This window comes from Amycolatopsis sp. N2S4-7, from assembly GCF_058119595.1.
Genome location: NZ_CP172299.1, coordinates 2,779,333 through 3,005,381, shown reverse-complemented (window position 1 = coordinate 3,005,381; position 226,049 = coordinate 2,779,333). Strand labels below are relative to the sequence as shown.

At 71.1% G+C, this 226,049-nt stretch carries 208 protein-coding genes and 4 pseudogenes (2 of these 212 only partly in view); 116 read left to right on the top strand and 96 right to left on the bottom strand.

Translation table 11 applies throughout. The annotated features are described in order from the left end of the window. The 3 genes from ACH54P_RS13915 to ACH54P_RS13905 all read left to right on the top strand — a co-directional run. Positions 1 to 607: the 3' portion of an NmrA/HSCARG family protein gene (locus tag ACH54P_RS13915; RefSeq protein WP_489912798.1), read on the top strand. It extends 341 nt beyond the left edge of the window; 607 of the gene's 948 nt are visible here — the last part of the coding sequence; its start codon lies off the left edge, out of view; its stop codon occupies positions 605 to 607. Next, positions 604 to 1,374, top strand: a complete 771-nt coding sequence (locus ACH54P_RS13910) for an SDR family NAD(P)-dependent oxidoreductase (protein WP_489912797.1) — start codon at positions 604 to 606, stop codon at positions 1,372 to 1,374. Before ACH54P_RS13915 ends, ACH54P_RS13910 begins: the two co-directional genes overlap by 4 nt. Before the next feature lie 97 nt (positions 1,375 to 1,471). Next, on the top strand, positions 1,472 to 2,167 hold the full coding sequence (locus tag ACH54P_RS13905) for an SDR family NAD(P)-dependent oxidoreductase (protein WP_489912796.1): 696 nt from the start codon (positions 1,472 to 1,474) through the stop codon (positions 2,165 to 2,167). Positions 2,168 to 2,317: 150 nt separating this feature from the next. Here ACH54P_RS13905 and ACH54P_RS13900 read toward each other — a convergent pair whose 3' ends face one another. After that, complete coding sequence (locus ACH54P_RS13900; RefSeq protein WP_489912795.1) at positions 2,318 to 2,842, bottom strand: MarR family winged helix-turn-helix transcriptional regulator; 525 nt, start codon at positions 2,840 to 2,842, stop codon at positions 2,318 to 2,320. Positions 2,843 to 3,301: 459 nt separating this feature from the next. Between ACH54P_RS13900 and ACH54P_RS13895 the strand changes: the two genes are divergently transcribed. From ACH54P_RS13895 to ACH54P_RS13870, 6 genes are all read left to right on the top strand, one after another. After that, positions 3,302 to 3,904, top strand: a complete 603-nt coding sequence (locus tag ACH54P_RS13895; protein WP_489912794.1) for a YceI family protein — start codon at positions 3,302 to 3,304, stop codon at positions 3,902 to 3,904. Beyond that, a complete protein-coding gene (wrbA, locus tag ACH54P_RS13890; protein ID WP_489912793.1) occupies positions 3,864 to 4,475 on the top strand; it encodes an NAD(P)H:quinone oxidoreductase in 612 nt (203 codons plus the stop codon). The genes ACH54P_RS13895 and wrbA overlap by 41 nt, the downstream gene beginning before the upstream one ends. 155 nt (positions 4,476 to 4,630) lie before the next feature. Continuing rightward, a complete protein-coding gene (locus ACH54P_RS13885) occupies positions 4,631 to 5,923 on the top strand; it encodes a glycosyltransferase (RefSeq protein ID WP_489912792.1) in 1,293 nt (430 codons plus the stop codon). A gap of 87 nt (positions 5,924 to 6,010) precedes the next feature. After that, positions 6,011 to 6,817, top strand: a complete 807-nt coding sequence (locus ACH54P_RS13880; RefSeq protein WP_489912791.1) for an SDR family NAD(P)-dependent oxidoreductase — start codon at positions 6,011 to 6,013, stop codon at positions 6,815 to 6,817. Between the two features lie 64 nt (positions 6,818 to 6,881). Further along, complete coding sequence (locus ACH54P_RS13875) at positions 6,882 to 7,280, top strand: hypothetical protein (RefSeq protein ID WP_489912790.1); 399 nt, start codon at positions 6,882 to 6,884, stop codon at positions 7,278 to 7,280. Positions 7,281 to 7,343: 63 nt separating this feature from the next. Further along, on the top strand, positions 7,344 to 8,036 hold the full coding sequence (locus ACH54P_RS13870) for a GntR family transcriptional regulator (protein WP_489912789.1): 693 nt from the start codon (positions 7,344 to 7,346) through the stop codon (positions 8,034 to 8,036). A 27-nt stretch (positions 8,037 to 8,063) separates the two neighbouring features. Here the strand turns inward: ACH54P_RS13870 and ACH54P_RS13865 are convergent, their stop codons facing one another. From ACH54P_RS13865 to ACH54P_RS13825, 9 genes are all read right to left on the bottom strand, one after another. Then, the gene (locus tag ACH54P_RS13865) at positions 8,064 to 8,987 is read right to left on the bottom strand and encodes an LLM class flavin-dependent oxidoreductase (protein ID WP_489912788.1); all 924 of its coding nucleotides are present in this window, start codon (positions 8,985 to 8,987) and stop codon (positions 8,064 to 8,066) included. Next, positions 8,962 to 10,947: an acetoacetate--CoA ligase gene (locus ACH54P_RS13860; protein ID WP_489912787.1), complete on the bottom strand. Its 1,986-nt coding sequence runs from the start codon at positions 10,945 to 10,947 to the stop codon at positions 8,962 to 8,964. The genes ACH54P_RS13865 and ACH54P_RS13860 overlap by 26 nt, the downstream gene beginning before the upstream one ends. Continuing rightward, complete coding sequence (locus tag ACH54P_RS13855) at positions 10,944 to 11,813, bottom strand: fumarylacetoacetate hydrolase family protein (protein ID WP_489912786.1); 870 nt, start codon at positions 11,811 to 11,813, stop codon at positions 10,944 to 10,946. The genes ACH54P_RS13860 and ACH54P_RS13855 overlap by 4 nt, the downstream gene beginning before the upstream one ends. 28 nt (positions 11,814 to 11,841) lie before the next feature. Next, positions 11,842 to 12,774: a VOC family protein gene (locus tag ACH54P_RS13850; protein WP_489912785.1), complete on the bottom strand. Its 933-nt coding sequence runs from the start codon at positions 12,772 to 12,774 to the stop codon at positions 11,842 to 11,844. A 15-nt stretch (positions 12,775 to 12,789) separates the two neighbouring features. Further along, entirely contained in the window at positions 12,790 to 14,556 is a 1,767-nt protein-coding gene (locus ACH54P_RS13845) for an FAD-dependent monooxygenase (RefSeq protein WP_489912784.1), read from the bottom strand. A 719-nt stretch (positions 14,557 to 15,275) separates the two neighbouring features. Beyond that, the gene (locus ACH54P_RS13840; RefSeq protein WP_489912783.1) at positions 15,276 to 19,631 is read right to left on the bottom strand and encodes an Hsp70 family protein; all 4,356 of its coding nucleotides are present in this window, start codon (positions 19,629 to 19,631) and stop codon (positions 15,276 to 15,278) included. Next, positions 19,628 to 20,416, bottom strand: coding sequence for an FHA domain-containing protein (locus ACH54P_RS13835; protein ID WP_489912782.1), 789 nt, complete (start codon positions 20,414 to 20,416; stop codon positions 19,628 to 19,630). Before ACH54P_RS13835 ends, ACH54P_RS13840 begins: the two co-directional genes overlap by 4 nt. A gap of 287 nt (positions 20,417 to 20,703) precedes the next feature. Further along, positions 20,704 to 21,090 carry a hypothetical protein gene (locus ACH54P_RS13830; protein ID WP_489912781.1) on the bottom strand — a complete coding sequence of 129 codons (387 nt, stop codon included), beginning with the start codon at positions 21,088 to 21,090 and terminating at the stop codon, positions 20,704 to 20,706. 730 nt (positions 21,091 to 21,820) lie between these two features. Next, a complete protein-coding gene (locus ACH54P_RS13825; protein WP_489916426.1) occupies positions 21,821 to 22,537 on the bottom strand; it encodes a flavodoxin family protein in 717 nt (238 codons plus the stop codon). Positions 22,538 to 22,767: 230 nt separating this feature from the next. Here ACH54P_RS13825 and ACH54P_RS13820 point away from each other — a divergent pair, with 230 nt between their 5' ends. Beyond that, positions 22,768 to 24,003 carry a bifunctional alpha/beta hydrolase/OsmC family protein gene (locus tag ACH54P_RS13820; protein WP_489912780.1) on the top strand — a complete coding sequence of 412 codons (1,236 nt, stop codon included), beginning with the start codon at positions 22,768 to 22,770 and terminating at the stop codon, positions 24,001 to 24,003. A gap of 23 nt (positions 24,004 to 24,026) precedes the next feature. On the opposite strand, the gene ACH54P_RS13815 is transcribed toward ACH54P_RS13820, so the two are convergent. The 3 genes and pseudogenes from ACH54P_RS13815 to ACH54P_RS13805 all read right to left on the bottom strand — a co-directional run. Continuing rightward, the gene (locus ACH54P_RS13815) at positions 24,027 to 24,167 is read right to left on the bottom strand and encodes a hypothetical protein (protein WP_489912779.1); all 141 of its coding nucleotides are present in this window, start codon (positions 24,165 to 24,167) and stop codon (positions 24,027 to 24,029) included. Positions 24,168 to 24,304: 137 nt separating this feature from the next. Further along, positions 24,305 to 24,463, bottom strand: coding sequence for a hypothetical protein (locus ACH54P_RS13810; protein ID WP_489912778.1), 159 nt, complete (start codon positions 24,461 to 24,463; stop codon positions 24,305 to 24,307). A 128-nt stretch (positions 24,464 to 24,591) separates the two neighbouring features. Further along, positions 24,592 to 24,888, bottom strand: a pseudogene (locus ACH54P_RS13805) (hypothetical protein); the annotation flags it as partial. Between the two features lie 61 nt (positions 24,889 to 24,949). On the opposite strand from ACH54P_RS13805, the gene ACH54P_RS13800 reads away from it, so the two are divergent. From ACH54P_RS13800 to ACH54P_RS13765, 8 genes are read left to right on the top strand one after another with little or no spacing between them, the layout of a single operon-like run. Then, on the top strand, positions 24,950 to 25,963 hold the full coding sequence (locus ACH54P_RS13800) for a LacI family DNA-binding transcriptional regulator (protein ID WP_489912777.1): 1,014 nt from the start codon (positions 24,950 to 24,952) through the stop codon (positions 25,961 to 25,963). After that, positions 25,960 to 26,943, top strand: a complete 984-nt coding sequence (locus ACH54P_RS13795) for a 2-hydroxyacid dehydrogenase (RefSeq protein WP_489912776.1) — start codon at positions 25,960 to 25,962, stop codon at positions 26,941 to 26,943. The genes ACH54P_RS13800 and ACH54P_RS13795 overlap by 4 nt, the downstream gene beginning before the upstream one ends. Continuing rightward, the gene (gene manD, locus ACH54P_RS13790; protein WP_489912775.1) at positions 26,940 to 28,157 is read left to right on the top strand and encodes a D-mannonate dehydratase ManD; all 1,218 of its coding nucleotides are present in this window, start codon (positions 26,940 to 26,942) and stop codon (positions 28,155 to 28,157) included. The genes ACH54P_RS13795 and manD overlap by 4 nt, the downstream gene beginning before the upstream one ends. Next, positions 28,157 to 29,674: a mannitol dehydrogenase family protein gene (locus ACH54P_RS13785; protein ID WP_489912774.1), complete on the top strand. Its 1,518-nt coding sequence runs from the start codon at positions 28,157 to 28,159 to the stop codon at positions 29,672 to 29,674. The genes manD and ACH54P_RS13785 overlap by 1 nt, the downstream gene beginning before the upstream one ends. Then, positions 29,671 to 30,699: an alcohol dehydrogenase catalytic domain-containing protein gene (locus tag ACH54P_RS13780; RefSeq protein ID WP_489912773.1), complete on the top strand. Its 1,029-nt coding sequence runs from the start codon at positions 29,671 to 29,673 to the stop codon at positions 30,697 to 30,699. Before ACH54P_RS13785 ends, ACH54P_RS13780 begins: the two co-directional genes overlap by 4 nt. Before the next feature lie 50 nt (positions 30,700 to 30,749). Then, a complete protein-coding gene (locus ACH54P_RS13775) occupies positions 30,750 to 32,117 on the top strand; it encodes an MFS transporter (protein ID WP_489912772.1) in 1,368 nt (455 codons plus the stop codon). Further along, a complete protein-coding gene (locus ACH54P_RS13770) occupies positions 32,114 to 32,767 on the top strand; it encodes a bifunctional 4-hydroxy-2-oxoglutarate aldolase/2-dehydro-3-deoxy-phosphogluconate aldolase (protein WP_489912771.1) in 654 nt (217 codons plus the stop codon). Before ACH54P_RS13775 ends, ACH54P_RS13770 begins: the two co-directional genes overlap by 4 nt. Next, positions 32,764 to 33,714, top strand: a complete 951-nt coding sequence (locus ACH54P_RS13765) for a sugar kinase (protein ID WP_489912770.1) — start codon at positions 32,764 to 32,766, stop codon at positions 33,712 to 33,714. Before ACH54P_RS13770 ends, ACH54P_RS13765 begins: the two co-directional genes overlap by 4 nt. Before the next feature lie 578 nt (positions 33,715 to 34,292). Here ACH54P_RS13765 and ACH54P_RS13760 read toward each other — a convergent pair. From ACH54P_RS13760 to ACH54P_RS13735, 6 genes and pseudogenes are all read right to left on the bottom strand, one after another. Next, positions 34,293 to 35,363 (bottom strand): hypothetical protein, encoded by a 1,071-nt coding sequence (locus tag ACH54P_RS13760; RefSeq protein WP_489912769.1) that lies wholly within the window; start codon positions 35,361 to 35,363, stop codon positions 34,293 to 34,295. 1,583 nt (positions 35,364 to 36,946) lie between these two features. Beyond that, positions 36,947 to 37,086 (bottom strand): annotated as a pseudogene (locus ACH54P_RS13755) (RNA polymerase subunit sigma); the annotation flags it as partial. A 368-nt stretch (positions 37,087 to 37,454) separates the two neighbouring features. Beyond that, positions 37,455 to 37,595, bottom strand: coding sequence for a hypothetical protein (locus tag ACH54P_RS13750; RefSeq protein ID WP_489912768.1), 141 nt, complete (start codon positions 37,593 to 37,595; stop codon positions 37,455 to 37,457). A 74-nt stretch (positions 37,596 to 37,669) separates the two neighbouring features. Then, positions 37,670 to 38,719 carry an AlbA family DNA-binding domain-containing protein gene (locus ACH54P_RS13745; RefSeq protein WP_489912767.1) on the bottom strand — a complete coding sequence of 350 codons (1,050 nt, stop codon included), beginning with the start codon at positions 38,717 to 38,719 and terminating at the stop codon, positions 37,670 to 37,672. An 825-nt stretch (positions 38,720 to 39,544) separates the two neighbouring features. Next, entirely contained in the window at positions 39,545 to 40,627 is a 1,083-nt protein-coding gene (locus ACH54P_RS13740; protein WP_489912766.1) for a hypothetical protein, read from the bottom strand. Positions 40,628 to 40,707: 80 nt separating this feature from the next. Beyond that, positions 40,708 to 41,514 carry a lysozyme gene (locus ACH54P_RS13735; RefSeq protein ID WP_489912765.1) on the bottom strand — a complete coding sequence of 269 codons (807 nt, stop codon included), beginning with the start codon at positions 41,512 to 41,514 and terminating at the stop codon, positions 40,708 to 40,710. Between the two features lie 209 nt (positions 41,515 to 41,723). On the opposite strand from ACH54P_RS13735, the gene ACH54P_RS13730 reads away from it, so the two are divergent. Further along, positions 41,724 to 42,095: a DUF1330 domain-containing protein gene (locus tag ACH54P_RS13730; protein WP_489912764.1), complete on the top strand. Its 372-nt coding sequence runs from the start codon at positions 41,724 to 41,726 to the stop codon at positions 42,093 to 42,095. A 7-nt stretch (positions 42,096 to 42,102) separates the two neighbouring features. On the opposite strand, the gene ACH54P_RS13725 is transcribed toward ACH54P_RS13730, so the two are convergent. Further along, the gene (locus ACH54P_RS13725; RefSeq protein WP_489912763.1) at positions 42,103 to 43,410 is read right to left on the bottom strand and encodes a hypothetical protein; all 1,308 of its coding nucleotides are present in this window, start codon (positions 43,408 to 43,410) and stop codon (positions 42,103 to 42,105) included. A 168-nt stretch (positions 43,411 to 43,578) separates the two neighbouring features. On the opposite strand from ACH54P_RS13725, the gene ggt reads away from it, so the two are divergent. From ggt to ACH54P_RS13705, 4 genes are all read left to right on the top strand, one after another. Continuing rightward, entirely contained in the window at positions 43,579 to 45,375 is a 1,797-nt protein-coding gene (gene ggt, locus ACH54P_RS13720; RefSeq protein ID WP_489912762.1) for a gamma-glutamyltransferase, read from the top strand. 662 nt (positions 45,376 to 46,037) lie between these two features. Further along, the gene (gene fmt, locus ACH54P_RS13715; RefSeq protein WP_489912761.1) at positions 46,038 to 46,964 is read left to right on the top strand and encodes a methionyl-tRNA formyltransferase; all 927 of its coding nucleotides are present in this window, start codon (positions 46,038 to 46,040) and stop codon (positions 46,962 to 46,964) included. After that, on the top strand, positions 46,961 to 48,385 hold the full coding sequence (locus ACH54P_RS13710) for an RsmB/NOP family class I SAM-dependent RNA methyltransferase (RefSeq protein ID WP_489912760.1): 1,425 nt from the start codon (positions 46,961 to 46,963) through the stop codon (positions 48,383 to 48,385). The genes fmt and ACH54P_RS13710 overlap by 4 nt, the downstream gene beginning before the upstream one ends. Then, positions 48,382 to 48,879 carry a flavoprotein gene (locus ACH54P_RS13705; RefSeq protein WP_489912759.1) on the top strand — a complete coding sequence of 166 codons (498 nt, stop codon included), beginning with the start codon at positions 48,382 to 48,384 and terminating at the stop codon, positions 48,877 to 48,879. The genes ACH54P_RS13710 and ACH54P_RS13705 overlap by 4 nt, the downstream gene beginning before the upstream one ends. Here ACH54P_RS13705 and ACH54P_RS13700 read toward each other — a convergent pair. The 3 genes from ACH54P_RS13700 to ACH54P_RS13690 form a co-directional block, all read right to left on the bottom strand. After that, positions 48,868 to 49,980, bottom strand: a complete 1,113-nt coding sequence (locus ACH54P_RS13700) for a serine hydrolase domain-containing protein (RefSeq protein WP_489912758.1) — start codon at positions 49,978 to 49,980, stop codon at positions 48,868 to 48,870. The two genes, ACH54P_RS13705 and ACH54P_RS13700, sit on opposite strands and share 12 nt — an antisense overlap. A 105-nt stretch (positions 49,981 to 50,085) precedes the next feature. After that, a complete protein-coding gene (locus tag ACH54P_RS13695) occupies positions 50,086 to 50,745 on the bottom strand; it encodes a response regulator transcription factor (RefSeq protein WP_489912757.1) in 660 nt (219 codons plus the stop codon). Beyond that, positions 50,742 to 51,941, bottom strand: coding sequence for a sensor histidine kinase (locus ACH54P_RS13690; protein WP_489912756.1), 1,200 nt, complete (start codon positions 51,939 to 51,941; stop codon positions 50,742 to 50,744). The genes ACH54P_RS13695 and ACH54P_RS13690 overlap by 4 nt, the downstream gene beginning before the upstream one ends. Positions 51,942 to 52,063: 122 nt before the next feature. Between ACH54P_RS13690 and rpe the strand changes: the two genes are divergently transcribed. From rpe to ACH54P_RS13665, 5 genes are all read left to right on the top strand, one after another. After that, the gene (rpe, locus tag ACH54P_RS13685; protein ID WP_489916424.1) at positions 52,064 to 52,735 is read left to right on the top strand and encodes a ribulose-phosphate 3-epimerase; all 672 of its coding nucleotides are present in this window, start codon (positions 52,064 to 52,066) and stop codon (positions 52,733 to 52,735) included. Between the two features lie 80 nt (positions 52,736 to 52,815). Beyond that, positions 52,816 to 53,445, top strand: coding sequence for a riboflavin synthase (locus ACH54P_RS13680; RefSeq protein WP_489912755.1), 630 nt, complete (start codon positions 52,816 to 52,818; stop codon positions 53,443 to 53,445). After that, a complete protein-coding gene (locus ACH54P_RS13675; RefSeq protein ID WP_489912754.1) occupies positions 53,442 to 54,767 on the top strand; it encodes a bifunctional 3,4-dihydroxy-2-butanone-4-phosphate synthase/GTP cyclohydrolase II in 1,326 nt (441 codons plus the stop codon). Before ACH54P_RS13680 ends, ACH54P_RS13675 begins: the two co-directional genes overlap by 4 nt. Continuing rightward, positions 54,764 to 55,270 (top strand): 6,7-dimethyl-8-ribityllumazine synthase, encoded by a 507-nt coding sequence (ribH, locus tag ACH54P_RS13670; RefSeq protein ID WP_489912753.1) that lies wholly within the window; start codon positions 54,764 to 54,766, stop codon positions 55,268 to 55,270. The genes ACH54P_RS13675 and ribH overlap by 4 nt, the downstream gene beginning before the upstream one ends. After that, positions 55,267 to 55,710, top strand: a complete 444-nt coding sequence (locus ACH54P_RS13665) for a PH domain-containing protein (RefSeq protein WP_489912752.1) — start codon at positions 55,267 to 55,269, stop codon at positions 55,708 to 55,710. The genes ribH and ACH54P_RS13665 overlap by 4 nt, the downstream gene beginning before the upstream one ends. A 165-nt stretch (positions 55,711 to 55,875) precedes the next feature. Here ACH54P_RS13665 and ACH54P_RS13660 read toward each other — a convergent pair whose 3' ends face one another. Both ACH54P_RS13660 and ACH54P_RS13655 read right to left on the bottom strand, forming a co-directional pair. Continuing rightward, entirely contained in the window at positions 55,876 to 56,652 is a 777-nt protein-coding gene (locus tag ACH54P_RS13660; protein WP_489912751.1) for an exodeoxyribonuclease III, read from the bottom strand. A 72-nt stretch (positions 56,653 to 56,724) separates the two neighbouring features. Next, on the bottom strand, positions 56,725 to 57,447 hold the full coding sequence (locus ACH54P_RS13655; RefSeq protein ID WP_489912750.1) for a S1 family peptidase: 723 nt from the start codon (positions 57,445 to 57,447) through the stop codon (positions 56,725 to 56,727). 166 nt (positions 57,448 to 57,613) lie between these two features. Here ACH54P_RS13655 and uvrC point away from each other — a divergent pair, with 166 nt between their 5' ends. From uvrC to whiA, 4 genes are read left to right on the top strand one after another with little or no spacing between them, the layout of a single operon-like run. Then, complete coding sequence (gene uvrC / locus ACH54P_RS13650) at positions 57,614 to 59,569, top strand: excinuclease ABC subunit UvrC (RefSeq protein WP_489912749.1); 1,956 nt, start codon at positions 57,614 to 57,616, stop codon at positions 59,567 to 59,569. Between the two features lie 42 nt (positions 59,570 to 59,611). After that, positions 59,612 to 60,469 (top strand): RNase adapter RapZ, encoded by an 858-nt coding sequence (rapZ, locus tag ACH54P_RS13645; RefSeq protein ID WP_489916422.1) that lies wholly within the window; start codon positions 59,612 to 59,614, stop codon positions 60,467 to 60,469. Position 60,470: 1 nt separating this feature from the next. After that, positions 60,471 to 61,463, top strand: coding sequence for a gluconeogenesis factor YvcK family protein (locus ACH54P_RS13640; RefSeq protein ID WP_489912748.1), 993 nt, complete (start codon positions 60,471 to 60,473; stop codon positions 61,461 to 61,463). Then, the gene (whiA, locus tag ACH54P_RS13635) at positions 61,463 to 62,455 is read left to right on the top strand and encodes a DNA-binding protein WhiA (RefSeq protein ID WP_489912747.1); all 993 of its coding nucleotides are present in this window, start codon (positions 61,463 to 61,465) and stop codon (positions 62,453 to 62,455) included. The genes ACH54P_RS13640 and whiA overlap by 1 nt, the downstream gene beginning before the upstream one ends. On the opposite strand, the gene ACH54P_RS13630 is transcribed toward whiA, so the two are convergent. After that, a complete protein-coding gene (locus ACH54P_RS13630) occupies positions 62,421 to 63,062 on the bottom strand; it encodes a hypothetical protein (protein ID WP_489912746.1) in 642 nt (213 codons plus the stop codon). The genes whiA and ACH54P_RS13630 overlap by 35 nt on opposite strands. Positions 63,063 to 63,241: 179 nt before the next feature. Here ACH54P_RS13630 and ACH54P_RS13625 point away from each other — a divergent pair, with 179 nt between their 5' ends. Then, on the top strand, positions 63,242 to 64,258 hold the full coding sequence (locus tag ACH54P_RS13625; protein ID WP_489912745.1) for a glucosyl-3-phosphoglycerate synthase: 1,017 nt from the start codon (positions 63,242 to 63,244) through the stop codon (positions 64,256 to 64,258). A gap of 1 nt (position 64,259) precedes the next feature. On the opposite strand, the gene ACH54P_RS13620 is transcribed toward ACH54P_RS13625, so the two are convergent. Further along, a complete protein-coding gene (locus ACH54P_RS13620) occupies positions 64,260 to 65,129 on the bottom strand; it encodes a sterol desaturase family protein (protein ID WP_489912744.1) in 870 nt (289 codons plus the stop codon). Between the two features lie 69 nt (positions 65,130 to 65,198). Between ACH54P_RS13620 and ACH54P_RS13615 the strand changes: the two genes are divergently transcribed. After that, positions 65,199 to 65,807 (top strand): TetR/AcrR family transcriptional regulator, encoded by a 609-nt coding sequence (locus ACH54P_RS13615; protein WP_489912743.1) that lies wholly within the window; start codon positions 65,199 to 65,201, stop codon positions 65,805 to 65,807. A 223-nt stretch (positions 65,808 to 66,030) separates the two neighbouring features. On the opposite strand, the gene ACH54P_RS13610 is transcribed toward ACH54P_RS13615, so the two are convergent. Further along, positions 66,031 to 66,537: a hypothetical protein gene (locus tag ACH54P_RS13610; RefSeq protein ID WP_489912742.1), complete on the bottom strand. Its 507-nt coding sequence runs from the start codon at positions 66,535 to 66,537 to the stop codon at positions 66,031 to 66,033. Positions 66,538 to 66,689: 152 nt separating this feature from the next. Here ACH54P_RS13610 and ACH54P_RS13605 point away from each other — a divergent pair, with 152 nt between their 5' ends. Continuing rightward, the gene (locus tag ACH54P_RS13605) at positions 66,690 to 67,058 is read left to right on the top strand and encodes a hypothetical protein (protein ID WP_489912741.1); all 369 of its coding nucleotides are present in this window, start codon (positions 66,690 to 66,692) and stop codon (positions 67,056 to 67,058) included. Between the two features lie 48 nt (positions 67,059 to 67,106). Here the strand turns inward: ACH54P_RS13605 and ACH54P_RS13600 are convergent, their stop codons facing one another. The 3 genes from ACH54P_RS13600 to ACH54P_RS13590 form a co-directional block, all read right to left on the bottom strand. Then, on the bottom strand, positions 67,107 to 69,668 hold the full coding sequence (locus tag ACH54P_RS13600; protein ID WP_489912740.1) for a PQQ-dependent sugar dehydrogenase: 2,562 nt from the start codon (positions 69,666 to 69,668) through the stop codon (positions 67,107 to 67,109). 209 nt (positions 69,669 to 69,877) lie between these two features. Next, a complete protein-coding gene (locus ACH54P_RS13595; protein ID WP_489912739.1) occupies positions 69,878 to 70,726 on the bottom strand; it encodes a coproporphyrinogen III oxidase in 849 nt (282 codons plus the stop codon). A 38-nt stretch (positions 70,727 to 70,764) separates the two neighbouring features. Next, complete coding sequence (locus ACH54P_RS13590) at positions 70,765 to 71,202, bottom strand: PPOX class F420-dependent oxidoreductase (protein WP_489912738.1); 438 nt, start codon at positions 71,200 to 71,202, stop codon at positions 70,765 to 70,767. Positions 71,203 to 71,344: 142 nt separating this feature from the next. On the opposite strand from ACH54P_RS13590, the gene ACH54P_RS13585 reads away from it, so the two are divergent. The 4 genes from ACH54P_RS13585 to ACH54P_RS13570 are packed head-to-tail and all read left to right on the top strand — an operon-like array spanning position 71,345 to position 78,907. Next, positions 71,345 to 72,802: a hypothetical protein gene (locus ACH54P_RS13585; protein ID WP_489916420.1), complete on the top strand. Its 1,458-nt coding sequence runs from the start codon at positions 71,345 to 71,347 to the stop codon at positions 72,800 to 72,802. After that, positions 72,802 to 73,602, top strand: a complete 801-nt coding sequence (locus ACH54P_RS13580; protein ID WP_410669302.1) for a hypothetical protein — start codon at positions 72,802 to 72,804, stop codon at positions 73,600 to 73,602. Before ACH54P_RS13585 ends, ACH54P_RS13580 begins: the two co-directional genes overlap by 1 nt. 26 nt (positions 73,603 to 73,628) lie before the next feature. Further along, positions 73,629 to 78,080, top strand: coding sequence for a coiled-coil domain-containing protein (locus ACH54P_RS13575; RefSeq protein ID WP_489912737.1), 4,452 nt, complete (start codon positions 73,629 to 73,631; stop codon positions 78,078 to 78,080). A 38-nt stretch (positions 78,081 to 78,118) separates the two neighbouring features. Next, entirely contained in the window at positions 78,119 to 78,907 is a 789-nt protein-coding gene (locus tag ACH54P_RS13570; RefSeq protein WP_489912736.1) for a TIGR03620 family F420-dependent LLM class oxidoreductase, read from the top strand. Here ACH54P_RS13570 and ACH54P_RS13565 read toward each other — a convergent pair. Then, positions 78,904 to 79,386 carry a YybH family protein gene (locus tag ACH54P_RS13565; protein ID WP_489912735.1) on the bottom strand — a complete coding sequence of 161 codons (483 nt, stop codon included), beginning with the start codon at positions 79,384 to 79,386 and terminating at the stop codon, positions 78,904 to 78,906. The two genes, ACH54P_RS13570 and ACH54P_RS13565, sit on opposite strands and share 4 nt — an antisense overlap. A gap of 35 nt (positions 79,387 to 79,421) precedes the next feature. On the opposite strand from ACH54P_RS13565, the gene ACH54P_RS13560 reads away from it, so the two are divergent. Beyond that, positions 79,422 to 79,766 (top strand): ArsR/SmtB family transcription factor, encoded by a 345-nt coding sequence (locus ACH54P_RS13560; RefSeq protein ID WP_489912734.1) that lies wholly within the window; start codon positions 79,422 to 79,424, stop codon positions 79,764 to 79,766. Here ACH54P_RS13560 and ACH54P_RS13555 read toward each other — a convergent pair. Further along, positions 79,747 to 80,391 (bottom strand): LysE family translocator, encoded by a 645-nt coding sequence (locus tag ACH54P_RS13555; RefSeq protein ID WP_489912733.1) that lies wholly within the window; start codon positions 80,389 to 80,391, stop codon positions 79,747 to 79,749. The genes ACH54P_RS13560 and ACH54P_RS13555 overlap by 20 nt on opposite strands. Before the next feature lie 106 nt (positions 80,392 to 80,497). Between ACH54P_RS13555 and ACH54P_RS13550 the strand changes: the two genes are divergently transcribed. The 6 genes from ACH54P_RS13550 to ACH54P_RS13525 all read left to right on the top strand — a co-directional run bounded on the left by ACH54P_RS13550 (position 80,498) and on the right by ACH54P_RS13525 (position 86,099). After that, positions 80,498 to 81,679, top strand: a complete 1,182-nt coding sequence (locus tag ACH54P_RS13550; protein WP_489912732.1) for a winged helix DNA-binding domain-containing protein — start codon at positions 80,498 to 80,500, stop codon at positions 81,677 to 81,679. Between the two features lie 606 nt (positions 81,680 to 82,285). Next, on the top strand, positions 82,286 to 83,287 hold the full coding sequence (gene gap / locus ACH54P_RS13545; protein WP_370961427.1) for a type I glyceraldehyde-3-phosphate dehydrogenase: 1,002 nt from the start codon (positions 82,286 to 82,288) through the stop codon (positions 83,285 to 83,287). A gap of 4 nt (positions 83,288 to 83,291) precedes the next feature. Next, positions 83,292 to 84,506: a phosphoglycerate kinase gene (locus tag ACH54P_RS13540; RefSeq protein WP_489912731.1), complete on the top strand. Its 1,215-nt coding sequence runs from the start codon at positions 83,292 to 83,294 to the stop codon at positions 84,504 to 84,506. Beyond that, positions 84,506 to 85,291: a triose-phosphate isomerase gene (gene tpiA / locus ACH54P_RS13535; protein ID WP_489912730.1), complete on the top strand. Its 786-nt coding sequence runs from the start codon at positions 84,506 to 84,508 to the stop codon at positions 85,289 to 85,291. The genes ACH54P_RS13540 and tpiA overlap by 1 nt, the downstream gene beginning before the upstream one ends. 127 nt (positions 85,292 to 85,418) lie before the next feature. Continuing rightward, a complete protein-coding gene (secG, locus tag ACH54P_RS13530; RefSeq protein WP_086845181.1) occupies positions 85,419 to 85,649 on the top strand; it encodes a preprotein translocase subunit SecG in 231 nt (76 codons plus the stop codon). 105 nt (positions 85,650 to 85,754) lie between these two features. Beyond that, positions 85,755 to 86,099 (top strand): RNA polymerase-binding protein RbpA, encoded by a 345-nt coding sequence (locus tag ACH54P_RS13525; RefSeq protein WP_033262808.1) that lies wholly within the window; start codon positions 85,755 to 85,757, stop codon positions 86,097 to 86,099. Between the two features lie 620 nt (positions 86,100 to 86,719). Here ACH54P_RS13525 and ACH54P_RS13520 read toward each other — a convergent pair. Then, the gene (locus tag ACH54P_RS13520; protein WP_489912729.1) at positions 86,720 to 87,919 is read right to left on the bottom strand and encodes a sensor histidine kinase; all 1,200 of its coding nucleotides are present in this window, start codon (positions 87,917 to 87,919) and stop codon (positions 86,720 to 86,722) included. A 121-nt stretch (positions 87,920 to 88,040) separates the two neighbouring features. Then, entirely contained in the window at positions 88,041 to 89,975 is a 1,935-nt protein-coding gene (locus ACH54P_RS13515; protein WP_489912728.1) for a LuxR C-terminal-related transcriptional regulator, read from the bottom strand. Between the two features lie 112 nt (positions 89,976 to 90,087). Between ACH54P_RS13515 and ACH54P_RS13510 the strand changes: the two genes are divergently transcribed. Next, positions 90,088 to 90,960 carry a class I SAM-dependent methyltransferase gene (locus tag ACH54P_RS13510; protein WP_489912727.1) on the top strand — a complete coding sequence of 291 codons (873 nt, stop codon included), beginning with the start codon at positions 90,088 to 90,090 and terminating at the stop codon, positions 90,958 to 90,960. Here ACH54P_RS13510 and ACH54P_RS13505 read toward each other — a convergent pair. After that, on the bottom strand, positions 90,930 to 92,012 hold the full coding sequence (locus ACH54P_RS13505) for an FAD-dependent oxidoreductase (RefSeq protein WP_489912726.1): 1,083 nt from the start codon (positions 92,010 to 92,012) through the stop codon (positions 90,930 to 90,932). The genes ACH54P_RS13510 and ACH54P_RS13505 overlap by 31 nt on opposite strands. Before the next feature lie 68 nt (positions 92,013 to 92,080). Between ACH54P_RS13505 and ACH54P_RS13500 the strand changes: the two genes are divergently transcribed. Continuing rightward, entirely contained in the window at positions 92,081 to 92,644 is a 564-nt protein-coding gene (locus ACH54P_RS13500; RefSeq protein WP_489912725.1) for a TetR/AcrR family transcriptional regulator, read from the top strand. A 173-nt stretch (positions 92,645 to 92,817) separates the two neighbouring features. Here the strand turns inward: ACH54P_RS13500 and pgl are convergent, their stop codons facing one another. The 6 genes from pgl to tkt are packed head-to-tail and all read right to left on the bottom strand — an operon-like array spanning position 92,818 to position 101,027. Beyond that, entirely contained in the window at positions 92,818 to 93,597 is a 780-nt protein-coding gene (pgl, locus tag ACH54P_RS13495; RefSeq protein ID WP_489912724.1) for a 6-phosphogluconolactonase, read from the bottom strand. After that, positions 93,594 to 94,649: a glucose-6-phosphate dehydrogenase assembly protein OpcA gene (gene opcA, locus ACH54P_RS13490; RefSeq protein WP_489912723.1), complete on the bottom strand. Its 1,056-nt coding sequence runs from the start codon at positions 94,647 to 94,649 to the stop codon at positions 93,594 to 93,596. Before opcA ends, pgl begins: the two co-directional genes overlap by 4 nt. Then, positions 94,646 to 96,169 (bottom strand): glucose-6-phosphate dehydrogenase, encoded by a 1,524-nt coding sequence (gene zwf / locus ACH54P_RS13485; protein WP_489912722.1) that lies wholly within the window; start codon positions 96,167 to 96,169, stop codon positions 94,646 to 94,648. Before zwf ends, opcA begins: the two co-directional genes overlap by 4 nt. Continuing rightward, the gene (locus ACH54P_RS13480) at positions 96,166 to 97,788 is read right to left on the bottom strand and encodes a glucose-6-phosphate isomerase (RefSeq protein ID WP_489912721.1); all 1,623 of its coding nucleotides are present in this window, start codon (positions 97,786 to 97,788) and stop codon (positions 96,166 to 96,168) included. The genes zwf and ACH54P_RS13480 overlap by 4 nt, the downstream gene beginning before the upstream one ends. 8 nt (positions 97,789 to 97,796) lie before the next feature. After that, positions 97,797 to 98,909, bottom strand: a complete 1,113-nt coding sequence (tal, locus tag ACH54P_RS13475) for a transaldolase (protein WP_489912720.1) — start codon at positions 98,907 to 98,909, stop codon at positions 97,797 to 97,799. Positions 98,910 to 98,927: 18 nt separating this feature from the next. After that, entirely contained in the window at positions 98,928 to 101,027 is a 2,100-nt protein-coding gene (gene tkt, locus ACH54P_RS13470; RefSeq protein WP_489912719.1) for a transketolase, read from the bottom strand. Positions 101,028 to 101,322: 295 nt separating this feature from the next. Here tkt and ACH54P_RS13465 point away from each other — a divergent pair, with 295 nt between their 5' ends. The 4 genes from ACH54P_RS13465 (at position 101,323) to ACH54P_RS13450 (ending at position 105,783) form a co-directional block, all read left to right on the top strand. Continuing rightward, a complete protein-coding gene (locus ACH54P_RS13465; RefSeq protein WP_489912718.1) occupies positions 101,323 to 102,303 on the top strand; it encodes a heme o synthase in 981 nt (326 codons plus the stop codon). A 206-nt stretch (positions 102,304 to 102,509) separates the two neighbouring features. Further along, on the top strand, positions 102,510 to 102,908 hold the full coding sequence (locus ACH54P_RS13460; RefSeq protein WP_489912717.1) for a hypothetical protein: 399 nt from the start codon (positions 102,510 to 102,512) through the stop codon (positions 102,906 to 102,908). Positions 102,909 to 102,965: 57 nt separating this feature from the next. Further along, entirely contained in the window at positions 102,966 to 105,215 is a 2,250-nt protein-coding gene (locus tag ACH54P_RS13455; RefSeq protein ID WP_489912716.1) for a HelD family protein, read from the top strand. Between the two features lie 10 nt (positions 105,216 to 105,225). Continuing rightward, complete coding sequence (locus tag ACH54P_RS13450) at positions 105,226 to 105,783, top strand: FKBP-type peptidyl-prolyl cis-trans isomerase (protein ID WP_489912715.1); 558 nt, start codon at positions 105,226 to 105,228, stop codon at positions 105,781 to 105,783. Positions 105,784 to 105,834: 51 nt separating this feature from the next. On the opposite strand, the gene ACH54P_RS13445 is transcribed toward ACH54P_RS13450, so the two are convergent. Beyond that, complete coding sequence (locus ACH54P_RS13445; RefSeq protein WP_489912714.1) at positions 105,835 to 106,803, bottom strand: quinone oxidoreductase family protein; 969 nt, start codon at positions 106,801 to 106,803, stop codon at positions 105,835 to 105,837. Between the two features lie 92 nt (positions 106,804 to 106,895). Between ACH54P_RS13445 and ACH54P_RS13440 the strand changes: the two genes are divergently transcribed. Continuing rightward, positions 106,896 to 107,198 carry a hypothetical protein gene (locus tag ACH54P_RS13440; RefSeq protein ID WP_489912713.1) on the top strand — a complete coding sequence of 101 codons (303 nt, stop codon included), beginning with the start codon at positions 106,896 to 106,898 and terminating at the stop codon, positions 107,196 to 107,198. Continuing rightward, positions 107,195 to 108,055: an ATP-grasp domain-containing protein gene (locus ACH54P_RS13435; RefSeq protein WP_489912712.1), complete on the top strand. Its 861-nt coding sequence runs from the start codon at positions 107,195 to 107,197 to the stop codon at positions 108,053 to 108,055. The genes ACH54P_RS13440 and ACH54P_RS13435 overlap by 4 nt, the downstream gene beginning before the upstream one ends. 1 nt (position 108,056) lies before the next feature. Here ACH54P_RS13435 and ACH54P_RS13430 read toward each other — a convergent pair whose 3' ends face one another. Beyond that, on the bottom strand, positions 108,057 to 108,248 hold the full coding sequence (locus ACH54P_RS13430) for a hypothetical protein (protein WP_489912711.1): 192 nt from the start codon (positions 108,246 to 108,248) through the stop codon (positions 108,057 to 108,059). 183 nt (positions 108,249 to 108,431) lie between these two features. Here ACH54P_RS13430 and ACH54P_RS13425 point away from each other — a divergent pair, with 183 nt between their 5' ends. Further along, positions 108,432 to 109,634 (top strand): hypothetical protein, encoded by a 1,203-nt coding sequence (locus ACH54P_RS13425; protein WP_489912710.1) that lies wholly within the window; start codon positions 108,432 to 108,434, stop codon positions 109,632 to 109,634. A gap of 68 nt (positions 109,635 to 109,702) precedes the next feature. Here ACH54P_RS13425 and ACH54P_RS13420 read toward each other — a convergent pair whose 3' ends face one another. The 7 genes from ACH54P_RS13420 to mptB all read right to left on the bottom strand — a co-directional run bounded on the left by ACH54P_RS13420 (position 109,703) and on the right by mptB (position 115,649). Then, complete coding sequence (locus tag ACH54P_RS13420; RefSeq protein ID WP_489912709.1) at positions 109,703 to 109,981, bottom strand: hypothetical protein; 279 nt, start codon at positions 109,979 to 109,981, stop codon at positions 109,703 to 109,705. A 9-nt stretch (positions 109,982 to 109,990) separates the two neighbouring features. Beyond that, a complete protein-coding gene (locus ACH54P_RS13415; RefSeq protein ID WP_489912708.1) occupies positions 109,991 to 110,908 on the bottom strand; it encodes an acyl-CoA desaturase in 918 nt (305 codons plus the stop codon). A gap of 63 nt (positions 110,909 to 110,971) precedes the next feature. Next, entirely contained in the window at positions 110,972 to 111,937 is a 966-nt protein-coding gene (locus ACH54P_RS13410) for a COX15/CtaA family protein (protein ID WP_489912707.1), read from the bottom strand. 84 nt (positions 111,938 to 112,021) lie between these two features. Continuing rightward, complete coding sequence (locus tag ACH54P_RS13405) at positions 112,022 to 112,216, bottom strand: hypothetical protein (RefSeq protein WP_489912706.1); 195 nt, start codon at positions 112,214 to 112,216, stop codon at positions 112,022 to 112,024. A gap of 86 nt (positions 112,217 to 112,302) precedes the next feature. After that, on the bottom strand, positions 112,303 to 113,088 hold the full coding sequence (locus tag ACH54P_RS13400) for an ABC transporter permease (protein ID WP_489912705.1): 786 nt from the start codon (positions 113,086 to 113,088) through the stop codon (positions 112,303 to 112,305). Continuing rightward, positions 113,085 to 114,011, bottom strand: coding sequence for an ABC transporter ATP-binding protein (locus ACH54P_RS13395; RefSeq protein WP_489912704.1), 927 nt, complete (start codon positions 114,009 to 114,011; stop codon positions 113,085 to 113,087). The genes ACH54P_RS13400 and ACH54P_RS13395 overlap by 4 nt, the downstream gene beginning before the upstream one ends. A 6-nt stretch (positions 114,012 to 114,017) precedes the next feature. Continuing rightward, positions 114,018 to 115,649 (bottom strand): polyprenol phosphomannose-dependent alpha 1,6 mannosyltransferase MptB, encoded by a 1,632-nt coding sequence (mptB, locus tag ACH54P_RS13390; protein ID WP_489912703.1) that lies wholly within the window; start codon positions 115,647 to 115,649, stop codon positions 114,018 to 114,020. 181 nt (positions 115,650 to 115,830) lie between these two features. On the opposite strand from mptB, the gene ACH54P_RS13385 reads away from it, so the two are divergent. The 7 genes from ACH54P_RS13385 to ACH54P_RS13355 are packed head-to-tail and all read left to right on the top strand — an operon-like array spanning position 115,831 to position 122,249. Further along, positions 115,831 to 116,655 carry a helix-turn-helix transcriptional regulator gene (locus ACH54P_RS13385; RefSeq protein WP_489916418.1) on the top strand — a complete coding sequence of 275 codons (825 nt, stop codon included), beginning with the start codon at positions 115,831 to 115,833 and terminating at the stop codon, positions 116,653 to 116,655. Further along, entirely contained in the window at positions 116,652 to 118,100 is a 1,449-nt protein-coding gene (gene sufB, locus ACH54P_RS13380; protein ID WP_489912702.1) for a Fe-S cluster assembly protein SufB, read from the top strand. The genes ACH54P_RS13385 and sufB overlap by 4 nt, the downstream gene beginning before the upstream one ends. Before the next feature lie 2 nt (positions 118,101 to 118,102). Further along, on the top strand, positions 118,103 to 119,275 hold the full coding sequence (gene sufD, locus ACH54P_RS13375; RefSeq protein WP_489912701.1) for a Fe-S cluster assembly protein SufD: 1,173 nt from the start codon (positions 118,103 to 118,105) through the stop codon (positions 119,273 to 119,275). A 32-nt stretch (positions 119,276 to 119,307) separates the two neighbouring features. Then, positions 119,308 to 120,078, top strand: coding sequence for a Fe-S cluster assembly ATPase SufC (gene sufC / locus ACH54P_RS13370; RefSeq protein WP_489912700.1), 771 nt, complete (start codon positions 119,308 to 119,310; stop codon positions 120,076 to 120,078). 43 nt (positions 120,079 to 120,121) lie between these two features. Beyond that, on the top strand, positions 120,122 to 121,411 hold the full coding sequence (locus ACH54P_RS13365; RefSeq protein WP_489912699.1) for a cysteine desulfurase: 1,290 nt from the start codon (positions 120,122 to 120,124) through the stop codon (positions 121,409 to 121,411). Further along, positions 121,408 to 121,857 carry a Fe-S cluster assembly sulfur transfer protein SufU gene (gene sufU / locus ACH54P_RS13360; RefSeq protein ID WP_489912698.1) on the top strand — a complete coding sequence of 150 codons (450 nt, stop codon included), beginning with the start codon at positions 121,408 to 121,410 and terminating at the stop codon, positions 121,855 to 121,857. The genes ACH54P_RS13365 and sufU overlap by 4 nt, the downstream gene beginning before the upstream one ends. Beyond that, a complete protein-coding gene (locus ACH54P_RS13355) occupies positions 121,854 to 122,249 on the top strand; it encodes a metal-sulfur cluster assembly factor (RefSeq protein WP_489912697.1) in 396 nt (131 codons plus the stop codon). The genes sufU and ACH54P_RS13355 overlap by 4 nt, the downstream gene beginning before the upstream one ends. A gap of 51 nt (positions 122,250 to 122,300) precedes the next feature. Here the strand turns inward: ACH54P_RS13355 and ACH54P_RS13350 are convergent, their stop codons facing one another. Both ACH54P_RS13350 and ACH54P_RS13345 read right to left on the bottom strand, forming a co-directional pair. Further along, positions 122,301 to 122,696 (bottom strand): hypothetical protein, encoded by a 396-nt coding sequence (locus ACH54P_RS13350; RefSeq protein ID WP_489912696.1) that lies wholly within the window; start codon positions 122,694 to 122,696, stop codon positions 122,301 to 122,303. Further along, positions 122,693 to 122,968, bottom strand: a complete 276-nt coding sequence (locus ACH54P_RS13345) for a hypothetical protein (protein WP_489912695.1) — start codon at positions 122,966 to 122,968, stop codon at positions 122,693 to 122,695. The genes ACH54P_RS13350 and ACH54P_RS13345 overlap by 4 nt, the downstream gene beginning before the upstream one ends. 197 nt (positions 122,969 to 123,165) lie before the next feature. Here ACH54P_RS13345 and ACH54P_RS13340 point away from each other — a divergent pair, with 197 nt between their 5' ends. Continuing rightward, positions 123,166 to 123,501: a YnfA family protein gene (locus ACH54P_RS13340; protein ID WP_489912694.1), complete on the top strand. Its 336-nt coding sequence runs from the start codon at positions 123,166 to 123,168 to the stop codon at positions 123,499 to 123,501. Here ACH54P_RS13340 and ACH54P_RS13335 read toward each other — a convergent pair. After that, on the bottom strand, positions 123,490 to 125,430 hold the full coding sequence (locus ACH54P_RS13335; RefSeq protein WP_489912693.1) for an ABC1 kinase family protein: 1,941 nt from the start codon (positions 125,428 to 125,430) through the stop codon (positions 123,490 to 123,492). The two genes, ACH54P_RS13340 and ACH54P_RS13335, sit on opposite strands and share 12 nt — an antisense overlap. Positions 125,431 to 125,599: 169 nt before the next feature. Between ACH54P_RS13335 and ACH54P_RS13330 the strand changes: the two genes are divergently transcribed. The 4 genes from ACH54P_RS13330 to ACH54P_RS13315 all read left to right on the top strand — a co-directional run bounded on the left by ACH54P_RS13330 (position 125,600) and on the right by ACH54P_RS13315 (position 128,843). Next, positions 125,600 to 126,139, top strand: coding sequence for a snapalysin family zinc-dependent metalloprotease (locus tag ACH54P_RS13330; protein WP_489912692.1), 540 nt, complete (start codon positions 125,600 to 125,602; stop codon positions 126,137 to 126,139). Positions 126,140 to 126,242: 103 nt separating this feature from the next. After that, positions 126,243 to 127,469, top strand: a complete 1,227-nt coding sequence (locus tag ACH54P_RS13325) for a sensor histidine kinase (protein WP_489912691.1) — start codon at positions 126,243 to 126,245, stop codon at positions 127,467 to 127,469. Continuing rightward, positions 127,466 to 128,113: a response regulator gene (locus ACH54P_RS13320; RefSeq protein WP_489912690.1), complete on the top strand. Its 648-nt coding sequence runs from the start codon at positions 127,466 to 127,468 to the stop codon at positions 128,111 to 128,113. The genes ACH54P_RS13325 and ACH54P_RS13320 overlap by 4 nt, the downstream gene beginning before the upstream one ends. A gap of 19 nt (positions 128,114 to 128,132) precedes the next feature. Next, positions 128,133 to 128,843, top strand: a complete 711-nt coding sequence (locus tag ACH54P_RS13315) for a class I SAM-dependent methyltransferase (protein ID WP_489912689.1) — start codon at positions 128,133 to 128,135, stop codon at positions 128,841 to 128,843. A 6-nt stretch (positions 128,844 to 128,849) separates the two neighbouring features. Here ACH54P_RS13315 and ACH54P_RS13310 read toward each other — a convergent pair whose 3' ends face one another. From ACH54P_RS13310 to cysD, 3 genes are all read right to left on the bottom strand, one after another. Next, a complete protein-coding gene (locus ACH54P_RS13310) occupies positions 128,850 to 129,509 on the bottom strand; it encodes a hypothetical protein (RefSeq protein ID WP_489912688.1) in 660 nt (219 codons plus the stop codon). Between the two features lie 109 nt (positions 129,510 to 129,618). Next, entirely contained in the window at positions 129,619 to 131,430 is a 1,812-nt protein-coding gene (gene cysC, locus ACH54P_RS13305) for an adenylyl-sulfate kinase (protein WP_489912687.1), read from the bottom strand. Next, entirely contained in the window at positions 131,430 to 132,362 is a 933-nt protein-coding gene (gene cysD, locus ACH54P_RS13300; RefSeq protein ID WP_489916416.1) for a sulfate adenylyltransferase subunit CysD, read from the bottom strand. The genes cysC and cysD overlap by 1 nt, the downstream gene beginning before the upstream one ends. Positions 132,363 to 132,401: 39 nt before the next feature. On the opposite strand from cysD, the gene ACH54P_RS13295 reads away from it, so the two are divergent. The 4 genes from ACH54P_RS13295 to ACH54P_RS13280 are packed head-to-tail and all read left to right on the top strand — an operon-like array spanning position 132,402 to position 136,022. Beyond that, positions 132,402 to 132,881, top strand: a complete 480-nt coding sequence (locus tag ACH54P_RS13295) for a nuclear transport factor 2 family protein (RefSeq protein ID WP_489912686.1) — start codon at positions 132,402 to 132,404, stop codon at positions 132,879 to 132,881. Continuing rightward, positions 132,878 to 134,068, top strand: coding sequence for a hypothetical protein (locus tag ACH54P_RS13290; protein WP_489912685.1), 1,191 nt, complete (start codon positions 132,878 to 132,880; stop codon positions 134,066 to 134,068). The genes ACH54P_RS13295 and ACH54P_RS13290 overlap by 4 nt, the downstream gene beginning before the upstream one ends. A 2-nt stretch (positions 134,069 to 134,070) precedes the next feature. Further along, positions 134,071 to 134,853 carry an SDR family oxidoreductase gene (locus ACH54P_RS13285; protein ID WP_489912684.1) on the top strand — a complete coding sequence of 261 codons (783 nt, stop codon included), beginning with the start codon at positions 134,071 to 134,073 and terminating at the stop codon, positions 134,851 to 134,853. An 8-nt stretch (positions 134,854 to 134,861) separates the two neighbouring features. Next, positions 134,862 to 136,022: a sulfotransferase family protein gene (locus ACH54P_RS13280; RefSeq protein WP_489912683.1), complete on the top strand. Its 1,161-nt coding sequence runs from the start codon at positions 134,862 to 134,864 to the stop codon at positions 136,020 to 136,022. Between the two features lie 5 nt (positions 136,023 to 136,027). Here the strand turns inward: ACH54P_RS13280 and ACH54P_RS13275 are convergent, their stop codons facing one another. Further along, positions 136,028 to 137,233: a glycosyltransferase gene (locus ACH54P_RS13275; RefSeq protein WP_489912682.1), complete on the bottom strand. Its 1,206-nt coding sequence runs from the start codon at positions 137,231 to 137,233 to the stop codon at positions 136,028 to 136,030. 34 nt (positions 137,234 to 137,267) lie between these two features. Here ACH54P_RS13275 and ACH54P_RS13270 point away from each other — a divergent pair, with 34 nt between their 5' ends. Then, a complete protein-coding gene (locus tag ACH54P_RS13270) occupies positions 137,268 to 137,894 on the top strand; it encodes a TetR/AcrR family transcriptional regulator (protein ID WP_489912681.1) in 627 nt (208 codons plus the stop codon). Between the two features lie 69 nt (positions 137,895 to 137,963). Here the strand turns inward: ACH54P_RS13270 and ACH54P_RS13265 are convergent, their stop codons facing one another. Beyond that, positions 137,964 to 139,634, bottom strand: a complete 1,671-nt coding sequence (locus tag ACH54P_RS13265) for a GGDEF domain-containing protein (protein WP_489912680.1) — start codon at positions 139,632 to 139,634, stop codon at positions 137,964 to 137,966. Positions 139,635 to 139,779: 145 nt separating this feature from the next. On the opposite strand from ACH54P_RS13265, the gene ACH54P_RS13260 reads away from it, so the two are divergent. After that, positions 139,780 to 140,127 (top strand): ArsR/SmtB family transcription factor, encoded by a 348-nt coding sequence (locus ACH54P_RS13260; protein WP_489912679.1) that lies wholly within the window; start codon positions 139,780 to 139,782, stop codon positions 140,125 to 140,127. Further along, positions 140,124 to 140,762, top strand: a complete 639-nt coding sequence (locus ACH54P_RS13255) for an SRPBCC family protein (protein WP_489912678.1) — start codon at positions 140,124 to 140,126, stop codon at positions 140,760 to 140,762. Before ACH54P_RS13260 ends, ACH54P_RS13255 begins: the two co-directional genes overlap by 4 nt. Here the strand turns inward: ACH54P_RS13255 and ACH54P_RS13250 are convergent. Next, the gene (locus ACH54P_RS13250) at positions 140,759 to 141,136 is read right to left on the bottom strand and encodes a PASTA domain-containing protein (protein WP_489912677.1); all 378 of its coding nucleotides are present in this window, start codon (positions 141,134 to 141,136) and stop codon (positions 140,759 to 140,761) included. The genes ACH54P_RS13255 and ACH54P_RS13250 overlap by 4 nt on opposite strands. A gap of 59 nt (positions 141,137 to 141,195) precedes the next feature. Between ACH54P_RS13250 and ACH54P_RS13245 the strand changes: the two genes are divergently transcribed. From ACH54P_RS13245 to ACH54P_RS13225, 5 genes are all read left to right on the top strand, one after another. Next, positions 141,196 to 142,767 carry a deoxyguanosinetriphosphate triphosphohydrolase family protein gene (locus ACH54P_RS13245; RefSeq protein WP_489912676.1) on the top strand — a complete coding sequence of 524 codons (1,572 nt, stop codon included), beginning with the start codon at positions 141,196 to 141,198 and terminating at the stop codon, positions 142,765 to 142,767. Positions 142,768 to 143,093: 326 nt separating this feature from the next. Continuing rightward, the gene (locus ACH54P_RS13240) at positions 143,094 to 145,958 is read left to right on the top strand and encodes a S8 family serine peptidase (protein ID WP_489912675.1); all 2,865 of its coding nucleotides are present in this window, start codon (positions 143,094 to 143,096) and stop codon (positions 145,956 to 145,958) included. Between the two features lie 56 nt (positions 145,959 to 146,014). After that, positions 146,015 to 146,665: an acVLRF1 family peptidyl-tRNA hydrolase gene (locus ACH54P_RS13235; protein WP_489912674.1), complete on the top strand. Its 651-nt coding sequence runs from the start codon at positions 146,015 to 146,017 to the stop codon at positions 146,663 to 146,665. A 143-nt stretch (positions 146,666 to 146,808) separates the two neighbouring features. Continuing rightward, positions 146,809 to 148,437 carry an ABC-F family ATP-binding cassette domain-containing protein gene (locus ACH54P_RS13230; RefSeq protein ID WP_489912673.1) on the top strand — a complete coding sequence of 543 codons (1,629 nt, stop codon included), beginning with the start codon at positions 146,809 to 146,811 and terminating at the stop codon, positions 148,435 to 148,437. Between the two features lie 178 nt (positions 148,438 to 148,615). Further along, positions 148,616 to 148,825 carry a helix-turn-helix domain-containing protein gene (locus tag ACH54P_RS13225; RefSeq protein ID WP_003071237.1) on the top strand — a complete coding sequence of 70 codons (210 nt, stop codon included), beginning with the start codon at positions 148,616 to 148,618 and terminating at the stop codon, positions 148,823 to 148,825. Here the strand turns inward: ACH54P_RS13225 and ACH54P_RS13220 are convergent. Together ACH54P_RS13220 and ACH54P_RS13215 are read right to left on the bottom strand one after the other, a co-directional pair. Continuing rightward, complete coding sequence (locus ACH54P_RS13220) at positions 148,812 to 150,116, bottom strand: glycosyltransferase 87 family protein (RefSeq protein ID WP_489916414.1); 1,305 nt, start codon at positions 150,114 to 150,116, stop codon at positions 148,812 to 148,814. The genes ACH54P_RS13225 and ACH54P_RS13220 overlap by 14 nt on opposite strands. A gap of 81 nt (positions 150,117 to 150,197) precedes the next feature. After that, positions 150,198 to 151,055 (bottom strand): LLM class flavin-dependent oxidoreductase, encoded by an 858-nt coding sequence (locus ACH54P_RS13215; RefSeq protein ID WP_489912672.1) that lies wholly within the window; start codon positions 151,053 to 151,055, stop codon positions 150,198 to 150,200. Positions 151,056 to 151,127: 72 nt separating this feature from the next. On the opposite strand from ACH54P_RS13215, the gene ACH54P_RS13210 reads away from it, so the two are divergent. Then, entirely contained in the window at positions 151,128 to 151,568 is a 441-nt protein-coding gene (locus ACH54P_RS13210) for a MarR family winged helix-turn-helix transcriptional regulator (RefSeq protein WP_489912671.1), read from the top strand. A gap of 96 nt (positions 151,569 to 151,664) precedes the next feature. Beyond that, complete coding sequence (locus tag ACH54P_RS13205; RefSeq protein WP_489912670.1) at positions 151,665 to 153,536, top strand: ABC transporter ATP-binding protein; 1,872 nt, start codon at positions 151,665 to 151,667, stop codon at positions 153,534 to 153,536. 186 nt (positions 153,537 to 153,722) lie between these two features. On the opposite strand, the gene ACH54P_RS13200 is transcribed toward ACH54P_RS13205, so the two are convergent. Together ACH54P_RS13200 and ACH54P_RS13195 are read right to left on the bottom strand one after the other, a co-directional pair. Next, entirely contained in the window at positions 153,723 to 154,883 is a 1,161-nt protein-coding gene (locus tag ACH54P_RS13200; protein ID WP_489912669.1) for a serine hydrolase domain-containing protein, read from the bottom strand. Between the two features lie 108 nt (positions 154,884 to 154,991). Further along, a complete protein-coding gene (locus ACH54P_RS13195) occupies positions 154,992 to 155,720 on the bottom strand; it encodes an SIS domain-containing protein (protein ID WP_489912668.1) in 729 nt (242 codons plus the stop codon). Between the two features lie 117 nt (positions 155,721 to 155,837). On the opposite strand from ACH54P_RS13195, the gene ACH54P_RS13190 reads away from it, so the two are divergent. The 4 genes from ACH54P_RS13190 to ACH54P_RS13175 all read left to right on the top strand — a co-directional run bounded on the left by ACH54P_RS13190 (position 155,838) and on the right by ACH54P_RS13175 (position 160,047). Further along, entirely contained in the window at positions 155,838 to 156,530 is a 693-nt protein-coding gene (locus ACH54P_RS13190) for an alpha/beta hydrolase (protein WP_489912667.1), read from the top strand. A gap of 91 nt (positions 156,531 to 156,621) precedes the next feature. Then, positions 156,622 to 157,875, top strand: coding sequence for a class I SAM-dependent methyltransferase (locus ACH54P_RS13185; RefSeq protein ID WP_489912666.1), 1,254 nt, complete (start codon positions 156,622 to 156,624; stop codon positions 157,873 to 157,875). 103 nt (positions 157,876 to 157,978) lie between these two features. Further along, a complete protein-coding gene (locus ACH54P_RS13180; protein WP_489912665.1) occupies positions 157,979 to 159,184 on the top strand; it encodes an LCP family protein in 1,206 nt (401 codons plus the stop codon). A 311-nt stretch (positions 159,185 to 159,495) separates the two neighbouring features. Further along, positions 159,496 to 160,047, top strand: coding sequence for a GNAT family N-acetyltransferase (locus tag ACH54P_RS13175; protein ID WP_489912664.1), 552 nt, complete (start codon positions 159,496 to 159,498; stop codon positions 160,045 to 160,047). Here the strand turns inward: ACH54P_RS13175 and ACH54P_RS13170 are convergent. Next, entirely contained in the window at positions 160,013 to 160,474 is a 462-nt protein-coding gene (locus ACH54P_RS13170; RefSeq protein WP_489912663.1) for a peroxiredoxin, read from the bottom strand. The genes ACH54P_RS13175 and ACH54P_RS13170 overlap by 35 nt on opposite strands. Before the next feature lie 222 nt (positions 160,475 to 160,696). Here ACH54P_RS13170 and eno point away from each other — a divergent pair, with 222 nt between their 5' ends. Further along, the gene (gene eno / locus ACH54P_RS13165) at positions 160,697 to 161,980 is read left to right on the top strand and encodes a phosphopyruvate hydratase (protein ID WP_489912662.1); all 1,284 of its coding nucleotides are present in this window, start codon (positions 160,697 to 160,699) and stop codon (positions 161,978 to 161,980) included. Positions 161,981 to 161,995: 15 nt separating this feature from the next. Here the strand turns inward: eno and ACH54P_RS13160 are convergent, their stop codons facing one another. The 6 genes from ACH54P_RS13160 to ACH54P_RS13135 all read right to left on the bottom strand — a co-directional run bounded on the left by ACH54P_RS13160 (position 161,996) and on the right by ACH54P_RS13135 (position 171,533). After that, positions 161,996 to 163,810 (bottom strand): putative bifunctional diguanylate cyclase/phosphodiesterase, encoded by a 1,815-nt coding sequence (locus ACH54P_RS13160; RefSeq protein WP_489916412.1) that lies wholly within the window; start codon positions 163,808 to 163,810, stop codon positions 161,996 to 161,998. Positions 163,811 to 164,057: 247 nt separating this feature from the next. Then, positions 164,058 to 165,515 (bottom strand): cytochrome P450, encoded by a 1,458-nt coding sequence (locus ACH54P_RS13155; RefSeq protein ID WP_489912661.1) that lies wholly within the window; start codon positions 165,513 to 165,515, stop codon positions 164,058 to 164,060. A 230-nt stretch (positions 165,516 to 165,745) separates the two neighbouring features. After that, a complete protein-coding gene (locus ACH54P_RS13150) occupies positions 165,746 to 166,819 on the bottom strand; it encodes a ribonucleotide-diphosphate reductase subunit beta (RefSeq protein ID WP_489912660.1) in 1,074 nt (357 codons plus the stop codon). Between the two features lie 14 nt (positions 166,820 to 166,833). Then, complete coding sequence (locus tag ACH54P_RS13145) at positions 166,834 to 169,770, bottom strand: ribonucleoside-diphosphate reductase subunit alpha (protein ID WP_489912659.1); 2,937 nt, start codon at positions 169,768 to 169,770, stop codon at positions 166,834 to 166,836. Between the two features lie 318 nt (positions 169,771 to 170,088). Beyond that, positions 170,089 to 170,697, bottom strand: coding sequence for an acetoacetate decarboxylase family protein (locus tag ACH54P_RS13140; RefSeq protein ID WP_489912658.1), 609 nt, complete (start codon positions 170,695 to 170,697; stop codon positions 170,089 to 170,091). Continuing rightward, positions 170,694 to 171,533: an enoyl-CoA hydratase-related protein gene (locus ACH54P_RS13135; protein ID WP_489912657.1), complete on the bottom strand. Its 840-nt coding sequence runs from the start codon at positions 171,531 to 171,533 to the stop codon at positions 170,694 to 170,696. Before ACH54P_RS13135 ends, ACH54P_RS13140 begins: the two co-directional genes overlap by 4 nt. A gap of 139 nt (positions 171,534 to 171,672) precedes the next feature. Between ACH54P_RS13135 and ACH54P_RS13130 the strand changes: the two genes are divergently transcribed. Genes ACH54P_RS13130 through ACH54P_RS13095 form a run of 8 tightly spaced genes read left to right on the top strand, consistent with a single transcriptional unit; the run spans position 171,673 to position 181,451 of the window. Then, the gene (locus ACH54P_RS13130) at positions 171,673 to 172,464 is read left to right on the top strand and encodes a TIGR03084 family metal-binding protein (RefSeq protein ID WP_489912656.1); all 792 of its coding nucleotides are present in this window, start codon (positions 171,673 to 171,675) and stop codon (positions 172,462 to 172,464) included. Continuing rightward, complete coding sequence (locus ACH54P_RS13125) at positions 172,461 to 174,149, top strand: acyclic terpene utilization AtuA family protein (protein ID WP_489912655.1); 1,689 nt, start codon at positions 172,461 to 172,463, stop codon at positions 174,147 to 174,149. The genes ACH54P_RS13130 and ACH54P_RS13125 overlap by 4 nt, the downstream gene beginning before the upstream one ends. Next, complete coding sequence (locus tag ACH54P_RS13120; protein ID WP_489912654.1) at positions 174,146 to 175,294, top strand: acyl-CoA dehydrogenase family protein; 1,149 nt, start codon at positions 174,146 to 174,148, stop codon at positions 175,292 to 175,294. Before ACH54P_RS13125 ends, ACH54P_RS13120 begins: the two co-directional genes overlap by 4 nt. Next, on the top strand, positions 175,291 to 176,889 hold the full coding sequence (locus ACH54P_RS13115) for an acyl-CoA carboxylase subunit beta (protein ID WP_489912653.1): 1,599 nt from the start codon (positions 175,291 to 175,293) through the stop codon (positions 176,887 to 176,889). Before ACH54P_RS13120 ends, ACH54P_RS13115 begins: the two co-directional genes overlap by 4 nt. 7 nt (positions 176,890 to 176,896) lie before the next feature. Next, the gene (locus ACH54P_RS13110; protein WP_489912652.1) at positions 176,897 to 178,846 is read left to right on the top strand and encodes an acetyl/propionyl/methylcrotonyl-CoA carboxylase subunit alpha; all 1,950 of its coding nucleotides are present in this window, start codon (positions 176,897 to 176,899) and stop codon (positions 178,844 to 178,846) included. Further along, positions 178,843 to 180,009 (top strand): acyl-CoA dehydrogenase family protein, encoded by a 1,167-nt coding sequence (locus ACH54P_RS13105; protein ID WP_489912651.1) that lies wholly within the window; start codon positions 178,843 to 178,845, stop codon positions 180,007 to 180,009. Before ACH54P_RS13110 ends, ACH54P_RS13105 begins: the two co-directional genes overlap by 4 nt. Before the next feature lie 9 nt (positions 180,010 to 180,018). Next, the gene (locus ACH54P_RS13100; protein WP_489912650.1) at positions 180,019 to 180,855 is read left to right on the top strand and encodes an SDR family oxidoreductase; all 837 of its coding nucleotides are present in this window, start codon (positions 180,019 to 180,021) and stop codon (positions 180,853 to 180,855) included. Continuing rightward, a complete protein-coding gene (locus ACH54P_RS13095) occupies positions 180,852 to 181,451 on the top strand; it encodes a TetR/AcrR family transcriptional regulator (RefSeq protein ID WP_489912649.1) in 600 nt (199 codons plus the stop codon). Before ACH54P_RS13100 ends, ACH54P_RS13095 begins: the two co-directional genes overlap by 4 nt. Position 181,452: 1 nt before the next feature. On the opposite strand, the gene ACH54P_RS13090 is transcribed toward ACH54P_RS13095, so the two are convergent. From ACH54P_RS13090 to ACH54P_RS13080, 3 genes are all read right to left on the bottom strand, one after another. Further along, positions 181,453 to 182,097 carry a response regulator gene (locus ACH54P_RS13090; protein WP_489912648.1) on the bottom strand — a complete coding sequence of 215 codons (645 nt, stop codon included), beginning with the start codon at positions 182,095 to 182,097 and terminating at the stop codon, positions 181,453 to 181,455. Next, complete coding sequence (locus ACH54P_RS13085) at positions 182,094 to 183,176, bottom strand: sensor histidine kinase (RefSeq protein WP_489912647.1); 1,083 nt, start codon at positions 183,174 to 183,176, stop codon at positions 182,094 to 182,096. Before ACH54P_RS13085 ends, ACH54P_RS13090 begins: the two co-directional genes overlap by 4 nt. Positions 183,177 to 183,345: 169 nt before the next feature. Continuing rightward, positions 183,346 to 184,698: an alpha/beta fold hydrolase gene (locus ACH54P_RS13080; RefSeq protein WP_489912646.1), complete on the bottom strand. Its 1,353-nt coding sequence runs from the start codon at positions 184,696 to 184,698 to the stop codon at positions 183,346 to 183,348. 163 nt (positions 184,699 to 184,861) lie between these two features. Here ACH54P_RS13080 and ACH54P_RS13075 point away from each other — a divergent pair, with 163 nt between their 5' ends. From ACH54P_RS13075 to ACH54P_RS13065, 3 genes are all read left to right on the top strand, one after another. Beyond that, on the top strand, positions 184,862 to 185,119 hold the full coding sequence (locus ACH54P_RS13075; protein WP_489912645.1) for a hypothetical protein: 258 nt from the start codon (positions 184,862 to 184,864) through the stop codon (positions 185,117 to 185,119). 96 nt (positions 185,120 to 185,215) lie between these two features. Further along, on the top strand, positions 185,216 to 186,997 hold the full coding sequence (gene murJ / locus ACH54P_RS13070; protein WP_489912644.1) for a murein biosynthesis integral membrane protein MurJ: 1,782 nt from the start codon (positions 185,216 to 185,218) through the stop codon (positions 186,995 to 186,997). 155 nt (positions 186,998 to 187,152) lie between these two features. Next, the gene (locus ACH54P_RS13065; RefSeq protein ID WP_489912643.1) at positions 187,153 to 187,689 is read left to right on the top strand and encodes a hypothetical protein; all 537 of its coding nucleotides are present in this window, start codon (positions 187,153 to 187,155) and stop codon (positions 187,687 to 187,689) included. Here the strand turns inward: ACH54P_RS13065 and ACH54P_RS13060 are convergent. Both ACH54P_RS13060 and ACH54P_RS13055 read right to left on the bottom strand, forming a co-directional pair. Continuing rightward, a complete protein-coding gene (locus tag ACH54P_RS13060) occupies positions 187,677 to 189,026 on the bottom strand; it encodes a purine-cytosine permease family protein (protein ID WP_489912642.1) in 1,350 nt (449 codons plus the stop codon). The genes ACH54P_RS13065 and ACH54P_RS13060 overlap by 13 nt on opposite strands. A gap of 152 nt (positions 189,027 to 189,178) precedes the next feature. Beyond that, the gene (locus ACH54P_RS13055; protein WP_489912641.1) at positions 189,179 to 190,138 is read right to left on the bottom strand and encodes a chitinase; all 960 of its coding nucleotides are present in this window, start codon (positions 190,136 to 190,138) and stop codon (positions 189,179 to 189,181) included. A 228-nt stretch (positions 190,139 to 190,366) separates the two neighbouring features. On the opposite strand from ACH54P_RS13055, the gene ACH54P_RS13050 reads away from it, so the two are divergent. Continuing rightward, on the top strand, positions 190,367 to 191,656 hold the full coding sequence (locus ACH54P_RS13050) for a GGDEF domain-containing protein (RefSeq protein ID WP_489912640.1): 1,290 nt from the start codon (positions 190,367 to 190,369) through the stop codon (positions 191,654 to 191,656). Between the two features lie 95 nt (positions 191,657 to 191,751). Then, positions 191,752 to 192,255 (top strand): hypothetical protein, encoded by a 504-nt coding sequence (locus ACH54P_RS13045; protein WP_489912639.1) that lies wholly within the window; start codon positions 191,752 to 191,754, stop codon positions 192,253 to 192,255. A gap of 3 nt (positions 192,256 to 192,258) precedes the next feature. On the opposite strand, the gene ACH54P_RS13040 is transcribed toward ACH54P_RS13045, so the two are convergent. Both ACH54P_RS13040 and ACH54P_RS13035 read right to left on the bottom strand, forming a co-directional pair. Beyond that, positions 192,259 to 193,221, bottom strand: coding sequence for an isopenicillin N synthase family dioxygenase (locus tag ACH54P_RS13040; RefSeq protein WP_489912638.1), 963 nt, complete (start codon positions 193,219 to 193,221; stop codon positions 192,259 to 192,261). A gap of 24 nt (positions 193,222 to 193,245) precedes the next feature. Then, on the bottom strand, positions 193,246 to 193,704 hold the full coding sequence (locus ACH54P_RS13035; protein ID WP_489912637.1) for a nucleoside deaminase: 459 nt from the start codon (positions 193,702 to 193,704) through the stop codon (positions 193,246 to 193,248). Between the two features lie 111 nt (positions 193,705 to 193,815). On the opposite strand from ACH54P_RS13035, the gene ACH54P_RS13030 reads away from it, so the two are divergent. After that, positions 193,816 to 194,772 carry a helix-turn-helix transcriptional regulator gene (locus ACH54P_RS13030; RefSeq protein ID WP_489912636.1) on the top strand — a complete coding sequence of 319 codons (957 nt, stop codon included), beginning with the start codon at positions 193,816 to 193,818 and terminating at the stop codon, positions 194,770 to 194,772. A gap of 139 nt (positions 194,773 to 194,911) precedes the next feature. On the opposite strand, the gene ACH54P_RS13025 is transcribed toward ACH54P_RS13030, so the two are convergent. Continuing rightward, positions 194,912 to 196,006: a winged helix DNA-binding domain-containing protein gene (locus tag ACH54P_RS13025; RefSeq protein WP_489912635.1), complete on the bottom strand. Its 1,095-nt coding sequence runs from the start codon at positions 196,004 to 196,006 to the stop codon at positions 194,912 to 194,914. Further along, positions 196,003 to 196,572, bottom strand: coding sequence for a DinB family protein (locus ACH54P_RS13020; RefSeq protein ID WP_489912634.1), 570 nt, complete (start codon positions 196,570 to 196,572; stop codon positions 196,003 to 196,005). The genes ACH54P_RS13025 and ACH54P_RS13020 overlap by 4 nt, the downstream gene beginning before the upstream one ends. Positions 196,573 to 196,625: 53 nt before the next feature. Here ACH54P_RS13020 and ACH54P_RS13015 point away from each other — a divergent pair, with 53 nt between their 5' ends. After that, entirely contained in the window at positions 196,626 to 197,564 is a 939-nt protein-coding gene (locus tag ACH54P_RS13015) for a helix-turn-helix transcriptional regulator (protein ID WP_489912633.1), read from the top strand. A gap of 8 nt (positions 197,565 to 197,572) precedes the next feature. Here the strand turns inward: ACH54P_RS13015 and ACH54P_RS13010 are convergent, their stop codons facing one another. Continuing rightward, positions 197,573 to 198,205 carry a TetR/AcrR family transcriptional regulator gene (locus tag ACH54P_RS13010; protein WP_489912632.1) on the bottom strand — a complete coding sequence of 211 codons (633 nt, stop codon included), beginning with the start codon at positions 198,203 to 198,205 and terminating at the stop codon, positions 197,573 to 197,575. Positions 198,206 to 198,835: 630 nt separating this feature from the next. On the opposite strand from ACH54P_RS13010, the gene ACH54P_RS13005 reads away from it, so the two are divergent. The 5 genes from ACH54P_RS13005 to ACH54P_RS12985 all read left to right on the top strand — a co-directional run bounded on the left by ACH54P_RS13005 (position 198,836) and on the right by ACH54P_RS12985 (position 202,519). Then, on the top strand, positions 198,836 to 199,282 hold the full coding sequence (locus ACH54P_RS13005) for a hypothetical protein (RefSeq protein WP_489912631.1): 447 nt from the start codon (positions 198,836 to 198,838) through the stop codon (positions 199,280 to 199,282). A gap of 78 nt (positions 199,283 to 199,360) precedes the next feature. Continuing rightward, a complete protein-coding gene (locus ACH54P_RS13000; protein WP_489912630.1) occupies positions 199,361 to 199,714 on the top strand; it encodes a glycoside hydrolase family 95-like protein in 354 nt (117 codons plus the stop codon). Between the two features lie 250 nt (positions 199,715 to 199,964). Next, positions 199,965 to 200,711, top strand: a complete 747-nt coding sequence (locus ACH54P_RS12995; RefSeq protein WP_489912629.1) for an ANTAR domain-containing protein — start codon at positions 199,965 to 199,967, stop codon at positions 200,709 to 200,711. A gap of 611 nt (positions 200,712 to 201,322) precedes the next feature. Then, positions 201,323 to 201,985 (top strand): hypothetical protein, encoded by a 663-nt coding sequence (locus ACH54P_RS12990; RefSeq protein WP_489912628.1) that lies wholly within the window; start codon positions 201,323 to 201,325, stop codon positions 201,983 to 201,985. A 162-nt stretch (positions 201,986 to 202,147) separates the two neighbouring features. Continuing rightward, positions 202,148 to 202,519, top strand: a complete 372-nt coding sequence (locus ACH54P_RS12985) for a hypothetical protein (RefSeq protein ID WP_489912627.1) — start codon at positions 202,148 to 202,150, stop codon at positions 202,517 to 202,519. A 45-nt stretch (positions 202,520 to 202,564) separates the two neighbouring features. On the opposite strand, the gene ACH54P_RS12980 is transcribed toward ACH54P_RS12985, so the two are convergent. The 3 genes from ACH54P_RS12980 to ACH54P_RS12970 all read right to left on the bottom strand — a co-directional run bounded on the left by ACH54P_RS12980 (position 202,565) and on the right by ACH54P_RS12970 (position 205,403). Then, a complete protein-coding gene (locus tag ACH54P_RS12980; RefSeq protein ID WP_489912626.1) occupies positions 202,565 to 203,311 on the bottom strand; it encodes an SAM-dependent methyltransferase in 747 nt (248 codons plus the stop codon). A 548-nt stretch (positions 203,312 to 203,859) separates the two neighbouring features. Continuing rightward, positions 203,860 to 204,903, bottom strand: coding sequence for a hypothetical protein (locus ACH54P_RS12975; RefSeq protein WP_489912625.1), 1,044 nt, complete (start codon positions 204,901 to 204,903; stop codon positions 203,860 to 203,862). Continuing rightward, positions 204,903 to 205,403 carry a SigE family RNA polymerase sigma factor gene (locus ACH54P_RS12970; RefSeq protein ID WP_489912624.1) on the bottom strand — a complete coding sequence of 167 codons (501 nt, stop codon included), beginning with the start codon at positions 205,401 to 205,403 and terminating at the stop codon, positions 204,903 to 204,905. The genes ACH54P_RS12975 and ACH54P_RS12970 overlap by 1 nt, the downstream gene beginning before the upstream one ends. 205 nt (positions 205,404 to 205,608) lie before the next feature. On the opposite strand from ACH54P_RS12970, the pseudogene ACH54P_RS12965 reads away from it, so the two are divergent. Then, a pseudogene (locus ACH54P_RS12965) lies at positions 205,609 to 205,707 on the top strand (IS5/IS1182 family transposase); the annotation flags it as partial. Positions 205,708 to 206,097: 390 nt separating this feature from the next. On the opposite strand, the gene ACH54P_RS12960 reads toward ACH54P_RS12965, so the two are convergent. Continuing rightward, the gene (locus ACH54P_RS12960) at positions 206,098 to 206,667 is read right to left on the bottom strand and encodes a TetR/AcrR family transcriptional regulator (RefSeq protein ID WP_489912623.1); all 570 of its coding nucleotides are present in this window, start codon (positions 206,665 to 206,667) and stop codon (positions 206,098 to 206,100) included. Between the two features lie 136 nt (positions 206,668 to 206,803). On the opposite strand from ACH54P_RS12960, the gene ACH54P_RS12955 reads away from it, so the two are divergent. After that, positions 206,804 to 207,721 carry an SAM-dependent methyltransferase gene (locus ACH54P_RS12955; protein ID WP_489912622.1) on the top strand — a complete coding sequence of 306 codons (918 nt, stop codon included), beginning with the start codon at positions 206,804 to 206,806 and terminating at the stop codon, positions 207,719 to 207,721. Between the two features lie 120 nt (positions 207,722 to 207,841). Here ACH54P_RS12955 and ACH54P_RS12950 read toward each other — a convergent pair whose 3' ends face one another. After that, entirely contained in the window at positions 207,842 to 208,207 is a 366-nt protein-coding gene (locus ACH54P_RS12950) for a hypothetical protein (protein WP_489912621.1), read from the bottom strand. A gap of 367 nt (positions 208,208 to 208,574) precedes the next feature. Between ACH54P_RS12950 and ACH54P_RS12945 the strand changes: the two genes are divergently transcribed. After that, complete coding sequence (locus ACH54P_RS12945; protein WP_489912620.1) at positions 208,575 to 210,986, top strand: tetratricopeptide repeat protein; 2,412 nt, start codon at positions 208,575 to 208,577, stop codon at positions 210,984 to 210,986. Positions 210,987 to 211,629: 643 nt separating this feature from the next. After that, complete coding sequence (locus tag ACH54P_RS12940; protein ID WP_489912619.1) at positions 211,630 to 212,325, top strand: hypothetical protein; 696 nt, start codon at positions 211,630 to 211,632, stop codon at positions 212,323 to 212,325. 159 nt (positions 212,326 to 212,484) lie between these two features. Here the strand turns inward: ACH54P_RS12940 and ACH54P_RS12935 are convergent, their stop codons facing one another. Next, positions 212,485 to 212,922: an NACHT N-terminal helical domain 7-containing protein gene (locus ACH54P_RS12935; RefSeq protein ID WP_489916410.1), complete on the bottom strand. Its 438-nt coding sequence runs from the start codon at positions 212,920 to 212,922 to the stop codon at positions 212,485 to 212,487. Positions 212,923 to 213,259: 337 nt separating this feature from the next. Between ACH54P_RS12935 and ACH54P_RS12930 the strand changes: the two genes are divergently transcribed. Then, positions 213,260 to 213,490: a hypothetical protein gene (locus tag ACH54P_RS12930; RefSeq protein WP_489912618.1), complete on the top strand. Its 231-nt coding sequence runs from the start codon at positions 213,260 to 213,262 to the stop codon at positions 213,488 to 213,490. 176 nt (positions 213,491 to 213,666) lie between these two features. On the opposite strand, the gene ACH54P_RS12925 is transcribed toward ACH54P_RS12930, so the two are convergent. Then, positions 213,667 to 214,317: a hypothetical protein gene (locus tag ACH54P_RS12925; protein WP_489912617.1), complete on the bottom strand. Its 651-nt coding sequence runs from the start codon at positions 214,315 to 214,317 to the stop codon at positions 213,667 to 213,669. A gap of 179 nt (positions 214,318 to 214,496) precedes the next feature. Beyond that, the gene (locus ACH54P_RS12920) at positions 214,497 to 215,081 is read right to left on the bottom strand and encodes a hypothetical protein (protein ID WP_489912616.1); all 585 of its coding nucleotides are present in this window, start codon (positions 215,079 to 215,081) and stop codon (positions 214,497 to 214,499) included. Positions 215,082 to 215,823: 742 nt separating this feature from the next. Between ACH54P_RS12920 and ACH54P_RS12915 the strand changes: the two genes are divergently transcribed. Both ACH54P_RS12915 and ACH54P_RS12910 read left to right on the top strand, forming a co-directional pair. Then, on the top strand, positions 215,824 to 216,474 hold the full coding sequence (locus ACH54P_RS12915; RefSeq protein ID WP_489912615.1) for a calcium-binding protein: 651 nt from the start codon (positions 215,824 to 215,826) through the stop codon (positions 216,472 to 216,474). Positions 216,475 to 216,620: 146 nt separating this feature from the next. After that, positions 216,621 to 216,872 carry a hypothetical protein gene (locus tag ACH54P_RS12910; RefSeq protein WP_489912614.1) on the top strand — a complete coding sequence of 84 codons (252 nt, stop codon included), beginning with the start codon at positions 216,621 to 216,623 and terminating at the stop codon, positions 216,870 to 216,872. A gap of 898 nt (positions 216,873 to 217,770) precedes the next feature. On the opposite strand, the gene ACH54P_RS12905 is transcribed toward ACH54P_RS12910, so the two are convergent. Together ACH54P_RS12905 and ACH54P_RS12900 are read right to left on the bottom strand one after the other, a co-directional pair. Further along, positions 217,771 to 218,151 (bottom strand): hypothetical protein, encoded by a 381-nt coding sequence (locus tag ACH54P_RS12905; RefSeq protein WP_489912613.1) that lies wholly within the window; start codon positions 218,149 to 218,151, stop codon positions 217,771 to 217,773. A 46-nt stretch (positions 218,152 to 218,197) separates the two neighbouring features. Further along, positions 218,198 to 218,257, bottom strand: a pseudogene (locus ACH54P_RS12900) (hypothetical protein); the annotation flags it as partial. Positions 218,258 to 218,408: 151 nt separating this feature from the next. Between ACH54P_RS12900 and ACH54P_RS12895 the strand changes: the two are divergent. Beyond that, entirely contained in the window at positions 218,409 to 221,228 is a 2,820-nt protein-coding gene (locus ACH54P_RS12895; protein WP_489912612.1) for an AfsR/SARP family transcriptional regulator, read from the top strand. A gap of 260 nt (positions 221,229 to 221,488) precedes the next feature. Here the strand turns inward: ACH54P_RS12895 and ACH54P_RS12890 are convergent, their stop codons facing one another. Together ACH54P_RS12890 and ACH54P_RS12885 are read right to left on the bottom strand one after the other, a co-directional pair. Further along, positions 221,489 to 222,385, bottom strand: coding sequence for an FG-GAP repeat domain-containing protein (locus ACH54P_RS12890; protein ID WP_489912611.1), 897 nt, complete (start codon positions 222,383 to 222,385; stop codon positions 221,489 to 221,491). Between the two features lie 56 nt (positions 222,386 to 222,441). Next, complete coding sequence (locus ACH54P_RS12885) at positions 222,442 to 222,807, bottom strand: peptidase inhibitor family I36 protein (RefSeq protein ID WP_489912610.1); 366 nt, start codon at positions 222,805 to 222,807, stop codon at positions 222,442 to 222,444. A gap of 331 nt (positions 222,808 to 223,138) precedes the next feature. On the opposite strand from ACH54P_RS12885, the gene ACH54P_RS12880 reads away from it, so the two are divergent. After that, positions 223,139 to 223,579: a hypothetical protein gene (locus ACH54P_RS12880; RefSeq protein ID WP_489912609.1), complete on the top strand. Its 441-nt coding sequence runs from the start codon at positions 223,139 to 223,141 to the stop codon at positions 223,577 to 223,579. Between the two features lie 111 nt (positions 223,580 to 223,690). Here the strand turns inward: ACH54P_RS12880 and ACH54P_RS12875 are convergent, their stop codons facing one another. The 3 genes from ACH54P_RS12875 to ACH54P_RS12865 all read right to left on the bottom strand — a co-directional run bounded on the left by ACH54P_RS12875 (position 223,691) and on the right by ACH54P_RS12865 (position 225,051). Next, entirely contained in the window at positions 223,691 to 224,008 is a 318-nt protein-coding gene (locus ACH54P_RS12875) for a hypothetical protein (RefSeq protein ID WP_489912608.1), read from the bottom strand. Between the two features lie 78 nt (positions 224,009 to 224,086). Then, a complete protein-coding gene (locus ACH54P_RS12870; RefSeq protein WP_489912607.1) occupies positions 224,087 to 224,440 on the bottom strand; it encodes a hypothetical protein in 354 nt (117 codons plus the stop codon). A 161-nt stretch (positions 224,441 to 224,601) separates the two neighbouring features. Continuing rightward, positions 224,602 to 225,051, bottom strand: coding sequence for a peptidase inhibitor family I36 protein (locus ACH54P_RS12865; protein ID WP_489912606.1), 450 nt, complete (start codon positions 225,049 to 225,051; stop codon positions 224,602 to 224,604). A 227-nt stretch (positions 225,052 to 225,278) separates the two neighbouring features. On the opposite strand from ACH54P_RS12865, the gene ACH54P_RS12860 reads away from it, so the two are divergent. Beyond that, positions 225,279 to 226,049: the 5' portion of an AfsR/SARP family transcriptional regulator gene (locus ACH54P_RS12860; RefSeq protein ID WP_489912605.1), read on the top strand. It continues 2,028 nt past the right edge of the window; only the first 771 of its 2,799 coding nucleotides appear in the window; its start codon is at positions 225,279 to 225,281; the stop codon falls past the right edge of the window.

Sequence of the window (226,049 nt, the reverse complement as noted above, 5' to 3'; positions counted from 1 at the left end):
GACCCTGGAGGACACGCGCAGCGTCATCCCGGTGTCCGACCAGCGGGTCCCCGTGCTCCAGGAGCGTTACACGGTTCCCCACTTCGACGCCAAAGCGGAGGCGGACGCGTTCTTCCGCGAGTCGGGTGTTCCGACCACCTACCTGCGGACCACCTTCTACTGGGAAGGGTTCACCGCGGGTTTCGGGCCCTCGCGGGGCGAGGACGGGCGGGTCGTGCTGACGCTGCCCATGGCGGAAGCCAGGCTGTCGGGCATCGCTTCGGAGGACATCGGCCGCACCGCCTACGGCGTGTTCGAAGCCGGCGACGAGTACCAGGGCAAGACCGTGAGCATCGCGGGTGAGCACCTGACTGGAGCCCAGTACGCCGAGGCGTTCGCCGACGCTCTGGGTGAACCGGTGTCCTACCAGCCGCTTGCGCACGACCAGTTCCGCGCGCTGGGCATCCCCGCCGGCGACGAGATCGGCAACATGTTCCAGTTCTACGTCGAGGGCGAACGTGACTTCGTCGGAGCACGTGACCTGAACCTGGTCCGATCGCTCAACCCGCGGCTGCAGACGTTCCGCGCCTGGCTGGGCGAGCACGTCGAGGCGGTCAAGCCCGCATGACCGTCACGGAGGCGCGAAATCCTGGGGAGTTGCACCTGGCCGGCCGGTCGGCGCTGATCACCGGTGGGTCGCGGGGAATCGGCGCCGCTGTCGCCCGCCGTCTCGCACAGCACGGCAGCAATGTCGCGGTCACCTACTCCAGCTCGGCGAAAGCAGCTGACGAGGTGGTTGCCGACATCGTCGAACGCGGCGGACGAGCCGTGGCGATCCAGGCCGACAACTCCGATGCCGGCCAGATCCAGGCAGCCGTGTCGCGGGTCGTCGATGAATTCGGCGGCCTGGACATCCTGGTCAACAACGCCGGTATCGGGGTGTACGGCGCCACCGGGCAATTGGGGTTGGACGATTTCGACCGCATGGTCGCGGTCAACTTGCGCGGCGCCTTCGCTGCGGTGCAGGCCGCCCTGCCACATCTGGGGCGAGGCTCCCGGATCGTCACCACCGGCAGCGTGTTCGCCGACCGCAACCCGTTCCCCGAGCTTGCCGTCTATTCCATGACCAAGGCGGCGCTCGCCGGGTTGAGCCGAGGGCTGGCACGTGAATTGGCGTCCGAAGGCATCACGGTCAATGTCGTTCAACCGGGTGCAGTGGACACCGAGACCAACCCGGTCGACGGCATGGCGGCGCAAACGATGCTGCCGGCTACTCCGGTGGGCCGGTATGGGGCCGTCGAGGAGATCGCCGGGCTCGTGGCCTACCTCGTGAGCGCGGAGGCCGCGTTCATCACCGGTTCGACGATCAACGCCGACGGCGGCTTCGCTACCTGACTGCGGCCGGATCCCGGAGGGAACGGCTGATCAAGATCGGAAGAACGATGACAGATCCACTCCCTGCGCCCAGCGGGGGAAGGAAGGATGCGGCGGCATGACGGGCGAGTTCGTACGATCCGGTGATCCCGGGTCTTCGGGACGAGGGGCGGCATTGATCGTCGGAGCGGGGCCGGGCTTGGGTCTGGCGCTTGCGAAGGCGTTCTCGGGCGAGGGGTACCCGGTCGCGTTGTTCGGCCGGGACAGCGGAAGGGTGGGTGCGCTGGTGGAGCAGTCGTTCGCCCCCGGCAGTGTTGCGCGGGGATACGAGGTCGACTTCGCCGACCCGGCGCGGGTGCGGGCGGCGGTGCTCGAGGCGTGTGACGACCTGGGGGCGCCGGAGGTGCTTGTCTACAACGCAGCGCTCCTGCGTGCGGACACCCCGAGCGACCTCACTGACGACGACTGGAGTCGTGCGCTCGCTGTCGATGTGATCGGCGCCGCGGCCGCCGCGCGGGCAGTGATTCCTCGGCTGCGCGACGGGCGCGGCAGTGTTCTGTTCACCGGTGGTGGTCTCGCGCTCCAGCCGTCCGCCTCTTTCACATCGCTGTCGGTAGGAAAGGCGGCATTGCGCGCCTTGGCGTACGCGGTGCACGAGGAGCAGCGCGGAACCGAAGTGCACGTGTCGACGGTGACCATCACCGGGGCGCTCGGGGGTGGAGATCCGCGCTTCGACCCCGCCACTGTCGCGGCGCGCTACCTCGAACTCCACCGGAGTTCCTCGGAGCAGTGGCAGGCCGAGGTCGTCCACTGAGCCCGGGCCGGTTCGTCCGTTGACTGATGCGTCGGACCACGGACGAACCGGACGGCGACTCACGCACGAAGGCCCGGGGAGCAACGTCCACAGCCGGCGTGCCTTGCTGTCCGTTGGCCGTCAACCGGCCTTTGCTTGCCTGGAGGTACTTCAAAGAAGCTGGAAGCCGTCCTCGTTGCCTGGGGGGACAAGCGCATCTGCCGTATCCTCGGCCCCTCGTGTCGAAGTGTCGCCTCGGTCGGCGATTCTGCTCAGGAACTCGGCCACGTGCGTGGTGTCCCCGGCGTCGAGGTGGGCGAAGACCCGGGTCCAGGCGCTCGCGAGGTGATCAGGGTAAGCCTCACGTAAACGGTCGAATCCGGCAGACGTAAGGCAGGCGATCATACTGCGGCCGTCGTCGGCGCACCTCAATTTCGTCACCAGTTCGCGCTTCTGCAGGCCGTCCACGACCCGCGTGATCCTGCTGGGGGAGAGGGATGCCGCCGTCGCGAGATCCGTCATCCGGAGCCGCCGTTCGGCGGCTTCCGACAGGTGCATCAGCACGAAGTACTCGGTGAGCGACAGACCCGTGGAGCGGAGCAGGTCCTCGTCGAGCGCACGGGGCAATGACGTCGCCACCCGCATCAGCGCTCGCCAGAGCTGCTCCTGATCTCGGTCGAGAGGCAAGGCATGCATACCGGCATTATACTTGCTTGGCAAAGCATTTATCGACACTAGTCGGTAAAGTTGCAGATGCAAGTAGATGGTATGACGCCCGAGTGGGCCGCGTGTGGCGCGCGCGGAAGTGGTAGGGGGTGGCGCCGTCGGCGCGCTCGGGTCCCGAGGCTCACTCTTCTTGTGCGGAGCGGGGGCCGGTGGAGAAGGAGCGGGCAGGTCACTTCTAGACTGCGACCACGTCCTCCTGGTACCCGGGAACGTCGTGGAAGAATGCTTGCTTGACAAAGCAGCAACGTTCGGTCCAGGATAAATTTGCCCGAGCAAGCAAATAGTGTCGGTAGGTAGCGGATGCAAGCCCGTGGACCGAAGCGGCGCTATCGGTCCGGTCCCGGCGACCCGGCCGGACTGTGCGCCCCGGCTTCGACAGCAGGTGATATCGCGATCAGCTGCGGCTGGTAGCCCCTGAGGAGAGAGCTCATGCACCGACCCGACCCCGGGCGCTACGTAGTCGAGCCCGCCAGGTCGTCGATCTCGTTCTCCACCACGCACGTGTTCGGGCTGGGCGAAGTGCACGGCACGTTCGCCGTCACGGCCGGGCACGTCATAGTGCGTGATCCGGTCGACGAGTCCTCGGTGGAAGCGGAGATCGACGCGGCGAGCTTCGACACCGGGAACCGGTCGCGGGATCGGAAGGTGCGCTCGAAGTCCTTCCTTGACGCAGAAAGTCATCCGTCGATCAGTTTCCGCTCGACGAGGGTGGCGGCCGACGGTGACGGCTGGACCGTGGATGGCTTGCTCACCGTGCGCGGTGCGGAGGCCCCCGTTCAGATTCGCACGACCGATCTTCGACTCAGCAGAGGCGCCCTGGTGATCAGCGCCGAGGCCGACATCGACCGGTACGCCCATGGCGTCACTGCGATGAAGGGCATGGCCGGCCGCCACCTGACCCTCACCGTCGCCGCAACTGCAGCTCCGGCCGACAGCTCGTCGACCAGGAAATCGTCTCTGCGAAAGGAAGAAAGCATGACCGAGCACCAAAGTGGCCGTCATCTACTACTCGGCGACCGGCACCGTCCATGAGCTGGCGCAGTCGATCGCTTCGGGCGCTGAGGAGGCCGGGGCGGAGGTGAAGCTGCTGAAGGTCACCGAACTGGCGCCGCAGGCGGCCATCGACTCCAACTCTGCCTGGGCGGAGCACGTTGTGACGACCCGGGACGTGCCGGTCGCCACGACGGAGGACGTTCTGTGGGCGGATGCTGTCATCTTCGGCTCACCCACGCGGTTCGGTAACGTGGCGAGCCAGCTGAAGCAGTTCATCGACACCCTCGGTGGGGTGTGGGCTCAGGGCCTGCTCGCGGACAAGGTCTACAGCGGCTTCACGGCTACGGCCACGGCACACGGTGGCCAGGAGTCCACGCTGCTCGCGCTGTACAACAGCGTGCACCATTTCGGCGGTGTTGTCGTGGCCCCCGGGTACACGGACCCGATCAAGTTCGCCGACGGCAACCCCTACGGAACCAGCCACGTCAACGGCCAAGGCGCCATCCCGGTCGACGACGTCGCCCGGGCTGCCGCTGTCTTCCAGGGCGAGCGAGTGGCTCAGATCGCCGGCGCGCTGAAGGCAGGACTGGCCGCGACCGCCGGTCAGTGAGCCCGGAACCCGACTTCGTCGATGCCGATTTCAGGCAGCGAGCGGTCGCGTCCGGGGACGGCTCTCGCGGGTGACCGAAGCATTTCACGACCTTGCGGCCGATCGCTCGCCCGCACCACCTCATGAGCTTCTTCAAACCAATGAGAAAGGTTGTCATGGCGAACGTAGTCGTGGCGTCACCTCCCATTTACGGGCACGTCACCCCGCTGAAAGCCGTCGCGGCGGACCTGGTTCGGCGTGGCCACCGTGTGGTCTTCACGACAGGTTCGCGATACCGCGACAGCGTCGAGTCGATCGGTGCGCGGTTTCTGCCTCTGCTGGGCACGGCCGACTTCGACGGAGACAACCTGCCGGGGGCGTTCCCGGAGCTGATCGCGTTGCCGCCGGGGCCCGCGCAGCTGCAGTACTCGCTGCAGCACGTTTTCATCGACCCCATGCCGGACCAGCATCGGACGCTCCAGGAGATTTTCTCCGAAATCGGGGACGAGCCGGTCGCCCTTCTCCACGACACCACGTTCCTGGGAGCGTGGCCGGTGCGCTACGGAGCGCCGGGACGCGGCCCAACGGCGGTGATCGGGATCGGTCCGGTACCGATGACTCTGAGCAGTGAGGACACCGCCCCCTACGGCGTGGGCGGCCCTCCGGACAGCTCTCCTGAGGCGAAGGAGCGCAACCGGGCGGCGAATCGCCAGATGCAAGAGGTGTTCCTCGGCGACGTGCAGCGCCACCTGGTCAAGGTGCTGGAGTCGACCGGTGCGACCGGCACTCCTCCGTTCGTCCTCGACGGCGGTATCACCGTGCCGGACCGCTTCTTGCAGTTGTCGATCCCGTCCTTCGACTACCCGCGCAGCGACCTCCCGGAAACTGTTCGATATGTCGGAGCCCTGCCCGCCGGTGCCGGTCCCGGCAGCAGCCTTCCGGAGTGGTGGGGCGAAGTGACGACGGCCCAGCGGCCCGTCGTAGTGGTCACCCAGGGCACGTTGGCGAACTTCGACTTCGGTGAGCTGGTGCAGCCCACGCTGGATGCCCTCGCGGATCTGGACGTGCTGGTGATCGCGACGCTCGGCAGGGACGCGGAATTGGAGCGCGTCCCAGCCAACGCCCGGGTCGCGAGGTACATCCCGTATGACGAGCTGCTGCCTCACGCCGCGGTCGTGGTGACGAACGGTGGTTACGGCGGTGTCCAGCAGGTGCTCGGCCACGGCATACCGCTGGTGGCCGCAGGCCTCACCGAGGACAAGATCGAGGTGACCGCCCGGATCGCGTGGTCGGGCGCCGGAATCAACTTGGCAACCCAGCGCCCGGAGCCCGCCGATATCCGGACGGCGGTCGAGTCGGTGCTCGCCGAGCCGGCTTACCGTCGGCGAGCGGGGGAGCTGGCGACCGAGTACGCCTCCTACGACACGTTCACAGCCGTCCACCAGACAGTCATCGACTTGCTCGGCTGAGAGGCCGGCGCTCGTACAGCCGCACTGGAACCGGCTCGGGGCCCCGCGCCGACGCCCCGAGCCGCTTCATCCGATCAAGGAGAACCGATGAACTTCCAGGGCAGGACCGCCCTCATCACAGGTGCCTCGTCCGGCATCGGAGCTGCCTTCGCCCGGGAGCTGGCTTCCCGTGGGTGTCACCTGGTGCTCGTCGCTCGACGTGAGCAACGGCTGAAGGACCTGGCCGCGGAGCTCGAACGGCGCCACGGCAGGACCGTCCACGTGCTGCGCGCCGACTTGAGCGACCTCGCCAGCGCCGGCGAGATCCTGGCCCGGACCGACCAGCTCGGCGTGCACGTCGACATCCTCGTGAACAACGCGGGATTCGCCACTTACGGCCGGTTCGAGACGATCGATCCGGCTCGGGACCAAGCACTCGCTGTGGTCAACTCCGTCGCGGTTGTCGGGCTGACTCACGCCTACCTGCCGCGCATGCTCGAGCGCGGCTCCGGCGCGGTCATCACGGTGTCTTCGGCGGCTGCCTTCCAGCCGATGCCCTACCAGGCCGTCTACGCCGCGTCGAAGGCCTTCGTCCAGTCGTTCAGCGAGGCGATCTGGGCCGAGACGCGAGGGCGTGGTGTCCGTGTGGTCGCGTGTTGCCCTTCGGCGACCGACACCGAGTACTTCGACGTGGTCGGCAATGAGGACGAAGCGCTGATCGGTCCCAAACGGCCGCCCGAGGGTGTGGTCCGGGACGCGCTACGCGCGCTGGAGCGCAACCGGCCCGCCGTGGTTGTCGGCCTTCGGTGGAAGCTGACCGCGCTCTCCCCGCGGCTGGTGCCGCGTGGCCTGATGGCTCGGATCGGTGAGTTCCTCCTGCGCCCCAAACGCTCGCCGGCACCCACGTCAGGCTGACCGGACGACGTCCGGGCCCCTTCAAGGCGGCTGCGACCTGCGGCCGATCACGACTCGAGAGGAGATGACCGATCACCTCGAACTGGCCGGCGCTTACCGGCCCTTCCGGGCGGTCACCCGGCACGCCGACATCATGGAGATCGAGCGGAACCACCCGACGTTCCTCAACGGTCGACGTTCGATCCTCACGCCGGCGGCGGCGCTCGAGGAGAAGATCGACGTGCTGGACGAGGCCGGGCAAGCAGTGCGTTCACTGATCGACCTCGACGAGCACGAGCTCACTACGCCGGTGACCGCAGGGGCCGTTCCTTCAGCTGTTCGAGTGCCATCTGGCGGGACCCAGCCGTCACGCCGGCGGAGCACCTGCATCGTCTCGGGCGGTGGCCCGCCTCGGCGACCTGGAGCTCGCGCCCGGGTCCAGGGAAGAAGCCGTGGTGACCGCGCCGGAACCTGCGAGAAATAATATCGATAATTCGACGTATGTGACCCTGCTCTGGAAGTCTCGATAACGAGTAGGATCCTCGTCATGACGGTGTCCCCGGCTACGCGAGCCGAAGAGGTGTACGCGGCGTTGCGCTCCGATCTGCTCACGGGCGTGTTGGAGCCCGGCCGCAGACTCAAGGTGGTCGAGCTGGCCGGACGCTTCGGAGTGAGCCAGTCGGTGGTGCGTGAAGCGCTGCTGCGGCTCACCGAGCAGGATCTGCTCGTGGCCGAGCCGCAGCGCGGCGTGCGCGTGCGCGACCTGTCGGTGGAAGACATCGCCGGGTTGACCGAGACTCGGGTGCTGGTCGAGTCGCAAGCGTTGCGCTGGTCGATCGCGCGGGGCGATTTGGCGTGGGAGAGCGAAGTGCTCGGCTCCCACCACCGGTTGGCCAAGACATCCGTGACCGACGCCGAAGGCAAGGTCAGCGAGGAATGGGCGACGAGGCACAACGAGTTCCACCACGCGCTGCTGTCCGGCTGCGGGAACCAGCGCCTTCAGGCTGTAGCAGCCGCGTTGCGCGACAGTGCGGAGTTGTACCGGCGTTGGTACTGGGTCTTGACCGACGATTCTCGACGTGACATTGCGGCAGAACACCAAGAACTGAAGGACCTCAGCCTCGCCAAGGAGGCCGACGCGGCGGTCGACCTGCTGGTCCGTCACATCGAGCGTGCTCCATGTCAGCTGATCGCGTACGCGCGTGAGCACGGGGAGAAGGGTTTCGCTTCCGGGCAGTGATGATCATGTCGCCCGGAAGAGGACGCGCTACAAGAGGTCGGCGGCCGCGCGCAGCGTCGCGGTGTAGTCGGTCCCCCGCACCTGGGTGACGATGGGGTTGGTTGCCCCGGCCGCGATGTGACGTTCGATCCCGGCGCAGACGTCGTCGCCACTTCCGATGGCACACAACGCCGCGATGAACTCCTCGGTGATTGCCTGCTTCTGCGCTTCCCGGTCGCCGCTGGAGGCGTCGTAGGACTCGATGACCGATGCATAACCGGCATTCGTGAACATCTTGCGGTAGAACGGCAGCCCGAAGTAGCGGTGCAGCTCATCGCGTATGCCCTCGAGTGCCACCGCGGGATCCGCCCCGGCCGAGGAGGGAACTGCCGGCATGATCGCGAAACCGTCGAGAGGCTTGCCTGCAGCCGCTCGTCCCTTGCCAAGCTCGGGGACGACGACGTCGCGGACATAGTCGGAGGGGCAGGCCCAGAGGACGACACCGTCGGCGATTTCCCCGGCGAGACGCAGCATGGCCGGAGAGAGCCCGGCCATCAAGATCGGAACGTCCGGGTTGGGCTCGAAACCGTTGAACTTGAAGGTCGAGTTCCACCGTTTGCCCTCGGGCGGAGTCTGCCCGGCCAGGAGCCATCGCACCACGCTGACGTACTCCCGCATTTCGGCCAGCGGATCGCCGATCTGCTGGCCGTGCCAGCCCCCCATCGTGACCCGGTGCCCGGTGCCCAGACCCAGACGGAAGCGGCGGACCGACAGGTTGTCGAGTGTGGCAGCGCTTTGCGCCATCGATGCCGGTGAGCGGTGGTAGATCGGGGCTACCGCAGTGGCCAGGCCGATGTTGTGCGTGACCATCGCCAACGCCGCGAGCGTGGTGAACGAGTCGCGGGCGGCGATGTGGGAGCTGGTGACCGTGTCGTAGCCGAGTTCGTCAGCCAGTTGTGCGTGCGCGATCATTTCGCCGAAGGGGAGCGCGGCCGGAATCTGGCAGCTCAGCAACATGGGACACACTCCGGGGAGTCGGCAGCGCGGCGAACCAGGCCAGTGCCGCGGGGTTGTCGAGGGATTCGGCGTCGCTGACCGTTGCCGGGGCCGCGCCTTGCAAGATCCGTTTGACCGGCACTTCGAGCTTCTTGCCCGTGCGGGTGTGCGGGATCGCGGGAGCGGCGATGATCTGGTCGGGCACGTGCCGGGGCGAGGCTTCGTCGCGGATCACCGCGCGAATGCGTGCGGTCAGCGCCTCATCGAGATCGGCGTGCTCCGCGAGCACCACGAACAGTGGCATCCAGTAGCCGCCGTCCGGTTGCTCGACGCCGATCACCAGGGCCTCGCGCACCTCGGGCAATTGCTCGACCGCGCGGTAGATGTCGGCGCTGCCCATCCGCACGCCGTTGCGGTTCAACGTGGCGTCGGAACGACCGTGCACGATCACCGAGCCGCGTCCGGTGATCGTGATCCAGTCGCCGTGCCGCCACACGCCGGGGTAGGTGCTGAAGTAGGACTCGCGGTAGCGACGATCCCCGGGATCGTTCCAGAACCGCAGGGGCATCGATGGCATCGGCTTGGTGACCACGAGTTCACCGACCGCAGCGCGGACGCTGCGGCCGTGCTCGTCCCAGGCGTCGAGTGCGACACCGAGACAGGGCACCGACAGCTCGCCGGGGTAGATCGGCTCGGTGGCCGCTGCTCCGGCGAAGGCACTGACGATGTCGGTGCCGCCGGAGGTGGACACGACGCGCACCTGGGCGCCGACGTGTTCGGCGCACCAGTGGTAGGACTCGGCCGGCAATGCGGATCCCGACGAGCCGACCATCCGCAGTGCCGAAAGGTCGTGGTCGGCTCGAGGGGAGATCCCCGCCTTCGCGCATGCGAGCAGGTAGGCGGGGCTCGCTCCGAGCAACGTCACGCCATGCTCTGCGGCGAGCACCCAGAGCGCTTCGGGGCCCGGGTGAGTCGGGCTGCCGTCGTAACAGACGATCGTTGACCCGGTCAACAGCCCGGACACCTGGTAGTTCCACACCATCCAACTCGGCGAGGTGTACCAGAAGTAGGTGCTGTGCTGGTCGAGATCGAGGTGCAGCGAGAGCGCTTTCAGATGTTCCAGGAGCACGCCACCGTGACCGTGCACGATGCCCTTCGGGACACCGGTGGTGCCGGAGGAGAACAGCACCCACAGGGGATGGTCGAACGGAAGGGCGACGGGTTCGAGCGGGTGTTTTCCGGCGGTGGCGGATTCCCAGGGCAGCACATCGTCCAGCGGGAGTCCGAGGCGTTGGAAGGCGATGGTCGCGCGCAGCCCCGGCAGCTGCTTGCGCAGTGCGGCCACGGCGTCTCGCCGGTCGTGGATTCGACCGGCGTAGCGGTAGCCGTCGGCGGTGATCAGCACGGCCGGGTCCAGCTGGCCGAGCCGATCACCCGCCGCTGACGGCGAGTAGTCCTGGCCGCAGGCGGACCACACGGCGCCGATGCTGGCAGAGGCCAGGAAGGCGATAACCGCTTCCGCGGTGTTGGGCAGGTAGCCCGCGACTCGGTCGCCGGGCACCAGCCCGAGCCGGCGCAACGTCTGCGCGAGCGCCGCGGTGCGAGCTCGCAACTCGGGCCAGGAAATCCTGCGGGCGGCGCCGGGCTCGGCGACGTCGATGATGGCGGGCCGGGCGGTCGTGGCCCGGCGGAACACTTGATCGACGTAGTTGAGGGTGGAACCGGGGAACCAGCGGGCCCCGGGCATGCGCTCGTCCGGCAGCGGATGCTCGAAGGCGGTGGCTGAGCGGACGTCGAAGAAGTCCCACACTGCCGACCAGAAACCGGGCAGGTTGTCGATCGACCAAGCCCACAGCGACTGGTAGTCGTCTCCCACCGGTGCGCCGCGCTCGGCGGCGCACCAACGGGCGAACCGGGCGAGGGCGGAGCTGCTCACGACGAGGTGCTCGTCCGGTAGCGGGCCCCTGCGAAGAGCGGATTTTGCATGTGCCCGATGCCCTCGATCGTGCTGCGGAGGGTGCCACCAGGCGGGAGGTAGCGCTTCGGGTCCCGTGCCATGCCGACCCCGGACGGGGTTCCGGTGAAGATGAGGTCACCGGGCAACAGCGGCAGGACCGCCGACAGCCGCGCGATGAGCTCGGGGACCGAGAAGATCAGGTCCTTGGTGCGCCCGTCCTGCAGGACTTCGCCGTCGAGCGAGCAGGAAAGGGCCAGGTCGTCGGGGTCGCTGAACTCGTCCGGGGTGACGATCGCCGGCCCGATCGGGCTGAATCCGGGGTAGGACTTGCCCAGTGAGAACTGGGGGACGGGGCCGCTGAGCTGCACGGCGCGCTCGGACAAGTCCTGCCCGATCGTCAGGCCGGCGACGTACTGCCAGGCAGCCTCCTCGGTCACTTCGTAGGCTTCGCGGCCCACGACGACGACCAGCTCGACCTCCCAGTCGACCTGGTCGCTGGGCAGCCGTACGGCGTCGCTCGGTCCGGTGATGCTGCTGACGAATTTGGTGAACACCGCGGGCGACGAGGGGGGCCGTGCTACGCCCGCCTCGTCGGCGTGTGCGCGATAGTTGAGCCCGATGCCGAAGACTTGCGCCGGGCGTACCACGGGAGCGCCCAGGCTGCTTTCGGAGAAGGGCACGGCGTTGTCGGCCGACTGCTGCGCCGCCCAGGTGCAGAACTCGGGCCAGCGGCGGAAGACGAGGTCGGCGTCGGCGGAGTAGCGGCCCTTGCTGGCGTCGGCGACGTCGAGCGCCCGGTCTTCGAACAGCAGGGACAGCCGGCCGTCGATCCTGCCGATGCGCATGTGGACTCCTTCTGGACTGGGTGGGTGGTCAGCGGGGGCTGTGAGTGCCGGCCATCAGGGCCGCGAGGTCCTCGGGCGTGATGAACGACGGGGGCAGCGGCGGGCCCCAGTTGTAGATGCCACGAGCACCGTCCACGACGGACGGCTTCCACAGCGCGTCCTCGACGATGCAATCCAGGTCGCTGTAATACTCGGAAAAGTTGCCGGCGGGGTCCTTGAGGTACCAGAAGAAGTTCGACCCGATGTGGTGCCGTCCGAGTCCCCACACGTGCCGTTCGGGGTGGTCTTCGAGCATCGCGGTGGCGCCGCGCCCGACCTCGTCGACATCGTCGACCTCCCACGCCGTGTGGTGCAAGAAGTCGACCGGAGCCTTCTGGACCAGAATATTGTGGTGGTCGGTGGAGCAACGCAGGAAGCTCGCGAGGCTGGGCACGTGGTCGCTCGCCTTGAAGCCCAGCCCCTCGGTGAAGAACCGTTGAGTGGCGTCCTGATCGCGGGATCCGATCACGACGTGTCCGAGCTTGCGTGGGCGTACGCGCTGCTCCCGCTCGACTCCGGGAGCGCGCCCATTGGGCCGCGCCGGTCGGCCGGGACCGTTGTACGGGACCTGCTCCGCGGGTTTTTGGCTCAGCTGCGGGGCAATCTCCAAGACCACGGACAGGTTCGAGTGGGGATCGGCGACCTGCAACGAGGATTCGGCCCTTTTGCCGGCCACGTCGAGGGACGCCAGACTTGATTCCACTCGATCGAGGTCGTCGGGGTCGTTTACGCCGACCCCGAGTTCCACCAGCCTGCGCAGCGGAGAGTGGACGATCTTCAGTTGTTCCCCTCCGTCCTGGGTGGCGAACCGTGGCGATGTGCCGTCGCCGACGGGAGTGAGCCCGAAGTTTTCGTAGTATCGAGCTGTCTCGGCGACGTTCGGTACACCGAGCGTGATCGAAGTCAGGCGGTGCAGGCCCATTTGGTTTCTCCTCACTCAGAGGTGTGTGGCGGGGGCGGGGAGGCAGGCGATCTGCCGCACCACGGTGGTCAATACGTCGGCGGAGGTATCGTCGATCCGGTCGGAACGCCAGGCGACGTGGCGGTCCGGACGGACCAAAACGCACCCAGTGGTACCGATCTCGCGAACGGCGGCCCAGTCGCCGTAGGGGTCCAGAAGCTGCTCGCCACCGATCACGTGGACGTCGATGCCGATGCCGGTGTCCTCAGCGGCCTTCATCGCGGCAGCAGCCCACGCTTCCCCGCCCGGCCCGGTCAGCAGCGCGAACCGGGTTCCGGTCAGCAGATCCAGCGTGGACAGTGGAACCCCCGCCCGCTCCAGGCGAGCGTGCGGAACGCGCGCGCCCGGGCGGGTCGTGGCCCGGTAATACAGCTCAGGGTCCGGGTGCGGAGCCTCCGGTGTCTGTTCGGCGGCCAGGGCACCTTCTGCGTAGCGGTAGCCGAGTTCGATGCCGTGTGCATTGAACTGGTAATCGGTCAAGGCGACCGCTTCACGCAGCGCCGCGCGCCGCGCGTCCCCCTCGGGCCCTGCGTCGGCCAGCTTGTTCAGCTCGGCCCAGCCTTCCTCGGCCGACTGGCCTGGGCGGAAACCGAGAGCCTGGTCGACGGAGGCCATCTCATCGAGGCTGGTGATGGCTCGCCGGACACCTGCGGCGCCTACCGGCTGCCGCTCGGCCGAGTACGTCTTCAGGAGATCGGGCCCGGCGCTTCCCTCGAGCACGAGCGCGAGCTTCCACGCCAGGTTGAACGCGTCGGCCACCGACATGTTCAGGCCGAGCCCGTTCGTCGGTGGGTGCCGGTGCACGGCGTCGCCGAGGCAGAAGAAGCGGCCGGCGGAGTATCGGGGCGCCACCTGGGCGTTGACCTGCCAGCCGGCTACGCCGTTGATCTCGACGTCCAGGTCGGCGATTCCCACCGCGGCCCGCACGCGCTCTACCAGCTCGGCTTCGCCGAGGTCAGGGAGATAAAGGTCCGCCGGGTCGTAGGTGAACGCCAGCACGAATTCATCGAACGGTTTGTGACAAATCAGGGTACCCAGCCGCAGAGGCGGCAGCGGACCGGGCATGACGTTCCACACCAGCACGCCCGGACGATGAGCGAGGTAGGCGGACAGGTCGGCGCGAAACCAGATGTTGGCCGCCTGCGCCAGCCCGGCAGGCCCGTCCACCCGCAGACCGGCCTCAGTCAGCACGCGGCTGCGGGCGCCGTCCGCTCCGAGCACGTACTGCGAACGGATCACGAGTTTCTCGCCCGTCGCCTTTTCGATGATCGTGCTGGTGACACCGCTTTCATCGGCCACGGCCGATTCGAAGGTGTGTCCGAAGCGGATGTCCGCACCGGCTTGCCGCGCCGCTTCGAGCAGCAGTGGCTCGAACACCGTCTGCGGGCAGTTCGCCATGGGCACCGGGCTGGCTGCGGTGTATTCGCCGGCCCGTCGGGGGCTCGTGCCCCATGTCTGTGAGCGCGCGACTTCCCGGCCGGTGAGGCTGGTGACCCAGAGGTTGTTGCTCATCATCGCCTGCGGGGTGGCGACGGCGTGGAACTGCTCTTCGATGCCGAGATGTCGCAGGATCTCGACCGTCCTCTGGTTGACGATGTGGGCGCGCGGAGTGTGCGCGGTGCCGACGTGCCGCTCCACGAGAAGGTGGTCGACGCCGTAGCGGCGCAGGGCGAGCGAGGAAGTCAATCCGGCGGGTCCGGCTCCCACCACGAGCACCGGTACTTCGAACTCCCTGATGGACATGGGGCTTCTCCGATCTCCGGGGGCGGGAGACGTCTGCGTGACCGGTGGGCGCCTGGCCGCCCGGACCTCTGCCACGTTACCAACTGGATAGCGAGAAAAACACACCTTCGCGAGATTTAGATAAATATCGATAATTCGGCACGGCTCTGCGGCCGCACTGACGAAGTCGCTGCTCGTGGCTGCATCGGCCGCCAAGTCTCCGGACCACGCCGCCGGCGTGACTCGCGAAGCCGGCGGCCCGCGCTGCGTATCTGCGGGCTGTCGACGATTCGCGGTGAGGGCCCCGGCTCGACCTGCTGCAGCGATTTCGGGCGCCTTGGCCTCGGCTGGCAGGGGTGCTGGGGTTGAACCGGCTGTGCGGGGGCCGCGCCGGGCAGGGCACCGAACCAGCCGGGTGCCAACTGGCGGGGTGGTGGACACTGGCGCCCCGCTCGCTCGTCAGCAGCCGATTGCGCTCCGCTTTGGAGAGGCGGGACGGGCAGGAGGTGCTACGGAGGTTGCTCTTGGACTGTCGAAGAGGCGGTGCGGCACCTGACTATAGTAACTTGCGTTGTCAAGCAACTTGTTCGGGCAGGCGGCGGCCGCGAAGAGCTCGCTGGTAGCCGACGCGGCGAAGCACCAGGACGATGCTGATCGGTCTGCTGCAATCCTCGGGCTTCAAGCAACCTCGCCGTGACGTGCGCCGACAACGCCACCGGCTGACTCCGCCGCGGAATCTCTCACGGCCGGTCCGGGTCCGCCCTCGGCAGGAGAGGTTTGAGGGCGTCGATGCCGAGTACGCGCGCTGTGCCGGTTTCGGTCGACACCACGATGCCGATCACTTCACCGAGTTCGTCCAGCACCGGCCCGCCCACATCGGCCGTCGGACCCCGCACACCGACGTGAAACAGACGGGTGCCGGCCACCATGCCGAACCTGTCGACCAGGCCGGTGTCGCCGGCGGCAGTTCGCAGCAGGTCACCGACGCGCACGAGGGCGGGATATCCCAACGGCGGCGGGTTGGATTCCACCGGTTCGGCCAGCCGGAGCACGACCACGTCGTGTTCCGGCGAGGCCGGCAGGTCGATCCGGGTCACCTTTCGGGGGCCTTGTCCGGTGACGACGGTGTCCGCGCTGAGCCCCTTCCCGCCAGTGGCCACGAGCCGGTCCGAGGTCAGAAATCCCGCGTGGGAATTCGGGCCGACCTGGACCCGGACCAGCGAGGACGCCACCTGTCCGGGCCGGCCCGGCTCGGCCCGACGGAACCTCCTGTACCCGTCGACGTCGCCCGTCTCGGCGAGGCAGCGGGCGTACCGGCGGCGGTCTTCGGTGTCCGACGGCGGGGTGTCGAGCGCGGCCAAGGCCTGCCGGTAGTCGCCGGCCGCGTAGTGGGTTCGGAACCGGCGCAGTGGGTCGGGCTCGGCCAGTGCCAGCCGCACCAGGGCCGCGTTCCACCGGGCGATTTTCGTCGTCAGGGCGTGCAACCCGGCCATCCGGGCGGCCAATTCGTCAGTCAGCCGCGTGGTTTCGACGAAATCGGCGTCGAGCGCGCCACCGGGCCGGTCGAGGTGGTTCAGTGCCGCGACGGCGGCCTCGCGCACCGACTCCCGTGCGCGGCGCAGGTCCAGTTCGGTCTGGCCGGCTTGGCCGAACATCTCGACGAGCAGCCGGGTGTCGGTGTCGGCGGCGCCGGACACCGGGACGTGACTGCCCTGGCGGTGCCGGAACTCCTGCCAGGCTGCGGCGCTGTCATCATCCATTGTGGACGCGGCCAGATCGCGCAGCCGATCGCGGAGGCCGGCGAGGTCTCGCTGCCGCTGTTCGGCTTCGCGCTGCCGTTCGTAGCTGCGGGAGAGTTCGGCTACCTCCCTCGGCGAAAGCAGGGTGGTGTCGGCGATCCGGATCGAATTGGCCTGGCCCGTGGCCCGGTCCCGCGCGGTCACCGAGAGCACGCAGCTGGCGTCGATTTCGAACGTGACGTCGATCTTCGGCACGCCCTTTTCGGCAGGTGGAATCCCGGACAGCTGGAACTGGCCGATCTTCGACTCGTGGTCGAGACCACCGTTGAAGATCTCGATGCGCACCACGGACTGGTTGTCATCGTGGGTGGTGAACACATCCGAGCGCTGCACCGGGATGGTCGTGTTGCACGGCACGAGTTCGGACAGGCTCTCGCGGTCGTGCTCGTCGTGCACCCGGATCCCCAGCGACAGCGGCGTCACGTCGAGCAGCACGATGTCGTCGAGCGAGCCGTCGCGCATCGCGCCGAGGAGCGCGGCGCCGCCGGCCACTGCGGTCCGCGGATCGGACACCACGGTGCGGCGCAGCCCGAACGCCTGTTCCACCGTTTCCCGCACCAGCGGCGAGAACATCGGGCGGCCGACCAGTACCAGGTGCTCGGGACGGGTGGTGGCCGACGAGCCGAACCCCGCGCAGATCTCGTGCAGATGCCTCAGCTGTCCGGTTAGGATGTCGGCCAGCTCGGCGCGGGTCAGCTCCAGGCGAACGTCGCCGTCGCCGAGGCCGCGTAGTTCGTACTCGGCGTGTTCTCGCGCGGATAGGTCGACTTTCAAGCGCTCCGCGGCGATCGCCAGGCGCCGCCACACCGAACCGCTCACGGCCACGGGGACGCCGAGCCGTTCCAGGCGGCCCGCCAAAGCCGTGGTGATCGCGGCGTCGAAGTCTTGCCCGCCGAAGCGACTGTCCCCGCCCACCTGCCGCACGTCGTAGACGTTCTCGCCGACGTCCAGCAGGCTCAGATCCAACGTGCCCGCGCCGAGGTCGACGACGGCGATCGCGCCGCCGAGCTGCCGTTCGCGCACGGCGGTGATGCACGCGGCCGTCGGCTCGTGGATCAGCCGGACGAGGTCGACCCCGGCGATGCGGCAGGCCGCGCGGGTGGCGGCCTTCTGGTTGTTGGTGAAGTAGGCCGGAATGGTCACGACCACCCGCCGCCGCTCCAGCCGCAAGTCATGGTTCTGCTCGGCCCACGCCAGCCACTCCGGACGCACCCCGCCGAGCTCGTCGGAGGCCAGGTCCGCGACGCGCTCGCGCACCCGGTCCGCCAGGAAGGTCTCGACCAGGCTGCGAGCGTGCCGGACGAGGCGGGCGGCGACCTCTTCCGGGCGGAAGGTGCGGTCGCGGACCTTGAAGACCGTGCCGCGGCCCATCTTCCGCTTGGCGGCGTCGATGTGGCCGACCAGCCACGGCACGAGCGTTTCCTCGCCGTGCAGGCCGACCAGTTCGTTGCCGTCGCGGTCCAGGCTTACCGTCGAGGCGAAGTGCACCTCGCCCTTCCACGGGCAGAACACCGGTTGCCGCGTCTCGGTGTCGTAGACGGCCGCGGCGCAGGTCGTGGTGCCGAGGTCGAACCCCCAGATGCCGCTGTAGCGCGCGTCGACGTCCGCGCGGGCCTGGGCGACCCACGCCTGCGCGCGCTGTTCGAACCGGACCCGTTCCCGCGCGCCGAGCGCATCGAGAGCCTCGGCGACCCGCGTGGTCAGGTCCGGCGGCACCAGGCCGTCCTCGACGAGTTCGCGCAGCACGTCCGCGGACGGGGACGCGGCGCCGCGCGCCTCGACCGCCGTGAGGCAGTGCCGCACGAGTTCGTCGTGGTCACCGGTCTTGCGCAGGCATTCGGCCAGCCGGACGTCATCGGCCGCGCCGTCGCCGAGCAGGCGCACGAGGCAGCCCGCCGCGGCGGCGAACCAGCCGGCCTCCAGGTACAGCGGGACGGCTCGCTCCAGCTGCCCGGCGCGGTCGTACAGCCCGGCCGCGCCGGCCGGGTCGCCGCCGGCCCGGCACGCCTCGGCGCGGGCGGCGAGCGCGTCGGGCGTGTCGTCGTCGCGCAGCACCTGGACCGCCTCGCCGAACCGGCCGGCGCACAGGAACAGCTGGTGAGCTCGGAAGAACTCGCCACCGTCTTCGGCTCGGGCGGCCGCCAGGGCGTGTTCTCCCGCTGCCTCCTCCACCCGGCTCCACGCCCGCATGGCGTCCCGCCGGTCGCCGCCGTGGCGCAGGAGCTCGCCGAAGTGCCGGCGCGTCACGCCGAGCAGGATGGCACGCAGATCGGCCAGCCCCGCCCGGTGCCGGGCGTACCCGCCGTGGTCGAGCACCTGCTGCAGCTGCCGGGCGGCCTCGGTGAACTCCTCCGCCTCGATCAGCAGGTGGACACCGGCCATGAAGCGGTCCACGAGCCCGTCGTACCGCTCGTCCTGGCCGGGCGGGCACGTCACGAGGGCCTCGGCGAACCGGCCGAGTTCCTCGTGGCATCGGCTCACCCCGTCGGCCCGGCCGGCTTCTTCGTAAGCGGGCAATGCCTCCGCGTACCGGCCGGCGTTTGCCAGGAGGTCCGCCCGGTGCCCGGCCAACGCCGTGATGGCGTCGCGCTCGCCTCGTTCGCGCGCCAAGTCCAGCCCGCTCGCCACGTCGTCGATCTCGGTACTGGTCAGGCAAGCGTCCATGGCCTCCCGTTCCTGCTCGGGGGTACCGGCCAGGCGGACAGCGGCCGCCCCGTGCCCGAGGAACCGCCGGACCTCGAACAGCTCCGGAACCAGATCCGGCGGCAGGTGCTCGAAGAACAGGCGCCACATCTGCTCGTCCTGGGCGAAGTCCCGCGACGTATAGCCGTGCAGGACCCGGGTCACGACGTCGCGGTCGAGCACGTCCAGCGCCCGCCACCGATCGAAGGCGCGCACGATCGACGCGGCGTCCGCGAGGAGTTCAGTCAGCCGGTCCCGGGCGCGCAGCTGCGGTGCCGACAGGCCCAGCCGCGTCGCGACCTCGAGCACGACCGTCGCCGCGTGGCGGTCCGAGCAGGTGAGCCAAGGCTCGTCGGCCGCGGTCAGCGGGTAGCGCTTCGGCGGGATCTGGTGGTCATATCGCAGGAAGAGTTGTTCGGCTTGCGCGGTGTCCAGGCGCAATGCCAGTCGCAAGGCGGTGCCGTAGGCGCGGATCGCCCGATCGGACGGCGGGGCGGCGGGTGGTTCGGGAAACGCCGCGGAGAGCCGTGCCGCGGCTCGCGCCAGCCGTCTCGCCGGGCCGCCGCCGAGCAGGTCGCGAAGCTTGCCGTGCCGGGAAATGCTCGCTTCCCTCATCCGAGGAACGGCGTTTCGGGCAGTTCGAGCCATTCCAGGTCCATCGGCACCAGCGTCGTCGAGAGCACCAGTTCCCGTAGCAGGTTCACGGTCAGGGTCAGCCCCACCGGCTCCCCCACCTCCTCGCGCCGCAGCCCGTGCACCCCGGCGTCGGAAAGCCGTTGCCGGACCCGGGAAACGAGGTGCTCGACCCGCTTGACCGTCCAGTTCTCGTGGGGCCGCCGTTCGGCGAGCTCGGCGGCCGCCTGCTGCCGGGACAGCGGCAGCGGCTGGGGGTCGTAGCCGAGGTAACGCTGCCCGAGCACCGCCAGCACGAGGTGCTCCTCCGGGGACAGCCGCCAGCGTTTCGGCGGCGCCGTCGGGTGCGTCGGGCGGCGCGTGGCGACGCCCGCCTCGCCGTCGGACACGAGCAGCTCGAGCACGTGCTCGCGGGTGCCGCGCAGGAACAGCGCGGTGTAGCCGTCGGCCAGCGGCAGCGGTTCGCTGTCGCGGTGCAGCAGGACGCTGTCGGACAGCCGGATCGGCGAGCGGCCGGTGTTGCTGAGCCACCAGCGGTCCCGTTCGCGCACGAGCTGCCCGTGGACCCGGCTGATCCGCACGTCCTCCTCGCCGACGCAGACGTCGACCTCCAGCCGGTTGCGCCCGAAGGTCACCCGGCTCCCGGGCGAGGGCGGCACGGCCACGCCGCCGGTGACGGTGAGCGCGCTCAGCGTGCCCGGCACGGTCCCGGCCACGCCGTGGCGCAGGCTGCGCCGGCGGTGCGGGTCGAGGCGTTCGGTGGTCACGGCCACCTCCGTTCGATGCGTCTCTCCGATCATCGTCGGTCGTCACTTCCGAAGATCGATTGTCCGGCGAGCAGGGCCGTTCGCGCTGCGAGGGACGATCGGTACCACGCCCACCGCGCTCAGGACGGCGACGAAGGCGTTCTCGATCTGGGTCGCGGTGCTCGGCCAGTAGCCGGGCGTTTCGCACAAGGTCCCGTCGCAAACCTCCGGGGGTGGGCCGGCACAGCCGCTGACGAGCAGGACGACGGCGGGGACGGACATGCGGAGCCGGAACCCGGCAGGATTCTTCACCGGAAAGTCTCCTCAACGGCCTGGCCGGAACGACGTGCCCCCGCGGCCACCAGCACCATCACTCCGATGGCCACCAGAATGGCGATCACGGCCTGGGGGAATCCCGTGATCACACTGATCAACGCACTTACGGCGCCCACTGCCTCCATGAACAACGCCAGGTTGCGCGCCCACTGACGTCGCGTCAGGAACGTGGCGGCGAGTGCGACGAGTGCGACGATCAAGGGATTGACCACGATGACGAACCACACCGAACCCGCGACGTCCTGGTTGTGGTCAAGTCGCGCACTGATGGTCAGCAGCTGCACGACCCAGATCCCGAGTGAGGCGACGGCCTGCGCGAACATGACCACCTGCGCGATCCTGAGCTGCTTCGCGGTCATCATTCGCTCCTTTCGCGACAACTCTCATGCACGCTAGTAGCGCGTCGAGGGGACCGGTCCCGAGGCTCTCCGCAGTTGACCGTAAGCAGGTGACTACACCTGGTCGTGCGTTATCCGGGTGGCCGCATCGAGCCCACATCCAGAAGGCGCCATGATCATCGCTGCATCCAGCCGGCCTGCGGTCCCGTCCCTGCGGTCCCAGGAGTGGAACCGCTGATGATCCATACCCCGGTTAGCAGAGCCGCAGCCGGCTGGGGGTGGCCGGCAGCGCCGCGGCCAGATCCGTATCCCACATGGGCAAACCGGACAGACCCAGTTGTGTATCCGGGCGCTCTCCGACTCCTCGCTGGTGCCGACACACGCCACGCCACGGGCGCCAGCAGCGAGTTCCGTCGCGGAAGCCCTCGAGCACGGTGTGAGGCCGAGGCAGAAACCCCCTCACCGGCGGCTGTCAGCCGGACTTATGCCCTAACCCGAGATACATCCCACTGGGAGGGGAGAACTAGCCCTCGAAGCCTGGCGGAAGCCGAAGCTCGCGAAGGTGCCCAGAGCGCCTGCGAGTGCCTGCTTCCGCCCCTCGGGGTCACCGAGTGCGGCTTGGTACTCACTGTCCGGACTGTACGGAGGGAAACTCGCTGATAAGGGATGAGATCCGACCGATGGCGAACTCAGCCAGACTGGTTCTCACGCCCCGTCGGACCTGCTTGTCGTCCCGGCCCCGGGGCCGGTTTCAGCGGTACTCGGGGTTGGCGAAGTCGAACCGGCTGCCGGCGTCCCAGCGGGCGCGCTGGTTGCCGTGGGCGGGGATGCCGCCTGCGTTCTTGAGCATCCTGGCTGTGTGCATCAGGTTCCACGTCATGAATGTGGTGTTGCGGTTGGTGAAGTCGTTCTCCGGGCCGCCGGAGCCGGGCTCCAGGTAGGACGGTCCCGGGCCGGCTTCGCCGATCCAGCCGGCATCGGCCTGGGGTGGGATGGTGTACCCGAGGTGCTGGAGGCTGTAGAGGATGTTCATCGCGCAGTGCTTGACGCCATCTTCGTTGCCGGTGATCAGGCAACCGCCCGCACGGCCGTAGTAGGCGTACTGCCCGGCCTCGTTGAGCAGGTGAGAGCAGGCGTAGAGGCGCTCGATCACCTTCTTCGTCTCGGAACTGTTGTCACCCAGCCAGATCGGGCCGCAGAGCACGAGGATGTCGGCGGCGAGGACCTTCTGGTAGACGGCGGGCCATTCGTCGGACTCCGCGCCGTGCTCGGTCATGTCGGGCCAGACGCCGACGGCGATGTCGCGGTCGATCGTGCGGATCACCTCGACCTCGACGCCGTGCTTCTCCATGATCTGCCGGCTGATGGTGATCAGTCCCTCGGTGTTGCTCGCCTCGGGAGACCTTTTCAGCGTGCCGTTGAGGAACAGTGCTTTGAAGCCATCGAAACGCAGATCGACGGTGGACATGGAGTTCTCCGTTTTCGCGGGGCGGTGTCGTCGAGTGAAACTAGCCCGGCTGATGGGTGCGCCGATCGATGCGGGCGAGTTCGTCATGGGCGCGTAAGACTTCACTGCAGTCCGCGTCGGCCGAAGTGCTGACGAAATTCTTACCGGCTCCCCAGGTCGCGGAGTCTGTGTGTCCAGCCCCGTAGCTTGGTTGCATCCAGGAGATCTGTTCCGACGAAAGGAAACGGGCGATGCGGAGCAGGAAGATCGAGTTCCCCGGATCGCAGGGGGTGCCGCTCGCCGCCCGGCTGGAGCTGCCTGAGGGTGAGCCGCGGGCCTACGCGCTGTTCGCGCACTGTTTCACCTGTGGCAAGGACGTGGTGGCGGCAGCGCGGATATCGCGCGCGCTGGCGGGATTCGGGATCGCGGTGCTGCGGTTCGACTTCACCGGTCTCGGCGGATCCGGCGGAGACTTCGGCAACACCGGTTTCACGTCCAACGTCGAGGATCTGTGGCGCGCTGGGGAGTACCTCCGCGCGAACTTCGCTCCCGCGTCCATCCTCATCGGACACTCACTGGGCGGGGCAGCGGTGCTCGCCGCGGCACACCGGATGCCCGAGGCACGGGCGGTGGTGACCATCGCCGCTCCGGCCGAGCCCGGGCACGTGCTCGGGCTGCTGGACGGCAGCCGGGCCGAGATCGAGCGGCGCGGGGAGGCAGACGTCGTCCTCGCCGGCCGGACGTTCCGCATCCGGAAGGAGTTCCTCGACGACATTGCCGCGCAGCAGCAGGCCGAGCGAGTCGCGAAGCTCGATGCGGCTCTGCTGGTGCTGCATTCGCCGGGGGACGAGCTCGTCGGGATCGACAACGCGCGGAGGATCTTCGACACCGCCCGACATCCCAAGTCGTACATCGCGCTCGATGGCGCCGATCACCTCCTGACCAGGCGGGCGGACGCCGATTACGTGGCCACAGTGCTCGCGGCCTGGGCCGGCCGCTACGCCCTCGCTCCGGAGGACGTACCGGAGGTGACCGCCGAAGGCGAGGTCGTGGTGTCGGAGAACGGCGGAGGTTCGCTGGCCCGACGGATCATGGCGGGCCGGCACGTCCTCACGGCGGACGAACCCGTTCCCGTCGGCGGCGACAGCGGCCCCGCGCCGTACGAGCTGTTGCTTGCCGCGCTCGGGGCCTGCACGTCGATGACGGTGCGGATGTACGCCGAGCGCAAGCGGTGGCCCCTCGAACGCGTCACGGTAAGGCTGCGGCACTCCCGGATCCACGCGAGCGACTGCGCGGACTGCGAGACCCGCGACGGCCGGCTCGAGAGGATCGACCGCGTGATCCGGCTCGACGGCGCGCTGGACCGCGACCAGCGGCAGCGGCTGCTCGAGATCGCCGACCGGTGCCCGGTGCACCGGACCTTGCACTCGGAGATCGACGTCAGGACCACCGAGGTCACCCCGCCGGACGCGTCCACCGGGAAATGACCTCATCGAGCGGGTGGCCCGGGTCAGGCCGGCTGGATCAGCTCGCTCACGTTGTCTTCGGGCCCGGCCCGATCGCTGCTGCTGATCCTGACCCGGCGGCTCTCGCTCACCGGCCGCGAGGCCACCGGCTTGGCGTCGAGGGCCACATCGACCTCGCTAGGCATTGGCTCGACAACACGGCCCACCCGGCGCCGACCTTGTGATCTTCACCCGTCGCCGGGCCTCCTCCGGTTTCGCGCCGGGATCTCCACACGACACGAAGACAACGATCAGCGTGCCCAGCTGCCGCCCGTCGGATCGGTTACCCGGCTTCGGGGTCCGGGAGATCGGCCACGTGCGCCCGCAGCCAGCGCTCGGAGGTGTCCACGTGCATCAGGGCGGCCGCGGTGGCCACGGCGGGGTCGCGGCCGGCCAGTGCGTCGTAGAACGCTTTGTGCTGGGACAGGGTCTCGTGCGGCACGCCCCGGTCGACGGTGCCGCGCCAGATCCTCGCTCAAAGTGTCTGGGAGGAGATGCCGTCGAGCAGGGCGTGAGTGTTTCGTTTCCGGCGGTGGTGACCACTGCGCGGTGGAAGGCGGCGTCGAGCACGGTGAGGCGTTCGACGTCCTCGACGGCTTCCTGCATCGCGTCGAAGAGTTCGGCGACGGTGGTGAGCCGGGCGTCGGTGATCCGGGTCGCGGCGAGGCCGGTGGCGGCGGGCTCCAGGAGCCGCCCGCGGCGACCGGGCGTAGGCGGCGCGGTTCGTCTCTCCGGCCGGAAAGCCTCACCGGCAGATGTGTCGAGAGCGGGACGGGTGACGCCCGTGGGAGGTCCGTCAGTGCCCGGCCCGCTCTGCGGTCCGCGGCCGAGAGCCCTTGCTGCTCCGGCTGGTCGAGGTTCTGGCAAGCGTTGACAAGCTTGTGCAAGTCAGTCACCCTCCTTGTACGCAGTCACTCAAGGAGGAGTCATGGGGCCAACCCTGACGGATGTCGCCAAGCGCGCTGATGTCGCGCTTTCGACCGCGTCCAGGGCGTTCAGCGACCCGGGTCGGCTGGGGCCGGACACCTTGCGCAAAGTTCTCTCAGTTGCGCAAGAGCTCGGCTACTCTCCGGCGCCCCGGGCTGTGGAGCCGACCTCGGAGGCCGCTGCCACCATCGCGGTCGTGGTGCCGGACATCGCCAACCCGGTGTTTTCCGCGTTCGTCAAGGCTGCGCAGGGTCAGGGCCGCCGCAGCCGGCACACCGTGGTCCTGGCCGACACCGACTTCGATCCGGATCGGGAGCGGGAAGCCATCGAGCACCTGCGGGACCGGGTCGACGGCATCGTCGTCTGCTCGTCGCGGCTCGACGCGGAAGAAATCCTCGATCTGTGCGGCCGGACCCCGGTCGTGCTGGTCAACCGCGAGGCGGCCGGGGCGGACTGCATCGTCGCCGATGCGAGCGAGGGGCTACGCCAGACTGTCGACTACCTGACCGCGCTGGGCCACCGGCGGATCGCTTACGTGCAGGGCTCCGCGCATTCCTGGACCAACGGCCACCGCGTGCAGCTGGTGCGCGCGCTCGCCGAAGAGTACGACCTCGAGCTGGAAATGCTCGGATGGCAGACCGAGACCGTGGCCGGCGGGAGCGCGGCGGCGGCCCGGGTGGTCGCGTCCGGCGCGTCCGCGGTGATCGCCCACAACGACCTCGTCGCGCTGGGTATCATCGCCGGCGCCCGAGCGCTCGGTGTCCGGGTCCCCGACGATCTGTCGGTGGTGGGGGCGGACGACATCCCCTTCGCCGCGGTCGCCGAACCGGGTCTGACGAGCATCGCCGTCCCGCTGGCCCGTGCGGGCGAACTGAGCCTGGAACAGCTGACCCGCGCGGTCGCCGGCGACCGGCAGACCCCCCGGACCCTGCGCCTGCCCACCCACCTGGTCGTCCGGTCCTCGACCGGCCCGGCCGCCGCGCGTCCGGCCACCGAGATCCGGGAGACGGCATGAGGATCGTCATCGCCGACACGAACCTGCTTCCGCTGCGCGCGGAACTGGAGGCCGGTTTCCCGCCGGGCTCGGTCACGGATTGGCCGGATCCCCGCGATCCCGGGGCCGTCGAGGCGGCCGTGGCGGATGCCGACGTGCTGGTCTCGAGCCGCTGCTCCGGATCGGCGGCCGCCGCGGCCAAGAACCTGCGCCTGGTGCACGCCGCGGGCGCCGGGATCGACGGGATCGACGTCGCCGCGCTGGCGCCGGGGACGATCATCGCGAACACCCATCACCACGAGGACGCCATCGCCGAATACGCGGTCGCCGCGGCGGTCCTGCTCCGCCGCGGGTTCCTCGCCCAGGACGCCGCGTTGCGCCGCGACGAATGGGCTTCCCCGGTCTACCGGCCCGATGTGCCGTGGTCTGATTCGCTCGGCGCGGCCACGATCGGGTTCGTCGGGTTCGGGCACATCGGTGCGCGCGCGTGGGAGCTGTTCCGGGCGTTCGGTGCGCACGGGGTGGCCGTCACGCGCAGCGGTGACGTCGACGCCGCCGCCGTCGGGCTGGACTGGTCGGGGGCGACCGGCGATCTCGGCACCCTTCTGGAGACCGCGGACGTGATCGTGGTCAGCGTCCCGCTCACGGCGGAGACGGCCGGGCTGATCGGTGCCGACGAGCTGGCCCGCGCTCGGGCCGACGCGGTGCTGATCAACGTCGGCCGCGGCCCGGTCGTGGGCGAACGGGCACTCTACGAAGCGTTGCGGGACAAGGTGATCGCTGGTGCCGCGCTCGATGTCTGGTACGGCTACCCCGGACACGGGGCGACCGCGCCACCGGCGACCGTGCCGTTCCGGGACCTGCCGAACGTGCTCATGACGCCGCATTCGTCCGGGCTGACCCGGCAGACCTTCGCCGGGCGCGCGGCGGACATCGCGGCCAACGTCCGCCGGCTCGCGGCGGGGGAGCCGCTGGCCGGTGTCGTGGCGGTGGCCGGATGAGCGACCGCATCGTCTCCGCCGAAGTCCTGGTCACCAGCCCCGGCCGCAACTTCGTCACCTTGAAGGTGACCACCGCCGACGGGGTGGTCGGCTGGGGTGACGCCACTCTCAACGGGCGTGAGCTCGCCGTCGCCGCCTACCTGCGCGACCACGTCTGCCCGATCCTGATCGACCGCGACCCCGCCCGGATCGAGGACACCTGGCAGTACCTCTACCGCGGGGTCTACTGGCGCCGCGGCCCGGTCACCATGGCCGCGATCGGCGCGGTCGACCTCGCTCTCTGGGACATCAAGGGCAAGGTCACCGGCCAGCCGGTCTACCAGCTGCTCGGCGGCGCGGTCCGGGACCGGGTCCTGTCCTACACCCACGCCACCGGCTGGGACGTGCCCGCGCTCCTGGACGCCGTCGACGCCATCCGCGCCCGCGGTTTCCAGGCGATCCGCGTGCAGACCGGCGTGCCCGGCCTCGACTCCGTCTACGGCGTGACCAAGGACGGCGCGCCGTACGAACCGGCCGGCCGCGGCAAAGCGCCCGTCGAAGAGGTCTGGGACACCGACGCCTACCTGCGGTACGCACCCGGCGCGCTGGCCGAGGTCCGCGCCCACGTCGGGCCCGAGCTCGCCCTCCTGCACGACGCCCACCACCGGCTGACCCCGATCCAGGCCGCCCGGCTGGGGAAGGCCCTGGAACCGGTAGACCTGTTCTGGCTCGAAGACGTCACGCCCGCGGAGAACCAGGAAGTCCTGCGCCGGGTCCGCGCGCACACCACCACCCCCCTGGCGATCGGCGAGGTGTTCACCACGATCTGGGAGTACCAGCAGCTCGTCACCGAGCAGCTGATCGACTTCGTCCGGGCCGCGGTGTCCCACGCGGGCGGGATCACGCACCTGCGGCGGATCGCCGCGCTCGCCGAGGTCTGGCAGATCCGGCTCGCCCCGCACGGGCCGTCCGACGTGTCCCCGATCGCGCTGGCCGCGGCGCTGCACGTCGGGCTGGCCACGCCCAACTTCGCGATCCAGGAATACATGGGTTACCCGGACGCGGCGCACGAGGTGTTCCGGCACGACTGGACCTACGCCGACGGCCACCTGCACCCCGGCGACGCACCGGGCCTCGGCGTCGACGTCGACGAGGAACTGGCCGGCCGGTTCCCCTACGAGCCCGCCTACCTCCCCGTCGCCCGCCGCCGCGACGGAACCCTGACCGATTGGTGATGCCTGTGCTGCCCCTCCTGTCCGCCGGGACCACCCCGCCGGCGGCACTGTCCCACCCCCGCGGGACGCCGCCGACCGGGATCGTGCACCTCGGCCTCGGCAACTTCCACCGCGCCCACCAAGCCGTGCACACCGCCGCCGCGCTCGCGGCGGAGGACGGCCCCTGGGGCATCCTCGGCGTCGCGCGCAGTTCGACCGCGATCGCCGAGGCGTTGCGTGAACAGGACATGCGTTACGCCGTCGTCGAGCTCTCGCCCACGGCCACGAAGGTGAGCGTCCCGGCCGTGCACACCGGCGCCCTCGTCGCGGCCCACCAACCCGGCGAGGTCGTGCGGGCGCTGGCCGCGCCCACCACGCGGATCGTCACCCTGACCGTCACCGAACACGGCTACACCCTCGACCCGCGGTCCGGCCGCCTCGACCTCGACCATCCCGACGTCGCCGCGGACCTGCGCGACTGGCGCCTCGGGCCCGGGTCCCGCACGACGCTGGGGCTGATCGTCCGGGGCTTGCAGCACCGCGCGCGGGCCCACGGCGAGCCGGTCACGATCATGAGCTGCGACAACCTCATCCACAATGGACAGCTCACCGGCCGGCTGGTCGCGGAGTTCGTGGCCGGGCTGCCCGCGACCGAGCGCGACGAGCTCGAGCCCTACCTGAACACCGTCGCGTTCCCCGACGCCATGGTGGACCGGATCGTCCCGGCCACCACCGACGCCTACCGGCACACCGTGGCCGCGCACCTCGGCGTCCGGGACGCGGTCCCGGTCCCGGCGGAACCCTTCAGCATGTGGGTGATCCAGAACTCCTTCGCGGCCGGACGGCCGGCCTGGGACCGTGGTGGCGCCGTCTTCACCGACGACGTGGGCCCCTACGAGCTGCTGAAACTGCGGCTGCTCAACGGAACGCACTCGCTGATCGCCTACCTGGGCGCGCTCCACGGGTGCGACACCATCCCCGAGTCGATCACCCACGACGCGATCCGCGACGCCGCGACACTGGTGCTGCGCGAGGAATACCTGCCGACCGTGCCGGTGCCCTCGGACGTCGATCTCGAACACTATGTGGCCCAGCTGTTCGACCGATGGTCGAACTCGGCGCTGGCCCACCGCACCCGGCAGGTCGGCTCCGACGGCTCGGTCAAGCTCGCCCAGCGGGTGCCGGGCCCCGCCCTCACCCACCTGAAGGCCGGGCGCGTGCCACACCACCTCGCGCTCACGGTGGCGGCCTACCTCTGTTGCCTCGCACCACCGGCCGGCTTCGACCCCGGCCCGGCCGCGACGGCGATGACCGACCCGGCGCGCGCCGGCCTGGCCCCGTTCACGGCGCTGCCGACGCGCGCCTACGTCACCGAGGCGCTCGGCACCGGATTGCTCGGCACCGAACTGGCTGCGCACGACGCGTTCGCCGACCGGATCGCGGAGTTCGTCGACCTGCTGGTGCGCCACGGCGTGGTGGCCGCGGCCCGCGAGGCGGCCGCCCGCGAACCGGTTTCAGCGATGAGGACACGACCATGACGACCATCCCGGACAGGACGCGGGCCGCGGTGTTGCACGGTCCCGAAGACCTGCGCATCGAGCGCGTTCCGGTGCCCCCGCTGGGTCCCGGCGACGTGCTGGTCGCCGTCGACGCGGTCGGCGTCTGCGGCTCGGACATGCACTACTTCGCCGACGGCCGCAACGGCGGGAACGTGCTGAAGCAGCCGACCGTGCTCGGGCACGAGGCGTCCGGGGTGATCACGGCGGTGGGGGAACACGTGCGGCTGCCGGTCGGTGCCCCGGTGGCCATCGAGCCCGCGATCGGCTGCGGTGACTGCCCGACCTGCCGCTCCGGCCGGTACAACCTCTGCCCCACGGGCAGCTGCCTCGGGTCACCGCCCACCGACGGCACCATCGCCGAACACGTGGTGGCCCCGGCGCGGGCGGTGCACCGGCTACCCGGGGAGATCGACACCGAACTCGGCGCCCTGATCGAGCCGCTGGCGGTCGCGGTGTGGGCCGTGCGGCGCGCCGACGTCCGCTTCGGCCACCGCGTCCTGGTCACCGGAGCCGGGCCGATCGGCATCCTGGTGGCCCAGGTCGCCCGCGCCGCGGGGGCGACCGACGTCGTCGTCACCGACGTCAACGACGACCGCCTGGCCAAGGCGGCCGCGCTCGGCGCGACCGCGACCGTCAACACCGCGACGCGCGCACTCGACCTGCCGGCCATGGACCGGCTCATCGAATGTTCGGGCCACCCCGGGGCACTCTGGCAAGGCATCCAGGCACTGGGCCCCGGAGCGCGCGCCACCGTCGTCGGCCAGGCCCCGCCGACTGTCGACGGCCTGCCGCTGGCGTACCTGCAGCGCTGGGAGATCGACCTGAGCACCGCCTTCCGTTATGCCCATGCCTTTCCGGCCGCGATCGCGCTCGCCGCGAGCGGCCGGGTGGATCTGGCCGGTCTCGTCACCGGCCGGTTCCCGCTCGACCAGACCGCGACCGCGCTGCGCGCGCCCGGCCGGGATCCCCGCCACCTCAAGGTCCTCATCCGGCCCACGGCCTGACCTTCCCTGTCCGCCCGCCCGAACACGGCACCGATTCCATCCGAGGAAGCATGGACATCACCGACAGCACCGGCGCCACCGTCTCATCAGGACAGTCCCAGCCTCAGCACGCCCCGCCGCGCGCGGTGCGCCGCGCCGCCTGGGCCGGCCTGATCGGCACGGCGCTCGAACAGTACGACTTCGTCATCTACGGCACGGCGTCGGCCCTGGTCTTCTCGAAGTTGTTCTTCCCCAACGTCTCGGCCGCCGCCGGCCTCCTGGCGAGCTTCAGCGCCTACGCTGTCGGCTTCGCGGCCCGGCCACTCGGGGGCCTGTTCTTCTCCCGCTACGGCGACCGTCTCGGCCGCAAGTGGGTGCTCATCGCCACGCTGCTGCTGATGGGTGGCTCGACGCTCGCGATCGGCCTGCTGCCCACCTACTCCCACGTCGGCATCCTGGCGCCGGTGCTGCTGGTGCTGTGCCGGTTCTTCCAGGGCTTCGGGGCGGGCGCCGAGCAGTCCGGCGGCGCGACCCTGCTCACCGAGACGGCGGACATCGGCAGGCGCGGGCGGCTGGCCTCCCTGGTCATGACCGGGGCCGCGCTGGGCACCGCGCTCGGCGCGCTCGCGTGGATCCTCGTCCAGCTCCTGCCGGACGAGCAGCTGATGAGCTGGGGATGGCGGCTGGTCTTCCTCTCCAGCCTCTTCGTCACCATCGCCGCGATGGTCATCCGCCGCAAGCTCGCCGAGAGCCCGGTGTTCCAGGAGCTCAAGCAGCAGCACGCCGAGCCGCGCAAACCGGTCGGCGAGATCTTCCGGCACGGCAAGCGGCCCATGCTGCTCGTGCTGTTCATGAACGTCGGGGTCAGCGCACAGTCCTACACCTACCAGGTCTTCATGGCCTCCTACCTGGTGTCCTCGGTCGGCGTGAGCAAGCAGTTCGTGCCCAAGGTGCTGCTCGTCGGCGCGATCTGCGGCGGCATCGCCGCGATCGGCTTCGGCGTCCTGTCCGACCGCGTCGGCCGCAAACCCGTCTACACGGCCATCGTCACCGCGCTCGTCCTGCTGCCCGGGCCGTCGTTCATCGCGCTGAACACCGGATCACCGATCGCCATCGTGGTCACGATCGTGGTCGGCTTCATCCTGGCCGGCCAGGGCGCGGTCGGGGTCCAGATGAGCTACTTCCCGGAGCTGTTCGGCAACCGCTACCGCTACGCCGGCGTCACCCTCGGCCGCGAGTTCTCCTCCGTGCTGGGCGGTGGTGTCGCCCCGCTCCTCTGCGCGGCCCTGATCAGCGCGTTCGCCGGGTCCTGGATCCCGGTCGCGATCTACATGATGGTCATGATGGCGATCAGCCTGCTCGCGGTCCGGCTCGCTCCGGAGACCCGGGACCGCGACCTGAACGTGCCCGAGGACGCGACCGCGGCGGTGCGGTCATGACGGGCACACTGCTGCACCGGCCATCCCCGAGCGACGCGCTGCTGCGTACCGGCGTGGTCGCCATCCTGCGGGCAAGCTCGCCCGAGCACCTGCTCCCGGCAGCCCGCACTCTCCAGCAAGTGGGGCTCACCTGCCTCGAGCTGACCATGACCACTTCGGGCGCGCTCGACGCGCTGACCACCCTGCGGCGCGAACTCGGCGACGCTGCCGACATCGGAATGGGGAGCGTCCGCGGTGAAAACGCTGCCCGGCGCTGCGTCGAGGCCGGTGCGTCCTTCTTGGTCAGCCCGCTGTTCGACGTCGAGGTGCTCCAGGTGGGTCTCGCCGCCGGCATTCCCGTGTACCCGGCGGGGATGACACCCGCCGAGCTGGTCACCGCGTGGGAAGCCGGAGCGGCGGCCGTGAAGCTCTTTCCCGCGTCGACCGTCGGGCCCGGGCACGTCCGCGCTGTTCGCGAACCGGTACCCGAACTGCGGATCATGGCCACCGGTGGAATCGGCTTGGACGACATCGGTACGTGGCTCCGGGCGGGCGCACTCGCCGTCGGGCTCGGTGGTTCCCTCGCAGCCGACGCGTTGCGCGGCGGGGACCTCGCCGCACTCGCGGACCGGGCCCGGCGAGCACTTCGAACGGCGGCGGACGCCCGATGAACCGGGGCGGCGTCGTCACCCTCGGCGAGACGATGGGCCTGCTGACCGCGGCCACCGTCGGGCACCTCCAGCACGTGCCGACCATGACGCTGGGCATCGGCGGCGCGGAAAGCAACGTCGCCATCGCACTGGCCCGGCTCGACACCCCGGTCACCTGGATCGGCCGGCTCGGGGCGGACTCGATGGGGGACAAGGTCGTCCGGGAACTGACCGCGGAAGGTATCGACGTCCACGTCACCCGGGACCCGGCCGCACCGACCGGGCTCATGCTCAAGGAACGGCCACCAGGCGGCGCCACCCGCGTCTGGTACTACCGGGCACACGGGGCGGGCGCACGGCTCTCACCCGCCGACGTGGACGCCGACCTGATCTCGGGCGCCGCGCTGTTGCACGTCACCGGGATAACACCTGCCTTGGGCGAAAGCCCGGCTTCCGCGGTGCGGAAGGCCGTCGACATCGCCCGTGCCGCCGGCGTCTCCGTCTCGGTCGACATCAACTACCGCTCGGCGCTGTGGACACCCGAAGCCGCCAGGCCTGCCCTCCGCGAACTCATCGCCGACGCCGACATCGTCTTCGCCGGCGACGACGAAGCACGTCTCCTGCTCGGCACCGACACCGGAAGCCCCGCCGAACTGGTCGCGGCGCTCGCCGCGCTGGGACCGGCCGAAGCCGTGCTGAAACTCGGCGCGGACGGAGCACTGGCCAGGATCGGCGGTCGAACCCACGAGCAACCCGCGTTCCCGATCAACCTGGTCGACCCGGTCGGCGCCGGCGACGCGTTCGTCGGGGCCTACCTCGCCGAACGACTGGCGGGCCGAGATGTCGCGACCCGCCTGCGGACCGCGGCGCAGGCGGGCGCACTGATGTGCACGGTGCCCGGCGATTGGGAAGCCCTGCCAACACGGGCGGCCCTGGCGACCTCGGGAGCGCCCGACGTGATCCGCTGAACCCGCGTCGGCGCGGGTTAGTGGGCGCTAGCGACTCCTGGCCGGCGGCGAGGTACCCGGTCGACCGACGGCGCCGTCGCTGGTTTGCCCCGAAACCCCCACCTACTCGATCGAACGCATGTTCTACATTTGGTAGGGTCGTCTGGTCGAGGCGATGCAGCTTGTAGGGAGGGCTTCGTGGGGTGGTTGCTACGGGAACGTGCCACCGGACGTGAGTGGCGTGCCGCTGACAGCGACCTCGCCTGGGAGATCGGTGGCTACGATACTGCCCGGTTCGAGCTTCACGTTTTCGACGAGGACGTCGTCGACACCCCGGACGGTCGTCCGGATCCTCCCCTGAAGTTGCCGTGAACGTCCGATAACACTATTTATGTAAACCTGTGGTCCGCCCCAGCGAACACGCCCTGACTCAAGGTGACGCGTTTGCCGATCTTCATGGCACCCCAGCTCGCTTACTCTCACCTGGGTACGTGGCTCATTGGTTGAGACAAGAGCTACGCCGGTTGCCGCATGACGCGAGGCCCGTCGCTGACCGGCTCTTTCGACGGTTCGGAGGAGGCATCACGACCACGTCGATGCTAGGCGCGGCGCTGTCCTGGTGGACTGGGAAGCCGCCGAAATGCCGGTGGGACGAGATCGGGAGCGATGCGTCCCATCGTGGCCGCAGTGTTGGTAAGGCTCACCACGTCGCTGAAGATTTCTGACGGTAGGTAGTTGAGGACTTGCGGGTGGTGGTGCAAAAGTTCAAGAAGATGAGTGACTGCACGGAACCGCCGGCTGAGGTCATCGGCGCGAGCCGCAGCGCGTACCGCCCTCAAGTGAGGTTCGAACAATCCGGTCAGCAGGTCTGCGGTGAAGCCGCGATTCGTGAAGGGCAGCTCGTCCCACGCGCCAGGTCGTAGTTCAGGCGCTGGTTCCAGGGGGTTTGCGTATACGCTGTCCTCGAGGGCATCAGGTAGGACGTTGGCGAGCCGGTTGATCAGCGGCGCAGCATCCGTGAGCTGCTCGGCGAAAACGGCGTGCTGGTGCCGCTGCTGGCGCGCTGACCGAGGGTCGCGCTCACTGGCGCCGGCGGCATGGACTGCCTGCAGCCGCAGGTACCGTTGCTCCGCTGCCTGGCGGCTACCCAGCGACAGCTGCTGGGCGATCTTCGCCCAGCTCAGTCCGGCGCGCCGAGCTTGGGTCAGCAAGCCCAGTTCGATCTCGTCGAGCTGGTGTCGCGCCAACGGAACTAGTGTCAAGGCAGTCTCCAGCTCGGGGGCGTGCACCGCATCGACGAGGCCGTCAGGCGGATCGGAGATTTGATGCAGCAGCTGCGTGAGCTTGCCCGGCCGGTTGGCGAACCGGCGGGCACCGATCGAACGAGCGAGGTCTGCGGCTCGGCGCAGCAGGCCATCGACATCAAGAACGCTTCCCGCCATAGGTGACACACCTCCGATGTCAACGTCACGTTGACTTATTTGGTCAACATACCATTGACCTGCCACTCTTTTGGAGTAGTCGTTTGTTGTAAGCAGATACTTGACATGTGTCAACTGCGGCTTGGGCACCATGGCTCTGATCTGCGACGACTGCGTTCTGTGTTCGCGAAGTGTCTGTACTGTTACTTTGTAACGGCTAGGAACTGCCGGAAAGGTGACCTGGGTCACGTCGCCAGGTTTGCTGGTCCCTGTCACCCTAATCGCGTACACCTCAGCGACCATTCGGACGATCCGCTGGTAAGGCGGCTCGACCGATGGGAGAAGAGAAAATGCCCGCCGTGTGCACGCTGGGATGCGTGACTCGACGGGCACTTCCTCGGCGAATTACCTAGCGGTGGCGCTGCAATCGCCATAGAGCCGCTAGACCCAGCAGTGCACGCGAGGCCCTGGCGACCCACGTCAGGGCCTCGTTGTGTGAGGCCTCAGCACACAGGTCCACCGCGATGGCGGCAGCCTGTGCGACGCGGATCGCGCGCAGCACGCGGTCCTGATCTCGAGCATCCCGTCCCTCGTCACTGCTGGCTGGAGCGAGAGGCGGGTCGGGCGGTTCACTCATGAAATGTGACGCCCTCCTTTCCGGGGGAGAGCGTGAACCGAGATGTCCACGCCGCGGCGGAGAACATCTCCACCCGGAACGTCGGGGCGTCACACCTACAGGTGATCCGCTGCACGAGCACACTACCTGGCTCCGGTGACGCACGGCACGCGCCGACACCTCTTTCGTGTGTCGTGTGCGATGTCCGGCATCAAACCTGCGCCGAACGGAAGGTGGGAATATTACCTGCATCACATACCGGCTGGTTTCGCAGGAAAGAGCTTCTGGCCTGCGAAAAGTTGGGCTCTCGACACGCGAGGTGACATCGCTGTCATTATGAGCCAGGCGGCGATAGATGATCTTTGCTGACCGGCCCTGCTGTTACGGAGGGTGACGTCTCCTCTTCTAGAGGGCTGGTAGCTGTCACGTTCAGGTCATCAACAGCGTGCATCGGCGCATCATCATTGGAGGGAGCCACCGTTGGTGATGCACGCGCGTATGCACGTGCGAGGATGGGTCTGTGGGCATATGGAGACCGCGAACGGCGCAGCGACTCTTCTGGTTCCCAGATCGTGACCGAAAGCGACGGGAGGCCGATCGGTAGCGGTCAACGGCAGTCAACTTCGATCCTGTTCGTGCTGGAGTCATGAGTCGTTAACTCCTTGCGTCTGGGGCGGATGCGCAGTTCCGCGCCTCGTGGGGAGCTAGCAGACTTCTTGTCGAGCCGGTACGCCGGGCTGAAGGGTGATCGCGGCATTCTTGAATTGTTTGAAGCGTTGGAAGTATACTCTGTGGATTGTGACCGGTCGACGCGGTAAATCGATTGCGACTGGCGATGTGATTGTCTCGCCGGTGCCCTCCGTTGGCGCGGTGGTCTCGGGGATCGGCATATCGGCATCTTGCAAATCGGTCACACTAGGATCATTATCACGTGCTTGGCGATTGTTGCGTACCACTTGGCATCGTGGGCTGTTCGTAGTGAAACTGTGTCCCGATGCTCGACGGTGAGGCGGGTAGTCAGGCCCGAGGCGCGCGGGGCCGATGTGGTGACCTGCGGAATCTTGCCTACGGGTAGTTCAAGCGCTGAAGGTTGCACGTGTTCTACGAGCTTGACTGTTACTCTCTGTCATCCGGCATCGATGTGGTCTGCGTCGCCGGGCAGCGGTTCTGCGAGCCGCCGCCCAGGCAACTTGCGATTCAATGGCTTCGTCGGGGGCATGCCACGCTGCCTCTCCAGCGGGCGATATTGCGTGATGCGACGTTGCCCGCTGAGATGCCCAGCGCCTCCGCCGTCTCGTTCGCCGAGAGGCTGACGACGACCCGCAGCGACAGGATTGCCTGGTGCAGCGGCGGCAGCTACGTCATCGGCTGCCGAGTCGGGCGTAGTAAGGGCGACGCGAGTCTGGAGGCATGACAAGGGTCACAACACGCCGATATGTCTGCGCTGACCTGCGCACTTTCAGGGATAAGCATGTTGTAAATGGGTAGGCATGCGTAAGCCGCCTGCCAACTACAAGCGCGTGGTCGCCGCGGTCCGGCGGATCACGAATCCGGCGCCGGGCGCGCGTGAGAACCCGTCAGAGATCTGCCCGCGGTTCACCGGCGGGCGCCTGCCAGTCGATGAGAGGTCGACGAACGGGCACCCGCCGGGAGATCTGTCTGCACCTGATGTCGATGGTCCGCAGACAGCTCCGGTCGTACGACGCGCTGTTGGGCCACTGCCGCTACGCCTGGCCGGAAGACTGATCGTCGCGCGCCGGCGGGTGAATCATCTGTACGTTCGAGACGCCACCCTGGTTCAAACAGTCCTCGGCGAGATCGTGCACGTGCCAGAAGAAGTCCACCGCGGCCGCCAGAGCGTTCACAGTCGTTTCGACGGGCGTGTACCGGTGAAGAGGAATCGAGACACCGTCGTAGTCGTAACTCAGGTTGTCTGCCGTCAGGATCGTGAGCGGCGTGTCGCCTCTCCACTCGATCCCGACCGAACGTCGTATTCGTCGTTGCTTGTCGCTTCCGCGGTCGTGCGTATGAGTGCCATCAAGTCTGCGATCGCACACTCGATAGCGGCCGATCTGATCTGTCCGCCTTCGAGACGTTCGTCGCCACGCGTCCGGTGCCCACCGACTGCGGCTTCGAGAGTCACCGAGCCATCGTGGTGGATGCTGATCCACGATTCCTTCCAGGCAGAACGGTCCTCCGTCGCAGTGTTCACCGCGACCCATCGGCGCAAGCCGGGGCGAGGGTTGAGCCGGTCGACGCTCTCCAGCGGGTGAATCCCACTTCTCGCCGCATACACCAAGGCCAAACCCTCAGTCTTTGACAGAACCTGCCGAGCGTCGTCGCGAGTGATACGCGTCCGGAGAGTCGGTACACGCGGGTGCGCAACCGCGATCAGCCACGCCCGCGTCTCACTGGCACGACCGGTAGCAGCGTCAGTAAACAGGGCATCAAGCGCTTCAGTCGCGTGCCGGCGCTCGTCAAACCGAGCTCGGTACATGGCCTCGATCTGGCGCTCCTTCATCCACACGGTGTCGGAGTCGTTGCGAATCGGCGCGCCGAAGTACTCGTTCTTGTAGATCAGATGCGGCCCGTCGACGCTGGTAGGGACCTCTACGATCACAGCCCGTTCGCCGTCCGTGCCGAGGCGGTGCACGTTCAGACCGAAGACCGGCGGAGAGATCGCGGTGATCGCCACACTACGCAGTGAACGCTCGTAGGTCTCGTCAAAATCACCCACGTCGACCCGGCCGACCGCCGCCTTCTGCGACTCGCGCACGCCGAACACGATCACACCGCCACCGCTGTTAGCCATCGCCGCAACGTCCTTAGGGAAGTCGGTCTGCGCCATCCCCTTCGCCGGCGGCAGTTCGGACTTCCAGTCGAGGTCACGGGACTCCACGGCTCCCAAAGCAACGGCTCGGTTGAGGAGATCGTCGTTCAGCGGCCCGGGATCAGCCCCGACTGCACGATGAAGAGCTGTGAAGGTCATTCGGCAAGAGTAGGGACGAGGCCTGACGAGAGACCGGTTTGACCACGGCGAGTCCTTGACGACGGTCGTGGATGGAGGGCTGGTCCTCGCGCTTCCGCAAGGGGTTACGACCCGGCCGGATGGTCGCGGCACCGGGCCCCTGCTGGCGGTACGCAAGTTCGACAGACAGGCTGTCCGCGTGACCGTGTCGTTGCCTGTCTCCGCCGGGGCGTGTTGCAAGTCGCGCGAGAGTTGCAACTGTGGTGCATGGAGATTGAGTTGGCGGACGCGGTGACCTCGGTGGACGAGCTGATGGCGGCCGCGGCGCGGCGTCAACCGTTACAACGCCGCTCAGCGTACCGGTGCAATACATGAATTCGCTGTCGCGCTATTCCGGTCGCGCAGGGCACAGGGGCGGCGGTACGGGAGTGGTACTCCAGGGTCCTGCGGTGCGGCCTGTCCCGGCTACAGCGCCCTAACGTCCCATTTGGCCCTTGAGCGAGCGCGTCTGGCAACCTCAGCAGGGCCGCTTGACCTTCAAAACGACTTCGGCGCTCGTAAGTGCCGTTGTCAGTCTCGATTCGCACAACCAGCGCCAAAGATCCAGCGGGCTTGAGCGGCGTGGCCCGTAGCAGACGTAGTAGGTGATCTTCGTCGGATCCGAGAGTGAGCGGCAGGAGGCGCTCGCCGAGCTGGACCGAGTCCAGGGCGGCCGAAGCTCGGCGGCGCCTGCTAAGTGCGGCTCGGCGGAGATCGTGGACTTTATTGGCCCGAATGGGTGGTCTTTCGCGCTGCGCTCCGCAGGTTTCTGCAGCTCAGATACCTAAGAGTGAGTCTCTACGGTCGCTACCTCTCTTTCGACAGGTAGTTGCCGCCGCCGCCGGACGCGGCCATCTCGCCGGGCCGAGGGGCGTCCGACCGGCACTCCGGCGTCCCCGTGCCCGGCTCGGCGGGCCACACGCAGAACGCCTGGTTGAAGTTCACCGGGTACGCGCCCGGCACCTCGAGCATCCGCGCGTACGGCAACGTCGTCTCGATGAACTGGACGTCCGGCTGCGGCCAGCCCGCCGCCGGCGGGACTCCGCCCGTCACCGACGCGTTGTCGTTGTCCGGGAAGCCGCCGCGCCAGGCTCCCGCCCAGCGCTCGATGTCGAAGCGGCCCGGGCGGCCCTGGCTGATCGTCATGACGACGTCCGGCCGCCGGGCGCGGTCGCGCAACGCCGTTCCGTACGCCGCTTCGACGATCCCGGCGTCGAAGTACCCCCACACCACCGGGAAGCTGACCGCCTGCACCACCGCCGGGCCGGACGGCGTGTCCAGGACGCGCCCGTCCAGCTGCAGCGCCGACGCCCCCGCCGGGTTCGAGATCGTCAGGCCCGGCCCGTTCAGCTGGAACGGGTCGAACCCGCTCACCATGACCCGCCGCGTCGGCCCGGGCGGGAACCGGACGTCGTCGAGGCCGCGCGAGCCGCGGTCGAACGCCGTCAGCAGGGAAGCGCGGTCCCGTAAGAGGAACGACGGCGTCCACTGGCGGATCGCGCTGCTGAGCTGCAACCGCGCCCAGTACAGGGGCCGGTTGTCGAAGCGGTCCCACGCGCCGAGGTCCGGGCGGCGGCCCTGCGCGCGGTCGACGGTCGTCCGCCACAACCGGTCGCCGGCCTGCGTGACGACGCGCTCGGCCCGGCGCGGGGTCCGGGCCGCGCACAGGTCGTGCTTCACCTCCGCGACGAAGGGGTCGAGCCCGGCCAGCCGGACCAGTTCGGGCCCGACCGCGGGGCCACCGGACGGCAGGGAAGCGCTCAGGCGCTGTTCCTCGACGGTCAGCGGAACCGCCGGGTCGAAGCAGGCGGGAGTGGCCGCGGCGGCCACCGTGGGGAAGGTGAACAGGGGGACGGCGGCGAGCAGGGGGAGCAGAGCGGACAGGCGCACGGGTTTCCCTCCACGTCGTGGGTGACGCGGTCGAGTCTTCCGCCGACCGCGCCACCCGCGTAACCCGCGGAAGTCGGGGATCAGCCGGTCGCGAGGACCTTCAACCGCGTGATGTCCGCGCTGAACGTGTCCTGGTCGATCGGCGAGGAGCTGTACTGCCAGAACGTGTAGAAGCCCCAGTTGTACGGCAGTGTTCCGACCGTCGACGCGTACCGCGCCACCCACAGGGGGTTCGTCGAGCTGAAGTCGCCCGTGTTGCCGGTGCACTGGCTCCACCAGCTCGTCGCCGTGTAGATCACCGGCCAGCGGGTCGTCTTCGCGTGGTACTCGTCGCTGAACGCCTTGATCCACGCCACCATCTGCGCCGGCGTCTTGCCGTAGCAGGCGTTGTTCGGGCCCCACTCGATGTCGAGCGTGCCGGGGAGCGTCTTGCCGTCCTTCGACCAGCCGCCGCCGTGGGCGACGAAGTAGTCGGCCTGGGCCGCGCCGCCCGAGGTGTCCGGGCGGCCGTAGTGGTACGCGCCGCGGATCATGCCGACGTTGTACGAACCCGTGTACTGCTGGCTGAAGTAGGCATTCTGGTAGCCCGTGCCCTCGGTCGCCTTGACGTAGGCGAACTTCTTGCCCGCGCTCCAGTAGGACGCCCAGTTGACGTTGCCCTGGTAAGCGCTTACATCGATGCCGGGCACACTCGCGTCCACCGACATCGGCGCGAGCCCGGCCGGCGCGACGCCGTCGTGGGCGCGGATCGCCGCGCCCATCTCGTGGTTGTCCTGGTCGGGCGGGGCCGGCGCCGCCGAGGCGCCGGGTGCGGTCACGGCCAGCAGGGAGGCCGAGACCGCGACAGCGGCGCCGAACAGGCGGCGCCACTTCCGGGGAGCAGTCATTTTCGGTTGTTCCTTTCGGTTGCCCTCGCGATGCGCGGTGTGCAGGCCGCGCCGCACGATTCTGTTACAGCGAGGGCGCCAGCGTCACTGCTCCATGTGATTCAATTTCGCGAACCCCTGAAGCGTGTGAAAAGTTGACAATGCGGGCGAATCGCCGTGCCGGCTATGGTGAGCAAGCGCTCGTTCAGCATCGGAAGCGGAGGCGTGGCATGGCGGTGGACCCCCGAGGGGCGGACCTGAAGCGGTTGCTGGCCGAGGATCCCGGTGGTCCCGTCGTGATGCTGAACCTCCTGCGGTTCCGCGAAGGCGGCCGGGAGAGCTACGACCGGTACGCCGCGGCGCTCGAGGAAACCTTCCTCCCGCGGTACGGCGCGAAGGTGCTGTACGCCGGGAGCGGATCGACCTCGCTCGTCGCCGAACCGGGCCAGGACTGGGACGCCGTGCTGCTCGTGCGGTACCCGAGCCGGGAGGCGTTCAGCCGGATGGTCGCCGACCCGGAGTACCAGCAGGTCACCCGCCTGCGCACCGGAGCGCTGAGCGAAGCGGTGCTGCAGGCGACGATCCCGTGGCAGGACGCCTGAGCCGTCCTCACCGCCGGGGGTAGACGACGATCCGGGCGCCGCCCGCGGTGTCGCGTCCGAAGACGGCGACGTCGCCCCCGACGAAGTCCGGCGTGTGCGTGGTTTCGGGCAGGGGAGCGGCTTCGCCGGTGGCCAGGGTGACGGTCACCGGGACTTCGACGCCGCGGCCGCCGGTGGTTGTCGCGCGGGTCGCGCTCCCGTAGCCCGTTCCGTCCCGGTCGATCCCGGTCAGCCGGACGGCGCGCCGGGCGGCGGTCTGCCCGAGGCAGAGGCCCTTCTTCGCCGAGAGGTCGAACACGACGCTGCCGGCGAACACGTACCGGCCGTCGGCCGACAGACCCGGCTCGGTGTCGTCGTCGGCGTCGTAGGCGCACGGGGTGACGGCTTGGACCTGCCCGGTCCGGCCGTCGTGCAGGGCCCAGATCCGGTCGGGGCCGGTGCCGTCCGCGATCGGCCAGGCGGCCAGGACGGCTCGGCCGTCGGGGGATCCGACGATCTCGACCGTCTTCCCGCCTTCCTCCGCGCTCGCGCCCGCGGGCACGAAATCGCCGCTGAACCAGCCTTTCGGCGTCCAGAACGCGCCGAAGCCCGCCACGAGCGGGCCGCCCGGGGTCACGGCGACGACCTCGGCGCCCCGGTTGCAGTCCCCGACGAGCTGCTCGCAGGCCACCGGCGCCTGGATGGCCGCGCTCCCGGCGGTGTAGCTCGTCACCTGGCCGGTCGTGACGTCCGCGACGGCCACCGTGGTGCCCGTGCGCACCACGGCGGACCCGTCGGCCTGCACGAACTGCTCGTCGGCCTCCCCGGGAATCGCGATGTCCCGCAGCGGCGCCACCGCGTCGCCGCGGGAAGCGGTGTCGTAGACGGACAGGTGGGTGGACTCCTCCGGCGTGTTCAGCCCGTCGTCCTTCCCGGCGCCGGTGGTCGTCAGCACGGCGTACTCCTTGCCGTCCTCGGCCGCCACGAACACGAGCGCGTCGGTCTTGCCCTCCGGGCGGGGCACCGGCCGGCTGCTCCACCGGCTCGCCCCGGTCCTCGCGTCGCGGGCCACGATCCGCGAGGCCCCGTGCTCTTCGGTGCGCAGCAGGACCAGGCCCGCGCGCGGCGCCACGGCCGGGCGGCCGAACCCGGTGCCCTCCGGGGTTTCCGCGACCGTCCAGCCGCGGGTGTTGTCGAAGGCCGGCGGGACCTCTTCGCGCGGCGCCGCAGGTGCGGACGACGCCGGTGCGGCACCCGGTGCGGGCGGCTCCGCGCCACAGCCGGCGAGCGCGGCGGCCAGCACGGCCGCGGCCGGCGGGAGCTTCAGCATCGACATGCGCACAGGTTCTCTCCGTCATGATCGTTTCGGGCGGGGCTCGTCGGACGGCGGGAACCGCGATCCGGTTCCGGGCCCCCTCCAACTAAGCATACGAACGGTCGTATTGTCTGCCCTAAGTCGGTTGGCGTCTTGAAGCCGTCCGGGGCAAGGGGCAGACTCGCCCGCATGCCCGCGCACTGGAGCCGCACCACGCTCGTCCTGGCCGCCGCCGTCGCGCTCACCGCCGGGGCGGCCGCGCCCGCCGTCGCCGCGACGCCCACGCCGAAATCGCCGGTCGCGGTCGGCTTCGGGGGCGCCGTGGCCAGCATCGACGCCGATGCCACCGCGATCGGCACGAAGGTCCTGCGCGACGGCGGGAACGCCGTCGACGCGGCCGTCGCGGTCGCGGCCGCGCTCGGGGTCACCGATCCGTTCTCCGCCGGGGTCGGCGGCGGTGGGTTCTTCGTCTACTACGACGCGAAGACCCACCGGGTGCACACCCTGGACGGCCGCGAGACCGCGCCGAAGACCGCCGGCGAGAACCTGTTCGTCGAGAACGGCCAGCCGCTGCCGTTCGCCGACGCCGTCACCAGCGGACTGAGCGTCGGCGTGCCCGGCACGCCCGCCACCTGGTCCGAGGCGCTGCGCAAGTGGGGGACGCGGTCGCTGGCGAAGACGCTGCAGCCCGCGGAGAACCTGGCGCGCACCGGGTTCGTCGTCGACCAGACGTTCCAGACGCAGATCGCGAACAACGCCGCGCGGTTCTCCGCGTTCCCCTCGACGCGGTCGCTGTACCTGCCGGGCGGCGCGCCGCCGTCGCCCGGGACGGTCTTCAAGAACCCCGACCTGGCCGCGACGTACGCGCAGCTCGAACGCGACGGCGTCGGCGCCCTCTACACCGGCCCGATCGGCGCGGACGTCGCCAAGACCGTGCAGAAGCCGCCGGTCGACCCGGCCTCGACGCTCAACGTCCGGCCCGGGAAGCTCACCACCGCCGATCTCGCCGCCTACGACGTGATCGAGCGCCGTCCGACGCACGCGACCTACCGCGGGCTGGACGTCTACGGCATGCCGGCGCCGTCGTCGGGCGGCCTCACGGTCGGCGAGGCGCTCAACATCCTCGAGAACTTCGACCTCAAGCACGCGAGCAAGGCCGACTACCTGCAGTACTTCCTCGAGTCGACCCGGTTCGCCTTCGCCGACCGCAACCGCTGGATCGGCGACCCGGCGTTCGTCGACGTCCCCGACCGGCAGCTGCTCAGCCAGCGCTTCGCCGACTCGCGGGCGTGCCTGATCTCGAAGGACAAGGCCGCGACCAGCCCGGTCGCGCCGGCCGACCCCCGCCACCCGGCGGCGTGCCGGGCCGGTGCCACCGCCGCGCCGACGCCGTACGAGGGCGAGAACACCACGCACCTCACGGTCGCCGACAAGTGGGGCAACGTCGTCGCGTACACGCTGACCATCGAGCAGGAGGGCGGCAGCGGCATCGTCGTCCCGGGCCGCGGCTTCCTGCTCAACAACGAGCTGACCGACTTCTCCTTCACCCCGGTGACGCCGGGCGTGCCCGACCCGAACCTGCCGGGCCCCGGCAAGCGGCCGCGCTCGTCGATGGCGCCGACGATCGTGCTGAAGGACGGCAAGCCGTTCTTCGCCGCCGGCTCGCCGGGCGGCGCGTCGATCATCACGACGGTGCTGCAGGTGCTGACCGGCCGCATCGACCGGGGCCTGTCGCTGGAGGACGCCATCGCGGCACCGCGCGCCTCGCAGCGCAACTCGGCGGCGGCCCAGGTGGAGCAGGCGTTCCTGGACCAGCCGGAGACGGCGGACCTGCGTGCCCGCGGCCAGGGCTTCTCGACGGCCCCGGCGGAGATCGGAGCGGCAACGGGAGTGGAGCGCCTCCGCGACGGCCGCTGGCTGGCGGCGGCAGAACCGGTGCGGCGAGGTCAGGGCGCGGCCCAGGTGGTGTGGCCCACGCACTGGTAGGGCTCAGGCTTCGAGGGCCCAGCGGATGTACGTCATCTTCGGCATGAAACCGGCCTTCTCGAACACTCCGGGGCCCCGGCGGGGCTCGCCGAGTCCACGGTGAGGCTCGCCTGGTCGTAGCCCTGCTGCGCCGCGGCCCGCAAGGCGTGCCCCCGGCGACCCCGCGCGGCCGGTGCTCCCGCAGAGTGCCGACGACCGTGAAGTGCGCGTCGCGGACGCCGGCGGCCTCGGTGTCCCCCGACATGGTCACCGCAGGCCGGCCGGAGTTCCGGCGGCGTCCCGGAACAGGACGCTGACTTCGGGCCGGAGGTCTGGTTGACGATCTTGTTCCGCTGGTCCGCGGGCATCGGCGCCGCGCCCCGATAGTCCGCGAACACCGCGTTGCGGCCTCCCCGCAGTCCTCGTCGGTGCGCTCCGACCACGGCTCGTCCACAGGCGCCGGGTCCCGAGTGGGTGCTCCATCCGCAAGAGGAGCGGGGCGTCCCTGGTCCAGCCTATCGGCGTCCCCCGACGAAAGGGCGGAAGACGGGCCGCCGGGAGCTTCCTGTCCACATCACGGCCGGGTTGTGGACAACCGCGGCGCGCCCGGCTGGAAGGGGCCTTCTAGACTCAGCCTCGATGTTCCAGCCACCTGAAACCCTGCTTCCGCCGGGGGTGGGCCGATGAAGCTCGTCTTCGCCGGCACCCCCGATCCGGCGGTCCCCGCCCTGCGCGCCCTGCTCGATTCCGGGCGGCACGAGGTCGTTGCCGTCGTCACCCGGCCCGATGCCCAGGCCGGGCGCGGGCGGCGCGTCGTCCGGTCGCCGGTCGGCGCCCTCGCCGACGAGCACGGCATCGAGGTCCTGACGCCCGCGCGCGCCGGTGACCCGGCCTTTCTCGCCCGGCTCACCGAGCTCGCGCCGGACGCCTGCCCGGTCGTCGCCTACGGGGCGCTGCTGCCGCAGGCCGCCCTCGACATCCCGCGGCTGGGCTGGGTCAACCTGCACTTCTCGCTGCTGCCGGCGTGGCGGGGCGCCGCGCCCGTGCAGGCCGCGATCCGGGCCGGGGACGAGATCACCGGCGCGTCGACCTTCCGGATCGTCAAGGAGCTGGACGCGGGGCCGGTCTACGGCGTCGTCACCGAGACGATCGGGGACACCGACACGGCGGGCGCCCTGCTCGGGCGGCTCGCGGAGTCCGGGGCCAAGCTGCTGCTGTCCACCATGGACGGTCTGGCCGACGGCAGCCTGGTCGCGCGGGAGCAGCCCGCCGAGGGCGTCAGCTACGCGCCGAAGGTGACGGTCGAGGACGCGCGGGTGTCCTTCGCCGACCCGGCCTCGGCGGTCGACCGGCAGATCCGGTCGGTCACCCCCGAGCCCGGCGCGTGGGCGGAGTTCCGCGGCGAACGGTTCAAGCTCGGCCCGGTCACGGTGCTCGACGAACCCGGCCCGCCGCCGGGCGAGATCGTGGTCGAACGCAAGCGGGTGCTGGTCGGGACGGCGACGAAGCCGTTGCGGCTCGGCGAGGTCCAGGCACCCGGCAAGAAACGGATGGCGGCCACCGACTGGGCGCGCGGTACGAGGATCGACCAGGGAGAGCGCCTCCGGTGAACGACCACAGGGAACGACGTCCGTCACGGCCGCAGCGCGGCCGGCCGGCACCGCGCAAGGAAGGGCCGCGCCGCCCGCCGGAGGTGGACCCGGCCCGGCAGGCCGCGTTCGACGTCCTGGCCGCGGTGCGGACGAAGGACGCCTACGCCAACCTGGTCCTGCCGGACCTGCTGCGCGAGCGGCGGATCACCGGCCGCGACGCGGCACTGGCCACCGAGCTGACGTACGGCACCTCGCGGGCCCAGGGCCTGCTCGACGCGATCATCGAATCGTGCGCCGAGCGGCCGCTGTCCAAGACCGACCCCGCGGTGCTCGACGCGCTGCGCCTCGGCGTCTACCAGCTGCTGCGCACGCGCATCCCCGAGCACGCCGCCGTGACGTCCACTGTGGACATGGTCCGCGCGGAAGCCGGTTCGTGGGCCACCGGGTTCGCCAACGCCATCCTGCGCAAGGTGTCCGAAAAGGACGAGCAGACCTGGCTGGACGAGCTGGCGCCCGACGAGGGCACCGACCCGATCGGCGCCTTCGCGCTGCGCACCGCGCACCCGCGCTGGATCGCCCGGTCGTTCGCCGAAGCGCTGGGGGACAAGGGCGCCGAGCTGAAGGCCGCGCTCGAAGCCGACGACGCTCGGCCCGAGGTGCACCTGGTGGCCCGCCCCGGCGAGATCAGCGCCGACGAGCTCGCCGCGATCACCGGCGGCGACCCGGCGCCGTACTCGCCCTACGGCGTCCGCCTGCCCGCCGGGGCCGGCGACCCGGGCGACGTCGAGCCCGTCCGCGAGCGGCTGGCCGCGGTGCAGGACGAGGGCAGCCAGCTCTGCGCGATCGCCGTGACGAAGGTGCCCCTCGAGGGCCCGGACGAGCGCTGGCTCGACCTGTGCGCCGGCCCCGGCGGCAAGGCGACGCTGCTCGGCGCGCTGGCGGCGCTGAGCGGGGCGACCGTCGACGCCGTGGAGAAGGCGCCGCACCGCGCGAAGCTCGTCGAGAAGGCCACGACCGGCCTGCCGGTGAAGGTGCACGTGGGCGACGGCCGCGAGAGCGGTCTCGAACCGGGCTACGACCGGATCCTGGTCGACGCGCCGTGCAGCGGGCTCGGCGCGCTGCGGCGGCGGCCGGAGGCGCGCTGGCGGCGTCAGCCGTCCGACGTCGCCGACCTCACGAAGCTGCAGGGCGAGCTGATCACCGCGGCCTACGCCCTGCTGCGGCCGGGTGGCGCGCTCACCTACGTCGTCTGCTCGCCGCACCTCGCCGAAACCGAGGGCGTCTTCGCGGAGACGGCGCGGCGGCTGACGGGCGAGGTGCTGGACGCGCGCGCGTTCTTCCCCGACGTCCCGCAGCTCGGCGACGGGCCGTACGTGCAGCTGTGGCCGCACCGCCACGGCACGGATGCGATGTTCTGCGCCGTGCTGCGCAAACCGTGAGAGATCTCGGGCTGGTCGCCGGCTCGTGCGGCGGGCTGGACGTCCGGTTCGCCGCCGAGCTGGTGAAACCCGCCGCGGCCCGCGGCTGGCGCCCGGCGATCACGCTCACGCCGACGGCGATGCGCTGGCTCGAGGAGACCGGCGGGCTCGACGACGTCGCCGCGAGCACCGACCTGCCGGTCCGCAGCGTCTCCCGGCTGCCCGGCGAGCCGCGTCCCCACCCGGACCCGGAGGTGTTCCTCTTCGCCCCGGCGTCGGCCAACTCGGTCGCCAAGCTCGCCCTCGGGATCGCGGACAACCAGGCGCTGACCGTGCTCGGCGACGTCCTCGGCGCGCCGGGCATCACCATCGTCGTCGCCTACCAGATCCAGGACACCCGGGTGCACCACCCGGCGTGGCAGCGCCACCTCGACACCCTCGCGGGCGCCGGGGTGACGCTGCACCGCCTGGACGTCCGGCGGCCGTGGACCGAGGCCCTGGACCTACTGCCCTGAGCAGGCGGCCGCGTCGAAGGCGGCCGTCAGGTGCTGCCGCGCGCCGGGCGGCAGCGGGTCCTGGTTCGCCACGACCGTCACCCGGTGGTCGTGCGCGGCCACCCCGGACAGCGTCGAGAAACCGGGGATCGACCCGCCGTGCCCCCAGACGACGCCGCCGCACGACAGCGGGAGACTGCCGAGCCCGAGGCCGTAGCGGGACCCGGGGACACCCAGCTCGGCCGGGACCGTGCGCTTCATCTCCGCCAGCTGGGCCGGGCGCAGCAGCCGCCCGCCGAGGAGCGCGCCGTAGAACCGGTCGAGGTCGGACGGCGTGGTGACCAGCCCGCCCGCCGCCCCCGCGATCGTCGCGTCGAAGTCGCTGAAGTCCACCAGCTTCCCGCCGACCGGCGTGTAGCCGACGGCGTGCGGCACGGGCAGCTTCTCGTCGCCGCGGCGCGGCAGGTAGGTGCCGTGCAGGCCGAGCGGCCGGGTGATCCGGCGGCCGATCTCCCCGCTCAGCTCACGCCCGGTGACGCGGTCGGCGATCATCCCGGCCAGGACGTAGTTCGTGTTGGAGTACGACCACTGCGCGCCGGGTGCGAACAACGGCGGGTGCCGCAGCGCCATCGCCACCAGCTCGGCGGGTTCCGCGCCGCGGTGGCGCAGGGTTTCCGGGTCGACGCCGGCGAGGTTGTCGGTGTAGTTGTAGAGCCCGCTCGTGTGCTGCAGCAGCTGCCGCACGGTGATCCGGGTGTCCGGCAGGACCCCGGGCAGGTACCGCTCGACCGGCGCGTCCAGCTCCACCCGGCCTTCCCCCACCAGTTGCAGGACGACCGTGGCGACGAACGTCTTCGTGACGCTGCCCGCGCGGAACGAGCCGTCCCGCGGGAACGGCTTCCCGGTGGCCACGTCGCCGGTGCCGCTGCGCACCACCCGCGTCCGGCCGCCGTCCTGGATGACGGCTTCGGCGCCCGGCACGCCGTCCTGGGCGGTGAGGACCTCCAGACCGGCCCGGACCGGGTCGGTGGCGGCGAGCGCCGGTGCCGCGGTGGTGGCGGCGAGCAGCGCGACGAGCGTGCCGGTGGCGACGATCCGCTTGCCGCGTAAGGACTTTCGCATGAATGAACCCCCTGCTGTCTCGATCCCTCCACGCTAGGGGGCCGGGACACCCGGCGGGATGGGGCAGACCGCAGGATCTTCCTGGGGTAAACCCCACCCCGGCCGTCACCGGCCGGTGACGTGCCCCGGCCGGACGACCCCGGCTTCGTACGCGATGACCACGGCCTGGCTGCGATTGCCCGCGCCGAGCTTGGCGAAGATGTTGCCCACGTGGGTCTTCACGGTCTCGAGGCTGATCACCAGCGCCGCGGCGATGTCCTGGTTGGACAGCCCGGTGGCGATCAGCCGGAGCACTTCGGCTTCGCGCCGGGTGAGCGTCTTCGCCGCGCGCGTGTGCTTCCCGCCCGGGGGCCGGGCGCTCACCAGCCGCCGGATCGCCTCCGGGAACAGCAGCGACTCGCCGGCGGCGACGGTCCGCACGGCGTGCGCGATCTCCTCCTTGCGCGCCCGCTTGAGCAGGAAGCCGCTCGCCCCGGCCAGGAGGGCTTCGTGGACGTAGTCGTCGTTGTCGAACGTCGTGACGACGAGGATCTTCGGCGGTTCCCGGAGCGCCGCGACCAGCTGCCGGGTGGCCTCGATGCCGTCGGTGCCCGGCATCCGGACGTCCATCAGCACGACGTCCGGGCGGCTGCGGCGCACCTCGGGCAGCACCTCGGCGCCGTCGGCCGCCTCGCCGACCACCGGCAGGCCCTGCTGCTCCAGCAGGGCCCGCAGGCCGGTGCGGACCAGCGGCTCGTCGTCGGCCAGGAGCACGGTGGGCGTCACGCGCCCGCCCTCAGGGGAATGGTCGCGGACAGCCGCCACCGCTCGCCGTCCGGACCGGCGTCGAGCTCGCCGCGCAGGGCTTCGACGCGCTCGGCGAGCCCGGCCAGCCCGCGCCGCCCGGTCCGCGGCCGTTCGCCGGCCAGCGCGTTGACGACGGCGATCTCGAGGCGCTCCGGCCCGGCGGCCACCCGGACGTCCACCGCGCCCGGACCGGCGTGGCGCAGCGCGTTGGTGAGGCCTTCCTGGACGATCCGGTAGCCCTCGCGCGACGCGGTGGCCGGCAGCGCGGCGACCGGCCCGGTGACGGTCAGGCGGACGTCGAGCCCGGCTTCGCGGGCGCGGACGGCGAGGACGTCCACCTCGGCCAGCGTGCGCGTCGGCGCCTTCACCGCGGGTTCTTCGCGAAGCAGGCCGAGCACGTGGTCGAGGTCTTCGAGCGCGCCGCGGGAGGTCTCCTCGATCGTGCCGAGCGCGCGCCGGACCTGGGCCGGGTCCGTCTCGACCAGGGCCGCCGCGGCCGCCGCGTGGATGGTCGACGTCGTCAGCGTGTGCCCGATGGAGTCGTGCAGCTCGCGGGCCAGGCGGTTGCGCTGGGCGAGCACGGCCGCGTGGCGTTCGGCCAGTGCCGCGCGCTCCGCCGCGGACGGGCCCAGCAGCGCTTCCGCGCCGGCCCGGAAGGCCCGGGTCGCGGCGACCGTGACGACCATCGCGAACCCCAGCATGACCAGGGCGACCGGCAGCGTCCACGGCCCGGGGACGGTGGTCACGCCGAAGAACGAGAATTCGTCCTGGTCGCCGCGCAGCCACATCGCGACGGAGAAGACGCCGAAGAGCACGAGGCCGTCCACGACCACCACGAGGCCGCCGAACCCGGCGTGCAGGACCAGCCACGCCCCGGACCGCAGCCGGTCCGGCCAGCCGGGCCGCGCCCGGCCCGGCGACGGCAGCGACGTGCCCAGCAGGCCGTTCGCGGCGGCGACGCCGAACCGCCGCACCGGCCCCGAGAGCCCCAGCAGTCCCAGCAACACCGCCAGAGCGGTCAGGGCGAGCAGGACGCGCGGCCGTCCGGCCGGGCTCAGCAGGGTCCACGGCATCGCGAACGGCGCCACCGGGACGGTCAGCGCCGCACCCAGCACGGCGTAGGGGAGGCCGCGGTAACCACCGGGGCGCAGCAGTGAATTCACGAAACCGGACATGGCGGCGAGCCTAGGGCGGCGGGTGTGGCGGGGACCTCCCTCTGCGGAGCCAGATCCTGGTCACAACCGGTTAGTGAGCGTTAGCGCCGTCCTCCTACACTCGGCACGTGGCAGACCGACCTTTGATCGCACCCAGCATCCTCGCGGCGGACTTCGCCCGGCTCGGCGAGGAGATCGCCGCCGTGGCCGGCACCGGGGAGAACCGGGCCGACTGGGTCCACGTCGACGTCATGGACGCGCACTTCGTGCCCAACCTGACCCTCGGCCTGCCCGTGGCCAAGGCCCTGATCGACAGCACCGACCTGCCGATCGACTGCCACCTGATGATCGAGGACCCGGACCGCTGGGCGATCGGGTACGCCGAGGCCGGCGCCTACAACGTCACCGTGCACGCCGAGGCCGCGAAGGACCCGGTCTCGCTCGCGAAGAACCTGCGCGCGGCGGGCGCGAAGGCCGGCCTGTCGATCAAGCCCGGCACCGCGCTCGAGCCGTGGCTCGAGGCGCTCAAGCACTACGACACCCTGCTGGTGATGTCGGTCGAGCCGGGCTTCGGCGGGCAGTCGTTCATCGCCGACGTCCTGGCGAAGGTCCGCACGGCGCGCCGGCTGGTCGACACCGGGCACCTGAAGCTGCTCGTCGAGATCGACGGCGGGATCAACGCCGACACCATCGAGCAGGCCGCCGAGGCCGGGGTCGACTGCTTCGTCGCCGGGTCCGCCGTCTACGGCGCCGCCGACCCGGGCAAGGCGGTCGCCGCCCTGCGCGAGCAGGCGGCCCGCGTCCGGGCCGGCTGACGCTTGCGGCGGCACCGGAGAAGCCACCGGGCCGCGGCGGGTGTTGGATGGGAGGACCGGCTCACAAGGAGGCAGCGGACGTGTTCACCGGCATAGTCGAGGAGATCGGCGAGATCACCGCGGTCGAGCAGCTGACCGACGCGGCACGGCTGCGCGTGCGCGGCCCGCTGGTCACCAGCGACGCCGGGCACGGCGACTCGATCGCGGTCAGCGGCGTCTGCCTGACCGTCGTCGAGGTGGCCGGCGGCGAGTTCACCGTCGACGTCGTCCACGAGACGCTGCAGCGGTCCAGCCTGGCGAAGGTCGCCGTCGGCGACGCGGTCAACCTCGAGCGCGCGACCCCCGCGGGCGGCCGCCTCGGCGGGCACATCATGCAGGGCCACGTGGACGGCACCGGTGTCTTCCTGGCCCGCGACGCGAACGGCGTCACGTCGTTCGCGCTGCCGGGGCACCTGTCCCGGTACGTGGTCGAGAAGGGCTCGATCGCCGTCGACGGGGTTTCGCTGACCGTCGCCGCGATCAGCGACGACCAGTTCGCGGTGGCCCTGATCCCGACCACCCTGGCCGCGACGACCCTCGGCCGCCGCGAGGCAGGCGACCTGGTGAACCTCGAGGTCGACGTGGTCGCGAAGTACGTCGAGAAGCTGGCCGAGGCGCATATCCGCGACCAGGTGCACAATCGGGACGGCGGCACGGAGGAGCGGTCATGAGTGAGCCTGCGAACGAGCCCGAAGCGGGCTGGACACCCTGCGGCACCGGGGCGGTGTTCGACGCCGACGCCATCGAGCGGGCGATCGCGGACATCGCGGCGGGCCGTCCGGTCGTCGTGGTCGACGACGAAGACCGCGAGAACGAGGGCGACCTCATCTTCGCCGCCGAGAAGGCGACGCCGGAGCTGCTCGCCTTCATGGTGCGCTACACCTCGGGGTACGTCTGCGTGGCGCTGACCGAGGCCGAGGCGGACCGGCTGGACCTGCCGCCGATGTACCACACCAACCAGGACGCGCGGGGCACCGCGTACAGCGTCACGGTCGACGCCGCCGAGGGCATCAGCACCGGCATCTCCGCCGCCGACCGCGCGCACACGATCCGGCTGCTGGCCGACCCGGCGTCCACCGCGAAGGACTTCCGCCGTCCCGGGCACGTCGTGCCGCTGCGCGCGAAGGAGGGCGGCGTGCTGCGCCGTCCCGGGCACACCGAGGCGTCGGTCGACCTGGCCCGGATGGCCGGGCTCACCCCCGCCGGCGTGCTGTGCGAGATCGTGTCGCAGAAGGACGAAGGCGACATGGCGCGCCGCGACGAGCTCGAGGTCTTCGCCGCCGACCACGACCTGGCGATCATCACCATCGCCGACCTGATCGCCTACCGCCGCCGCACCGAGAAGCAGGTCGAGCGGGTCGCCGAGGCCCGCATCCCGCTGGCCGCGGGCACGTTCCGCGCGGTCGGCTACGACTCGCTGCTGGACGGCATCGAGCACGTCGCGTTCGTCTACGGCGAGATCGGCGACGGCCAGGACATCCTGGTGCGGGTGCACTCCGAGTGCCTGACCGGCGACGTCTTCGGCTCGTTGCGCTGCGACTGCGGCCCGCAGCTGGAGGCGGCGCTGGAAGCGGTGGCCGCCGAGGGCCGCGGCGTCGTGCTCTACATCCGCGGCCACGAGGGCCGCGGCATCGGCCTGCTGCACAAGCTGCAGGCCTACCAGCTGCAGGACGACGGCGCGGACACCGTCGACGCCAACCTGGCGCTCGGCGTCCCGGCCGACGCGCGCGACTACGGCACCGGCGCGCAGATCCTCTGCGACCTCGGCGTCCGCACCATGCGGCTGCTGTCGAACAACCCGGCCAAGCGGATCGGCCTCGAGGGCTACGGCCTGCGCGTCACCGGGCGGGTGCCGCTGCCGATCTCGCCGAACCCCGAGAACCTGCGCTACCTGCGGACCAAGCGCGACCGGATGGGCCACGACCTGGCCCAGCTGGAGCACTACGACCAGGTCGGCGCCGGCACCGAGCACCCCGACGGAGGAGCACTGTGAGCGGCGAAGGCCGTCCCGACGTCAAGCTGGACCTCTCCGACTGCAAGTCACTGAAGCTCGGCATCGTGTCCACCCGGTGGAACGCGGACATCACCGAGGTGCTGCTGGAGCGGGCCCTGGTAGCGGCCCGCGAGGCCGAGCTGGAGGACGAGCCGACGGTGGTCCGCGTGGCCGGCGCGATCGAGCTCCCGGTGGTGGCGCAGGCGCTGGCCCGCAACCACGACGCGGTCGTCGCGCTCGGCGTCGTGATCCGCGGCGGCACCCCGCACTTCGAGTACGTGTGCGACGCGGTGACGGCGGGCCTGACCCGGGTGGCGCTCGACGAGAGCACCCCGGTCGGCAACGGCGTCCTGACGTGCGACACGCAGGAGCAGGCCCTCGACCGGTCGGGCCGTCCGGGTTCCAAGGAGGACAAGGGCTACGAGGCGACGGTCGCGGCGCTGGACTCCGCGCACGTGCTCCGCAGCCTGCGCCAGCCGTGGACCGAGCGGGGTTTCGTGTGAGCGTGGCTACTACCCTGGTCATCCGCCCGCGCCGCGCGCTGATCATGTGCAGCGTGCTGGCGGTGGCGCTGCTGGCGGTGTTCGTGGTGGTGGCGGTGCTGCTGCGCAACGGCGACACGGGCGTCCGCTTCCAGCGCTCCGACCAGGCGGCGATGGTCGGCATCGGGATCTTCCTGGCGTGCGGCGTGATGCTGTTCGCGATCGCCCGGGTGCGCGCCGACGCGGAGGGCATCGAGGTCCGCAACGTGCTGATGACCCGCCGGTTCGCGTGGACCGAGGTCCTGTCGGTGAGCTTCCCCGACGGCGCCTCGTGGGCCCGGCTGGAACTGCCGGACGACGAGTACCACGCGGTGATGGCGGTCCAGGCGGTGGACCGGGCCCGAGCGGTGGAGGCGGTCCGGGCCCTGCGGAAACTGCACCGCGCAGCCACCGGCGGCTGACGGCTGGCTGCGCGAGCGCCCGGACGGTGCCCGGTTGCCCGGCGGCGGTCGCCCGGTGGCCCGTGGCCGGTGGCCCGTGGCCGGTGGTCCGGTGGCCCCGTTCCCGGCCCGCGGGCGACGGTCCCGGCGCGGCGAGCGCAGGCCTGTACCCCCCGACGGCTGCCCTCAGAGGTCCAGGTCGACCACGATCGGGGCGTGGTCCGACGGGCCCTTCCCCTTCCGCGCGTTGCGGTCCACATAGGAATCCGTCACCGCGGACGTGAACTCCTCGTTCCCGTACACCAGGTCGATCCGCATCCCCTTGTTGTTGGGGAAGTTCCCGGCCCGGTAGTCCCAGTACGTGAACGGGTGGTCGTACTTCAGCGGCCGCGGGAAGACGTCCGACAGGCCCAGGTCCCGCAGGCGGGCCAGCGCGTCGCGCTCCGGCTTCGTGACGTGGGTCGACTCCGCGAACAGCGTGATGTCCCAGACGTCCGCGTCCGTCGGGGCCACGTTGAAGTCGCCCAGGACCGCGAACGGCCCCGAAGACACCTCCGACGCCACCAGCGACCGCAACGCCTCCAGCCACTCCAGCTTGTACGCGTAGTGCGGGTTGTCCGGCTCACGCCCGTTGGGCACGTACACCGACCACACCCGCACCCCACCACACGTCGCGCCGATCGCGCGGGCCTCCGATGCCCCGTCGAACTGCGGCTCGCCCGGCAGCCCGCGGACGACGTCCCACAAGCCGACCCGCGACACGATCCCGACGCCGTTCCAGCGCCCCAGCCCGTGCGCGGCCACCTCGTACCCCAGCGCCTCGATCTCGGCCGCCGGGAACGCCTCGGTCGTGTTCTTCAGCTCCTGCAGGCACAGCACGTCCGGTGCCGTCTCCTCCAGGAAGCCCAGCACCCGGGGCAGGCGGGGGATGATGGAGTTCACGTTCCAGGTGGCGATCCGCATGCCCGCGAGCATCCCACACGCCACCGACAAGAACGGGGCGGCGCCGCAGCGCCGCCCCGCCGAAGAAGGAACTCAGACGCCCGCGGTCGTCCGGATCCAGGAGCGGCTCGCCGCCACGCTCGCGTAGTTGTTCGTGCCGCGCGTGTTCGACCCGCTTTGGTTCTGGACCGTCGACGCGACGCCGACCTGCACGCCGTTCGCCACCTCCGGGCCGCCCGAGTCGCCCTTCCACGCCGAGCCGTTGACGCCGACGCTCTGGATCGCGCGGCCGCCGTAGGCGTCCGTCGAGCGGCCGGTCACCTGGACGTTCGCCGTCTTCAGCGACGTCGCCGGCGGGCCGGTCGGGGTGGTGCGGCCCCAGCCGTAGATCTGGTTGGTGCTGCCGGTCGCCGGGTCGGAGCCGCCCAGCGAGATCGGTGAGGCGCTCGTCGCCGACGCCAGGTGCAGCAGCGCGATGTCGCCGTTCGGGGACTCGTACTCGTTGTCGACGGCGATCTTCGTACCCGAGAGCAGCGTGTTGCTGCCGACCCGGACGTACATGCCCGAGCCGTCCTGGTCGAGGCAGTGCACCGCGGTCAGCACCCAGCGCGACGCGATGACCGTGCCCGAGCAGTTGAAGCCCTGGTAGTCGCGGCCGGGCGTGTTCACGTACACCTGGGCACCCCAGGAGACCGCCGGGGCGGTGGTGCCGCCGACGATGTTCGGCTGGACGCCCGCGGAGGCGACCGCGCCGCCGGCGAGGGTCAGCGCGACGGCAGCCGCGGAAGCTGCACCGAGAAGACGGAGAGAGGTCACGGCGGTGATCCTTTCGGAGGGGGACCGGAGCGGCCGGTCGGAAAGTAACCACCGGGTCACCGGCGCGGACACCGACGAAGGTCGGAAACGGACGAACGCCCTACTTACGGCGGGGGCGGCCGGGGGCGCGCGAGAACTGTCGGTGCCGCCCCATAGTCTTGACAACGTGGCTGACCCGACCACCTACCGTCCCTCGCCGGGGAGCATCCCGGATGCCCCTGGCGTGTACAAGTTCCGCGACGCGACCAAGCGGGTCATCTACGTCGGCAAGGCGAAAAGCCTGCGCAGCAGGCTGAACTCCTACTTCGCCGACCTCTCCGGCCTGCACCCGCGCACCCGGCAGATGGTCACCACCGCCGCGAGCGTCGAGTGGACGGTCGTGAGCACCGAGGTCGAGGCCCTCCAGCTCGAGTACAACTGGATCAAGGAGTTCGACCCGCGGTTCAACGTCCGCTACCGCGACGACAAGAGCTACCCCGTGCTCGCGGTGACGCTGAACGAGGAGTTCCCCCGCCTGCACGTCTACCGCGGCGCGCGCAAGAAGGGCGTGCGGTACTTCGGCCCGTACGCGCACGCGTGGGCCATCCGCGAGACGCTCGACCTGCTGCTGCGGGTGTTCCCGGCGCGCACCTGCTCGGCCGGCGTGTTCCGGCGCCACGGCCAGATCGGCCGTCCGTGCCTGCTCGGCTACATCGACAAGTGCTCGGCGCCGTGCGTGGGCCGGGTGTCGGCCGACGAGCACCGCGACATCGTCGAGGACTTCTGCGACTTCCTCGCGGGCAAGACCGACGCGATGATCCGGCGCCTGGAGAACGAGATGGCCGCCGCGTCGGCGGAGCTGGAGTTCGAGCGCGCCGCCCGGCTGCGCGACGACCTCGGCGCGCTGCGCCGCGCCATGGAGAAGCAGGCCGTCGTGTTCGGCGACGGCACGGACGCCGACGTCGTGGCGTTCGCCCACGACGACCTCGAAGCCGCGGTCCAGGTCTTCCACGTGCGCGGCGGCCGGGTCCGCGGCCAGCGCGGCTGGGTGATCGACAAGGCCGAGGAGATGGACGTCCCGGCGCTGGTCGACCACTTCCTCACCCAGTTCTACGGCGACGAAGCCGAGCTGGACGCCCGCGACGACGTCGACGCCGGGCCGGTGGTGCCGCGCGAGGTGCTGGTGCCCGAGCTGCCGGCGGACGCGGACGCGCTCGCGGAGTGGCTGACCGGCCTGCGCGGGTCGCGGGTGCAGCTGCGGGTGCCCCAGCGCGGCGACAAGAAGGCACTGGCGGAGACCGTCCAGCGCAACGCGGGGGAGGCGTTCACCCAGCACAAGCTGCGGCGGGCCGGCGACCTGACCGCGCGCTCGGCGGCGCTCACCGAGCTGCAGGAGTTCCTCGGCCTGGACACCGCGCCGCTGCGCATCGAGTGCATCGACATCAGCCACATCCAGGGCAGCGACGTCGTGGCGTCGCTCGTGGTCTTCGAAGACGGCCTCGCGCGCAAGTCCGAGTACCGCCGCTTCGCGCTGCGCGAGGCGGCCACCGAGGGTGACGTCGCCTCGATCGCCGAGGTCGTGCGGCGCCGGTTCTACCGCTACCTGAAGGAGACCGCCGAAGAGGCGGACTCGTCGAAGCCGGGCCTCGACCCGGAGACCGGCCGGCCGAAGAAGTTCGCCTACCCGCCGAACCTGCTGGTTGTCGACGGCGCGGGCCCCCAGGCCACGGCGGCCGCGGACGTGCTGGCCGAGCTCGGCATCACCGACATCTCGGTGGTGGGGCTGGCCAAGCGGCTCGAGGAGGTCTGGCTGCCCGCCGACCCGGACCCGGTGATCCTGCCCCGGACGTCGGAGGGGCTGTACCTGCTCCAGCGGCTGCGTGACGAGGCCCACCGGTTCGCCATCGCCTACCACCGCGAGAAGCGCTCCAAACGGCTGGTGACGTCCGAATTGGACAGTGTGCCCGGGCTGGGGCAGGCTCGCCGCACCGCGCTGATCAAGCATTTCGGCTCGGTGAAGAAGCTCAAGCAGGCCAGGGTCGAAGAGATCGAGGCGGTGCCCGGCTTCGGCAGGCGCACCGCGGAGGCCGTGGTCGCCGCGCTGGCCGGGGAGTCCGGTGCGGGCCCGAAAGCAGGGGAGTAAGGAACGACAGTGAGTGCGCAAGAGGAAATCCGCGGGTCCGGCATGGAGGTCGCGGTGGTGTCGGGGCTGTCCGGCGCGGGCCGCAGCACCGCGGCCAAGTGCCTGGAGGACCTGGGCTGGTTCGTCGTCGACAACCTGCCCCCGGAGCTGATCGCCACCATGGTGGAGCTGGGCGCGCAGGCGCGCGGCGCGATCACGAAGGTGGCGGTGGTGATGGACGTGCGCTCGCGCGCGTTCACCGACGACCTCGCCTCGGTGATCAAGGATCTCGACGCCCGCGGCTACAAGCCGCGCGTGCTGTTCCTGGAGGCGACCGACGCCGTGCTGGTGCGGCGGTTCGAGGCGGTCCGCCGCGGCCACCCGATGCAGGGTGACGGCCGGCTCGCCGACGGCATCACGGCGGAGCGGACGCTGCTGGAGCCGCTGCGCGAAGAGGCCGACCTGGTCCTCGACACGTCGTCGCTGTCGGTGCACGACCTGCGCGCCAAGATCGAGGACGCGTTCGGCTCGGAGGCGAGCACCCAGACCCGGGTCACCGTGCTGTCGTTCGGCTACAAGTACGGCCTGCCGATGGACGCCGACCTGGTGATGGACGTCCGGTTCCTGCCGAACCCGTTCTGGATCCCGGAGCTGCGCGAGCACACCGGGCTCGAGGGCGAGGTCCGCAACTACGTCCTCTCGCAGGAGGGGGCCGAGGAGTTCCTCGACCGCTACCACCAGCTGCTGCGGCTGATCGGCGCCGGCTACAAGCGCGAGGGCAAGCGGTACCTGACGCTGGCCGTCGGCTGCACCGGCGGCAAGCACCGCAGCGTGGCGCTGTCCGAAGAGCTCGCCCAGCGTCTGTCCAATGAGGACGGAATGGCCGTGAAGGTGGTGCACCGCGACCTTGGTCGTGAATAACGTGCGCGCGGTCGCCCTCGGGGGCGGCCACGGGCTGCACGCCACGTTGTCCGCGGTGCGGCGGGTGACCCCCGACGTCACGGCGATCGTGACCGTGGCCGACGACGGCGGATCGTCCGGCAGGCTCCGGCGCGAACTCGGGCTGCTGCCACCGGGCGACCTCCGGCAGGCCTTCGCCGCCTTCGCGGCGGAGGACGGCGGCACGCTGTGGGCCGAGGTCTTCCAGCACCGCTTCGGCGGCGACGGCGCGCTGGCCGGCCACGCGGTGGGGAACCTGCTGCTGGCCGGCCTGTTCGAGGTGCTCGGCGACCCGGTCGCCGCGCTCGACGAGGCCTGCCGCCTGATGGGCGTCTCGGGCCGGGTGCTGCCGATGTCGCCGGAGCCCCTGGAGATCGAGGGGGAGGTCAGCGGGCTCGACAGCGAGGACCCGGCGGCGCTGCGCACGATCCGCGGCCAGGTCGCCGTGGCCTCGACGCCGGGGCAGGTGCGGCGCGTGAGCCTGCACACGCCGGGCCGCCCGGGGCGCCCGCCGCAGGCGTGCGTGGAGGCGGTCGACGCGGTGCTCGCCGCCGACGTCGTGTTCCTCGGGCCGGGCTCGTGGTTCACCAGCGTCCTGCCGCACCTGCTCGTGCCCGGGCTGCACGACGCACTGGTGAACACGGCCGCCACGAAGGTGCTCGTGCTCAACCTTGTCCCCCAGCCGGGGGAAACCGCGGGATTCTCCCCGGAGCGGCACCTCGACGTACTCTTCGAACACGCGCCCGATCTGCGGGTCGACGCGGTGATCGCGGACCGCGATTCCGTCCCCGACCCGGCGAATCTCCGCCGCGCGGCGGAACGGCTGGGCGGGCACGCGCACCTGGGGGCGGTCGCCGACCCCGAAGTGGCGGGACGGCATGATCCTGATGCGCTCGCGCGGTGTTTGCGGGAGGCTCTCGGTCTCGGCAGGGGCGGGGAGCACGGGGGAGGAGCGAAAGGCAGGGAGGGGCAGTAATGGCGATGACCGCCGCGGTGAAGGACGAGCTGAGCCGGCTGGAGATCACGAAGATCGGGCCGCGCCGGGCGGAGGTCGCGTCGCTGCTTCGCTTCGCCGGCGGCCTGCACATCGTGGCCGGCCGGGTGGTCGTGGAGGCGGAGCTGGACACGGGCTCGGTCGCGCGACGGCTGCGCAAGGAGATCCACGAGCTGTACGGCCACCATTCGGACGTCCACGTCATCACCGCCAGCGGCGGCCTGCGCAAGGGCACCCGCTACGTCGTGCGCGTGGTGAAGGACGGTGAGGGCCTGGCCCGGCAGACCGGGCTGATCGACCAGCGCGGCCGCCCGGTGCGCGGGCTGCCCGCGGCCGTGGTCTCCGGCGGCGTGGCCGACGCGGAAGCGGCGTGGCGGGGCGCGTTCCTCGCGCACGGTTCCCTGACGGAACCGGGCCGCTCGTCGTCGCTCGAGGTGACCTGCCCCGGCCCGGAGGCGGCGCTGGCGCTCGTCGGCGCTGCGCGGCGGATGGGCATCCAGGCGAAGTCGCGCGAGGTCCGCGGGGCCGACCGGGTGGTCGTCCGCGACGGCGACGCGATCGGCGCGCTGCTGACCCGCCTGGGCGCGCACGCGAGCGTGCTGCAGTGGGAGGAACGCCGGATGCGCCGCGAGGTCCGCGCGACGGCGAACCGCCTGGCGAACTTCGACGACGCGAACCTGCGCCGCTCGGCCCGCGCGGCGGTGGCCGCGGCGGCCCGGGTGGAGCGCGCGCTGGAGATCCTCGGCGACACGGCCCCGGACCACCTCCTGGCGGCGGGCAAGCTCCGGCTGTCCAACCGGCAGGCGTCGCTGGAGGAGCTGGGCCAGCTGTCGGACCCGCAGATGACGAAGGACGCGGTCGCCGGCCGCATCCGCCGCCTGCTGGCGATGGCCGACAAGCGGGCGAAGGACCTGAACATCCCGGACACCGAGTCCGCGGTCACGCCCGAGATGCTCGAGGAAGAAGACGCCTGACGAGGTCCCGCAGCCACGGTTCGGCCATGGCGGGTTCGCGGCTCATGGTCCGCGCGAGCCGCTCCCGGACGGCCGGGGCGCGCCCGGCCTCGACGATCGCGACCGCTTCGGCCGGCGCCCGGCGGGTGTGGTCGTCGCGGGCGGGCGACCGGACGTCGCCGTCGGCCCAGAGGTCCCGGCCGAACGAGCGGGTCAGCTTCCGCCGGTGGCCGGCGAGGGAGCCGAACGCCCCCGGCTCGACGGAGACGTTCCGGATCGTCAGGTCCCGCGCCCACTCGACGTGCTGGTGCCACCGCCGGGTGTTCGGGCTGGTGCGGGTGCGCCGGGTCAGGCCGGTGATCCGGACCCGGCGGAGAACGGCCGGCCAGCCGGCGCGTTCGCCGCGGCGCAGTCGCGCAGGATGCCCCGCAGCTGCCCGAACGACCGGCCGGGACCCCCTTGCGAGCGCGGCGGGGCTCAGCCCGCGCGCAGCTGCGAGCACCTTCGCGGCGCAGTCGGTCAGCTCGCCGAGGAACCACAGGTCGGGCCCGGGGACGCCATCGAGCGGGGAGCCGAGGTGGCCGGGCCGCACGAGGTCCCACCGGAACGGCCGGTTCGGTTCGGGCACGGGTGGTCACTCCTCCGGTTCGCCGCGAGCCTGGAGCGCGCGGCCGCCGCCGGTCAGCCGGTTTTGCGCGTCGCGCCGTTAACGGGAGGCGCCACTTCGTAACACCCCGGTAGCACCCCCGCGCGACCGCCGAAACGCGGTGCCTCGAACCTCGAAGGCGATCGAGGGAAGGGGAAAGCATGCGCAACGCACGCCTGCAGGTGTCACCTGAGGTCGGCACCTGGCTCACCCGGCGCAGCAGCAAGGCGGGGGACCGGAGCACCGCGGACCTCGTCGCGGCCAAGCGCGGCACGACGGTCTCGGTGGTGATCCCGGCCCGGAACGAGGAAGCGACCGTCGGCGCGATCGTCACCGCGATCCGCGAAGAGCTCCACGAGCGGCACCGCCTGGTCGACGAAATCCTCGTCGTCGACAGCCACTCGACCGACGCCACCGCCGAGGTCGCCGTCGCGGCCGGCGCGCGGGTTGTCGCGCAGGACGCCGTCTTCCCCGCCCTCGACGGGCTGCAGGGCAAGGGCGAGGCCCTGTGGAAGGGCGTCGCGGCGACGACCGGTGACCTCGTCGTCTTCGTCGACGGCGACCTCTACGACTTCACCACCGACTACGTCACCGGGCTCCTCGGCCCGCTGCTCACCGACCCGTCGGTGGCCTACGTCAAGGGCTTCTACCACCGCCCGCTCAACGGCGCGGCGGGCAGCGAGCCGGAAGGCGGTGGCCGGGTCACCGAGCTCGTGGCGCGGCCGCTGCTCAACATGTTCTGGCCCGAGTTGTCCGGCTTCATCCAGCCGCTGGCCGGTGAGTACGCCGGCCGCCGCGAGGTGCTGGAGAGCATCCCGTTCGTCGTCAACTACGGCGTCGAGATCGGGCACCTCATCGACCTGCTGGAGCTGCGCGGGCTCGACGCGCTCGCGCAGGTCGACCTCGGCCACCGCGTGCACCGGCACCAGAGCACGCAGGCGCTGGGCCGGATGTCCGGGCAGATCATGCAGACGCTCTTCGACCGCCTGGAGCGGCACGGCCGCCTGGTCACGGCGATCCCGCCGGCGACGCTGCTCGCGCAGTTCCAGCGCGGGGCGTCGGCGGACGGCGTCGAGCGCGAACTCGTCCTGACCGACCTGACGTCGCCGCAGCGCCCGCCCCTGGACAGCCTGCCGGCGGCGATCCGGCCGGAGAACGCGCTGCAGCGCACCGCGTAGGTCACCCGGCGGGCGCGAGCGCGCGGGCGGGCTCCCACCCGGGCGGCCCGAACACGTACCCCGCGCGCTCGCGCCACGTCCGGGCCTCGCGCAGGTCGCGCAGGATCGAGCCGTACTCGTGGAAGCCGACCTTCAGCAGGTTGTGCGTGCCGATGTTCTTCGTCAGCCCGTACGTCGGCCGCTTGCCTTCGGGCACGAAGCTGCCGAACATCCGGTCCCAGACGATGAGGATGCCGCCGTAGTTCGCGTCGAGGTATTCGGCGTCGCTGCCGTGGTGGACGCGGTGGTGCGACGGGGTGTTGAAGACGTACTCGAACCAGCGCGGCAGCTTGCCGACCTTCTCGGTGTGCACGAAGAACTGGTAGACGAGGTCGATCGACAGGCCGGTCAGGATCATCCACGGCGGGATGCCGCCCAGCGCCAGCACCGACCAGAACGGCAGCTGGAAGTACGGGGTCCACTTCTGCCGCAGCGCCGTCGAGAAGTTGTAGTGCTCGCTCGAGTGGTGCACCTGGTGGCCGGCCCACAGCAGCCGCACGCGGTGGCTGGCCCGGTGGTAGGCGTAGAACACCAGTTCCTGGCCGAGCAGCATGAGCACCCACGTCCACCAGTCGCGCGGGTCGAGCCGCACGGGCGCGAGTTCGAACAGCGCCGCGAACACGACCAGCATCACCAGCCGGAACAGGGCGTTGACCCCGACGGCGACCGTGCCCATCAGCATGCTCGTCCGCGTGTCGGCGACGCTGTAGCCGACCACGTTGTCGTCGTGGCCGAGCACGTGCACCGCCACGATTTCGATCGCCACGAACAGCAGGAACACCGGAATCGCGAACAACACGGGGTCGCGCAGGTGCGCGAGGAACTGGGCCACGTCGCCTCCTTGATCTGACCGTACGGTAACTTACCCCAGGGTCACTTTACGCACGGTAGGCTCTCGGGCGTGACGGAGTCAAGGGCGGTCGGGACCAAGGGGATGCCCCGCGAGGAGCGCGAGGCCCAGCTCGTCGTGGCGGGCACCGAGGAGTTCGGCCGCGCCGGGTACTCGGGCGCGTCGATGGTCGAGATCGCGCGCCGGGTCGGGGTCACGAAGCCGTTGCTGTACCAGTACTTCGGCTCGAAGGACGGGCTCTACCTGGCCTGCCTGCACCGGGCGGGCGACCGCCTCACCGAGGGTGTCGCGACGACCATGGCCTCCGGCGGCGAGCCCGACCAGATGCCCCTGAAGGTGCTGTCCGCGATCTTCACGACGTTCGACCACGACCGGTACGCGTGGCGCCTGCTGCGCGACGCGACGGTCCCGGCCACGGGCGACATCGCCACGGCGGCCGCGGACTACCGGCGCCGCCTGGACGCCTTCGCCCTCCTCGGCGCGACGCAGCTGATGACCTCCCGCGGCCTGGCGGACCCGGTCGACATCGAGGCGATCGCCCAGGTCTGGACCGGCGTGGTCGACTCCCTGATCAGCTGGTGGATCGACCGCCCGGACGAAGACGCCACGGCGATGACGGCACGCTGCGCCCGCATCATGGACCGGCTCTTCGGCTGGTGACCCCGCCCGGCGTGCGCAGCTTCCGCGCGAAGCCGCTGGGTGAGCCACCGCGACTTCACGCGGGTCCGGGACGCCGGCCACGGGGCTCGGTGTGAGCCGTCGCCCAAGCTAGATGGGCGCGCCCGGCGCGCGAAGCCGCGAGGAGCCGCCGCCGGGTGACCCGCCGCGACTTCGGCCGGGTCCGGGGCGTCGGCCGCGAGTTCGGTGTGCGCCGCCGCCCGGGCTAGGTGACCCCGTCCGGCGCGGGCAGCTTCCGCGCGAAGCCGTGCCAGTACGCGGCGGCCGCGCTGCGCTGGCGGACGACCGCGTCGGGCGCGGGCGGCGCGGGCCAGAACTGCAGCAGGTAGCGCTCGGCACCGTCGCCGGAGTCCATGCCCGTGCCGCTGTAGCGGACGCGGTAGTCGCCCGGGGGCAGCTCCAGGTCCCACCAGTCCTCGCCGCCCCAGGTCACCAGCCTTGCCGGGCCCGCCGCGCGGAACGGCGCCTCGACGACGTCCTCCCCGCCGGCGTCGGGCGGCTCGGTCTCGTGCACCTCGGCGGTGAAGCCGACCTCACCGGTGTGCAGGCCGGTCAGCAGGAACAACGTCCCCGTCACGGCGGCGCCGCACAGCCCGTTGCGCTGACCGGCGAAGCACGCCGAAAGATCGCCTTCGAACGGCTCGCCGCCCTCGCTCTGGACGTAGATCTGTCCATAGTGGACGGGCACCTCGCCGTGGACCACGGTTCGCATGCCGGCCAGCATGGCAGAAAAGCACCGATGGTGCTTTTGTCCGTTATTCTGGGTACGGAGAGTGGCATCCGCAGATTGCCTCCCCGGACGGCGTAGCGAAACCGGCCTCGTTCGCGATTAATCAGGGAAGCCGTCCCGTCGAGAGGTGCCCGATGCCCGAACCCGCCACTCCCGTCCCGGCCGATCCCCGCCTCGCCGCGCGGTTCACCGAGGACCTGCTCGACGGCTGCCGGGTCCTGGCCAAGGACTACGGCTACCGGCCCGCCCAGTTCGAGCGCATGGTCCGCGAGCACGGCGGCGTCGAGGCGGCCCGCCTGCTGCTGCGCGGCGCCGGGACCGCCGGCGGGTTCACCGTGCTCTGGGAGAAGAACCAGCTCGGCCGCAGCTCGGAGGCGACCATGCTCCGCGCGGAGTACTCGGCGCTGTTCACCTCGGACGAGCTCCTGCTCGCCCGGCGGCGGCTGGAGGAACACGGCTTCGACGTCGACGCACACCTGCGCGGTCTCGCCGAACAGGGGTGAGGGCGGCAGGGGTGACCGGCGCCGCTCCGGTCACCCCTGCCGCGGCTTTCAGGCGGCCGCGCTGGACTTCCCGCGCAGCACGACGTTCGCCGCCGACGCGCCCTTGATCGCCGTCTCGATCTGGGCCATCGTCGAGGACGAGGTCAGGCCGGGAACCGTGGCGGTGGTCAGGGCGTAGAGCGTGAACGTGTACGGGTGGCTCGAACCGCCCGGGCAGGGGCCGAAGTACTTCTGCGCGTTCGCCCCGCTGCCCATCGCCTTCTGTTTCGCGCCGCCCTGGTTCGGGACGGTGTAACCCGCGCCGAGGCCTTCCGGCAGGGAGCGGGCCGACGCCGGGATGTCCCAGATCGCCCAGTGCAGCTTGTTGCCGCTGTTGGCGACGTCGGCGAACACGACGGCGTAGCCCTTGGCGCCCTCGGCGGCACCCCACGCGAGCGGCGGCGACGGGTCCTGGCCCGCCGTGCCGTCGCCGGCGCAGGTGTACTTGTCCGGGATGGTGGCGTTGTCGGCGAACGCGGAACTGGTCAGCTTGAACCCACCCGGCGTCGAGCCGCCGGGGAACTTCAGCCGCACGATCACGTTGTCCAGCACCGACGGCGTGCCGCCGTTCTTGTCGTTGTTCGTCGAGGTCAGCCACAGCCCGCCGTCCGGGGACTTCGTGACCGAGCGCAGGCGGCCCCAGCGGCCGGAGAACAGGGTCGACACCGTGCCGACGCCGGTGCCCGCCGCGTTGATCTGCGTGGCGAACATCTGCTGCCCGGTCACCCCGGCGATGTAGATCCAGTCGTTGACGATCTCCAGCCCGCTCGGCCCGGCCTGCGAGGTGGACCACGTCTTCTTCGGGGCGATGAAGCCGCTGCAGCTGCCCTGCGTGCCTTCGCAGCTCGGCCAGCCGAAGTTGCCGCCCTTCTGGATCAGGTTGAGCTCGTCCTGGCTGCTCTCGCCGAACTCCGCCGCCCACAGCTGGCCGCGGGAGTCCCAGGCCAGGCCCTGCGGGTTGCGGTGGCCGTAGCTCCAGACGTACCGGGCGTTGCCGCCGGTGGCGTAGAACGGGTTGTCGCCCGGCGCCGAGCCGTCGGGGTTCAGCCGGAGGATCTTCCCGTTGAGAGAGCTCTTGTTCTGCGCGTTGTCGCTGTTCTTCGCGTCGCCCACGGTGGCGTACAGCTTGCCGTCCGGGCCGAACTTGATCCGCCCGCCGTTGTGGTAGCGGTTCTTCGCGATCCCGGTGAGCACCGGCGTCGACGTCGAGGACAGCGTGGTGCCGTCGTAGGTCATCTTCACGATCCGGTTGTCGCCGGATGCCGTGTGGTACAGGTAGATCGCGTGGTCGGACGCCCAGTTCGGCGAGATCGCGAGGCCGAGGAGGCCGCCTTCGCCGGACGTGGTCACCGCACCGGGCACCTTGCCCAGCGTCGTCTTCTGGCCGGACGGCGTCACCAGCAGGATCTCGAACCGGTCCCGCTCGGTCACCAGCGCGTTGCCGTTCGGCAGGAAGTCCACCGACCAGCCGAGGTCGACCTTCGCGATGTCCTTGTCGTACTCGGGGATCCCGCCGCCGCCGGTCGCCGCGGTCTTCGCGGTGACGGCGTTGCTGGCGGCCGAGCTGTTGCCGTCGGGGTCCCGCGCCTTGACGGTGAAGGTGTAGGAGGTGTTCGGGCTGAGGCCCGTGACCGTCGTGCCCAGCGACGTCGTCGTGGCGACCTTCGTGGTGCCCTGGAAGACGTCGTAGCCCGCGACCGTGCCGCTGTTGTCCGTGGAAGCGTTCCACGCCAGGGAAACGCTGTTCGCCGTGACCCCGGTGGAGCGCAGGGAGCCCGGCACGCTGGGCGGGGTGGTGTCGTTGCTCGGCGGTGTGGTGAAGGTGACCACGTTGCTCTGCTGCGACGGGTTGCCCGCGGCGTCGAACGCGCCGACGGAGATGTCGTAGGCCGTGTTCGGGGTCAGGTTGTCCACGGTCGCCGTGGTGGTGGTCCCGTCGACGGTCTTGAGGATGTTGCCGCCGCGGTTGATCTCGTAGCGGACGACGCCGACGTTGTCGGTCGCGGCGGTCCAGCTGAAGGTCGCCGCGGTGGGCAGGATGTTGCTCGCCTTGAGGTTCGACGGCGGCGTCGGCGGTTCGGGATCGACCGGCGCGGTGAAGGTGTCGGTGAGCTTGTCCGCGTTCGGGCCGCCGTTGGCGGTGGTCGCGGTGGTGCGGACCTTGTTGACGCCGGCGGTCAGCTGCACGGTCGCGGTGACCGTCTTCCACGTCGTCCACGCGCCGGTGGCGGGGAAGTCGACGGTGCCCTTGTCGCCGCCGTCGACGGTGAGCTTCACCGGCCGGTTGTCGGTGGTTCCGTTGGCGTAGCGGAAGGTCAGCGTGTGCGTGCCCGCCTGGGCGGCGTTCACGGAGTATTCGACGTAGCTGCCGGCGACGTTGTCGAAGTTGACGAACCCGGTGCCGGAGTAGCCGGCGTGGTTCGATTCGACGGCGCCTTGGGAAACCACGGCGGATTCGGATTCGTAGTCGGTGTCCGCGGCGAAAGCGCTTACCGGGCTGACCGCGGTCAGGCCGAGCGCCGCGACGGCGGTACCGGCCAGGACCACGCGCCACGGTGGACGGGGTGCCACTGGGAGCCTCCTGCGTGGGTCGGGGGACAGGGGGTGACCGGGGCGGAACGGGACGGCGGACCACCGGAGTAATAGTTAGGAAAGTTTCCTATCTATGGGACAGATCACACACCCTCCGAGCGGGCCGTGTCAATACCGGACACGACGGCTCACCCACCGTGAAAATGCTTTCCCGCTGAGCGGGGCGGAGGCGCCCGGACGGCGCAGCGTCAGCCTGCTGCCACCGGCGTTTCGGCCGCCCAGTCGCGCGGGACGAGGAAGGCGGCCAGCTCCGCCTCCGCGCTCCCCGGCTCGGGCGTGCACCCCGACTCCCACCGCGCGAGCGGCGGCAGCGCCATGAGGATCGCTTCGGGGTCGGCCCGCCGCGCCGTCGCGGCGTCGCGGACGAGGGCGAACTCCACCGACCGGCCACGGCGGTGGAGCTGCCACTGGCGCTCGCGCTCGCCGTGGGGCAGGGACATCCGCCGCCGCACGATCGGGAGGTACGCGGGCGCGAGCGCGGCGATGCCCGCCGCGGTGAACGCGGCCGCGCGCCGCCAGCCGTCCGGGCCCGGCGGGCGCAGGTGGTCGAAGACGATGCCGCCGATCCCGCGCGGCTCGTCGCGGTGCGGCAGCCGGAAGTGGTCGTCGCAGGCCCGTTTCGCCTGCGCGTGGAACGCCGGGTCGAACGTGTCGCAGTAGTTCTTGAGGACCCGGTGGAAGTGCGTCGCGTCTTCGGCGAAGCCGTAGCACGGCGCCAGGTCCACGCTGCCGGCGAACCACCACGCGCTCCCGGATTCGCAGTACCGGAACTGGGCGTGGAAGGCCGGGACGTACGGGTTGCGCGGGTGGATCACCACCGCCAGCCCGGCCGTGAAGCGGTCGCCGTCGTCCACGGCCGTGGAGCGGACGCCGGCGCGTTCGAAGACGTCGCCGTTCTCCAGCAGCCGGGTCTGGCCCCCACTGCCTTCGGAGCGGCCGAAGCGGGCTCCGCCCAGCCGTTCCAGCTCGGCGACCAGCTCCCGCCGGCCGGAGTTCATCATCGCCTTGACGGCGTCGCGTCTGTCCCCTGAAGGCATGCCCCCACCCCCGGAGGCAGATTACCAGCGAACGGCGCTCAGCCGGCGATCTCGGCCCGCGCGATCACCTTGGTGATCTTCGCCCGGACGAGGGATTCCTCGGGGACGGCGTTGCGCTTGCCGTACTCCTCGGCCCGCTCGGCACCCATGTACCGGCCGCCCAGCTTCGTCGCCCACGCGAGCATCTCGTCGTGGTCGTGGGTGAGCCGCGCCTCCGCCGTGAACTGCACGTACGAGTACGGCGGCTCCTGGTCGTCGACGACCAGGGAGATCCGCGGGTCCCGGGCGATCGCCTTGCCCTTGAGGGTCTCGGTGCCGGTGGTGAAGACCAGCTCGTCACCGTCCGGGGTCTCGTCGAGCAGGAACCAGATCGGGGTGACGATCGCGGCTCCGCCGGCCCGGACCAGGCCGAGCTTGCCCGTCCGGGTGCCCTCGGAGGCGAACTTCCACCACTCTTCGCGGCTCATCTCACGCATGAGGGGGACGTTAACGCAAACGCTGCGACGCGTCAGCGTCACCTTTGAGGGTGGTGGTGGGGGCATCGATGGAGTCACCCGCGCGTGCGCAGACAGTGGCCGACTAGCCTGGCCTGCTGTGCGAGACGACGACAGGGCCGCCATGGGACTGGCCGACGAGGGGCTGACCCGCCGCCTCAAGGCGCTGGCCTGCACCGCGCCCCTGCACGACCTGGACGCGCGGAAGGCGAAGCTCGACTGGGCCGACGCCACGATCTACCAGATGGCCGAGATCGCGCTGCACACGATCGACCAGGTCACCATCGCCATGGACTTCGACACCGGCGCCGGCCACGACGAGGTCATCGACCGGCTGCTGCCCTTCATCGCCCAGCAGGCGCCGTCGCGGATGCCCGAGGAACACGTCCGCGTCGCCAAGTGGGTCCTGGACAACCTGATCAACGTCGGCACCACCGAACGCGGCTTCCGGCGCGTCTACGGCTCGGTGGGCCCGGGCGGCTACCAGCGGCGCCAGTTCGACTTCAAGCTGCTCGTCGAGCTGGCCGCCCGCGACGGCGAGGTCTACCTCCGCGCCACCGACGAGGCCATCAACGTCCTCGTCGGCGCCCTCGACACCGACGTCGAGTCCGCGCAGATCGCCGCCGAGGTCAAGCTCGAGAACCTCATCGCGCGGGGTCGTCTGGCCGACGCGAAGCTCGCCGCCGAGCAGGCCCGCTACCGGACCGTCCAGTACGGCGAAACCCTGCGCGCGAAGCTCGACGCCACCCGCCGCGACGTCCGCTCGGTCGACTGGGAACGCGAGGTCCCGGAACTCCTCGACAGCGCGCTGAGCCACATCGAGGCCCGGTTCCGCGCCGAGAACGCCATCCTCAAGAACATCACCACCGCCCGCGACGAAACCGAGGACCTCGACCGCAAGCGCCGCGCCGCCGAACTCGTCGACATCGTCGGCGACTGCATCCGCCGCCACACCCGCCTGCAGTCCCGGCTCGCCGACGCGGGCGCCGTCTTCCGCGCCGAACAGGACCGCCAGCAGTTCTCCGGCCCACCCCAGCGCGCCACGCTCGACCTCTTCGGCCAGCTCCTCGTCCCGACCCTCGGCCTGCCCCTGGCCGACGCCGTCGCCCCCGTCGAACACTTCTTCCACGCCGCCGCCGGAATCACCCCGCCGGTCGTGCCGTCCCTGTCGGCGCTCGTCTCCCTGCTGCTGCGCCCCGCCCCCGAACGCGACCAGCTCGTCGGGGAGATCCCCGAACCCGAGCTGATGCCCGCCGAGGTCACCGACAAGTTCGGCGACGACGTCTGGCGCGCCGCCGACGAACTCCTCGACCTGCCGGAGGTCCCGCGCCGGCTGTCCGGCCTCCTCGAAGAAGCCCGCCGCAGCCGCCAGCCCGGCCTCCCCGCCCTGGTCGCGCTGCGCGCGGTCCACGCCTACAGTCCCGGAGTCGGCGCCGCCCGGCGCCAAGGCGACCGGCAGGTGCTGGTCGCCGTCGACGACGGCACCCTCCTCGACGACCCGGACTTCGGCGGCGCCGACCTGCTGCTGTCCACCGCCGCCGTCGAGCGCGCCGACGAAGAAGAGAACGAGGAGGTCGCGTAATGGCGCTGTCCCACAGCAGCGTGGACGCCGAGGCCGCGGCCCGGCTCGTCGCCTTCGGCATGCGGCCGAAGCAGCTGCCCGCCCGCGACGTCGTCTACGGCGACCTCGTGCGCCGCTACGGCGAGGACAACGCGTTCAAGGCGCTCACCCACGCCGTCGCCGCCGGGCTCGGGCTGATGGTCCTCGAGGTCAACCAGCAGGCCGGCGCCGTGCTCGCGGCCACCGACGAGTCCGTCTTCGAGATCAAGATGGACTCCTACGCCCGGCAGGCCAAGATCCGCGAGCGCCGCGAGACCGAGAAGGTGCTGCACGGCCTGATCCACCTCGCCACCGCCGCGCTCGGCTACCCGCGTCCCGACGACCTCGCCAACGACACCTACATCGGCCGCGTCAGCGTCGAGCAGGTCGACGCGATGGTCCGCGAAGCCGCCCGCATGCTCGACGAACGCGCCGCCGCGGCCGAGGCCAACAACGACCCCCTGGCCGACGCGCCCGAGCTGGAACAGGCCTGGCGCGCCTACGCCCGCCGTCCCGCCGCCGCGGCCACCAAGGACGGCCGCCTCGCCGCCGACACCACCCGCGGCATGGTCAGCCGCGCCCTGCGGTTCCTCGCCGACCAGGGCTTCCTGGTCCCCGTGAGCGACGAGCAGGGCGGCACCTACCGGACCACGCCGCGCTACCAGATCCAGGTCCGCGAACTCGCCGCCGACGCCGCCTTCGACGACTTGCTCGCGCTCGACGTCGTGGCCGTCGCGAACGCCGGGGGCACGCTGCGCGCGACGTCTTCGGACACCCTGTAGTTGAGACCTGCTGTAGAGGGGAATCGATGTACGAGCTTTCGCGGGTCCGCCTGCACTCGGTGGGCCCGGCGGGTGCCCGCTACCAGGACGTCGTGCTCGACTTCAGCGGCGTCGGCGCCAAGATCACCGCGCCGCAGCAGGACGCGCTGTTCAGCGCCGGCATCCACGCGACCGGCCCGGCCGAGCTGCGCCGCCCGTCCCCGGCGAGCGTGCTGTTCCTCGAGAACGGCGGCGGCAAGTCCGTCCTCATCAAGCTGATCTTCTCGGTCATGCTGCCCGGCCGCCGCCAGGTCGTCGGCACCACCAGCACCAAGGTCCTGGAGAAGTTCGTCGCCGCCAAGGACGTCTCGCACGTCGTCCTGGAGTGGCTGCACGTCGAAAGCGGCCACCGGATCATCACCGGCAAGGTGTCGGAGTGGCGCGGGCACGTCGTGTCCGCCGACTCCGAGAACCTCGTCGACTCCTGGTACTGCTTCCGCCCGACCGCCGCGCTCGGCCTCGACTCCCTGCCGATGACGCAGGACGGCCGGCTGCTCACCATGTCCGGCTTCCACGACAAGCTCACCGCGGCCCAGCTGGCCGAACCCGAGCTGGAACTGTCGTGGACCCGCCGCCACCACGAGTGGACCGGCCGCCTGGACGGTCTGGGCCTCGACACCGAGCTGTTCCGGTACCAGCGTGCGATGAACGCGGGCGAAGGCGAGGCGGCGGACGCGTTCGCCTTCGGCACCGACGACGCGTTCGTCGAGTTCCTGCTGCGCGCGGTCATCTCCGAGGACGAGCCGAAGGACCTCGCCGAGGTCGTCGCGACCTACGCGCACAACCTGGCCCAGCGCGGGGACCTCCTCTCCGAACGGGACTTCGTCGCCGGCGCGCTGGAGCTGCTGGGTCCGCTGGCCGCCGAAGAAGGCGTCGCGGCGGAGTCGCGGAAGATCGCCGAAGCCGCGAAGGCCGACATGGCCGGGCTGGCCGGCCGGGTCGTCGCGCGCAACGAACTCGAGAACGCGCGGCTGTCCGGGCTCGAAGACCACGTCGGCGAGGTCAAGACGGCGGAGAAGCTCGCCGAGGGCGACCACCGGCGGCTCGCCGCGGCCGTCACCGAGCTGCGCCGGCTCGTCGCGGTGCTGCGCCTGGACGAGGCCCAGGAGGTCCGCAAGCGCGTCGACGCCGAACTCGCTTCGGCGAAGACCGAGGCCGAGGCCTGGCGCGAGACGGCGACGGTCCTCAACCAGCTGAACGCGGCCCGCAAGGCGAAGGACCTGCGGGAACTCGTGGGAAGCCGCGAGGAGAAGGCGCGCCCGGCGTTGCAGGCGCGCAACGACGCCGCCTCGGCGCTCGCCCGCGGGTTGCACGCCCTGGCGCAGGACGCCCAGCGTCAGGCGGACAAGGCCGAGGCGCACGCGGGCGCGTTGCGCGCCGAGGCGGAGAAGGCGCAGACCGAACGCGACGAAGCCGCGAACCTCGCGGCCGCCCGGCGCGCGGAGGCCCGCGGGCTGACCGCGCGGATCACCGAGCTGCGCGAGGAGGTCCAGAACGCCGTCCGCGCCGGGCTGCTGGCCTCGGGCGCCGACGTCGCCGAGGCTTCCCGCGCCGCCCGCAGCGCCGCCGAGGCGGCCACCGCCGAACTCGCGCGGCGGGAGCAGGAACTCGACCGCGTCGCGGCGGATCTCCAGGCGGCGCAACGGGCCGTGAACGAGGCGCACCAGCTCGCGGGGACCACCCAGGACCGCTTCGAACGCGCCACCGAGGACCTCGACCGCGCCCACCGCCGCACCGACGCGCTCGCCGCCGAAGGCCGCCTGGTCGAGCTGCTCGGCGCGGACGACGTCGCGTTGGAGAGCGACCTGCCGGTGCTGCTGGAACGGCTGCGCGAGGCGAGCGCGGCCGTCGAGAAGGAGCAGACCGCGCTGCGGATGGAGGAGTCCGCCGACGAGCGGGCCCTGGCCGCGCTGGGGTCCGGCGGGCTGCTGCCGCCGCCGGAGGACGTCCAGGCCGCCCTGGACGCGCTCGAGGAAGCCGGGATCACCGCGTGGTCGGGCTGGCGCTATTTGTCCAAACTGGACGCTTCGCGGCGCGCCGAGGTGCTGGAAAGCCTGCCGCAGCTGGTGTCCGGGGTGCTCCTGAACGACGCCGCGCACGCCGATCGCGCCCGCGAAGTCCTCACGAAGCGGCGGCTGCTGCCGAGCGCGATCATCGCCGTCGGCACCACCGAAGCGCTGCAGGCCGAGGTGCCCGCCGCGCCCGGCGTCGAGTTCCTCGTGCCGCCGAACCCCGCGATGTACGACGAGGAAGCCGCCGACGCCGAGCGCGAAGCCGTGGCGCGGCGGCACACCGAACGGCAGCGGCGCCTCGAAGCGTTGTCCGCCAAGCTGTCCGCGGACGGCGCGCTGACGTGGAAGCTCACGACGTGGCGCGAGGACTACCCGCCCGGCGCCATCGCGACCCTGGCCGAGCAGGCCCAGGCGGCCCGCACCGCGCGGGAGACCGCGCGGACCGCCCTGGAGCAGGCCGAGGCGGAATTCGCCCGGTTGAGCGAGAAAACGGCGTCACTGCGTGAGCGCGTCCCGGAGCTGCGGGCCGCCGCGGCCGAGGCGGAGGAACGCGCCCGGCGGCTCGGCGAGCTGGGCACCCGCAGCGCGCGGATCGCGGAGTGGACCGAAGAGGTCGAGCGCGCCACCGAGATCGCCGAGCGCGCCGACCTGCAGGCCGCCGACGCCGCGGGCCACGCCGCGCGGCTGCGCGCGCAGGCGGGGGAGGAGCAGCGCACCGCCGACGGCCACCGCCGGACCGCGACCACCGCGCGCGCCGAACTGGCCGAGGTGCCCGGAGCGGCCGACGCCGCCGACGGCTCGGCGCCGCCGGAGCCGGTCGACGCGCTGCGGCGGGCCTATCTGTCGGCGTCCGAGTCGTACGCGAAGGTCGAGGTCGGCAGCGACCTGCGGAGCGAGCTGGAGCAGGCCGAGTCCGCCGAGGCGGCCGCGGGCTCGGCCGTGGAGTCGTTGGACGAGGCGGTCCGGGCCCGGGCGGCCGAACTGCTGGAGACGCCCGACGGGTCCGACGCCTCCGCCCGCGCGGCCGCGTTGGCGCGCGCCCGCCGCGTCGTCGACGGCCTCGAGGACGAGCGCACCGAAGCGATCGGGCTCGTCTCGACGCGGCGCGCCGAGCTGGACGCGCTGCCGCTGCAGAACGGCGTCAACGGCGAGAAGCCGCGCGACATCGAGCATGGCCTGGAGCTGATCGACGCGGCCGGGCTGGAGGCGTCCGCCGCCGCCCGGAAGTGGGAAGAGCTGCAGGAACGCCGGGCCGCGGCGGAGGCGACCCTGGAGTCGGCCCGCACCTCGGCGTCCGGGTTCTCGCTGCTCGCGGAGTCGATGGCCCACCTGGTGACCGACACCGACGCGGCCGCCTACGACGGCGACGTCGAGACCGCGCGCGCCCAGCACGCGCGGCTGAACGCGACCTTCGCCGAAGCCCAGGAAGCCGCCGACGCGGGCGACCGGCGGGTGCGGGCGGCCGCGGACCAGCTCGCGCAGTACGCGACGGAGAAGCGGTTCGAGAAGCTGAGCACGCCGGTGCGGCAGCAGGTCATCTCGGTCAAGCGCGACCAGCTGCCCGCGCACGCCGCCGAGTGGGCGGAGGCGCTGCGGCCCCGGCTGCGGTCGCTCACCGACGACCTCGCGCAGATCGACCGGCACCGCGGCGGCATCATCACCCGCCTGCAGGGCATGGTCGACGGCGCGCTCCGCACGTTGCGCTCGGCGCAGCGCGTCTCGCGGCTGCCGGACGGCCTCGGCGACTGGTCCGGGCAGGAGTTCCTCCGCATCCGCTTCACCGAGCTGGAGGACAACGCGCTCACCGAGAAGCTCGGCGAGGTCGTCGACGAGGCCGCCGTGGGCAAGACGGCGGACGGCCGTGACGTCAAGCGCGACGGGCTTTCCCTGGTGCTGCGCGGGGTCCGGGCCGCGGCGCCCAAGGGCTTCCGCGTCGACATGCTCAAGCCGGACTCGGTGCTGCGGACCGAACGCCAGCGCGTCTCGGAGATCCGGGACGTCTTCTCCGGCGGCCAGCAGCTGACCGCGGCGATCATCCTGTACTGCACCCTGGCGGCGTTGCGGGCCAACAACCGCGGCAAGGTCCGCAACCGGCACTCGGGTGTGCTGTTCCTGGACAACCCGATCGGCCGCGCGTCGGCGGGCTACCTGCTGGAGCTGCAGCGGGCGGTGGCGGAGGCGCTGGGTGTGCAGCTCATCTACACGACGGGCCTGTTCGACGCGGGCGCGCTGTCGGAGTTCCCGCTGATCGTGCGGCTGCGCAACGACGCCGACCTGCGGGCGGGCCGGAAGTACCTCTCGGTGGATTCGACGATCCGCAACTCCCTGGAGGGCCTGGGCGAGCCCGACGGCGTCGCCCGGCTTTCGGCGACCCGGATGTTCTCGCGGCCCGCCGGAGATTCCGCCGAGGACGAACAGACCGCCTGAACCGGAACATTTCCGCGCGTCTCGAGGTTGCCCGGCGCATGACGAACCTGGGGCCGTTGGGCGCGGCGCTGAACACGACCGGAGCGGAGGCCGTCGCGGCCGCCGCCGAACTGGAGGAACTGGGGTACGCCGCGCTGTGGCTGCCCGGCGGCCAGGGGAACAACCTCCCCCTGATCGCCGACGTGGTCCACGGGACGGCGAAGATCCCGGTGGCCACCGGCATCATCCCGGTGGACCGGGTGCCGGCGGCCGAGGTGGCCCGGGCGTACGCGGACCTGCCCGCCGGCCGGTTCGTCGTCGGACTGGGCGGGGCGCACGGCCCGCGGCCGCTGGCGACGCTCAACGACTACCTCGACGAGCTCGACGACACCGTGCCGGCGTCCGCGCGGATCCTGTCCGCGCTGGGCCCGAAGATGCTGGAGCTGGCGCGGGACCGCGCGGCCGGCGCCTACCCGTACCTGGTCACCACGGATTACGTCGCGTCCGCGCGCGAGATCCTCGGCGCGGGGCGGCAGCTCATGGTGCTGCTGAACGTCGTCGCCGAGACCGACGCGACGGCGGCCCGGGAGGCCGTCCGCGCGGGTTCGCTGCCGTTCCTGACCCGCGTGCCCGGGTACGCGAACAACCTCCGCCGCATGGGTTTCACCGGCTCCGACGTCACGGGCCTGTCGGACCGGCTGGTCGACGGCGTCACGGTGTGGGGTGACTTCGACACCGTCGTCTCGCGGCTCCGGGAGTACCGGGCCGCGGGCGCGGACCAGGTTGTCGTCCCGGCCGGTGACCTGCCCCGCGAGTGGTGGCCGCGGCTGGCCGAGGCGCTGGCCTAACCGCGGAGGGCGGCCTGGTACGCGGCCAGGGCGCCGGCGTCGTCGATGCTGCCGTGGTGGTGGACCTGCACCCAATGACCCGCTTCGTAGGCGAAGAACCGCGTCGTGCGGATGCTCAAGGGGACGGCTTCGGTCACGCGGTACTCGCCGGTCTCACGGCCGGCGAACACCGCGTGGCCCTCGCCGGAGTACTCGACGATGTCGCCCAGCGTCACGGTGACCCGGGCCGGGCCGTGGAAGACGCGCTCGTACAGCGCGGTGATCGCTTCGCCGCCGCGGAGGATGCCGCCGAGGGGGTTGTTCAGCTGGGCGAGCGGATCGTTCGTCCAGACCCGGCGGAACACTTCGAGATCGCGCTGGTTGAAGGCGTAGTAGAAGGATTCGAGCGCGGCCAAAGCGCCTTCGCGGCCGGGTTGCGCGGCCTCGTCCAGGCGGTTGCGCGCGTCGGGGCCGAAGGTGGCTTCGAGGTGTCGGGGCACGGTTGCTCCTAGAGTGTTCGACGGAGGTCGACCGGATGAGTGTACGACAATCATCGAACAGTGCGCGGGCGCGCGGGCTGACCCACGTGCGGCCGGCCGAGGTTTCCCTGCAGGACGCGCTGGCCGCGGTCGCGGACCCGGTGCGCCGCAGCATCCTGCGCGAGCTGGCCTCCGTGCCGGAGTGGACGAAGGCGTGCGGCACGTTCGACCTGCCGGTGACGAAGGCGACCCGCAGCCACCACTTCGCGGTGCTGCGCGCGGCGGGTCTGATCGAGCAGCGCGACGAAGGCCCGCGGCGGCTGAACCGCCTGCGGCGCCCCGAATTCGACGCGGCCTTCCCGGGGTTGCTTGACCTGGTGCTCAGTCACCCCGGCCGGTGAAGGCGAGGGTCGTGCCGAGCCCGATCATCACCAGGCCGCCGGTGCCGCCCACCATTTCCAGGCGCCGCGGCGAGCGGGCGAACCAGGCGCGGGCGGTCCCCGCGACGAGGGCCCAGGCGCTGTCGGTGGCGAGGGCGATCGCGGGCAGGCAGAGCCCGAGCACCAGCATCTGCGCCGGCACCGAGCCGGCGGCCGGGTCGACGAACTGGGGCAGCAGCGCCGCCAGGAACACGATCGACTTGGGGTTCGCGAAGCCGACGACGTAACCGTCGCGCAGGACGGTGAGCACGCGCCCCGGCGTGCTGCGCACCTTCGCGGCCATGGCGTCGGTGAGCTTCCGGCGGTGCCGGAACGCCTGGACGCCCAGGTACACCAGGTAGACCGCGCCGGCGACCTTGATCGCGGTGAACACCGCCGCCGACGTCGTCACCAGCGCGCCGAGGCCGAACGCGACCGCGACGACCTGGGTGTACACGCCGGCGGAGTTGCCCACGACGGTGAGCAGGGCGTCGCGCCGCCCGACCGTGAGCGCGCGGCTGATCGTGAACAGCACGCTCGGCCCGGGGACCACGACCATGAGGAACGTCAGCGCGGCGAACGCCGCGAAGTGCGCACCGGAGACCATGCCGCGAGCGTAGGCGTGCCTCCTGCCGTCGACCAGCGGTTTTCGATTCCCGTTGCGGCGCAACGGATGCGACGTTCTTGTCGGTGCGGGGTGGTAGGAAAGGCGGGTGCCTCCGAAAATCAGCACCGACCAGCGCCGGGCCCGCCTCGCCGCCCGTCACCACCTGGCCGCCCCCGCGGCCACGGTGGCGGACGCCGTGGCCGGGGTCGTCGCGCTGCACGCCACCGACCCGGCGACCGTCCACCTCTCGGCGTGCGCCCGGCTCGCGGCGCCCGCCGTGGCGTCGGTCGAGCGCGCCCTGTACGAAGACCGCACCCTGCTGCGGCTGCTCGGCATGCGCCGCACGGTGTTCGTCACCGGCCTCGACACGGCGGCGCTCGTGCAGGCCGGCTGCTCCGCGGACATCGTCGTCAAGCAGCGGAAGCTCCTCGAGCAGCACCTGGGGCAGCAGGGCCACCCGGAGAACGTGCCGGAGCCGGGCAAGTGGCTGGCCGACGTCGAAGCGGCGGTCGAAGCGGCGTTGCGGACCCTGGGCTCGGCGACGGCGCAGCAGCTGAGCGAGGCCGAGCCTCGCCTGCGCCAGCAGCTGCTGATGGCGGCCGGGAAGCCGTACGAGGCGATCGGCAACGTGACGAGCCGGGTGCTGTTCCTGCTGGCGGCGGGCGGCCGCATCGCGCGCGGCCGTCCCCGCGGCAGCTGGATCAGCACCCAGTACGTCTGGCACCCGCTCGACGAGTGGATCCCGGGCGGGCTGGCCCCCTGGGAGCCCGACGCGGCACGGGTCGAGCTGGCCCGGCGCTGGCTGCGCGCGTACGGCCCGGCTCCCGTGACGGACCTGCGCTGGTGGACGGGCTGGACGGCGGGCCAGACGAAGAAGGCACTGGCCGTACTGAACCCGGCGGAGGTCGACCTCGACGGCGTGGCCGGGGTGGCCCTGCCGGACGACCTGGAGCCGGTGCCCGCGGCGCCGTCGTGGGTGGCGCTGCTGCCCGCCCTGGACCCGACACCGATGGGCTGGCAGGACCGCGACTGGTTCCTCGGCCCCCACCGGCAGGCCCTGTTCGACCGCAGTGGCAACATCGGCCCGACGGTCTGGCTGAACGGCCGTGTGGTGGGCGGCTGGGCCCAGCGTCAGTCGGGAGAGCTGGCGTTCCGCCTGCTGGAGGACGTGGGCACGGAGGCGAAGGCGGCCATCGAGGCAGAGGCGGCCCGCTGCACGGAGTGGTTCGGCGAGGTGCGGGTGACGCCCCGGTTCCGGACCCCGCTGGAGCGCGAACTGGCCGGTTGAGGGGAGTGGGGAGGTCCGGCGGGGTGGGGGCATGGCATGTCCATCGGGTGCGCGGAGCGGGGGTCCGGAACCAGCGGCGCTCGTCCGGCGGGGTGGGGCACGATCGTCCCCCGGAGCATCGGCGGCTCCGGCGGGCGAGCGAAGCGGCCTCTCCAGCCGTCCCCTCCGGGCCGCGCGTCCGCCGAGGCGCTCGTCCGGCGTGTCCCGGCGCGGCTGGTCCGGCCGGTCGCTGGATCGGTCGAGTCATCGACCTCACGCCCGCCCCGAGTCCGTCCTCCGAAACCCCGTCCGAGCCCCCGCCGCCCGCCCTCCGGGCTGAATCGCTCAAGTCACCACCCGGCCCCGCCCCGGCTCCCGCCGCGGAACCCGCACAGCCAGCCGGAACCGGTACCAGCGCCCGAACCTCACCCCCGACCGGTCCGCCGTGGTCCGCCCCGGAAACCACCCGCCGCGAGCCCTCGCTTCTTAATCGATTCTTGACCCGTTCGCCAAGTGGTGGAAGTCTCGTCAGGGCAGTCAGGGACGCGCACGCCCGCACGCTAGGGTTGCCGCGAGCCCGCAAGTCACGGCCGGGCCTCCCGGCCGATCCTCAGAGGAGTGGCAGCAGTGACCGTTCGCGTAGGTGTCAACGGCTTCGGCCGCATCGGCCGCAACTTCTTCCGCGCCGTGCAGGCCAGCGGCCACGACATCGAGGTCGTCGCGTTCAACGACCTCGGCGACGTCGCCACCATGGCCCACCTGCTGAAGTACGACTCCATCCTGGGCCGGTTCCCGGGTGAGGTCAGCGTCAGCGACGAGGGCATCGTCGTGGACGGCAAGACCATCAAGGCCCTCGCCGAGCGCGACCCGGCCAACCTGCCCTGGGGCGACCTGGGCGTGGACGTCGTCGTCGAGTCGACCGGCTTCTTCACCAACGCCGACGCCGCCAAGGCGCACATCGCCGGCGGCGCCAAGAAGGTCATCATCTCCGCGCCCGCCAAGGGCGAGGACCTGACCGTCGTCCTCGGCGTCAACGACGACAAGTACGACGGCTCGCAGGTGATCATCTCCAACGCCTCCTGCACCACCAACTGCCTCGGCCCGCTGGCCAAGGTGCTGAACGACGAGTTCGGCATCGAGCAGGGCCTGATGACCACGATCCACGCGTACACCCAGGACCAGAACCTGCAGGACGGCCCGCACAAGGACCTCCGCCGCGCCCGCGCCGCCGCGCTGAACGTGGTGCCCGCCTCGACCGGCGCCGCCAAGGCGATCGGCCTGGTGCTGCCGGAGCTGCTGGGCAAGCTGGACGGCTACGCGCTGCGCGTCCCGGTGCCGACAGGCTCGGCCACCGACCTCACGGTGACGCTGAAGAAGTCGGCCACCGTCGACGAGATCAACGCCGCCTACAAGGCCGCCGCCGAGGGCCCCCTCGCCGGCATCCTGCGCTACTCGGTCGACCCGATCGTCTCCTCGGACATCGTCACCGACCCGGCGTCCTGCATCTACGACTCGCCGCTGACCAAGGTCATCGGCAACCAGGTCAAGGTCGTCGGCTGGTACGACAACGAGTGGGGCTACTCCAACCGCCTCGCGGACCTGATCAAGCTCGTCGGTTCGAAGCTCTGACCCGATGACCGTCAAGAACCTCGACAACCTGCTGGGCGAGGGCGTTCAGGGGCGGTACGTACTCGTGCGTTCCGACCTGAACGTCCCGCTCGACGGGGACCGCATCACCGACGACGGCCGGGTCCGCGCCGCGCTGCCGACGATCAAGAAGCTCGCCGACGCGGGCGCGAAGGTCGTCGTCACCGCGCACCTCGGCCGCCCCAAGGGCGAGCCGGACCCGAAGTACACCCTCGCGCCCGTCGCCAAGCGGCTGTCCGAGCTGCTCGGCGCCGAGGTCGCGCTGGCCGGTGACCTGGTCGGCGAGTCCGCGAAGGCGCTGACCGGCGGCCTCGCCGACGGCAGCGTCGTCCTGCTGGAGAACGTGCGCTTCGACGCGCGCGAGACCAGCAAGGACGCCGTGGACCGCTCCGAGCTGGCCGCCGAGCTGGGCGCGCTCGTCCCCGGCGGCGCGTTCGTCTCCGACGGCTTCGGCGTCGTCCACCGCAAGCAGGCCTCGGTCTACGAGGTCGCTTCGGTGCTCCCGGCGTACGCGGGCGGCCTGGTGCTGGCCGAGCTCGACGTGCTGAAGAAGCTGACTGACGACGTCGAGCGGCCGTACGTGGTCGTGCTCGGCGGCGCGAAGGTGTCCGACAAGCTCGGCGTCATCGCGAACCTGCTGACCAAGGTCGACCGGCTGCTCGTCGGCGGCGGCATGGCGTACACGTTCCTCAAGGCCCAGGGTCACGAGGTCGGCCAGTCGCTGCTGCAGGCCGACCAGCTCGACCAGGTGAAAGGCTTCCTCGCCGAGGCCGAGAAGCGCGGCGTCGAGCTCGTCCTCCCGGTCGACGTCCTCGCCGCGACGGAGTTCGCGGCCGACGCCGAGCACGAGGTCGTCGACGCCACCGCCATCCCGGCCGACCGCCAGGGCCTCGACATCGGCCCGCGCAGCCGCGAGCTGTTCGCGAGCAAGCTGGCCGACGCGCAGACGGTCTTCTGGAACGGCCCGATGGGCGTGTTCGAGTTCGAGGCCTTCTCCGGCGGCACCCGCGCCGTCGCGGAGGCGCTCGTGAAGAGCGACGCGTTCACGGTGGTCGGCGGCGGCGACTCGGCGGCCGCGGTGCGGCAGCTGGGCCTGCCCGAGGACGGCTTCTCGCACATCTCCACCGGCGGCGGTGCCTCGCTGGAGTACCTCGAAGGCAAGGAACTGCCGGGCGTCACCGCCCTGGAGGAGAAGAACTAGTGGCACGCAAGCCGTTCATCGCCGGCAACTGGAAGATGAACCAGAACCACCTCGAGGCGATCGCGCTGGTGCAGAAGATCGCCTTCGCGCTGCCGGAGAAGTACTACGCGAAGGTCGACGTGGCGGTGCTGCCGCCGTTCACCGACATCCGCAGCGTGCAGACCCTGGTCGACGGCGACAAGCTGTCGCTCACCTACGGCGCGCAGGACATCTCGCCGCACGACTCCGGCGCCTACACCGGCGACATCTCGGGCCTGATGCTGGCGAAGCTGGGCTGCAAGTTCGTCACCGTCGGGCACTCGGAGCGGCGCGAATACCACGCCGAAACCGACGAACTGGTCAACAAGAAGGTCAAGGCCGCGCTCAAGCACGGCATCACGCCGATCCTCTGCATCGGGGAGAAGCTCGAGGTCCGCGAGGCCGGCGAGCACATCCACCACACCACGACGCAGCTGATCGAGGGGCTCAAGGGCCTGAAGGCCGAGCAGGTCCAGAGCGTGGTCGTCGCGTACGAGCCGGTTTGGGCGATCGGCACCGGCAAGGTCGCGTCGTCGGCCGACGCCGAAGAGGTCTGCAAGGCCATCCGCGCCACCCTCCAGGAGAAGTACGGCGACGAGGTCGCTTCGTCCGTCCGGGTGCTCTACGGGGGATCGGTGAAGTCGGGCAACATCAGCGAACTGGTGGGCTGCGAGAACATCGACGGTGCCCTGGTCGGCGGAGCGAGCCTCGACGGCGAGGAGTTCACGAAACTCTGCGCACTCGCCGCGGGCGGGCCGCTGCCCTGATCGAGGCCACGACCGGGTAGCCTGTGTATCCGGTCCGTCACACAGCAGTGGACGAGTCCAGGGGTACGGTGGGGTTCGGAAACGACCATGCCGTACCCCTGCATTCTCCTAGAGCCCAGAGGATGACATGAAGCTGTTCCTGCAAATCCTGTTGATCGTCACCAGCGTCTTCCTGGTGGTCGCGGTGCTGCTGCACCGGGGCCGGGGCGGTGGCCTGTCGTCGCTGTTCGGCGGCGGGATGCAGTCGAGCCTGGCGGGGTCGAGCGTGGCCGAGAAGAACCTCGACCGGATCACCCTGCTGCTGGGCGCGGTCTGGCTGATCAGCATCGTGGGCCTGGGTCTGCTGCTCAAGGTGTGAGGCGTCCGGCGTTCCGCCGCGATCGCGACCGGGTCACGACGGCGGGGCGAGCGATTCGGCGTGCCTATTGGGGGGCGCGCCGCCGATTCCTAGGTGTGAGGATTCATGGTTGGCGGTAACGCGATTCGGGGCACCCGGGTGGGTGCCGGTCCTACGGGCGAGTCGGAACGGGGTGAGTCGGCGCCACGGCGCCGCATTTCCTACTGGTGTGCCAACGGGCACGAAGCCCGGCCGTCGTTCGCGCTCGACGCGGAGATCCCCGACGAGTGGGACTGCCCCCGCTGCGGGCTCCCCGGCGGGCAGGACGAGAAGAACCCGCCGGCCGCGCCGCGGACCGAGCCCTACAAGACGCACCTGGCCTACGTGAAGGAGCGGCGCAGCGACGCCGACGGCGAGGCCATCCTGGCGGAGGCGCTCGACCGCCTGCGCAAGCGCCGGGAAATCATCTAGCCATCCCCAAAGCTTGAAGCCACCCCGAGGGCAGCGGACCCCCTCGAGGTGGCTTTTCGCGTGTCCACTCAGCCCCCCCACGCCGCGCTTCCAGCGGCATCACGCGCGCTCAGCCGGGCAGCACCCGTGCTCGGCCGGGTATCACGCGTGCTCCGCGGGGCATCACCGCGATGCCCACCCCATCACGCAAGATGCCTCTCCGAACACACGCGTGATGTCCCGGAGGCTGCCGTCCCGGCGGTCGGCTCGCGTACCTGCACGGTCGGTTCGCGTGCCCTGGCGGTCGGCTTGCGTACCTGCACGGTCGGCTTGCGTACGTGGGTCGGCTCGCGACTTGGGTGGTCGGCTCGCCAGCCGATCCTCCGGGTACGCCAACCGACCTCCTGGGCACGCGAGCCGACCCTCGGGGATCGGGGACCCGGCCCGAGGCGGCCCTCCGCGTCCTCCCGCGCCTGAGCAGCCCCCGTTTCCACGCTACCGACGAGCACCGACACTTCCCGAGCCGGAAAAGCCGCGAGCGGCGGATTCCGGCCGAAATGGTCCGGAATCCGCCGCTCGCGGCTTCGCCGAAGCCGGAATCGTCGGCCCCCGCCGCTAGGCTGGAAACCGGGGGCCGGAGGTCAGCGATCCAGCGGATACCGCGCCCGGACCCGGAAGCCGCCGTCCTCGGTGCCCGATGTCTCGAAGCTGCCGCCCAGGAGGCGGGCCCGCTCGGCCAGTCCCGTCAGGCCGTGGCCGCCCGAAGGGAGGGCCTCCGCCGGGCGGCTCGCCCGCTCGTTGCGGACCTCGATCTTGAGCGCTCCGTGCTCACCCTGGATGCGGATCGTCGCCGTCGCGCCCGGGGCGTGCTTGTGGACGTTCGTCAGGCACTCCTGCACCGTCCGGTACGCCGCCGCGGAGACCTGGTTCGGCAGGGCTTCCGGCAGGTGCTCCACGGTCAGGTGCACGGGGACGTCGGCGGTGCGGATCAGCCGGTCGAGCTCGTTGATGCCGGGGCGCGGCCCGTCGTCGTCCGAGCCGGCCCGCAGGACGCTGACCAGCGAACGCAGCTCCTCCAGGGTCCGCTTGGACAACGTCCGGATGACCTGCGCGGTCTCCTGCGCCCGGTCGTCGGTGGTCTGGGCCTGCAGCGCACCGGCCTGCATCGCGATCAGCGTGATCTGGTGCGAGACGACGTCGTGCATCTCCCGCGCCAGCCGGGCGCGCTCCTCGGCGCGGACGGCGTCGGCGTGGAAGCGGCGCTCGCGGTCGCGGCTCGTGGCCAGCTCGGCGAGCTTGTTCGAAACCTCGGACCGCGCCCCGACGAGCAGGCCGATCGCGATCGGCATGCCGGCGACCAGCACGCCGTAGATGCCGTCGAGGATGTGCTCGCGCCAGCTCAGCTCGGCGAAGTCCTCCAGCGGCCACTGCACGAACCGGCAGGTCCACACGAGCGCCGCGCCGACCCACGTCTGCCAGTGCAGCTGACGGCGGGTGGCGAGCATGCCGAGCGTGATCATCGACGCCAGCTGGGCCCAGCCGGCCAGGAAGCCGGGGACCGCGACGAGCACGGCGAGGAACGGGAACTTCCGCCGGAACACCACCGCGAGGCAGGCGGCGCCGGACAGGTAGATCGAGTACGGCTGGGCCTTCTCGGGAATCACCAGCCAGACGTCGAGCACGGCCAGGATGACCGCGGCCGCCTCGATGGCGAACGTGACCACAGCGGGGCGCGGCACCGAGCCGAACAGGCTCAGGCCACGCCTTCTGACCCGCTCGGCGGCCGATGGCCCCGAGCCGGCGATCGAGATGCCTGGAATCGAGAGTCCCTCTGTACTCATCGCTGGCGACCCCATTCGTCTTGTGGACTTGATGGTGAGAGGTGCTCGAGGCCCGATCGGGACGCGCAGCAACGGACAAATGTGCGGATGCTAACGAGGTCGGGTGGGAAGACGGTAAGTTTCACCCGCCGTCGGTGTGCTGGCGTCCGAATTCCGCAGAAGATTGCTCCGTTCGGGGGTATCGAACGGGCGGCGCGCTACCGAGGCGAGGACCGCGCACCGCGTAGGCGGCCGCTTCCGCCCGAGTGGTGAGACCGAGCTTCGCCAGAATGTTGGACACGTGGTGCTCGGCGGTCCGGCGGCTGACGTACAGCCGCGCGGCGATGTCGGGGTTCGACAGGCCTTCGCCCAGCAGGTCCAGTACCTCGGTTTCCCGGGCGGTGAGCGTACCGGTGCCGCGCGGGCCGCTGTGCCCGCGGACGCCGAGGCGCCGCAGCAGCCCGGTGGCGGCGTCGGCGTCCCGCGTGGCCGCGAGCCGCTGGAAGGCCGCCAACGCGGTCCGGGCCTCCACCAGCGCGAGCGCGGGCTGCGACGGCGCCAGCACGGCGGCGAGGTCCAGACGCACCCGCGCCGCCTCCAGGGGCAGGCCCAGCCGGGTGAACGCGCTCAGCGCCGACTCCAGCGACCCGGCCGCACCCGCCCCGCACGCGGCGGCGAGGGACTCGGTCGTGTCGGTTCCGTGTGCGGCGGGGAGTGGCTCGGCGGCGCCCGCCCGGCGTGCGGCCGGGTGCGGCTCGGTCGTGTCGGTTCCGTGTGCGGCGGGGAGTGGCTCGGCCGCGTCCGTTTCGCGTGCGGCTGGGTGCGACTCGGCGGCGCCCGCCCCGCGTGCGGCGGGGAGCGACCTGGCCGCGCCCGCCCCGCGCGTGGCGGCGAGCACCTCGGCCACCTCGGCCCCGCCCGCCGCCGCGACGAGACCGGTGGCGTGGTCGGCGAGCGCGGCCGCCAGCGGCGCGGCGGGCAGCTTCCGCAGCCGGGCGGCGGCGATCGCGGCCGCCTCGATGTCGCCGCGTGCCAGCTGGGCCTGGACCAGCAGCATCAGCAACGGAGCCGCGAGCTCGGCCGGGGGATCGGTGCGGAAGAACCGGTCGATCCGGGCCACCGCCAGGTCCGCCTCGCCGCGCGCCAGGTGCAGCTCGACCTGGGGTTTGACCGCGTAACCGTCGTGCTCGGCGCCCGCCAGCAGCTCGCCCGCCTCGGCCAGGCGGCCCTGGCGGACGCGCAGCGCGGCCAGCCGGACCACGGCCGCCGCCCGCAGGGCCCGGTAGGACCGGTCGTAGAGCGCGATGGACGTGACGAGTTCGCGTTCGGCGTCGGCCCACCGGCCGGCGGCGGTCAGCACCCCGCCGTAGTGCGTGCGGCAGATCGCGCTGATCGGCACGCGGTTGGTGCGGGCGACGAACCGGTCGGCCAGCGCGAGCCAGTCTTCGGCGCGCCGGACGTCGCAGGTGAGCTCGCAGGCGTGCAGCATCTTGCAGTACATCGCGCCGATCGAGATCAGGTCCGCCACTTCACCGGCCGCGACGGCCGCGAGAGCTTCGTCGAGCAGCGCCATTCCGGCGTCGACGTCGCCGGCCGCGACGAGGTGCAGCCCACGCAGGCTCATCGCGTCGAGTACGAGATCCGTGTCGCCGCACCGGGTCGCGATGGCCGAGGCGGCGCTGAGGTGCCGTTCGCGCCCGGCTTCGTCGGAGCTCAGCACGGCCAGCGTCAGCTCGACGCGAGCCCGCTCCGGGCAGTCGCCCGCGGACTCGGTCAGCCGCACCGCCCGGCCCAGCCAGCCGCGCGCGACGGCGGCATTGCCGTGCACGACGCCGTACAGGTAGCCGGCGAGCCGCGCGCACACCGACGCGCCCAGGTCGTTCCCGTCGGCGCGGAACGCGGCGAAAGCCCGCTCGGCGGCTTCGATCGCCGCGGCGTAGTCGCCTTCGGAGAACAGGGCCTGGGCCAGGCCGTCGAGTGCTTCGCCGTCCTCGCCCGCCTGCTCGAAGCATGCCCGGGCCCGCGCCCACTCACCGTCGGCGAGTGCGCGGCGGCCCGCCTCGAGCGCGTCCTGCACCGGCTCATCGTGCCCCACGGCGGACCCGTGCGGGAATGGGGGAACTCACCCATGCCGCGCCGCTTCACCCCGCCGACGATGCCTTCACCAGCGAAAACACCGGAGGCAAGTGATGACGACGCTCAGTCCCGCCCACGACGTCAAAGCGCAGCAGCGCGCCGGCTGGAGCAAGCAGGCGCGGCACTGGTACCGCCAGATCGAGGTCACCCGGCGGCAGTGGGAGCCGCTGTCCGACGGCCTGCTCGACCTCGCCAGGGTCACCGCCGGTGACCGCGTCCTCGACCTGGCCTGCGGGGTCGGCGACCCGTCGATCGCCGCGGCTCGCCGGGTCGGGCCGGCCGGGAAGGTGATCGCCACGGACATCGCCCCGGACATGGTCGCCTTCACGGCACAGCGCGCGGCGGAGGAGGGGCTGACCACCGTCGAGACCCACGAAATGGACGCCGAGGCCATCGACCTCCCGGACGCGAGCGTCGACGCCGTCGTCTGCCGGCACGGCCTGATGTTCGTGCCCGACCCGGCCCGGGTGTGCGCGGGGGTGCGGGACGTCCTGGTGCCCGGCGGCCGGTTCGCCACCGCGATCCCGTGGCGCCCGGCCGGCCAGGCGATGCCCCGGCTCATCGGCGCGATCCTGGGCGCGCTCGACCTGCCGCCGCTGCCGCGGCCCGAGCCCGGCAGCCCCGGGATCTTCAGCCTGGCCGACGCGTCCGTCGTCTCGGCCGCGCTGGAGGGCGCCGGGCTGACCGGGATCGAGATCCGGCCGTATTCCCTCGTGCACGACTTCGACTCGCCCGACGAATGGCTCGAGTTCCTGCTCGCGCTGAACCTGCCGCTGCGGCTGCACCTGGCCGGCGTGCCGGAAGACCGGATCCGCGGCACGCGCCAGGCGGCGATCGACGCCATGCGGCCGTGGATCCAGGACGACGGCCACGTCCGCTTCCCGGCGTACGGCTATTACGCGGCGGCTTCGCGCCCCGCCGGGTGATCGTCGCTCAGGAGGTGGTGCAGGCCTTCGGCGCACGCCGCCGCGGTCTCGATCGACCGCGGCAGCATGCGGGTCTCGTACGCCCGGACGGCGTCGCCGACGCTCGGCGCCGTGGCCAGCGCGGTGGCGAGCTCGGTGCCGTCGAGCAGGGCGAGGTTCGCGCCGACGCCGAGGGGCGGCATCAGGTGCGCGGCGTCGCCGAGCAGCGTCAGGCCGGGCGTGTGCGTCCAGGCGTGGGGGACCGGCAGGACGTACAGCGGCCGGTGCGTGAGCCCGCCGTCGTGGTCGCGCAGGAAGCCGAGCAGGTCCGGGTGCCAGCCGGCGTAGCGCTCGAGCAGGTCTTCGGAGCGCAGGTGTTCGGGGGCGTAGAAGACCGCGTAGCAGCGGATGTGGCCGTTGCTGTTGCGCTGTGCGAAGAGTGCCTGGCCGCCGATCTTCGCCACCATGGTGCCCTGGCCGGTCAGCGCGGCGAGGGCCGGGTGACGGCGGTCGGCGTCGTCGAGGCCGAACTCGACGAACGTGACCCCGCTGTACTCGGGCACGACACCGGACAGCGCCCGCCGGACGCGTGACCAGGCGCCGTCCGCCCCGACGACCAGGGCGAAGTCCTCGGTGACGCCGTCGGCGAACGTCAGCCGGGCGCCGTCGCCGGCCGGGGTGACGTCGGCGACGGGGCGTCCCCAGTGGACGGTGCCGGGGGTGAGGGAGTCCAGCAGGAGGCCGCGGAGCTGGCCGCGGTCGATCTCCGGGTGGAACTCGTCGCCTTCGGCCGGGATGTCGTCGCTGATGACCTCGGCTGTGCGGGCGTCGAGGGCGCGCATCTGCTGGCCCTCGGGGCGGGCCAGTTCGCGGAACTTCTCGTGGAGGCGGGCGGTGCGGAGGGCGACCTGGCCGGTGTCGCCGTGCATGTCGAGCGAGCCGCCCTGCGGCCGGGTGTCGGCTGAGGCTTCTTGCTCGAAGACGGTGACGTCGAGGCCGTGGAGCTGCAGGACGCGGGCGCAGGCCAGGCCGCCGAGGCCGGCACCCGCGATGGCGATGCGTGAAAAGGTCATGTCACTAGCAAAGCAGAGTGACTTCAAAAGTGCAACGACTAAACTTTCGCAGTGAGTTAGACTTGGGTATGACTGAAGTGATCGGGCGCCGCGAGCGCAAGAAGGCGCAGACCCGGCAGGCGCTCGCCGACGCCGCGCTCGAGCTGTTCCTCGAACGCGGGTACGACCAGGTCGGGGTCAAGGAGGTCGCGGACGCCGCCGACGTGTCGGTGACGACGTTGTTCAAGCACTTCCCCAGCAAGGAAGCCCTGGTGTTCGACCTGGAGGAGGACATCGAAGCGGCACTGGTCACGGCGGTGCGCGGACGGCCGCCGGGGTGGTCGATCGTCGACGCGCTGCGCGAGCACATGGTCCGCGACGCCTCCGACGGCGGCCCGGACGACGAGTTCCTGCGGCTCATCGAGAGCACGCCGGCGCTGCGCGAGTACGGCAAGCGGATGTGGATGCGCCACGAGACCGCACTGGCCCGGGCGATCGCCGAGGAAACGGGGGCGCCGGAGGGGGACGTGGCGTGCGCGGCGCTGGCCCGGTTCGCGCTGGCGTCCCGGGAGCTGATCGTGGCCCACGAGAACCCGCGACGGGCGGCGGAGGAGATCTTCGGCCGCCTGGAACGCGGATGGCGGATCAAGTAGGCCCGGCGACGAAGGTCGGATGGGGCGCGGGCGGGGTTCGCCTGGCCCGCGGAGAGGGGAACCCGCCTGAGCACCCCCCGTTTTCCACGCTACCGGCAACCCCCGACAGTTCCGGCGCCCGAAAAGCCGTGAAGGCCCCCTGCCGAAGCAGGAGGCCTTCACAGATCCCGAAATCAAGCCGTAGGCGGCTGGTACACCTTCGTCAGCTTCCCCGCCGCGGCGCGGTCCAGGAGCCACAGCGTTCGCCGGTGCCCTCGGGCCCCGGCCACCGGGAGCTGGACTTCCCCAGCCCCCGCCAAAGCCAGCGCCACCGCGTCCGCCTTCGCGGAACCCGCCGTCATCAGCCACACGTCGCGGGCCCGGCGGATCGACGGCAGCGTCAGGGAAATCCGCGTCGGCGGCGGCTTGGGGCAGTTGCGGACCGCCACCACCGATCGCTCGGTCTCGTACACCGCCGGGGACTCCGGGAACACCGAAGCCGTGTGCCCCTCACCGCCGAGGCCCAGCAGCACGATGTCGAACGACGGCACGTCGCCGTGGTCCTCGGGACCCGCCTGAGAAGCCAGCACCTCGGCGTAAGCCGCCGCGGCCGCGTCCACGTCGGAGCCGAACTCGCCGTCCGAGGGCGCCATCGCGTGGATCCGCTTCGGATCCAGCGGCACGTGGTCCAGCAGGGCCTCGCGGGCCTGCTTCTCGTTCCGCTCGTCCGAATCGGCCGGGACGAACCGCTCGTCACCCCAGTAGATGTCCAGGCGCGACCAGTCGATCGCGTCCCGGGCCGACGACGCCCGCAGCTCCGACAGCACCGCGATGCCGGTGCCGCCGCCGGTGAGCACGAGCGACGCCGAACCCTTGGCCGCCTGGACGTCCACCAGCCGCGTGACCAGGCGGGCGGCCGCCGCGGCCGCCAGCAGGTCCTGGTTCGCGTAGACCACGACCTCGGTCTTGCTCATGAAGCGCTCTTCTTCCCGGCCGACGCCGGAGCGGACGATGCCGGAGCGGACGATGCCGGAGCGGGGGAAGCCGCCGCGGCCGCCGCCGGCGAGGTGACGTCGGCCTTCGCCGGGGCGCCGGTCTTGCCGTTCGTCCCGGACGTGATCTTGCCCAGGCCGTGCAGCGAAGCCTCGTAGACCTCGTCCGGGTCGAGCCGCCGCAGCTCCTCGACCAGGCAGTCCTGCGTGCTGCGCCGCTGCAGGGCGATCCGCCGGGTCGGCTGGCCCGGCTGGGTCAGCGTGCCGACGCGCCCGTCCGGCCGGTGCAGCTCCACCGGGCCCGAACGACGGTCGAGGGTCACCGAGATGATGCCCGCCGCACCCGAGCTCTTGACCCGCTTGACCGGCACCTTCAGGTACTCGGCCAGCCAGGCGGCCAGCAGCTCGGTCGACGGCGAGTCGGCCTCGCCGGTCACGGTCGCGCCGGTGACCTTCTCGAACGGCGGCAGGTCCAGCGCCGAGACGAGCTGGGCCCGCCAGTGCGTCAGCCGCGTCCAGGCCAGGTCGGTGTCGCCCTCGGTGTACGCCTTCGCCCGCGTGGTCAGCGCCTTGACCGGGTTCTTCTCCGCGGCCGAGTCGGTGATCCGGCGCTGGGCCAGCTCGCCGAGCGGGTCCTTGTCCGGGTCCTTCGGACCGGCCCCGGGCCACCAGGTGACGATCGGCGCGTCCGGCAGCAGCAGCGGCACCACCGCGCTCTGGCCCTGCGCGGCCAGCGGGCCGTAGAGCCGCAGCACGATGACCTCGCTCGCGCCGGCGTCGCCGCCGACCCGGATCTGGCCGTCGATGCGCGGCGCCGCGGTCCGTGCGCCCTTGGCCACCACGATCACCCGCGACGGGTGCTCGCGGCTCGCGCCGTTGGCCGCTTCGATCGCCTCTTCGAGCTTGGCGTCGTCGTCGGCCACGATCACCAGCGTCAGCACCCGCCCGAGCGCGACTTGCCCGCCCTGTTCGCGGATCTCCACCAGCTTCTTGTTGAGTGCCGAAGTCGTGGTGGACGGCAGGTCGATGATCACGGGCGCCTCCATTTCCGGCCGGTGCGCTCCAGCATTTCGTCGGCGGACGGCGGCCCCCACGTGCCCGGCGGGTACTGCTCGGGCGCGCCTTCCTTGGCCCAGTGCTCCAGGATCGGGTCGAGGATCTTCCAGGAGAGCTCGACCTCTTCGTTCACCGGGAACAGCGACGGCTCGCCGAGCAGGACGTCGAGGATCAGCCGCTCGTAGGCCTCGGGGGAGGACTCGGTGAACGCGTGCCCGTACCCGAAGTCCATCGTGACGTCGCGGACCTCCATCGTGGTCCCCGGCACCTTCGAGCCGAACCGCAGCGTGATGCCCTCGTCCGGCTGCACCCGGATGACCAGGGCGTTCTGCCCCAGCTCCTCGGTCGACGTCGAGTCGAACGGCAGGTGCGGCGCCCGCTTGAACACGATCGCGATCTCGGTGACGCGGCGGCCGAGCCGCTTGCCGGTGCGCAGGTAGAACGGCACCCCGGCCCACCGGCGGCTCTGCACCTCCAGGGTCACCGCGGCGTAGGTCTCGGTCTTCGAGTCCTTCGCGAAGCCCTCTTCCTGCAGCAGGCCGGGCACCTTCGTGCCGCCCTGCCAGCCGCCCGCGTATTGGCCGCGCGCAGTGGTCTGGCCCAGCGGTCCGAGGGGCTTGGTGCCCGAGAGGACCTTGATCTTCTCCGCGCGCAGGGCCCGCGGGTCGAACGACAGCGGCTCCTCCATCGCGGTGAAGGCCAGCAGCTGCAGCAGGTGGTTCTGGATGACGTCGCGGGCCGCGCCGATGCCGTCGTAGTACCCCGCGCGGCCGCCGAGGCCGATGTCCTCGGCCATGGTGATCTGCACGTGGTCGACGTAGTTGGCGTTCCAGATCGGCTCGAACAGCTGGTTCGCGAAGCGCAGCGCCAGGATGTTCTGCACCGTCTCCTTGCCGAGGTAGTGGTCGATGCGGAACACCGACTCCTCGGGGAAGACGTCGTTGACGATCGCGTTCAGCTCTTCGGCGCTCTTCAGGTCGTGCCCGAAGGGCTTCTCGATGACGACGCGCCGCCAGGTCTTCTCGTCGGCGTTCGCCAGCCCCGAGCGGGCCAGCTGCTTGGTCACCACCGGGAAGGCGCCGGGCGGGATCGACAGGTAGAACGCGGTGTTGCCGCCGGTGCCGCGTTCCTCGTCGAGGTCGCGGACCGTCTGCGCGAGCCGGTCGAAGGCGTCGTCGTCGTCGAAGGTGCCCTGCACGAACCGGATGCCTTCGGCGAGCCGGTTCCACACCGACTCCTTGAACGGCGTCCGGGCGTGCTCCTTGACCGAGTCGTGCACGAGCTCGCCGAAGTCCTGGTGCTCCCAGTCCCGGCGGGCGAACCCGACGAGCGAGAAGCCGGCGGGCAGCAGCCCGCGGTTGGCCAGGTCGTAGATGGCGGGCATCAGCTTCTTGCGGGCCAGGTCGCCGGTGACCCCGAAGATCACCAGGCTGGACGGCCCGGCGATCCGGGGGAGCCGCTTGTCCCGCGGATCGCGCAGCGGGTTGGTCCACGTCATGCGCCGACCTCCTGTACCGCGCGGACGACCGCCGCGAGCCCCGCGGCCCGGTCGGTCAGGTGCAGGCGCAGCACCGGGCGGTCGTGCCCGGCGAGCACCTGCCCGTCGCCGAGGGCCTGGGCGTGCTGCAGCTGCCCCAGGGTGTACGGCCGCTCCGGCACCTCGAGGTCGTCTTCGACGGCCCCGGTGAGCTGCAGGAACACGCCGTTCTGGTGACCGCCCTTGTGGTACTGGCCGGTCGAGTGCAGGAACCGCGGGCCCCAGCCGAACGTCGTCTGCAGCTGCGTGCGCTTGGCGATCTCGCCGCGCAGCACCGCCGTCGACGCGTCGTCGAGCCGGTCGAGGTAGGCCTGCACCGCGATGTAGCCGGCGTCCGGAGCGGAGCCGAAGAACGCGCGGAGCACGTCGGTCAGGCTGCCGTCGGTGGAAACCCCGGCACTGCCGAAGATCTCGACCACGCCGTCCACATTGGACGGCGACTCGCCGCCCTTCAGCTTCTCCGGGTCGTCCAGGAGGGCGCGCGCCGCCTTCTTCGCGGCTTCGACGTCGGGCTGGTCGAACGGGTTGATCCCGAGCAGCCGGCCGGCCAGCGCCGTGGCGAACTCCCAGAGCAGGAACTGCGCACCCAGCGAGCCGGTGACGGCGATCTTCGCCGCCCCCTGCGGGCCGCCGATCGCGACCGGCGTGGCGTCGGCCTTCGCGTCGGCGAAGCCGGCCGCCTCCGGGCCTTCGACCGCGACGGGCAGGAGGCCGGTGCCCTGCTTGCCGGTGGACTCGGCGATCAGCTGCTCCGCCCAGTCCGGGAAGCCCTTGATGCCCGAACCGGTGTCGGCCAGGACGACCTTCTCGGCGCCGGCCTCGTGCGCGGCGGCCCACGCGGCGGCCAGCTTGACCGCCGGGTTGCCCGCCGAGTCCGCGGCGAGCTCCTCGGCGACCGAAGCCGCCTGGTCGAGCAGCCGGGCGACGTCCGCGCCGGCCAGCCCGGCCGGGACGAGCCCGAACGCGGTCAGCGCCGAGTAGCGGCCGCCGACGTGCGGGTCGGCGAGGAACACCTTGCGGTATCCCTCCTTTTCGGACAGTTCCTGGAACGGCGAGCCCGGGTCGGTGACGACCACGATCCGCCGGCCTGCGTCGATCCCGGCGTCGGCGAAGGCCTTCGCGAAGATCCGGCGGTGGCTGTCGGTCTCGACGGTGCCGCCCGACTTCGACGACACCACGATCACCGTGCGGTCGAGGTCGCCGGCCAGGGCGTCGGCGACCTGGCCGGGGTCGGTGGTGTCGAGCACGGTCAGCGCGACGCCGTCGGTGGCGGTGATCACCTCCGGCGCCAGCGACGAGCCGCCCATGCCGGCCAGCACGACCCGGTCGACGCCTTCGGACCGCAGTTCGGTCCGCAGGGCCTCGATCTCGCCGATCAGCGGCCGCGACGACTTGTGCAGCGACGTCCACGACAGCCGGATCGACGCCTCGGGTTCGGCGTCCGGTCCCCAGAGCGTCGCGTCGCCCGCGGCCAGCTTGGACGCGGCCTGGTCGGCGACGAGCCGCTCGGCCAGCGGCGCGGCGCGCTCCGCCAGTTCGGCGTCCACGATCTCGACGCCGGTCTTTTCCCCTGTCGTCATGTCGTGCTTCAGCCCTTCACGTTCTCGAGCTGGCCCTTGACGGTTTCGAGCAGCTCCACCCAGGACTTCTCGAACTTCTCGACGCCCTCGTTCTCCAGCGTCAGGAACACGTCGCGGATGTCGATGCCGACGGCTTCGAGCTTGTCGAAGACCTCCTGGGCCTCGGCGCCGTGCCCGGTCACCTGGTCACCGGTGATCTCGGCGTGCTCGGCCACCGCGTCCAGGGTCTTCTCCGGCATCGTGTTGACGGTGTCCTTCACCACGAGCTGGTCGACGTACAGGGTGGGGGAGTAGTCGGGGTTCTTCACGCCGGTGGAGGCCCACAGCGGACGCTGGGCGTTCGCGCCCTGCTCCGCGAGCTTCTTCCAGCGGTCGGTCGAGAACAGCTCCTCGAAGGCCGCGTAGGCGAGGCGGGCGTTGGCGACGGCCGCCTTCCCGCGCAGGGCCTTGGCCTCGTCGGTGCCGATCGCGTCGAGCCGCTTGTCGATCTCGGTGTCGACGCGGGAGACGAAGAACGACGCCACCGAGTGGATGCCGCGCAGGTCGTGACCGTTGGCCTTCGCCTGCTCCAGGCCCGCGAAGAAGGCCTCGATGACCTTCCTGTAGCGCTCGACGGAGAAGATCAGCGTGACGTTGACGCTGATGCCCTCGGCCAGGGTCTTGGTGATCGCCGGCAGGCCCTCTTCGGTGGCCGGGATCTTGATCAGCACGTTCGGCCGGTCGACGGTCTTCCACAGGTCCTGCGCCTCGGCCACCGTCTTGTCGGAGTCTTTGGCCAGCCGCGGGTCCACCTCGATGGACACCCGGCCGTCGACGCCGTTCGTGGCGGTGTAGAGGTCGCGGAAGACGTCCGCGGCGTTGCGCACGTCGGTTGTCGTCAGCTCCCGGATGGTCGCCTCGACGTCGGCGCCGCGGGCGGCGAGCTCCTTGGTCTGTTCGTCGTAAGCCTCGCCCTTCGACATCGCGTTCGCGAAGATCGTCGGGTTGGTGGTCACGCCCACGACGTGCTTGTCGCGGATCAAGCCGGCGAGGTTGCCGGTGTTCAGGCGTTCCCGCGAAAGGTCGTCCAGCCAGATCGAAACACCGGCTGCGGACAGCTGCGCGAGCTTGTCGTTGCTCATTGCTGCGTCACTTCCTCTTCAGTTCTTGGTGTTGGCGATCGAGCGGCGGGCCGCCTCGACGACTGCTTCCGCGGTGAACCCGAACTCACGGAACAGTGTGGCGGCATCGGCGGAGGCGCCGAAGTGCTCGATCGAAACGTTCACCCCGGCGTCACCGGTGAAGCGGTGCCACGACTGGGCGATGCCCGCCTCGACGGACACGCGGGCCTTCACACCGGCCGGGATGACGGATTCGCGGTAGGCCGCGTCCTGCGCGTCGAACCACTCGACGCACGGCATCGACACGACGCGCGCCTTGACGCCGTCGGCGTCCAGGGTCTTCTTCGCCTCGACGGCGAGCTGGACCTCGGAGCCGGTGGCGATCAGCACGACGTCCGGGGTGCCGTCGGAGTCGGCCAGGACGTAGCCGCCCTTCTTGACGCCCTCGGCGCTGGTGCCTTCGAGGACCGGCACGTTCTGGCGGGTGAGCGCCAGGCCCGACGGGTGGTCGGTGTCCTCGAGGACGGCCTTCCAGGCGTACGCGGTCTCGTTGGCGTCCGCCGGGCGGACGACGTTGAGGCCCGGGATCGCGCGCAGCGCGGAGAGCTGCTCGATCGGCTGGTGCGTCGGCCCGTCCTCGCCGAGGCCGATCGAGTCGTGCGTCCAGACGTAGGTGACCGGCGCCTTCATCAGCGCGGCCAGCCGGACCGGCGGGCGCATGTAGTCGGAGAAGATGAGGAACGTCGCGCCGTACGGGCGGGTGCCGCCGTGCAGCGCGATCCCGTTGAGGATCGAGCCCATGGCGTGCTCGCGGACGCCGAAGTGCAGCGTCCGGCCGTACGGGGTGGCCTGCCACATGTCCGTGGCGGCCTTCTCGGGACCGAACGAGTCGGCGCCCTTCATCGTCGTGTTGTTGCTCTCGGCCAGGTCGGCCGAGCCGCCCCACAGCTCCGGCAACGGGTCGGCGAGGGCGTTGAGCACCTCACCGGAGGCCTTGCGGGTAGCGACGCCCTTGGGGTCCGGCTCCCAGTGCGGCAGGTTGTCGGCGAAGCCCTCGGGCAGCGTGCGGGTGGCCAGCCGGTCGCCCAGCTTCTTGCGCTCCGGGTTGGCCGCGGCCCAGGCCTCGTACTTCTCCTGCCACTCCGCGTGCGCCGCCTTGCCGCGGTCCAGCGCCTGGCGGGTGTGCTTGAGCACGTCGTCCTCGACCTGGAACGACTGCTCCGGGTCGAAGCCGAGGATCTCCTTGACGGCGGCGACCTCTTCGGCGCCCAGTGCGGCGCCGTGGGCCTTGCCGGTGCCCATCTTCTTCGGCGCCGGGTAGCCGATCACGGTCCGCAGCGCGATGAAGGACGGCCGCTGCGTCTCGGCCTTGGCGGCCTTGATGGCCTCCTCGATCGCGACGACGTCCTCGCCACCGTCGACGACCTGGGTGTGCCACCCGTAGGCCTCGTAGCGCTTCACGGTGTCCTCGGACAGCGCGATGTTGGTGTCGTCCTCGATCGAGATCTTGTTGTCGTCGTAGAAGACGATCAGGTTCCCCAGCTCCTGGCGGCCCGCGATGGACGAGGCCTCGGAGGTGACGCCCTCTTCGATGTCGCCGTCGGAGGCGATCACGTAGATGTGGTGGTCGAAGATGCTCTCGCCGGGCGCCGCGTCCGGGTCGAGCAGGCCGCGCTCGCGGCGGGCGGCCATCGCCATGCCCACGCCGTTCGCCAGGCCCTGCCCGAGCGGGCCGGTCGTGGTCTCGACGCCGTCGGTGTGGCGGTACTCGGGGTGACCCGGGGTCTTCGAGCCCCACTTGCGCAGCTGCTTGAGGTCCTCGAGCTCGAGGCCGTAGCCGGCGAGGAACAGCTGGATGTAGAGCGTCAGGCTCGAGTGCCCGGCCGACAGGATGAACCGGTCGCGGCCCGGCCAGTGCTGGTCGTTGGGGTCGTGGCGGAGGGTGCGCTGGAACAGCGTGTAGGCCAGCGGCGCCAGGCTCATCGCGGTGCCGGGGTGGCCGCTGCCACAGTTCTCCACCGCGTCGGCGGCGAGCACCCGGACGGTGTCCACGGCGCGGGTGTCGGTGTCGGTCCAGTCGGCGGGCGTGTTGCGCCGCAGGAGTGGGTTGTTCTCGCTGGTAGGGGCGGTATCGGACACTGAACTCCAACTCCCGGTCATGATGGTTGCGGCTGGTCTTCCTCGTTCCGGTTACCCGTGCGCGGGGTCATCTATCTCAATCGATCCCGAAGGGACGATATTCCTGCTCGCGACCCTGCGCAGGGGCAATCGCGGCCCGACCCCGCCAGCCTAGTGCTTGGACTCCTCGAGGACCCGCGATCACCCACGGGATTCACCACGTCTAACATCGGTTCAGGGTTCAGTCCGGCGGGTTCCACGGCTCCACGCGCCTAACCGAGCTGCGGCCCAACCCGAACCTGACGCAGGGAGTGAAATGTCGTTGGTGAACGCTGCGCACGGACGCAGTGACGACACCAGCGCCGTGCACCCGACCGGTGAGCGACCGCACGGTGACCGGCGAAGCCTCCGCCGGGTCGTCGGCGCCTACGCCGCGCTCGCGAAGCCGCGGGTGATCGAGCTCCTCCTGGTGACCACCATCCCGGCGATGTTCCTCGCCGGCCGTCAGATCCCGTCGCCGTGGCTGGTCCTGGCCACGCTGGTCGGCGGGACGATGGCCGCGGGCAGCGCGAACGCGCTCAACTGCGTGATCGACGCGGACATCGACAAGGTGATGAACCGCACCAAGCGCCGCCCGCTGGTGAAGGACTCGGTGCCCCGCCGCGGTGCGCTGGTCTTCGGCCTGGTCATGGGCGTCGCGTCGGCCGTGGTGCTCTACTTCACGGTCAACCTGCTGTCGGCGATCCTCGCGGTCGCGACGATCCTCTTCTACATCTTCGTCTACACGCTCGGCCTCAAGCGGCGCACGTCACAGAACGTGGTCTGGGGCGGCGCGGCGGGCTGCATGCCGGTCGTGATCGGCTGGGCGGCGGTCACCGGCACGGTGCAGTGGCCGGCGTTCGTGATGTTCGGCGTGATCTTCTTCTGGACCCCGCCGCACACGTGGGCGCTGGGCATGAAGTACCGCGACGACTACGAGCGCGCGGGCGTCCCGATGCTCCCCGTGGTCGCGACGGCCCAGCACGTCGCCCGCCAGATCGTCATCTACTCGTGGGTGATGGTGGCGTGGACGCTGCTGCTGCTCCCGGTGACGTCGTGGCTGTACGGCACGTTCGCCGTCCTCGCGGGCGGCTGGTTCCTCTTCTACGCCCACAGCCTGCAGGCGGCCGTGCGACGGGGTGAAGAGACCAAGCCGATGGCGCTGTTCCACCGGTCGAACACGTACCTGATGATCGTGTTCGTGGCCCTGGCCGTCGACTCCGCGATCGGGCTGCCCACCCTCGGCCTGCCGTTCTGACTCCGGCCCTGAGACGGATCGGGACCGCGCTCACCGCGGTCCTCGTCCTCGGCCTGCTGGCCTTCCTCGGCCAGGGGAAGCTCCCGCTCGACCAGAACCAGCTCCTCGGCACCGGCTGCGCCATCCCGTCCCGGATCACCGCCGTCCCCGGCCCGGCTCCCGACGGCGGCGCCGTCCGCGTCGCCGACGAGGGACCGGGTGCCGCTGTGCTGGAGAACACCAGCGCACTGGCCGCCTACCGGATCTCGGTGACCTCCGGCCACCGAACCGTCGAGGTGCCGGTGCTCACCCCCGGGCAGCGGATCGGCGTCGCGCTCGACCGGCCCGTCCCCGGCCCGGTCGTCTGGCTGCCGCCGGAGAGCTTGGGCGGCTTCACGCCGGTGACCGCGACCGTCGTGCCGGGCGGCGTGCGGTACCGCTCGGCGAACTGCCGGGCGCTGACCAGCCGCGGAGCCGCCGTCGTCGTCCGCGACGCGGCCGGGCGGATCACCGGCGGCGAGCAGCTGCCGGCGGCGAGCGTGTCGTGCGCACCGGGGGAGCGGGAGCTTCCCGCCGCCGTCCCGCCCGCCGAGGTGTACCCGTACTGCGCCCTCGGCGCGGAATGATCCCGCCACGGCCCCGGTTAGACTTGTTCGGCTCTTTTCCCTTGAGGCGAAAGCAGGATGCTCTTGTCCGTCCCCTCGGACGACTTCTCCGCCGAGCTCGCCCGCGAGCAGGCGTACGTCACCACCCTTTACGCGAAGCTCGACGCCGAACGCGTCGAGGCCCAGCGGCGCCTCGACGAGACCCTGCGCCAGACCGGCGGCACGCCGCAGGCGCGCACCGAACGCGACGTCGCCACGACCCTCTACACCGACCGGCTCGCCCAGCTCGGCTCGGTCGAGCAGGGCCTGGCCTTCGGACGGCTCGACTTCGTCCCCGGCAGCGCCGAGGAGACCACCTACATCGGCCGCCTCGGGCTGTTCGACGAGGACGACGACTACCAGCCGCTGCTGGTGGACTGGCGCGCCCCCGTCGCGCGGCCGTTCTACCTCGCCACCGCCGCGTCCCCCGAAGGGGTGCGGCGGCGACGGCACCTGCGGTCGCTGACCCGCAAGGTCACCGGCTTCGACGACGAGATCCTCGACCTCACCGCCGCCGACCAGGGCCAGGACCTCGGGCTGGCCGGCGAGGCCGCGCTCCTGGCCGCGCTGGAGCAGCGGCGCACGGGTGAGATGAGCGACATCGTCGCGACCATCCAGGCCGAGCAGGACCGCATCATCCGCGCCCCGCTCGGCGGCGTCATGGTCGTGCAGGGCGGGCCGGGCACCGGCAAGACCGCCGTGGCCCTGCACCGCGCGGCCTACCTGCTCTACACGCACCGCCAGCAGCTCACCACCCGCGGCGTGCTCGTCGTCGGGCCGAACAGCACGTTCCTGCGCTACATCGGCCAGGTGCTGCCGTCGCTCGGCGAGACCGGTGTGCTGCTCGCCACCATCGGCCAGCTCTACCCGGGCCTCGACGCCGACGGTGCCGAGTCGCGCGAAGCCGGCGAGGTCAAGGGCCGGCTGGTGATGGCCGAGGTGCTCGCCAACGCCGTCCGCGACCGCCAGCGCGTGCCGGAGCCGGTCATGGAGATCGAGTACGAGCACGATGTCCTCCGGCTCGACCGCAAGACCTGCACCGACGCCCGGACCCGCGCCCGCCGCTCGCGGCGCCCGCACAACCCGGCGCGGCGGCTGTTCGTCTCCGACGTCCTCGACGCGCTGACCCGCCAGGCCGCCCGGAAGCTGGGGGACGACCTGCTCGACGGCCAGGACCTGGCCGACATCCGGGCCGAGCTGGCCGCGGACGAAAACGTCGCCGCCGCGCTGGACTCGCTGTGGCCGGTGCTGACCCCGGAAGCCGTGCTCGACGACCTGTTCGCCGACCGCGAACGCCTGAAGCGCGCGGCCGGGAAGCTGCTGCCCGCGTCGGACCAGACCCTCCTGGAGAGCGGCCGCGACGCGAAGTGGACGCCCGCCGACGTGCCGCTGCTCGACGAGCTGGCCGAGCTGATCGGCGTCGACGACACCGAGGCCCGCGTCGAGCGCAAACGCCGTGAGCGCGAGCAACGCGCCTACGCCGAGGGCGTGCTCGACATCCTCGAACAGGACGAGGAGATCGTCGACGAGGAGCTGCTGCGCGTCTCCGACGTCCTCGACGCCGAGCTGTTCGCCGAACGCCAGCAGGCGCGCAGCGAGCTGACCGCCGCCCAGCGGGCCGCGCAGGACCGGACCTGGACGTTCGGGCACGTGATCGTCGACGAGGCCCAGGAGCTGTCGGCGATGGACTGGCGGCTGCTGATGCGCCGCTCGCCGAACCGGTCGATGACGCTCGTCGGCGACGTCGCGCAGACCGGCGCGGCGGGCGGGGCGCGGTCGTGGGGCGAGGTGCTCTCGCCGTACGTCGAAGACCGGTGGCGCCTCGAAGAGCTGACCGTGAACTACCGCACGCCCGCCGAGATCATGGCGGTCGCGGCCCGGGTGCTGGCCGAGGTCGACCCGGCGCTGTCGGCGCCGTCCTCGGTGCGGGAGACCGGGGTCGCGCCGTGGGTGGTCCGCCCGGCCGATCCCGCGGCGGAGCTGCCGGAGCTCGCGGCCGCCGAACTGTCCGCTGTGGACGGTGGCACGGTCGCCGTCCTGGTGCCCGCGGGCCGGTTCGACGAGGTCTCGGGGCTGCTCGGCGCCCACGACGAACGGCTCAGCGTGCTGACCGTCGAGCGCGCGAAGGGCCTGGAGTTCGACTCGGTGCTGCTGGTCGCGCCGGACGAGGTCGTGGCGGGGTCGCCGCGCGGGCTCAACGACCTGTACGTGGCCCTGACGCGCGCTACCCGGCGGCTCGGCGTGGTCACCACCGGTGACGACGTCCCGGCACTCTCCGTGCTTGGCTAGGGTGCCCCGCATGCAGAAGATCGGGAAGATCGTGGTCGTCGCCGCGGCGGCGCTGTCACTGGCCGCGTGCGGCCAGCAGGCCAAGACCCAGACGGCCGCCCCGGCGGGGCCGGCCGTCCCGTCGTCGGACGCCGCCCAGCCCGCCCAGAGCAAGGGCCGCGAGTGCACCGCGGAGGACATCAAGACCACGGGGAAGTTCGGCGAGAAGCCCGAAATCACCATCCCGGACGACTGCGACCCGCCGAAGAAGCTGATCACCAAGGACCTGTCCCAGGGCACCGGCGAAGGCGCGAAGGCCGGCCAGAAGCTCCAGATGAACTACCACCTGGTGACCTGGTCGGACAAGCAGGTGCTGGACAGCTCGTTCGGGCAGAAGCCGTTCGACCTGAACCTCGGCGCGGGCGAGGTCATCCCGGGCTGGGACCAGGGCCTGGCCGGCATCAAGCAGGGCGGCCGCCGGCTGCTGATCATCCCGCCGGACCTCGCGTACGGCCAGGGCGGGCGCGGCATCAAGCCGAACGAGACGCTGGTCTTCGTCACCGACGCCGTGTCGGTCACCGCCGCCTGACGTGCGTGAAGGCCGCCGCGAGGGGTTCCCCGGGGCGGCCTTCCCGGCTGTTCAGGGGATGAGCAGCAGCTTGCCGGTGGTGCGGCGGCCCTGCAGGTCCTCGTGGGCCTTGCGGGCATCGGCCAGCGGGTACTTGCCGCCGATGCGGACGGTCAACCGACCCGCCGTGATGGCGTCGAACAGCTCCTTGGCGCGCCAGTCCAGCTCCTCGCGGGTGCGGACGTAGTGGCCGGACGTCGGGCGGGTCAGGTAGAGCGAGCCGCCGGAGTTGAGGCGCTGCGGGTCGAGCGGCGGCACCGGGCCGCTGGAGGCGCCGAACAGCGCGAGCAGGCCGCGGACCTTGAGGCTGGCGAGGCTGCCGTCGACGGTGTCCTTGCCGACGCCGTCGTAGACGACGTCGACGCCCTCGCCGTTCGTCAGCTCGCGGGTGATCTTCGCGAAGTCCTCGCGGTCGTAGCGGATCACCTCGTCGGCGCCGGCTTCGCGGGCGAGCTTCTCCTTCTCCTCGGTCGACACCGTGCCGATCACGCGGGCGCCGCGCGCCTTCGCGAGCTGCACCAGCAGCAGGCCGACACCGCCGGCGGCCGCGTGCACCAGCACGTCGTGACCCGGCTTGACCTCGAACGTCGACGCGACCAGGTAGTGCGCGGTGATGCCCTGCAGCATCGTCGCGGCGGCGATCTCGAGGGAGACGCCTTCGGGCACCTTCACCGCCACCGACGCCGGGAGGACCTTGCGGGCCGCGTAGCTGCCGATCGACCCCTGCCAGGCGACGCGGTCGCCGGGCTCGAACCCGGCGTCGGCGCCCGCCTCCACGACCGTGCCGGCGCCCTCGAGGCCGAGCACGACCGGCAGGTCCATCGGGTAGATGCCCTGGCGCTGGTAGGTGTCGATGTAGTTGACCCCGGCCGCGGCGACGTCGACCAGCAGCTCGCCGGCCTGCGGGGCGCGGACGTCCACTTCGGCCGGTTCGAGCACTTCCGGGCCGCCGGTCTTCGTCACCTGCACTGCGCTGGGCATGTGTCCTCCTCGGGTCGGGTTCTCCCAGGCACAACTATGGCCGAGGCCACGCTGTTCCGCGTTCCGGCGCTCCTTTGGTTATGGTTCGGGACGTGGCTGAAACTTCTGAGACCGTCGTCCCGCCGTCCGGTGCGCAGCTGGGCGCGGCGCGCAAGTTCGTGAAGGCGCACGGCAAGCCGTCCCGCGCGGTGGTGGAGAACATCGGCCGGGCGGGCGCCCGCGTCGTGCTGGTCGGAGCCGACGGCGCCATGGGCGACGTGGTCGTGCCGTCGGTGGCGACCGGCGAGGCGCTGATCGAGGCCGTCGAGGACCTCTCCCCGGCGACGTGGGACGCGGAGACGGTCAACCAGACGAAGATCGGCGCGGAGCACCGCCGCAAGATGGCGGGCCGGTGAGCCGCACCGCGGTCCTCGTCGGCTGCGCGGAGCTCCCCACGGGTGACGGCGACGACGACGCCGTCCTGCCGGCCCTGCGGGACCTGGGCTTTTCGGTCTCGTGGGCGGCGTGGGACTCCGGCTTCGACTTCTCGGCCCCCGACGCGGTGATCCTGCGCGCGACCTGGGACTACGCGGCGCGGCGGGCCGAGTTCCTCTCGTGGTGCGAATCGGTGCCGTCCCTGTTCAACCCGGCCGCGGTCGTCCGCTGGAACACGGACAAGTCGTACCTGGTGGAGCTGCTCGACGCGGGCCTCGCAGTGGTCCCGACTTCGCTGGTCTCGCCCGGTGACACCGCCCGGTTCCCCTCGTCGGACTTCGTGGTGAAGCCCTCGGTGGGCGCGGGTTCCCGCGGAGCGGCGCGCTTCGACGGCGGCGCGGACGCCTCCTCACACGTGGCGGCTCTGCACGCCGAGGGGCACACGGCGCTGATCCAGCCGTACCAGTCCAGTGTGGACAGCTCTGGTGAGCTGGCCCTGGTGTACGTGGGCGGGATCTACTCGCACGCGTTCACGAAGGGCGCGATGCTGGGGTCCACAATGGACGCGTCGGGGCTGTACCTGACGGAGAAGCTGGCACCGGCCTCGCCGCCCGCGGACGCGGTGGCGCTGGCGGAGGACGTCCTGGACGCGGCTACGGCGTTGCTGGGGATCCTGCGGGCGGAGTTGTTGTACGCGCGGGTGGACCTGGTCCGCGGCGCGGACGGCAAGCCGTTGCTGCTGGAGCTGGAGCTGACGGAGCCGTCGCTGGGCTTCCGCCAGACCGACCCGGCAGCGGCGATGAGGTTCGCCTCGGCGGTGCGGCAGCAGCTGGCGTAGCTCACCGCACGGCCTGCGCGGCCACCAGGACGAGCGCGACGACTGCTCCGATCACCGTCACGGCTATCGAGCCGGTGACCAGGTACAGTCCGCCGATCCCGGCCAGGCCCGCTTTGATCAGCTCGCGCAGGCCTCGGTCGTCGTCCCGCCGGGAAGGCGGCGTGTCCGATCTGCCGACGACGTCCTTGCCCATTGTTATACCCCTCTTGATGGTGTACTAGTACGCCTAGAGGTAATGGTGACCGGTGAGGGGTTGCGCCGGAAATGATCTTTTGTTTTCGGGGCGAGTTTCTCGTTGCCGGGTGGCTGTCGCCGCAGATGTCGCCGTTGTCCGAGCTTGTCGGAGAATTGTCGATCATTGTCGGTGGAGGATGTTGTGACCATCCGGATGGACAGAGAACGCATCGACGAGGTCGCTTCGCCCGCGGTGATCGAAGACGCGCTGCGCTGGCTGGCGACCCGCCCGAACGGTGAGCCGCTTCGGTTCCTCCGCTATGCGATCGAAGAACCGGCGAGCAAGTCGGCCGCTGCGCTCCGCACATTGGTGGCGCCGACGGCGGTGTTGTCCGCCGAGACGCCCGAACTGCGTGCGTTCGCCGTGTTGGGTCTGATCGCCGACGAGATCGGCAAGCTCGGTTCGGCAGATGACTCCCGTCGGCGCAACACCCTCATGGCGGCCTTCCGCATACCGCCGGCGCCCGGGGAAACCACTTGGAAGGCGACGCTCGAGGACCGCTTCAAACAACTGATGCGGCTGCGCGGCGTGTTCGGCGATCCACCGCCCAGCACCACCACCCCGATGCACAAGGCCTGGGGGCGGGCGGTCGGCGACTTGGCCGGCTGCTTGGCGAAGAAACTTGTCGCGCTGGACGAGCAGGGCTGGCGGTTCTACATCGACATCGGGCGTGCGGTGCTGGAGTTCGCGAGTAACGAGCGCGGCGGCTGGCGGGCTCGAGCGGCTTCCAAGGGGGCGCAGCCCGTCTTCGTCGAGCGCATGATCGTCACGGTGGTGATGCATCGCAGAACGGCGCGGCGCCGCATCACCGAACGCGACATCATCGCCTGCGAGGACGGCGTCGACGGCTACGACGTGCACGCGCTGACCGGCTGGACGCACGAACCGGACGAGATCCCGGTGACGGCGCTGTGGGCGTGCCGGCTGGTCACTTCACCCGGCGTGCACCCGGGCGACCCCTTGCGGACCCGCCTGCGCTTCCGCCGGACGCTCCATCGGGGCGAGCGGTACGCCTTCATGTCCGAAGCGCTCGACGGGGAGCTCGACGAGGAGCGTATGTGGATCAACGTCGACATCGACCACCACGGCATCGCGCCTGGCGTGTGCGCTCCGGACGGCGAGCCGGTCGCCGGCCTGACGGTTCAGATCACTTTCGACGAGAAATGCGTGCCCGAAACCTGCTGGTGGTATGCGGAGCAAACCGAATACGAGCGAAGGTGCCGGCCGCCCGACGGTGATCCGCACTTGCTCCCCGTCGAAGACGGGTTTGTCCGGCACACCTTCATCGATGGGTGTCACCCGCGGGAGAGCTACGGAATAGCATTCAGGTGGAAATCCTCGTGACCGAAGCGACTTCGGTGACAAGGATTCCTCCCTGCTCCGGCACCGGCGAGCTGATCAGATGACGGTGTTCACAGGTTGCCGGTGTTGCCGCCGCCGCCGTCCGATCCCTGGGAAGTCGCGACGACAGCAGTCGCCGATCCCGGTGGGGTCGCCGACGGGACGATCAGCATTATGGCGGCCGCCGTGATCGCGGCGAGGGTCGACGCAATGGCAAGCGCGAGCCGAGAGCGGCTGCTGTCATTTTTTTCGCTGGCGTTGAACTTCACTGCGGCCTTCCCGTCTTTTTGCTTTACGCGACGAGAAGTTACCCTGCGTCCTCGGACACGGTAGAGAAGGATCTTGATCACTCAAGGTGATCAAATCCGCTTTGCGGCCAACCGCTCCGCCCGCGGCCACCGCACGTCGGTCGCCCAGCCGAGCTGCTCGAACGTCCGGATCACCCGCGCCGAAATGTCCACCTGGCCCCGCAGCACCCCGTGGCGGGCGCACGTCGGGTCCGCGTGGTGCGAGTTGTGCCACGACTCGCCCATCGACAGCAGCGCCAGCGGCCAGAAGTTCGCCGCCTTGTCACGGCTCACGAACGGGCGCTCGCCGATCAGGTGGCACACCGAGTTCACCGACCACGTCACGTGGTGCAGGAACGCGATCCGCACCAGGCCTGCCCAGAAGAACGCCGTCACCACGCCCCACCACGACCAGCTGATGAGGCCGCCCAGCACCGCCGGCAGCGCGAGGCTCAGCGTGATCCACAGCCAGAAGTAGCGGTTCACCACGCGCAGGTCGGCGTCGGCCACCAGGTCCGGGGCGAAGCGGTCCGCGTTGGTCACCTCGCGGCCGAACATCCAGCCCATGTGCGCGTGCCAGAAGCCGCGCAGCAGGGCCGACGGCGACGTGCCGAACAGCCACGGCGAGTGCGGGTCGCCTTCGCGGTCGGCGAAGGCGTGGTGGCGGCGGTGGCTGGCCACCCAGAAGATCACCGAGCCCTGCACCGCCATGCTGCCCGCGATGGCGAGCACGATCCGCAGCGGCCGGTTCGCCTTGAACGCGCCGTGGGTGAAGTAGCGGTGGAAGCCGACGGTCACGCCCAGCGTCGCGAACACGTAGAACGCCGCCGCCAGGATCAGGTCGATCCAGGTCATGCCCCAGCCCCACACCAGCGGGACCGCGACGAGCAGCGCCACGAACGGCACCAGCAGGAAGGTCTTGAGCACGATCATCTCGCCGGTGCCTCGGCTGTGCGAGATCAGCGGCTTGGGCGCGGTGCGCGACGTCATGGCGCGAACAGTAATACACGGCCGGGACGGGCACGCCGACGCGGAGTTAAGCCCGCGTTGCCGTCAGGCGGCCGTGAGTTCCCGCGACGCCGCGGTCAGTGAGACGACTGGGCCGCGGTCGCGGCTGCCCGTCCACAGGGACGCCGTCGCGATGATGACCGCCATCGCGCCGAGGACGTGGAAGGAGACCATCGCCTCCGGCACGCCCAGCGCGTACTGCAGCGACCCGAGGCCGCCCTGCGCCACCGCGACCACCCAGACCCAGGTGTAGCGCTGCCACAGGCTCTTCGGCGCGCCGACGCGCATCAGCTGGAGGCCGAACACCGCGAGCAGCAGCAGGTACAGCACGAGCAGCCCGCCGTGGACCTGGGCGAGCGCCTCGACCGGGACGTCGAGGCGGTGGGTGTTGAGGTCGCCGCTGTGCGGGCCGGCGCCGGTCACCGTGGTGCCGGCCGCGAGCACGAGCCACATGACGACGGCCAGCGCGACCAGGATCCCGCGGCCGGACGCGGGGACCAGCGGCCGCGCGGGTTCGTCGCCTTCGCGGAACGCGCGCAGCAGCAGGACGGCCAGCCAGACGAGCGGAGTGGTGGCGAGGAAGTGGATCGCGACGGTCCACCACTCCAGCTTGGCGAGCACGGTGATCCCGCCGACGACGGCCTGCAGCACGACGCCGCCGGGCATCGTCCAGGCCAGCTTGACCAGGCGCTTGCGGCCCGGGTGGTCGATCTGCACGCGCCACGCCGTGATGACGGCGACCGCGGCGACGAGTATGACGACGCCGGTGAGCAGCCGGTTGCCGAACTCGATCCACTGGTTGAGCGCGTGGATGCCCGGGTGGTCGACCGGGACCAGGCTGCCCGCCACGCACTCCGGCCAGGTCGGGCAGCCGAGCCCCGATCCGGTGACGCGCACGATGGAGCCGGTGACGCCGATCAGCGCCTGCGCGAGGACCGCGGCGATCCCGACGGCCCGCTGCACGGCGGCGGAGGGAAACGGCAGGCGGGCGACGAGGCTGGTGAACGGCACGGCATCGATGGTAGAGCGCGCGGGAATCCGGCTTTCGGCAGGTCCCGGCGCCCAGAACGGCGCCGCGACCACAAGGGACCTAGGTCACTCGGTTTTCTTCTCCTTCTTCTGGAACAGCCCCATCGACTGCGCGAAGACGGCGCCGAACCCCACCACGGCGAGGGGCGCGGTCCGGATCCAGAAAGACCCTGCGTCCACCGCTACGAGGAGGACGATCAGGCCGATCGCCACCGCGAGCAGGAGCAGCATGATCAGGAGAACGCGGAGTTTCGAAACCATGTGAACTGTCCCCTCGGGTCCGGATGTGGTCCGGGTGACCTTCCCAGGCGCGATGCCCGCTTCGTGAGGTCAGTTCTACCGCGAACTCAGGTCAGCTTCGTCGTGCGCGAAGCCAGCGCGCCCGCGAGCACCGCCCACACCGTCAGCACCACCAGCGGCCCGGGGGCGAACCCGCCGTCCACCAGGGCCGTCCGCATGCCCTCCGCCAGCGCTCCCGACGGCAGCAGCTCCACCACCCGGGCCATCCCCGGGGGCAGCGAAGACGGCGCCAGCAGGATCCCGCCCGCCAGCAGCAGCACGAACCAGACGATGTTCGCCAGCGCCAGCACGGCTTCCGCGCGCAACGCCCCGCCCAGCAGGACGCCGAGCGCACCGAACGCCAATGTCCCGAGCACCAGCAGCAGCACCGCCGACAAGAGACCGGACAGCGAAGGGGACCAGCCGAGGAACGCCGCCACCACGCCGAGGATCACCGACTGCAGCGCCACCACCAGGAGGGCGGCCGCGAGCCGGCCGGCCACCAGCAGCCAGCGCGGCAACGCCGTCGCCGAGAGGCGCTTCAGCACGCCGTAGCGCCGGTCGAAGCCCAGCGCGATCGCCTGGCCGGTGAACGCCGACGACATCACCGCCAGCGCCAGGATCCGCGGCGTGATCCAGTCCACTTTGGACGTCGAGCCCAGCGAAGACGCCGGCAGGATGTCCAAAAGCGACAAGCCGATGAGCAACGCCAGGGGGATGAGCAGCGTCAGCAGCACCTGCTCGCCGTGGCGCAGGGTCAGGCTCGCTTCGACGCGCGCGTGCGTCCGCAGCATCCGGCCCAGCGACCCGCGCCCGGGCGCCGGGGTGAAGACACCCGGCTCGAAAACGCTCATGCCCGCAGCTCCCGACCGGTCAGTTCCAGGAAGACCTCTTCGAGCGTCCGCTTGCCGACCTGCAGTTCCTCCGGCAGCACGCCCTGCTGGGCGCACCACGCCGTGACCGTCGACACGACCTGGGGGTCGACCGAACCCACCACCACGTAGGTGCCGGGCGCCGACTCGCGCACGGCGTAGCCCTCCGGCAGCGCCGCGGCCAGCAGCGCGGTGTCGAGCCGGGTGCGGGCCTTGAACCGCAGCCCCGCGTTGCCGCTCTCGTCCACCGTGAGCGTGTGGGGCGCGCCGGAGACGACGACCTTGCCGTGGTCCACGATCACCACCGTGTCGGCCAGCGCTTCGGCCTCCTCCATCAGGTGCGTGGTCAGCAGCACCGAGACGCCGTCGCGGCGCAACGCACCGAGGAGGTCCCACACCAGCCGCCGGGCCTGCGGGTCCATGCCCGCGGTCGGCTCGTCGAGGAACACCAGCTCGGGGCGCCCGACGAGCGCGCACGCCAGCGAAAGCCGCTGCTGCTGCCCGCCGGAGAGGCGCTTGAACGGGGTCCGCCGCACCGAAGCGAGCCCGAGGACGTCCAGCAGCCAGGCCGGGTCCAGCGGGGAGGCCGCGCACGAGGCCACCAGCCGCAGCATCTCGTCGGCCCGCACGCCCGGGTAGGCGCCGCCGCCCTGGGGCATGATCCCGACGCGGGGGCGCAGCGCGGCCGACTCCCGCACGGGGTCGAGGCCGAGCACGCGCACCCGGCCCGCGTCAGCGCGGAGGAAGCCTTCGCAGACCTCGACGGTGGTGGTCTTGCCGGCCCCGTTCGGGCCGAGCAGGGCGAGCAGGCCGCCGCGCTCCATCCGCAGGTCGAGGCCGTCGACCGCGCGGGTGGAGCCGTAGCTTTTGACCAGCCCGCTGATCTCGACGGCAGGGACACTCACATCGGGTCACGATACGGCGTCGGCGTGCGCGGGCACCCGCGGGGACGGCCTGGAGAGCAACACGGGCGCGAGCCGCCGCACGATCAGCATCCCGCCGCCGCACACGACGATCGCCGCGCCGTAGGCGAACGGCAGCACGTACGGGCGGCCGTCGAAGGTGCTGCCGGTGGGCGGCAGCAGGAACGGCAGGGCCGCGCTGATCACCGTCGCGGCGACGCGGAACCGGGACGTCCCCGCCGCGGCCGCCAGGGGGATCACCGCCCACAGCAGGTACCACGGCTGCAGGTTGATCTGCAGGAGCATCACCGCGCCCAGGGAGACGCCGAGCCCGATGATCGGCCGGTAGCGCCACTTGAAGCTGTCCCACAGGAACTTGAAGGTGATCCCGACGGCCACGAGGTAGCCGAGCGCGCCGAGGATCGGCACCAGGGCGTTGGTGTGGTTGCCCAGCCCGAGCGCGATGCCGAGGACGCCGGAGAGGTTGGCGAGCTCGGCGGTGGGGGAGATCCAGGAGCGGACCAGGCCGGGCGTGTTGAACGTCGCCCCGAACCAGCCGAAGCCGAGCCCGGTGCCGAAGCAGACGGCAACCAGCACCGCGCCGAACCACAGCGCCATCGGCGCGCCGGCGAGGAAGAGGTCCTTGAGCCTGCCGTGCCAGCGCCGCGCCACCATCACGGCGAAGAACGGCAGCGCGAACACCGCGGGCAGCTTCACCGCGACGCCGAGGGTGATGATCGCGACCCCGAGCGCGATGTACAGCAGCTCCCCGCGGGCGAGGGGCGGTGGCGTGTCACCCTTCACCCGGATCGGCAGCCGCCGGATGCCGACCTCCAGCCCGGCGAGCATCAGGCCGACGGCGAGCGCGTCGTTGTGGGCGCCGGCGACGAAGTGGAAGATCAGCAGCGGGTTGGCGGCGCCGAGCCAGAGCGCGGTGGCGGGCTGGACGCCGAAGCGGCGCGCCAGGCGCGGCAGCGCCCAGACGATGAGGACCACGCCGGCCAGGGCGAGCGCCCGCTGCAGCAGCACGCCGACGGCGATGCTGTTGCCCGCCAGTGGTGCGAGCCAGCCGCCGAGGCGCAGCACCAGCGGCCCGTACGGCGCCGGCGTCTCGCGCCACATGTTCGACACGCCCGCGGTGAACTTGTCGGCGACGCCGAGGGCCTGCGCCGGGCCGAGCGTGTAGGGGTCCATCCCGCGGTGCACGATCTCGCTCTGCGCGAGGTAGCTGTAGACGTCGCGGGAGAACAGCGGGGGGATGACCAGCAGCGGCAGCACCCACAGCGCGATGGTGCGCGCCAGTTGGCCCCGCGACGCGAGCCGGTCGCGGTCCGGCAGGGCGAACTTGCCCAGCATCAGCCAGCTCAGCACCAGGATGCCCATACCGGAGATGGCGATGGCCAGCGACACCGTGGGGATCCGGGTGAACAGCCGCAGCACCGGGATCTCCTGCACCGGGTTGATCACCGGGGCGGCGCCGGCGCCGAGCGAGCCGAGGGCGAGGAAGAGCGACCCGACGGTGCCGAAGCGGCGGACGACGTTCAGCCCGCGCTGCTCGTCGGCCTCCAGGGGGAGCGGTTCGCGGGGCCGGACGGGTGAGAGCGTCACCGCGTGGACACGTCCGGTCGCGATCCGTGCCACTTGCGGCTCCTGCTGCGCAGGATGCTCGCCGAGTTCACCCACTGCCACGCCTGCAGGGTATCGGTGCCGCTCCGGAGTGAGTCGGGTCACTGCCGGACACCCCGCCTTTGCCGACCGCGGGGAAATAAGACACACTTGTGTTGTGAAAAAGACGGAGGCGGGTGAGCAGGCCGGCGGCGACATGCCGCGTGCCGCGGTTCCCGCTGTCCCGTCGCAGGTCAGCGCCGAGGGCAAGACCCGGCACGAGGTCGCCCGGCTGCTGCTGGAACAGGGTCCCATGACCGCCGTCGTGGTCGCCGAGCAGCTCGGGATCAGCCCCACCGCGATCCGGCGGCACCTCGACGCGCTTCTCGCGGATGGCGAAGCCGAGACCCGGGACGCGCCGCGCCGCGGACCGCGTGGCCGGGGCCGCCCGGCGAAGCTCTTCCTGCTGACCGAGGCCGGCCGCGCCCGCTTCGGGCACGCCTACGACGACCTGGCCGTGTCCGCCATCCGCTTCCTCGCCGAGCACGCCGGGGAAGACGCCGTCCGCGCCTTCGCCGAGCGCCGCATCGAGAAGCTGGTCGGGCCGCACCGCCCGGCGATCACCGGATCGAGTGATCCGGCGACCCGCGCCGAGGCCCTCGCCACCGCGCTGACCAGGGAGGGCTACGCTGCGTCGACCCGCCAGGTCGGCGTCGTGGTGTCCGACAAGGAGGGTTCCGCGGCCGGGCAGCACGCCGGCGCGCAGCTCTGCCAGCACCACTGTCCGGTCGCCCACGTGGCCGCGGAGTTCCCGCAGCTGTGCGAGGCCGAGACGGAGGCGTTCGCGAAGCTGCTGGGCACCCACGTCCAGCGGCTGGCGACCATCGCGCGCGGTGACTCCGCGTGCACCACCCACGTACCCGTTCCGACGGGTCACCCGGCCCATCCCGAGCCGGGAAGCACAAAGCCTTCGAAGGCGGCGGCGGAGCCGCAGTCTCCGGGGCGCACAGCACGGATCCCGAATGGAGGGAAACCCGCATGACTGCCGCTGCCGAGCAGCGCACTCCCACCACCGCGCCCTTGAGCCAGGAAGAGACCATCGAGTCCCTGGGCAAGTACGCGTTCGGCTGGGCCGACTCCGACGAGGCGGGCGCCAGCGCCCGTCGCGGGCTGAACGAAGATGTCGTCACCGACATCTCCGGGAAGAAGTCCGAGCCGGAGTGGATGCGCGAAGCGCGACTGAAGGCGCTCAAGCTCTTCGAGAAGAAGCCCATGCCCAACTGGGGGGCCGACCTCTCCGGGATCGACTTCGACAACATCAAGTACTTCGTCCGCTCCAGCGAGAAGCAGGCTGCGAGCTGGGAAGACCTTCCCGAAGACATCAAGAACACCTACGACAAGCTCGGCATCCCCGAGGCGGAGAAGCAGCGCCTCGTCGCCGGTGTCGCCGCGCAGTACGAGTCCGAGGTCGTCTACCACTCGATCCGCGAGGACCTCGAGAAGCAGGGCGTCCTGTTCCTGGACACGGACACCGCGCTGCGCGAGCAGCCCGAGCTGTTCAAGGAGTACTTCGGCTCGGTCATCCCGGCCGGCGACAACAAGTTCTCCGCGCTGAACACGGCGGTCTGGTCCGGCGGCTCGTTCATCTACGTGCCGAAGGGCGTGCACGTGGACATCCCGCTGCAGGCCTACTTCCGGATCAACACCGAGAACATGGGCCAGTTCGAGCGGACCCTGATCATCGTCGACGAAGGTGCGTACGTGCACTACGTCGAGGGCTGCACGGCGCCGATCTACCAGTCCGACTCGCTGCACTCGGCGGTCGTGGAGATCATCGTCAAGAAGGGCGCCCGCTGCCGCTACACGACCATCCAGAACTGGTCGAACAACGTCTACAACCTGGTCACCAAGCGCGCCAAGTGCGAAGAGGGCGCGACCATGGAATGGATCGACGGCAACATCGGTTCCAAGGTGACGATGAAGTACCCGTCGGTGTTCCTCATGGGCGAGCACGCCAAGGGCGAGGTCCTGTCGGTCGCGTTCGCGGGCGAGGGCCAGCACCAGGACGCGGGCGCCAAGATGGAGCACCTCGCGCCGCACACCTCCTCGACCATCGTGTCGAAGTCGGTGGCGCGCGGCGGCGGCCGCACCTCGTACCGCGGCTTGGTCCGCGTCGCGAAGCGCGCGCACCACTCGCGCTCCAGCGTCGTGTGCGACGCCCTGCTGGTGGACACGATCTCGCGCTCGGACACGTACCCGTACGTGGACATCCGCAACGACGAGGTGTCCATGGGCCACGAGGCCACGGTGTCGAAGGTCAGCGAAGAGCAGCTGTTCTACCTGATGTCGCGCGGTCTCGACGAGGCCGAGGCGATGGCGATGATCGTGCGCGGGTTCGTCGAGCCGATCGCCCGTGAGCTGCCGATGGAGTACGCGCTCGAGCTGAACCGCCTGATCGAGCTCCAGATGGAAGGGTCCGTCGGCTAGTCATGTCGGTTACCGAGAACAACGTTTCGGAGTCGCTCCGCGAGGGGGCCGTCATTCCGGCGGCCTCCCGCGCGGAGCGCTTCACCTCCTACGACGTCGAGGCCTTCGAGGTCCCGAGCGGCCGTGAGGAGAACTGGCGCTTCACGCCGATGAAGCGGCTGCGCGGCCTGCACGACGGCAGCGCGCCCGCCACCGGCGAGATCACCCTCGAAGCCGACGCCGCGCCCGAGCTGGGCATCGTGACCGTCGGCCGCGACAACCCGCGGCTGGGCCAGGCCGGCGTCCCGAGCGACCGGATCGCCGCCCAGGCGTATTCGTCGTTCACCAAGGCCACCATCGTGACGGTGCCCAAGGAGACCAAGGCGTCGAAGCCGTCCGTGCTGCGCATCCACGGCCCGGGCGAGGGCCAGGTCGCCTACGGGCACCTGCAGGTCCGCGCCGAGCCGTTCGCCGAGGCCGTCATCGTGCTCGACCACGTCGGCTCCGGCACCTACGCCGACAACGTCGAGTTCGTCATCGGCGACGGCGCCAAGGTCACCGTGGTCAGCGTCCAGGACTGGGCCGACGACGCGGTGCACGTCTCCGAGCAGCACCTGAAGCTGGGCCGCGACGCCGCGCTGCGGCACACCGTGATCACCCTGGGCGGTGACCTGGTCCGCGTCTCGCCGACGGCGACCTTCACCGACAAGGGCGGCGACGTCGACATGCTCGGCGTCTACTTCGCCGACGGCGGCCAGCACCAGGAGCACCGGCTCTTCGTCGACCACGCGGTGCCGAACTGCAAGTCCCGCGTGGGCTACAAGGGCGCGCTGCAGGGCGAAGGCGCGCACACCGTGTGGATCGGCGACGTGCTGATCCGCGCCGCGGCCGAGGCCACCGACACCTACGAGTTCAACCGCAACCTGGTGCTCACCCCGGGCGCCCGCGCGGACTCGGTGCCGAACCTCGAGATCGAGACCGGCGAGATCGAAGGCGCCGGCCACGCGAGCGCGACGGGAAGGTTCGACGACGAGCAGTTGTTCTACCTCCAGTCGCGCGGGATCGCCGAAGAAGCCGCCCGCCGCCTGGTCGTGCGCGGGTTCTTCCACGAGATCCTGGTGAAGATCGACGTCCCCGAGGTGCGCGAGCGCCTCGAAGCCGCGATCGAGGCCGAGCTCGAAGCCGTTGGCGCCTGACGCCGTCCACCGCAGACTTTAGGAAACGAAGAATGGCTACCCTCGAAATCAAGGACCTGCACGCCTCGGTCGACACCGACGAAGGCGCCAAGGAGATCCTCAAGGGCGTGAACCTGACGATCAAGTCGGGCGAGACGCACGCGATCATGGGCCCGAACGGCTCCGGCAAGTCCACCCTGTCCTACGCGATCGCCGGCCACCCGAAGTACCAGGTGACCTCCGGCGAGGTGCTGCTCGACGGCGAGAACGTGCTCGAGATGAGCGTCGACGAGCGCGCCCGCGCCGGCCTCTTCCTGGCCATGCAGTACCCGGTCGAGGTGCCCGGCGTGTCCATGTCCAACTTCCTCCGCACCGCCGCCACCGCGGTCCGTGGCGAGGCCCCCAAGCTGCGCCACTGGGTCAAGGAGGTCAAGGAGGAGATGGGCAAGCTCGAGATCTCGCAGGAGTTCGCCGAGCGCTCGGTCAACGAAGGCTTCTCCGGCGGCGAGAAGAAGCGCCACGAGATCCTGCAGCTGGCGCTGCTCAAGCCGAAGTTCGCCATCCTCGACGAGACCGACTCCGGTCTCGACGTCGACGCCCTGCGCGTCGTGTCCGAGGGCGTCAACGCCTACAAGGCGAACAGCGAGGTCGGCGTCATGCTGATCACGCACTACACCCGGATCCTCCGGCACATCACGCCGGACTTCGTGCACGTCTTCGCCGGCGGCAAGATCGTCGAGTCGGGCGGCAAGGAGCTCGCCGACGAGCTGGAGGAGAACGGCTACGTCAAGTACGTGGGCAAGCCCGAGCCCGCGGCGCTCTGACTTTCCCGCCAGTACTACACCGAGAAAGAGAGGAGTCGGCCCGATGACCACCACCTCGGCCAGCTCTTTGCCACTCGACGTGGCGGCCCTCAGGGCCGACTTCCCCATCCTGTCGCGCACGGTCCGCGACGGGAAACCCTTGGTGTACCTGGACTCCGGGGCGACGTCGCAACGGCCGACCGCGGTGTTCGACGCCGAACGCGAGTACGTGTTCACGTCGAACGCCGCCGTCCACCGCGGCGCGCACCAGCTGTCGGAAGAGGCCACCGACGCCTACGAGTCCGCGCGCGCGAAGATCGCGGAGTTCGTCGGCGCCGACCCCGAGGAACTGGTGTTCACCAAGAACGCGACCGAGGGCATCAACCTCGTCGCGTACTCGATGAGCAACGCCGCCACGGCCGGGCCGGAAGCCTCGCGCTTCGTGGTCGGGCCGGGCGACGAGATCGTCGTCACCGAGATGGAGCACCACGCGAACCTCGTGCCGTGGCAGCAGCTGTGCCAGCGCACCGGGGCGACGCTGAAGTGGTTCAAGGTGACCTCCGGGGGACGGCTCGACCTGTCCGACGTGGACGAGCTGATCACGCCGAAGACGAAGGTGGTCGCGTTCGCGCACCAGTCCAACGTCCTCGGCACGGTCAACCCCGTCTCGCTGCTGGTCGAAAAGGCCAAGGCCGTCGGGGCGCTCACCGTGCTCGACGCCTGCCAGTCCGTCCCGCACTTCCCGGTCGACTTCCACGCCCTCGGCGTCGACTTCGCGGTCTTCTCCGGGCACAAGATGCTCGGCCCGTCCGGCATCGGCGTCCTCTACGGGCGCACCGAGCTGCTGGCGGCCATGCCGCCGTTCCTGACCGGCGGGTCGATGATCGAGATGGTCCGCATGGAGGGCTCGACCTTCGCGCCGCCGCCGCAGCGGTTCGAGGCAGGCGTGCCCATGACGTCGCAGGCGATCGGCCTCGGCGCGGCCGTCGACTACCTCTCGGCCGTCGGCATGGACCGGATCGCGGCGCACGAGCACGAGCTCGCCGCGGCGGCCCTCGAGGGCATCGGCTCGATCCCGGGGGTCCGGATCGTCGGGCCGACCGACGTGACGGACCGCGGCGCGACCGTGTCGTTCGTGATCGACGGCGTGCACCCGCACGACGCCGGCCAGGTGCTCGACAGCCTCGGCATCGCCGTCCGCGTCGGCCACCACTGCGCGTGGCCGCTGCACCGGGCCTGCAACGCGCAGGCGACCGTGCGCGCGTCGTTCTACCTGTACAACACGCTCTCCGAAGTGGACGCCCTGGTCGCGGGGGTCCGTGAGGCGCAGAAGTTCTTCGGGGTGGACCGGTGAACCTGGAGAGCATGTACCAGGAAATCATCCTGGACCACTACAAGAACCCGCACGGGCGCGGCCTGCGCGACCCCTTCGACGCCGAGTCGTTCCAGGTCAACCCGACCTGCGGCGACGAGGTGACGCTGCGGGTGAAGCTCGACGACGGGAAGGTCGCCGACGTCTCCTACGACGGCCAGGGCTGCTCGATCAGCCAGGCCTCGACGTCGGTCTTGACGGATCTCGTCGTCGGCCACACGCTTGAGGAGGCGTTCACCACCATGGACGCCTTCGTGGAACTGATGCAGGGCAAGGGAAAGGTCGAGCCGGACGAGGACGTGCTGGAGGACGGGGTCGCCTTCGCGGGCGTCGCCAAGTACCCCGCCCGCGTGAAGTGCGCCCTCCTCGGCTGGATGGCTTTCAAGGACGCCGTCGCCCGGACCACCAGTGGAGCTGAGAAAGCATGACCGAAGACACCGCCACTCGCGAGGGCCGCACCGCGGCCGACCTCGACGCGGAGACCACCGCTAAGCAGGACCTCGACCTCGCCAAGATCGAGGACGTCGAAGAGGCGATGCGCGACGTCGTCGACCCGGAACTCGGCATCAACGTCGTCGACCTCGGGCTGGTCTACGACATCCGCGTCGAGCCGGACAACACCGCGACGATCGACATGACCCTCACCTCGGCGGCCTGCCCGCTGACCGACGTCATCGAGGACCAGACCTCGGCGGCCCTCACCTCCGGCGGTCTCGTCCAGGACTTCCGGATCAACTGGGTCTGGATGCCGCCGTGGGGCCCGGAGAAGATCACCGAGGACGGCCGCGAGCAGCTGCGCGCCCTCGGCTTCACCGTCTGATCTTCGTTTTCACGAAGCGGGTCACCTCTGCGGTGGCCCGCTTTGTCGTACTCAGAAGAATTGAGCCCAGACGCCCACTTGGGGATGCCACGCGGAAAACTCCCCGTCCAGGACATCGGCTCGGCAGGAGAGGATGAGATCCAAATCGGGGTTTCCGGTTCCGTCGTCCTCCGCGAACGTCATGGAAAATGACGGGTGCTGGACGCCTGCCGCGAGGGTGAGAACCGGACCGGGGAAGTCGAAGGTGCCTGCCGGGCTCACATAGAACTCGAAATAGTGCCGCCTTCTCCAGGAATCTTCAGGAACGTCCAAGCAAACTGACCGGGCGCCGCCGCCCGACGGCGATCGGGTGTACGGCTTCATCTCCGCCGGTGATGGACTGATGTGCAGCGCGATCAATCGAGGGGACGAGATGTCGACGACATCGCCGAAATAGACATCCTTCAAAGGGCCTGTCCGTCCGGGCTGGAATTGATGTGCATGACACCGGATGCGTGGTGGGAAACCTTCCAGTTGTGAAGTGGCCGCGAGTCGATGTCTTCGGGAATATCGATTGCGAACTTCGAAAAATCAGTGGATTCAGTCCAGTTCCCTCCGCGTCCCGGTGAGCCGGGACCCCAGTAGAGATCGAAGTTGCGGACTGAGAACCAGGCGATCGACCGAAGCTCGCCCGTTCGACAATTTCGGAAAAGTGTCCTGATCTTTCGTTCCTTGCTCACCTACGCATTATCCGACGTCTGCTCAAAAGTCTCAAACCGTTTGTGGGGGTATAACGGTCTGCGCGATGACTCGTAAGTGCGCGACGAGTGAGTGCGGGTGGTGACAGCGCGAGCGGTCGTCTCGCCGGCGGGAGCGGAGGAGCGGCCTTCTTCGCGTATAACGACCTATACGGAGGCCTGTTGGCTACCATCCCGGGGTGGTCCTGCGGTCGATCCTCCTGTTCCTGGCCGCGGCCGTGTGCGAAATCGGCGGTGCCTGGCTGGTCTGGCAGGGGATCCGGGAACACCGCGGCCTGCTCTGGATCGGCGGCGGGATCGTCGCGCTGGGCGTGTACGGGTTCGTCGCGACGCTCCAGCCGGACGCCCACTTCGGCCGCATCCTCGCCGCGTACGGCGGGGTGTTCGTGGCGGGTTCGCTGGCCTGGGGGATGGTCGCCGACGGCTACCGCCCCGACCGCTACGACGTGCTCGGCGCGTTGCTCTGCCTGGCCGGCGTCGCGGTGATCATGTACGCGCCGCGCTCAGCGGGCTGAGCGCCGTCCGGAGCGCCGGAAGACGACGAACAGCAGCCGCAGCCCCACCAGGGCGCTGATCACCAGCAGGTTGTAGCCGAACACCTGGTGCAGCGTCAGGTCCGGCAGGATCCGCGGCCCGCCCGTGCCGGCCAGCAGGAGCACCGCCATCACCCCCGCCGCCGCGCCGGCGAACGCCAGCAGGACCTCGTGCACCAGCCCCGTGACGACGTCGCGGTCGCGCTCGTCGGAGAACAGCCGGACGTTCACCGCCAGCCGGCCCTCCTCCAGGGCGGCGCCGATCCGGTCGACGCGGCGGGGGATGCGGCGCAGCACCGGCAGCAACGCCATCAGCTCGTCGACCGCGGTGCGGCGCAGCGAGTCCGGCCGCAGCCCGGCGCCGACCCGCTCGACGGCGAACGCGCGGGACTCGGCCACGACGTCGAACCCGGGGTCCAGCGCGGCGAGCGTGCCCTCCACCGTGGCCAGCGCCCGGAACACGGCGGCGATCGGCGGCGGGACGCTCAGCCGGAAGTCCGCGACCACCCGGAACAGGCCGGTGAACAGGTCGAGGTCCGGCGTGCGGCCGGGGCCGAAGTGGCGGGCGACCAGGGCGCCGAGGGCGCGTTCGAGGCGTTGCTCGTCGATCTCGCCGGTGCGGTCGACGATCTCGAGCAGCCCGTCTCGCAGGCCCGGCGGGTCGCCGCGGTCCAGGGCGAGCAGCAGGTTCTGCAGGCCGCCGCGCAGCCCGGCGTCGAGGCGGCCGACCGAGCCGAAGTCGAGCAGGCCCAGGCCGCCGCCGGGCAGCAGCATGAGGTTGCCCGGGTGCGGGTCGGCGTGGAAGACGCCGCCGATCATCACCTGGTCGAGCAGGCAGCGCAGGAGCGACCGCGCGAGCCGCCGCCGGTCGGCGGCCGGGAGCGTGTCCTTCGCCGTGGCCAAGGGTTTCCCGGCCAGCCGGGACATGACCAGCACCCGGTCGGTCGACAGTCCCTTGTGGACGACCGGCAGGACGACGTCCGGGCCGGAGGTGGCGGCCACGGCGGCGATGTTGCGGGCTTCGATGGTGAAGTCGAGCTCCTCGGCCAGTGCTTCGGCGAACCCGTCGGCGAGCTCGGCGACGCCGAGCGAACGTGCCCAGTCCGCGCGTTCCTCCAGTGCCGCGGCGACGCGCCGGACGATGTCGATGTCGCGTTCGGCCTGCTCCCGCACACCAGGGCGCTGTACCTTGACGACGACGTCCTCGCCGCTGCGCAGCTTGGCCCGGTAGACCTGCGCGACCGAAGCGGCGGCCAGCGGTTCCGGGTCGAACTCGGCGAAGACGTCGTCGGGCGAGCCGCCGAGCTCGGCCGCGAGCAGCGCCCGCACGGCGTCGGTGCGGGCGGGTCTGACCTGGTCCTGCAGCTTGCCGAGCTCGTCGACGAAGACCGGGGGCAGCAGGTCGGCGCGGGTCGAGAGCAGCTGGCCGAGCTTCACGAACGTCACGCCGCCTTCTTCGAGCGCGCGGCGCAGGGACCGGGCGAGCTTGGCGTGCCGTCCCGGCGCGAGGCCGGGTTCGCGGCGGCCGGCCAGGTAGCGGCCGAGGCCGTGCTTGATGGCGATCCGGCTGATCTGCGAGTACCGGCGCGTGCGGGAGAGCTTGGCCCGGATCGACCGCAGCCCGACGCCGTGGGGCAGCGCCATTTCGGCGAGGAAGAGGAAGATCAGCGTCGCGAGGAATGCGCTGCCCGCCAACGGGATCAGCAGGCCGAGCGCCGCGGCGCCGTTGTGCAGCAGGGAAAGCGGGAACGCCTGCGCGATGGCGCCCGCGACGAGCCAGCCGAACGCGGCGGCGCACAGCGCGCGGACGGCGCCGATCCGGACGCCGAGCACGCGGCGGGACGCGACCACGAGCGGCCACAGCACGAGCGCGTACAGGGGGAGGGTGAGCAGGCCCAGCAAGACGTCCATGCCGCGAAGCAGACCACGGCGGCCGGGGCGGGCGGCTCACGCAGCGGCGGGACCGGACTCCCTCCCGCGAGGGAGCTACTTTCGGCCGTGGCCCTGCGGTGGCGTGGACTTCTAACCTGATCGCGCGAACCACGGTGAAGTGTTCTCTAAACCGGACGAAGGAGACACGATGAACGGACGCGTGATCGGCCGGGTCCTGGCACTGGCCACGGCGGTCGCGGCCCCGCTGGGCCTGGGGCTCGCGGTCGCCCCGGCCGCCTCGGCGGCGGCTGTCACGACGCTGTACTACAGCTCTTCGGGCGCGCCGGACTACCTCGCCCAGATCGACCAGGGCGCGGCCAACTGGAACGCCGCCGTCACCGACGTGAAGCTGGTGAAGCGCACCACGGGCGCGACGATCGTGTTCCACGAGGTGCACAGCGGCGGCTCGTACACGAGCACGAACGGCCACGGCCGCGGCCAGATCTACCTGGACACGAGCCAGGTGGCGGAGGGCTACGACCCGACCCGCATCGCGGCGCACGAGCTGGGCCACAACCTGGGCCTCCCCGACCACTACAGCGGCCCGTGCACCGAGCTGATGTCCGGCCACGGCCCGGGAACGGCCTGCAAGAACGCGAAGCCGGACGCGACGGAGGCGGCGAAGGTGCAGTCCTTGTGGGTGAACGGCTTGGCGGCTTCGGCGGAGACGCGCGCGGTCGCGTACTGACCTACCTCGGCCCGGGTTGTCCACAGCGCGGTCGTGGTGTGGACAACCCGGCTCCACCGCGAGAGGGAGGCGCCCAAAGCCGCCGACCTGCGAAGATCGACCCGTGCGCGTACTCCGGCCCTTGACGAGCAAGGCGACCTACCGTCGCTGGGTCTACCTCGTGCTCGGTGGGGCCATCAGCGTGCCCTACCTGCTCTTCTCCGCCGTCGCCGTGCCGTCGCTGCTGCCGTTCGTCACCACGCTCGAACGGGCCACCGTCGTCGGCGGTGGGCTCACCCTGCTCGTCCTCGCCGGGACCGCCTTCCTGCCCGCCGTGCACGTGCTCGAATCCACCGCCGTCCGGGAGCTGCTCGATGATCCCGTGCCGGACGCGCCCGCGAGACCGCACACCCGGCCGGGGCGGCGGCGCGCCGCCGCGATGTTCGTGCTGCACGTCGTCGCCGGGTTCGTGGTCAGCTCCCTCAGCCTCGCCGCGCCCGTTGCGCTCGGCCTGTCGGTCAGTGCCGTGTTCACCGGGCGCCTCGTCCAGACCGGCGAAGGCGACGAGGTCACCGTGCCGACCGGCTGGGCGTCGGTGTGGCTCCCGGTGGCCTTCGCGCTCGGCGTCGTGCTGCTGATCTACGCCGTCGGGGCGGTCGGCGGGCTGCTGCGCCGGGCGGCGGCCGCGCTGCTCGGGGTGACCGCCGCCGAGCGGATCGCCCGGCTCGAACAGCGGACCGGGCAGCTCGCCGAGCGCAACCGGCTGGCCAGGGAGCTGCACGACTCGGTGGGGCACGCGCTGAGCGTCGTCACCATCCAGGCCGGCGCCGCCCGGCGGACGCTGCGCACCGACCCGGACTTCACCGAGCGCGCGCTCGGCGCCATCGAGGAGTCCGCCCGCACCGCGCTCGACGACCTCGACCACGTCCTCGGGCTCCTGCGCGAGGAGGCGGCGGGCCGGACACCGCAGCCGTTGCTGACCGAGCTGGAGACGCTGCTGGCCACGACCCGCCTGGCCGGCACCGAGGTCACCGCCGACGTCGGCGGCGACCTGGCCGCCGTGCCCGCCGTGGTGTCCCGCGAGGTGTACCGGATCCTGCAGGAATGCCTGACCAACGCGGTGCGCCACGCCGGTAGGGTCCCGGTGGCGGTGGTCGTCGACGTCGCGGCGCACGGCCTGGTCGCGCGCGTGTCGAACCCGCTGGGCGGCGGCGGGGGCCGGGCCGGCGGCGGCCGCGGCCTGCGCGGGATGACCGAGCGGGTGGCGGTGCTCGGCGGCGAACTGTCGGCCGGGCGGGTGGACGAGCGGTGGGAGGTCGTGGTGCGGGTGCCGTGGGGGAGCGGGCGATGAGCGTGCGCGTGCTGCTGGTCGACGACGAGCCGCTGATCCGCGCCGGGCTCCGCGCGATCGTCGACAGCGAAGCCGGGCTGAGCGTCGTCGGCGAGGCCGCCGACGGCGCCGAGGTGCCCGGGCTGGTGGCCCGGCTGCGCCCGGACGTCGTGCTGATGGACGTCCGGATGCCCGCGGTCGACGGGATCCGGGCCACCACGCACCTGATGTCCACAGTGGACGAGCCGCCGAAGGTGATCGTGGTGACCACCTTCGAGAACGACGACTACGTCTACGACGCGCTCCGCGCGGGAGCCAGCGGGTTCCTGCTCAAGCGGGCGCGGCCGGAGGAGATCGTCGCGGCGATCCGGACGGTGGTGGCGGGGGAGTCGCTGCTGTTCCCGGCCGCGATCCGCCGCCTGGCCGCGCACCACGCGCCCACCGGGGACGGCCTGGCGAGCGCGAACCTGACCGAGCGGGAGCGCGAGGTCCTGCGCCTGATGGCCGGCGGACTGTCCAATGTGGAGATAGCGGGCGAGCTCTACCTGGGGATCCAGACCGTGAAGACCCACGTGGGCAACGTGCTCGCGAAGCTGGGCGCGCGCGACCGGACCCAGGCGGTGATCCGCGCCTACGACTCGGGGTTCGTGACGCCCGCGGGCTGATTCGGGCACTATGGGCCGCATGACGCAGGTTACCGACTACGACGACTTCGCCGAGGCGTACACGGCCGAGAACGAGACCAGCCTCATGAACGCCTACTACGAACGGCCCGCCACCCTGGCGCTCGCCGGAGACGTGGCCGGGCGGCGGATCCTCGACGCCGGCTGTGGCTCTGGCCCGCTGTTCGCGGCGCTGCGCGAGCGGGGCGCCGACGTGAGCGGGATCGACCGGAGTGCCGCGATGCTGGCGCACGCCCGGCGGCGGCTCGGCGCCGACGCCGACCTGCGGGTCGCCGACCTGGCCGAGCCGCTGCCGTTCCCCGACGACGCGTTCGACGACGTCATCGCGTCCCTGGTGCTGCACTACCTCGAAGACTGGACGCCGACGCTCGCCGAAGTGCGGCGCGTGCTGAAGACCGGCGGGCGGCTCATCGCCTCGGTCAACCACCCCTTCATGGTCAACCTCGTGCACCGCGAGGCCGGCCCCCGGCCCGACTACTTCGCGTCCTACACCTGGACCGACGAGTTCGACCTGCACGGCCAGCCCGCGCGGATGACGTTCTGGAACAAGCCGCTGCACGCGATGACCGACGCCTTCACCGCGGCCGGCTTCCGGATCTCCACCATCGGCGAACCCCATCCGGTGCCGGAAGCCCGCGAGCTGTTCCCCGGCGACTTCGAGGTGCTCGACACCTTCCCGAGCTTCCTCTTCTTCGCGCTCGAAGCCGCCTAGGAGCAGCTACTGCCCGTGCGGCCCCTGCGGCGGCCGGTATCCCGGCGGCGGAGGCTGCTGGAACCCCTGCGACGGGGGAAACCCCGCCTGCTGCTGGGGTCCTGCCTGCTGCTGGAATACTGGCTGCTGTTGGGTTCCCGGTTGCTGCTGGAGTCCTGGCTGTTGCTGAAACCCCGGGTGTTGCTGAGGTCCCGGCTGTTGCGGAAACCCGGGCTGCTGCGGCTGGAACCCTGATTGCTGCTGGAACCCCGGCTGTTGCTGGAATCCAGGCTGCTGCTGGAATCCAGGCTGCTGCGGAAAGTCCTGTCCCGCCGGGTATCCCTGCGCCGGGTACCCCGGTGTCGGACCGAAGCCGGTTTCCTGGCCGGGCACGGTCGCCCCCGCCCGGCGCCGGATCGCGACGACCAGCCGCCAGCCGCACCCGGCCGCGATCGCCGCGCCGATCCCGAACGTGACCCACCGGCCGCCGCCCTTGAAGGAGGCCGCGGAGTCGATCGCCGCCTGCCGTTTTTCTTCGTAGGTTTCGGTGTACTTCTGGCCGTACGAGGTCTTCTCGCAGGTCTGCCCCGGCCGCATCTCTTCGCTGCCGCACAGCACCAGGTCGCTGGGCTCCCCGGAGCCGAACAGCCCGAGCGCCACCAACCCCAGGCCGAACAGCAGGCCCACGGACCACCAAACCACGCTTTTCACGGATCCCCCTCTGGACCATACGGAGTAGCGGGAGACATCAGACCACAAATCGGTCTGTGACGCACGTGGTTCCGATGTAACCGGTCTAGCCGAGGTCGTCGAGGAGGGCCTGGATGGCCGCCGCCATCGCCGCCGGGTCGCCGTCGCCCGGGCGGAGCACCAGGTCCGGCGACGACGGCCGCTCGTAAGGCGCGTCGATGCCCGTGAAGCCCGTGATCTCCCCTGCGCGCGCCTTCGCGTACATCCCCTTCGGGTCCCGCGCCTCGCACACCTCCAGGGGCGTGTCCACGAAGACCTCCACGAACGGCAGGTCCCCAGACACCGCCCGCGCCGAAGCGCGGTCCGCCTCGTACGGGCTGATCAGGGACGCGATCGCCACCACACCCGCGTCCGCGAACAGCCGCGCGACCTCGGCCACCCGCCGGACGTTCTCCGCGCGGTCCTCCGGGCTGAACCCGAGGCCCGCGTTGAGCCCGTGGCGCAGGTTGTCGCCGTCCAGGAGGTAGGCCGGGCGGCCCGCGGCGACCAGCCGGCGTTCCAGTTCGACCGCCACCGACGACTTGCCCGACGCCGAGAGCCCGGTCAGCCAGACCGTCGCGCCGCGGGTCGGGCGGTCCTCGCGCCGCACGGCCGCCGTGTGCCAGACGACCGGCGAAGCGACCGCTCCGGTGATCATGCCGGCCGCGACCGTGTCGCCGGTGTGCTCGTCGACCAGCAGGAAGCCACCGGTGGCTCGGTTGCGGCGGTACGGGTCGAACAACAGCGGCGCGCGCGTGCGCAGCCGGATCCGGCCGATGTCGTTCAAGGACAACGCGGTGGCCGTCTCGTCGCGGTGCAGGGTGGTCACGTCGAGGCGGTAGTCCAGCCGCTCCACCCAACCGCGCGTCTCCGTCGTCGTGTGCCGGACCGCGAACGAAGCACCCGGCGTCAGGGAGGACCGCGACGAGAACCAGCACACCAGCGCGTCGACCTCGCGGGCCGACTCCGCGCGGTTGCCCGGGCGGCACAGCATCGCGCCCCGGCCCAGGTCGAGGTCGTCGGCCAGTTCGACGGACACCGCCTGGCCGGTGAAGGCTTCCGACAGCGGCGTCCCGCCCGGCCCCCACACCGCGCGGACCTTCGAGGTGAACCCGGACGGCAGTGCGACAACCTCGTCGCCCGGCTTGAACACCCCGCCGGCGATGGTGCCCGCGTAGCCGCGGAAGTCGGACCGGCGGATCACGTACTGCACGGGGAAGCGGGCGTCGATCAGGTTCCGGTCGGAGGCGACGTGCACCTCTTCGAGCTGGTGCAGCAGCGAAGTCCCCTCGTACCAGGGCATGCTCGCGCTGCGGTGGACGACGTTGTCGCCGTGCAGCGCCGAAACCGGCACGAACGTCAGGTCGGCGACGTCGAGCTTCATGGCGAACCGCCGGAAGTCCTCGCGGATCTCGTCGAACCGCTCCTGCGACCAGCCGACCAGGTCCATCTTGTTGACGCACACCACGAGGTGCCCGATGCCGAGCAGCGACGCGAGGAACGCGTGCCGCCGCGACTGCTCCAGCACGCCCTTGCGCGCGTCGACCAGGACGAGCGCCAGGTCGGCCGTCGACGCGCCGGTCACCATGTTCCGCGTGTACTGCAGGTGCCCCGGCGTGTCCGCGATGATGAACTTCCGCTTGGGCGTGGCGAAGTAGCGGTGGGCGACGTCGATGGTGATGCCCTGCTCGCGCTCGGCGCGCAGGCCGTCGGTGAGCAGCGCCAGGTCCGGGTAGTCCTCGCCGCGCTCGCGGCTGGCGCGCTCGACGGCGGCGAGCTGGTCGGTGAAGATCGCCTTCGAGTCGAACAGCAGCCGCCCGATCAACGTCGACTTGCCGTCGTCGACGCTCCCCGCCGTGGCGATCCTCAGCAGCTGCATCAGAAGTAGCCCTCCCGCTTGCGATCTTCCATGCCCGCTTCGGAAATCCGGTCGTCGGCGCGCGTGGCGCCGCGCTCGGTGACGCGCGTGGCGGCCACCTCGGCGACCACTTCGGACGGTGTCGCCGCCGACGATTCGACGCAGCCGGTGCAGGTGGCGTCGCCGACGGTCCGGAAGCGCACGGTCGCCTCGTACGGCGTCTCACCGTCCACAAGGGACAGGAACCGGGTCACCGCCAGGAGCATGCCGTCGCGCTGGACCACGGCACGCCGGTGCGCGTAGTACAGCGGCGGCAGCGCGATCCGCTCGTCCCGGATGTACTGCCAGATGTCGAGCTCGGTCCAGTTCGACAGCGGGAACACGCGGATGTGCTCGCCGCGCCGGTGCCGCCCGTTGTAGAGGGTCCACAGCTCCGGGCGCTGCGCCCGCGGGTCCCACTGGCCGTGCTCGTCGCGGAAGCTGAAGACGCGCTCCTTCGCGCGGGCCTTCTCCTCGTCCCGGCGGGCGCCGCCGAACACGGCGTCGTAGCCGCCCTCGCGGATCGCCCGCAGCAGCGTGACGGTCTGCAGCCGGTTGCGGCTGGCCCGCGGACCGGTCTCCTCGACGACACGGCCGGCGTCGAGGTCGTCCTGCACGCTCGCGACCTCGAGGCGCAGGTTCAGGGCGGCGACGGTCTCGTCGCGGAACCGCAGCACCTCGTCGAAGTTGTGCCCGGTGTCGACGTGCAGGACGGGGAACGGCAGCGGCGCCGGCCAGAACGCCTTCGCGGCGGCGTGCAGCATCACCACCGAGTCCTTGCCGCCGGAAAAGAGCAGGACGGGGCGCTCGAAGGTCGCCGCGACCTCACGGAAGACGTGCACGGCCTCCGCTTCGAGCGCGGCCAGGTGCGAAAGCTCGTACGAGGTCACGGACACCGGAAAAAAGTAGAACATGTTCTTGTCATCGGTCAAGCGGTGCGGGACCCTGGGGACATGGACCTGGTCGTACTCGAAGAGATCCGCCGGCTGAAGTACCGGTACCTGCGCGGGGTGGACCTGAAGCTGTGGGACGAGGTGGCCGACACCTTCACCGCCGACGCCACGGCCGACTACGGGACCCGCGCCACCGGTGAGGACGGGAAGCACTTCGAGGGGCGTGACGCCATCGTCGCGTTCCTCACCGAGAGCCTCGGCAACGGCATCATCACCGTGCACCACGCAGGTCAGCCCGAGATCGACGTCGACGGCGACACCGCGACCGGGCGGTGGTCGTTCACCGACAAGGTCATCGTGCCCGACCACAAGGTGATCATCGAGGGTGCCGCGTTCTACGAGGACACCTACCGCCGCGAGGCCGACGGCGCCTGGCGGATGTCGCACATCGGGTACGTCCGCACCTACGAGTCGATGCTCTCGTGGGCGGACACCCCGGGCTTCCGGCTGCTCGCGAACCGCTGGGCCGTCCCGGCATGATCGAGAACGAGTTCTCGTTGACGCGGCCGTTCGCCGACGCCATCGTCGAGGCCGAGAAGCTGATCGCGCAGGCCCCGCCGGCACAGACCGAGCAGGGTCTGCTGGAGGGCTACGACTACCTCGCCGGGAGCATCCGGGCGTCGCTGCAGATGGCCTGGGCCTACCAGCGCGACTTCCCGTACTTCACCGCGTCCACCGGGCCGTACACGAAGATGGGCCTGGACAACCCGGACACGCTGTACTTCAACGCGAACATCCGCGACGACCGCGAGTACCTGGTCACCGGCGTCCGCGGGACCACCGCCGACCTGAGCTTCCAGATCCTCAACGGCGACTACTCGCCGGTGGAGGTGCCCGACAGCCTCGCCGCGTTCGACGACCGCGCCATCGAAATCGGCGAGGACGGCCGCTTCGAGCTGCGCTTCGGCCCGGCGCGCGAGAACCCCGGCCCGAACTACTTCACCCTGGGCCAGGGCTCGTCGATGCTGGTCGTCCGCGAGGTCCACAGCGACTGGGCGACCGAGAAGCGCGGCGAGATCCGCATCCGGTGCGTCGGCACCGCCGGGCAGGCGCCGCCGGTGCCGGACCGCTCCGCGCTGGCCAAGCGCTACGGCGTCACGGGCAAGATCCTGCTGAGCCGGCTCAAGACGTTCCTGGCCTTCCCGAAGTGGTTCTACGACAACCTGCCGGTGAACACGATGACCGAGCCGCGGTCGACGCCGGGTGGGCTGACCACGCAGTTCTCCTCGGCCGGGCACTACGAGCTCGGCGACGAAGAGGCGATGATCGTCACTGTGCCGCGCTGCGCGGACGCGCCGTACCAGGGCATCCAGCTCGGCAGCCTCTGGTACGTCTCGCTCGACTACATCAACCACCAGACGAGCCTCACCGCCGACCAGGCCCGCGTCGATCCCGACGGCAAGCTCCGGTTCGTGATCAGCGAGCGCGACCCCGGCGTGGCGAACTGGCTGGAGCGGACCGGCCACGACCGCGGGTACGTGCAGATCCGCTGGCAGCGGCTGTCCCGGGACCTCGGGCCGGACGACGGCCCGGTCGTCGAGGTCGTCAAGGTCGACGAGCTGCCCGACCGGCTGCCGTACCACGAGGAAGCCCGCGTGACGCCGGAGCAGTGGGCGGCGCGGATCGCGGCCCGGCAGGACGCCGTCGCCGCCCGGATGCTGGGGTGAGCATGGAGAACCTGTTGCAGGGCAAGGTGGTCGTCGTCTCCGGGATCGGCCCGGGGCTCGGCCGGTCGATCGCGGTGCGCAGCGCCGTGGCCGGCGCGGACGTCGTGCTCGCCGCGCGCACCGAGTCGCGGCTGACCGAGGTCGCGAAGGAGGTCACCGATCTCGGGCGGCGCGCCGTCGCGGTCCGCACCGACATCGACGACGCGGACTCCGCCGCCAACCTGGTGAGCGCCGCGGTCGAGGCGTTCGGCCGGGTGGACACGGTGGTGCACAACGCGTTCGCCGTCCCGCCGCTGACCGATCTGGCCACAGTGGACCTCGACGCGGTCCGCGCCGGCTTCGAAACCGCGGCGATCTCCGTGCTCCGGCTGACCCGGGGATTCCTGCCCGCGCTCAAGGAGAGCAAGGGCTCGCTGGTGATGATCAACTCCGCGGTGCTGCGGCATTCGCGGCGGACGTTCGGCGCCTACAAGATGGCGAAGTCGGCGCTGCTGTCGCTGTCGCAGAGCCTCGCGAGCGAGCTCGGGCCGGACGGCGTGCGGGTCAACACCGTGGCGCCCGGGTACATCTGGGCGCCGAACCTCAAGTGGTACTTCGCCTACCTGGCCAAGGAACGCGGCATCACACCGGAAGACGTCTACGCCGAGACGGCGTCCACAATAGACCTGCGCAAGCTGCCCGAGCCCGACGAGATCGCCGACGCCGTGGTGTTCCTCGCCTCGCCGATGGCGCGTGCGATCACCGGGCAGTGCCTCGACGTCAACGGCGGCGAGTACCACCACTAGGAGGTTTCATGCGTCCCGGCCGGGAAGACGTCGGCACCGTCGAGGACCTGCACGCATCGGCCACCAAGCTCACCGGGCTCGACGACTTCGGCCCGGACGAGTACGTCGAAGGCCTGCGCGTGCTGCTGGAGTCGTACGAGGCCGACGAGGAGCTCACGCCGTTCGGCAACAAGGTGCACCGGGCGATGCTGCGCGGCGCGCTCGTGGCCCGGCTGCTCAGCGAAGCGTCCTGGAAGCAGAATCCGGCGTACGCGGACGTCCCCGTGGATCGGCCGATCTTCGTCACCGGCCTGCCTCGCACCGGCACGACCGCGCTGCACCGGCTGCTGGCCGAGGACCCCGCGCACCAAGGCCTCGAGGTGTGGCTCGCCGAGGTCCCGCAGCCGCGGCCGCCGCGGGAGACGTGGGCGGACAACCCGATCTTCCAGGGCATCCAGGCCGGCTACGAGCGCCACCACGTCGAGCACCCGGAGTTCATGGGCGTGCACCACATGTCCGCCGACCAGGTGGAGGAGTGCTGGCAGCTGCTGCGGCAGTCGATGCGGTCGGTGTCGTTCGAGTGCCTCGCGCACCTGCCGCGCTATTCGCGCTGGCTGGCCAAGCAGGACTGGACGGACGCCTACGCCCGGCACCGGCGCAACCTGCAGCTGATCGGGCTGCCGGACGCGGGCAAGCGGTGGGTGCTGAAGAACCCGAGCCACCTCTTCGCGCTGGACGCGCTCATGGCGGTGTATCCGGACGCGCTGGTGATCCAGACGCACCGGGCCCCGCGGACGATCATGGCGTCGATGTGCAGCCTGGCCGAGAAGGCCGCGGACGGCTGGTCGTCGAAGTTCCGCGGCGAGGTGATCGGCCGTGGGCAGCTCGACCTGTGGGCTCGCGGCGCCGACGAGTTCCGGTCGGCCCGGGCCCGCTACGACGCGGCGCAGTTCTGCGATGTGGCGTACGAGGACTTCGTCGCCGACCCGATCGGCACGGTGTCCACTGTGTACGACCACTTCGGACTTACGTGCACCCCCGAAGCGCGAGCGGCGATGACGGCGGTCCACGAGGCGAGCCGGACGGGCGAGCGGAAACCCGTGCACCGCTACAGCCTGCAGGACTTCGGCCTGACGCCCGAGGAGGTCGACGAGCGGTTCGCGGGCTACCGCGCGGCGTACGGTTCGTAACCCGCTCAGCTCGTGGTGATCAGCTTGACCACCTCGTCCATCGCCGGTCCGGCGGCGATCTCGGCCGCCAGCTCCCGCGCCCGGTCCCGGTAGCGCGGCTCGGTCACCACGGCGTGGACCGCGCGCCGCAGCATCCGGGGCGAGGCCGAGGCGCGGGCGTGGCCGATCCCGGCTCCGGACCAGGTGACGCGGGCCGCCACCTCGCGCTTGTCCTCGCTCGCCCCGACCACGACCAGTGGCACCCCGTAGCGGAGGGCGTGGTTGACGCCGCCGTACCCGCCGTTGCTGACCATCGCGGCGCAGCGGGGGAGCAGCTCGTCGTAGGGCAGGAAGTCGGCCACCCGGACGTTGGCCGGCAGCGGGCCGGGCCGCAGCCGGGTGCCGCACGTCGTCGCGACGACCAGCACGTCTTCGGCGGCCAGCGCGGCGATCGTGGGTTCGACGAGCCGACCCAGGTCGTCGTTCGCCACCGTTCCCTGCGTCACGTGCACCACCGGCCGGGTGCCGTCGAGGTCGTCCCACCACGGCGGCAGCGGGTGCTCGCTCGCCGCGCTGACCGTCGTCGGGCCGATGAAGTGCAGCGGCGCCCCGGGGCGCGGGTACTCGAAGCCCGGGCAGGTCATCTGCAGCACGCCGTCGCTGTGCAGCGGCCAGTCCGCGAACAGCATGCCGGGGTCGGCGCCCAGGAGGTCTCCGGCCAGGTCCTGCGCCGGCCGGAGCACCCACGGCGCGAGCGTCTTGAGGACCGCGCCGCGCAGGCGGTCGGCCGGGGTCTTCGGCGGCGGGGCGCTCGGCACCGGCGGCATGAACGGCAGGAACCCCAGCACCAGCACGCGGGGCCGGTGCTCGCGCCGCACCAGCGCCAGGCCCGCCATGAAGAGCGGGTCGCACAGCACGACGTCGACGTCGGTGTCCATCACGCTGAGCTGGGCGGGCATCGCGCGGACGAAGTGGGTCAGCTCGAAGCGGGCGAGCTTCAGGCCGCTCAGCCCCTGCCGGCCCGGGATGGTGCCGTCGAGGTCGGTCTCGTCGAAGTCGGCTTCGGGCGGCAGCACGCGCACCCCGGCGCCCAGTTCCTCGAACTTCCGCCGGTAGCGCGCCCCGGTGACGACGGTGACGTCGTGCCCGGCCGCGAGCAGCGCTTCGACGATCGGCCGGGTCGGCCCGACGTGGCCGCGGGCGGGCTGGACGCAGACGAGTACCCGGGTCATGGCGACCCCCTCAATTGGACGATACGTTGTACTGGTGAACATACCGGATCCGGAGGGCGCGCGGCGCCGTTACGAGTCGCCGGTGCGCGAGGCCCGCGCCCGGCGCACCCGGGCGCACGTGGTGGCGACGGCGGGACGGCTGTTCGCCGAGCGGGGTTACGCGGGCACGAGCATGCGGCAGATCGCCGCCGCGGCCGGGGTGAGCCTGGAGACCGTGACGCAGACGGGCCGCAAGGCGGACCTGCTCCTCGCCGCGTTCCGCGACGGCTTCACGGGCGATCCGGACGCGGTGAACCTGGAGGGGGTGGTGGGTGCGGCCGAGCTGGACGACCTCCCGGAGGTGGTCTCGCGGGTCGCGGCGGGGGTGCGCGGGTCGTTGCCGATCTGGCGCGCGTTCACCACCGCGGCGGCGGCCGACCCGGCGGTGGCGGCGGTCCGCGCGGAGCTGGCGGTGCTCCGCCGCGAGGAGATCGCCGCGCGCTTGGAGGCGGCGGGCTTGACCCCGCCGGACGGCGACCCCGGCCGCCTCGCGGACGCGATCGGGCTGCTGATGTCCCACGAGGCTTACGACCACCTGACGGCGGTCTGCGGCTGGTCGCACGAGGACTACGTGGCTTGGGCGGCGGAGGCCGTTCAGGCGCAGCTCACGCTGGGCCGGTAGGGGCCAACCGGCGGCCGCCTGCGGTCGGGCGCACGAGGATTACGCGGGCGGCCGGCTTCGCCGGCGGGACTAACCGGCGGCCGCCTGCAAGCCGCGGGTGCCGATGCCGCGCAGGACCTCCACGCGGTCCGAGCCCGGGCGGCCCAGCACCCAGCTCGACCCGGGCACCGCTTTCGCGCGCTTCTTCAGCGGTGCCAGCAGCCGGGAAACCTCCTGGTACGAGCGGATCGCGTCGCTCGCGCAGACCAGCGTCGCCAGGGACACCGTCACCGGCATGCCGTCCGCGGACCAGTGGCGGTCCAGCAGGGCGCCCGCCACCGTGGCGATCTCGTCGACGTCGCAGACGACCAGGAAGTCGTCGCCGCCGACGTGGCTGACCCGCATCCGGCGCAGCTGCCCGGCCAGCTCGGTCAGCGCTCCGCCCAGCTCGCGGATCAGGTTGTCGCCCGCCGCGAAGCCGGCCGTGTCGTTCACCGTCTTGAACGCGTCGATGTCCAGCCACGCGGCGACGAACGGCTCGCCGATCGTGATCCGGCGGGCGACGTCGCGGGCGACCGTGTCGCTGCCCGGCAGCCGGGTCAGCGGGTTGAGTGCCGCCGCAGCCTCGACCTTCGCCTCGGCCACGCCGCGCACCACCTCGGTCACCAGCACCACGCCGAGGCAGCGGCCCACCTCGTCGACCACGACGACGTCGTCGCCGGTGCGGCCCCAGTCGGCGTCGGTGACCAGCTCGAGGAACTCCATCGCGCCGGCGCGGGCTTCGATCGTGTGCGGGGTGTCGGCGAGCCGGGCCGCCGGGCGCTTCGCGTGCAGCGCGTGGCCGTACGGGCCGGTGACGGCGACCAGGAACCGCGTCCGGTCGACCGACCAGCGCGGCCGGTTCAGCTCGTCCACCCCGACCACGCCCGAAGGCGCGTCGGCCGCCGCGAGGACTTCGCGGACTTCGTCGCACGTCGCGGTTTCCGGCAACGTCGTGGCCGGGCGGAGGAAGTCGCCGACGCAGGGCGCCACGGCCTGCGTGGCCGCGGCGCGCCCGCGGGTGAGCAGCGCCGGAGCCGGCCCGGCGGCGGTCGGCGGCGCCAGGAGGTTGCCCTGGGCGATCCGGACGCCGAGGCCGCGGACGGCGTCGAGCTGGGCGTCGGTCTCCAGCCCGGTCGCGACCAGCCGCGTGCCGGTGCGGTTCGTGAAGTGCAGCAGTGCCTCGACGACGGCGACCGCGCCCTGGTCGTCCGGCAGCCCGCGCAGCACCGTGCGGTCGAGCTTGACCAGGTCGACCGGCGCCTCGGCGAGCAGGCCCAGCGGCAGGTCGCCGCGGCCGAGGCCGTCGAGCGCGAGCCGGAAGCCGAGCTCGGTGAGCGCCCGCATCCCGGCGAGGGCGCGGTCGGCGGGCAGCGGCGCGAACGGCGGCCCGATTTCGAGCACGACGTCGCGGGTGCGGCGCCCGGCGTCGCCGAGCTCGGCCAGGAGGTCGTCGAACATCGCCGTCGGCGCGGCGAGCGTGCGGGCGGAGAGGTTCAGGTGCAGCGGCAGCGCCGTGGGGTTCTCCGCGTCCTGCCGGACGGCGGCGACGGCGAGCCCGAGGTCGGCCTCGGCGAGCCGGCCTTCGCGGCGGGCCTGTGCGAGCAGCTCGGGGACGGTTCCGTGGCCCGGCCTGGCCAGCGCTTCGTGAGCCACGACGCCACCGGTGTGGAGGCTGTACAGCGGCTGGAAGGCGAAGCGGACCGCGCGTGGCGACTTCACGCCCCGATCGTCGCCGGTCGCCCGGGGAAACGAAACCGATGTCGACTGATGTTCACCCCCGTTACCCACATCGGAGTAACGCAGCGTGACGCCCGCCACTTGTTCAGCCTTGACTTATATAAGCACGACCTTGTAGCTTGGCCGGGTGCACGCCTTCGACGTCCTCGGCGACCCGGTCCGCCGCCGGATCCTCGAGCTGCTCGCCGACGGCGAGCGGGCCGCCGGCGCGGTGACCGAGGTGATCCGGGCCGAGTTCGGCATCTCGCAGCCCGCGGTGTCCCAGCACCTGAAAGTGCTGCGCGACAACGGCTTCGCGGTCGTCCGCCAGGACGGGACGCGGCGGCTGTACGCGGTCGGGCACGCCCCGCTGCGGGACGTCGACGTCTGGCTCGACCGGTTCCGCCGGTACTGGACCCCGCCGCTGGACGCACTGGCCACCGAAATCGCCCGCGGCAAGCGAGAGCGCCGCCTCACCGAAGGAGAAAACCCGTGATCGACGTCCACCACCAGATCAGCGCCGTCCGCCGTCAGGTCGGCCGTCGCGTGCTCGACGCGGGGGAGGCGCGCGTCATGACCATCAGCCAGGTCTACGAAACCGACGTCGACGACATGTGGGACGCGTGCACGAACGCCGAGCGGATCCCGCGGTGGTTCCTGCCGGTGTCCGGCGACCTGCGGGTCGGCGGGAGGTACCAGCTGCAGGGCAACGCGGGCGGCACCGTCGAGCGCTGCGACCCGCCGAAGAGCTTCGCCGCGACGTGGGAGTTCAACGGCGGCGTCAGCTGGATCGAGGTCCGGCTGACCCCGGAGGGCGAGGGCACGCGGTTCGAGCTGGAGCACGTCGCCCACGTCGACAACCACTGGGAGCAGTTCGGCCCCGGCGCGGTCGGCATCGGCTGGGACATGGCGCTGACCGCCCTGGTCCGCCACCTGGCCGCCGACCCGGCGTACGTCGTCGACCCGGAGGAGGCGATGGCCTGGATGGCGTCCCCGGAAGGCGTCGAGTTCGTGACGGCGGCGGGCGAAGCCTGGTACGAGGCGCACGTCGCCTCCGGGGAGGCCGAGGCCGTCGCCCGCGCGCAGGCGGACCGCTGCCGCGCCGCGTACACCGGGCAGCCGGAGGCCTAGCGGTCGTCGTACTTGATCGCCGTCAGGGTGATCACCGCGTCGGCCGGGACCTCGGTGCCCGCCGCCGGGTCCTGGCCCGTCTGCACCCAGTTGCGGTCGAGGACCAGGGCCCGGCCCTGGCCGGTGCCGTCGACCTCGCGCAGGTTGTAGAGCCCGGCCCGCTGCATCGTGTCCTGGGCGTCCTGGTGGTTCATCCCGGACACGTCCGGGACCTTGATCAGCTTCGCCTCGGCGGACGTCGAAGCCCTCGTGGAAGCCCCCGTCGAAGTCAGCGTCGACGTCGAGGTCGTCGTGCCGGAATCGCCGGGCGGGCCGCCGCAGGCGGCCAGGGCGAGGGCGAGTACCGCGAGGGTCGTGACCGTCGGTCGGGACATACCTGGGGGTACCCACGCGCCTGTCTGCCGATCGGGTGAAGCCGGATAAGGTCGGGCGCATGGATCAGGGCAGCGAGCACACCGACCCGCGGGCGGCCCGGCGCGACCCCGTGGCGAACGTCGGCGGGTTCACCGACCTGGCGACCAGCCCCTTCCGGATCGACCGCGACCGGATCGCCGCGTCCCCGTTCTTCGCGCGGCTCGGCGGGGTGACGCAGGTGGTCAGCGCCGGCGGCGCCGGGCTGCTGCACAACCGGCTCACCCACAGCCTGAAGGTCGCACAGGTCGCCCGCGCGATCGCCGAGCGGGTCACCACCGGGAACGACGCCCTCCTCGTCGACAAGCTGGGCGGCTGCGACCCCGACGTCGCCGAGGCGGCCGCGCTCGCCCACGACCTCGGGCACCCGCCGTTCGGGCACCTCGGGGAGCAGACGCTCGACCGCATCGCCCGGCACCGCTTCGGCCTCGCCGACGGCTTCGAGGGCAACGCGCAGACGTTCCGCATCATCACCACGACCGACGTGCGCGGGCCGTCGGCGATCGGGCTCGACCTCACCACGGCCGTGCGCGCGGCGGTGCTGAAGTACCCGTGGCTGCGGCTGCACCACCCCGCGCCGCACCCGTCCGCGATGGCCGTGCCGCCGCGCGGGGCGGGCGAGCCGGGCGATCTGCCGGGCACCGGCGCGGGCAAGTTTTCCGCCTACGCCACCGAACTCGACGACTTCGAGCAGGCGCGCGCGGCGTTCGCGGGCCGCGTCGAAGGCTGGCAGCAGACCGTCGAAGCGTCCGTGATGGACACCGCCGACGACATCGCCTACGCCATCCACGACCTGCAGGACTTCCACCGCATCGGGGTGCTGCAGCACGCGCCGGTGGCGGCGGAGCTGGGGGAGTGGCTCGAGCACGCCGGCGAGCTCGCCGCGCTGGACGACGAGACGCTGCACGCGGGCCTGCGCCGCCCGGGCCGCTCGCTGGAACGCCTGCGCCGCCGCATGCACGCCAAGGACGCGTGGATCGTCGACGACGACGCGTTCGCCGCGGCGGTCGCGCGGGTGCGCGCGGAGCTGGTCGACGGCCTCCTCGCGGGCGAGTTCGACGGCTCGATCGAGGCGGAACAGGCGACGGCGGCGTTCTCGGCGAACTGGACGGCCCGGCTGGTCGACGGCGTGTTCGTGCTGCCGTCACCGTCCACCCGCAGCGGCCACGTCTCGCTGCGCCCGGCCCAGTGGCACGAGGTCCAGGTGCTCAAGTTCGTGCACCGCCGGTTCGTGCTGCTGCGCCCCGACCTGGCGCTGCACCAGCGAGGACAGGCGGGGGTGGTGTCGAGCCTGGTCGACGCGCTCGACGCGTGGCTGCTCGACCGCGACGAGGTTTCGCGGCTGCCCCGGCGCCTGCACGACCTGGTGGAGCTGGCCCGCGCGGAGTATTCGGAGCTGGCGCGCTCGGCGCCGGAGCTGCTCGTCGGGGCGACGGGGGAGCCCGTGACGGGGGCGGACGCGGTGCGCGGTCTGGCCCGGGGGCGGGCGGTGGTGGACTTCGTGGCGTCGTTGACGGACAAGCAGGCGGTGACGCTGTTGGACGCGCTGTCGGGGCGGGCCGCGCAGCCGTGGTCGGACTCGTTCGTCCTCTGACGACAGCTCTTCGGGCCGTAACGAATTCCGCGACCCCGGACACCCGTTGCACAGCCCAGGGCGACCGGCCGCGGCCCGGCGCCCGTTGTCCGGCCGTTGTCCGGTGATCGGCACCCCGCTGCGCTGAACGGCCTACACCATCCGGCCCCTTCGGGAAATTATCTGTCCTTTGTCACTCGAACGGCTGATGTTTACGGAGAACACCCGGTACTTAGCTGGATCCAGCCGGTGATCACCGGCGGTCGGTCAGCGTGAGTCGGGGCACGCGCCTGGAGATTCGGAGGGCGCACGTGCGTCGTACCCGTTCCACGAGATCGAGATCCACAGTGCTCACAGCCGGGGCGGCGGCACTGCTCGCCGCGCTCGGCCTGGTGTCCCCGCCCGTCGCGGGGGCCGCCCCCGCGTCCACACCGGACGCCTTCACCGAAGTCGCCCAGCAGCAGATCGCCGCCCTGCAGGCGGTCAAGGCCGGGCGCACCGCCGCCGAGTCCAAAGTGGACAGCAAGCTGCTGGTCGCCGAGAAGGGCCTGGGGAAGCAGCTGAACGCCCTCCAGCCCGGGGTCGCGCCGGGCGGCACCGTCCTGGTCGACATCCGCGCGAGCAAGGTCTCGCCGGACCTCATCGCCGGGCTCACCAAGGCCGGGGCGGGCATCCGCGCGGTGTCCGACCGGTACGGCAGCGTCCGGGCCGAAGTGCCGCTGGCCAAGGTCAGCGAGATCGCCGCGCGCGGCGACGTCCAGCGCGTGGAGCAGGCCGACCAGGCCATGACCGCCCGCGAGCTGGCCACGCCCGCCACGACGCCGGGCAAGACCGAAACCAAGCAGCAGAAGGCCGACCGCATCGCCGGGGAGCTCCAGAAAGCGCTCGCGAGCAAGTCCCAGCGCAGCGCCGCCGCGGCCGCCACGCTGACCAGCGAAGGCGACCGCGCGCACAACGCCGACCTCGCCCGCCAGCAGTTCGGCGTCACCGGCGTCGGCGTCAAGGCGTGCGCGCTGTCCGACGGCGTCGACTCCCTCGCCGCCTCGCAGGCCAAGGGCGAGCTGCCGGCCGTCGACGTCATCGCCGGTCAGGAGGGCGACGGCGACGAGGGCACCGCGATGCTCGAGATCATCCACGACCTCGCGCCCCACGCCGCGCTCGGCTTCGCGTCGGCGTTCAACTCCGACGCCAGCTTCGCGGACAACATCCGCAAGCTCCGCTTCGAGTCGCACTGCGACGTCATCGTCGACGACGTCATCTACTTCAAGGAATCCCCGTTCCAGGACTGGATCATCGCCCAGGCCGTGAACGACGTGACCGCGGACGGCGCGCTGTACTTCTCGTCGGCGGGCAACGAGGGCAACGTCGCCAGCGGCACCGCCGGGCACTGGGAGGGCGACTTCGTCGACTCCGGCAAGTCGGTCGGCAAGTTCGCCGGGGTCGCGCACAACTTCGCCGGCGCGGCGGGCAACCAGATCTACGAGCCGATCTCGAACGCGTCCTCGGCCGGCGTCCCGGTGACGCTGCACTGGTCGGACCCGACCGGGCACTCGGCCAACGACTACGACCTCTACCTGCTCAACTCCGCGGGCGCGGTGGTCAGCTTCAGCCAGAACGTCCAGGACGGCACGCAGGACCCGTACGAGATCCTGCAGACGCCCGCGTTCGGCGGCACCGGCCTGCGCCTGGCCGTCGTGAAGTTCTCGGGCGAGAACCGCTACCTGTCGCTGTCCGCGCTGCGCGGCCGGTTCTCCGACTCGGCGGACGGCCTCAAGGCCTACAACACCCCGGGCGTGACGGTCGGCCACTCGGCCGCGCGGGACGCCTTCAGCGTCGCGGCGGCCCCGGCGGCCAAGGCGTTCGGCCGGCTGCTCGAGCCGGGTGACCCGGCCAACCCGGCCGGCCCGTACCCGGGCGCGTTCAGCGGTGCCACCAAGGCCGAGCGGTTCACCTCCGACGGCCCGCGCCGCGTGTTCTACGAGGCCGACGGCACGCCGATCACCCCGGGCAACGTGTCCTCGACCGGCGGCGAGGTCCGGAACAAGCCGGAGATCACCGCCGCCGACGGCGTCACGACCAGCGTGAGCGGGTTCAACCCGTTCTTCGGCACCTCGGCCGCCGCGCCGCACGCCGCCGCGATCGCCGCGCTCGTGCTGTCCGGCAACCCGGGCCTGCCGCCCGCGGAGGTGCGGGAAGCGCTGATCAACACCGCGATCGACATCGAGACCCCGGGTCGCGACAACTTCACCGGGGCCGGCGTCATCCTCGCGGACAAGGTGCTGGCCTACACCGGCGCCAGCCCGCAGCCCCTCGCGGTGGCCCAGCAGCCGACGGTCACCCCGGCCGACGGCGGCTCGGCGCTCGACCCGGGCGACACCGCCAAGGTGACCCTGCCGGTGACCAACGACGGCGACGGCGCCGCGGTGTCCACCAGCGTCGTGCTCACCAGCCCGACCCCGGGGGTCACGGTCGCGCCGCGGTCCAAGTCCTACGGCACCATCAGCCCGGGACAGACCGGCGTGAACGACTTCACCATCACCGTCCCGGCGAGCCAGCAGCTCGGCGTGCCGGTGGTGCTGAACGCCCGCGTGACGTTCGCCGGCGCGCACTCGCCGACGACGTCGACGTTCTCGCTGCCGGTCGGCACCCCGTCGCCGGTGGCGCAGGACTTCGCCTACTCCGGCGCGCCGGTGGCGATCCCGGACAACAGCCCGGTCGGCGCGTCGGTGACCATCCCGGTCACCGGGGTCGGCCGCGCGTCCAAGGTGACGTTCTCCGTGGACGGCACCACGTGCAGCACCGACCCGAACTCGACGACGGTGGGCCTGAACCACTCCTACGTCGGTGACCTGGTCGGCACGCTGACCTCGCCTTCGGGCGCGAAGGCGACGGTGTTCCAGCGCAACGGCAGCTCGGGCAAGAACCTGTGCCAGGTCGTCTTCGCCGACAACGCCGCGGCCGCGTTCAGCACGGTGACCTCGGCCAACGCGCCGTTCACCGGGACGTGGCGGCCGACGCAGGCCCTGACCGGCCTGACCGGCGCCGCCGTGGACGGCACCTGGACGTTCGGGGTGGTCGACGCGGCCGGCGGCGACGCCGGGTCGATCCGGTCGGTCGCCCTGCACATCAACGGGTTCGTCCAGCCCCCGGCGGCCGGCGCGCCGTCGAACGTGCGGGGCGTGACGAACAACGGTCCGGTCCACCCGCTGTGATCCACGGGTGAGGACGGGGCCGTCGCGGCGACGCGGCGGCCCCGTACCGTTTCCCCATGGCGAAGGCACGGCAGGTCGCGGGCGGCGGGCGCGCGGTCGAGGTGCCGCCGGAGCGCCTCGCCGGGTGGCTCGCCCGCTTCGCCGGCGGCCACGGCGGGCTCGTGGCCACCGAAGCCGCACCGGACCAGGTCCGGGTGACCGCCGCCGACGGCGCCACCGCGACCGCCACCGTCCCTTTCGGACCCCTCGAAGAGCCGTCCGTCGAAGCGCTCGTGGCCCACGTGCAGGTCCCGCGGACGATCGCCCTGCTGCTGGTCCGGCTCGGCGGGCACAGCGTCGGCGTCGCCCGCGGCGGGCGGGTCGAGCTGTCGCGCACCGACCGGCACCTCGTGCACGGCCGCTCCGCCGCCGGTGGCTGGTCGCAGCAGCGCTTTGCCCGGCGACGCCTGGGCCAGGCGCGGCAGGCGCTGCGGGCCGCCGCGCAGGACGCCTTCGAGGTGCTCGTCCCGCGACTGTCCGCAGTGGACGCCGTGGTGCTCGGCGGCGACCGGCGCGCCCTGGACGAGCTGCGCGAGGACCGCCGGCTGGCCCCGCTCTTCGCCCGCGCGGAACCGCGGGTGCTGGAGATCGGCGAACCGCGGCGCAGCATCCTCGAAGAGGCGGCGGTGCGGGCGGTCGCCGTGGAGATCACGCTGCGCGACGGGTGAGTCCGCCCACGTCGGGGAAAACCGTTCGACGCCGCCCCGTACACTGGGCTCCGTGGATATCCAGCTGGAGTGACGCCCGCCGCCGGTCGACCCGACCGGCCGCCTGTCGCTGTCCTCCGTTCACCCCGTCCACGGGAGTTCCCTTGATCACGGCCACCGGCCTTGAGCTGCGCGCGGGTTCGCGCATCCTGCTCGACGGCGTCACCCTCCGCATCCAGCCCGGCGACCGCATCGGTCTCGTCGGCCGCAACGGCGCGGGCAAGACCACCTCGCTGAAGGTCCTCGCCGGCGAGGGGGAGCCGCACGCGGGCGAGGTCCGCCGCACCGGCGAGCTCGGCTACCTGCCGCAGGACCCCCGCGAAGGCGATCTTTCGGTCACCGCGAAGGACCGCGTGCTGTCCGCGCGCGGCCTCGACAAGCTGATGCGCGACATGGAAAAGGCGCAGCTCTCGATGGCCGAGCTGGTCGACGACGCCGCGCGCGACAAGGCCATCAACCGCTACGCCCGGCTCGAAGAGCGCTTCGCGTCGCTCGGCGGGTACGCCGCCGAGAGCGAAGCCGCGCGGATCTGCTCCAACCTGGGGCTGGCCGACCGGATCCTCGCGCAGACGCTGCAGACGCTCTCCGGTGGTCAGCGCCGCCGCGTCGAGCTGGCGCGGATCCTGTTCGCCGCGGCCGAGGCGGGCGCGGGCGGCAAGTCCGAGACGATCCTGCTGCTCGACGAGCCGACCAACCACCTCGACGCCGACTCGATCAACTGGCTGCGCGGGTTCCTCAAGCAGCACGACGGCGGCCTGGTCGTGATCAGCCACGACGTCGAGCTGCTGGCCGACGTGGTCAACAAGGTCTGGTTCCTCGACGCCACCCGCGCCGAGCTCGACCTGTACAACATGGGCTGGCAGCGCTACCTCGACGCGCGCGCCACCGACGAGAAGCGCCGCCGCCGCGAGCGCGCCAACGCCGAGAAGAAGGCGTCGGCGCTGCAGCAGCAGGCCGCGAAGCTCGGCGCGAAGGCGACGAAGGCCGTGGCGGCCAAGAACATGGCGCGCCGGGCCGAGCAGATGCTCAACGCGCTCGAGGACACCCGGCAGGCCGACAAGGTCGCCCGGATCAAGTTCCCCGAGCCGGCGCCCTGCGGCCGGACCCCGCTCACCGCCGAGGGGCTCTCGAAGTCCTACGGCTCACTGGAAATCTTCACCGGCGTCGATCTCGCGATCGACCGCGGTTCGAAGGTCGTCGTACTGGGCCTGAACGGCGCGGGAAAGACCACTTTGCTCCGGCTGCTCGGCGGAATGGAAACCCCGGACACCGGATCCGTCGTTCCGGGTCACGGATTGCGTTTGGGCTATTACGCACAGGAACACGAAACTCTTGATCATGATGCGTCGGTGTGGGAAAACATCCGACATCTCGCGCCGGACACCGGCGCGCAGGAGTTGCGGAACCTGCTCGGCTCGTTCCTCTTCACCGGCGAACAACTCGACCAGCCCGCCGGGACGCTTTCCGGCGGCGAGAAGACCCGGCTCGCGCTGGCGGGCCTGGTCTCCAGCGCTGCCAACGTGTTGCTGCTCGACGAGCCGACCAACAACCTCGACCCCGCCAGCCGCGCCCAGGTCCTGGACGCCTTGCGCAGCTTCTCCGGCGCGGTCGTCCTGGTGACGCACGACCCCGGCGCGGTCGAGGCGCTGGAGCCCGAGCGGGTCATCCTGCTGCCCGACGGCACCGAGGACCATTGGTCCGCGGACTATCTGGAACTTGTCCAGCTCGCGTGACGGGTGCGTCCATTCGGGTGCAAGATCACTCCCCGTCAGGCACTGGAATGGCCCAATGTGATCGCAATTTCGGTCGTTTTGCGGCTGTCGTCTGGCAATCCGGCGCTCAGTGTTCGATCATTGCCCCGGCAGGGGCCGATATGTGGCCCAGAACACTCTCGGCGGGAAGGCGATCGACGTGGCTGATCTCAAGAAAGGCGCGCGGATCACCGGCAACACGCGCGACAAGCTGGCCGCTGACCTGAAGAAGAAATACGAGAAGGGCTCGAGCATCCGGGCGCTCGCGGAGTCGACGGGGCGGTCCTACGGGTTCGTCCACCGGGTGCTGTCGGAGTCCGGGGTCCAGCTGCGGGGGCGCGGCGGGGCCACCAGGGTCAAGAAGAAGTAGTCGCGGACTGCTGCGCGGGGGGCGCAGCGGGAGCTTCGGCCACGCGGAACACCAGGTGGGCCCCGAGGAGGACCAGCGGGTACACCAGGTAGCCGTAGCGGGTGGCCGGGGTCAGCAGGATCAAGGCGCCGAGTCCGACGGCGACGCGCAGCAGTGCGTCGGAGCCGTTCGCGGGGGGCCGGCGCACCAGCCAGACCAGCACGGCCACGGCCGCGGTACCGACCAGCACGAACGCGGCCACCTGGCCGGCCACGCCGGTCTCGGCGATCAGGTGGCCCGGCAGCGGGCTGGCCGCGGGCGACCGCACGGCGCCCATCCCGAGGGGGAACCGGAAGACGTGCTCGACGAACGCCGCCGGATCCACCAGGTAGACGGGCAGGTGCAGCGCGGCCGTCGTCGCCACCAGTGCCGCCGCGAACCGGGCCGGCGCGGTCCAGTCCAGTCCCTTTCCGCGGCGCACCAGCACGAACACCGCCAGGACCGCGGCCGCGGGCGCGACGATGAGCTTCGCGCTGACCACCAGCGCCAGCACCAGTCCCGACCAGGCGACCCGCCCGGTGGCGGCGAGCGCGCAGGAGAGCACCAGCAGGCCGACGATCGCGAGGTCCGGACCGGCGACGGCCCAGGTGAGCGCGGTGAGCGGGCAGGCCAGCGCGAGCTGCGCGGCGCCCACCGGCACCCTCGGCCACTTCAGCAGCTTCAGCGAGCCCAGGACGCAGGCGCAGGCGGCCAGCGCGAACATCCAGCGGGCGTCGGTGAGCGCGTCGGTCAGCGGCGTGCCGCCGAACAACGCCCGCGGCAGCCCGAAGACCGCCATCACCGGGCCGTAGGGGGTGTAGTCGTTCACCACCGGCGGCCGGCCGAGCGCGGTGACGTCGACGTACGGGGTTCCGTGGTGCACCAGCAGGTCCGCCGACCGTTCGATCACCCAGACCTCGGGCTGCGCGGCCCAGGAGAACGGCGTGATCAGCCAGTCCACTCCGGTCAGGCGGCGAATCACCAGAAGCGTCAACGGAAGGATCATGGCCAACACCGCGACCGCGGCGATGCCGCACCAGCGGGAACCGGGTAGGCCGCGCGGCGTACGCCCGTTTCGTGCGGACAGCAGCAGCCAGCCGCTGTGCAGCACGCCGAAGCCGTACGCGGCCGTCGCGAAGTTGCCCCACACGCGGTAGCCGTAGAACTCCGAGACGAGCGCGGTCGGCAGCGCGAAGGCCAGGCAGACGAGGTAGAAACCGAGGTCCCACCGCAGCGGGGCCACGTCGCGCGTGGTCGCGGGGGCCGTGAACAGCCGTGCCGCGCGCCGCCATGCGGGCGCCCGGCCCACCTCCGTTCCCACCCCGTCAGGCTACCGAGGGGCCCGCGGCCTGGTTCAGCCGACGTCTCGCAGCCGGGGCAGCAGGTTCGCGGCGGCTTCAGCGGCCCGGACGACGTCGCCGTCGCGCCCGGCCGGCATCAGGACCAGCTCGGTGAACCCCGCGTCGACGTAGCCCTGCGCGAGCCGGAGGGCACTGTCCGCATCGGACGGCAGCCGGAACTGCACGGCCCGGCGGATCGTCGCCGGATCGCGCCCGGCCGCCGCGCAGTGCGCGTCGAGCACGGCCGAAAGCCGTTGCAGCTCGGCGGTTTCCGTGCCGGGCAGGGCCGCGTTGAGCCAGACGTCGGCGTGCTCGGCGACGACGCGCAGGCCGCGCTTTTCCCCGCTGCTGCCCAGCCACAGCGGCGGTTTCGGCCGCTGCAGCGGCTTCGGGTCGCTGATCGCCCCGGTCAGCGTGTAGTGGCGGCCGTTGAAGCCGGTGCTCTCGCGGGTCCACAGCAGACCGAGGATTTCGCAGGTCTCGGCCAGCCGTTCGACGCGTTCGACCGGCGACGGCGTCGGCGTGCCCATCATCGCGTCGGTCAGCGTGTCACCGCCCGCGCCGAGGCCGACGTCGAGCCGACCGCCGGACAGGTGGTCGACGGTGGCGGCGATCTTCGCGAAGGTGCCCGGGTGCCGGTTGGTGTTGCCGGAGACCAGGCAGCCGATCCGCACGCGCCGCGTCGCCTCGGCCATCGCGGCGAGGAGGCTCCAGCCGTCGAAGACGTCGCCGGTGCGGTCCGGGCCCATCGGTGCGAGGTGGTCGAAGACCCAGCAGCCGTCGAAACCGGCGTCGTCGGCGATCGCCCAGGTCTCGCGGAGCGCGGTGATGCCGACGTGCTGCTGGGGCGGCTTGAGGCCGATGGTGGTCATGACGCTCTCCTGATTATCAGCGTGACAAATCATCAGTAAGACTGACGATCAGCGTAGGGGTAGAGTTCTCGCGTGTCCAGCGACCTCGGAGCGCCCCCGGCCGTCACCCGCCGGCTCGGTTACCTGCTCAAGCACGCCCAGCTGCGGCTCGCCGAGCTGGCCGAGCCCCTGTACGCGCCGCTCGGCGTCACCGGGCGGCAGCTCGCCCTGCTCACGCTGTTCGGCGAGGGGCCGGCGCAGTCGCAGCAGGACGGCGCGGCGCGCCTGGGCATCGACCGGACGACGATGGTCGCGCTGGTCGACGAGCTGGAGGCCAAGGGCCTGGTCCGGCGCGAAGTCGCGCCGGGCGACCGCCGCAAGCGCCTGGTGACGCTGACCGGCTCGGGTGAGCGGGTCCGCGAAGCGGGCGAAGAGGTCACGCGGCGGGCCGAGGAGCTCCTGCTGGAGCCCTTGTCCGCCGGGGAGGCGGAACGGCTGCGCGCGGCGCTGCACCGGGTTGTTCGCGCGGAGTGAACGACAGCGGGAAGCAAACGGACAGCGGTGGCGTTGTCCAGGTCATATCCGGAGAAAACCTCAGCTTAGGTAGAGGTTCTTGAACTGGGGGTTCCCATGGACAACACCTGGGCGTTGCTGAGCTCGGCGATGCGCGCCAACGACGTGCCGAAGGGGCTCGGCCGCGGCACGCTGAAACGGGTGGCGCGGTTCGCCCGGCCGCACTGGCGGCGGCTGCTGGCCTTCCTCGGGCTGACCGTCATCTCGGCGGTCCTCGCGGTGTCGACGCCCGTGCTGGCGGGCAAGGTGGTCGACGCGATCGTCGGCGGCCACGACCTGCCGGTGGTCGTCTGGCTCGCGGTGGTGATCGCCGGGCTGGCGGTCGCCGACGCCGGGCTCGGGCTGGTCGAACGGTGGCAGTCCGCCCGCATCGGCGAGGGCATCATCTACGACCTGCGGCGCGCGGTGTTCGAGCACGTGCAGCGCATGCCGATCGCGTTCTTCACCCGCACCCGCACCGGAGCGCTGGTCTCGCGGCTGAACAACGACGTCATCGGCGCGCAGCGGACGTTCACCGCGACGCTGTCCGGGCTGGTCACCAACGTCATCCAGCTGGCGCTGTCGCTGGCCGTGATGCTCACGCTGTCCTGGCAGGTCACCCTGCTCGCGCTGGTGCTGCTGCCGATCTTCGTCATCCCCGCGCGCCGGCTCGGCCGCCGGATGGCCGGGCTGCAGCGGGAAGCCGCGAACCTCAACGCCGGGATGACCACGCAGATGACCGAGCGGTTCTCGGCGCCGGGCGCGACGCTGGTGAAGCTCTTCGGCCGGCCGGTGCAGGAAGCGGACGACTTCGGGGTGCGCGCCGGGCGCGTGCGCGACATCGGCGTCCGGACCGCGATGCTGACCCGCTGGTTCATGACCAGCCTGACCCTGGTTTCGGCGCTGGCGCAGGCACTCGTCTACGGTCTCGGCGGCTACCTCGCGCTGACCGGCAAGCTCGCCCCGGGCACCGTCGTCGCTCTGGCGCTGCTGCTCACCCGGCTGTACGCGCCGCTGACCGCGCTGGCCAACGTCCGCGTCGACGTCATGACCGCGCTGGTGTCGTTCGAGCGGGTCTTCGAGGTCCTCGACCTGGACCCGATGATCAAGGAGAAGCCTTCCGCGCGGACCCTGCCGCCGTCCACCGGTGTTTCGGTGGAGTTCTCCGACGTCCGCTTCGGTTACCCGGCGGCCGACCGGTACTCGCTGGCGTCGCTGGAGGACGTCGCCACGCTCGACCACCGCGGTGGCGAAGAGGTGCTGCACGGGATCTCGTTCCGCGCCGAGCCGGGGCAGATGGTCGCGCTGGTCGGGTCTTCGGGCGCCGGGAAGTCGACGATCGCGTCGCTGCTGCCGCGGCTCTACGACGTCGACTCCGGCTCGGTTCGCCTGTCCGATGTGGACGTCCGGGACCTGAGTTTCGCTTCGCTGCGGGAAACCGTCGGTGTCGTGACCCAGGACGGGCACCTCTTCCACGAGACGATCCGCGCCAACCTGGCGTACGCGCGTCCGGGCGTCACCGACGACGAAATCTGGGAAGCGCTGGAACGCGCGCGGCTCGGCGAGCTGGTCCGGTCGCTGCCCGACGGCCTCGACACGACGGTGGGGGAGCGCGGCTACCGGCTCTCCGGCGGCGAGCGCCAGCGCCTGACCATCGCGCGGCTCCTGCTGGCCCAGCCCAAGGTCGTCGTCCTCGACGAGGCGACCGCGCACCTGGACTCCGAATCCGAAGCCGCGGTCGGCGAAGCCCTGACGCACGCGCTGGCCGGCCGCACGGCCCTGGTCATCGCGCACCGGCTCTCGACGGTCCGCGCGGCCGACCAGATCCTGGTCCTGGAGCACGGCGAGATCGTCGAGCGCGGCACGCACGACGAACTCCTGGCCGCGAACGGCCGCTACGCGACCCTCCACGCCACCCAGTTCGCGGAAGAAGAACCCGCCGTGGCGTGATCAGCCGGACGACACGCGTACCTGGCCGGACGACACGCGTACCTGGCCGGACGACACGCGTACCTGGACGGACGACTCGGCTCTGCCGCCTGGGTACGTGTGTCGGCCGGCGGGGTACGCGTGTCGTCCGCCTGGGTACGTGTGTCGTCCGGTGGGGTACGTGTGTCGGCCGGTGGGGTACGTGAGTTACCCGTTCGGGAGGGACTCGTAGAGGGCGGTGACCAGGGCCATTTTGCGGGGGTTGTCGCGGATCAGGGGGCCCAGCTGGTTGAGGGTGTAGCCGAACGAGATGCCGTTCTCCGGGTCCGCGGCGCCGGTGGAGCCGCCGAGGCCGTCGTGGCCGAAGGCCGCCGGGTTCGGGCCGAAGCCGCGGGCGTCGCTGCCGAGGTAGAAGCCCAGCCCCCACTCGTTCGGCAGGCCGAGGACGGCGTCGATCTCCTTGCCCTGGCTTTCCCTCGCCAAGGCCAGCGCCGTCGGCGACAGGAGCGTGCCGTCGGCCAGGGCGCCGTAGATCGTCGCGATCGCGCGAGCGGTGCCGTGGCCGTTCAACGCCGGCAGGACGGCGTGCCGCCAGGCCGGTTCGTTGGCGTCGTGGCCTTGGACGCGCGGGTTCGTCAAGGCGGCCTGCGCGACCGGGCCGGCGGCCGCGAACGCCGTGGCCAGCGCGTTCGCCATCTCCTCGGTCATGACCGGGTCCACCAGCGTCGCGCAGCGGTCCAGGTCGGCGTCTTCGGGCAGGCCGATCGAGAAGTCCGCGCCCAGCGGCCCGGCGACCCGCTCGGCGAAGAACTCGCGGATGCCCTGCCCGGCCACGCGCCGCACGACCTCGCCGACGAGCCAGCCGTAGGCCAGTGCGTGGTAGCCGCCCGCGGATCCGGGCTCGTACAACGGTTCCTGGGCCGCGAACAGCGACGTCATGAGGTCCCAGTCGTACAGCTCCTCGACGGCCACCGGCCGGTCGAGGCCGATCCCGGGCACGCCGGAGCGGTGCGAAAGCAGCCAGCGCACCGGGATCCCGCCCTTGCCTTCCGCGGCGAACTCCGGCCAGTACTTCGCGACCGGCGCGTCCACGTCCAGCTCGCCCGCGTCGGCGAGCAGGTGCGCGCAGAGCGCCGTCATGCCCTTGGTCGTCGACCAGACGTTGGCGAGCGTGTCCGCCTGCCACGGACGCGTGCGGTCCGGGCCGGACCAGCCGCCCCACAGGTCCGCCACGACCTCGCCGTGGCGGATGGCCGTGAACGCCGCGCCCAGCTCGCCGCGCTCCCGGAAGTTCTCCTCGAAGGCCTCGCGCACCGGCTCGAACCCGGGCGCGCACTCGCCGTGCACCGTCGCCGTGGCACCGTCCATGGGGACCTCCTCCAGGAACGACCGATCCACACCGACCAGTCGGTATGGCGACGCTAAAGCGGCCGGGCACGCCCGTCAAGGCGCGCCCGGCCGGTGCTTTTTCACGGACTAGCGCAGCTGCGGCACCCGTGCGCCGTACTTCTCGAGCAGCGCGGCGTTCGCCTCGTCGCCGCCCTCCACATTGGAACTGCGCCACAGCGGGACGTCGAGGCCCTCGGCGGTACCGCGGTCGTGGACCTCGGCGAGCACCAGGTTCCACAGGAACGCGTTGACCACAGTGGACAGCGGCGCGGTGCGCGGGGCGTCCGGCGGGTAGCTCGCGTCGCCGGGGATCACCAGCGAGTCCAGCACCACGGTGCCCTGCTCGACCAGCGTGCTCGACGACCGCCGCGGCGCCGCCGCCACGCACGCCCGCGACGTCACCGCGATCACCGCCGCGCCCCGCTTGTGCGCCTCGAGGCACAGCTCGACCGGGTACGGGTTCGACCCGGACGTCGAGAACACCACCAGCACGTCGTCCGGCCCCGGCGCGCGCTCGGCGAGGACCTCCGCGGCGAGGCCGGTGCGGCGCTCGGTCTTCGTGCTGTGCACCGCGCCGTGCAGCGGGAGCAGCTCCGGGTGGTACAGCGGGTAGACGCAGGCGAGGCCGCCCGCCCGGTAGAACGTCTCGGCGACGGCCGCCAGCGAGTGCCCGGCGCCCGCGGTATAGACCAGTGCGTCGGCCCGGATCACCCCCAGCACCAGCTCCGCCGCTTCGCGCACTGCCTCGGCGTTGGCCTGCTCGACGTCCGCCAGCTGCTTGGCGACGCTGCCCGCGATGTCCGTGGCGCTCACCACACCCACCCTTCCGTCGGGGATCGGGCGCCGAATCTACCGCGAAGATGGTGGTACGCGGTGGAATAGCCGGGTGGCGGTGCGGGGTTGACCCGAATGCAGGTGAGAAGGAGGCTCGGGGTGGGCGAAGCGGAACCGGCGGTGTCCGTGTGGCCGGCGCGCGGGCGGACCGAAGCGGTCGTGCTCGTACTGCACGGCGGCGCCGAGCACGGCACGGGCGGCGTGCCGCCCTGGAAGCTCGCCCACCTGCGGATGGTGCCGATCGCGCGCGCCCTGCACCGGGCCGGCCGCAAGCACGGCGTCGAGGTGCGGCTGCTGCGCAACCGCCGCTACGGCTGGAACGCGCCCGCCCTCGACCCGGTCGACGACGCCCGCTGGGCCCTGGACCGCATCCGCGCCGACCACCCCGGCCTGCCGGTCGTGCTGGTCGGCCACTCGATGGGCGCCCGGGTGGCGCTGCGCGTCGCCGACGACCCGGCCGTGCGCGGGGTCTGCGCCCTGGCGCCCTGGACACCACGGGGTGAACCGGTCGACGCCGTCGCCGGGCGGTCGGTGCTCATCGTGCACGGCACCCGCGACCGGATGACCAGCCCGGCGGAGTCGCACGCCTTCGCCGAGCGGGCCGAGGGCGTCGCCGCCCGCGTCGCCCGGTTCGAGATCGCCGGCGAAGGCCACGCGATGCTGCGCCGGTCGGCCGTCTGGACCCGGCTCACGGTTGCTTTCACACTGGAGGCCATCGCCGGGGACGACGGCGACGCGCTCCGCGGGGCGTGGGCCGCACCGGGATCCCAGCGGCTGCGGATACCCGTGTGAGAGCGCCCTGATCAGGGCATTCGGCGCAGCGCCGCGGGGGTGCGGCGATTAGGATCGGGCCCGGCGAACGTGGCCGGCCGGAGGGAGAATCGTGACCACTTCGAGCGTTGACCGGGCGTCGGACCACGACGTCCCCGACGAGTCCCGCTGGCCGGGCCTGGCCGCCCCGCCGCACTCGGCGCTGCGCGCGCGGATCGCGGCCGCGCTGTTCCGCCGCGCGGTCCGCCCGCTCGACGTGCGGGTGACGTTCCCGGACGGCAGCGTGCTCGGCGCCGGCGGCCCCGAATCGCCCGAAATGCGCATTCTTCGTCCCGAAGCGTTCTTCCACCGCCTCGGTGTCGACGCCAAGATCGGCTTCGGCGAGTCCTACATGGCCGGCGACTGGACCGCGTCCGACCTGGCCGAGGTGCTCACGCCGTTCGCCGAGCGGATGGCCACGCTCGTCCCGCCCGTGCTGCAGAAGTTTCGGCGGGTCGCCGAGCGGACGCAGCCGCCGTCCGAAGAGAACACCCTCGAAGGCGCGCGGGCCAACATCCACCGCCACTACGACCTGTCCAACGACCTCTTCGGCGCGTTCCTCGACGAGTCGATGACGTACTCCTCGGCGCTGTTCGGCCCCGGCGACGAGCTCACCGCCGCCCAGCACCGCAAGATCGACAGCGTGCTGGACTACGCCGGCGTCCGCGCGGGCAGCGAAGTCCTCGAAATCGGCACCGGATGGGGTGAACTTGCCATCCGCGCGGCGGCCCGCGGCGCGCACGTGACGTCACTGACCATTTCGGAGGAACAGCGCTCGCTGGCCACCGAACGCATCGCCCAGGCCGGCTTCGCCGACCGCGTCGAGGTGAAGCTGTGCGACTACCGCGAGTCGAGCGGCCGGTACGACGCCGTGGTCAGCGTCGAGATGATCGAGGCGGTCGGCGCGTCCTACTGGCCGGCGTTCTACGCCACGATCGGGGACCGGCTGCGCCCGGGCGGCCGCTTCGGCCTGCAGGCCATCACGATGGACCACGACCGGATGCTGGCGGCGTCGCGCGCCTACACCTGGATCCACAAGTACATCTTCCCGGGCGGCCTCATCCCGTCGGTGCGCTCGATCGAGGAGGGCGTCAAGGCGAACACCCGGCTCAAGCTGGCCGGGATGCGCGAGTTCGGCCAGGACTACGCGCGCACGCTACGGTTGTGGCGCGAACGGTTCCTGCACCGCTGGACCGACATCGCCGGGTTCGGGTTCGACGACGTCTTCCGCCGGATGTGGGAGTTCTACCTGGCCTATTCGGAGGCCGGGTTCCGGTCCGGGTACCTCAAGGTCCACCAGTTCGGCTACGAGGTGACCGACCGGTAACCTCCGGCGGCCAACCCGACCCCGGTGCCGCACGTCCCCCTATCGGGCACGTGCGGTTGACTGACGACGACAGTTTGTCCGGATCGGGATTGGGTGATGGGTGATGACGTACCGTGGCGACGACGGCGGGCGCCGGATGCCGCCGCCCCGGCCGCCCGCCGGGCGCTCCCGGGAGCACCAGCGCGCGCAGATGATGCCGCTGCCCGGGCGCGGGCAAAGCCCGTACGACGAGCGCACCCGCCCGATGAGCTCCCGTGAGCCGGAGTACGCGCCGCCCCCGCCGCCGCGGCAGGACCCGCCCCGCCGCCCGGCCGGGGACGACTACCCGCCGTCCCGCCCGCCGCGTCGCCGCCGGTGGAGCTTCGGCAAGGTGCTGGGCGCCCTGGTGCTGGTGTTCGTCGTGTTCCTCGCCGGGATCTGGGTGTACCTGGAGTTCTCGATCAAGCGCGTCGACGCGCTCGCCGACTACGCGGGCCGCCCGGTCGCCGAGTCCGGCACCAACTGGCTGATCGTCGGCTCGGACAGCCGCGAAGGCCTCACCGCGGAGGACGAGGAGCGGCTCGCCACGGGCGACGTCGCCGCGGCGGGCGGCGGGCAGCGCACCGACACGATCATGGTCGCGCACCTGCCGGACAACAGCACCAAGCCGACGCTGCTGTCGCTGCCGCGCGACTCGCAGGTGAAGATCCCCGGCCACGGCACCAACAAGATCAACGCGGCGTTCTCGCTCGGCGGGCCGAAGCTGCTCGCGCAGACCGTCGAAGGCGCCACGGGGCTGCACATCGACCACTACGCCGAGATCGGCTTCGGCGGGTTCGCCAAGATCGTCGACGCGATCGGCGGGGTCGAGATGTGCATCGACAAGGACATGAACGACACGATGACCGGCATCAGCATCAAGGCGGGCTGCCCCCAGACGCTCGACGGCCGGTCGGCGCTGGGCTTCGTCCGGATGCGCCACAGCGACGCGACGCCGCGTTCGGACCTCGACCGCGTCGCCAACCAGCGCAAGTTCATCGGCGCGCTGGTGAGCCAGATCGCGAGCCCCGGCACGCTGCTCAACCCGTTCGACTTCTTCCCGCTGCTGTCCTCGGCCCCGGACGCCCTGACCATGGACTCGGGCGACCACGTGCACAACCTCGCCGGCCTGGCGATCGCCATGCGCGGCATCTCCTCGGGCGGCGTGGTGACGACAACCGTGCCGGTGACGAGCGGGTCGGCGGAGAACTGGGACAAGGCCAAGTCGAAGCAGCTGTTCGACGCGTTGAAGAACGACACCGAGGTCCCCGACAGCGTCATCGTGAACTAGGGCGCCGGGACGGCACCTCGGTCGGCCGGCTGTTCGAGTCGGCCGAATCCCGCGATCATGTCCGGTCGGGGAACCGCCTGCCGAAGAAGCTGCGCCCCGGCGCCGCCTACGGCGTCAGCAAGGCGTTCGTGATCTGGTGCACGCGAGAGAAAGGAGGTCCGGGCGGGTATCCGTCTCACCAGGGTCGTTCGACACCGCTATGCCAAGCCGGGGATCGCGGGTACCCGCCGTCAGCGCGCCACAGCTGCCCGAACGGCTGAGGTGGGGAAAATACCGCGCGGTTCCGTACCCGGCCGGGGACCATGGGACGCATGGAGACCCCGGCCGAGACCTACCACGACGGTGACCTCACGCTGGTCCGCTGGCACCCGGGCGACCGCACCCTGCTCACGACGGCCGTGCGCGGATCCCTGGAGCACCTTGCCCCGTGGCTGATCTGGGCCACGGGCGGCTACACCGACGACGACTCGTCGGAGTTCCTCCGGCTGACTGCGAAGCGCTGGGAGAGCGGCGAAGCGTACGAATACGCGCTCGTGCTCGACGCCGAGCTGGCGGGCGGCATCGGCGTGATGACGCGCGACGGCGGCGTCGAGATCGGCTACTGGCTCGCCCGCGGCTTCACCGGCCGCGGCCTGATGACCTGGGCCGTGTCGCTGCTGACGGCGGAGGCGTTCCGCCTCGGCGCCGGGTACGTCGAGATCAAGCACGACGAGCTGAACGTCCGAAGTGGAGCGGTGCCCGCGCGGCTCGGGTTCACCAAGGTGCGCGAGGAACCGGCGGAGCAGCCGCTGGCGCCGTCGTGCGCCGGCACGAACCACGTGTGGCTGATCAGGAAACCTTGTTCCGCTCCCGCAGCACCTTGAGCGCCTGGTCGGCGTGGACCGTGAAGTTCAGCTCGCTCTTGATCTTCTCCAGGATCCTGCGGTCCTCGCCGATCACGAACGTGACGCGCTTGGCGTGCAGCGGCACGAGTTTCCGCCAGACGCCGAACTGCCGGGCGACCTCACCCTCCACATCGGACAGCAGCGGGTAGTCGAAGCCGTGGGTCTCGGCGAACCGGCGCTGCTTGGTGACGCCGTCCGGGCTGATGCCGACGCGGTGCGCGCCGACCTCGGCGAACTCGGCGGCCAGGTCGCGGAAGTGGCAGCTCTCCGCCGTGCAGCCGCTCGTCATCGCGGCCGGGTAGAAGAACAGCACCACCGGGCCGGTGGCCAGGAAGTCCGACAGCGTGCGGTCGGCCCCCTGGTCGTCGGGCAGGGTGAAGTCGGGGGCGAGGTCTCCGGCGTCCATGGACGTCCTTTCTCGTCGGCGGCAGAACCCATCCTGCCGGGTCTTCGGAGCCGCCGTCCCACCGGCTTGGTCCAGTCTGTGGTGCCGCAAAATCTTCGGGATCGATTCAGTGAATTCTGCTAGCCTGGCGGCGTCTCGCGGCTCACCGTGGCGCCGCCCAGCTGCCGCCGTGCCCGTGGACCTCCCGCGACCCCGGCGTGCCCGTTCTCACCGAGGAGCGCAATGACTGCCATCGTCCGGGTCAAGGGCCGCGAAGTACTCGACAGCCGGGGCAACCCGACCGTCGAGGTCGACGTCGAGCTCGCGGACGGTTCGCTCGGCCGGGCCGCGGTGCCCTCCGGGGCCTCCACCGGCACCAAGGAAGCCGTCGAACTGCGGGACGGGGACGCGAGCCGGTTCCACGGCAAGGGCGTGCGCAAGGCGGTCGACGCCGTCAACACCGAGATCGCCGACGCGGTCGTGGGCCTGGACGCCGAGGCGCAGGCCGAGGTCGACCGCGCGCTGATCGCGCTGGACGGCACCCCCAACAAGGCCCGGCTCGGCGCCAACGCGACGCTGGGCGTCTCGCTCGCCGTGGTGAAGGCGGCCGCGGCCGCCAGTTCGCTGCCGCTGTACCGCTACGTCGGCGGCGTCTTCGCCCACCTGCTGCCCATGCCGATGATGAACATCATCAACGGCGGCGCCCACGCGGACAACCCGATCGACTTCCAGGAGTTCATGATCGGCCCGGTCGGCGCGACGACGTTCGCCGAGGCCGTGCGGATGGGCTCCGAGGTGTTCCACACGCTGCGCAAGTCGCTCCACGACGCCGGGCACAGCACCAACGTCGGCGACGAAGGCGGGTTCGCGCCCAACCTCGGCTCCGCCGACGAGGCACTGGAGTTCGTGCTGCAGGCGATCGAGCAGTCCGGCTACACCCCGGGCGAAGACGTCGCGCTGCTGCTCGACCCGGCCGCGTCGGAGTTCTACACCGGCGAGGTCTACGACTACACCGGCGAGGGGCGCAAGCGCAGCGTCGAGGAGCACGTGGCCTACCTCGCCGACCTCACCGCCCGCTACCCGATCGTGTCCATCGAGGACGGTGTCGCCGAGGACGACTTCGCGGGGTGGAAGCAGCTGACCGACACCATCGGCGAGCGCGTGCAGCTCGTCGGCGACGACGTCTTCTGCACCAACGTGAACCTGCTGACCGACGGCATCGAGCGCGGCATCGGGAACTCGATCCTGGTCAAGGTCAACCAGATCGGCACCCTCACCGAGACGCTGACCACGGTCGAAACGGCGCACAAGGCCGGCTACTCGGTGGTGATGTCCCACCGCTCGGGCGAAACCGAGGACACGACGATCGCCGACCTCGCGGTCGCCACCAACTGCGGCCAGATCAAGACCGGCTCGCTCTCCCGCGCCGACCGCACGGCCAAGTACAACCAGCTCATCCGCATCGAAGAAGAGCTGGGTGCGGAGGCGCGGTACGCGGGTGCGAGCACGATCAGCGGGCGTCGCTGATCCCTCGTCGGGCCGTCAGCCGGGGTGGCGGGCGATGAGCTCGTCCACCTCGTCTCCGGTGGCCGAGTCGCTGACGAACGGGCCGCGCGCCGCGAGGACGCCCAGCTGCCGCAGCCGCGCTGCCTGTTCGTGCGTGCGGACGCCCTCCGCGCCCACCCGGAGCTTGAGCTCGCGGGCCCGGGTCACCAGCTGGGTCAGGTGGCGCAGGTCGGCTTCCGCGGGCTCCTCCGTGTCCAGTGCGTCGATCACCGCCCCGGTGAGGATCACGTGGCGGACCGGGAGGCGGTGCTGGGGGATCAGCTCCAGGTCCGCCGATCCCGAAATGGTCAGCACCAGCTGCGCGCCGAGGTCGGCCAGCACCGCGAACGAGTCCAGGACCTCGCCGCGCGGGTCGAGGACCGAATCGCGGTCGGTGCACAGCCGCAGGGCCTTGGCCGGCAGCTCGTGCTTGTCCAGCTGCTCCTTGACCAGCAGCACCAGGTCCGGGTCGATGGCCAGCCGCGCCGGGAGCCGGACGCAGACGTCCGGGGCCGCCTCACCGAAGCGGGTCCGCCAGCGGGCCGTCGCCGCCAGGGACTCGGCGAGCAGCCAGCGGCCGAGCGGCACCGTCATGCCGGTGGTCTGGGCCAGCGGGTAGAACTCGTCGGAGCCGAGCTCGCCCTTCTCCGGGTGGTTCCAGCGCAGCCCGGCGTTGACCGCGGCGAGCTCCTCGGGGTGGGCGAGCTTCACCGTGGGCTGGTAGACGAGCGAGAACTCGCCGTTCTCCAGGGCCCCGGCGATCACCGCGCCCAGCTGGTAGCGGCCGCGGTCGCGGGCGTCGAGCTCCGGGTCGAACAGCATCCACTGCGCCTTGCCGGCCTCCTTGGCCCGGTGCAGCGCGATTTCCGCGGCCCGCAACAGTTCCGCGGCGCCGCCTTCGACGGCCGCGCGCACGACGATGCCCGCGCTCGCGCTGACGCCGATGCCGTGCCCGCCGAGGTAGATCGGCTCGTTGAGGTCTTCCAGGGCCCGTTCGACCAGTTCGACGACCTCGGTGGCGGTGAGCTCTCCCCGCAGCAGCACCGCGAAGCCGTCGCCGGACAGCCGCGCGACGAACCCGTCGTGGTGGCCGGTGAACACGGCCGACAGCTTGCTCGCGACCCCGCGCAGCACCTGGTCGCCGACGCCGGCGCCGAGGCCGTCGTTGATCACCTTGAAGCCGTCGACGTCGAGGTAGATCAGCGCGATGTCGTCCTGCGCGCCGGCGCCGAGCGCGGCTTCCAGCTTGGTGGTGAACGACGACGCGTTGGGCAGCCCGGTCAGCGGGTCGTGCACGTTCTGGTGCAGCAGGCGTTCCTGCAGCAGGTGCAGCTCGTTCGCGTCGGACACCATCAGCACGGGGTAGACCGAGCCCGGCCGGTCGCCGGGCAGCCGCGCCAGCGTCACGTCGGTCCAGAGCTGCCCGTCTTCGGTGTGGTCGAGCAGCATCCGCTCCTGGTGGCGCTCCCGCCCGGACCGCACCTGCTCGAGCCCCGCCTTGAGCCGCGAGACGTCGTGGTCGGTCGAGCCGAGGTCGGTGATGTGCCGGCCCCGCAGCTTCTCCGGCGAGCAGCCGAGCAGCTGGCCGAGCGCGAGGTTGGCCTCCACGATTTCGCCGTCCGGGTCCGCCAGCGCGATCCCCATCGGCGACGCGGCGTAGAGCGCGGTGAACCGCTGCAGGGCGCCGTCGTTCGCCGGGCCGGCGTGGCCGACCGCGTCGTGCGCGACTTCCAGCAGGAGCTGCTCGAGCTCCTCCGGGGGAAGTGTTACTCCTTTGGTGTCGGCCAACGTCGCCGCCCACCGGCGAGCCACGTCCAGCAGTCCTGGCGCGGCACCGGACTCAGGCACACTCCACCTCTTCACGCACAGGTCAGGCCAGTTCAGGCACGGTGTCGGGGATCATGAACCCACACTAGGCACCCCTCGGCCGCGACCGATGCCACGCCATCATGCGCGTAACGGGGTGTCTACCGGCTGAACGAGTGAACGAATCTCCACATGTGGTGACGTCTTGTCACGGCCTGTACGCAGTGGTGGACGGCTCCGGGCCAGGGCGGGGTCAGCGCGGGGTCAGGCGCACCGGAAGACCGTCGGCGGGGACCGGCAGCGAGACGTAGTCCCAGCGCGCGGTGTAACTCTCCGGAACCGACCAGCGGTACGCGCGCAGCATTTCGTGCATCAGCAACTTCACCTCGAAACTGCCGAAGTGCAGGCCGATGCACTTGTGCGCGCCGCCGCCGAACGGCATCCACGCCATGCGGTGCGACTTGTCCTCGCGGCGCGGCTCGGCGAACCGCTCGGGGTCGAACTTGAACGGGTCGGTCCAGCACTCGGGCGAGAAGTGGTTGACCGTGGGGGAGACGCCGACGAGCGTGCCCGCCGGGATGTAGTACCCGAGGACCTCGGTGTCCTTGACCGTCTGGCGGGTCAGCGACGGCACCGGCGCCACCAGCCGCAGCGCCTCCTTCATCACCAGGTCCAGCGTCTCCAGCTGGTCCAGCGCCTCGATGCCGAGCAGGTTGTCGCCGAGGGCCAGGGACTCCTCGCGGGCCCGTTCCTGCCACTCCGGGTGCTTGGCGAGGTAGTACGCCATGGCGCTGCTGGTGATGGTCGTCGTGTCGTGCGCGGCCATCATCAGGAAGATCATGTGGTTGACGATGTCGGTGTCGGAGAACCGGTCGCCGTCCTCGGTGGTGGCGTGGCAGAGCGCGGAGAAGAGGTTGTCGCCGTCGGATTCCCGCTTGGCGGGCAGGGTTTCGCCGAAGTAGCGCTCCAGGACCTTCCGCCCGTGCAGGCCCGCCGACCACCGCCCGCCCGGCACCGGCACCCGGACCAGTGCCGTGCCGGCCCGCACCGAGCTGACGAACGCGCGGTTGATCCGGTGGGCGTCGGCGCCGCTGCGCATGCCCATGAAGACGCGCGTCGCGACGTCGAGGGTCAGCTGCTTGAGCGACCAGTACAGCCGCGGCCGCCCGCTGCCCCACGCGGCGACGCCTTCGCGCAGGGCCGGGCCCATCTCGTTGACGTAGCCGGCCAGCCGCGGCCGCGTGAAGGCCTCCTGCATGATCCGGCGGTGCAGGTGGTGCTCGCCGAAGTCCATCAGCATCAGGCCGCGCTCGAAGAACTTCTCGATGAAGAACTTCCAGCCCTCCTGCGAGAACGCCTTGTCCTTGTTGACGAGCGCGATCTGCGTCGCCTCCGGCCCGGACAGCGCGACGATCTTCCGGCCGAAGCCGCCGGTCCACGACACGGGGCCGTAGAGCTCATGCCGGCGGAGGCCGAAGGCGGGGCCGAAGCGCATCATCTCGAGCATGTGCCCGACCAGCGGCGGCCCTTCGTCGCCGAGCACGGGCTTGAGGCCGCTGCCCGCGGGCGGCGTCGCGAGTTCCTTGACGGGCCAGCGCGAGTGCAGCCAGCGCTGGTCGACACCGCGGGGGAGAGGCAGCGCGGTCAGCGGTGGAACGCGTTCGCGCAGTGCTTCGGTGGCTCGGCTCACGGTGCTCGTCAAGGTGACCATCTCCCCGCTGAGATCGGCTGCCCTTCCACGATGCACCCTTGTTGACCACCTGACAACACCTCGGCGACCCTCTTTTCGGGTGGCTTCGGCCTTTCGGGTGGCTTCGTCGCCGAGCGGCGAGCCGCGAGCCCGCACGAGGTCACAGGAGCCCACCGAGGGCCGTCCTGAACGCCGTGAAGGCCACCCCGGGGAACTCGAGGTGGCCTTCACGAACGGTGAACCGGGGGAACTCAGTCCCAGTCGAGGGCGCCGCCCGACTGGTACTCGATCACGCGGGTCTCGAAGAAGTTCTTCTCCTTCTTCAGGTCCATCGCCTCGGACATCCACGGGAACGGGTTCTCGGTCTCGCCGAAGATCGGCTGAAGGCCGATCTGCTGCGCGCGGCGGTCGGTGATGAAGTGCATGTACTGCTCGCACAGCTGCGCCGACAGGCCGAGCATGCCGCGCGGCATCGTGTCGCGGGCGTACGCCACCTCCAGCTCGCACGCCTCCTGCAGCATCCCGCGCACCTCGGCCTGGAACTCGGCCGTCCACAGGTGCGGGTTCTCGATCTTGATCTGGTTGATGCAGTCGATGCCGAAGTTCAGGTGGATCGACTCGTCGCGCAGGATGTACTGGTACTGCTCGGCGATGCCGACCATCTTGTTCCGGCGGCCGAGCGAGAGGATCTGCGCGAAGCCGGTGTAGAACCACATGCCCTCGAAGATCACGTAGAACGCGACCAGGTCACGCAGGAACGCCTGGTCGGCCTCCGGCGTGCCGGTCTCGAACTCCGGGTTCTCCAGGTTCTGCGTGTACTTCAGCGCCCACGCGTCCTTCGCCGAGATCGACGGGACCTCGCGGTACATGTTGAACAGCTCGCCCTCGACCAGGCCGAGGCTCTCGCAGATGTACTGGAAGGTGTGCGTGTGCACGGCCTCCTCGAACGCCTGGCGCAGCAGGTACTGGCGGCACTCGGGGTTGGTGATCTGCCGGTACACCGCGAGCACGATGTTGTTGGCCACCAGGGACTCCGCGGTCGCGAAGAAGCCCAGGTTGCGCTTGAGCATCTGCCGCTCGTCCTCGGTGAGGCCGTCCTTCGACTTCCACAGCGCGATGTCGGCCTGCATGGCGACCTCGGTCGGCATCCAGTGGTTGTTGCAGCCGGCGAGGTACTTCTCCCACGCCCACGTGTACTTCATGGGCAGCAGCTGGTTGACGTCGGCGCGCGCGTTGATCATGCGCTTGTCGTCGACGTTGATCCGGGCGGCGCCGACCTCGATCTCCCCGAGGCCGGTCGCGTCCGTCGTCTCCACGTTGGTCATCTGTGCAGGGTTCCTTACTGGCAGGCTTCGCAGTCGGGGTCGTCGATGCGGCAGGCGGCGCCTTCGGTGGCGACGAAGTCGACGTCGGTCGACGGCATCTCCTTCGGCTCCGGCTTCACGGCCGGGACCGAAGCCGACGGCGACGGCGACGGCGCGGGAGCGGGCGTGGGCGCCGGGGCGGCCGCGGGAGCCGCCGGGGCCGGGGTGGCCGAGACGGCGTTCAGCTTGCCGTCGGTGCCGCGCAGGGTGCTCTTCTCCACGTGCGTCGCGGACTGCGCCCGCAGGTAGTACGTGGTCTTGAGGCCCTTGTGCCACGCGTAGCGGTACAGCTCGTCGAGCTTGCGGCCGCTCGGCGCCGCGATGTACAGGTTCAGCGACTGCGCCTGGTCGATCCACTTCTGGCGCCGCGAACCCGCGTCCACCAGCCACCTCGACTCGATCTCGAACGCCGTGGCGTACAGCGCCTTGAGGTCGTCCGGGACGCGGTCGATCTGGCCGAGGCTGCCGTCGAAGTACTTCAGGTCCGAAACCATGACCTCGTCCCACAGCCCGCGCGCCTTGAGCGAGCGGACCAGGTGCGGGTTCACCACGGTGAAGTCGCCGGACATGTTCGACTTGACGAACAGGTTCTGGAACAGCGGCTCGATCGACTGGCCGACACCGCAGATGTTGGAGATCGTCGCGGTCGGCGCGATCGCCATCACGTTGGAGTTGCGCATGCCGACGGTCTTGACGCGCTCGCGCAGCGGCGCCCAGTCCAGAGTGGACGACAGGTCGACGTCGAGGCCGTCACCCTGGCGCGCGTCGATGAGCAGCTGCATCGAGTCGATCGGCAGGATGCCCTTGCTCCACAGCGAGCCCTCGAACGACTGGTACTGGCCGCGCTCCTCGGCGAGGTCGGTCGACGCCGAGATCGCGTAGTAGGAGATGTGCTCCATGCTCTCGTCGGCGAACTGCACGGCGGCGTCGGACGACAGCGGCACGCCCAGCTCGAACAGCGCGTCCTGGAAGCCCATCAGCCCCAGCCCGATCGGGCGGTGGCGCAGGTTGGAGCGGCGCGCCTCCGGGATCGTGTAGAAGTTGATGTCGATCACGTTGTCCAGCATGCGGACGGCGGTGCGCACGGTCTTCTCGAGGCGTTCGGTGTCGAGGCCCTCGGGGGTGACGTGCTTGAGCAGGTTCACCGAGCCGAGGTTGCAGACCGCGACCTCTTCGGAGTTCGTGTTCAGCGTGATCTCGGTGCACAGGTTGGACGAGTGCACGACGCCGACGTGCTGCTGCGGCGAGCGCAGGTTGCACGGGTCCTTGAACGTGATCCACGGGTGGCCGGTCTCGAACAGCATGGTCAGCATGCGGCGCCACAGGTCGACCGCGCGGATCCGGCGGAACACCTTGATCTCGCCGCGGTCGGCCATCGCCTCGTACTCGCGGTAGCGGGCGGCGAACTCGTTGCCGTAGAGGTCGTGCAGGTCCGGCGTCTCGTTCGGCGAGAACAGCGTCCACTCGGCGCCTGCCTCGACGCGGCGGAGGAACTCGTCCGGCACCCAGTTCGCGGTGTTCATGTCGTGGGTGCGGCGCCGGTCGTCGCCGGTGTTCTTGCGCAGGTCGAGGAACTCCTCGATGTCCACGTGCCACGTCTCGAGGTACGCGCAGGCCGCGCCCTTGCGCTTGCCGCCCTGGTTGACCGCGACCGCGGTGTCGTTGGCGATCTTGAGGAACGGCACGACACCCTGCGACTGGCCGTTGGTGCCCTTGATGTGCGCGCCGAGGCCGCGGACCGGGGTCCAGTCGTTGCCGAGGCCGCCCGAGTACTTCGCCAGCAGCGCGTTGTTCTTGTACGCCTGGAAGATGGAGTCCAGGTCGTCGTCCACCGTGGTCAGGAAGCAGGACGACAGCTGCGGGCGCGTGGTGCCCGAGTTGAACAGCGTCGGGGTGGACGCCATGAAGTGGAAGCTGGACAGCAGCTCGTAGAACTCGATGGCGCGCGCTTCGCGGTCGTCTTCGCGGATCGCGAGGCCCATCGCGACGCGCATGAAGAACGCCTGCGGCAGCTCGAAGCGGGTGCCGTCGTGGTGCTGGAAGTACCGGTCGTACAGCGTCTGCAGGCCGAGGAAGCCGAAGTCGAGGTCGCGCTCGGGCCGGATCGCGGCGGTGATCTTGTCCAGGTCGAAGCGCTGCAGCTCGGCGTCCACCAGCTCCAGCTCGATGGCGCGGCGCAGGTAGGCGCGGAAGTACGGCGCGTACTCGCCGGTCATCTCGTCCTGGCTGGCCTGGCGCGGCTTGCCGGCCAGGTAGGTCAGCGCCTCGCCGCGCAGCTTGTCCAGCAGCAGGCGGGCGGAGACGTAGGAGTAGTTCGGCTCCTGCTCGACCAGCACGCGGGCGGCCATGATCTGGGCCAGGGCCAGCTCGTCGGCGCTGATGCCGTCGTAGAGGTTGCGCTTGGCCTCGGCCAGCACCGGCTCGGCCTCGACGTCGTCGAGCCCGGCCACGGCCTCGCCCACCACGTGGGACACGCGGGCCCAGTCGAGCGGGCGCAGGACGCCGTCGGCGCCCTTGACGTTCAGCGCGACCTCGGCCGCGACCGGCTTGGCGGCTTCACGGGCCTTCGCGCGCTCGTCGCGGTAGAGGACGTACGCGCGGGCGACCTTGTGGTGCTCGCCGCGCATCAGCGCGAGCTCGACGATGTCCTGGATCTGCTCGATGTGCAGGGCCGTCTCGGGCCCGGCGTGGCGCAGCAGGGTGGTCTCGACCTGCTGGGTCAGCTCGGCGACGACGTGGTGCACGCGGGAGGACGCGGCGGCGTCGCCGCCCTCGACCGCGAGGAACGCCTTCGTCAGCGCGACCGAGATCTTGCCGGCGTCGAACGGCGACACGCTGCCGTCCCGCCGGATGACCCGGATCGCGGTGGGTGTGTCGGCAGCGGAGGGCCGCTGGCCGGTTTCGACTGACATGCGTGTCTCCAAGTTTTCGGGCGCGTTCGATCGCCGCACGGCCTCATGAGGCCGTGCGCTGCAGGTTCTCCAAAGCTGCCCGGCCACCCTCCGCAGCGGTCTCCCCGTCGCTGGGGGCTGCCGGTTCCCAGAGACTACATGTAGGGGTGCCCGCCCGCGCGGGACCCCAGATGGCGTGTCGTGGTCTCACTCAGGCGGGTTAAGTGATCACCGAGAGATGCACTTCACCGGGCGGAGCAGGGCTTCCGGCGGTAGGTTCGCGCCCCGGCCGGGCGGCCCGCCGGTGCCGGGTGGTCCGGTGGGCCCGCGCCGGGGACTTCAGGCGCCGAAGCGCAACGTCGAAGAAGGCAGCTCGAGGCTCGCCACCGGGCGGCGGCCCGCCAGGTAGCCGAGCGGGCCGTCCGGGTTGAAGCTCCAGTCCGCCGAGGCCGGGCGGGGGCGGATCTTCGCGCCGACCGGGGTGCGCAGCAGGGCGCCGTCGCGTTCCTGGACCACTTCGAACGCCGTCGGGAACCGCAGGGGCAGGGCGGCCCGGCGGGTGAACGCCGCCGTCGCGATCCAGTCGTCCGGTGTCGCCGCGGTGGCCGTGAACGTGCGGCCGCCGGTGAACTCCAGCGTTGCCAGGTCCTTCGGGATCGCCCACAGCTCGCGGCCGCCGGCGAGCGAGGCTTCGCTGTCGACCCAGATCTCGGTGATCGAGCACGACACCTTGCGCGCCTTGACCGACACCGCGGAGAGGAGTTCGTGGTAGGCCAGCTGCCCGGGCGGGGTGTAGTCGATCCACGCCGTGAACACCGACGCGCAACCGGCCACCAGCAGCGGCTCGGCGCCCGGCGGGAGGCCGGGCAGCTCGACCGGCGGCACGCGCCAGATCGACACCCGCGCGTCGGCGGTCAGGTTCCAGGGCTGCGGCGGGTAGGTGCTCATTTCTCCAGCCAGGGCAGGTAGTCGGGCAGGTCCTGGTCGACGCGCATGCCGAACGCGGGCGGCCGCTTCTGCAGGAACGACAGGACGCCTTCGACGGCGTCCGGGCTCGCGCCGAGCCCGCCGATGAGCTTCGAGTCGAGTTCGTGCACCGGCAACGGCGACTCGGCGCTCGCCATCCGGTAGAGCAGCTGCCGGGTGACCGCGACCGACACCGGCGCGGTCTTCTCCACGATCTCGCGCGCCAGCTTGTACGCCTCGTCGAGCACCGTCCCGGCCGGGAACACCTGGTGCACCAAGCCCCGTTCGAGGGCCTCGGCGGCGGGGAAGACGCGGCCGCTGATCATCCAGTCGAGCGCGGTGCCCATCCCGACGAGCCGGGGGAGGAACCACGCCGACGCGCCTTCGGGGTAGATGCCGCGGCGGGTGAACACGAAGCCGAAGCGGGAGTCGTCCGAGGCGAGCCGGTAGTCGCACGACAGCGTGATGGTGATGCCGCCGCCGACGGCCGCGCCGTGCAGGGCCGCGATCACCGGCTTGTTCATGGCGAAGATCCGCTTCGAGCACCGGCCGGCGGGCTCCTGCCAGGCAGTGTCCGGGCCCTTCTGCGGATCGAAGTCGAAGCCGCCCTGCGACAGGTCCGCGCCGACGCAGAAGTCGCGGCCGGCCCCGGTCAGCACGACGACCCGGACGTCCTCGTCGCGATCGGCGCGGTCCATGGCCGCCCCGAGCTCGTCGGCCATCCGGATCGTGTAGCCGTTGCGCGCCTCCGGGCGGTTCAGCGTCACGGTGGCGATCCGCTCCGCGACGGCGTAGGTGATCTCGGCGTAGTCGGCCATGCCGATGAAACTAAGGCAGTCCGACGCTACTGGCAAGATGTCAATAGTGGAGCCGCAGCGTCCGGGCGTAAACAATCAGGCGCGCTTGATTTTTCCGACCACCGGTGCCACCCTGGCCGCAGGACGCAAGGAGGCGGCGATGGCGGATCTCGGCGTGATCCTCGGGGATCTCGACGCGGAGACACGGACGATCGACGACGTGGTGGCGCAGCTGCCGGCGTCGGACTGGGCGCGGGCGACGCCCGCCGAGGGGTGGACGATCGCGCACCAGATCGCGCACCTGGCCTGGACCGACCGGAAGGCCCTGATCGCGGCCGCGCACCCGGAGCAGTGGCAGGGCGAGGTCGAAGAACTCCTCAAGGCCGGGGAGACCTACGTCGACGACGGGGCCGCGGCCGGGGCCGAACGGCCGCCGCGCGAAATCCTCGACGACTGGCGAGAAGGCCGGAAGCAGCTCGCCGAAGCCCTCGCCGCGGTGCCCGACGGGCAGAAGCTGCCCTGGTACGGGCCGCCGATGAGTGCCGCCTCGATGGCGACCGCGCGGATGATGGAGACCTGGGCCCACGGCCAGGACGTCTTCGACGCCCTCGGCCTGACCCGCGAGCCGACCGCGCGGCTGTGGCACATCGCCCGCTTCGGCACCCGCACCCGCGACTTCGCCTACCTGACCCACTCCCTGGCCCCGCCGGCGGAGGAGTTCCGCGTCGAACTCGCCGCGCCGGACGGCTCCACCTGGGCGTTCGGGCCCGAGGACGCCGCGCAGAAGCTCACCGGCAGCGCCCTGGACTTCTGCCTCGTCGTCACCCAGCGGCGGCACCCGGCCGACACCGATCTGGCCGCCCACGGCGCCGACGTCGAGGAGTGGCTCGGCATCGCCCAGGCCTTCGCCGGGCCTCCGGGTGACGGCAGGAAGCCGGGGCAGTTCGCATGACCTACCGCATCGGCAACGCGTCCGGCTTCTACGGCGACCGCTTCTCCGCCGTCCGCGAGATGCTCACCGGCGGCCCGCTCGACGTCCTGACCGGCGACTACCTGGCCGAGCTGACCATGCTCATCCTCGGCCGCGACCGGATGAAGGACGCGAACCGCGGCTACGCCAAGACGTTCCTGCGCCAGATGGAGGAAAACCTCGGGCTGGCGCAGGAGAACGGCGTCAAGATCGTCGCCAACGCGGGTGGGCTCAACCCCGCCGGACTGGCCGACGCGCTCCGCGAGCTGGCGGCGAAACTCGGGCTCGACGTCCAGATCGCGCACGTCGAAGGCGACGACCTCGTCGCCCGCGCCGAGGAGCTGGGATTCGGGAAACCGCTGACCGCCAACGCCTACCTCGGCGCGTGGGGCATCGCGGAATGCCTGAACGCGGGCGCGGACGTCGTCGTCACCGGGCGCGTCACCGACGCCTCGGTGATCGTCGGCCCCGCCGCCGCGCACTACGGCTGGGCCCGCGACGACTACGACGCCCTCGCCGGTGCGGTCGCGGCCGGGCACGTCATCGAATGCGGCGCCCAGGCCACCGGCGGCAACTACGCTTTCTTCACCGAGCACTCCCTCGGCGTGCCCGGCTTCCCGATCGCCGAGATCGAGGCCGACGGCTCCAGCGTGATCACCAAACACCCCGGCACCGGCGGCGTGGTGAACGTCGGCACGGTCACCGCGCAGCTGCTGTACGAGATCACCGGCGCGCGGTACGCCGGGCCTGACGTGACGACCCGGTTCGACACGCTGTCCCTCGCCGAAGACGGGCCCGGCCGCGTCCGGATCTCCGGCGTCCGCGGCGAAGCCCCGCCGCCGACGCTCAAGGTCGCCCTCAACACCCTGGGCGGGTTCCGCAACGAGACGACGTTCGTCCTCACCGGACTGGACATCGAAGCGAAAGCCGCGCTGGTGCGGGAACAACTCGAAGCTTCCCTCAAGGACCGGCCGCCCGCCGACGTCCGCTGGACGCTGGCCAGGACCGACCACCGGGACGCCGACACCGAGCAGACCGCGAGCGCCCTGCTGCACGTCGCCGTGAAGGACGCCGATCCGAAGGTGGCCGGCCGCGCGTTCACCGGCGCCGCCGTCGAGCTGGCGCTGGCCAGCTACCCCGGCTTCCACGTCACGGCGCCGCCGTCGGACGCGTCGCCGTACGGCGTCTACACCGCGGCCTACGTGGACGCCGGCCAGGTGCCGCACGTCGCCGTCCTGCCGGACGGGATGCGTGTCGACATAGCGCCTTCGACGTCCACCCGGGAGTTGTCCGAAGTGGACGAGCCCGCGCTGCCCGAGCCGCTGGACCACGGGCCGGTGCGGCGGGTGCCCCTGGGCGCGATCACCGGCGCCCGCAGCGGCGACAAGGGCGGCAACGCCAACCTCGGCGTCTGGGTGCGCTCGGAAGAGGCCTGGCGGTGGCTCGTGCACCGGCTGACCGTCGCCGAGTTCAAGCTGCTGCTCCCCGAAACCGCGGACCTGCCGGTGACCCGCTACCTCCTGCCCAACCTGTGGGCGATGAACTTCGTCGTCGAGGGCATTCTCGGCGAGGGCGTCGCGTCGCAGGCGCGGTTCGACCCGCAGGCCAAGGCCCTGGGCGAGTGGCTGCGGTCCCGCGAGATCGACGTCCCCGAGGTGCTGCTGTGACCGATCCCTTCCGGACGCCCGAACGGGCCGAGCTGCGCAAGACCGTGCGCCGGTTCGTCGAGCAGGAGGTCCTGCCGCACCTCGGCGACTGGGAACGCGAGGGTGAGCTGCCCCGGGAGCTGCACCGCAAGGCCGGGGACCTCGGCCTGCTCGGCGTCGCCTTCCCCGAGGAGATCGGCGGCGGCGACGGCAACTACCTCGACGCCCTGGTCGTCGCCGAGGAGATGCACTACGCGGGCGGCTCGGGCGGGCTGTTCGCCTCCCTGTTCACCTGCGGCATCGCCGTCCCGCACATCGCCGAGGCGAACGACCCGGTCCAGGTCGAACGTTGGGTCCGCCCGACGCTCGCCGGCGACAAGATCGGCTCCCTGGCCGTCACCGAACCGGACGGCGGCTCCGACGTCGCCGGGATCCGCACCACCGCCGTCCGCGAGGGCGACGAATACGTCGTCAACGGCGCCAAGACGTTCATCACCTCGGGCTGCCGCGCGGACTTCGTGACGACGGTCGTCCGCACCGGCGGCGACGGCGCGCACGGGCTCTCGCTCATCGTCGTCGAACGCGGGACGCCCGGCTTCACCGTGTCGCGCAAGCTGGAGAAGATGGGCTGGCTCTGCTCGGACACCGCCGAGCTGTCCTACGTGGACGTCCGCGTGCCCGCCGAGAACCTGGTCGGCACGGAGAACAGCGGGTTCGCGCAGGTGGCCACCCAGTTCGTCACCGAACGGCTTTCGCTGGCCGTGCAGGCGTACGCGCACGCGCAGCGGGCGCTCGACCTCACGCTGGACTGGTGCCGGCTGCGCGAGACGTTCGGGCGGCCGCTCATCTCGCGGCAGGTCGTGCAGCACAAGCTCACGGAGATGGCGCGTCGCGTGGATGTGGCGCGCACCTACACCCGCCACGCCGCGATCCGGCACGTGTCGGGCGAAGAAGTCATCGCCGAAGCCTGTTTCGCCAAGAACACCGCCGTCGAAGCCGCCGAGTGGGTGGTCAACGAGGCCGTCCAGCTGCACGGCGGGCTCGGCTACATGCGCGAGTCCGAAGTGGAGCGGCACTACCGCGACGTCCGGATCCTCGGCATCGGCGGCGGCACCACCGAGATCCTCACCGGCCTGGCCGCGAAGCGATTGGGATACACCTCGTGACGACTCTGAGGTCCACAGTGGACACGCGGGCCGCCGAGTTCGGCGCGAACCGCGAGGCGATGCTGGAGAAGCTCGCCGAGATCGACGCCGAGCACGCCAAGGCCGTGGCCGGTGGCGGCGAGAAGTACGTCGAACGCCACCGCAAGCGCGGCAAGCTCCTGGCCCGCGAACGGATCGAGCTGCTGCTCGACCAGGACTCGCCGTTCCTGGAGCTCTCGCCGCTCGCGGCGTGGGGCACCGACTACCGCGTCGGCGCGAGCCTGGTGACCGGGATCGGCGTCGTCGAAGGCGTCGAGTGCCTGATCTCGGCGAGCGACCCGACGGTCAAGGGTGGCGCGAGCAACCCGTGGACGACCAAGAAGAGCTTCCGCGCCGCCGACATCGCCGCGCAGAACCGGCTGCCGTCGATCAACCTCGTCGAATCCGGCGGTGCGGACCTGCCCACGCAGAAGGAGATCTTCATCCCGGGCGGCCGGATCTTCCGCGACATCACGCGGGCCTCGGCCGCCGGCTGCCCGACGATCGCGCTGGTCTTCGGCAACTCCACGGCCGGCGGGGCGTACCTGCCGGGCATGTCGGACTACGTCGTGATGGTCAAGGAACGCGCGAAGGTGTTCCTCGGCGGGCCGCCGCTGGTCAAGATGGCGACCGGCGAGGAGTCCGACGACGAGTCGCTCGGCGGCGCCGAGATGCACGCGCGGACCTCGGGCCTGGCCGACTACCTCGCCGCCGACGAGCAGGACGCGATCCGGCTCGGCCGCAACATCGTCAAGCGGCTCAACTGGACCAAGCAGGGGCCGACGCCGAAGCCGGACTACGAAGAGCCGCTTTACGACCCCGAAGACCTGCTCGGCATCGTGCCGACGGACCTCAAGGTGCCGTTCGACCCGCGCGAGGTCATCGCCCGCGTCGTCGACGGCTCCGACTTCGACGAGTTCAAGCCGCTGTACGGCTCTTCGCTCGTGACCGGCTGGGCGAGCATCCACGGCTACCCGGTCGGCGTGCTGGCCAACGCCCAGGGCGTGCTGTTCGGCGAGGAGTCGCAGAAGGCCGCGCAGTTCATCCAGCTGGCCAACCAGATCCACACCCCGCTGGTGTTCCTGCACAACACGACCGGCTACATGGTCGGCAAGGAGTACGAGCAGAGCGGCATCATCAAGCACGGCGCGATGATGATCAACGCGGTGTCGAACTCGAAGGTGCCGCACCTGTCCGTCCTCATGGGAGCGTCCTACGGCGCCGGGCACTACGGGATGTGCGGCCGCGCCTACGACCCCCGCTTCCTGTTCGCGTGGCCGAGCGCGAAGTCCGCGGTGATGGGCCCGGCGCAGCTGGCCGGCGTGCTGTCCATCGTGGCCCGCGCGGCGGCCGAAAGCCGCGGCCAGGAGTACAACGAGGAGCACGACAAGGCCATGCGCGCCATGGTGGAAGGCCAGATCGAGGCCGAGTCGATGCCGATGTTCCTTTCCGGCATGCTCTACGACGACGGCATCATCGACCCGCGCGACACCCGCACCGTGCTGGGCCTGAGCCTGTCCGCGATCCACAATGGACCAGTGAAGGGCGCCGAGGGCTTCGGCGTCTTCCGGATGTGAGTGAGCGATGATCCAGAACCTGCTGGTCGCCAACCGCGGCGAGATCGCCCGCCGCGTCTTCCGCACCTGCCGCGACACCGGGATCGGCACCGTCGCGGTGTTCTCCGACGCCGATGCCGCCGCGCCCCACGCGCTGGAAGCCGACGCGGCCGTCCGGCTGCCCGGCAACGCGCCGTCCGAGACGTACCTGCGGGCGGAACTGCTGGTCAAGGCCGCGGCCGACACCGGCGCCGACGCCGTCCACCCCGGCTACGGCTTCCTGTCCGAGAACGCCGCGTTCGCGCGGGCCGTCCTGGACGCCGGGCTGACCTGGGTCGGGCCGCCGCCGGAGGCCATCGAGACCATGGGCTCCAAAGTCGAGTCCAAGCGGCTGATGGCCGCGGCCGGTGTGCCCGTGCTGTCCGAACTGGACCCGGCGTCGGTGACCTCGGACGACCTGCCGCTGCTCGTCAAGGCCTCCGCGGGCGGCGGCGGCCGCGGGATGCGCGTGGTCCGGAAGCTGAACGAGCTGGCCGAGGCCGTGGAAGGCGCGAGCGCGGAGGCGGGGTCGGCTTTCGGCGACCCCACCGTCTTCTGCGAGCGCTACCTGGAGACCGGGCGGCACATCGAGGTGCAGGTGCTCGCCGACCGGCACGGCACGGTGTGGGCGGTGGGGGAGCGGGAGTGCTCGATCCAGCGCCGTCACCAGAAGGTCGTCGAAGAAGCGCCGTCGCCGTTCGTCGACGCGGCGATGCGCGAGGAACTGTTCGAGGCCGCGCGCAAAGCCGCGAAGGCGATCGACTACGTCGGCGCGGGCACGGTCGAGTTCCTGGCCGGGCCGGACGGCCGCTTCTACTTCCTCGAGATGAACACCCGGCTGCAGGTCGAGCACCCGGTCACCGAGAACGTCACCGGCCTGGACCTGGTCGCGTTGCAGCTGCGGATCGCCGAAGGCGAGCGGCTGCCCGCCGACCCGCCGCCGACCGTCGGCCACTCCATCGAGGTCCGGCTCTACGCCGAGGACCCGGCGGCCGGCTGGCAGCCGCAGAGCGGCACGCTGCACACGTTCGAAGTGCCCGAGGTGGACCGTTCGTTCGAACACGGACCCGGCCTCAGGCTCGACTCCGGTTTCGAGACCGGTTCGGTGGTGGGCGTCCACTACGACCCGATGCTCGCCAAGGTCATCACCTGGGCACCGACCCGCGCCGGAGCGGCCCGGCGGCTCGCCAAGGCCCTCGCCGCGACGAAGATCCACGGCGTCGTCACCAACCGCGACCTGCTGGTGAACATCCTGCGGCACGAAGCCTTCCTGGCGGGGGAGACCGATACGGCGTTCTTCGGCCGCCACGGCCTCGACACCCTCGCCGCGCCGTTGGCCACTGTGGACACCGAGCGGCTCTCGGCCCTCGCGGCAGCCTTGGCGGACGCGGCGGCCAACCGGGCGTCGGCCACCACGCAGAGCAGGCTGCCGAGCGGCTGGCGCAACGTCCGCTCCGCCGGGCAGCGCAAGGTCTTCACGGTCGCGGACCGCGAATACGAGGTCGTCTACTCGCTGACGCGAGACGGCTTGAAAGCCGAGGGGTTCGACGCCGAGCTGGTCAGCGCCGAGCCGGGACGGGTCGTCCTGGACGTCGCCGGGGTGCGACGTGCCTTCGACGTCGCCCGCCACGACGGCGTGTCCTACGTGGACTCCGCACTCGGCTCGGTGGCGCTGACGGCCGAGCCGCGGTTCGCCGACCCGGACGCCGCCCTCGCCGCGGGGTCGCTGGTCGCGCCGATGCCGGGCACCGTCGTGCGGCTCGCCGTCCAGGCCGGGGACCCGGTCAAGGCCGGTGATCCGCTGCTGTGGCTCGAGGCGATGAAGATGGAACACCGGATCGCCGCCCCCGCCGACGGCGTGGTCGCGGAACTGCCGGTGACAGTGGGACAGCAGGTCGAAGTGGGCACGATCCTCGCGGTGGTGGGAGAAGCGGAATGAACGCCATGAACTTCATCGAGCCTGAGGAGCGGATCGCGCTTCGCAAGGCCGTCGCCGAACTCGGCGCCAAGTACGGGCACGAGTACTACGCCCGCAAGGCCCGTGCCGACGAGAAGACGCACGAGCTGTGGGACGAGGCCGGGCGGCTGGGCTACCTCGGCGTCAACATCCCCGAGGAGTACGGCGGCGGGGGCGCGGGCATCGCCGACCTCGCCGCGGTGCTCGAAGAACTGGCCGCGGCGGGCTCGCCGCTGCTGCTCATGGTCGTCTCGCCGGCGATCTGCGGCACGGTCATCTCCCGGTTCGGCACCGACGAGCAGAAGAAGCAGTGGCTGCCCGGCATCGCCGACGGCACCAAGCGGATGGTCTTCGCCATCACCGAACCGGACGCCGGGTCGAACTCGCACAAGATCACCACCACCGCGCGGCGGGACGCCGGCGGCTGGGTCCTCAACGGACGGAAGGTCTACATCTCCGGCGTCGACGAGGCCGACGCGGTGCTCGTCGTCGGCCGCATGGAGGACGCCAGGACCGGGAAGCTCAAGCCCGCGCTGTTCATCCTGCCGACGGGCACCCCGGGCTTCGAGTACACGAAGATCCCGATGGACATCGTCGCGCCGGAAGACCAGTTCTCGCTGTTCCTCGACGACGTCAAGCTCCCGGCCGAGGCCCTGGTCGGGGAGGAGGACGCGGCGATCGCGCAGCTGTTCGCCGGCCTCAACCCGGAACGCATCATGGGGGCGTCGTTCTCCCTCGGCATCGCCCGGTACGCGCTGGCCAAGGCCGTCGGCTACGCGAACGAGCGGCAGGTCTGGGGCGCCCCGATCGGCACCCACCAGGGCCTCGCGCACCCGCTCGCCGAGATCAAGATCGAGCTCGAGCTGGCGAAGCTGATGACCCAGAAGGCGGCGTCGCTGTACGACTCGGGCGACGACTTCGGCGCGGGGGAGTCGGCCAACATGGCCAAGTACGCCGCCGCCGAGGTCGCGATCCGGGCCACCGACCAGGCCGTGCAGACCCACGGCGGCAACGGCCTCGCCACCGAGTACGGCCTCGGCACCCTGGTGACGGCGGTGCGCCTGGGCCGGATCGCCCCGGTCAGCCGCGAGATGGTGCTCAACTTCGTCGGCCAGCACAGCCTCGGGCTGCCCAAGTCCTACTAGGAGAGTCGCATGTCCGCTTTGGACGGCAAGACGATCATCATGTCCGGCGGCAGCCGCGGCATCGGCGAGGCGATCGCGCTCCGGGCCGCGAAGGACGGCGCGAACATCGCGCTGCTGGCCAAGACCGCCGAGCCGCACCCGAAGCTGCCCGGCACGATCTACACCGCCGCGGAGGCCATCGAGAAGGCGGGCGGGCACGCGTTGCCGATCCTCGGTGACGTCCGCGACGACGACAGCGTCGCCGCCGCCGTGGCGAAGACCGCCGAGCAGTTCGGCGGCATCGACATCGTCGTGAACAACGCGAGCGCGATCGACCTGACGCCGACCGAGCAGGTCAGCATGAAACGCTACGACCTGATGCAGGACATCAACGCGCGCGGCACCTTCCTGCTGTCCAAACTGGCCATCCCGCACCTGCGGCGGTCCGCCAACGCGCACATCCTGACGCTGTCGCCGCCGATCAGCCTCGACGAGAAGTGGTTCACCGCCGGCCACCTCGCCTACAGCATCGCGAAGTACTCGATGAGCCTGGTGACCGTCGGCCTGGCCGCGGAGCTGAAGAAGGACGGCGTCGCGGTCAACTCGCTGTGGCCGCGGACGACGATCGACACCGCGGCGATCCGCAACGTCGTCGGCGCGGAGCTGGCCGACCGCAGCCGGACGCCGGAGATCATGGCCGACGCCGCGTACGTGATCCTCACCAAGCCCAGCCGCGAGGCGACCGGGAACTTCTTCCTCGACGACGAGGTCCTGCGCGCCGCGGGCGTCACCGACTTCGCGAAGTACCGCGTCGGCGGCGCTTCGGAAGAGGACCTCCAGCTCGACTTCTGGGTCGAACCGGCTTGACCGGCATCCGCGAACCCCAGCAGGAACGCAGCCGCACCACGCGGCGGCGGCTGATCGAGGCCGCGCTCGACAGCTTCGGCGAGCGCGGCTGGTACGGCGTCACGGTGGCCGGGATCGCCGAACGCGCCGGCGTCTCCCGCGGCGCCGCGCAGCACCACTTCCCGACCCGCGAGGACCTCGTGGTGGCGGCCGTCGACCTGCTCGGGGAGTCCCAGATCGACGAGCTGCGGGCCCGGGCCGCCGACCTGCCGACCGGGACGTCCCGCATCGAGCGCGTCGTCGAAATGGTGCTGAACCTCTACACCGGGCCGCTGTTCCGCGCCGCCCTGCAGCTCTGGTCGGTTGCGGCCACCGACGACGCGCTGCGGGACGTGCTGGTGCCGCTGGAAGCGCGGGTCGGGCGGGAGGCGCACCGGGTCACGGTCGAGCTGCTCGGCGTCGACGAGTCCCGGCCGGGGGTGCGGGAGCTGGTCCAGGCCACCCTGGACCTCGGGCGCGGCCTCGGCCTGGCGAATCTGCTCACCGACGACACCCGCCGCCGGCGCCAGATCGTCCGGGAGTGGGCCCGCACCCTGGAAGTGCGGCTGGCCGGGTGAGTCAGTCCAGGAGCCCGTGCTCGTAGACGTAGATCACGAGGTGGACCCGGGTGCGCAGGCCGAGCTTGGCCAGCACCCGCGCCACGTGCGTCTTCACCGTGCCTTCGCCGACGGTGAGGGCAGCGGCGATCTCGGCGTTGCTCAGGCCCAGCGCCACGTGCCGCAGCACTTCGCGTTCGCGCGGGGTCAGCAGCTCCAGCCCGGCCGGGGCCTTCGGGGGTGCGGGCTCGGCGAGCCGGCGGAGGGTGCGGCGGGTGACCTGCGGGTCGAGCAGCCCCTGGCCCTTCGCCGCCGCGCGGACGGCGTCGACCAGCAGCGCCGGCTCGCTGTCCTTGAGCACGAACCCGGCCGCGCCCGCCCGGAGCGCGCCGAACAGGTACTCGTCGACGTCGAACGTCGTCAGCGCGACGACGGCCGGCGCGGGGTTGACCGACTCGGCGATCCGGCGGATGGCGGCGATCCCGTCCAGGCGCGGCATCCGCAGGTCGAGCACCACGACGTCGACACCGCACCACCGGGCCTTTTCGACGGCTTCGACACCGTCGGCGGCCTCGGCGACCACCTCGATGTCTTCTTCGGCGTCGAGGACCAGGCGCAGGGCCCAGCGGATCGGCTCCTGGTCGTCGGCGAGCAGGGTGCGGATCACCGGGGGAGCCGCGCTTCGACTCGCCAGCCGGTCGGGTGGTGGGGTTCGATGCGCAGGGTGCCGCCGAGCAGCCGGGTCCGCTCCCGCATGCCGCGCAGGCCGGCGCCTTCGGCGGGAGCGCCGGGCCGGGTGGACCCGTTGTCCGCCACGGTGATCACGACGGCGTCCGGGCGGTGGTCGACGCGCAGGTCGACGCGGGTCGCGTCGGAGTGGCGCAGGACGTTGGTGAGCGCTTCCTGGGCCAGCCGGTAGCCGGCGTGGTCGACCAGCGCCGGCAGCGGCGCCGCCGGGCCGCTCCGGGTGAGGGTGACGGTGCGGCCCTGACCCGTCGTGCGTTCGACCAAAGTGTCCAAATCGGACAGTGAGGTCCCGTTCGCGGGCAGCGCGGCACGCACCTCGGCCAGGGCGGAGGCCGAGGCGTCGGCGATGGTGGCCAGGGCCCGGTCGGCGACCGGTGGCAGCTCGCGGGCGACGTGGCGGACGGCGGTGGCCTGCATCCGGATCACGGTGAGGTGGTGGCCGACGGCGTCGTGCACCTCGCGCGCGACGCGGGCGTGTTCCTCGGCGACGACGCGGCGGGTCCCCTCCCGGTAGAGCCGGGCGGCTTGCTCGGCGCGGTCGCGGTGCAGCCGCAGGGCGTAGCCGGCCGCGACCGGGGCGACGCCGAGGAGCACGAGGTCGGTGTAGGTGGTCGCCCCCGCCGGCCGCACGCCGGCGACGGCCAGCACGACGAGCCAGCCGACGGAGCAGACGAGCACGGCCACCCGCGGCCGGTGGTAGGCGGCCGACCCGAACGCGGCCATGGCGACCAGCCGCCCGGGCCAGCCCGGCACGGCGGCCCCGATCACGACGCCGGCGCAGAGCACGGCGGCGGTCAGGGGAACGCGGCGGCGGAGGAGCAGAGGTGCGGCGACCACCGCGGAGGCCGCGGCGACGGTGAGCGGAGCGGCGGCCCGTTCGGCCAGCCCGAGACCGAGCACGACGGCCGCGGCCGCCGCGGTGACGAGGAGGTCGCCGGTCGTGGTGCCGCCGAGGCGGGACAGGGATCGCCACGGTCCGGTCGGGTGGTCGGTGGCCATGTCCACGTTGTACACGTCCGGTGGGTGCCTCCGAAGGCCCCGCTGCCGCGCTCGCCACGGTTGCGGCCCGGTCGGTGGCCCTGCCCGGCGGGCGCCCCCGAGGTCGAGCTGAGCACGACGGCCGCGGCCGCGCCGAGATCTCCGCCACGGCATGAAGCCTTCCGCGCCGTCAGGCCGTACCGCCGCAGCGCGATCCGGGCGCCGGCAACTCCCCGTCCTGCAGCCACCGGTGCACGTAGGCCCGTACGCAGGCGTTGCCCCGCAGGTAAAGCGCGTGGCTCCCGGCCGCGGGCAGGTACGTCCCGTGCAGCTGGGCCGCGACGCGGCGGCCGTGCTCCGCGGGGGTCAGCGGGTCGTCGTCGCCGTTCGCGACCAGGACCCGCGGCATCGGCGGCAGCGGGGCGGGCGGGTTCAGCCCGATCCGGGGCAGGCCGGAGCAGTGGCCGGACACCCGCCACGGGTGCGCCGCCCACCCCAGCCGCGGCGCGGCCGCCCGCAGCTCGGCCTCCACCCGTCGCAAGGCCGGGAAGCCGTCGGGCGCGGGGAAGTCCGCGCAGAACGCCGACCGGGCGAGGCGCGCGTCGGGCGGCCCGGGCCGGGGCACCATCGCCGACGTGTCGCCGGCGGCCGCCTGGGCGATTCCCGTGGTGAGGGCGGGCCGGCTGCGGTCGTCGCCGATCCGCGCCGCGGCCCACGCGATGATCATCGGCGCGTCCGGTGTCGCGAGCAGCCGGTCCCAGACGGCGACGACGTCCTGGCCGTGCAGCGCGCAGCCGGCGTCTTCGGCGCACCACCGGGCCATCCGGAACAGGTTGCGTTCGGCCGTCACGGCACCGGCCCGCGCCCACGCCGCCGGGTCCGGCCGGGTGTGGTCCAGGGCGCTGTCGAGGTACATGCGCCCGACGCGGGAGCCGAACAGCGCGGCGTACTCCTGCCCGTACACCGTCCCGTACGAGCTGCCGAAGTAGTCGAGCCGCGGCTCGCCCAGCCGGGCCCGGACCGCGTCCATGTCGTGGGCGACCTGCCGGGCGCCGAGGTGACCGCGGACGTCGCCCATGGCGGTGGTGCAGTCCACCGCGAACTTCGCGTTGGCGGCGGCGTAGGCGTCGTACGCGGTCTCGTCCAGCGGCCCCCGCAGCGGTGCGGGGGTCGCCGTCGGGCACGTGACGTCGAGGCCGCGCGGGTCGAACACCACGACGTCGAACCGCTGCGCGAGGTCGGCGAACTGGTCGCGGTAGCCCGGGACCGCGAAGAGCGGGATCGACTGCCCCGGACCGCCGGGGTTCACCAGGAGGGTGCCGAGCTTCCGGTCCCGGGCCGGGATCTTGAGCAGCGGGACGGTGACGGTGGCGCCGCCGGCCGGGCCGTCCCAGTCGGCGGGCACCCGCATCTCGGTGCACGACAGCCCGTCGTAACAATCCCGCCACGCGAAACCCCCGCCGGCCGTGGCGATCCCGGCACTACCGGCGAGCAGGACCACGCTCCCGGCGACGGCCGTCCCCAGCTTGGTCAGTGCGTTCACGCCTCGATTCGAGCAGCCGGCCACCGCGAGCGCGTCTGCCTTGAGACAGACATTCCGCCGCTGGAACCCCGGCCCCCTCCCGGACGTCCTAGTGTCGTAAGTAACACCATCGGCCCAACGGGCGATGACTCGGTGTAAGCATCAAGCACAGGAAGGCAGTCCGGTGTCCGGTTCAGGAGTCGAGCTCACCCACCGCGCGATGGCGATGCTGAGGGCGGTGGCAGCAGGCCGCGCCCAGATGTCGTGCAGCTGCGAGCCCGACCTCTTCGTCGACGGATTCGCTTGTTGCGATCAGATGACGGCGCACGCGCTGGCCCACGGCGGCTACCTCCGCCCCGCCGTCGAAGGCGCCACCGGGCGCGTCCCGGCCGAGCTGACCGAAGCCGGCCGCGCCGCGCTGGCGGTCACCGTCGCCGCCTGATCCCCTCCCCGCGCGTCACGCAGCGTCGCGGTATCGCTCGCACGTTCGGTGCCGAAAGACCTGCCACGCAGGCCCCTGACCTGGCAGTCTGTTGCCATGGCGGATCTCCCACCCCCGGTGGACGACGAGGCGACGGTCTTCCTGCCCAGTGAACTGCGCGGACCGCACTGGCCGACCCACGACCCCGACGTCTCCCGGCGGCCCTACGACGAGTTCGCCACCCAGATCGTCGCCCGGCCACCCGCGTCGCCGGTCAGCGCCGGCCGCGGGGAAGGCGCCGGCTCGTCACTGGCCCGCTCGAGCGGGCGGATGGCGGTCGCCTCGGCCGTCAGCCGGGTCACCGGGTTCGTCGCCAAGCTGCTGCTGGCCGCGGTGGTCGGGACCGGCGTCGCCAACGACTCCTTCACCGTCGCGAACACCCTGCCCAACATCGTGTTCGAACTGCTCTTCGGCGGCGTGCTGGCCAGCGTCGTCGTGCCGCTGCTGGTCCGCTCCCAGGACGACCCGGACGGCGGCCGCGCCTACACGCAGCGGCTGATCACGATGGCGCTCGTGCTGCTCACCGTCGGCACGGCCGTCGCGGTGGCGATCGCGCCGCTCTTCACCGCGCTCTACGTCGACAAATCGTCCGCGACGGCCAACCCGGAGCTGACCACGGCTTTGGCGTACCTGCTGCTGCCCCAGATCCTGTTCTACGGCCTCTTCGCGCTGCTTTCGGCGATCCTCAACGCCCAGAACGTCTTCGGCCCGCCGGCGTGGGCGCCGGTCCTGAACAACGTCGTCGTCACCGGCACGCTCGTCGTGTTCGCCGTGGTGCCGGGGGAGCTCACCCTCGACCCGGTCCGGATGAGCGACCCGAAGCTGCTCGTGCTCGGCCTCGGCACCACGCTCGGCATCGTGGTCCAGGCGGTCGTGCTGGTCCCGGCGTTGCGGCGCACCGGGTTCCGGTTCCGCTGGCGCTGGGGGTTCGACCCGCGGATCAAGGAGTTCGGCGGGCTCGCCGCGTGGATCCTCGGCTACGTCGTGGTGAGCCACGTCGGGTTCGTCGTCACCACGCGGGTGCTGACCGGCGGCACCAGCGGTGGCGTCACGGCCTACAGCTACGCGTCCCTGCTCTTCCAGCTGCCGTACGGCATCCTCGGCGTCTCGCTGCTGACCGCGCTGATGCCGCGGATGAGCCGCGCCGCCGCGGACGGCGACACGGTCTCGCTGGTCGGCGACCTCTCGCTCGCCTCCCGCATCTCCACGGTCCTCTTCGTGCCGATCTCCGCGGCGCTCGCCGTCGTCGGCACCCCGGTCGGCATCGCGATCTTCACCTGGGGCCGCGGCACGCTGGACGACGCCGAGCGGCTCGGCCAGACCCTCGCCGTCTCCGCCGTCGGGCTGCTGCCGTTCGCGCTGGTCATGTTGCAGCTGCGGGTGTTCTACGCGATGAAGGACGCCCGCACGCCGACGCTGATCATGCTCGTGATGACCGCCGTGAAGATCCCGCTGCTGTTCCTCTGCCGCGGCCTGCTCGACGGCGAGCACATCGTCTACGGGGTGATGCTCGTGAACGGCGCGGGGTTCGTGGTCGGCGCCGTGCTCGGCCAGGTCTGGCTGTGGGTCCGGCTCGGGCACCTGCGCAGCAAGCGATCGCTGCGGGTCGGCCTGATCACCCTGTCGGTGAGCGGGCTCGGCGTGGTGGCCGCGGTGCTCGCCGGGTACGCGGTGCCCGCGTCGCTCGGGCAGATCCCCGCCGCGTGGGTGAAACTGCCGGTCCAGGGCCTGCTCGGGATGGCCGTGCCGTTCGGGTTGCTGGCGCTGCTGAAGCTGCCGGAGTTCACGCCGGTGACCCGGCGGGTGGCCGGGCTGCTGCGGCGGTTCGCGGCTCGTTGACGACTACGGCCGGGAACGCGATCCGGTTGTCTCGAAACGGTAACGAGAGCGCTGCGATCAGCGCGTTTACAATTCCTGTGCGGATTCTTAGGATCCACCCGGATCATGCGGCCGCGGGCGAGCGCGGCGGCGGGGGAAACGGGTGGAGGTCGTGCATGACGCGCAGTGCGCGCAGGCGGCGGGACCGGGTCACGGTCGACGAGCTGCTCCGGCAGACCGGCGTCCAGCCGCGGCAGGTCGGTTCCCGCTCGTCGCCGGCGGCGCGGGCGTCGCGCAGCACGGCCGCCGGGGTGACGGCGGATCGCCTGGCCCCGGCTCCCGAGCCACGGGGCGGCGCCGGGCGGTTCGCCCTGGCGTCCGGCGTGGCCGTGGTGCTGGGCGGGCTGGTGCTGGTGCTGGCCACGCGGCCCGACCCCGTCCCGGAGACCACGCAGTTCCCGCAGCTGCAGCCGGCCACCGGCGTCCCGTCCTCGTCGATCGCCCAGGCGATCCCGACCGAGACGACCACGCCGTCCCCGGTGGTGATGCACGCGCGCAAGACGCCGACGCCCACCCCGACGGTGACGGTGGACCTGCCGCCCCCGCCGGAGACGGCGACGCCGACGACCGCCCCACCGTCCACATGGGACCCGCGCTGGAACTACTACCAGTGCTACCCGTACTACTGCGGGAACTACGGCTACCGGCGCTGACGGCGCAGGAGCAGGTACGTCCCGGCGGCGAGCACGAACCCGGCGGCGAAGGTCAGGTCGCCGGTGCCGGGAACCGCTTTCGGGATCGGCGCGGTGTAGAGCGCCTGGTTCGCGAACAGCCCGACGGACACGACCAGCCCGACGACGAACGCGGTGAACCCGGCGACGTTGCGGTGGCCGCGGTCGGCGAGCAGCTCACCGAACCCGGTGCCGCGGCGGAGGTGGTGGTCGGCCAGCAGCACGCCGAGCCACGGGCCGATCCAGTAGGCGATGACCAGCAGGAAGTTCTCGTAGGCGTGCCCGGCGTCGGCGAGCCCGAGCCAGGCCAGCACGAACCCGACCGCGCCGAAGGCGAGCGCGACGACGGCGCGGCGCCAGGCCAGGGGCAGCCGGACGCCGAGGGCGAGGAAGGCCAGCGCGCCGGAGTAGACGTTGAGGACGTTCGCGGCGACCGCGCCGAGCGTGATGGCCAGCAGCGTCGCGGCGGCGAGGAAGCCGGGGAGGTGCCCGGTGAACGCCGTCGCCGGGTTGGCGTCGGCCGGGCCGCCGATGGTCGCCGAAGCGGCGCCGGCCAGCATCAGGACGGTGGTGGAGAGGAACAGGCCGCTGCCGGCGTAGAGGCCGATCGCGCGTTTCGACGCGGTCTTCGGCAGGTAGCGCGTGTAGTCGGCGGCGTACGGGTTCCAGCCCGCGGTGTAGCCGAACGCGGTGCCGACGGCGAGGAGGAACCCGCCGGCACTGCCGGTGTTGGTCGTGGGCCCGGCCTCGGTGAAGGTGACGACGCTCGCGACGGCGAACACGACGGCCAGCACGAGGAAGACGTACTTCTCGTACGCCTGGACGAGGTTGTGGCCGAAGAAGGCGATGGCGATCTGCAGCGCGACGACGAGCACGAGGCAGGCGAGCACCGGCAGGCCGGTGAGGCTGGTCAGCGCGAAGGCGCCGCTGACGCTGTTGACGGCGAACCAGCCGATGCCGGCCATCACCGACATCAGCGCCGCCGGCAGGAGGTTTCCGCGGTAACCGAACGCGGCGCGCCCGAGCACCATCTGCGGCACGCCGTACCGGGGTCCCCGCGCGGACAGGACGCCGTGGGCGAGCGCGCCGAGCCCGTTCCCGAGCACGGCGGCGAGCGCGGCCTGGGTGAAGGAGAGCCCGAAGGCGGTGACCGCGAGCACGCCGACGAAGACGGTCGCGAACTCGAGGTTGGGGGAGGCCCAGGTCCAGGCCAGCTGCCGGGGCTTGCCGTGCCGGTCGGCGTCGGCGACGGGTTCGATCCCGCCGGGCTCCACGGCCACCACTTTGTCGCCGTAGCCGGCCGCTTCGGTGCTCGTCATGCGAAGACGGTAGGCGACGAACGTTGCGGTGGTGTGACGGAATCCGGCTCCCGGTCACCGGAACCCGTCCCGTCCACCGGGACCCGCGAAGGCCCCCTCACCGGCCCCGATGCCGGTGAGAGGGCCTCCGACAGCCCCACTACGGGCCGGTGTCAGCCGGTGTAACCGGCGACGATCTTGGTGAACGCGTACTTGTCCTGCGTGATGCCGCTGCATTCGCCGCCGCCGCTGCAGTCGCGGTTGGTGGCCCAGAACGTGAAGCGGGCCAGGTGGTGGCTCGTCGCGTAGCTGCGGATGGAGGTGAAGTTCGCGACGGTGACCGTCTCGCCCGCGTTGTCGGTCTTGCCGTTCATCGAGGAGAGGCCGCTGTGCCGGTAGGCGGTGTCGTCGGTCCAGCCGAACGTGGTCTTGAGCTGGTTCTTCAGCCCGTCGACCGCGGACTTCGTCATCGCGGCCATGTCGCCGCCGCTGGAGAAGTCGAACGGCATGACCGACCAGACGTCGACGCCGGCGCCGATCGCCTTGGCCTGGTTGATCAGGCGCTTGCCCCAGCTGTCGGGGCCGGTCGTCGTGGTGCCGATGGTGATGACGACCTTGAGGTTCGGGTTCTTCTGCTTGGTCAGCTTGACCGCGTTGAGGATGCGGTCCTGCACCGTGTTGTTCTGGAACTCGTCGGTGTTCTCGATGTCGAGGTCGATCGCCTTGAGGCCGTAGGCGTCGATCACCTTCTGGTACGCGCCCGCCAGCGCCGAAGCCGACGTGCACTTCGAGCCCAGCTTCGTGCCGGACCAGCCGCCGAAGGAGGGGATCACGTCCCCGCCCGCGTTGCGGATGTTCTGGATCATCGTCTTGTCCGAGCCGGTCAGCGACCGGCTGCCGTCCCACTTGGGGTTGCAGGTGCCGTCGGACAGCACGAACGCGAGGGTAAACGCTTTCACGCCGGTCGCGGACATCGCGGCGGTCGGGCTCGTCTGGCCGCCCCACTGGTACAGGTACGGGGAAGCGAGGACGGGGTCGACCGCGGCCATGGCCTGCGGGGCGAGGCCGACCGCCGTCGCCATCGCGGCTCCGGCCGCGACCGCGAGGGTGAGGAGACGGCGCACTGATTTCATGGGGGTCCTCCATACGCGCAGAGTGGAGCACCTCCGGTTTGAGGCGGCGGGATCAACCCGGGAGGAGTGCTGTGTGCCACCACACAGTGGACTAGACCAATGTTGCGTGTCAACCCTTCTTCGGGCGGAAAATGACTGACGGTGCCCGCGCGGTTCCCGAGCGTCGGTGATGTGAGATTCCCCTGAAGGCGGAGTGACAGCGCGCCGCCGACCGGCTAGTTTGCCGAAATGGTGGGGGATTCCACGGTCGCAGCCGGCGGGGGACGCCGCCCCGGCCGGTTCCTGCCCGCCGTCGTCCTGCAGCGCTGGGCCCTGCGGCGGTGGGCGCTGTGGCGGCTGCCGCGCCGCGGCCAGGTCTGCTACCTCGTCGTGGTCGACGCCCTCGCCGTCGCCGCCGTCGTGCTCGCGGCGCTGAGGTTCCCGCCGCCGGCCACGATGCTGGTGCCGTTCGCGCTGCTCCTGGGCGGGATGGTGGTGTCGGCCGAACTCGCGCGGCCGGCCGAGCGCCACCGCGAAGAAACCCTCCTCGGCCCCGGCGTCGACACCCCGTGGATCTTCGCCGGGGTGCTCGTGCTCCGGCCCGGCCTCGCCGTCGCGCTGGTCGTGCTCTCCGCGCTGCACCAGTGGTTCCGGGTCCGCAGAAGACCCGTGTACCGGCAGGTGTTCGGCGCCGCGGCGACGGCGCTGGCCGGTCTCGTCGCCGGGGCCTTCCTCACCGCGACCGGGGTCCGGCCGCTCGGCGAGGTCCTCGACGCCCGCACCGTCGTCCTGCTGACCGTCGCCGGGGTGGTGTTCCTCGCGGTGAACGCCGCGCTCGTGACCGCCGCCGACGGCCCCCGCCGTCCGCGCGAAGCCGCGCCGGGGCACGCCTTCGACGCCGCGATGACCGCGTTCGGCCTGCCGCTCGCCTGGGCCGCCGGAGCCGCGCCGCTGCTCGTGCCGCTGCTGGCCGGCGCCACCGTCGTGCTGCACCGCGGCGGGCTGGGCCGCGGCCGCCGCGACCACGTCACCCTCGATCCCGGCACCGGCGTGCTGACCGGCGCGTCGTGGCGCGGGGCCGCCGAAGCCGAACTGGACCGCCTCGGCAGGCACGGTCCCGGGCCGGCCCTGCTGCTGCTCGACCTCGACCACTTCCGCCAGCTCAACGACCGCTACGGCGCCCGCGTCGGCGACGCGGTCCTGCGCGCGGTCGCCGACACCCTGCGCGACGAGGTCCGGGCCGCCGATCTCGTCGGCCGGTCCGGCGGCGAGGAGTTCGCCGTGCTGCTGCCGGGCACCGTCCGCTTCGACGCCATGGCGATCGCCGAGCGGATCCGGCTGCGGATCGCCTCGACGCTGGTGGCCCTGAAGGCTTCGGGCGACGGGCCGCAGTTCGTCGGGGTGACCGTGTCGATCGGTGTGGCGAGCTGCCCGGCCGACGGCGTGCTCGCGGACGCGTTGCTGGCGGCGGAAGCGGCGTTGCTGCGCGCGAAGGCGGCGGGGCGGAACCGGACGGTCTGCGCCGAGCCGGGGTCGTGATCCTTCCGTTAGGAAAGCCGTGCAACCGGGAATACCGCCGGGCGTCTTGAATGGCAGGAAGGCGGCGAGGGGCCGCCGGGAATTCAGGGGGAACAATGTATTCGCTGGGTCGTTTCGCGCGGGTCGGGTCCGGGGTCGGAATCGCCATCGTGGCGGGAGTGGTTCTTTCGGCCTGCAGCGGTCAGCAGGATTCGCCGGATGGCGGGCAGCCCACGACGGCGGCGCCGACGGCCACGGCGACGACGGCCACGGCGCCGACGGCCGCCCCGGCCGCTGCCCCCGCCCAGGCCACCACGTCCGCGCAGGCGGCCAAGTCGGCGACGACCAAGGCGGGCGCTTGCGCCTCGGCGACCAAAGCCGCGCTGGAAACCGCGCTCAAGGCCGACAAGAAAGCGTCCGACGCGCTGGTCATCGACGAAAAAGGACTGCAGCGCATCAACTGCGTGGCGCCGTGGGCTTTCGCTCACTTCACCAACGAAATCGACGGCGGCAGCGTCTTGTTCGATTACCGCAACGGAACCTGGGCTCCGCGGAACGCGGGGACGGGAGAATTGTGCGAAAGCGTCCCGGCCGCGATCGCCAGGCAGATCTGCGACTGAGGTTCAGGTGACCGTGATCGCGTTGAGCTTCTCGCGCAGGTAGTCCGCCGCGATCACCTCGGGGTACGTCGTCCGGCCCAGGGGAGGGGCCAGCGACGTGATCCGGGCGTCGTGGTCGGTTTCGTAGAAGAAGATCAGCGACACCAGGTCCTCCTCCGGTGCGCTCTTCGCCGGCGGGAGCACGCGGTGGCGCGTCGAGCGCCAGCGGTCACCCGTCCAGCGGGCCATCAGGTCGCCGATGTTGACGGTGAACGCGTCCGGGTGGAACGGCGCGTCCTCCCACTCACCGTCCGCGGTGTAGACCTGCAGGCCGCCGACGCCGGCCTGGCGGTCGAGCACCGTCACCGTGCCGAAGTCGGTGTGCGGGCCGATGCGGAACTGGTCCGGCTCCGGCGTGCCCACGTGGGTCATCGGCGGGTACCAGTTGATGTTGAACGTGTACGTCGGGTGCCCGGTGTGCCGGGTGAAGTGGCTTTCCGCCAGGCCCAGCGCCGCGGCGAAGATCTCGAGCAGGTGGTCGGACAGCGCCCGCATCCGGCGCATGTACTCCGTGGCGGCTTCGGCGAACCCGGGCACCTCGTCCGGCCAGACGTTGGGCTGGAACCAGAACCCGTCGATCTCGGCGACGCCGATCCGGGCGTCCGCGCCCACCGAGTAGGACTCCTTGAGGTCCGGCGGGGTCTCGGTCCCCTCGGCGTAACCGTTGGCCTCCACGCCCGGGGGCAGCCAGCCGCGGCCGCCGACGGTCACGGCGTAGCGCTGCTTGACGTCCTCGGGCAGCGCGAAGAAGCGCCGCGCCAGCTCACGGGTCCGGGTGCGCAGCTCGTCCGGCACGCCGTGCCCGGTGACCAGCAGGAAGCCGGACTCGCGCAGCGCCTGGTCGATCTGCCCGGCGACCTCGGCCCGGCCTTCGGACGTGCCCCCGAACCACGGCGAAAGGTCCACGAGCGGAACGGATGACGGCATACCGGCTCCTCAGCAAGCACTGTCCTATTCGGACTTTTCGACCCCGATGTCCTCGAACCACAGGTCCGGGCGCGCGGCGATGAACTCCGTCATCAGCGCGGTGCACGCGGGATCGTCGAGCAGGGTGATCTCCACGCCGAGCCCGGCGAGCCAGTCGTGCCCGCCGTGGAACGTCTCCGCCTCGCCGATGACGACGCGCCCGATCCCGAACTGACGGACGAGCCCGCTGCAGTACCAGCACGGCGAGAGCGTGGTGACCATGATCGTGTCGCGGTAGTGCGGACGCCGGCCGGCGTCGCGGAACGCCGCGGTCTCGGCGTGCGTCGACGGGTCGCCGTCCTGCACGCGCCGGTTGTGCCCGCGGCCCAGCAGGGTGCCCGCGGTGTCGAACAGCGCGGCCCCGATCGGGACGCCGCCTTCGGCCTTGCCCAGCTCGGCTTCTTCCCGGGCGACGGCGAGCAGGGCGTGGGGGTCGATCGGCATGCGTCACTCTTTCCGCCGGACGCCGTCCGTGGCAAGTGTTTGACCGCACGGGTGCACCATCCGGCCGATCGAGGACCGGATCTGTCCTCGATGTCTGGCACACTGCGTGTCATGTACGGCACTTCGGAACGGCTGCTGCGGCTGCTCTCGCTCCTGCAGGCCCGGCGGGACTGGCCGGGCGGCGACCTCGCGGCGCGTCTCGAGGTCGACGTCCGGACGATCCGCCGGGACGTCGAGCGGCTGCGGTCCCTCGGCTACCCGGTGCACGCGACGCCGGGCGTGGCCGGCGGCTACCGGCTCGGCGCGGGTGCCGCGCTGCCGCCGCTGCTGCTGGACGACGACGAAGCCGTCGCGGTCGCGGTCGGCCTGCGCACGGCGGCGAGCGGCACGGTCAGCGGTATCGAAGAGACGTCGGTGCGCGCGCTGGCCAAGCTGGAGCAGGTGCTGCCCGCGCGCCTGCGGCCACGGGTCGGCGCCCTGCACGCGGCCACGATCTCCCTGCCCGGCAGCGGCCCGACGGTCGACGCGTCGGTGCTGACGTCGATCGCGGCGGCCTGCCGCGACCACGAGCGGCTGCGCTTCCCGTACGGCGACCGCTCCGGCGCGGAGACGGAACGCTCGGTCGAGCCCCTGCGACTGGTGCACACGGGGCGCCGCTGGTACCTGGTGGCGTTCGACCTGGACCGCGCCGGCTGGCGGACGTTCCGCGTGGACCGGATCACGGGGGTGCCGGTGGCGGGCTTCCGCTTCACCCCGCGCGAACCCCCGGCAGAGGACCTGGCGGCGTACGTGTCCCGCCGGATCTCGACGGCGCCCTACCCGCACCAGCTCGTGCTGCGGGTGGCGGCACCGGCGTCGGAGCTGTCCCGGCGGGTACCCCCGACGAGCGGCGCGGTGGAGGCGATCGACGAGCACAGCTGCCGGGTCCGCACCGGGGCGAACACCCTGGACACGGTGCCGTACTACCTGGCCCAGTGGGGGTACGACTTCGTGGTGGAGGAGGCCCCGCCGGGCCTGGTGGAACGCCTGCGGGAGGTGGCGGAGCGGTTCGCCCGCGCGGTCGGCTGAGGGAGGCGCTGGGGGAGGGCTTCTGCGCCGCGTTTTGCGGGCCCAGCCGCATGGCTCGAGCGACTGCGCCGCCCGCGCTACCGAGCCCCGCGAGGTCGCGGCGAGCCGCCCATCCCGCCGCTCGACCTTCCACCGGCGCCTAGTCCGCCGCCACCCGCGCCCGATCGCTCTCACCGTCGCTCAGGAACGCCGCCAACCCGCTCGCCTCCTCCGCGACCTCGGCGCGTTCCGCCCCCGTCAACCGCCGCAAGGGCTGCACCAGCACCGTGTCACCGCTCGTCGTCCAGGTCGCCGTGACCCGGCCGTCCACCAGCACCACCCGCTCGCCCGCCACCGAAAGCCCGCGGTGGGCGTCGTCGATGATGCGGGTCCGGTCGTGGTAGCCGAGGATCGCGTTGTCGAACGCCGGCAGGAAACGCACCGGCGCCGGCGTGTCCGGCTCGGGACGCGGCGCGCCGGGCAGGTCGAGCAGCTCGCGGCCGCGCTCGTCGCGGAAGATCGCCAGCTCTCCGCGCAGCGCCGCCACCGCCGACGGCAGCCCGGCCAGGCCGCACCAAGCTCGCAGGTCCGCCGTGGCCGCGGGACCGTACGCCGCCAGATAACGCCGCACCAGGGCCTGCCCGACCGGGTCGGAACCGTCCTCGGCGGGCGCGTCGACCTCGCGGCCCAGCCAGGCGGACAGCGGCAGGTTGCGCACCCCGGCTTTCGCCCGCCACAGCCCGCGGGGCGGCAGCTGGGCCACCGGGACGAGCGCGGCGACCAGCATCTCCCCGAGCGGCCGCGGCCCGGGCCCCGGCCACCGGTCGGCGAGAGCCCGCGCGAGCTCGCCCATCGAGCGGGGCTCGCCGTCGGCCAGCACCGCCCGGCCCGCCGCCGCGAGCTCGTCGAGGTCCACCCCGTCGAGCTCGCGGCGGTAGGTGCCGAGGACACGCCGGCGCAACATGGTGTCGAACCGCGCCCGCCACGCGAGGACGTCCTCGGCGGTGAGCAGGTGCACGGTGCGGCGCATGAGGTGCGTCCGCACCACCCGCCGTCCCGTCAGCAGATCCGACAGGACCGCCGGGTCGAACGCCCGCAGCCGCGACCACAGCCCGGTGAACGGCTCCTGCGGTTCCTGCGCCTGCAGCCCGCCCAGGTGCGCGACGGCGTCCCGCACCGGCAGGCCGGCGCGCTCGAGCAGCAGCTGCCGGGCGAGCGTCGCGCGGTTGAGCGCCCGCGTGTCCAGAACGGTCACGTCGACTTCCGGCCGTCGATCGTCTCGCGCAGGATGTCCGCGTGCCCGGCGTGCTGGGCCGTTTCGGCGATGACGTGCATGAGGACCCGCCGCACGCTCTGCACGGCGCCGGGCGGGTTCCAGGGCGCGTCCGGCAGCGGGTGCGTCGCCGACAGGTCGGGGACGGTTTCGATGATCTCTTCGCTGCGTTTCGCGACCTCCTCGTAGCGCGCGAGGACGTCTGCGAGGGTCTCGCCGGGCAGCATCCGGAAGTTGTTCTGGTGGTCGATCGCCCACTGCGGGAACTCGCGGGCGGTCCCGGCCGCCATGTCCGCCCAGGTCACGCCGTCGGGCAGGTCGTAGCGCAGCGCGGACGGGCCGTCGACGACGAAGCGGAGCCACCCCTCTTCGATGGCCGCGACGTGTTTGACCAGCCCGCCCAGGCTCAGCTCGCTGACCGTGGGGCGCGCCCCGGCCTGCTCGTCGGTGAGCCCGGTCGTCGTGGTGGTCAGGGCGGCGCGCGCGGTCGCGAGTTCGGCGATGAGGTCGGCGCGTTCGGTGTTGTCGTTGTTCTGCACACGGACCACCGTGTCAGGGGTAGCGGACAGGGTGTGTCCGCTACTTCCGGCAAGATCGGGACATGCCGAAAACTTCCGCGCGCCTGCTGGCCCTGCTGTCGCTGCTGCAGACCCGCCGCGACTGGTCCGGCACGCTCCTGGCCGAGCGGCTGGAGGTCAGCGCGCGCACCGTGCGGCGTGACGTCGACCGCCTGCGCGAGCTCGGCTACCCGATCCGGACCACCAAGGGCCCGGACGGCGGCTACCGGCTCGGCGCGGGCACGGAGCTGCCGCCGCTGCTGTTCGACGACGACCAGGCCGTCGCCCTCGCCGTCGCGCTCCGGACGGTCGCCGGCGCCGGGATCGAAGAGGCGGCGGCCCGCGCGCTGAACACCGTCCGGCAGGTCATGCCGGCCCGGCTGCGCCACCGGGTCGACGCGTTGCACGTCACGGCCGTTTCCCCGGCGGGGCCGCCGGTCGATCCGTCGGTGCTCGCGACCCTCAGCGGGGCGGTCCACGCCCGCGAGGTGCTGCGGTTCGGCCACTCGGGTTCGGCCGGTCCGCCGCGCCGGGTGGAGCCGCACCACCTGGTGACGTGGGGCGGGCGCTGGTACCTCGTCGCGTGGGACCTCGACCGCGCCGACTGGCGCACCTTCCGCGTCGACCGGATCACGCCGCGGACCCCGGCGGGGCCGCGCTTCACCCCGCGCGAGCTGCCGGGCGGCGACGTGGCGGCCTTCGTGGCGGCCCGCTTCGAGGGCCGCGACGCGACCGGCGGCTGGCCGTGCCGCGGCGAGGTGATCCTGGCCCTGCCGGCGCAGGTGGTGTCGGAGTACGCGCGCGACGGCGTCGTGGCCGAGCTCGGCCCGGACCGCTGCCGGCTCGTGCTGGGGGCCTGGTCGTGGGCGGGGCTGGCCGCGACGATCGGACGGTTCGACGCCGACATCGAGGTCGTCGGGCCGGGGGAGCTGAAGGACGCCTTCGCACTCCTGGCCCGGCGGTACGCTGCGGCTGCCTCCTGATCGACCGCTTAGTCTGTGACCGGGGTCTCAGTCTGGGGCGCGCCGAGCATGCGCAGCACCAGGCCGCCGTACTCCTTGCCGAGCGCCGTCGGGGTCTGCCGGGCGCGGTCGGTGTACCAGCGGGCGACGTCGACGCCGAGCGAAAGGACCGCGCGCGCCGAGATGTGCGTGTCGGACACGGTGAACACCCCGGCGGCCACGCCGTCGGCGATCACCTCGCGCACGATCCGCTCGATCCGGCGGCGCAGCTCCGCGACCACCTCGAACTCCTGCTCGGGCAGGGCCTGCAGCTCGTACTGGACCACCCGGGCCACGGTGTGGCGCCGCGCGTGCCACGCCACGAAGTCCTCGACGATCAGGCGGATCCGCTCGAGCGGATCGGACTCCTTCGCGACGACGTTCTCGACGAGGGCGAGCGTCTGCTCGTGGCCGTACCGGCTGATCGCGAAGAGCAGCGCGGCCTTGGACGGGAAGTGCACGTAGAGCGCGGCCGGGCTCATCCCCGCCGCCCCGGCGATGTCCCGGGTGGTGGTGGCGTGGTAGCCGCGCTTGGCGAAGGCTTCCACCCCGGCGAGCATCAGCCGCCGCGCGGTCTCCGGCTGCACATCCGGCCACAGTTCCGCCGACAGCGACATCGTCATCCGGTGATCCTCCCAGATCGCACCGCCAAGCGGCGGGCACGAACGGCCAGCCTCGATGGTCACCATTGTAAGCGGGCGCTTTGTCAGCGAATCCGGGGATACATCCCCGAGATGGGATGTCATGCCAGCAGAGTAACGCCCCTGCGGCCATGCGCCCGTCACGACGCACCTGACACCGGTACCCGGCCCGGCGGCCGAGCGCACTCACCGGGAACGCCGCGTCACGCGTGCCCACCTGGCTCGATTTCGATCGACTCGCCTGGCCGGCAACAGCAGCACCGCCGGCAACAGCCAGGGGACTCGGATGACGCACGTTGACGACGATGGGCCAACCTGATCAGCGGCCCGCTGGCCGGGTTGTTCGACGCAGCCGTGTCCTGCTTGGACAGTCGACCCGAGTGGCGGGCGAGCTGGCTGATGTCCTTGCCCTGTCGGCCAAGGAACAGGAGGCCACGACCGGCAGGGGCGTGCCTTGTGAAGATCGAGAACCGGACCGGCCTCAAGGTTCAGCCCGTGCTCAGCCGGATTGAGCGGCAGATCTTTGACACTAACAGTCAGTTGGTCCGGAAGCCGAGTCCGCTGGCCCACGCCGGACTCTCGGTGCCGTCGTCATGACACCTAACGGGATTCTTGCTGCTGGTCGGCTCGGTGTTGCTGCCGATCGTCGCGTTGGCCCTCATCGTCGGGCCCGCCGCGACCGCGACGATCGTGCAACTGAGCGGGTGCGAGCAGGGCGGCCCGGGCGGCGGCTCGGTCGTCGTGGACCGTCAGCACCTGGGCGCCGGCGAGATGGATATCGCCCGAACCATCGTCGACGTCGTTCAGCAACGCCACCTGCCTCGCCGGGCGGCGGTCCTCGCGATCGGGCTGCGGAACCTCGACTACGGCGACCGCGACTCGGTCGGGGTGTTCAGCAACGCCCGAGCCAAGGCTGGGGCAGCCGCGAGCAGATCCTCAACCCGGTCTACGCCACCGGGAATTCCTCGACGCCCTCATCGCGCTGCCCGGCTGGGACACCATGGCCCCGGAGCAGGCGGTGCAGCGCAGCGGGTTTCCAGACCGCTACGCCCCTCGTGAACCCGCTGCCGCAGCGGTCGTGGATCGGTTCTGGGTCGGCCCCGACAACCCGGCCCCACCCGCTGCTGACCGGTCGCCGTGTCCACGGCGTTGCTGCAGTCGGCTCCGGGGCAGCTCAGGGTGCTGCCGACCCTGCCCAGCGCGTGGTCACAGGGGTCGATTCGAGGTCTGGTGTGCCGCGGCGGTCTCACCGTGCCCGAGTTGCGCTGGACGCCCGGCGAAGTCCAGAGCACCGTTCACTCGCCGCTCACCGCGCGCGTCGCCCGCCGCGGGCCGCGCGGTCCGGCCGGACCTGCCGTTGCGGGCTCGGCCGGAGTCGGGGTGCTGGGTGACGGTGCTGGCCGGACGCGGTGGCTGCAGCTCGAGCATGGAGTACAGCGCACTTGCGCTTCCGCCGGAACCCGGCGACCGGCACAGGCCGCGGGATGCTGACGCCTAGGGGGGATGGAGCGTCGCGACGTTGACCGGCCACCTCGCGCGCACCCGCTTCACCGTGACCACCCCGGCCGACGCGGCCGCGGTCGCGGTCATCGGCGGTGCCGACCAGCGACCATCGGGTGGGTACCTCCGTGCGTGGACTCACCGACGTCCGGTCCGGCCGCCGGGCCACCGCGGGGTACCGTCGCCGGACCGCCCAGGACCGAGGCGCGGCGCCGGGACGGCAGGGAAAGAGGACCGGGAGATGGCGAAGCACCCCACGTATGAAGCCGACGACGATGCCGTACGCCAGGTCGACGAGGTCACGGGAGCCCTGGCGATTCTGGCGGACGTGCTCGGCCGGGAAGAAGACCTCACGGTCGCCCTGAGCCGGGTGAGCCGGCAGGCCTTGCACGCCATCGGCGAAGCGGACATGGCGAGCATCACCTTGGTCCGCGACGGCCGGCTGCGGACCGCCACGGCCACCGACGACCACGCTGGCGAACTCGACCAGGCCCAGTACCGGACCGGCCAGGGCACCTGTGTCCTCGCCGCGAAATCCGGAGAGGTCGAGCGGGTCACCGTGCGGCAGCTGCGCGAAAGGTGGCCGACCCTGGCCGACGAGCTGGGAGACACCGCTGTCGGCAGTTACCTGTCCGCGCCCCTGTTCATCGACAGCGAACATCACGGCTCGCTCAACCTCTACAGCCACGACAGCCACGGGTTCGACGCACTCGAGGCGGCCCTGCTCGAGCTTTACACCACTGCCGCGGAAGCGGCCTTGCACCATGCGCGGCTTTACGTCCGCGCCCGCGAGCAGGTCACCCACCTCGGCCGGGCGCTCGACTCGCGCGGCGTGATCGACCAGGCGAAGGGCATCCTCATGGCCGTGCACCGGATCGACGCCGACGGGGCCTTCGCCAAGCTGGTGGAGCAGTCCCAGCAGCAGAACCGGAAACTCCACGACGTCGCCCGGCACTTCGTCGCCACCGCCACCGGAAATGAAGCGTGACGTCGAGGGGCGCCACAGCGACGCGGTGCATCCGGGTCGATGCAGGGAATTCCTGACCTTCGAGTGTGACGTGACCACGCCGCATCGGACAGGGGCAGCAGCGGTCGGCGGGCGTCGCCACCAGGTCGCGTCCGGCGGAGTCCGGGCTCTCAGGCGGTCTACGCGCGGGCATGCCGCGTTGAGTTCCTGCGCGGGACATAGGTTCACCGGCGAGCTGGCGGCGCGGTTCGCGCCGGCGATCTGGAACTTGCATGTCGGCGTGGTGGCGGCCTTCTATCGGCGGGCAGGTCGTCGAAGGACTGGCATCGGCCGAGCCGTTCAGCTACGCAACCGCGTTGCGCGTGGTCCGGCACATGGTCCTGGGGTGTGCTCGTGACACCCGCGTGCCGCGGCCGGCGGGACCGGGATGCCCGCGTGCACGTGCTCGTCGTCGGGGACGACCATCGACAGCGCGGCGACGACCTCGCTGAGCGCGTTGCGGACCGGGCCGCGATGCCGGCCGCGGCTGGGCCTGACCGGCTCCGGCCATGGCCGCATTGCCCCCTACGTCCGGCGCCGGGCGGCCGCCAGGGTTGGTCCTCGAAGCGGAAACCGCATCCGAAGGGACTCCCATGCATCGACGCCTCCTGTCCGCAGCCGCCGCGATCGCCGCGGCCGGCGCCGCGCTCACGCTCGTGGCCGCACCGGCGAGCACCGCCGCCACCGGCGCACCGGCCGCCGTCGCCGTCCGGGCGCAAGCCGCCGATCCCATCTCCGACGACGAAGTCCGCGCCATCCTCGCTCGCCTGGACGCCACCGGGACGCTCAGCGCCGAGGACCGGGCGGCCCTCGCGACCCGCCCGGAGGTCGCCGACCAGGTGTACGTGCCTTCGGATGCCGAGGTCGTCGGTGACGAGAGCGGCCAGGCGCCCGCGCCGGTGCCGGGCAAGACCAGCTGCACCTACGCCGACCGCTACATCAGTTATCCCAGCACCACGCACCTGAACCACGTCAAATGGGCCGTGCGGGTCGACTGGTGCTACAACGGCAAAACGGTCAGCAACATTCGCCACTACGACTACATGAAGGACAACGGCGGCGGGCTCGCCGACTACCAGGGCCTGGTGCAGAACCAGCTGACCTACCCCGGTTCGGTGCACTACGAGGCCACCCTGGTCAAGCAGGCCAAGATCGTGCTCTGCGTCGTGAAGTACGGCTGCTACCACACGTACTACCCGCTCGAGCGGTTCACGCTCGGCAACAACGGCAGCTACCGCATCCAGCAGCAGAAGTAACCTCGTGGCTCGCCCGGCGCCGGCCGGGCGAGCCAGGCACGTCCGCCGATCCCGGCGCGGCTGCCGGCCCGGGATCGTCCACTGTGGAACCGGGGGCCGACCGCCGAGGCGGTACTCCACGTTCACCAGGTCGAGGAGTTCGGCCACCGAGGTGTGCCGGACGTGCCGGTCGAAGGTGATCTCGCTGTGCTGCAGCAGCTCCGCGTTCGACTACAACGACGAGGCGTGCCGGAGCCGCTCGTTTTCCTCCACGCAATCATTCCGTCGGTGCTGCACCCCGGAGACGATTTCATCCCGGAGCGCGTCAAGCATGCGGTCCTGATCTTCGTTCGACTAACGTGGCTATCCGCGGCGCGGATGAACTTCCACGGCTGGCCACAACACGACACGCTCGCAACGGGACACGGCCACTGCCGCGACAACCGGCTGCAGTACACCGCGGAAATCGAGTCGCTCCTGCGTTCCCGGCGCCGGCCGGCATCCAGATGCGCAGACCGGGACGACCGGTCCGTACGCACTCTCATGCCGATGTGAGTGAGTCCCGGTGCCGGGTCACCGGGACTCACTCGGCCACTGGTGTCAGCGGTCCATCAGAGCGAAGACACCCCAGCCGAGGTATTCGCGTTGGTACCGGGCGTGGCGCACCGGAGCGGCGGTGAGTTCCGCGCGCATCTGCCCGGCCAGCTCATCGCCGGGATGTGCGTCCAGCCAGCGGCGGGTGTTGAGCCACTGAGCCGCGACATAGCGGTCCCAGCTGTCCTGGTCGGCCAGGACCATCTCCACGACATCACAACCCAGCTCCCCGAACTGTTCCAGCAGCTCCGGGAGGCCGCGGAAGTCGGCTTCACTGGTGGCGTGACAGCCTTCGACCGTGGCGTGGTCCGGAGGATCCCTGCGCCAGTACGGTTCGCCGATCAGCATCATGCCGCCGGGCCGAAGGCTGCGCCGGAGCAGGTCCACGGTGCCGGCAACGCCGCCGCCGATCCAGGACGCACCGACGCACGCTCCGATGTCGACCGGGTCGTCGGCGACGTGGTCAGACGCGTCACCATGGGCGAAAGCGACCTGTTCGGCGACCTCCAGCTCGATCGCTCGTGCCCGGGCCTTGGCCAGGAACACGGTGCTGATGTCTACGCCGGTTCCGGTGATGCGGTGATCGCGGGCCCAGGTGCACAGCAGCTCGCCCGAGCCACAGGCCAGGTCGAGCATCCGGGTGCCGGGTGGTGGGTTCAGCGCTTCGCCCAGGACGGCCAGCTTCCGGCTGGTGAGCGGGTTGTGGATGCGGTGGCTGCTCTCGCGGATGGTGAAGCTACGGGGTAGATCCACTTCGGGGATTCCTCACGTCTAAGGGGTGGTGCACGGTGATCAGCGCTGGGTCGGCCGTCGACGGCCGGGCTACCCGGACATTCATGCAATGCACCTCTTCGGACGGAAGGTCGTGCGGTTCGACGAAAGGCTAGGCGGCTCGCACGTGCCAGTCCATCGGTTACCGCGTCGACCCGAACGCGCTCTCATGCCGCGTAGAGCTCGCATTGGGCCCCTGCGACGTTCGAAGACCCGGGCGACGGATCCACATGATCGTGGCCGTCAGTCGAGCTCATTCGGAGGCAGCCAACGTTGGCGAGTGCGCCGGGGTAGCAGGATTCGTAGATCGCGTTGGCGGCTCGGACGGGTGTTGCGCGGCGTTGCTGGCGGTGTTGATCACTCTTGCGCCGCCGGGGCCGCGGAGCGGTCGGCGACGCCGTCTTCGACGGCAGGCCCATCACCCGGGAACCGTGAACACTCAGTCGCGCGCACCGACGGGGAGCGGCGTCTGCGAGCGGGCCGCCAACCGCGGGTCCTCCTCGGTCGCGTCCGAAGAGGACCCACGGACCTCAGCGGGGCAGGACGAGGTGGTCGGCGATGGCGTACAGCTCCGCCTGCGCGCCGGGGCCCGCGACGGCGATCGGCGCGTCGTGGACGGCCTTGAGGATCCAGAGCGTGCGGTAACCCTTCTCGTCCAGGTAGCGGGTCGCGTGTCCCTGGACCGGTTGCCCCGCGGTGCCGCGCACCTGGCTGGACTCATCGAGGCGCACCTGGACCGGCGGCAGGGTGCTGCACGTGCCCACCGAGTAGCTCGTGCGCGAACCGCTCGGGCCGCCCTTCTCGACGTCGAACGCGCACATCCGCAGGCCGTCGGGCAGCTTGCCGAGGCCGAACGCCGGGGTGACGGTGGTGGTGCCCGGGAAGGCGACGTTCTCCGCGACGCGGCGGCCCGCGTCGATCAGTTGCTGCGCCGGCGCCGTGCTGCCCGGCTGTGCGGCCACGTTGACGTACAGCGAGCCGCCATCGGGGTGGGTCAGGTACACCTCGTAACCGCCCGGGCCGCCGGAGTGCGAGCTCTCCACGCCGGGCCGCCCGCCGATGGTGACGGGCCGGCCCGGACCGGACTTGAAGGCGGCCTGCTCGGGCGGCATCATCCGCATTTCCTGCACGTCCACGAGCAGGACCTGACGCCCGGACGTGACGGTCAGCATGTACTCGCCGCCGTACACCGGCTTGTCGGGGTTCGCCGCGCTGCCACCGATGTTGATCCGGCGCGCGAGGTAGTCGGCCTTGCCCGGCGGCAGCCAGCCGAGCGAGTAGGGCATGGTCAGCTCCGCGATGGCCGCCTTGGCCGGTGCCTCGACGGCGGCCGGCCCGCTGGTCTGGCTGGTGCCCGTGGCTACCTGGTTGTCGTGCGCGGGCCGGTTCAGCGCGACGACGGCGACCGCGGCCAGGACGAGCAGGACCACCCCGGCGGCGGCCGTGAGCGGACGGCTCACCACGGCGCGCCTGTGGTCGAGGCGCTGACGCGTGGCCGCCAGCACCTGGTCGCTGTCGGGGGCGTCCTGCTCGTGGGCGGTGAAGGTGTCCTTGATCAGGTTCTCGATGTCCATCAGCTCTCCTTCGCCTGGGCCATCCGGTCGATGCTCAGGCCGTGTCGCAGGGTCGTCAGGGCTTTGCGGGCGTGGGCCCGCACGGTGGCCTGGGCGCAGCCGAGCAGGTCGGCGATGTCGGTGTCGGCGAGCTGCTCGTAGTACCGGAGCACCACGACCGCGCGCTGGCGCCGGGGCAACCGCGCCAGGCGCTGCCACATGTCTTCGCGAGCCGCATAGTCCGACGCGAAGTCATCCGGCCGCGCCTCGTCCGGCGGGTCGCCCACGGCGATCAGCCGCGCCGACCGGCTGCGCCGCCAGGACAGGTAGTCGTTGGTCACCATCCGCAGGACATAACGGTCGGGGTGCTCGGCGTCGCTGATCCGCGACCACCGCCGGTACACCTTGACCAGCACGTCCTGCACCAGGTCAGCGGCCTGTTCCCGCTCCCCGGTCAGCATCGTCGCGTAGCGCAGCAACCGCGGCAGGCGCGCCCGGACGAAGTCCTCGTAGTCAGCCATCACTATGAAGACTGCTCCCGCGCACGATCCGTGTACCTCCACGCAGAACTTTTCGCGAACCCACGCACGGCGAGGGCCCGCCGGAGGGGTGTTACGGCGGGTCCTTCGCGGTGGAACGGTCAGGCAGTGGCCACCCGGGGCGGAACTGCCGCGGAAGGCGAGACCGGCGCCGACGGTCGAGACGACCGCCGCGATCAGGCTGAGGATCAGCTGGAACAGGCTGCCCGCGAACCTGTTCGGCTCCTCTGGCGCCACGTGCTGGCGGCGGTTAGCCGAGTGGCCGGAGGCCGGGGTGCGGCAGCGGTGCACGAGACGCCGCTCGCCGTGACACTGACCGGCGGACAAGCAACGACGTCACCCTGCTGGTTCCGCTGCTCGACGCCGTCTCGCTCCCGGCTGGACGCGCTGACCGGCAGGCTCGAGGCGGAGCGCCCGCTCATCCGCGACAGCCGGACCCGCCGGTCTCCTTTCGTCAAGAGGCTGTTCGGCTTCCCCGAGCTTCGCGACTGGGCTCTTCGCCGCAGGATTCAGTGCGACGTCCGGATACGGCGAAAACGGAGGGCCGCTCACCAAAACGCACCATCACACGTACGCACATGCCGATGACCGGGTGTCCGGCCCTCGATCACCAGGCGATTCCATCGGGTGATCTGGGCGTCAGCCGCGGCACTGGAGGCAGCGGTGAGGGCACCAGTCAGGTTCGGAACGCTCGGATCGTGAGTGCGGCAAAGCGCTGGGAGGCCGCGGTGCGTGCTGCCGGTGCACTCGCGAGGATGCCGCCGCCGGCCGTGATCATGAGGGTGAGGTCGTTCAGGACGACCTCGGGGCGCAGGCGGCCGGTCTCCTTGGCGCGGCGGATCAGTTCGGCTGCCGAGGTCAGCGAGGAAGTGCGGAGAGCGGTGAAGTCCATCGCACGCGGAAAGCTGGATTTGACGGCTGCGATGAAGCCGTGATCGCGTATTTGCAGCTCACAGAGCTTCTCGACCACCAGGCAGAAGCCGTGCCAGGGATCGGGGTCGGCGAGCCCTTCGTCCAAGACGGATCGCCATGCGCGCACCTGGTCGAGGAACACCTCGGTGACCAGCATCTCCTTGGTCGGGAAATGGCGATAGACGGTCGCGGGCCCGACTTCGGCGTGTCGGGCGATCTCCCGGATCGGCACGTCCAAGCCACCGGCGCCGAACACCGCGCGGGCCGTACCGAGGATGCGGTCGCGGTTGTCCCGGGCGTCGGAACGGCGGTCGCGAGGCAAACGAGCGGTCACTGCTCTCACTTTAGTTCAGTGGACAAGGGTGTTCGTTATCGTCCATCAACCAGTGCTGATCGCGTCGTGGCCGCCACTGCCGCCGCGCTTGCGTTCGGGTCCGCAGCCGACCGGACGAACAAAGATAGGGCGAGGCATGACTTCCCACAGGCACGACGGAGACACCTGGGACCTGGCGTCCAGTGTCGGCACGACCGCCACCGCGGCCGCAGCAGCCCGGGCGATCGCAACCCGCGAAGATCGTTCGCTGATCGACGACCCGTTCGCCGAACCGCTTGTCCGGGCGGTCGGGATCGACCTCCTGACACGGCTGGCGACCGGCGCACTGCCTCCCGGCGACCTGGTCGGGCAGTCGGCGATCGACGTCGCCAAGATCCGTACCAAGTTCTACGACGACTTCTTCCTCGACGCGGCGAACGCGGGCATCACGCAGGCCGTGATCCTCGCCTCGGGGCTGGACTCTCGCGCGTACCGGCTGCCCTGGCCGGCCGAGGCCGTGGTGTACGAGCTCGATCAGCCGCAGGTCATCGAGTTCAAGACCCGCACCTTGGCCGAACTGGGTGCTGAGCCCACGGCCGAGCGGCGAGTAGCCGCGGTCGACCTGCGCGACGACTGGCCGGCAGCGTTGCGCACCGCCGGTTTCGACCCGGCGCGGCCGACCGCGTGGAGCGCCGAAGGCTTGCTGGGCTACCTGCCACCGGAGGCGCAAGACAGCCTATTGGACACCATCACCACACTCAGCGCGCCGGGCAGCCGGGTGGCCACCGAGAGCAGGCCCAATCCGAAACCGGGCGATGACGATACGACGAAGGAAAGCTTGAACCGCCTCTCCGAACGCTGGCGCGCGCAAGGCTTTGACCCCGGCATGGCGAAATTGCGTTACTTCGGTGAGCGCAACGAAGCGGCTCCCTACCTGGCCGGCCTCGGCTGGACGCTGGACGGAGTGACCATCCGGGACCTGCTGGCCGCCAACAACCTGTCGCTGAACGACGACAACCTGCGCATGGGCAACGTCCGCTACATCAGCGGCGTCCTCACCGAGACCACGAGGTAGCCGCTGTCCTGCATGACGACCAGTCTCGGTACGCAGGTTCGCGAGGGAATCGGGCGGGCATGGCAAGCCCCGCTCCATGGCGGTCGAGCGTCCTCTTCTGCCGCCGAGCGCGTACTCCGGTCAGTCCCAGTAGTTGAAGAGCACCTCGCCCAAATCGGCCGGAGCCCAGTACTTCAGGTCGGCCGGGGGCATCACCCGGAACGCCGGGAACTCCGCCAGCACGGCGACCTGCTCACGAGCTTCGACGAACGTCAGCGATCCCGCGTCGACCGCCGTCTCGTCGATAGCCCGTGGCTCGGCGACCGCCACGACCGGCTCAGTCCGGTCGCGGATGCACACGACCGACAGGCCACGGCCGCCGTGATCGAGGACGCCCTGGTGGAAGTCCGGCGTGACACCGTCGGCGATCCGGAACTCGACAATCCGGCCGCCGGTGGGCCGGGCCGCTTCATGGCACGCCCGGCGGAACTCACGGAGGCTGGTCATCGCGCGACCGTACCGGCTCAACGCGGGCCCACGTGACGTTTTCGGGCCGTCGGCCCCGACCGAGAACGGAACCGCACAGCCGGCGACGCACGCACTTGCCGATGAACGGACGCTTTAGTGGCGACCACGGGCGCATGCAGAAGAGGCACTGATCGACATTAAGGTCAAATTCCGATCTGCGATCTTGAGCAGATCCGGCTCTCGATTCTGCCACGTGACAACGAAGCCCTGGACATGTGATGCTTAATGGCGACGAACTGACCCGCAGGTGCTGTGGTCGACAGATCCGGGGGTGGGTGTGCGTCGGCGAATCCCAGGCCGGGGCATCGGTGCAGGACTGTCCACCGTCCTGGCAGTGGGTGCCGGGGTGTTCACCAATGTGGCGACATCTGTTTGGACGTGGTCGACCGGTGTGGGGCTGGTGGTCTTCGCCGGTGGCTGGGCAACGTTGGAGATGTGGCGGGCTGTCCGGGCGAGCGGCGATCGGACCGTCCAAGCGGCCGGGATACCGAAAGGGGCGGTCCGGTTGCGGGGCGGATCGCTCGATCCGCCGACCGGATCAGCCCCGCGACGCGTGCGCGGACGATCCAGCCTCATCGCTGCGTTGGCCGACGAGTACCGCACCCCGCAGGGATGCTTTCATGTGCTGAGCGGATTGGGCGGTGTCGGCAAAACCACAGTGGCGTTGGCGGTGGCACAGCAGGCTTCGGCTGACGGCGTGACGGTCTGGTGGATGACGGTGAGGGACCGCCAGAAGCTCAGCAACGACTTGCTGGACCTGCTAGTCGGTCTCGGGGCAACACGTCGAGAGGTGCAGCAGGCACTGTCCGGGGTGCGAAGCGTCGTCGACCTGGTGTGGCGGTACCTGGAGAACGGCCTCGACCGCTGGTTACTGGTCATCGACAACGCCGACCAGCCCGACATGCTGGCCGCCGACGGAGCCGGGGTCGGAGACGGCAATGGCGTAGTGCGGGGTTCGCATCGCGGCCTTGTCGTCGTGACCAGCCGGGTCACCTCGGCCGAGGTGTGGGGGACCCGAGCTGTGATGCACCGCATCGATGCCCTGCCGACCAAGGATGCCGCCCAGGTCGTGGCTGACCTCGCTCCACACGCCGGGAGCGAGCGTGACGCCGCCGCGTTGGCGTCCCGGCTCGGTGGGCTGCCCTTGGCGCTTTGCGCGGCCGGCAGGTATCTGAGTTCCTCTCACGCACAGTTGGAGGGAGTCGGCAGCTTCGCGGCGTATCAAGCGATCCTGGACCAGGAACGCACGGCGGGGCCAAGGACACGGCCGCTCGCGGCACTCGAGGAAGCCTGGGACGCGTCACTGGACCTGCTCAGTCGCCAAGGCTTGCCGCATGCCCGGACGTTCGTGCGGCTGATCGGGGGATTCGCATCCGCCCCTCTACCAGTGTGGATCTTCGACAGTCCGGCGCTGTACGGCAGTCGGCTATTCGGCACAGGGACGAAGTATGGTCCTCTCCGCCGGCGGCGTGACGGCGCTTCGTCACCGGCAGGGCGAGCCGGGTACGACCCGGCGACTCACCGGAGCACGGTCGCGGCCTTGTGCCGGCTGGGGCTGCTGGATCTCGATGGGTCCGGACCGGAACAGGTGGCGTCTCTGGTCGCGCACCCGTTGGTGTTCGAAGTGAGCGCCGTCTGGCTGTCGCAACACCCGGACGTGAAGCACGAGGTCCGCGCCACAGTGATCGCTCTGTTGGCTGCCGCGGTCCGCGATCGGGATGCGCACGATGCTGCCCAGTACCATCGGTGGCCGCCATTGGTCGCGCATCTCCTCCACGCGCTGACTACCGCCGAGACCGTTGCACGGGCGGACCAGCTCGCGTTGCTCCGCGCCGCGAACATCACGAGCTGGGGTCTGACCCGCTCTGGCCACCATCTCACCGCCCTCGGCCTGGCCACCGCGACCACCGAATCTGCTCGCCGGCTGATGTCGACGGATCACCCGCAGTACCTGGACGCCCGTCACCATATCGCGACCGCGCTTTTCGAATTGGGCCGATTCCGGGACGCGGCCAACGATTTCGCCGAGGTCGTCGCCGAACGGACCCGAGTGCTCGGTCCCGACCACGTCGATACTCTTTCCAGCCGAATGAACCAGGCCGATCTGCTGATGCGAACAGGCCGGTATGACGAAGCCGAAACCGAGTTGCGGGCGGTGCACGACATCCAGCACCGAGTGCTCGGTGACGACTCTCGCGAAACCCTGCTGACTGGATCGGACATCGGTCAGGCACTGAACCACCGAGGCTGCTACGAGCAAGCGGAGGCTCAGTTCCGCACCATCCTGGCTCGGCAGCGTTCGGCACTGGGACAGCAGCATTCCAACACCCTGCGTACTTGGCGGGGGCTGGCGCAAGCGCTGGCGGGGCAACGCCACTACGCCGCGGCTGAAGCCGAGTATCGAGCATCCCTCCCCGTCGCCGGAGAAGTCCTGGGGCCAGAACATCCGTGGACCCTGGAAGTACGGCAGGGGTTGGCCGAGGTCCTGATCCACAGACAGCACCATGAGTCGGCTGAACGCGAGCTACGGGCTGTGTTCGCGGCCCGCAAGCGAGTGCTCGGCGACGCTCATGCCGACACCTTGACGAGCCGGTACTGGCTCGCCGAACTGCTCGCCCGGCGCGGCCAGGGCACCCGCGCGGTCGCCGAACTACGAGCGGTGCTGTCCAGCCAGCGACAGGCGCTGGAATCCCGGCATCCGGACCTGCTGCGCACCCAGGAGAGCATCAGCCGGTGGCAGGGTTCACTCGACGGCTAGCCGCGGATCAGCCACCGAGCGCTACACCAGCGCAAGAAATCCACGTCTGGCAGCCGTGCTGGGGCTTGCGGCAAGCCGGACGTGTGGAACAGGGTGCATGCCCGATCGGGCACCGGTTCTGTACCTGCGGTTCGTACGGAAGGGCTGAACTTTCAGAGTGGAGTCACGTAAAATCACGTGGAGAACTATCTGTCGTACAATTCAGAACAGAAGTAGCCGTTCTTGTAGCGGCTAGCCGGTCAAGGACGCGAGCGGGCGCAGACAATCGTGCCCCTCAGATCTCTCGGCGTGAAGGAGTGCTGTGTCGGAAGAGGGCAGGCGCAGCCTGTCAGGTGCTGCGGAACGACGCTTAGGCAACTCCAGCTCGCAGCCTCGGCGATCACTTGACGATCCGGCTCCCGGCAGACCTCCCCGTGAGACGCTGTCTCTGCAGGTGCCGGATGCCCAGAGAATGCTTGCACTGCAACGCCTGGCAGGCAACTCGGCAATCTGCAATTTCGCCGATGGGCTGGCGGTTCAGCGCGTTCCCGGACCGCCTTCGGTGCCGCCGGCCGTAGCCGCGCAACCTGTCCAGATCGGGTACGTTTACGTTATCCGTGGAGACTTGCAAAGTGGTGAAGCCGTATATTACACGGGTTCCACGTTGCGTTCACTCGTCCAGAGAATTTTCAAGGACCAACATACCTGGCGAGAACTTGCGAGGAGCAAGTCGACAATTATTGACTATTACGAGATCAAGGCATCCTTGGATGTGGCGAAGTCTGGAGAGCAGAGCCTGAGGAGCGCAACCAACGAGGCTCTCCGGTCGGCCGAGCAGGTTGCTTTGAAACGTGAACGCGCTGCTGCGCTCACCGAGGGCATCGGACGTAGGGAACTGAACGATCCCAAGAAGCCGCCGGCTGCGGAGGCCAATATCGACAAGTGGGGCGAGGTACACGGGGTCCGGATAGGCCCTAGGCAGAGGTTCGGCGCAGGCGTTAAGATAGGCGCATTTGCTGCGCTCCAGATTCTCGACATCTTTCTCATGTTCCGGGATGCCAAGCTTGCACAGTATGTGACGGCGCCGTACTTGCTCGAAGATGAAAGTGGCGTATACTCGCTCCAGGAGACGGATCGGGGACTCTTCCGGCCAAATTGGTACTGGAAAAAGTATCACACCGGATCACTTGCCGGTCAGAGGGTAAGAATATCCAAAGATGAGTTCAATGCGTTGGCCAACGTGGCAGAAATATTGTGGGGCACGACAGACTGGAAGGGCGACTTCGTGCCCGGCATCTTGAGGCAAGAGCTTCCTGTAATCGAAGAGCCGCCAGCAGGGCCGTCGCCATCGTGGGCTTAAGGGGCGGCAATTCTGTAAGCAGTGGCACATCTCTGGCTGGGATCTTTCCCGCGACCGGCAGAATGGAGGTTGTGTATCTGTCTCGGCATGTCTGCGCGACCAACCATTTTAATCGGCTATGGCCTACCGTTCTGTCGTGTCGCGAACCGCCCTCGAACTTCACGTCCCGCAGTGGCAGGTCGACGCCGACATCGACACCGACAACCCCGCCACGACCACCGTCGCGCCTGCTCCCTGCGCGGTCGCGACCGCCCGACCGTGTCGACCTTGTTGGCGGTGTGGTCGTAGAAACCCGCAAGTGCGTCGAGTGACTGCTCGTAACGCCGGTGTCGCGCCAACACGGCAGCAGGAGTGTGCAGCAACGCCGTGGTGAGCTGATCCGACGGTGTGAGCTCGAGATCGGCGACCGGGAAGGGCAGGCGAAACTGTCGCCATTGCGTCGAAGAATGCCGCCACCACTATAGCGCTGTGCGCGGCGGTCAGGTGTTCTCCGCGTTCCGTTGCGATGGACACGCCATCCGCAGTCGGCCCCCTGAGCTGCGACAAATGGATGGTCCACCGGCATAGCCCTACCCGGTCGACGAGCACTGGCGTCATCGAGGCCTGCGGCTGTCCGCTCGCTGGTGAGGTGGCCTCGCCGAGGTCGGCCAACGAGATCACTCCACCACCCGAGCCACACGTGCCACCAGGTGTGGCTCATTCTGCTGTCGGCGCCCTTGCCAACACCGTTGCATCGAGGAGCCACACCGGTGAGGCACTCCCATGCCGCGATGAGGTCATCTTTCAAGGTGTAAGCGACAACGGATCGTGCCAGGCGGTAACCCGCGTCGGGGTTGCAGCACTTCGGCGGCGGCGTCGGACGCCCGCAGTTCGGCGTGCTGGGTCGGGCATGAACCATTGCTTCGAAGTCGGGCGCACAGGGTAACCCGCCGGAGTGACGAAGAGGTGGGTTCTGGGTGGGGAACGCCTGCATCCGAGGCTCGCGCTGGCCTTCGGGATCGGCTGGACGTTGGTCGCTGCCGGATGGATCCTGCTGGCGTTCGACGGCGACCAGGCCGGCTGGAAGCGCTGGATTCAGCTCGCGACGGGCGCGTTGTTATCGCTGGCCGCGGCCTACTATTGGGCGCTGTACGCGCACCTTCGCCGAAACGGCCGACGCGCGTGAGACGGACCCGATCACGGCGCGACCTGGGATAATCGGCTTCCTTGGGACGATCGCCACAGAAGGTGAGGGCGGTCGTGAGACTGTCGACGCTGGGCGTGTTCGCAACCCGGGCGAACGCCACGGTCGGCGTGCCAGCTGAACACATCGTCGATCCTGCGGTCCGGATCGGCTGCCAACTAACGGTGAAGCTTGGCCTGCATCCAGGTCTGAGGTGGTTCCCGCGTCCGCTTGTGGTTCAGTTGAACGCGGCGAAGCCAGACGCTGCCCCTGCACTCGACGATCCGCGAGCCCTGAGCCGGGAGGAGCGGGATCCAGCTCTGTCTCGGGCCATGACTGTGGCGCGGGCCGAACGCGCGTCTGGCGGCTCGGACTGCCAGGGCGGCCACCGTGGCGTTGGCGCCACCGCCGATCAATGTGCAGATGCCGAACGGAGCCACCCGGCCGAGCACGATAGTGCCCTGCTTGGTGCCGTACTTGGTGATGAAGTTCTTTGCCCAGGACGCTGTTGATCTGGCGCAGCGTCGCCGTGGGCACCTTGCCGACGAGCTGGCGGCCCCAGTGCCGACCGGTGCGCTCGGCGACCTTACCGACAATGTCGTGGAACCTGACTGACCGAGCAGGATCCCCATGACAAGCGTTAGCCGGCGTTCGATCTCATCCAGCGCAACGCCGTGGACCTCGGCGACCGAGAGCACGAACAGGGCGCTCGGTTCGAGCGACGAGAAGGCCTCGCCCGCCGACAGTGCCAGAGCGACCCCGGTACCGACGGCCGGCGCGGCCGCGGTGGCCCCGACAGCCCCGGTGCCCGCCAGGGCACTGACGTACATCCGCTCCAGGGCGTGAACGACCTCCGCCGCGCGCTCATGCCGACGAGCGAACGTTCGGCGCCACCATCGGCCGGTTCCGTGACGACCGCACGGTGGCAGCTTCAGATCGATCGGGCCTGTCGAGGTTCGAGCGGATGGTCCTGGTTGTGGGGTGGTCGGGTCCCGGCATCTGCTCGCTGTTAACAAGGGTGTCCTCGTACAGCGTGATCGCTCACCGCCGGGTAGCGCTCGCCTGGTTGTTCCGCGAGATACCTGCCCGACCACGACGTGCTGTTGATCCGACCGCCACGCCCCGATGCGGTGAAGCCGTGGGGCCCCGAACTGCTCGGCGAGGTGGCGACCGACGCGCGGTCCAGCGCGAACGCCACCGCCGGTGACGGCTGGGTCCACAGGCACGCCGGCGACCCCTGCCAAGCGGTGCGGCTGGGGCCTACGATCAGCCGCCGCAGATCGACTTTGCCGAATGGGAGGACGTCGTCGAGACGCCGTTCCACAGCCGCACCGGCCGGCTTGCCTTCGCCAGCCTCACCGGCGGCGAGCACGAAGGCACCCTCGAACTGGGCCGGCGAGGGCTGCTCCGCGCCCGGATCGCCCGCCGCGCGGCCACGACCGGTGATGAGGGCGACGTCTGCCTCCCGCAGTTCTGACCTTGCGACGAACCAGGGTTGCCACGCTAGGTGCGGCGGCCCCGGCCCCGCGATCGGCGTCCCGGATCCCGGCTGGGCTGCCCGGTGATGGAAGTCGCCTACTTCGCCGCCGGCCACGGTCCGCTCCAACCGGAGTCGTGGCTCGCCGAACCCCTGCGCGGTGACCCGCCGGACGCGGTGATCCGCGCGCAACTGGGCGTCAGGCGCCGGAACCGCCCCTCGAGGCGGCTCGCTGCCCAGGTCGAGCAGTCCACGGCTGATGCTCGCTACTGCTGGGTCGCCGCGGACCCCACCCCCCTCGCCGCGTGGCGCCACCCCGCCCCGGTCGATGACCTGGCCGAACGGCTGCTCATCCCCTCCGGTGTCGTCCCGGACTGCTCGCCTACGCCGCCTCCTGGGAGAAAGAAGACCAGCCAACTGCTCTCTGGCGTGCTGGGTTCCAGGCCTGACGAGTGCTTGCGGCGGGAGGCGAGGCGGCCGGCAGAGTGCACCTCGAGAGGGCGGCCCGTCAAAACCGAAGAATGTGCGTCCGTTCGAGGGACAGCGGTATTGATCCAAGCGGACGCAGGGGTAGATTCGTGTGTCGTTGCCCCGGACCTCGGTGACGTGACAAATCCGCGGTGATCGCGGATGCGGATCACGAGCCGAGGTTCTTCTGCGCCCGGGAGCGGACGCCGGCAGTACGGCGAATGCGGATGGCCTGTGATCCGCACAACTCAGTCACGTTGGCGCGCCGCGTCCATGTGAGTCATCGCTGAATTGCGTTCCAGGAAATGAAGCCATGAGAATTCAACAGACTCGATTCCGTCGGGGGTTCGTCGCCACGACGGCCGGAGTCCTCGCGGTTCCAGTCATGTGGATGATCGCCCCGCTGACCGCCGATGCCGCCGTCAACTGCGTCGTGAGCGCCGGGGTGACCCAGACCGATACGACCGTGACCGGCAGCCCCGGCAACGACACGATCGACTGCGGCGGCACGAACCCCGGCAAAACCATCAACGGCAACGCCGGAAACGACACGATCACCGGCTCGGACTTCGACGACACGATCAACGGCGGCGACGGGAACGACACCCTCACCGGCGGCACCGGCAACGACACCCTCACCGGCGGCCTGGGCATCGACACGATCTCCGGCAGCGCCGGCAACGACACCCTCATCGGCGCGTCCAACGACGGCAGCCAGGACAGTCTCGACGGCGGCCTCGGCACCGACACCTGCCAGGGACCCGCACCCGACCCCGACATCCACGCCAGCTGCGAGAACACCAGCACCCCGCCGACGACGGGCCCGGGCTCGGGCACGGCGAACGCCACCCAGCTGTGCACCACAACCGGCGGCGTGTTGTCCCTCACCGTGAACCCGGTCGGATACGTCTGCGTATTCACCCCCCTCAGCCCCGCCAACCGCCGCGTCACCGAGGCCGGCAGGATCTGCACCGGAGCCGGCGGAACGTTCGTCAACCTGCTCCCGCTGAGCTACGCCTGCCTCCTTCCGAGCACGCCGTAAACCACCCATCCCCACCAGCCCCGCCTCCGGCGAAGGGGGATGACGAAAGGCCGCGCCTCGAGTGGGAGCGCGGCCGTTCGGCTTTGCGGGCTGTTGGCCGGATCCGGCGCCCTCGCGTGTGCGGCACCGGGCAGCGACCCCAGCCCATGGCCATCGAACCCGCCCTCTCCAGCCCGGGGCTGGGTTCAGCGAGAGCGGCGATCAGACGAAGCTGCGGCGCGGCGACCTCGCCGCAGTACTGGTCGCCGCCGAGCCGCCCGGACGAGCCGGGGGACTACTCGTGGGCGAGCGTGAAAGCCTTGCACGGCGCCGATCCGGGCGCCGTCGCCTGCGGCTTCGAGCTGCGCCGGCAAGGCACGGGCTGGGTGGCGGTCGGCTTCGCCGCCAGTCACGGCTGAGCGGCGCTCACGGGGCACTGCGCCCGCCGAACGCGCCGTCACTGTCCTGGCTCCATCGCAGTGCCGCCCGTCACGTCGCGATGAACGTCTCGTCGTCGGCGCAGCTGGGATCCGCGCCGAGCGGGACCCAGGGCTGCACGACCAGCTCTCCGCGTTCGATGTGCAACACGGCGACGCCGGAGTACTGCAGCTCATCACCGCCGGTACGGATTGTGCGACTGCTCGCTTGCAGCCGAACCTGCCGGTCGTTGGTCCTCGTCTCGCTCCCCGCATCTTCACGGGACTGTCGCAGACCGATCGTGACTCGTAACGCGATGCCGCGGTTGGACCGCGATGGTGTGCTGTGGGCTGACCTGTTTCCGGCTCATTGACCGGCGATGTTGCGTTTCGTCGTGTGACGATTCGCGCTCCGCTGAAGGCGCGGGGGAGTTTAGGGCTCGGCGGCACATCGGGGGGCGTTGTGCCGCCGAGCCAGACTGTCGATGATCGGGACGGTCGGGGGGCGTGCCGGACCGATCACCTCAGCACCAGTCAAGAGGGCTCGCGGCGGCGACAATGACGTCCGGCGCTAGAGATCACCGAGACGGGTGACGCACCGATGGCCCGGAGCGCGGCGGATCGCCGGCCTCGGAACCTGCCAAGCATTCGAATGCCGAGCAGCACCTTGCGTCGCCGTTGGCGAGTGGAGACGCTTCGCCGGATGTGAGCGTCCGCAGCCACGGCTCTGATTCACACGGCCGGGTCCGCCCTCACAAGCCAGGTGTCCATCGCGGAGGCGCGGCGGTGATGGCGCAGAAGGTGCGTGTCGAGGTGCTTGACGATCTGGATGGCGGCGAGGCGGCGGAGACGGTCGCTGATGGTCGTCGAGGTCGTAGGCGACGAGATACCACCGGCTCGCTCACACGACGAGGTGGTGGGGCTCGATCCGGTGGGCCGCGGCGAAGTCCTGCTCTTCGAGGGCCGGGCGGGTTGCGTCGGGACGCAGGAGTTCGGTGACGAGGACGTGACGGTGCCGCACGGCGCCGAGCGCAGCCGGATCGATGGGTGGTGCGGGGAATTCCCAGTAGTTCTGCAGGCGGGTCGGCCGCGGGGATTCCATCGCGGCGCGCAGCGTCTCGGGCATGGCTTGCTCCAGGGTGGCCAAGGCTCGGGCGGTGTCGGCCTGCAGGCCGAACACGGTGCTGGGCGCGGTGTGCAGCGCGACGGCGACCGCCAGTGCTTGATCGTGATCGAACAGCAGCGGCGGCAGGGTGTCCGGTACCGAGCCGGTAGCCGCCATCGGGGCCGCGGACGGTCGTGACCGGATAACCGAGTCCGCGCAGGGTGTCCAGGTCACGGCGAACCGTGCGTTCACCGACCTCGAGCCGGGCGACGAGGTCGCGCAGCGGCCACTGCCGGCGCGATGCGAGCAGGGCGGCCAGGCGTCACCCGGCGCCTCGACGCAGCAGTTCGTCAGCACCAGGGTGTGGTCAGCACGGGAAGGTACGCCGGCATCCGTACTCGCGCACCCGGTGATTCCTCGCGATACTGCACAGCATGGGGTTGGGGTTTCGGGTACTGGGGCCAGTGGAGGCGAATGCGGACGGCGTCGTCCTTTCCATCGAGGGTGACCAGCCGCTCGTGGTGCTCGCCGGGCTGCTGACCCATCCCAAGCAGCACGTCACCGTCGCCCAGCTGACCCGGTGGCTCTGGGACGACGACGGCCCGCGCAACGCCCGCGCAGCCATCCAGACCTACGTCTCCCGCCTCCGCCGCGCGCTCGGCGCCGCTGACGTCGTGCGGACGGAACAGGGCGGTTACCGCCTCAGCGTGCCCGATGACGCGATCGACCTGATCCGGTTTCGCGCGGCCGCCGCCCGGGGTTGGGCCGCGGCCGGGCACGGCGCACACGTCGAGGCCGTCGCCGCCTTCGACGCGGCGCTCGCCGAATGGTCGGGTGAACCGCTGGCCACCGTGTCGTCCGAAGTGCTGCAGCGCGACGTCGTGGCCGCGCTGCACGAAGAAGCGCTCGCCGTGCGAGAGGCCCGCGCCGACGCGCTGCTCACCCTGGGCCAGAGCCTGCGGCTGGTCCCGGAACTGACGGAACTGGCCGCCGAACACCCGCTGCGCGAACGCGTCCACGAACAGCTGATGCTCGCTCTCCACCGGGCCGGACGGCAGGCCGACGCCTTGGCCGTGTTCGACCGCGTCCGCACCGCCCTCGACGAGGAGCTCGGCCTCCTGCCCGGCACCGGACTGCGCGAGCTGCGCCAGGCGATCATCACCTCCGACGCCGCGCTGGACCGTCCGCCCGCACCAGCGCCCACGCCGGCACCGGCCGGACCACGGCCCGTGCCCCGCCAGCTCCCCAGCGACGTAGGCGGGTTCACCGCCCGGATCCGCGAGCTGACCCAGCTGCAGACCCTGCTTCCGGACTCGGGGGACACCACCGTCGCGGTGCTCGAAGGGACCGCGGGGGTCGGCAAATCGGCGCTCGCCGTCCACTTCGCGCACCAGGTCGCCGCGGAGTTCCCGGACGGGCAGCTGTTCCTGGAGCTGACCGGGTTCGGACCCGGGACGCCCGCCGACCCGGCGGGACTGCTCGCCCGCCTGCTGTGGGCGACCGGGGTGACCGGTGAGGAAGTGCCCGCCGACCTCGACGACCGTGCCGCGCTGTGGCGCTCCCGCACCGCCGGGCGCCGCTACCTCGTGGTGCTGGACGACGCCCGCGACACCGCGCAAGTGCGACCGCTGCTGCCCGGGCCCGGGTGCTTGGTCCTGGTGACCAGCCGCAACCGGCTCGGCGGGCTGATCGCCCGGTACGGCGCGCACCCGGTCGCCGTCCGGCGCCTCGACCGCCGTGACGGCAGCGAACTGCTCAGCGGGCTCCTCGCCGGCGCGGTCGCCCTGCCGGACACGGCGGCGTGGAGGCGCGCGCTCGAACTGTGCGCCGGGCTGCCGCTGGCCATCCGCATCCTCGCCGAAAGGGTCAACCGGCAGGCCGGCCGGTCACTGGAGGAGGTTGTCGCCGAGTTCGACGAGGCTCCCGGGCTGCGCGGCTTCGACCTCGGCGACGGCGAAGACAGCAACCTCGGCGCCTTGTTCGCCTGCTCCTACGCCGCGCTGCCCGGCCCCGCCGCGCGGCTGTTCCGGCTGCTCGGCACGCACCCGGTCGGTGGCATCACGGTGCGTTCAGCCGCCGCGCTGGCGGCTGTGGACGTCTGCGAAGCACGTCGGCTGCTGCACCAGCTCAGCGCCGCGCACCTGGCCGAGCAGCGACGGCCGGACCGCTGGGAGCTGCACGACCTGCTGCGCGAATACGCGGCCGGACTGGCCGCGACGGACGGTGAAGCGGAAGCCGCGACCACCCGGCTGGTCGACTGGTACGCCGCCTGCGCGGTCAACGCGTTCGACGCCTCCCGGCCCTACACCGAGCCTGAAGGCGCCGAAGGCCACGCCGTCGAGCGATTCACCGAAGCCGACGAGTCGGCCGCCTGGATCCTGGCCGAGCAGGCGAACCTCGTGTCGGCCGTGGAGAAGGCGTACGAAACCGGGCTGGACCGGCAAGCCTGGCAGATCGCCCGGCCGATGGCCCACGTGTTCTTGATGTGCGGCGAATGCACGCTGTTCCTCCGGACCCACCGGACCGGTCTCGCCGCGGCCGAGCGCTCGGGCGACCGGACCGGAGAGGCGTGGATGCGCAACGGGCTGGGACTCGCCCTGCGGACGATCGGCGACCACGCCGCGGCGATCACCGAGTTCGATCACGCACTGACGGCCTGGCGCGAAGTGTCCTCCATCGACGGCGAGACGATGTGCTTGTTCAACCTGGCCGCGGTGTACACGACCCTCGATCGTCACGAGGAGGCGCTCGAGGCCGCGCGCGGTGCACTGGAACTGGCGCCCCGCTCCGGCAACCCCATCAGCGTGGCGGCCGCGAACGGCGTGCTCAGTGACATCTTCGTCAACCTCGGCCGCCCCGCCGAAGCGTTGACCCACGCCGAACGCGCCCTGGCCATCTGCGAGGAGGAACAAGCCGTCTGGGAGATCGGCGAAGCCAGGGAGGGCCACGGCCGGGCGCTGCTGGCGCACGGCCGGCCCGCCGAAGCCGAACGCAGCCTCGACGCGGCGGTGCAGATCGCTCGCGAAGTCGGCGCGACCGCGCTGGAGTGCGGTGCCCTCTGCGACCTCACCCGCGCCCACCACCTCCTCGGGAACCGCGACCGGGCGCGCGCGCTGCGCGCGGAGCTCGACGCCCTCGTCGCACGCCACCCGGTCATCGCGATCGACTACCAGCGCCACTTCCGGGAGCTCGCGGCCGTCGAATCCGAGCTGCGATCGCCCGCCCGGACGCGTTCTGACTGGCGCCGGCAGTGATCTGAAGTCCTTTGAAGCGCGGCGGCGGCCACGGATTTCGCTGGTTCACGACCACTGACCCGTGCCGTAGCCGCTGCCCGGCGACGGCCGGCCACGCCCCGCGCCGGCAAGGTCGTGACGGCTTTTCGGTTTACGCCGAGCGCAGAAGCCATGGCCGCCACAACGCCTCACGCGACGCTCCACCGTCGGGCAGCAACGGTGTCCGACACGCCACTCCCTGAACCTGCGCCGAGGCCGCACTTGCGGCCCCGGCGCAGGGTTCAGGTGAGTTCGGTGAAGTTGTCGAAACCGGTACCGATGACGGTGCCGCTGCCGGTGAACGGGACCCCGCCGGGGTTGTGGGAGCTGTTGTTGCCGTAGTACCACAGCGTGCCGTCGGGTTTGCGGGCCAGGAGATCGGCGCTGCCGTCGCCGGAGATGTCTGCGCCGTCGATCCAGTTGAAGGTCCCGAATCCCGTGCCGATCTGGGTGCCGGAGCCGGTGAACGGGTGGCCGTCCGCCGTTCCGCCGTTGTGGTAGTAGAACAGCGCACCGTCCGCTTTGAGGCCCAGCAGGTCCGCTTCGCCATCACCGTCGATGTCCGAACCGTCGGGCGCGTTGCGCGGACCGCTGCTGTCGACGATGTTGTCGTACCGCACCGGGGTGTACGTCGCCGCGTAGGCTTGCGACCACGGTCCCTCACGCGTCGGCGCGCCGTCCGGACCGGCTTGTTCCCGCACCCGCGGCTGCGTCTCGGCCGCGTCTTCCCAGCCGATGAACAGTGCGACGTGGCCCGGTCGCAGCAGCGCGTCCCCGGCCCGCAGGTCGGCCCGGGCGATCGGATGCGACACCTGGTCGAGGGTGTCTGTCGTGTAGGAGTACTTGAGGCCCCACACCATCGACACGAAACCGGAGCAGTCCGTTCGGTAGCTGCCCCACTCATTGCTGTGACAGTTCGATTGGCTGTACGGAACCCGCTCCTGCACCCAGGAAAGCGACCGCGTGAGGGTCTGGGTCCGCGTGACGGGACGGTTGGAGTCGTAGCTGCCGCAGTTGAACAGGATGTGCACGTCGTCGCGTGGGGACAGTTCCTGCGCAACCGCCGGCGCGGACGACACGGCAGTGGCGAGCACGGCCGCGACGACTCCGGCCGCCAGTCTTCTTCGGGTGATCGACATTCCGATCCTTTCTCTTCCATGGCCGGGCCGCTCGACGCGGTGCGGCGGATCGACCGTCAGCAACTGTGGGCGCCCTTGTTCACGGAGCTCGCCCGGTTGTCTTCGCTCGCGCTCAGGTTCGAACGGGCGCCCGGGAAGACATCGGTGATCACGCCGGCGTAGTTGTACGAATCGCATAACGCGAACGCGTTGCGGTTCCACACCGACGTCGCGGCGTTGTCGATGTGCTGCTGACGCAGATCCGGTGAGCCGAAGCGGAAATAGGCGATCGTGCCGCCACCGTTGGCGTCGGCGAAGATGCAGAAGTAACCGCTCGGACAGCGGTCGTAGCCGGTGGCCGCGTAGCTCGGCGCCGCCGGCACCGCCGCGGCCGCCGCCGCCATCAACGTCACCGCGGTCAAGCGTTTGCACAGGTGTCGCATGGTTCTCCTCGCAAGTGGGTGGTGGTCCTGCGAACCCATGACACAGCCGGGCGCTTTCGAGCCACTTTCGGATCGCTGACAGGCGGTGCGCCGCAGGCGGGGTGGTCACCTGGCCCCACCCGGCGATCCGGAATGCCGCCGCTCGTACCGACCTGGGACGACAGCCGGTCGAAAGGATCCCGAAAGCCGCGCGGTGTCCGATGGTGTGGTGCGCAGGGGGCTCCGGGGGACGGCCGATGACGGCTCGAAGCCCTGGGGGCGTTCCAGCTGCCGGAAACCGCGGCCGGATTCGAAGCCGGCCGCCGGCGCGCACTCGGCGAAAGGGGACACCATGAACAAGAAGCTGCCTTTGACCGTGCTGCCGGCGGTCTTCCTCGGGCTGGGCCTGGCGACCGCCGCGCCCGCGGCTGCTGCCGTCGACGCGGCCGGCACCTGGCGCGCGTACGGCAACACCAACCCGATCACATCCAGCGCCAGCACGTGGACCTGCGGCGCGACCTCGGAACCCTTCAGCGGCATCAAGGCGCAGGTGTGCTCGGTCAGGACGGTCTCCGGGACCGGCGTGCAGGGAGCCGTGATCGTGCGCAACAACCTGTCCAGCCTCTTCCGCGTGCGAGCGAAGGTGACGCTGTACAAGTCGGCCACCGCGACGCTGGGCACCTGGGAGTGCGCGGCGTCGGGCGTGGCCGCGAACTCGTGGTCGGTCTGCTTCGGACCGACCCTCACCTACAGCGGTCCGGTGGCCGCGGCCGGTGCGGTGGCGAGGGGCTGACGCCGACGTGCCGGGCGTGGCCTCGACGGGTACGCGCCCGGCACCGGCGGTGCCCCGCTGTGGTGGTCAAGCCGCAGCGGCCGGAGTGGGTTCGGGGCGCCGGTGGTGTGCTCAGCCGGACGTCCGCGCCGCCACGGCGTTGAGCAGCAGCTCGGTGGCCGTCGTGCATGACAGCAGGCAGGCGCCTTGGGAAAAGGCCCACAGCACCACATGGTCACTGCCGAAACCGGCCTCGGCGAGCCGGTCGAGGCACGCTTCCAGCACCCGCACCGACCGGTCCGGCGCCGGCTGGGTGCGCTCGACCGGCTCCAGGAACGACAGCGGGTACCGCGTGTCGCCCTCGGCTTCCGGCGCGAAGAACCCCGCTGACGTCGTGCCGTGACCACCGCACGATCCGCGCCGCCGACGCCGGGTGCTACGTGGGGTCACCCTGCAGCTCGCCGGCGAGGCTCACCGCTCGCGCAGGGCCTGCTGACGGACAAGTACCCGAAGGACGTCCCGCCGGACTCACGCGCGGCGCAGGGCAAGTCCCTCGACGACGAGCGTGTCAGGCCTCGGCGAGCCGGCGTCGCCACGCGAGAACGCGATGCAGCCGGCGCCCGAGTCCGGCGCCGGCGCGGCCTCGAGGCACCGGCTGGGACGGAGCTCGCCACGTCGAGACTCGGCGCCGGGCCGGTCACCGGAGACCCGGCGGCCCGAAAGCAAGCCGCCCACCTGCGGGTTCCAGGCGGAGCTCGCAGCGATCTTCAGCGCGACCGCTTGGCGGCCGAGGCGTACCGGCCAGGAGTGGTGCGGGCCTACGAAAGGGCCAAGTTGTTTGGTGGAACGCCCGGGCTGCTGCGCCACCTTCCAGATCCGCACGTTGAGATGACGAGGTGTCCTACCGGCCGGGCCTGCCCGGCCGCCGAACTCACCACCTCGGCGCGATGTCACCGCGTACTGCTGGCATAGGCCGTCTCGTCACTCTCCAGGCTCAAAGCCTGACTGCTCCAGGCGAACTGACGTGTTCGCGTCGTCTGGGACTACGGGCAGCCGATGAAGCCGATCGACGAGGCCTGATTGTCCCACTCGGGAGTGAAATTCCCGGCGCGCCCGCTGGGCATGGTGTTGTCCGGGTTTCCGCCGTTGGTGCCCCATGAGACGCAGTAGTTCCGTCGCGTGAAGTTCGCCCAGGAGCTGGCGTCGTCGTGGAAATCGCCCCCGCTGCAGCCCGGACACAAAAGGGTTCGGAAGTCGACGTTGTAGGTACCTTCCGGCCAGCCGAATATCGCCCCGGTGTAGTCGCGGTATTGCCACAGACACACGTACCCAGACGGGCAATCCTGCAGTCCTGCCGCTTCCATGTAGAGCACCGATGCGGTGGTGCCCTGGGCCGTGCCGGCGCTGTCCGCCGCGGCCGGCGCCGCCGCGGCGGCGGCGAGTACGGCGGCGCTGGACACGGCGATGGATGCCTTGGTGAAGATGCGGTGCATGGTGGTTCTCCGTTCTCCTGTTCGGTGGGCGGATAGTGCGGAGCTGACCTCCGGTCGCGTACGGGCGGCTTCGACTGCGGTCCGGCTGAGAGTCCTTCCTCTGCCGCGAAGACCAGCAGGCGGTTGCTTTGTCGCCAGCGTGGACGGCCGTTCGTGTGAATCGTCCGTGAATTCGCACAATCCGCTGGTCGTAGTGGGTAAGCAGGTGTCCGGGTGAGGAGGCGGCTGTGGAGATCCGTCTGCTGGGAGCTGTGGTCGCGGTCGTCGATGGCGCCGTAGTGGACCTCGGTCCGGCCCGGCAGAGGTGCGTGCTGGCCGCCCTCGCCGTCGACGCGGGCCGGGCGGTCTCCGTGGACCGGCTCGTCGACCGGGTCTGGGGCGGCGAGCCGCCGCTGCGGGCACATAAGACGTTGCTGAACTACCTCACCAGGCTGCGCCGGATCCTGGCGTCCGTGGGAGACGGGGATGCGGTCATCCGGCGGCGCCCGGGCGGCTACGCGGTGGACCTCGAGCCGCTGGTGACCGATTTGCACCGCTTCCGGGCCCTGTGTTCCCGCGCCCGCGCCGAGACCGGGCGGAGCCGCGTGCGATCGCTGGAAGAAGCACTGGGCTTGTGGCGGGGAGAGGCGTTGACCGGCTTGACCGGCGACTGGGTCGACGCCAAACGTGACCAGTTGCACCGCGAGCATCTGGACGCCGAAGAGAACCTGACCGACGCGCTGCTGGAGCTGGGGCACGGGGCAGCCCTCGTCACCGGCCTCGCCGTTCGCGCGGCCGAGCACCCCCTGGACGAGCGGACCGCCGGGCATTACCTGCTGGCCCTGCACCGCGCCGGCCGGACCGCGGACGCGATGGCGCACTACCGGCGGCTGCGGGAGCGGCTGGTGGCCGACCTCGGCACCGACCCTGGTGCCGAGCTGCAGGAGCTCCACCGGCGGATCCTGGCTGCCGATCCGGCGCTCGTCGTGGCCGCGGAGGCTTCCGTGCCTACGCCGCCT

Excerpts from the sequence above, each read along its gene's own strand:
- ACH54P_RS13675 (WP_489912754.1), top strand. The coding sequence starts at position 53,442 with ATGAGTGAGCCTGCGAACGAGCCCGAAGCGGGCTGGACACCCTGCGGC.
- pgl (WP_489912724.1), bottom strand. The coding sequence starts at position 93,597 with ATGAGCAAGACCGAGGTCGTGGTCTACGCGAACCAGGACCTGCTGGCG.
- ACH54P_RS13905 (WP_489912796.1), top strand. The coding sequence starts at position 1,472 with ATGACGGGCGAGTTCGTACGATCCGGTGATCCCGGGTCTTCGGGACGA.
- ACH54P_RS13830 (WP_489912781.1), bottom strand. The coding sequence starts at position 21,090 with ATGACCGCGAAGCAGCTCAGGATCGCGCAGGTGGTCATGTTCGCGCAG.
- ACH54P_RS13100 (WP_489912650.1), top strand. The coding sequence starts at position 180,019 with ATGTCCGCTTTGGACGGCAAGACGATCATCATGTCCGGCGGCAGCCGC.
- ACH54P_RS13555 (WP_489912733.1), bottom strand. The coding sequence starts at position 80,391 with ATGGTCTCCGGTGCGCACTTCGCGGCGTTCGCCGCGCTGACGTTCCTC.
- ACH54P_RS13560 (WP_489912734.1), top strand. The coding sequence starts at position 79,422 with ATGAGTGTACGACAATCATCGAACAGTGCGCGGGCGCGCGGGCTGACC.
- ACH54P_RS13880 (WP_489912791.1), top strand. The coding sequence starts at position 6,011 with ATGAACTTCCAGGGCAGGACCGCCCTCATCACAGGTGCCTCGTCCGGC.
- ACH54P_RS13585 (WP_489916420.1), top strand. The coding sequence starts at position 71,345 with ATGGGACTGGCCGACGAGGGGCTGACCCGCCGCCTCAAGGCGCTGGCC.
- ACH54P_RS12880 (WP_489912609.1), top strand. The coding sequence starts at position 223,139 with ATGAACAAGAAGCTGCCTTTGACCGTGCTGCCGGCGGTCTTCCTCGGG.
- ACH54P_RS13330 (WP_489912692.1), top strand. The coding sequence starts at position 125,600 with ATGAACGGACGCGTGATCGGCCGGGTCCTGGCACTGGCCACGGCGGTC.
- ACH54P_RS13455 (WP_489912716.1), top strand. The coding sequence starts at position 102,966 with ATGCTCTTGTCCGTCCCCTCGGACGACTTCTCCGCCGAGCTCGCCCGC.
- ACH54P_RS13870 (WP_489912789.1), top strand. The coding sequence starts at position 7,344 with ATGACGGTGTCCCCGGCTACGCGAGCCGAAGAGGTGTACGCGGCGTTG.
- ACH54P_RS12925 (WP_489912617.1), bottom strand. The coding sequence starts at position 214,317 with ATGTACGTCAGTGCCCTGGCGGGCACCGGGGCTGTCGGGGCCACCGCG.
- ACH54P_RS13125 (WP_489912655.1), top strand. The coding sequence starts at position 172,461 with ATGACCTACCGCATCGGCAACGCGTCCGGCTTCTACGGCGACCGCTTC.
- ACH54P_RS13895 (WP_489912794.1), top strand. The coding sequence starts at position 3,302 with ATGCACCGACCCGACCCCGGGCGCTACGTAGTCGAGCCCGCCAGGTCG.
- ACH54P_RS13035 (WP_489912637.1), bottom strand. The coding sequence starts at position 193,704 with ATGCCGATCGACCCCCACGCCCTGCTCGCCGTCGCCCGGGAAGAAGCC.
- ACH54P_RS13405 (WP_489912706.1), bottom strand. The coding sequence starts at position 112,216 with ATGGTTTCGAAACTCCGCGTTCTCCTGATCATGCTGCTCCTGCTCGCG.
- sufD (WP_489912701.1), top strand. The coding sequence starts at position 118,103 with ATGTCGGTTACCGAGAACAACGTTTCGGAGTCGCTCCGCGAGGGGGCC.
- ACH54P_RS13480 (WP_489912721.1), bottom strand. The coding sequence starts at position 97,788 with ATGACGACAGGGGAAAAGACCGGCGTCGAGATCGTGGACGCCGAACTG.
- sufC (WP_489912700.1), top strand. The coding sequence starts at position 119,308 with ATGGCTACCCTCGAAATCAAGGACCTGCACGCCTCGGTCGACACCGAC.
- cysD (WP_489916416.1), bottom strand. The coding sequence starts at position 132,362 with ATGTTCTACTTTTTTCCGGTGTCCGTGACCTCGTACGAGCTTTCGCAC.
- ACH54P_RS13500 (WP_489912725.1), top strand. The coding sequence starts at position 92,081 with ATGACTGAAGTGATCGGGCGCCGCGAGCGCAAGAAGGCGCAGACCCGG.
- secG (WP_086845181.1), top strand. The coding sequence starts at position 85,419 with ATGAAGCTGTTCCTGCAAATCCTGTTGATCGTCACCAGCGTCTTCCTG.
- ACH54P_RS13885 (WP_489912792.1), top strand. The coding sequence starts at position 4,631 with ATGGCGAACGTAGTCGTGGCGTCACCTCCCATTTACGGGCACGTCACC.
- ACH54P_RS13065 (WP_489912643.1), top strand. The coding sequence starts at position 187,153 with ATGACGCGCAGTGCGCGCAGGCGGCGGGACCGGGTCACGGTCGACGAG.
- ACH54P_RS13505 (WP_489912726.1), bottom strand. The coding sequence starts at position 92,012 with ATGACCTTTTCACGCATCGCCATCGCGGGTGCCGGCCTCGGCGGCCTG.
- ACH54P_RS13385 (WP_489916418.1), top strand. The coding sequence starts at position 115,831 with ATGCCGCGTGCCGCGGTTCCCGCTGTCCCGTCGCAGGTCAGCGCCGAG.
- ACH54P_RS12885 (WP_489912610.1), bottom strand. The coding sequence starts at position 222,807 with ATGCGACACCTGTGCAAACGCTTGACCGCGGTGACGTTGATGGCGGCG.
- ACH54P_RS13445 (WP_489912714.1), bottom strand. The coding sequence starts at position 106,803 with ATGCCCAGCGCAGTGCAGGTGACGAAGACCGGCGGCCCGGAAGTGCTC.
- ACH54P_RS12905 (WP_489912613.1), bottom strand. The coding sequence starts at position 218,151 with ATGGCGGCTACCGGCTCGGTACCGGACACCCTGCCGCCGCTGCTGTTC.
- eno (WP_489912662.1), top strand. The coding sequence starts at position 160,697 with ATGACTGCCATCGTCCGGGTCAAGGGCCGCGAAGTACTCGACAGCCGG.
- ACH54P_RS13660 (WP_489912751.1), bottom strand. The coding sequence starts at position 56,652 with ATGCGGATCGCCACCTGGAACGTGAACTCCATCATCCCCCGCCTGCCC.
- ACH54P_RS13770 (WP_489912771.1), top strand. The coding sequence starts at position 32,114 with ATGACGGGCACACTGCTGCACCGGCCATCCCCGAGCGACGCGCTGCTG.
- ACH54P_RS13525 (WP_033262808.1), top strand. The coding sequence starts at position 85,755 with ATGGTTGGCGGTAACGCGATTCGGGGCACCCGGGTGGGTGCCGGTCCT.
- ACH54P_RS12990 (WP_489912628.1), top strand. The coding sequence starts at position 201,323 with ATGCATCGACGCCTCCTGTCCGCAGCCGCCGCGATCGCCGCGGCCGGC.
- ACH54P_RS13295 (WP_489912686.1), top strand. The coding sequence starts at position 132,402 with ATGGACCTGGTCGTACTCGAAGAGATCCGCCGGCTGAAGTACCGGTAC.
- ACH54P_RS13780 (WP_489912773.1), top strand. The coding sequence starts at position 29,671 with ATGACGACCATCCCGGACAGGACGCGGGCCGCGGTGTTGCACGGTCCC.
- ACH54P_RS13285 (WP_489912684.1), top strand. The coding sequence starts at position 134,071 with ATGGAGAACCTGTTGCAGGGCAAGGTGGTCGTCGTCTCCGGGATCGGC.
- ACH54P_RS12970 (WP_489912624.1), bottom strand. The coding sequence starts at position 205,403 with ATGGCTGACTACGAGGACTTCGTCCGGGCGCGCCTGCCGCGGTTGCTG.
- ACH54P_RS13245 (WP_489912676.1), top strand. The coding sequence starts at position 141,196 with ATGGATCAGGGCAGCGAGCACACCGACCCGCGGGCGGCCCGGCGCGAC.
- ACH54P_RS13520 (WP_489912729.1), bottom strand. The coding sequence starts at position 87,919 with ATGAGTACAGAGGGACTCTCGATTCCAGGCATCTCGATCGCCGGCTCG.
- ACH54P_RS13820 (WP_489912780.1), top strand. The coding sequence starts at position 22,768 with ATGCGGAGCAGGAAGATCGAGTTCCCCGGATCGCAGGGGGTGCCGCTC.
- ACH54P_RS13215 (WP_489912672.1), bottom strand. The coding sequence starts at position 151,055 with ATGACCACCATCGGCCTCAAGCCGCCCCAGCAGCACGTCGGCATCACC.
- ACH54P_RS13730 (WP_489912764.1), top strand. The coding sequence starts at position 41,724 with ATGGCGGTGGACCCCCGAGGGGCGGACCTGAAGCGGTTGCTGGCCGAG.
- zwf (WP_489912722.1), bottom strand. The coding sequence starts at position 96,169 with ATGACGTGGACCAACCCGCTGCGCGATCCGCGGGACAAGCGGCTCCCC.
- sufB (WP_489912702.1), top strand. The coding sequence starts at position 116,652 with ATGACTGCCGCTGCCGAGCAGCGCACTCCCACCACCGCGCCCTTGAGC.
- ACH54P_RS13135 (WP_489912657.1), bottom strand. The coding sequence starts at position 171,533 with ATGGCCGACTACGCCGAGATCACCTACGCCGTCGCGGAGCGGATCGCC.
- ACH54P_RS13765 (WP_489912770.1), top strand. The coding sequence starts at position 32,764 with ATGAACCGGGGCGGCGTCGTCACCCTCGGCGAGACGATGGGCCTGCTG.
- ACH54P_RS13575 (WP_489912737.1), top strand. The coding sequence starts at position 73,629 with ATGTACGAGCTTTCGCGGGTCCGCCTGCACTCGGTGGGCCCGGCGGGT.
- ACH54P_RS13415 (WP_489912708.1), bottom strand. The coding sequence starts at position 110,908 with ATGACGTCGCGCACCGCGCCCAAGCCGCTGATCTCGCACAGCCGAGGC.
- ACH54P_RS13745 (WP_489912767.1), bottom strand. The coding sequence starts at position 38,719 with ATGACCTTCACAGCTCTTCATCGTGCAGTCGGGGCTGATCCCGGGCCG.
- ACH54P_RS13275 (WP_489912682.1), bottom strand. The coding sequence starts at position 137,233 with ATGACCCGGGTACTCGTCTGCGTCCAGCCCGCCCGCGGCCACGTCGGG.
- ACH54P_RS13815 (WP_489912779.1), bottom strand. The coding sequence starts at position 24,167 with ATGCCTAGCGAGGTCGATGTGGCCCTCGACGCCAAGCCGGTGGCCTCG.
- ACH54P_RS13450 (WP_489912715.1), top strand. The coding sequence starts at position 105,226 with ATGCAGAAGATCGGGAAGATCGTGGTCGTCGCCGCGGCGGCGCTGTCA.
- ACH54P_RS13085 (WP_489912647.1), bottom strand. The coding sequence starts at position 183,176 with ATGGCCACCGACCACCCGACCGGACCGTGGCGATCCCTGTCCCGCCTC.
- tal (WP_489912720.1), bottom strand. The coding sequence starts at position 98,909 with ATGAGCAACGACAAGCTCGCGCAGCTGTCCGCAGCCGGTGTTTCGATC.
- ACH54P_RS13050 (WP_489912640.1), top strand. The coding sequence starts at position 190,367 with ATGGTGGGGGATTCCACGGTCGCAGCCGGCGGGGGACGCCGCCCCGGC.
- ACH54P_RS13105 (WP_489912651.1), top strand. The coding sequence starts at position 178,843 with ATGAACGCCATGAACTTCATCGAGCCTGAGGAGCGGATCGCGCTTCGC.
- ACH54P_RS13010 (WP_489912632.1), bottom strand. The coding sequence starts at position 198,205 with ATGACGATGTCGCTGTCGGCGGAACTGTGGCCGGATGTGCAGCCGGAG.
- ACH54P_RS13140 (WP_489912658.1), bottom strand. The coding sequence starts at position 170,697 with ATGAGCACCTACCCGCCGCAGCCCTGGAACCTGACCGCCGACGCGCGG.
- ACH54P_RS13875 (WP_489912790.1), top strand. The coding sequence starts at position 6,882 with ATGACCGATCACCTCGAACTGGCCGGCGCTTACCGGCCCTTCCGGGCG.
- murJ (WP_489912644.1), top strand. The coding sequence starts at position 185,216 with ATGGCGGATCTCCCACCCCCGGTGGACGACGAGGCGACGGTCTTCCTG.
- ACH54P_RS13045 (WP_489912639.1), top strand. The coding sequence starts at position 191,752 with ATGTATTCGCTGGGTCGTTTCGCGCGGGTCGGGTCCGGGGTCGGAATC.
- ACH54P_RS13845 (WP_489912784.1), bottom strand. The coding sequence starts at position 14,556 with ATGTCCATCAGGGAGTTCGAAGTACCGGTGCTCGTGGTGGGAGCCGGA.
- ACH54P_RS13030 (WP_489912636.1), top strand. The coding sequence starts at position 193,816 with ATGTACGGCACTTCGGAACGGCTGCTGCGGCTGCTCTCGCTCCTGCAG.
- ACH54P_RS13840 (WP_489912783.1), bottom strand. The coding sequence starts at position 19,631 with ATGAGGGAAGCGAGCATTTCCCGGCACGGCAAGCTTCGCGACCTGCTC.
- ACH54P_RS13580 (WP_410669302.1), top strand. The coding sequence starts at position 72,802 with ATGGCGCTGTCCCACAGCAGCGTGGACGCCGAGGCCGCGGCCCGGCTC.
- ACH54P_RS13800 (WP_489912777.1), top strand. The coding sequence starts at position 24,950 with ATGGGGCCAACCCTGACGGATGTCGCCAAGCGCGCTGATGTCGCGCTT.
- ACH54P_RS13465 (WP_489912718.1), top strand. The coding sequence starts at position 101,323 with ATGTCGTTGGTGAACGCTGCGCACGGACGCAGTGACGACACCAGCGCC.
- ACH54P_RS13250 (WP_489912677.1), bottom strand. The coding sequence starts at position 141,136 with ATGTCCCGACCGACGGTCACGACCCTCGCGGTACTCGCCCTCGCCCTG.
- ACH54P_RS13570 (WP_489912736.1), top strand. The coding sequence starts at position 78,119 with ATGACGAACCTGGGGCCGTTGGGCGCGGCGCTGAACACGACCGGAGCG.
- ACH54P_RS13825 (WP_489916426.1), bottom strand. The coding sequence starts at position 22,537 with ATGTCCACCGTCGATCTGCGTTTCGATGGCTTCAAAGCACTGTTCCTC.
- manD (WP_489912775.1), top strand. The coding sequence starts at position 26,940 with ATGAGCGACCGCATCGTCTCCGCCGAAGTCCTGGTCACCAGCCCCGGC.
- rapZ (WP_489916422.1), top strand. The coding sequence starts at position 59,612 with ATGGAGGTCGCGGTGGTGTCGGGGCTGTCCGGCGCGGGCCGCAGCACC.
- ACH54P_RS13785 (WP_489912774.1), top strand. The coding sequence starts at position 28,157 with ATGCCTGTGCTGCCCCTCCTGTCCGCCGGGACCACCCCGCCGGCGGCA.
- ACH54P_RS12865 (WP_489912606.1), bottom strand. The coding sequence starts at position 225,051 with ATGCACCGCATCTTCACCAAGGCATCCATCGCCGTGTCCAGCGCCGCC.
- ACH54P_RS13205 (WP_489912670.1), top strand. The coding sequence starts at position 151,665 with ATGGACAACACCTGGGCGTTGCTGAGCTCGGCGATGCGCGCCAACGAC.
- ACH54P_RS13610 (WP_489912742.1), bottom strand. The coding sequence starts at position 66,537 with ATGCGAACCGTGGTCCACGGCGAGGTGCCCGTCCACTATGGACAGATC.
- ACH54P_RS13320 (WP_489912690.1), top strand. The coding sequence starts at position 127,466 with ATGAGCGTGCGCGTGCTGCTGGTCGACGACGAGCCGCTGATCCGCGCC.
- ACH54P_RS13900 (WP_489912795.1), bottom strand. The coding sequence starts at position 2,842 with ATGCATGCCTTGCCTCTCGACCGAGATCAGGAGCAGCTCTGGCGAGCG.
- ACH54P_RS13700 (WP_489912758.1), bottom strand. The coding sequence starts at position 49,980 with ATGCGAAAGTCCTTACGCGGCAAGCGGATCGTCGCCACCGGCACGCTC.
- ACH54P_RS13060 (WP_489912642.1), bottom strand. The coding sequence starts at position 189,026 with ATGACGAGCACCGAAGCGGCCGGCTACGGCGACAAAGTGGTGGCCGTG.
- ACH54P_RS13290 (WP_489912685.1), top strand. The coding sequence starts at position 132,878 with ATGATCGAGAACGAGTTCTCGTTGACGCGGCCGTTCGCCGACGCCATC.
- ACH54P_RS13315 (WP_489912689.1), top strand. The coding sequence starts at position 128,133 with ATGACGCAGGTTACCGACTACGACGACTTCGCCGAGGCGTACACGGCC.
- ACH54P_RS13180 (WP_489912665.1), top strand. The coding sequence starts at position 157,979 with ATGACGTACCGTGGCGACGACGGCGGGCGCCGGATGCCGCCGCCCCGG.
- ACH54P_RS13155 (WP_489912661.1), bottom strand. The coding sequence starts at position 165,515 with ATGGTCACCTTGACGAGCACCGTGAGCCGAGCCACCGAAGCACTGCGC.
- ACH54P_RS12975 (WP_489912625.1), bottom strand. The coding sequence starts at position 204,903 with ATGGACATCGAGAACCTGATCAAGGACACCTTCACCGCCCACGAGCAG.
- ACH54P_RS13725 (WP_489912763.1), bottom strand. The coding sequence starts at position 43,410 with ATGTCGATGCTGAAGCTCCCGCCGGCCGCGGCCGTGCTGGCCGCCGCG.
- ACH54P_RS13040 (WP_489912638.1), bottom strand. The coding sequence starts at position 193,221 with ATGCCGTCATCCGTTCCGCTCGTGGACCTTTCGCCGTGGTTCGGGGGC.
- ACH54P_RS12910 (WP_489912614.1), top strand. The coding sequence starts at position 216,621 with ATGGCCATCGAACCCGCCCTCTCCAGCCCGGGGCTGGGTTCAGCGAGA.
- ACH54P_RS13280 (WP_489912683.1), top strand. The coding sequence starts at position 134,862 with ATGCGTCCCGGCCGGGAAGACGTCGGCACCGTCGAGGACCTGCACGCA.
- ACH54P_RS13540 (WP_489912731.1), top strand. The coding sequence starts at position 83,292 with ATGACCGTCAAGAACCTCGACAACCTGCTGGGCGAGGGCGTTCAGGGG.
- ACH54P_RS13015 (WP_489912633.1), top strand. The coding sequence starts at position 196,626 with ATGCCGAAAACTTCCGCGCGCCTGCTGGCCCTGCTGTCGCTGCTGCAG.
- ACH54P_RS12890 (WP_489912611.1), bottom strand. The coding sequence starts at position 222,385 with ATGTCGATCACCCGAAGAAGACTGGCGGCCGGAGTCGTCGCGGCCGTG.
- ACH54P_RS13910 (WP_489912797.1), top strand. The coding sequence starts at position 604 with ATGACCGTCACGGAGGCGCGAAATCCTGGGGAGTTGCACCTGGCCGGC.
- ACH54P_RS13625 (WP_489912745.1), top strand. The coding sequence starts at position 63,242 with ATGCGCAACGCACGCCTGCAGGTGTCACCTGAGGTCGGCACCTGGCTC.
- ACH54P_RS13200 (WP_489912669.1), bottom strand. The coding sequence starts at position 154,883 with ATGGACGGTGCCACGGCGACGGTGCACGGCGAGTGCGCGCCCGGGTTC.
- ACH54P_RS13365 (WP_489912699.1), top strand. The coding sequence starts at position 120,122 with ATGACCACCACCTCGGCCAGCTCTTTGCCACTCGACGTGGCGGCCCTC.
- ACH54P_RS13335 (WP_489912693.1), bottom strand. The coding sequence starts at position 125,430 with ATGGACGTCTTGCTGGGCCTGCTCACCCTCCCCCTGTACGCGCTCGTG.
- ACH54P_RS13590 (WP_489912738.1), bottom strand. The coding sequence starts at position 71,202 with ATGCGTGAGATGAGCCGCGAAGAGTGGTGGAAGTTCGCCTCCGAGGGC.
- fmt (WP_489912761.1), top strand. The coding sequence starts at position 46,038 with ATGAAGCTCGTCTTCGCCGGCACCCCCGATCCGGCGGTCCCCGCCCTG.
- ACH54P_RS12950 (WP_489912621.1), bottom strand. The coding sequence starts at position 208,207 with ATGACCAGCCTCCGTGAGTTCCGCCGGGCGTGCCATGAAGCGGCCCGG.
- ACH54P_RS12955 (WP_489912622.1), top strand. The coding sequence starts at position 206,804 with ATGACTTCCCACAGGCACGACGGAGACACCTGGGACCTGGCGTCCAGT.
- ACH54P_RS13430 (WP_489912711.1), bottom strand. The coding sequence starts at position 108,248 with ATGGGCAAGGACGTCGTCGGCAGATCGGACACGCCGCCTTCCCGGCGG.
- ACH54P_RS13145 (WP_489912659.1), bottom strand. The coding sequence starts at position 169,770 with ATGTCAGTCGAAACCGGCCAGCGGCCCTCCGCTGCCGACACACCCACC.
- ACH54P_RS13355 (WP_489912697.1), top strand. The coding sequence starts at position 121,854 with ATGACCGAAGACACCGCCACTCGCGAGGGCCGCACCGCGGCCGACCTC.
- ACH54P_RS13235 (WP_489912674.1), top strand. The coding sequence starts at position 146,015 with ATGGCGAAGGCACGGCAGGTCGCGGGCGGCGGGCGCGCGGTCGAGGTG.
- ACH54P_RS13775 (WP_489912772.1), top strand. The coding sequence starts at position 30,750 with ATGGACATCACCGACAGCACCGGCGCCACCGTCTCATCAGGACAGTCC.
- whiA (WP_489912747.1), top strand. The coding sequence starts at position 61,463 with ATGGCGATGACCGCCGCGGTGAAGGACGAGCTGAGCCGGCTGGAGATC.
- ACH54P_RS12935 (WP_489916410.1), bottom strand. The coding sequence starts at position 212,922 with ATGACGCCAGTGCTCGTCGACCGGGTAGGGCTATGCCGGTGGACCATC.
- ACH54P_RS13110 (WP_489912652.1), top strand. The coding sequence starts at position 176,897 with ATGATCCAGAACCTGCTGGTCGCCAACCGCGGCGAGATCGCCCGCCGC.
- ggt (WP_489912762.1), top strand. The coding sequence starts at position 43,579 with ATGCCCGCGCACTGGAGCCGCACCACGCTCGTCCTGGCCGCCGCCGTC.
- ACH54P_RS13690 (WP_489912756.1), bottom strand. The coding sequence starts at position 51,941 with ATGTCCGGTTTCGTGAATTCACTGCTGCGCCCCGGTGGTTACCGCGGC.
- ACH54P_RS13865 (WP_489912788.1), bottom strand. The coding sequence starts at position 8,987 with ATGATCGCGCACGCACAACTGGCTGACGAACTCGGCTACGACACGGTC.
- ACH54P_RS13595 (WP_489912739.1), bottom strand. The coding sequence starts at position 70,726 with ATGCCTTCAGGGGACAGACGCGACGCCGTCAAGGCGATGATGAACTCC.
- ACH54P_RS13855 (WP_489912786.1), bottom strand. The coding sequence starts at position 11,813 with ATGCGCATCGGCAGGATCGACGGCCGGCTGTCCCTGCTGTTCGAAGAC.
- ACH54P_RS13175 (WP_489912664.1), top strand. The coding sequence starts at position 159,496 with ATGGAGACCCCGGCCGAGACCTACCACGACGGTGACCTCACGCTGGTC.
- ACH54P_RS13605 (WP_489912741.1), top strand. The coding sequence starts at position 66,690 with ATGCCCGAACCCGCCACTCCCGTCCCGGCCGATCCCCGCCTCGCCGCG.
- cysC (WP_489912687.1), bottom strand. The coding sequence starts at position 131,430 with ATGCAGCTGCTGAGGATCGCCACGGCGGGGAGCGTCGACGACGGCAAG.
- ACH54P_RS13055 (WP_489912641.1), bottom strand. The coding sequence starts at position 190,138 with ATGAAATCAGTGCGCCGTCTCCTCACCCTCGCGGTCGCGGCCGGAGCC.
- ACH54P_RS12895 (WP_489912612.1), top strand. The coding sequence starts at position 218,409 with ATGGGGTTGGGGTTTCGGGTACTGGGGCCAGTGGAGGCGAATGCGGAC.
- ACH54P_RS12915 (WP_489912615.1), top strand. The coding sequence starts at position 215,824 with ATGATCGCCCCGCTGACCGCCGATGCCGCCGTCAACTGCGTCGTGAGC.
- ACH54P_RS12995 (WP_489912629.1), top strand. The coding sequence starts at position 199,965 with ATGGCGAAGCACCCCACGTATGAAGCCGACGACGATGCCGTACGCCAG.
- ACH54P_RS13170 (WP_489912663.1), bottom strand. The coding sequence starts at position 160,474 with ATGGACGCCGGAGACCTCGCCCCCGACTTCACCCTGCCCGACGACCAG.
- ACH54P_RS13400 (WP_489912705.1), bottom strand. The coding sequence starts at position 113,088 with ATGAGCGTTTTCGAGCCGGGTGTCTTCACCCCGGCGCCCGGGCGCGGG.
- ACH54P_RS13850 (WP_489912785.1), bottom strand. The coding sequence starts at position 12,774 with ATGGGCCTGCACCGCCTGACTTCGATCACGCTCGGTGTACCGAACGTC.
- ACH54P_RS13150 (WP_489912660.1), bottom strand. The coding sequence starts at position 166,819 with ATGACCAACGTGGAGACGACGGACGCGACCGGCCTCGGGGAGATCGAG.
- ACH54P_RS13510 (WP_489912727.1), top strand. The coding sequence starts at position 90,088 with ATGACGACGCTCAGTCCCGCCCACGACGTCAAAGCGCAGCAGCGCGCC.
- ACH54P_RS13735 (WP_489912765.1), bottom strand. The coding sequence starts at position 41,514 with ATGACTGCTCCCCGGAAGTGGCGCCGCCTGTTCGGCGCCGCTGTCGCG.
- ACH54P_RS13795 (WP_489912776.1), top strand. The coding sequence starts at position 25,960 with ATGAGGATCGTCATCGCCGACACGAACCTGCTTCCGCTGCGCGCGGAA.
- ACH54P_RS13130 (WP_489912656.1), top strand. The coding sequence starts at position 171,673 with ATGGCGGATCTCGGCGTGATCCTCGGGGATCTCGACGCGGAGACACGG.